Consider the following 230,686-nt stretch of genomic DNA (forward strand, 5'->3'; position numbering starts at 1 on the left):
GGTGCCGCGAATGACTGGCGCAAACCCACGTTCACTGGCAGGTAGCATTTCTTCATCAGAGGCGAGGTTAATACCGCTGTACTGAATACTGTCAAACACTTCACCTCTGGTGCTGCTCTGACCTCCCACAAATTGCGCTTTCAGCACACGAATATCGTGTTGCAGCCATGAAGCGATAGTTTGCCAGGACTTTTCTCCTCCGGAATCAGACCATGTAGAGTAGTTGCGGGCACGCCAGCCGCCCAGATTCACCCCGCTGCGCATATTCAGATACTGACTATTGCTGCTGTCGCCAGGTCCCGTCGTTTCCCGGCCGCTGAAAGTGTAATCACTGAACACGACTGGTACACCGTTATCCCAGCGAGATGGCGCGATATAACCAGTGCTTTGATGCTCAATCGACTCTTGTGGAAAGCTGAGATCCAGCGTCTGACTGGTAAAATCGAATACTGAACTGCTCGCAGGAATATACCAGCCAGGAGGATGTGGAAGAGGGGTATCCGGCGGTAGTGCTGCAAGCTCAGGGTAGTCATCGATCTTGACACCCCATTTTCGAAGCATCGCGGGTGTTAACTGCGCCTCAAGCGAACCGTCTTTACCATTCAGATAGGCCACCTGACTCTCTTCCAGCAACCGTTTATTTAACCTGATATGAGTTGGGTATTTACCAGGTAACTGGGCTTTGGGATTTGAGAATATTGACAAGTCTGAAACCGGAGACGCGACATCGCTGTCCAGGGCATCAGGTGCAAAATAAAATTCACGAGCATAGACGGACTCGGCCATCATCAAGAAAATGGCGGCAAGACAAGTTAGCCTGGGTTGCGCCACTCTGACAGGCAGTGATGAGTCCCGGTGCAGCAGGTTAACCATGAATGTCCCTTACCCTTGTTTCAGTGAAAAACTGAACGCTTCGGTGGCATTGCCGTAATCGCTAATGCAGCGCCAGACCAGATGATTGCCCGCTGTGTCGGCGGGGAGAGCCAGTGTGACCGTGCTGCCAGGTGCGACGGTGTCCGCCCGGGTAAGCGATTTGTTGTCAATGAGTAAAGAGTCAAATACCGTGTGGTAGCCTGATAGGTTATCAATGCGCAGCGTTTGCCCGGTGCGGGTAAATTTCAGTTTTTCGCAGGCTTTGGTGGGCGTGCCTTTCAGACCTTGCGGACGGTAAAACAATTTCAGACGGGTTTTATAAATCAGGCGCAGAATGTTTTTGCTCTCATTTTCCTTATCGCTGGCTGGAATAGTGCGTATGTTGACATAGAAAAGCGACTCTCTGTTTTCTGGCACGGCGGCGCCGGACCAGATGATGCGTAAACTCTGTTCTTTTTGCGCATCGAGACGAAACAACGGCGGTGTGATGATAAAGGGGCCTCGCGTTTTTCCGTCGCCAGTGTCAACCCAGGATTGCACCAGCCACGGGCTATCGTCGCTTTTATTTATTATGGGAAGTGCTACTTCTTTATCATTGGCATTATAAATGACACGGGTTTTACCTATTTGGATTCCTCCGGCATTCACCGGGGTCATACCTGATAAATAGAGCGAGGTGAGTAGAAAAATTCGTAATAACATATATGCGAATGTTCCTGGAAATAACTGAAATCATGAATGAGTTATGCCAGTTCATGATTTCAGGAATAATAGTTAGTGATGTAACGTAAATAGCGCGTTAGCGATAAAGAAGATTGACGACCATATCGGCATCCGCCGGGCCTGCAGTAACGGGGAGCGCGTAAGCAACATAACGCGCAGTAAAGTCCTGGGAGATTTGTGAACCCGCGGCAGAGGGGAGATCGATATAGATCTGCTCTTCCGTACCATCGAGCCTGAGCTTGTTGGTGGTGACTTCACTACCTATATTAATGGCTATCCCGATGTTTGTTGCGGCGGTATCGCCTGCATCGGCTGTTGTTTTTTTGCTAACCGACAGCAGCTCAGGATGGTCGGTCACGGTTGGGCCAGTGAATGTCAGCTGTACTTTGGGTAGACCGCTTGTCGGTGTGGGGCATTTGTTTAAGTTAATCGTAAATACCGTTGAGCGGGGAGCATTCGCCCCTGCACTTGTAAAATCAGAAACGGAAAAGGTGCCTAAAGCGACGTTTGCGTCGGTACCATTAGCAAATTCACAGGTTGGCTCAATAATACTGCCGGTGAAGTGAATGGTACTGGTGGTCGATGGATAATCATCTGCGTAAGCGGCTGTTGCCGATAACGCGAATAACAAGCTTGCAAGTAAATTTATTTTTCTGGACATAATTGCGTCATCCTTATCTGTCTAATGCCAGGTTATTTAACGTTGTATGCAATTTTTTGATAATTCCAGCATTGCTGGTCGATGTGGATAATATTGTTTTTTGAAAGGGATTGGAATATGTATTGAATATAATTTCAAATTATTGTTTCTATTTTTGTATGGCTGAGAGTTATGTGTTTTTTATTTTATTTTATTTTATTAGTGATGATATTATTTTGTTTTAATGCCATATATTGTGGCTTGTCTGGTGCTATTTTATTTTTGAAGTGTTCTATTTGTTAATTAAATTGACAACAATTTCCTGTTTGAGACATTTCATTAACCGTGACTTGTATCAAATCGTGATGGAAAAAAAACTTAATAAATTCTGAAATTGCAGGATGTCTGCTCAAAGCGCACAAAAAGATGAAATTCATCCCTTTGTTCGCCTCATTGCTTCACCCTTGCCAGGGCAAAATGAGCCTATCGTAAATCATCACAGATGCAGGCCGTGGCGGACGAAAGCGAGAGCGACGACAAAACAGAAGCCCCCACCCCCCACCGACTTGAAAAAGCGCGGGAAGAGGGACAGATCCCCCGTTCCAGAGAACTGACGTCACTGCTGATTTTGCTGGTGGGCGTCTGCATTATCTGGATTGGCGGTGAGTCACTGGCCAGGCGGCTATCCGGCATGCTGTCAGCGGGACTGCGCTTTGATCACAGCATGGTCAATGACCCCAATCTGATCCTCGGGCAAATCATACTGTTGATTAAAGAAGCGATGATCGCGCTGTTGCCGCTGATCGCGGGCGTCGTGCTGGTAGCGCTTGTCTCGCCGGTTCTGCTCGGCGGTCTGGTCTTTAGCGGTAAATCGCTGCAACCCAAATTTTCCAAACTCAACCCATTGCCAGGGATCAAACGTATGTTCTCGGCGCAGACGGGGGCGGAACTGCTGAAGGCGATTCTGAAATCCACGCTGGTGGGCAGCGTGACGGCGCTGTATCTGTGGCACAACTGGCCGGAGATGATGCGTTTGATGGCGGAGTCCCCGCGTACAGCGATGGGGAACGCGCTGGATCTCGTTGGCTTGTGTGCGCTGTTGGTGGTGCTGGGCGTGATCCCGATGGTCGGATTCGATGTGATTTTCCAGATCATGAGCCATCTGAAAAAATTGCGCATGTCACGCCAGGATATCCGCGATGAATTTAAACAAAACGAAGGCGACCCTCACGTGAAGGGACGTATCCGACAGATGCAGCGCCAGGCGGCGCGTCGACGCATGATGAACGACGTCCCCAATGCTGATGTCATCGTCACCAACCCCACGCACTATTCGGTGGCGCTTCAGTATGACGAAAACAAAATGAGCGCACCGAAAGTGGTGGCGAAAGGCGCTGGACTCGTGGCGTTGCGCATTCGTGAGATCGGTGCCGAAAACAAAATTCCCACGCTTGAAGCGCCGCCTCTGGCGCGTGCGCTTTATCGCCACGCCGAGATTGGTCAGCAGATCCCAGGGCAACTGTACGCCGCCGTTGCGGAAGTACTGGCCTGGGTCTGGCAGCTTAAACGCTGGCGACTTGCCGGTGGGGAACGTCCACCACAACCTGCAAATCTTCCGGTGCCTGAGGCCCTGGACTTTATGAACGAGAAGACTACCGATGGCTAATCTGGTCGCGATGCTGCGCCTGCCCAACAACATGAAAACCACGCAGTGGCAGATCCTTGCCGGGCCGATCCTCATTCTGCTGATCCTGTCGATGATGGTTCTGCCGCTACCGGCGTTTATCCTCGATCTGCTGTTTACCTTTAATATCGCGCTGTCAATTATGGTGCTGCTGGTGGCGATGTTCACTCAGCGTACGCTGGAATTCGCCGCGTTTCCAACCATTCTGCTGTTCACCACGCTGCTGCGTCTGGCGCTGAACGTGGCCTCAACCCGTATCATTTTGATGGAAGGACACACCGGTGCGGCAGCGGCAGGGAAGGTCGTTGAAGCGTTCGGTCACTTCCTGGTCGGTGGTAATTTCGCTATCGGTATCGTGGTGTTCGTTATCCTCGTCATCATCAACTTTATGGTCATCACCAAAGGTGCCGGACGTATTGCCGAAGTGGGCGCGCGCTTTGTCCTTGACGGAATGCCGGGTAAACAGATGGCGATTGACGCCGACCTTAACGCCGGTCTTATCGGCGAAGATGAAGCGAAAAAGCGTCGTTCAGAGGTGACTCAGGAGGCCGACTTCTACGGTTCGATGGACGGTGCGAGTAAGTTTGTTCGCGGTGACGCCATCGCCGGTATTTTGATTATGGTGATCAACGTCGTGGGCGGTCTGCTGGTGGGCGTGCTGCAACACGGTATGACCATGGGACATGCTGCGGAAAGCTATACCCTGCTGACCATTGGTGATGGTCTGGTGGCGCAGATCCCGGCGCTGGTGATCTCAACCGCGGCGGGCGTTATCGTCACCCGCGTGAGTACCGATCAGGACGTCGGCGAGCAGATGGTCGGCCAGCTGTTCAGTAACCCCAGAGTGATGTTGCTCAGTGCAGCGGTACTGGGTCTGCTGGGGCTGGTTCCGGGTATGCCGAACCTCGTCTTCCTGATGTTTACCGCTGCGCTGCTGGGGCTGGCCTGGTGGATCCGGGGCCGTGAACAGAAGGCGCCAGCCGAACCGCAGCCGACTAAAGTTCCGGAAAATAACTCGGTGGTGGAAGCGACCTGGAATGATGTGCAACTGGAAGACTCTCTCGGCATGGAAGTGGGCTATCGCCTGATCCCAATGGTCGATTTTCAGCAGGATGGCGAGCTGTTGGGGCGTATCCGCAGTATTCGTAAAAAGTTCGCCCAGGACATGGGCTTTCTGCCGCCGGTGGTACACATCCGCGACAATATGGATCTCCAGCCAGCGCATTACCGCATTCTGATGAAAGGTGTTGAAATTGGCAGCGGAGATGCCTATCCGGGACGCTGGCTGGCGATCAACCCTGGCACTGCCGCCGGCACTTTACCGGGCGAGCAGACGGTGGACCCTGCATTTGGTCTGGATGCGATCTGGATCGAAAGCGCATTAAAAGAACAGGCGCAGATTCAGGGCTTCACCGTGGTGGAGGCCAGTACCGTGGTCGCCACACATCTGAACCACCTGATTGGCCAGTACGCGTCTGAACTGTTCGGCCGCCAGGAAGCGCAGCAACTGCTGGATCGCGTGTCGCAGGAGATGCCGAAGCTGACTGAAGATCTCGTGCCTGGCGTGGTGACCCTGACCACGCTGCATAAAGTGTTGCAGAATCTGCTGGACGAAAAAGTGCCGATTCGCGATATGCGTACCATTCTGGAAACGCTGGCAGAACATGCGCCGTTGCAGAGCGATCCGCATGAGCTCACTGCGGTGGTTCGCGTGGCGCTGGGGCGCGCCATTACTCAGCAGTGGTTCCCGGGTAACCATGAAGTCAGTGTGATTGGTCTTGATACCGCGCTGGAACGTCTGCTGTTGCAGGCGCTACAGGGCGGCGGTGGACTGGAGCCGGGTCTTGCCGACCGTCTGTTAGCGCAAACCCAGGAGGCGCTGTCCCGCCAGGAGATGCTGGGTGCGCCGCCAGTACTGCTGGTTAACCATGCGTTGCGTCCATTGCTGTCGCGCTTCCTGCGCCGCAGTCTGCCGCAACTGGTGGTGCTGTCGAACATGGAGTTGTCCGATAACCGTAACATTCGCATGACGGCGACCATTGGAGGTAAATAATGCGCATACTTTTTTGGCTGTTACTCTTCCCGCTGACAGTACAGGCTGCCGGGGAAGGGGCGTGGCAGGCCAGTAGTATCGGAATTACCCTGAATCATCGCGGAGTATCCGCTTCGTCGGCACCGCTTTCATCCAGCCAGCCCGTCTCTGGCCTGATGACGCTGGTCGCCTGGCGTTATGAACTGAATGGCCCGACGCCTGCCGGTTTACGGGTGCGCTTATGCTCGCAATCCCGCTGTGTAGAGATAGAGGGGCAGAGCGGGACAACGCTGGCATTTAGCAACGTCCCCGCCGTTGAGCCGTTACGTTTTATCTGGGAAGTTCCCGGCGGCGGCCGTTTAATTCCCGCACTGAAAGTCCAGAGCAATCAGGTGATAGTGAACTACCATTAACATTTCAACTCCTCATCAGGCAGCGGAATAAACTGCTGCCTGACCCGCATTTTTGACCTCGTCTTTTGATCTAAAAGAAACGCTGTTTTATAAATCGGTGACACGCGTTGCCGGTCTCTTTGCGTTTTTGCCATTTCACTCCTGCAGGTGGCAAAAACGAAAAGGTATCCAGGTTTGTAAGCTTTTACTGTAGCCGTGTAAGAACTCCCCCTGGCGCCGCCAACTGGCCGGGAGTCCGTCCCCCAACCATTTGCAGGGTTAACGGTAATGAAAACACGTAAAATTGGATTGGTGAATTATTTCGCCTATGGCTCAGGCGATTTCCTGGGTGCAGGCACCACGGCGCTCACGGCAGCCTGGCTGCTCTATTTCTATACAACCTTCTGCGGGCTTTCTCCCATCGAAGCGACTTTCATCTTTGCTGCTGCAAGGGTGCTGGACGCGGTTGTCAGTCCGCTGATGGGCTTTTTGACCGATAACTTCGGTTCCACCTGGTTTGGCAAACGCTTTGGCCGGCGTAAATTCTTTATCCTGTTGGGGATCCCGTGCGTATTCAGCTACTCGCTGATGTGGGTAGGGGATATGAGCTTCTGGTATTACCTGCTGACCTATTTGCTGTTTGATATCGTCTATACCATGATCCTGGTGCCTTACGAGACGCTGGTACCGGAAATGACCGATGATTTTAAACAGAAAACGAAGTTTTCCGGCGCGCGTATCGGTATGGCGCAAATGTCCGCGATTCTGGCCTCTTTCTTGCCCGGCATTTTGTTAACCGCTTTCGGCAAGGACAACCCGATCTCCTTCTTTTATGCCAGCCTGGTCTTCTCAGTGCTGTGCGCATTAATGCTGACCTTCGTCTGGTTCTTTACCTGGGAGCGCCCACGTGAAGAGTGGACGGAAGCCGCGCTGCGTGCGGAAGAGGAGAAAAAGAGCCTGACGTTTAGCCAGAGCATGAACCGCCTGTTCGTGGAGTTAAGCTCCACACTGCGGATTAAGATATTCCGTCAGCATCTGGGGATGTACCTCGGCGGCTATATTGCGCAGGATGTGTTCAACGCTGTCTTTACCTATTACGTAGTATTTGTCCTGATGCAGGAAGCGTCAATGGCATCGAATCTGCTTGGCACGATGGCGATCTTCCAGTTTATTGCGGTCATCGCCATGATCCCGTTATGTATCCGTTTTGGACCCGCGCCGTCCTACCGGATGGTCGTGATACTGTTCGGCCTGAGTTCACTCTCCTATGCGGTGCTTTACTACGCCGGATTGAGCGATATTTACTCCCTGCTGCTACTGGTTTCTGCGGTGGCTGGCCTGGGGCGCGGCGGCATCAACTATGTACCATGGAATACCTATACCTACATTGCGGATGTGGATGAAGTCATCACCGGTCAGCGCCGCGAAGGGATCTTCGCCGGGATCATGACCCTGACGCGTAAAGCATCACAGGCAGGGGCGGTGATGCTGGTCGGGATTGTCATGCAAATGTCGGGCTTTGTTTCAGGACAGAGCACGCAGCCCGAAGCGGTCAGTCATACCATTCTGCTGATCCTCAGCTGCGGTACGCTGCTGGTGCTGGCCTGCGGCTTCCTGGTTTCCCTGCGCTTCAAACTGAATTTGCAAACCCACAGTACGCTGCGCGAAGAGACGGCGAAAATGCGCGAATCCGGTCGCGCAATGCCTGAGAGTGTTACTCCGCAGGCGCGCGCCACCGTCGAGATGCTTGCCGGACTGCCGTATGAATCACTTTGGGGTAACAACAATATTGGTTACCTGAATCGTAATAAACCCGCGGCTCCTTCGCTGAAGCAGGCTGCGATATTGAATTCGACTTATCACAGAGGTTAAAGATATGAAGGTTTGGCCTGTCAAACATAGCTCGTTACTGCGTCAGCCGGAACGGTTTATCTCACGGGAAGAGCTGAAAGCGTTAATTCAGACGGTGACGACCAATCTGGTGAACATCAAGGACGAGACGGGTCAATTTCTGCTGCGCCTGGACGACGGACGTGTGATTGACACCAAGGGCTGGGCAGGGTGGGAATGGACGCATGGAATCGGGCTGTATGGGATGTATCAGTACTACCAACAGAGCGGCGACGAGACGATGCGCGATATCATCGACAACTGGTTCGCAGACCGTTTTGCCGAAGGGACTACCACCAAAAACGTCAACACGATGGCGCCGTTCCTGACGCTGGCGTATCGCTATGAGGAGACGCGTAATCCGGCTTATCTGCCGTGGCTCGACGCGTGGGCGGAATGGGCGATGTATGAGATGCCGCGTACCGATCACGGCGGCATGCAGCACATCACGCTGGCGGAAGAGAACCATCAGCAGATGCGGGACGACACCCTGATGATGACGGTGCTGCCGCTGGCGAAAATCGGCAAGTTGCTTAACCGGCCTGAATACGTGGAAGAGGCGACCTATCAGTTTCTGCTGCACGTACAGAATCTGATGGATCGGGAGACCGGCCTGTGGTTCCACGGCTGGAATTATGACGGGCATCATAACTTTGCCAATGCCCGCTGGGCGCGCGGCAATAGCTGGCTGACCATCGTGATCCCGGACTTCCTCGAACTGGTGGATTTGCCGGAAAACAGCGCAGTGCGCCGCTATCTGGTCCAGGTACTGAATGCGCAGATTGCCGCGCTGGCGAACTGTCAGGATGAAAGCGGGCTTTGGCATACGCTGCTTGACGACCCGCATTCCTACCTGGAAGCCTCCGCCACCGCAGGGTTCGCCTACGGGATTTTAAAAGCCGTGCGTAAGCGCTATGTCAGCGCAAACTATGCCGACGTGGCGGAAAAAGCGATTCGTGGAATTGTGCGGAACATTTCACCGCAAGGGGAGTTATTACAAACTTCATTCGGTACAGGAATGGGGCACGATCTTGACTTCTATCGGGCGATACCGCTGACGTCCATGCCCTACGGCCAGGCAATGGCGATGTTGTGTCTGACGGAGTATTTGCGGAAGTACTTCTGATAGCCTGATAGCAAAAACCCGGCGCTTGCCGGGTTTTTTCTGTAACTTACATCCGCTCTACGGTTTCGATCCCCAGAGTATCCAGACCGAGCTTCAATGTTTTCGCCGTCAGCAAAGCCAGTTTCAGGCGGCTGTTACGAACCTCTTCGTTCTCTGCGCTCAGAATTGGGCAGTGCTCGTAGAAGCCAGAGAACAGACCGGCGACATCATACAGATAGGCACACATCACGTGCGGGGTCCCTTCACGTGCGACAACGGTCAGCGTCTCTTCGAACTGCAGCAGACGGGCAGCTAGCTGTGCTTCGCGATCTTCGCTGAGCATAACCTTAGCATTCGCCAGGTCATTTTCATCCAGTCCGGACTTACGGAATACCGACAGCACGCGGGTGTAGGCGTATTGCATGTATGGCGCGGTGTTACCTTCGAACGCCAGCATGTTGTCCCAGTCGAAGATGTAGTCGGTGGTACGGTTTTTGGACAGATCGGCGTATTTCACCGCGCCAATACCGACAGCGTTAGCCAGTTTTTCCAGCTCGTCTGCCGGCATATCCGGATTCTTCTCACTCACCAGACGGCGTGCGCGTTCCAGCGCTTCGTCCAGCAGGTCAGCCAGTTTCACGGTACCGCCTGCGCGGGTTTTGAACGGTTTACCGTCTTTACCCAGCATCATGCCAAACATATGGTGTTCCAGCGGCACGGAGTCCGGTACATAACCGGCTTTACGCACGATGGTCCATGCCTGCATCAGGTGCTGATGCTGACGGGAGTCGATGTAATAGAGCACGCGATCGGCATGCAGCGTCTCATAACGGTATTTGGCGCAGGCAATATCGGTGGTGGTATACAGATAACCGCCATCTTTCTTCTGAATGATGACGCCCATCGGTTCGCCTTCCTTGTTTTTATACTCATCAAGGAATACCACCGTTGCGCCTTCGCTCTCGACGGCCAGACCTTTGGCTTTCAGATCGGCTACGATCCCCGGCAGCATCGGGTTGTACAGGCTTTCACCCATCACATCGTCGCGAGTCAGGGTCACATTCAGACGGTCATAGGTGATCTGGTTCTGGGACATGGTGATGTCGACCAGCTTGCGCCACATTTGCAGGAAGTACTCGTCGCCACCCTGCAGTTTAACCACATAGCTACGTGCGCGCTCGGCGAAGGCTTCGTCTTCGTCGTAGTGTTTTTTGGCTTCACGGTAGAAACCTTCGAGATCGGCCAGCGCCATTTCACCGGCGTTTTCCTGTTGCTGTTTTTCCAGGTAAGCGATCAGCATACCGAACTGGGTGCCCCAGTCGCCGACGTGGTTGGCGCGAATAACGTGGTGGCCGAGGAACTCAAGGGTACGCACGGCGGCATCACCAATAATGGTGGAACGCAGATGCCCGACGTGCATCTCTTTCGCCACGTTCGGCGCGGAGTAATCTATCACCACCGTCTGCTTCGCGGGTTTTGCCACGCCGAGACGATCGGAGGTCAGTGCCTGTTCCACGTGTTCTGCCAGGAACGCCGGGTCGAGGAAAATGTTGATAAAGCCAGGGCCCGCGATTTCAACTTTACTGGCGATACCGTTCAGATCCAGATGAGTCAGCACCTGCTCAGCCAGTTGTCGCGGAGCCATACCCAGTTTTTTAGCAACTGCCATCATGCCATTGGCCTGATAGTCGCCGAACTGTACTTTTGCTGACTGACGAACCTGCGGTTCGCAATCTGCAGGCGCGCCTGCAGCAATCATGGCCTGACTGACTTTTTCTGAGAGAAGAGCCTGAATATTCACCGGAATACCTTACGTTGATGAAGCGGGATGTTATTTACCGCACCAGTTTAAGAATTAAGGGCGGGAGTATACTGCAAATGCCCCCCTGCGTCAGCACCGCACAGCCGTAAGCGCGTACAGAAAATAAGCGTTAAAGGAGTGCATAAGCATGCATACCGCAAAACCTGCAATCTGCAGTTGGTTGCAAGAGGCCAACAGAGTAAATTAGCGGCTTTGAACACCGATAAGAGCTCTCATTATGGCGAACTGGCAGACTATTGACGAACTGCATGATATTTCCGCAGATTTACCGCGATTCACTCAGGCGTTCACAGAACTTTCCACTCGCCTCGGTCTGGATGTTGCACCGCTTGAGGCCGATCACATTTCTTTGCGCTGTCATCAGGATGCCACTGCTGAACGCTGGCGTCGTGGATTTGAACAATGCGGCAAGTTGCTGTCGGAAAATACTATCAACGGCAGACCGATTTGCCTGTTTAAATTGCACGAGCCGGTGTGCGTCGCGCACTGGCTTTTCTACATTGTGGAACTGCCGTGGCCCGGAGAAAAGCGGTATCCTCATGAAGGGTGGGAGCATATTGAAATTGTCCTGCCGGGCTCCCCTGAAACCCTGAATGCCCGCGCGCTGGCGCTGCTTTCGGACGACGGATTAAGCCAGCCGGGTATGTTTGTGAAAACCAGTTCACCGAAAGGGGAACACGAACGTCTGCCAAACCCGACGCTGGCGGTCACTGACGGGAAGGTAACCGTCAAATTCCACCCATGGTCGATTGAGGCGATTGTCGCCAGTGAACAGCAACAGGAGTGAATATGGCATTGTTGGAAATCTGTTGTTACAGCATGGAGTGCGCGCTCACGGCGCAGCAAAACGGTGCGGACCGCATTGAACTGTGTGCCGCGCCAAAGGAGGGGGGCTTAACGCCGTCACTGGGCGTATTGCGCTCGGTCCGTCAGGCGGTGACGATTCCGGTGCATCCCATTATCCGTCCGCGCGGTGGCGATTTCTGTTATACCGACGGTGAGTTCGCTGCGATGCTGGACGATGTACGAACCGTGCGCGAACTGGGTTTTCCCGGACTGGTAACCGGTATTCTTGATCCTGATGGTCACGTTGATATGCCGCGTATGCAGCAGATTATGGATGCAGCGGGCCCACTGGCGGTGACCTTCCATCGCGCCTTTGACATGTGTGCTAATCCGTTAAATGCGCTGGAGAATCTTGCAGAATTGGGGATTGTCAGAGTGCTGACGTCGGGGCAAAAATCTGACGCAGTGCAAGGTTTAGCAAATATTTTGGAACTTATTGCTCAACCCGGTGCTCCAATCATTATGGCCGGAGCGGGGGTTCGCGCAGAAAATTTGTCGCGTTTCCTGGATGCCGGGGTACGGGAAGTACACAGCTCTGCCGGAACCTTGAGGGTGTCACCGATGCGTTATCGCAATCAGGGTTTGTCAATGTCGACAGACAAGCAAGCGGATGAATATTCCCGCTATGCAGTAGACGGCAAGGCGGTTGCTGAGATGAAAGGAATCATCGTTCGCCATCAGGCCAAATGATTTTACCGTTGCATCATGTCGCCCAATATGATGCTTGCTCGTACCAGGCCCCTGCCCATTCAACAGGGGCCTTTTTTTACGCTAAATTCAGCTGATGAATGAAACCGTAGGCCGGATGCGCCTCGCTTATCCGGCCTACGACCCACAACATCAGGGTTTCCGTGCGATCAATACGGCGCGTAATGGGGCAGGGTAGCCTTCGATGGTTTTGCTGCGATCGTTCGGGTCGAGGAAGTCGGCCAGCGACTCCGTGACCATCCATTCGGTACGACGCTGCTCTTCGGTTGAAGTGATGCAGACGTCAGCGATGCGCACATCGACAAAGCCGCATTTCTCCAGCCAGTTTTTCAGCGCCAGAGCTGAAGGGATGAAATAGACGTTGCGCATTTGCGCGTAGCGGTCGCCCGGTACCAGCACGGTGTTTTCATCGCCTTCCACCACCAGGGTTTCAAGCACCAGTTCTCCGTCGTTCACCAGCTGATCTTTCAACTGCCAGAGATGCTCCAGCGGTGAGCGGCGATGGTAAAGCACACCCATCGAAAAGACGGTATCAAACGCATTCAGCGCTGGCAGTTGTTCTATGCCCAGCGGCAGCAGATGCGCACGCTGATCGTTACCCAACAGTTTACGTACCGCTTCAAACTGGCACAGGAACAGTTGCGTTGGGTCAATGCCGACGGCCAGGTGTGCCCCTGCGCCAATCATCCGCCACATGTGGTAGCCACTACCGCAGCCGACATCCAGGATCGTGCGACCGGTCAGATCCGACAGATGCGGCAACACACGATCCCATTTCCAGTCGGAGCGCCACTCGGTATCAATGTTCACGCCATACAGCGAGTACGGACCTTTACGCCACGGCATCAGATTTCGCATCAGCGTATCGATACGCTTGATTTGCCCGGGACTCAGCGGCTCTTGACTCTCCGCCGTCACGCTGTGCAATAAATCCAGACGATACGGGGTCAGTTCTGGTAGAAATTCCACCGCGTTGGACCATTGTTTAAAGAGACCGTGCTGATCGCGCTGCCAGGCGGCAATCTGCGCGGGCAGTGTTTCCAGCCAGTGGGCAAGATGATTCTTGGCAATCAGCTGATAGAAGTTACCAAAGTCGATCATGCGCTCGCCCCGGCTTTCAGCGCCACCAGAGATCCAAAGTTAAAACACTGGAACCACAGTTCGCTGTGCTCAAAACCGGCCTGACGCAGGCGTGTTTTGTGGGTTTCAACGGAATCGGTCAGCATCACGTTTTCCAGCATGCTGCGCTTCTGGCTGATCTCCAGTTCGCTATAACCGTTGGCTCGCTTGAAGTCGTGATGCATGTTGAACAGCAGTTCGCCGACTTTCGCATCCTCAAAGCTGAATTTTTCCGACAGCACCAGCGCACCGCCTGGATTCAGCCCCTGATAAATCTTATCCAACAACGCCTGGCGCTCCGGCGGCTCAAGGAATTGCAGGGTAAAATTCAGTACCACCAGTGAGGCGTTCTCGATGGTAATCGTGCGGATGTCACCTTCCACGACCTCAACCGGTGTCGGTGCCTTGTAAGCGTCGATATGACGGCGGCAACGTTCGATCATCGCCGGGGAGTTATCAATGGCGATAATTTTGCAGTTTTCATGATGAATATTGCGACGCACTGAGAGCGTCGCCGCACCCAACGAACAACCCAGGTCGTAAACCTGCGTATCCGGCTGCACAAAGCGCTCGGCAAGCATGCCAATCATCGAAATGATATTGGAATAGCCGGGGACAGAACGCTGGATCATATCCGGGAAGACTTCGGCTACCCGTTCATCGAAAGTCCAGTCGCCCAGGCTGGCGATAGGCGCAGAAAAAAGCGTGTCGCGGTGAGACATAACGTAAAAATCCGGGAAAAATAAAGTGGCGTATTGTGCGCTAATGCAGGGAGAAAACCAACTCCCACGGCATATACCAAAGGTTCGCCAACACCATCAGCAACAATGCACACCAGGTGGCGCTCATACCAGAGCGACGCCAGCGGAACAGACGGTGGTGGAAACCGTAATAATGCATCAGCCGACCCACGAGCAGAATAATGCCGCAAATATGCACCATCCAGGTTTCTGCGCCATTCATTTCCATAAACAGCAACAGCACTAACGCGACGGGAATGTATTCCACCGCATTACCATGAATGCGAATGGCGGTCTGGAGTTCACTGAAGCCGCCGTCGCCATAGGCAACGCGGTATTGCATCCGCAGGCGGACAACGTCAAAAGAAAACTTCATCAACAACAACGCACCCAAAACGGCATACAGCGCGCTTACCATACAAACTCCCTTTAAAATGGCTGATGGCACTGTCTATGATAGGTGGCAATTTCAGAAAAGAGAAGATTGCTGTGGAATGGACGGAGCAGTTCCAATGTCCGGCAAGACGTTGTGTAGGTCCTGCCACAAGGTATCAACCAGCTCCGGAGCCTGCGCGATATCGGGGGTATGCAAAAAAAGATACGGCGTGGCGGTCTGCGCCCAGAGTGGTAATTTTTGTAGCCATGCGGCAAAGAATTCCCGATTTTGCTGCATGTCATCGCTGCCGATAAAGCGCACCAGCGGATGGTTCGCGGTGACGACCGCATGCACCGGCAGCTTCGGTTTCTTGCGCTGAGCATCGCGGATGGCTTCATTGTGTGCGCGGGCCGCGTGTACCGGACGACTGTCGAGGATCACCCGATTCACCCCGCGCTGATGCAAACCACTGTTGAGCTGCTGTTCAGCGCTACCTTTGGCGAAAAACTCTGGGTGACGCACTTCGACGCCGTAGGTAAACGTCTGCGGCAAGGAATCGAGAAAATGCCAGAGGGCAGGGAGATCGCGTGGACCAAAGCTGGCGGGTAATTGCAGCCAGTACTGACCGATGCGGGTTTCCAGCGGTGACAGTCGGGTCAGAAACTCGTGGAGCAAATCATCGCAGTTGCGTAAAGCCGCCTGATGGGAAATGGTCGCCGGAAATTTAAAACAGAAACGGAACGCATCCGTCGTTTGCGCGTGCCAGCGTGCAACAATCTCTGCTTTTGGCAACGCGTACAGGGTAGTGTTGCCCTCCACGCAGTTAAAGTGGCGGGCATACTCTTCAAGACCGGTGATGCCAAGACGTACCCATTTTGGGTGCGACCATTGTGGCAGGCCAATATAGATCATAAGGCGTTGACGATCTCTTCTGTACTGCGCACGCGCGCGATGCGAGGGAAAATGTGCGACAGGCTGTTCTGATGTTGATCGGCGCTGGCGGCGCTACAGGCGTCTTCGGCAATCACCAGACTAAAGCCCAGTTCCCAGGCGTTTCGCGCGGTGGACTCGACGCCGATGTTGGTCGAAATCCCGCACAGCACGAGGGTGTCGATACCACGACGGCGTAACTGAAGCTCCAGGTCTGTGCCATAGAATGCGCCCCACTGGCGTTTGGTGACTTCCAGATCGCTGTCGGCTTTGCCCAGCGCCTTTGGATACGTCCACCAGTTTTCCGGCAGCGCTTTAGCCGGGGCCTGTGCGTCAACAGGCTGTTTGAGCGCTTCAGCGTAATCGTCAGACCAGCCTACGCGGACCATCACTACCGTTGAGCCTTTAGCACGAAATGTCTGCGCCAGTTGCGCCGCACGTGCCACCACGTCATTGGCTGAATGAGGGCCGCCGGCAAAGGGCAGGATCCCTTCCTGCAGGTCAATAATGACCAGGGCTGTCGTTTTAGCGTTCAGTTGTAACATGGTAACTCCCGTCAAAAATCAAAATTCCGTTACACCTTAATCGCGATTGCGTGTGTAAGGAGCGACAATTTTTGTTATTTTTTGTGAGAATTCGCAAGGCTCGTCCAGGAAACAGGCGTACAGTCAGTACCGGACTTATCGTGCGGCAGAATTTCCAGTATAATAGCCGCCTTTTTCATTCAGTTGTGACATACAGTTAAAGCTGCGACATCGTGGCCTGCAAGACAGGCGACAATCCGCCTGCGGCTAATTAAGGGATATCTCATGCGTACAGAATATTGCGGACAGCTCCGTTTGTCCCACGTGGGGCAGCAGGTGACTCTGTGTGGTTGGGTCAACCGTCGTCGTGATCTTGGTAGTCTGATCTTCATCGACATGCGCGATCGCGAAGGTATCGTGCAGGTGTTTTTCGATCCGGATCGGGCGGACGCGTTAAAGCTGGCCTCTGAACTGCGTAATGAGTTCTGCATCCAGGTGACGGGCACCGTGCGTGCGCGTGACGAGAAAAACGTCAATAGCGAGATGGCAACGGGCGAAATCGAAGTGCTGGCCTCTTCGCTGACGATCATCAACCGGGCAGAATCACTGCCGCTTGACTCCAACCACGTGAACACCGAAGAAGCGCGTCTGAAGTACCGCTATCTGGATCTGCGTCGCCCGGAAATGGCGCAGCGCCTGAAAACCCGCGCGAAGATCACCAGCCTGGTGCGCCGCTTTATGGACGATCACGGTTTCCTTGATATCGAAACCCCGATGCTGACCAAAGCCACGCCGGAAGGTGCGCGTGACTATCTGGTTCCTTCCCGCGTGCATAAAGGTAAATTCTACGCGCTGCCGCAGTCTCCTCAATTGTTCAAACAATTGCTGATGATGTCCGGTTTTGACCGCTACTATCAGATCGTCAAGTGCTTCCGCGACGAAGACCTTCGTGCTGACCGTCAGCCAGAATTTACCCAGATCGATGTGGAAACCTCCTTCATGACCGCCGAACAGGTGCGTGAAGTGATGGAAGCGCTGGTGCGTAGCCTGTGGCAGGACGTGAAAGGTGTGGATCTGGGCGACTTCCCTGTCATGACTTTTGCTGAAGCTGAACGTCGTTACGGTTCCGATAAACCGGATTTGCGTAACCCAATGGAGCTGGTGGACGTTGCCGACCTGCTGAAGGCCGTTGAGTTCGCTGTGTTCTCTGGTCCGGCGAACGATCCGAAAGGACGCGTTGCTGCGCTGCGCGTTCCGGGCGGCGCTGCACTGAGCCGTAAGCAGATCGACGACTACGGTAATTTCATTAAGATCTACGGCGCGAAAGGTTTGGCTTACATTAAAGTCACCGAGCGTGCGAAAGGTCTGGAAGGCATCAACAGTCCGGTGGCGAAATTCCTCAATGCGGAAATCGTGGAAGCGATCCTTGAGCGCACTGGCGCGCAAGATGGCGATATGATTTTCTTCGGCGCGGACAACAAGAAAGTGGTTGCCGATGCGCTGGGCGCGTTACGTCTGAAACTGGGCAAAGACCTGAGCCTGACTGACGAAACGAAATGGGCGCCGCTGTGGGTTATCGATTTCCCGATGTTCGAAGATGACGGTGAAGGTGGTCTGACCGCAATGCACCATCCGTTCACCTCACCGAAAGACATGACGGCTGCGCAACTGAAAGCTGCACCGGAAGACGCGGTGGCGAACGCCTATGATATGGTCATCAACGGCTACGAAGTGGGTGGTGGTTCCGTGCGTATTCACAGCGGTGAAATGCAGCAGACCGTGTTTGGCATTCTGGGTATCAATGAACAGGAACAGCGTGAGAAATTTGGCTTCCTGCTGGACGCGCTGAAATACGGTACGCCGCCGCACGCTGGCCTGGCATTCGGCCTTGACCGTTTGACCATGCTGCTGACCGGTACCGATAATATCCGCGATGTTATTGCCTTCCCGAAAACCACCGCCGCGGCCTGCCTGATGACCGAAGCGCCGAGCGTTGCTAACCCAACAGCGCTGGCTGAACTGGGTATTCAGGTCGTTAAGAAAGACAATAAAGAGTCGTTGGAGAACGAATAATATGACATTTAAGCGTCCTGTTTCTGTCCTGGTCGTGATTTTTGCCCAAGAGACGAAACGGGTGCTGATGTTGCAGCGACGCGATGACCCTGAATTCTGGCAGTCGGTTACCGGCAGTGTGGAAGAAGGGGAGACCGCGTCGCAGGCCGCCATGCGTGAAGTAAAGGAAGAGGTCGCCATCGACGTTGCGTCTGAGCAACTGACCTTAATTGACTGTCAGCGCACGGTGGAATTTGAGATTTTTTCACATTTACGTCATCGCTATGCACCGGGTGTGGTGCGCAACACAGAATCCTGGTTCTGCCTTGCGCTGCCGCGCGAGCGGCAGATCGTTTTTAGCGAACACCTGACCTACCAGTGGCTTGATGCGCCAGCTGCGGCGGCGCTCACCAAGTCATGGAGCAACCGGCAGGCGATTGAAGAATTTGTAATTAACATCGCCTGAGAAGGCATGCTTTTTGAGGAAATATTTATGGCAGGTCATAGTAAATGGGCCAACACCAGACATCGTAAAGCGGCGCAGGATGCTAAGCGCGGCAAAATTTTCACCAAGATCATTCGTGAACTGGTGACGGCGGCTAAACTTGGCGGCGGCGATCCGGATGCGAACCCGCGTCTGCGTGCAGCTGTGGACAAAGCGCTGGCAAACAACATGACCCGTGACACCCTGAACCGTGCAATCGCCCGTGGCGTGGGCGGTGATGATGATGCGAACATGGAAACCATCATCTATGAAGGTTACGGTCCTGGCGGCACGGCGGTTATGATTGAATGCCTGTCTGATAACCGTAACCGTACGGTGGCAGAAGTGCGTCACGCGTTCAGCAAATGCGGCGGTAACCTGGGGACGGATGGTTCTGTCTCCTACCTGTTCAGCAAGAAGGGCGTGATCTCCTTCGAAAAAGGGGATGAAGATGCGATCATGGAAGCGGCGCTGGAAGCCGGTGCGGAAGACGTTGTGACCTTCGATGACGGGGCAATTGACGTCTACACGGCATGGGAAGAGATGGGCAAAGTCCGTGACGCGCTGGAAGCGGCGGGTCTGAAAGCCGACAGCGCTGAAGTCTCGATGATCCCGTCAACCAAAGCGGACATGGATGCGGAAACCGCACCGAAACTGATGCGTCTGATCGACATGCTGGAAGATTGTGACGACGTGCAGGAAGTCTACCACAACGGTGAAATCTCTGATGAGGTTGCCGCTACATTAGAATGATGTGGCTTAATCCCGTTACAACCGGAGGCGCGTGATGTCCATCATTCTCGGTATTGATCCGGGCTCCCGCGTCACCGGTTACGGCGTGATTCGTCAGGTAGGCAGGCAACTGACATATCTCGGCAGCGGCTGCATTCGCACCAAAGTCGACGATCTTCCTTCACGCCTTAAGCTAATTTATGCCGGTGTGACGGAAATCATCACCCAGTTTCAGCCCGACTACTTTGCCATCGAGCAGGTGTTTATGGCGAAAAACGCCGATTCTGCGCTCAAACTGGGGCAGGCGCGTGGGGTGGCGATTGTCGCGGCAGTGAACCAGGAACTGCCGGTATTTGAGTACGCGGCGCGTCAGGTGAAGCAGACGGTAGTCGGCATAGGTAGCGCAGAGAAAAGCCAGGTGCAGCACATGGTGCGAACCTTGCTGAAACTGCAGGCTAATCCGCAGGCGGATGCGGCAGATGCGCTGGCCATCGCCATTACCCACTGCCATGTCAGTCAGAATGCGATGCAAGTGAGTGAGTCGCGCCTCAATCTCGCGCGAGGTCGCTTGCGATAATGTTAAATGAGGCTGGATATCTATCCAGCCTTTTTTTATGATACAGCTTTACTTTCGGCCCAACGCAGGAGCGTAACGTGATAGGCAGACTCAGAGGCATCATTCTGGAAAAACAACCCCCGCTGGTGTTACTCGAAGTGGGCGGCGTCGGCTATGAAGTGCATATGCCAATGACCTGTTTTTATGAGCTCCCGGAATCCGGAAAAGAAGCCGTTGTCTTTACCCACTTCGTGGTGCGCGAAGACGCACAGCTACTGTACGGCTTTAACAATAAACAAGAGCGCACGTTGTTCAAAGAGCTCATCAAAACTAACGGCGTCGGGCCAAAACTGGCGCTGGCGATCCTGTCCGGGATGTCCGCACAGCAGTTCGTTAACGCTGTCGAACGTGAAGATCCTGCCGCGCTGGTGAAACTGCCAGGTATCGGCAAAAAGACGGCGGAACGACTGATTGTTGAAATGAAAGACCGCTTCAAAGGTCTGCATGGCGATCTCTTTACGCCAGCCGCCGATCTGGTGCTGACCTCGCCGGCGAGTCCGGCTACGGACGATGCCGAACAGGAAGCGGTTGCGGCGCTGGTGGCGCTGGGCTATAAACCACAGGAAGCCAGCCGCATGGTGAGCAAAATCGCTCGCCCGGATGCCAGCAGCGAAACACTGATCCGCGAAGCCCTGCGCGCCGCGTTATGAGGTAAAGGATGATAGAAGCAGATCGCCTGATTTCGGCAGGTGCCACCCTCACAGAAGAGGTAGCCGATCGCGCCATTCGCCCGAAATTACTTGAAGAGTACATCGGTCAACCGCAGGTGCGCTCGCAGATGGAGATTTTCATCCAGGCGGCAAAACTGCGTGGCGATGCGCTCGATCACCTGCTGATTTTTGGTCCTCCCGGTCTGGGAAAAACCACGCTTGCCAACATTGTTGCCAATGAAATGGGCGTCAATCTGCGCACCACGTCCGGCCCGGTGCTGGAAAAAGCGGGCGATCTGGCCGCGATGCTGACCAACCTTGAACCCCACGACGTGCTGTTCATCGATGAGATCCATCGATTGTCTCCGGTGGTGGAAGAGGTGCTCTATCCGGCGATGGAAGATTATCAGCTGGATATTATGATCGGCGAAGGGCCGGCCGCGCGTTCGATTAAAATCGATCTGCCACCCTTTACCCTGATCGGCGCGACGACTCGCGCGGGGTCACTGACCTCACCGCTGCGCGATCGTTTTGGCATTGTGCAGCGTCTGGAGTTCTATCAGGTGCCGGATCTCCAGTATATCGTTGGGCGCAGTGCGCGCTTTATGGGGCTGGAGATGAGCGATGAGGGGGCGCTGGAGGTCGCGCGTCGCGCGCGAGGAACGCCGCGTATCGCTAACCGTCTGCTCAGACGCGTACGGGACTTCGCCGAAGTGAAGCATGACGGTACCATTTCCGCTGCTATTGCCGCGCAGGCGCTGGATATGCTGAACGTTGATGCCGAAGGCTTCGATTATATGGACCGCAAGCTACTGCTGGCGGTGATCGACAAATTCTTTGGTGGGCCGGTCGGGCTGGATAACCTGGCAGCGGCCATCGGTGAAGAGCGTGAAACGATTGAGGATGTGCTGGAGCCGTATCTAATCCAGCAAGGCTTTTTGCAGCGCACGCCGCGCGGAAGAATGGCGACAGTACGCGCCTGGAATCACTTTGGTATTACACCGCCGGAAATGCCGTAATTCCTCGAGCCTGATGGCGCTTCGCTTATCAGGCCTACCCGATGTTGTAGGCCCGGCAAGCGAAGCGCCACCGGGCAAATCAGGCCGCTGCCTTCTTCGACATACTCAGAATAAACAGCAGTGCGGCGCACAGTACGACTGACGGACCCGCAGGGGTATCGTAAAAGGCCGAGAAGGTCAGCCCGCCTGTAACCGCTATCATCCCAACCCCTACCGCAACGCCCGCCATCTGTTCTGGCGTACGGGCAAAACGCCGCGCCGTGGCCGCAGGGATAATCAACAACGAGGTAATGATCAGCGCCCCGACGAACTTCATCGCCACGCCAATGGTTAAGGCGGTAACCAGCATCAACAGCAGCTTCACGCGCTGCAACTTCACGCCGTCAACAAACGCCAGATCGGGGCTGATGGTCATCGACAGCAGATTGCGCCATTGCCAGAAGAGGATCGCCAGCACGACAACCACGCCAATGGCGATAGAAATTAAATCGTCCGGTGTAACGGCCAGCAGATCGCCAAACAGGTAGGCCATCAGATCCACACGGATATTTGACATCAGGCTGACCACCACCAGACCCAGCGACAGCGCACTGTGCGCCATAATGCCTAGCAGCGTATCAATGGCGAGGTGAGGGCGTTTCTCCAGCCACACCAGACCTGCCGCGAGCATCAGCGTGACGGCAATCACGGCATAGAAAGGGTTGACATCCAGCAACAGTCCAAAGGCGACGCCAAGCAGCGACGCATGCGCCAGCGTATCGCCAAAATAGGACATCCGACGCCAGACGACGAACGAACCCAGCGGGCCTGCCGCACAGGCCAGCATGATCCCGGCTAACCAGCCGGGCAATAATAATTCAATCATGAGTGACCATTTCCCCGACGCAGCACAATACGACCCTGCAGATCGTGGCGATGATTATGATGATGACGATAAATTCCCAATTGTTCCGCGCCGCGAGGACCGAACATTGAGATAAATTCCGGGTGCATGGAAACGATTTCAGGTGTGCCAGAACAACAAATATGGTGGTTCAGACACAGCACTTCGTCGGTTTTTGCCATTACCAGATGCAGGTCATGGGACACCATCAGCACGGCGCAGTCCAGTTCGCGACGTAGCTGATCGATAAGGTCATACAGCGCGACCTGGCCATTGACATCCACGCCCTGGGTGGGCTCGTCAAGCACCAGAAGCTGTGGCTGGTTGAGGAGTGCGCGTGCTAACAGTACGCGCTGAGTTTCTCCTCCGGAGAGCTTTTGCATCGGCGCGTCAATCAGATGTCCGGCCTGCACGCGCTTCAGGGCCGGCAGGATGTCATCTTTCTTCGTTCCGGGGCGCAGACGCAAGAAACGACTGACGGTGAGCGGCAGTGTGGTATCGAGATACAATTTCTGCGGGACGTAGCCAATTCGCAGCTTGCCGTTACGCTTGATCACCCCTTCATCCGGGGCTACCAGCCCGAGGACGGCCCGAACAAGAGTTGACTTCCCGGCACCATTTGGGCCGAGCAGCGTTAAAATTTTTCCAGGTCTCAGTTCGAGCGAAACGTCAGAAAGGACGCGGCGCTGACCGAAAGAGACCGAGACATTTTCCAGTGAAACCAAAGTCGTCATGTCAATTTTAGTCTTGCAGAAGTTATAGAATGTTATAATATCACATTTCTCACATTCATTACGATGATTGGTCGCATTATGTTACATAAAAATACGCTTCTTTTCGCTGCATTATCCGCCGCTCTTTGGGGCAGTGCAACACAGGCGGCAAATGCCGCTGTGGTCGCCTCCCTGAAACCTTTAGGGTTCATAGCTTCTGCCATTGCTGATGGCGTTACGGATACACAAGTCTTACTTCCGGATGGGGCATCCGAACATGACTATTCATTGCGTCCATCTGACGTAAAACGCTTACAGGGCGCGGACTTAGTTGTCTGGATTGGACCTGAGATGGAGGCGTTCATGGAAAAATCCGTCAGTAACATTCCCGAGGCTAAGCAGGTAACGATTGCGCAGCTCAATGACGTGAAACCGTTGCTCATGAAAGGAGCAGACGATGATGATGATGACCACGGTCACGATCATGGGCACGCCGAAAAAGGTGACGCACATCACCATCATGGTGATTACAACATGCATCTTTGGCTCTCCCCAGAGATAGCGCGGGCCTCAGCGGTTGCAATCCATGAAAAATTAGTGGAACTTATGCCGCAAAGTCGAGCCAAACTTGACGCCAACCTGAAGGATTTTGAGGCACAATTAGCCACAACCGATAAGCAGGTTGGTAACGAGCTCGCACCACTCAAGGGTAAAGGTTATTTCGTTTTTCACGACGCCTATGGCTATTACGAAAAACACTACGGGCTCACTCCGCTGGGTCATTTCACCGTCAACCCTGAGATACAACCTGGTGCGCAGCGTTTACATGAAATAAGAACACAGTTGGTTGAGCAAAAAGCAACCTGCGTTTTTGCTGAGCCACAGTTCAGGCCAGCGGTCGTTGAAGCCGTTGCGAGAGGGACATCCGTTCGAATGGGAACGTTGGATCCCCTCGGGACAAATATCAAACTGGGTAAAACGAGCTATTCAGCGTTCTTGAACCAACTAGCGAACCAGTATGCGAGCTGCCTGAAAGGAGATTAATGAGGAAGTGAATACGTGCAACAGATAGCCCGCTCTGTCGCCCTGGCATTTAATAATCTGCCAAGACCCCATCGCGTTATGTTGGGGTCGCTTACTGTTCTGACACTGGCCGTCGCTGTCTGGCGGCCTTATGTTTATCACCCGGAATCCACCCCCATTGTTAAAACGATCGAACTGGAGAAGAGCGAAATTCGTTCACTGCTCCCGGAGGCCAGCGAGCCTATCGATCAGGCAGCGCAGGAAGATGAAGCGATTCCTCAGGATGAACTGGACGACAAAACCTCAGGGGAAGCTGGCGTTCATGAATATGTGGTTTCGACGGGCGATACGCTCAGCAGTATTCTGAACCAGTACGGCATTGATATGGGAGATATCACACAGCTTGCCGCCTCCGATAAAGAACTGCGTAATCTGAAGATTGGTCAACAACTCTCCTGGACACTGACGGCGGACGGCGATTTACAACGACTGACGTGGGAAATGTCGCGTCGCGAAACCCGTACCTATGACCGTACTGCGGCGAACGGCTTTAAGATGAGCGCTGAAACGCAGCAGGGCGACTGGGTAAACAGCCTGATGAAAGGTACTGTCGGCAACAGCTTCGTGGCCAGCGCGAAAAATGCCGGGCTGACCAGCGCGGAAATCAGTGCGGTGATTAAAGCGATGCAGTGGCAGATGGACTTCCGCAAATTGAAAAAAGGCGATGAGTTCTCTGTACTGATGTCCCGCGAAATGCTGGACGGCAAGCGTGAGCAGAGCCAGCTGCTGGGCGTGCGTCTGCGTTCAGAAGGTAAAGATTACTACGCTATCCGTGCCGAAGACGGTAAGTTCTACGACCGCAACGGTACCGGGCTGGCGAAAGGTTTCCTGCGTTTCCCGACGGCGAAACAGTTCCGCATTTCGTCTAACTTTAATCCGCGCCGTACTAACCCGGTTACCGGGCGTGTCGCACCGCACAGAGGTGTGGACTTCGCGATGCCGCAGGGGACACCGGTGCTGTCTGTTGGTGATGGTGAAGTCGTTGTCGCGAAGCGCAGTGGGGCCGCCGGGTATTATGTGGCGGTGCGTCACGGTCGTACCTATACCACGCGCTATATGCACCTGCGTAAGCTGCTGGTGAAACCAGGACAAAAGGTTAAACGTGGCGACCGTATCGCGCTTTCTGGTAACACCGGGCGTTCTACCGGCCCGCACCTGCACTATGAAGTGTGGATCAACCAGCAGGCGGTTAACCCGTTGACCGCGAAACTGCCGCGTACCGAAGGGCTGACCGGTAAAGATCGTACCGATTACCTGGCGCAGGTCAAAGAGGTTCTGCCGCAGTTACGCTTCGATTAATCATTCATGACATCAAAGCCGGTACGCAGCGCGTGTGCCGGCTTTTTTATTTTGTGCGCGGCAGGGTGCGCCGCTACACTATCATCAGATTTACTTTTGCGTCATCAGGCACTGGATAAGCATGGAAACAAAAAAAAATAATAGTGAGTACATCCCTGAGTTTGAGAAATCCTTTCGCCATCCGCGCTACTGGGGCGCATGGCTGGGCGTCGCGGCGATGGCGGGCATTGCCTTAACGCCTGCGTCTTTTCGCGATCCGCTGCTGGCGAAACTGGGCCGTTTTGCGGGACGTCTTGGCAAAAGCTCGCGTCGTCGGGCGCGGATTAACCTGTCCTTATGCTTTCCTGAGCGCAGTGAAGCTGAGCGTGAAGCAATCGTTGATGCAATGTTTTCTACTGCGCCGCAGGCCATGGTGATGATGGCGGAACTGGCGATCCGCGGCCCGGAAAAAATACAGTCGCGCGTTGACTGGGAAGGGCTTGAAATCATTGAGGAGATGCGCCGTAACAACGAGAAAGTGATCTTCCTGGTGCCGCACGGCTGGGGCGTGGATATTCCGGCGATGCTGATGGCGTCACAGGGCCAGAAGATGGCGGCGATGTTCCATAATCAGGGAAACCCGGTGTTTGATTACGTCTGGAACACGGTTCGTCGCCGTTTCGGCGGCCGGCTGCATGCGCGTAATGACGGCATTAAACCGTTTATTCAGTCCGTTCGTCAGGGCTATTGGGGATATTATTTGCCCGATCAGGATCATGGCCCTGAACACAGCGAATTTGTTGATTTCTTTGCCACCTATAAAGCGACATTACCTGCCATTGGCAGACTGATGAAGGTGTGCCGGGCGCGAGTGATCCCACTGTTTCCGGTGTACAACGGTGACACCCACCGCTTGACGATTCAGGTGCGCCCGCCAATGGACGATCTGTTGACCGCAGATGACAACACCATCGCCCGCCGAATGAACGAAGAGGTGGAAATTTTTGTGGGTCCGCATCCCGAGCAATATACCTGGATACTGAAACTGCTGAAGACCCGCAAACCAGGCGAGATCCAGCCGTATAAGCGCAAAGATCTCTACCCCCTCAAATAAGAAAAAGGCCTCTCGAAAGAGAGGCCTTTTTGCATCAGGAGCCGATCACTCGACGGTCAGAATACGCGTAGTATTGGTCGAACCGATGGTGCTCATCACGTCACCCTGAGTCACGATAACCAGATCGCCGGACACCAGGTAGCCTTTATCACGCAGCAGATTTACCGCTTCGCTTGCCGCGACAACGCCATCCGCGGCGCTGTCGAAATAGACTGGCGTAACGCCACGGTACAGCGATGTCAGGTTCAGCGTACGCTCATGTCGGGACATGGCAAAAATCGGCAGGCCGGAACTGATGCGAGAGGTCATCAGCGCAGTACGACCGGATTCTGTCATGGTAATGATCGCGGTCACTCCTTTCAGGTGGTTCGCCGCGTACATAGCAGACATCGCGATCGCTTCTTCAACATTGTCGAATTGAATATCCAGACGGTGTTTAGAGACATTGATGCTGGGGATCTTTTCTGCGCCCAGGCAGACGCGTGCCATTGCTGCGACGGTTTCCGCCGGATACTGGCCTGCGGCCGTCTCGGCTGAGAGCATGACCGCATCGGTACCATCCAGCACGGCGTTTGCGACGTCCATTACTTCCGCACGGGTTGGCATTGGGTTGGTGATCATCGACTCCATCATCTGGGTCGCGGTAATCACCGCGCGGTTCAACTTACGTGCACGACGAATCAACGTCTTCTGGATGCCGACCAGTTCCGGATCGCCAATCTCAACGCCGAGGTCGCCACGTGCGACCATCACCACGTCAGAAGCCAGAATGATGTCATCCATCGCATTCTGATCGCAGACTGCTTCAGCACGCTCAACTTTTGCCACAATCTTGGCATCGCAACCTGCATCACGCGCCAGTCGGCGAGCGTAGTTCAGGTCTTCCCCGCAGCGCGGGAAGGAGACCGCCAGATAGTCAACGCCAATCAGAGCGGCAGTAACGATGTCAGCTTTGTCTTTCTCGGTCAGGGCTTCTGCGGAGAGACCGCCGCCCAGTTTGTTAATGCCTTTGTTGTTGGAGAGCGGGCCGCCCACGGTCACTTCCGTGAACACTTTCATGCCCTGAACCTCCAGCACTTTTAACTGCACGCGTCCATCGTCGAGCAGCAGAATGTCGCCTGGTACTACATCTGCCGGCAGACCTTTATAGTCAATGCCGACTTTTTCTTTGTCGCCTTCACCTTTACCCAGGTTGGCATCCAGGAGAAATTTGTCACCGATGTTGAGGAATACTTTGCCTTCTTTAAAGGTAGAGACGCGAATTTTTGGCCCCTGGAGGTCACCCAGAATGGCCACGTGGCGTCCCAGTTTGGCAGCGATCTCACGAACTTTATCCGCGCGCATTTTATGATCTTCTGGCGAACCGTGAGAGAAATTCATTCGCACGACGTTAGCGCCTGCGGCGATAATCTTCTCAAGATTGTTATCGCGGTCAGTAGCCGGGCCTAATGTCGTAACGATTTTGGTTCTGCGAAGCCTTCTGGACATGTAATACTCCGTTGACTGAAACAACTAGGTGTTGCGTGAACAATAAACCGGTAGTTCTGAAAACCTTTACAAAGCATAGCGAACAAAACCGGATGATGAATTTAAGTAGAACTTATTATTGCTGTTAGCGGTCATTACTCTTGATGAGCAGTTCTTTATCAAAACGCGATTCCCTGAGCGCTTCCTTGACACGCTTCAAGTTATCTCTGAATTTTGCTCCACGACGCAAAGTAAATCCCGTAGCCAGCACATCTATCACGGTCAACTGCGCAAGTCGAGAGACCATGGGCATATAAATGTCAGTATCTTCCGGCACATCGAGGGTAATTGCCAGCGTTGCTTCACGCGCCAGCGGCGTATTGGCGGAGGTTAACGCAATCACCATGGCATCGTTTTCACGCGCAAGCTGCGCCAGCTCGACCAGACTCTTGGTGCGACCGGTATGCGAAATCAACACCACTACGTCATCGTCACTACAATTCATACAGCTCATCCGTTGCAAAACGACGTCGTCGGAGTAGACAACCGGGACATTGAAACGGAAAAACTTGTTCATGGCGTCATGGGCGACGGCGGCGGACGACCCCAGGCCAAAGAAAGCGATTTTCTTGGCCTGCGTCAGCAGATCCACGGCGCGGTTGATCGCCGATTTGTCCAGCGACTGGCGAACGTGGTCAAGACTGGCCATCGCCGATTCGAAAATCTTGCCCGTATAGGACTCGACGCTGTCATCTTCATCCACATTACGATTAACATAAGGGGTACCATTTGCCAGACTTTGTGCCAGATGCAGTTTAAAATCAGGGAAGCCACGGGTTTCCATGCTGCGACAAAAGCGATTCACCGTCGGTTCGCTGACGTTGGCTTCCTGTGCAAGCGTGGCAATACTGCAATGGATGGCTCGTTCGGGCGAGGCAATGATGACGTCGGCGACTTTGCGTTCAGATTTGCTCAAATGTTCCAGTTGAGACTGGATCTTTTCCAGCATATTCATGATGTAGACTCAAAGATATGACGATTTCAGCGATACAAGAAATCGAGAGGCAATTTTGGTAGATAGTACCCCTGCGAACCTGAGAAGGGGGCAAAATGGTCAGAATAGTTGTTGTTTTTTTTCATAACATGATCAGCATCGTGTTTTGACTCAACGTAGAGCGTCGCAAATCGACGACGTTTTTGACCATTTTGCGCCGTTAAGCGCCAACCGCACGGCGGGTTAAGCGTTTACGGTTTCCGGAATCACGTAAAAGCAGTACAGTGCACTGTAATAAAATTACAAGTAATGCCTGGCAAAGTACCAGGATAGCTAACTAAGGAGAATGACATGGCGGTAACGCAAACAGCCCAGGCATGTGACCTGGTCATTTTCGGCGCGAAAGGCGACCTTGCGCGTCGTAAATTGCTGCCTTCCCTGTATCAACTGGAAAAAGCCGGTCAGCTCAACCCGGATACCCGCATTATCGGGGTTGGCCGTGCGGACTGGGACAAAGATGCCTACACGAAGGTCGTGCGCGAAGCGCTCGAAACCTTCATGAAAGAGAAGATCGATGAAGCACTGTGGGACACCCTGAGCGCGCGCCTGGATTTCTGCAATCTGGATGTGAACGACACTGCGGCATTTACCCGTCTGGGAGAGATGCTTGATCAGAAAAACCGTACCACGATCAACTATTTCGCCATGCCGCCAAGCACCTTCGGCGCAATCTGTAAGGGGCTGGGCGAAGCGAAACTGAATGCCAAACCGGCGCGCGTAGTCATGGAAAAACCGCTGGGTACCTCACTGGCGACCTCCCGCGAGATCAACGATCAGGTTGGCGAGTATTTTGAAGAGTGCCAGGTTTATCGTATCGACCACTATCTGGGTAAAGAGACGGTTCTGAACCTGTTGGCGCTGCGTTTTGCCAACTCCCTGTTCGTGAATAACTGGGATAACCGCACGATCGATCATGTGGAAATCACCGTGGCAGAAGAGGTGGGCATTGAAGGGCGCTGGGGCTATTTCGACCAGGCCGGCCAGATGCGTGACATGATCCAGAATCACCTGCTGCAAATTCTGTGCATGATTGCGATGTCGCCGCCGTCGGATCTAACCGCTGACGCCATCCGTGATGAAAAAGTGAAGGTGTTGAAGTCACTACGTCGTATCGATCGCTCAAATGTACGTGAAAAAACCGTTCGCGGTCAGTACACCACGGGTTTTGCACAGGGTAAAAAAGTGCCGGGTTACCTGGAAGAAGAGGGCGCGAACAAGAGCAGTAACACCGAAACGTTTGTGGCGATTCGCGTTGACATTGATAACTGGCGCTGGGCGGGCGTACCGTTCTACCTGCGCACCGGTAAGCGTCTGCCAACGAAATGCTCTGAGGTTGTGGTGTACTTTAAAACGCCTGAGCTTAACCTGTTTAAAGAGTCCTGGCAGGATCTGCCGCAGAACAAACTGACCATTCGTCTACAGCCGGATGAAGGCGTGGATATCCAGGTTCTGAACAAAGTCCCGGGTCTTGACCACAAGCATAACCTGCAAATTACCAAGCTGGATCTGAGCTACTCCGAAACCTTCAATCAGACACATCTGGCGGATGCTTACGAGCGCCTGCTGCTGGAGACCATGCGCGGTATTCAGGCGCTGTTTGTGCGCCGTGATGAAGTGGAAGAGGCGTGGAAGTGGGTCGACTCCATTACCGAAGCGTGGGCGATGGACAATGATGCGCCAAAACCATATCAGGCAGGGGCATGGGGACCGGTCGCCTCCGTGGCGATGATCACCCGTGATGGCCGTTCCTGGAACGAATTTGAGTAAAAAAACGGCTAACCCTTCCGTGTTATTTTACCGGTAACATGATCTAACACAGATTGTTGAACAATTTTTGCACTTTTAAGCCTCGTGTGGATTCACCCACGAGGTTTTTTTTATTACACTGCCTGAAACGATTTTGCCCCTGAGCTCCGGCGAACAAGCGTTTCCTGTGTTTATAACCATAGTAAATGAACTTGCCAAACCTACAGCTCTGACAGATAAATTTCAGGAGCCTCTATGAATCCGAATTTGTTACGCGTAACACAGCGTATTGTTGAACGTTCCCGTGAAACCCGTTCTGCCTACCTCTCTCGTATCGAACAGGCTAAATCCTCGACCGTTCACCGGTCACAACTGGCATGCGGGAATCTGGCGCACGGATTCGCGGCCTGCCAGCCAGACGATAAAGCCTCTCTGAAAAGCATGTTGCGTAACAATATCGCGATCATCACCTCCTACAACGATATGCTCTCCGCACATCAACCCTACGAACATTACCCGGACATCATTCGCAAAGCGTTGCATAAAGCGAATGCAGTCGGACAGGTTGCCGGCGGCGTTCCGGCAATGTGTGACGGCGTGACTCAGGGGCAGGACGGTATGGAGCTTTCGCTGCTGAGCCGCGAAGTGATCGCCATGTCCGCCGCGATAGGGCTGTCTCATAACATGTTTGACGGCGCATTGTTCCTTGGTGTGTGTGACAAAATTGTCCCGGGGCTGGTGATGGCGGCGCTGTCATTCGGTCATCTGCCTTCTATCTTCGTGCCGTCAGGTCCGATGGCGAGCGGCCTGGCGAACAAAGAGAAAGTCCGCATTCGTCAACTCTATGCCGAAGGTAAAGTTGATCGCATGGCGCTGCTGGAATCTGAAGCGGCCTCCTATCATGCACCGGGTACCTGCACGTTCTACGGCACTGCTAACACCAACCAGATGGTGGTCGAGTTCATGGGGATGCAACTGCCGGGCTCTTCATTTGTTCACCCGGATGCCCCGCTGCGTGAAGCGCTGACGGCGGCAGCGGCGCGCCAGGTGACACGCCTGACCGGTAACGGCAATGAATGGATGCCGATCGGTAAAATGATTGATGAGAAAGTGGTGGTAAACGGAATTGTCGCGCTGTTGGCGACCGGTGGCTCAACGAACCACACCATGCACCTGGTGGCGATGGCACGCGCTGCCGGTATCCAGATTAACTGGGATGACTTCTCTGATCTCTCCGACGTCGTGCCGCTGATGGCGCGTCTCTATCCTAACGGCCCGGCGGATATTAACCATTTCCAGGCTGCGGGCGGCGTTCCGGTCCTGATGCGCGAACTGCTGAATGCGGGCCTGTTGCATGAAGACGTCAACACCGTGGCCGGTTTCGGTCTGAAACGCTATACCCTGGAGCCGTGGCTGAACAAGGGCGAACTCGACTGGCGTGAAGGCGCTGCCAAATCGCTGGACAGCAATGTGATTGCCTCTTTTGATCAGCCGTTCTCCCACCATGGCGGCACCAAAGTGCTGAGCGGTAACCTCGGTCGCGCGGTCATGAAAACGTCCGCTGTGCCGGTCGAGAATCAGGTAATTGAAGCGCCAGCCGTTGTTTTTGAAAGTCAGCATGATGTTTTACCGGCCTTTGAAGCGGGCCTTCTGGACCGTGACTGCGTGGTGGTTGTACGTCATCAGGGACCAAAAGCGAACGGAATGCCAGAATTACATAAACTCATGCCGCCACTTGGTGTATTATTGGACCGTCGTTTCAAAATTGCGTTGGTTACCGATGGCCGACTTTCTGGTGCTTCCGGTAAAGTGCCTTCCGCCATCCATGTCACTCCGGAGGCGTATGATGGCGGCCTGCTGGCGAAAGTGCGCGATGGCGACATTATTCGGGTGAACGGACAGACAGGTGAATTGACGCTGCTGGTTGATGAGGCGGAGCTTGCCGCTCGCCAGGCACACATCCCGGATCTGAGCGCCTCGCGCATTGGAACGGGGCGTGAAATGTTCAGCGCGCTGCGGGAGAAGTTATCCGGCGCAGAACAGGGCGCAACCTGTATTCATTTTTAAGGCATATTTTGTAATCAGTCGAGAGAAAAGCTCTGATGAAAAACTGGAAAACAAGTGCAGAAGCAATCCTGACCACCGGCCCGGTAGTCCCGGTGATCGTAGTGAATAAACTGGAACACGCTGTGCCGATGGCAAAAGCGCTGGTTGCGGGTGGGGTACGCGTACTGGAAGTAACCTTGCGTACCGCCTGCGCGATGGATGCTATCCGTGCTATCGCCAAAGAAGTCCCGGAAGCCATAGTGGGAGCCGGTACGGTGCTGAATCCGCAGCAGTTGGCAGAGGTCACCGCAGCGGGTGCGCAGTTCGCTATCAGCCCGGGTCTGACCGAGCCACTGCTGAAAGCGGCAACTGAAGGCACAATCCCGCTGATCCCGGGAATCAGCACCGTTTCTGAACTGATGCTGGGCATGGACTACGGTTTGAAAGAGTTCAAATTCTTCCCGGCAGAAGCCAACGGCGGTACCAAAGCGCTGCAGGCCATTGCAGGTCCATTCTCTCAGGTGCGTTTCTGTCCGACGGGCGGTATCTCTCCGGCCAACTACCGTGATTACCTGGCACTGAAAAGCGTGCTGTGCATCGGCGGCTCCTGGCTGGTGCCGAATGACGCGCTGGAAGCCGGTGATTACGATCGCATCACCAAACTGGCGCGCGAAGCGGTTGAAGGCGCGAAGCAGTAAGCTATCAATGTGTAAACCGTAGGCCCGATAAAACGTATTAGCGTCATCATCGGGTCTTGCCGGATAGCGGCTTTACTGCCTTATCCGGCCTACGGTTTCTGTTTTTTAACCAGCTACTTTTACCTGCGCAGCGGCGTTCTTCGCGCGTTCAATTGCCTCATCAACATTATTAGCTGTTGCCAGTGTGACACCGAGGCGACGTGCTCCATCAATTTCCGGCTTACCGAAGAAACGGACCTGTAAACCGGCACCGACGGCACGCTGAACATTGTCAAACGTTACGTCCTGACTGGTCAGTCGCGGCAAAATCACCGCCGAGGCGGCCGGACCATACTGACGAATAGCGCCGACGGGCAGGCCAAGAAAGGCGCGCACGTGCAGGGCAAACTCCGACAGATCCTGAGAAATCAGCGTCACCATGCCGGTATCGTGTGGACGAGGGGAGACTTCGCTGAAAATGACCTCATCCCCGCAGACAAACAGTTCCACGCCAAACAGACCGTGGCCACCCAGGGCTAACACCACTTTACGGGCAATCTCCTGGGCGCGTTCCAGCGCCAGCGCGCTCATCTGCTGCGGCTGCCAGGATTCACGATAATCCCCTTCTTCCTGGCGATGCCCCACCGGAGCACAGAAATGGACGCCATCGACGGCGCTGACGGTGAGCAGGGTGATTTCAAAATCAAATTTCACGACCCCTTCGACGATTACCCGTCCGGCACCCGCCCGACCACCCTGCTGGGCGTAATCCCAGGCTTGCGCCAGCTGTGCTTCAGTCCGAATAAAACTCTGCCCTTTGCCGGAAGAACTCATCACCGGTTTGACAATGCAAGGAAAACCGATTTCAGCCACGGCCTCGCGGAAGGTGGCTTCGCTGTCGGCAAACCGGAAGGTCGAAGTGGGCAGCGCCAGCTCTTCCGCCGCCAGACGGCGAATGCCTTCACGGTTCATCGTCAGCTTTGTTGCGCGTGCGCAGGGTACGACGTTCAATCCTTCCTGTTCCAGCGTCACCAGCATGTCTGTGGCGATGGCTTCAATTTCCGGTACGATATAGTGTGGTTTTTCTAACTCAACCACGCGGCGAAGCGCGGCGCCATCCAGCATATTAATGACGTGCGAACGATGTGCGACATGCATTGCTGGCGCGTCGGCATATCGGTCCACCGCGATGACTTCCACCCCGAGGCGCTGGCACTCGATAGCCACTTCTTTACCCAGTTCGCCTGAACCCAATAACATCACCCGAGTTGCTGCCGGACGCAGCGCTGTGCCTAATAACGTCATGAATATCTCCCCCAACAAATTTGGCCGCAGTATATACGAAAACGTTTGCGTCTGTCTTTATTGCCAGGTTGATTTCGGCCGTAAAATAGAATATACTGTACATAAATACAGTAATATTGAGAGGCTGCAATATGGCGGTTGAAGTTAAATACGTAGTCATTCGGGAAGGTGAGGAAAAAATGTCATTTACCAGCAAAAAGGAAGCCGATGCGTATGACAAGATGCTGGATACGGCGGATCTGCTCGATACCTGGCTTGAGCAGTCACCGTTAACGCTGGAAGACGAACAGCGTGAAGCGCTGTCGCTGTGGCTGGCAGAACAAAAAGAGGTGCTGAGCACCATCCTCAAAACCGGTAAATTGCCTTCTCCGCAGGCGGTTGAGAATGACGCTTCTGCCGAAGATGATACTCAGGCAGCCTGAATCTGACTTGCGCTCCTGACGTTTTGTACCATGCTTTTTCCTGAATCAATGTGCTATTGGGTAAAGGAAAAGTATGAAAAGAAAAGGTGCGTTAATCAGCCTGCTGTTGCTGGGGGCCAGTCTGTCGGTGTCTGCTGCGGACACTGACAGTAAAACTGTCAAATTCCCTCAGTGTGATGGGCTTGATGCGGCAGGCATTGCCGCAAGTGTAAAACGTGATTACCAGCAAAATCGTGTGGTGCGCTGGGCTGACGACCAAAAACGGGTGGGGCAGGCTGACCCGGTTGCCTGGGTCAATCCGAAAGAGATTACCGGGCAGGACGGGAAATGGACGGTGCCGCTAACCGTGCGCGGGAAAAGCGCGGATATACATTATCAGGTGAAAGTCGACTGCAAGGCAGGCACAGCGGAATATCGCCCGCAATAGCGCGAACATTTGCGCATCTTTAGCGCGGGCAGACATTTCCTGACATCCCCTCGGGTACGCTTTGAAAATTCATTGTCAGTACTTGAGGGATAAAATGGCTAACTGGCTTAATCAATTACACTCTCTTCTCGGGCAAAACGGATCGTCTTCATCCTCTTCGGGTGAACAGGGATTAAGTAAGCTGCTGGTACCCGGTGCGCTGGGTGGTCTGGCAGGCTTACTGGTCGCCAACAAATCCTCCCGCAAATTACTCAGCAAATACGGCACCAGTGCGCTGTTGGTCGGGGGCGGCGCGGTGGCAGGTACTGTGCTGTGGAACAAGTACAAGGATAAAGTCCGCGCGGCGCATCAGGATGAACCGCAGTTTGGCACGCAAAGCACACCCCTGGATGTGCGCACTGAACGGCTGATCCTGGCGCTGGTCTTCGCCGCGAAAAGCGACGGTCATATCGACGCCAAAGAGCGGGCGGCAATCGAACAACAACTGCGTGAGGCAGGCGTTGAAGAGCAGGGCCGCGTTTTTATCGAGCAGGCGATTGAACAACCGCTGGATCCACAGCGCCTGGCGCAGGGGATCCGCAATGAGGAAGAAGCGCTGGAGATCTACTTTCTCAGCTGTGCCGCCATTGATATCGACCACTTTATGGAACGTAGCTATCTGAACGCGCTGGGCGATGCGCTGAAGATCCCGCAGGATGTCCGTGACGGCATTGAGCAGGATCTGAAACAGCAAAAACAGGCGTTACCCGGTTAACAGAATACTTCCGGCGGCATGTTTCGCTTGCATCATTCGTCAGTTTTGCCACCCTTAGAGGGTGTATAAAGACGAAAGAACAATGACATGCTGCCGAAAGCCAATCGCAATCCCCACGCCATGACGCTCCATGGCGACACACGCATTGATAATTATTACTGGCTGCGGGACGACACCCGTTCGCAGCCGGATGTGCTGGATTACCTGAAACAGGAAAACCGCTACGGGCATCAGGTTATGTCTACGCAGCAGGCGTTGCAGGAGCGTGTGCTGAAAGAAATTATCGATCGCATTCCTCCCCGTGATACTTCTGCACCGTATGTGAAGAACGGTTATCGCTATCGCCATCTCTATGAACCTGGATGCGAATACGCTATTTATCAACGCCAGTCGGCGTTGAGCGAAGAGTGGGATGACTGGGAAACGCTGCTTGATGGTAACAAGCGGGCGGCACACAGCGAGTTTTATACTCTGGGGGGACTGGCGATAACGCCGGATAACACCATCATGGCGCTGGCGGAAGATTACCTTTCGCGCCGTCAGTACGGGATCCGTTTCCGTAATCTGGAAAATGGTAACTGGTATCCGGAGATGCTGGATAACGTCGAACCTGAGCTTGTCTGGGCGAATGACTCGCTGACCTTTTACTATGTGCGTAAGCATGCGACGACGCTGCTGCCCTGGCAGGTCTGGCGTCACACTGTCGGCACATCGTCGACGCAGGACGAACTGATTTACGAAGAAAAAGACGACACCTTCTACGTCAGCCTGCACAAAACGACGTCCCAACATTACATCGTCATTCATCTGGCTAGCGCGACGACCAGCGAGGTTTTACTGCTGGATGCTGAACTGGCCGATGCCGAGCCCTTCATCTTCCTGCCGCGGCGTAAGGATCACGAATACAGCCTCGATCACTATCAGCATACGTTTTACCTGCGCTCGAATCGCGAGGGTAAAAATTTCGGCCTCTATCGCACCCGTGTGCGCGATGAGAAACAGTGGGAAACGCTGATCCCGGCACGTGAAGCCATCATGCTGGAAGGCTTTACCCTCTTTACCGACTGGCTGGTGGTGGAAGAGCGCCAGCGCGGCTTAACCAGCCTGCGGCAGATCAATCGTAAAACCGGCGAGGTCGTGGGGATTGCCTTTGACGATCCGGCTTATGTCACCTGGATTGCTTATAACCCGGAACCGGAAACTTCACGCCTGCGCTATGGCTACTCCTCGATGACCACGCCGGATACCCTGTTTGAACTGGATATGGACACCGGCGAACGACGGGTGATTAAACAGACGGAGGTGTCGGGATTTGACGCCGCGAATTATCGCAGCGAACACCTGTGGATCACCGCGCGTGATGGCGTCGAGGTGCCTGTCTCACTGGTTTATCATCAAAAGCACTTCCGCAAAGGGCAAAATCCTCTCCTGGTCTACGGCTACGGCTCCTACGGAGCCAGTATGGATGCCGATTTCAGCAGCAGTCGCTTAAGTTTGCTGGATCGTGGATTCGTTTATGCCATCGTCCACGTGCGGGGTGGTGGCGAACTGGGGCAGCAGTGGTATGAAGACGGTAAATTCCTGAAAAAGCGCAATACCTTTAACGACTATCTCGATGCCTGCGATGCGCTGATCGCCCAGGGCTACGGCTCTCCCTCCCTGTGCTATGGCATGGGCGGTAGCGCAGGAGGAATGCTTATGGGCGTGGCAATCAATGAACGTCCTGAACGTTTCCATGGCGTGGTTGCCCAGGTACCGTTTGTGGATGTGGTGACGACGATGCTTGATGAATCGATCCCCCTGACAACCGGCGAGTTTGAAGAGTGGGGGAATCCGAAAGATCCGCAGTATTACACTTACATGAAAAGCTACAGTCCGTACGATAACGTCAGAGCGCAGGCTTATCCGCATCTGTTGGTCACCACCGGACTGCATGACTCGCAGGTCCAGTACTGGGAACCGGCAAAATGGGTGGCGAAACTGCGCGAGCTGAAAACAGATGACCATCTGCTGCTGCTGTGTACCGACATGGATTCCGGACACGGCGGAAAATCAGGCCGCTTTAAATCCTGGGAGGGGGTTGCACTGGAATTTGCTTTCCTGATTAGTCTGGCGCAGGGAACACTGCCCGGCAACGGCGCGGCTTAAGCGTTATCCAGATAGTGCTTGAGAGTTAAACGCAGTTCCGGGCTCATGCTGTCAAGGTTGTTAAACAGCCAGCGCAGATAGCCCGGATCGCGTTCAGCGACATCCGAGACGGCTTTGCCGCGATACTTGCCAAAGGTAAAGGTAGTCAGCAACCCCGGTCGCCCGGTGATGTCAGCCATTTGTTCCGCCGTCCAGCCTGAGGTATTCATAATATCGATTAGCAGCGCGGCGGTGATATAGCAGTCATAAAGTGCGCGGTGGTGGTGCAGTCCCACAGGGGTTTGCACGTTCAGTTTACGAGATTTGTAGAGCGCCATATTGCTGTACTTAATACCCGGCCAGAGGCGGCGGGAAAGCTTCATGGTGCAAATCCATTCTCCCGGCATGTCTGGCAGCACGCGACGGTCAAAGCTGGCGTTATGCGCCACATACCATTCACTACCGTAATAGTGGGGGATGACGTCTTCAATCCAGGGCTTATCCGCCACCATTGCTTCAGTAATGCGATGAATCGCCATGGCCTGGGGCGAGATCGGTCGGTCGGGGCGCACCAGGTGGCTCATAGGGTTCACAATCTTACCGTCAACCACGTCGACAGAGGCGATTTCTACAATCCCGCCCTGCAGGCCGCAGGTTTCAGTATCGATGATGCGCAGCATGTAAAACTCCTGACCGAAAACGATTAGCGTAATGGAATGATATCACCTTGCCAACCCTGCGCGGTACGCTGCCCCGTTAATAACAGCGAACCGCGGTCGGCGCGGACAATTAATTGCCCGTTTTCATCCCATAATGCGCTGCTTCCCCGCGCATTGGCCATCAGTACGGCAATTGAGAATTTATGCGAGAAATATTGTAATCGCGACGTTGAGGTCAATAATTCGGATTCGCTGACGCTTTGACTGGTGGTGAACAGAGAACACGCCGGATCCATATCGACCCCCTCTGGTTGTTCATCCACCACGCTGATCGTTTTCAGGTCTTCACACAGACACGCGCCGTGGCTTTGATGAAACATGCGCGGTGAGGTCATCCACGGGGCGAAGACGGCAATCCCTTTGACAAAACGGTTGTTATGTTTGACCGGAAGACCGGCAATGATCGTCATACGGTGCGCGTGGGCGGCCTGTGAGAGTGGCTGTAGCAGACTGATATCCGGCGGCGCAGGCAGCGACTGCGATCCGTCCACACAGCCGAGTAATGAAAGAGAGGGAAAAACCAACAGCTCGCACTGTTGTCGGGCTGCTGCGTCGATGAATTTCAGATGATGAATGATATGTTCGCGAACAGAGGTTTTTAGCGGTTCATACTGTGCAGCAGCTATTTTCCAGCGTGACATAATGACTTCCTTTTCATAGTGTCTACAATCATCCTTAAATCATAGAATAAGAATGTACTTATACTGTAGCAGGCAATATGTAAGGATATGTAACTTCGAAACGAAAATTATTTAGGCTTGGGCTCGTAGGGCAATCGGGACAACGAAACGGACGCCAGACGATGGGCGATCAGGCGCTCGCGAAACCAGTCACGCAGATGCGCAGGCTGCTCACGTTCGACCACTTCGGCGACGACGGGCATATTGTAACGCTCTTTAAACGCGACGCCGGCAGCGGCCAGATCGACGTTTACCTTGTCCATTTCTGCCTGTTCAAGCTGAGCCAGATTTTTGTGCATGGGCTTCTCCTTCGGTGTTGCGCGCAAAAGTTACTAAGAGTCTGCCTGAATGGCAAGCCGCAATTGAAGATTGTCGACGCGAACATTATTGAAGGTTATCCTCTCAGGATAAGGTATTACAAAAGGGAATAGTTGATATGGTCTCTCCTGCACGTACTTTCCGCTATACGCTCCTTGTTCTGGCTTCTGCCCTGACAGCCCCGACCGTATGGGCCCATGCGCATCTGACCCACCAGTATCCGGCTGCGGATGCCGAGGTTGTTGCCGCGCCGCAGGCGCTGACCCTCAATTTTTCCGAAGGTATCGAGCCCGGATTCAGCGGGGCGACGATTACCGGTCCAAAGCATGAGGGAATCAAAACCCGTCCGGCAAAGCGTAATGAACAGGATAAGAAACAGCTGATCGTCCCTCTCGATGAAACGCTTAAGCCTGGTCAATACACGGTGAACTGGCACGTCGTGTCCGTCGATGGACATAAAACCAAAGGACAGTACACTTTTCGCGTGAAATAAACATGCTGACGCTGACCTGGGTTGCACTCCGCTTTATCCATTTTACCGCCCTGATGCTGGTGTTTGGCTCTGCGCTCTACGGCGCGTGGCTGGCACCGCTTTCTATCCGCCGTCTGATGAGCCGACGCTTCTTACGTCTGCAACAGCACGCTGCGTTGTGGTGTTTTCTGAGCGCGTTATTGATGCTGGCGATCCAGGGGGGATTAATGGGCTCCGGCTGGCAGGATGTTATCTCCGTTTCGATCTGGGTTGCCGTATTGCACACTCAGTTTGGCGGGGTGTGGCTCTGGCAGATCGTTCTGGCGCTGGTCACGCTGGTTGCCTCGCTGATCGTGCCGCGTAATTTACCGCGACTATTACTGCTCTTAACCCTCGCGCAGTTTGCACTGCTGACAGGAGTGGGGCACGCCACACTGCACGCGGGGGTCGTTGGCGCGCTCCAGCAGACAAACCATGCTCTGCATCTGATTTGCGCCGCGGCCTGGTTTGGCGGCCTGTTGCCGGTGATCTACTGTATGCACATGGCAAGAGGACGCTGGCAGCAGCAGGCGGTTTACACCATGATGCGTTTTTCCCGCTATGGGCATCTTGCCGTGGCAGGCGTGTTACTCACCGGCATCGCCAATGTGCTGTTTATTCAGGGCTTTTCACTCCCATGGCGGACAGCGTGGGGGCAACTGCTTTTGCTAAAATGTGCACTTGTCCTGCTAATGGTGGCAATCGCACTGGCGAATCGGTATCTTCTCGTACCACGAATGCGCCAGGATAATCGACGCATCAATCTGTACTTTATTTGGATGACGAAGATCGAATGGGGAATCGGCGCTGTAGTGCTGGCAATCGTCAGTTTCTTTGCGACGCTGGAACCGTTCTGAGGGACAGGCAATATTCATGAAAAAAGTGATTCTCTCTTTGCTGCTTCTGACCAGTTCAGGGGTTGCGCTGGCGGCACCGCAGGTCATTACCGTGAGCCGCTTTGAAATTGGTAAAGATAAGTGGGCGTTCGACCGCGAAGAGGTAATGCTGACCTGCCGGCCTGGAAACGCATTGTATGTGATTAACCCCAGCACGCTCGTGCAGTATCCGCTGAACAATATCGCGCAAGAGCAGGTGGCAAGCGGCAAAACGAATGCGCAACCTCTGTCGGTGATTCAGATAGACGATCCGGCGAAACCGGGTGAAAAAATGAGCCTGGCACCGTTTATCGAACGAGCGGAAAAGCTCTGTTAGTTACCAAAAGCATCTTTCTGATTTCCAATAAAAAACCGCAAGCCTTCTTAAGAGAAGCTTGCGGTTTTTACATTTCAGGCAGTGACCATCACCGTTTTTTTCAGGCCGCGTAAGCCGCGGACTGGAAAACCTGGCGTCGTCATCTATTCTTAAAGGGCAAGGCGACTTAGCCTGCATTAATGCCAACTTTTAGCGCACGGCTCTCTCCCAAGAGCCATTTCCCTGGACCGAATACAGGAATCGTATTCGGTCTCTTTTTATCTGTAGAACGAGTGCTTTCCTGAACCAAACGGCATTTCGCACTTATCATTCTGAGTAAACCATACCTACACCCAGGCATAAACGTCCAGCGTTTTTTGCTGCTATTGTTAAATTTGTGTTAGGGCGCGACTGAGGACAAAAACGCTCATGAAACAGCCTGAAAATAGTTACCAAATGATCGAAGGGACACATTGGCGGCACATCTGGGTGGTCGGGGATCTCCATGGCTGTTTTGCGTTATTGATGGCGAAATTGCGAGCCTGTCACTTTGATCCCTGGCAGGATTTGTTGGTCTCGGTAGGCGACCTCATCGATCGCGGCCCTGACAGTCTACGCTGCCTGCAACTGCTGCATAAGCGCTGGATGGTGGCGGTCAGAGGGAATCATGAGCAGATGGCGATTGATGCCATGCGCACGTCTCAGTGGTCGTTGTGGACAATGAATGGCGGTGGCTGGTTTACGATGTTGCCTGCGCAGAAGCGTCATCAGGCCACGCTGGCGCTGGCGTATTGTCAGCAATTGCCGTGGATCCTGGAGCTGCATTGCCGCGAAGGGAAGCATGTGATTGCCCACGCCGATTACCCGGGCGAGATTTATCAGTGGCAAAAGCCGGTTAACCTCGAAGAAGTGCTGTGGCGACGTGCACGACTGAGTGCGCATCTTGCGGGAGAAGGCGCTGCTATCGCCGGTGCCGACAATTTCTGGTTTGGTCATACCCCGCTGCGTCAACGTTTTGATAGCTACAATCTGCACTACATTGATACGGGGGCGGTATTCGGCGGGGAGTTAACGCTGGTACAGCTACAGTGATTAAAAGTCACTGTATTGCTGCGCGGGCGCCCAAAAGCCATCGATAAAATCCTCTACCGGGAAGCAACCACCCTGGCGAATTCGTTGATCGTCCATATAATACAGGCACTGCTGCTCTGTATCGTAAACATCCACTACGATATCTTCGCAACCGCCATCCAGATAACAGACAAACAGAACCAGTGCGAACATCCTATCCTCATTTTGTACAACCCTAACAAAAGTGTAGGAGGAATTAACGCAAGCGGGAAGGGGGGAAATAAATAACCCGCCGGCAGACGGGTTCTTTTGAATCAGGCAAGACGCATGATCCAGGCATCAGACTTACGATCGTAATGGTTGCGGAAGAGGACCGAATGTTCTCCGTTAAGAAGGGCAGGAATGCTGGTTTCATCGTCCCAGGCATCCAACTGCATGCATAAATCCGGATCGGATTTACACGGAATGGTTAACGTTCGGTCTCCCGGCGATTCGCCGTGTAACTCGGCATCGTCAATTTCAAAGGCGCCAATGCGCACACTGGTTTTCATCATCGTGCTCTCCGTTGATTCGCTGATTGTGGTACGACCAGTTAGGCCGTCCAGTTTTCAGCGTAGTCAACGCAGGAAAAAGCGCCAGTCAAAAAATGCGCAAATTTTCCGATTTCAGACGTTACCGGTAAACAATTTGCCATCGCGAACGAGTTCGCGCGGGTAGCTGTTTTTCAGTCGCGAACCGATTCGTTTAGCAAGCCCGATCGGTTGATGCTGGAAGGTTACCAGCGCTTCGTCAGTGGTGGGGGTGGTCTGCGGATAGACATCGCGACCTCGATACCACTCTTCCGCTTCCTGGCGAGACAGCTCAAACGCGCAACGGTGATGCACATCAGCGAGCGCGATGACCGCTTCATGCTGCCAGCGATAACCTTTATTATGAATTTCTGCCAGCTTAATGCCGAGGCGGGAGAAGCGGACTTTACCGATCAGCGGTTCAATCTCCGCCGGGAAAAGCCAGACTTCTTTATCACGCTGCCAGAGGTGCAGGTTTTCATTCCATTGCAGACCCAGGGCGTTAGCCGCCTGGACTATGCTTGTGGCGTCGCGACCTTTGACGGGGCTAAAAGGGAAATTCCCCACTTTGTATTTCGGCGCAGGCAGCGCGGGAATGGATGCCGTTTTACGCAGACGGGCGACGAAGAATCCTTCGCAGTCATAAATCTGGGGGAAAACATGCAGGAAACCTTCTGCTGTCAGCGCCTGAGTCGCCTCAGGGAAAAGATCGTTTAACGGTAAAAATTCCACAGCCTCAGGCCAGGTCTCCTTCAGCCAGGCAACCACCGATTCGTTTTCTTCACGGTTCAACGTACAGGTTGAATAGACCAGCGTACCCCCAGGGCGCAGGGCGTGAAACGCGCTTTCGATCAGTTCGCGTTGGGTCGCGGCAATCTCAAGATTGCTCTCAATGGACCAGTTTTTCAGCGCATCCGGATCTTTTCGTACGACCCCTTCACCTGAGCAGGGAGCATCAAGCAAAATCGCGTCGAACGTTTCCGGCAGTGCCGCTCCGAATACGCGACCGTCAAAATGGGTGAGCGCCACGTTACTGATCCCACAGCGACTGATATTGGCGTGCAGCACTTTCACCCGACTGGCGGAGTACTCATTGGCGAGAATTGCCCCGCGGTTGCCCATGCGCGCTGCGATTTGTGTGGTTTTTGAACCCGGTGCCGCGGCGACGTCCATTACGCAGCTCGGTAAATTATCGTCGGCAAACAGCGCGGCAACCGGCAGCATGGAACTGGCTTCCTGAATATAAAACAGACCGCTCAGATGTTCGGCGGTACTGCCGAGCGGCAGGGCTTCTTCATCGTCACGCTCAATCCAGAAACCTTCTTCACACCAGGGAACCGGCGTCAGCGACCAGCCATACGGGGCGGTTAAGGAGAGAAAATCGGCAACCGAAATCTTAAGCGTATTAACGCGGATGCTGCGGCGTAACGGGCGCTGGCAGGCGGCGAGAAAATCATCAAAAGAGAGGTGCGCAGGCATTGCCTCGCGCATTTGCGTCAAAAAGGCGTCAGGGAAATAAACAGCGTGTTGAGTCACGGGGGAGCACCACCGGCAGTAAAACAAGCGCGCAGTGTAGCATAAAGGCTCCGGCGCGAGCACGCCGGAGCCTGATATTAACGTGGCAGAGCCGTACCCCATTCACGCCATTCTTTCGGCTCACTTTCCAGCAGCAGGAAGTGTTTTCCCGCCTGCGCTTTCGGTGCCAGCGGGGTGCCTGGCGGCGTGGCGAACGCAATGCCGCCGCGAATGAACTGATTAAAGGTACCGGTCTTCACTACGCCGCCCGTCAGGCCAAAATCCAGACTGTATCCGGAGGCCAGCCAGAAGACGGAGTTGTTGCGAACCAGGTGCTGATAGCGTTGACTGATACGCAAGGCGATCATCACGCGGTCAGACAATGTACCAAGCGTCATGCCGGTGACGGTACCGACTTCAATCCCACGGAACAGCACCGGCGTACCAATCGCCAGCGAGCCCGCTTCGGGGACTTCGAGCACAATACTCAGCCCGTCAAGATAGCGCGAGTCAGTAATGGTTGCTTCCTGTAGCTCGAAATCTCGACGAGGATTACCCCGGCCCGGCTCGACGTTGATGTAGGGTTGCAGGATCGTGTCGAGGTGCTCCACGCCAGCGGCCGAGATTTGCGGTGTAATTACGGAGAAGCGCGTCCCGCCACGCGCGAAGGTCTGCACATATTCTGGATACAACACCGCCTTTGCCTGTACTTCGTTGCGCGAGGTGAGCAGTTCCAGCGTCTGAATCTGTCCGATATCGATGCCGAGGTAGCGAATGGGCATCCCGGCAGCCAGTTTCCCGGCATCAAAGGCGTGGAGCGTAATCTGTCCACCAACCGCACGCGCGGCGGTTTCAGAGGCATACAAAATACGTTTATCGCCTTTGCGCTGACTGGCGCTGGCACCGCTCAGGTTATCAAAGCTGATAGCCCCCTTAAGTGCACGTGACAGAGGAGAGGCCTGTACGGTCAGACCGCTGCCGTTGAGTTGCACTTTGGCGCCGCCTTCCGCCCAGAATACGCTGTTGCTGGTCAGCAGGTTGCGGTACTCCGGCTTAATGTGAAGGTCGATATCAAAGGCGTCGGCGCGTGGGCGAACGGTGATCACTTCGCCCACCTCAAATTTACGATACAGCACCACAGAACCGGCCTGCACGTCCGGCAGCGTTTCCGCTCGCAGACTCAGGGTAGTGGTCGGCAGATCGCTCAGGCTATTCTCTACCGCTTTTTCCAGGTTAGCATACAGCGGATAACTGGACTTCATTTCCCCTTTGCTGCCAGGCAATATGCGGATACCGCCGCTGATCCATTCGCTGGCGCTGGCCCCAAGGAACTCAACACCATCCAGACCCACTTTGACATCCACACGACTGTTGACCACGAATTTACTGTCACCCTGAACCAGGTCGCGATGCTGTGGATCAACAGCCACGGTGAACTCGACTCCTTTGCTGGTCAGCCTGCGTTCGATCACCTGGCCTACCTGGACACCGTGGAGGATCAGCGGTTGACCTGCATCGATGCCGTAGCTTTCGGGGGCGGTCAGGGTAAACGTCAGAACGTCCGGTTCGTGAAGTAGCGCTTTTTCACCAGGGACAACCACGAACTCACTGCGCGGTTCACCGGTACCAGGCACCAGTTCAAAGGTTTTTCCTGTCAACAACGAGCTGATATTGGCGTCACTTAACGAGAGTTTGGGACTGCGCAGTTCAATGCGCGTGCCGTCACGCAACAGCGTCACGACGCTGGGGTCAACGGTCATTTCGCCAGTGACTTTACCGCCCGGCTGTAAATCCAGTTTGGTGAGCTGGCCGACTTCCAGACCCTGATACATCAAGGAGGTGGAATCTGCTCTCAGCCCTTCGCCGCTGGGCAGCTCAAGTTTAATAATGACCCCGCGCTGGCTGTGAGCCAGATCTTTATACAGGCCAAAGGTATCATCTTGTTCTGCGGATTTTGAGTCATCGGGCGAGTCAAAAGCGATTGCACCATTCACCAGGGCTGCCAGGCTTTCCAGTTTAACTTTCGCGCCGCTCAGGCTGACGTCAGCGTCCACGCCGGAAACGTTCCAGAAGCGACTGCCTTTCTTCACCAGGTTAGTGAAGCGGCGTTCCACCAGGACATCGATAGTGACGCCCTGTTTGTTTGGGTTAATGCTGTAATCGTAAACCTTGCCGACCGGGATCTTACGGAAATAAACCAGCGAACCGCTGTTCAGTGACCCCAGATCGGGCGCATTGAGATGAATCATCAGATCGCCATTATCCAGGCGATATTTCGGCTGGGTATCGAGGGCGACGAAATGATCTTGCTCTTTGCCTTTGCCGGGCATCATGCCGATATAGTTACCGCCAACCAGCGCATCAAGGCCAGAGACCCCCGCAAGCGACGCTTTGGGCGTCACCAGCCAGAACTGCGTGTCTTCGCGCAGGGCATCTTTCATGTCGGACTTTATGCTGACGCGCACCTCAATTTTACGCAGATCCTTGCTCAGGCTGATGTCCTGAACCGTACCCACCTCAACGCCCTGATAGCGAACGGGTGTACGGCCCGGTACGATGCCATCCGCAGACATAAAGTCGATGGTTACGGTGTTACCGCGATCTTCATAGCTGTTCCATATCAGCCATCCCGCAATCATTAATGCAATCAGCGGGAGTAACCAGAATGGTGAGATACGGCGTTTCGTTTTAATCTGCGCTTCAGTCTGCGAAGCGGGCGTTTCCTGACTCATGTGCATCCCAAAGTAAGCGGCTGTCCAGCCATTCCACTGCAAGAATAGTCAAAATGACCGCTGAGCCGAAATAAAACGCAGCCGGTCCCATAGTAAAAGCAAGAATCTGGTCGCGGTTAATTAGCGACATGGTTAAAGCGATAACAAAAAGGTCCAGCATCGACCAGCGACCAATCCACGTGACCAGGCGCAAGAGTTGCATACGCGTGCGTAGACCCTGTTCACATTTGAACTGAATACTGAGCAACAGCGTAAACATGACGATCACTTTGGTAAATGGCACCAGAATACTGGCGATAAAGACCACGGCGGCCACGGCGACATTGCTGTTTGCCAGTGACAGGATACCGGACATGATCGTGTCTTCCTGCCGCCCACCGTTCACGTAGATAACCGAGATAGGCATCAGGTTAGCAGGCAGCAGTAAAACAATCGATGCCAACAACGCCGCCCAGCATTTTTGGATACTCTGATTTCGGCGCACGCGCAGGGGAATATGGCAGCGCGGGCAGCGTCCACGTGGATCCGGATAGCCGGTAAAATGACAGCCGAGACAAATACGCAACTGTTCATCCGGGCGTTTGGCGGGTCGCTGTGGATAAAAGCGTTCCCACAACTGTTCAATGTTCAGGTGCGATAGCGTCAGGATACTGAGGATCACCAGCGCGATAAAAGCGTAAAGCCCAACGCCAGGCTGCAAGAAGGCATAATCCTGAACTTTGATCGATGCCACGCCAATGCCCACCAGATAGATGTCCAGCATTACCCACTCTTTGAGCTTCTCCAGCATCAGCAGCACCGGGCGCAAATTCATGCCGAGAATATTGCCGAACCACAGGTATGCAATCGAGGTCACGAGGATCAGCGGCGCGCCCGCGACGCAAAACAGCACCATCGCGGCGGTAATCGGATCGCCTTGTCGCGTCATCTGCCAGATCCCCTGCATCACGTTGGCGTCAATGCGGATACCCAGCAGATAGATATGTAGCAGCGGTTCGCCCCAGGCGAAGGGCATCAACAACAGCATGGTGACGGCCATCGCCCCCAGGCGCGTCAGCGACCAGTCACGGCCATCACGAATTTTCGCCTGGCAGCGGGGGCAGTAGGCGCTCTGGTGAGAGCGCATCTTCGGCAGACTAAACAGCAGATCACACTGAGGGCAACGCTGATAGTGCGCACGAGGTAGTGCTTCGCTGATGGATCGGATCGCTATCTTTTTTGTCGGCGTGATCTGGGGTGTCTTGAGAGCCATGTATCGCGAATCAAAGTGTTAGAATTATGTAATCTTAACTCATGACGGGAATGATCTTGAGCATTAACGCATTTAATGCTTATTTTAATAGGCTGGCAGTATCAGAGTAAGACAACTAAGTGATTATATAATGAACAAGACAGAGCTATACGCGGATCTGAACCGCGATTTTCAGGCATTAATGGCAGGAGAGACCAGTTTTCTGGCCACGCTGGCGAACACCAGCGCACTGTTGTACGAACGTCTTTCGCAAGTGAACTGGGCGGGATTTTACCTGCTTGAAGGCGATACGCTGGTATTAGGTCCGTTTCAGGGCAAAATTGCCTGCGTGCGGATCCCGGTGGGGCGTGGCGTGTGCGGCACAGCTGTTGCCCACAACCAGGTGCAGCGGATTGACGACGTTCACGCCTTTGATGGTCACATCGCCTGCGATGCGGCCAGTAATGCGGAAATTGTCCTGCCATTAACCGTCAAGGGCCATATTATTGGCGTGCTGGACATCGACAGTACGGCGTTTGGACGCTTCACCGCTGAGGATGAAGAGGGGCTTCGCCAGCTCGTCGCGCAACTTGAAACCGTGCTTGCAATGACGGATTACACAAAATTCTTTGCGAGCGTCGCAGGATAATCAACGGATAACGTAGCAATTACTGATGGCGTCATTATAATGTCGCCTGTTCATGCCTGCTGCTTGTTGGCTACGTCCGTTGTAATCAGGAAATTTCATGGAAAATCAACCTAAGTTGAATAGCAGTAAAGAAGTCATCGCGTTTTTGGCCGAGCGTTTTCCGCAGTGTTTTAGTGCGGAAGGCGAAGCGCGCCCACTGAAAATTGGCATTTTTCAGGATCTGGTAGAGCGTATTGAGGGCGAAATGAACCTCAGCAAAACGCAACTTCGTTCCGCTTTACGTCTTTATACTTCAAGCTGGCGTTACCTGTACGGCGTTAAGCCGGGCGCAACGCGTGTCGATCTCGACGGCAACCCATGTGGTGAGCTGGATGAGCAGCACGTTGAACATGCGCGTAAGCAGCTTGAAGAAGCGAAAGCTCGCGTTCAGGCGCAGCGGGCAGAGCAGCAAGCGAAAAAACGCGAAGCTGCCGCCGCCGCAGGGGAAACCGAAGACGCCCCTCGCCGTGAACGTAAGCCGCGTCCTGCAGCACCGCGCCGCAAAGAAGCGACTGAGCGTAAACCGCGTGCTGAAAAACCGGCCGTGAAAGCGCCACGCGCACCTCGTGAAGAGAAATTGACTCCGGTTTCGGATATTTCAGCGCTGAGCGTTGGACAGTCTCTGAAGGTGAAAGCTGGCAACGATGCGATGGATGCCACCGTATTAGAAATCACCAAAGATGGCGTCCGTGTACAGCTGAATTCGGGTATGTCTTTGATTGTACGCGCAGAACACCTGGTGTTCTGAAACGGAGGCCAGGCCTGGCATGAACACATTTTTTAGGCTTACCGCGTTAGCTGGCCTGCTTGCAATAGCAGGCCAGACCTTCGCTGTGGACGACATTACGCGTGCCGATCAGATTCCTGTTCTTAAGGAAGAGACCCAGCACGCCACGGTGAGTGAACGCGTTACGTCGCGTTTTACACGTTCTCATTATCGTCAGTTCGATCTCGATTCAGCCTTTTCCGCCAAAATTTTCGACCGCTATCTGAATTTACTCGACTACAGCCACAACGTGCTGTTGGCGGGAGATGTCGAGCAGTTTGCGAAGAAGAAAGGGCAGTTGGGGGATGAATTGCGTTCGGGTAAGCTCGACGTTTTTTACGATCTCTATAATCTGGCGCAAAAGCGTCGCTTCGAACGTTTTCAGTACGCGCTGAAAGTGCTGGAACGTCCGATGGATTTCACCGGCACTGATACCTTTAATCTTGATCGCAGCAAAGCGCCCTGGCCGAAAGACGAGGCCGAGTTGAATGCGCTGTGGGACGGCAAGGTGAAGTTCGATGAGTTAAGTCTGAAGCTGACCGGCAAAGACGATAAAGAAATTCGCGAGACGTTGACGCGTCGCTATAAATCCGCGATCCGTCGTCTGACGCAAACCAACAGTGAAGACGTTTTCTCACTGGCGATGACGGCGTTTGCCCGCGAAATTGATCCGCACACCAACTACCTTTCGCCACGCAATACCGAACAGTTTAATACCGAGATGAGCCTGTCCCTGGAAGGGATTGGTGCCGTATTGCAGATGGACGATGACTATACGGTTATCAACTCCATGGTCGCAGGCGGCCCGGCGGCGAAGAGCAAAGCGATTAGCGTTGGCGATCGCATCGTCGGCGTGGGGCAGACGGGAAAAAGCATGGTCGATGTGATCGGCTGGCGCCTGGATGACGTTGTTGCACTCATCAAAGGGCCAAAAGGCAGTAAAGTTCGTCTTGAAGTTCTGCCCGCCGGCAAAGGAACAAAAACCCGAACGGTTACACTGACGCGGGAACGCATCCGTCTGGAAGACCGCGCGGTTAAGATGTCAGTGAAAACAGTGGGTAAAGAGAAAGTCGGCGTGCTGGATATCCCTGGCTTCTATGTTGGCCTGACTGACGATGTCAAAGTTCAGTTGCAGAAACTGGAAAAACAGAATGTCAGCAGCATCGTCATCGATCTGCGGACCAATGGTGGCGGCGCGCTGACTGAGGCGGTTTCTCTGTCTGGTCTGTTTATTCCTTCTGGACCGGTGGTTCAGGTTCGCGACAATAATGGCAAAGTCCGTGAGGACAGCGATACCGATGGCGTTGTTTACTACAAAGGTCCGCTGGTGGTGCTGGTCGATCGCTTCAGTGCGTCGGCATCGGAAATTTTTGCGGCAGCCATGCAGGATTACGGTCGTGCACTGATCGTCGGCGAACCGACCTTCGGTAAAGGTACCGTACAGCAGTATCGTTCGCTGAACCGTATTTACGATCAGATGCTGCGTCCGGAATGGCCTGCACTGGGCTCTGTACAGTATACGATCCAGAAGTTTTATCGTGTGAATGGCGGTAGTACCCAGCGTAAAGGCGTCACGCCGGATATCATCATGCCGACGGGGAATGAAGAGACAGAAACCGGCGAGAAGTTTGAAGATAATGCGTTGCCGTGGGATAGCATCGACGCCGCAACGTATGTGAAATCAGACGATCTGACACCGTTCGGTCCTGAATTACTCAAAGAGCACAATGCGCGTATCGCGCAGGATCCTGAGTTCCAGTACATCATGAAGGATATCGCTCGTTTCAATGCGATGAAGGACAAACGTAACATCGCGTCTCTGAATTACGCGCAGCGTGAAAAAGAGAATAACGAGGATGATGCGATGCGTCTGGCGAGAATCAACGACCGGTTTAAACGTGAAGGGAAACCGGTTCTGAAGAAACTGGATGATCTGCCAAAAGATTACCAGGAGCCGGATCCGTATCTTGATGAAACGGTGAAGATCGCGCTGGATTTGGCGACGCTTGAGAAAGCGAAGCCAGCGGAACAACCCACCGCGGCGAAGTAACTTCATACAGGCACAAGAAATTGTGCCTGTTTTTTTTAACAAGCGCATGAAGTCGTCAGCCTGGTGCAACAAAATGTAAAGTTGTGTCTTTCTGGTGACTTACCGGGCATTGATGCTTGAAAATAGCGGTACGACCCATACGATGTGGGTAATCGCATAGTGCGTTTTGTTAAGTTGAGGTTAAAAGAAGATTATGATGCGAATCGCGCTTTTCCTGTTGACGAACCTTGCCGTTATGGTCGTTTTCGGGCTGGTGCTGAGCCTGACAGGGATTCAGTCGAGCAGCGTCCAGGGCCTGATGATTATGGCGTTGCTGTTCGGTTTTGGTGGTTCCTTCGTTTCACTGCTGATGTCCAAATGGATGGCGTTACGTTCCGTCGGTGGGGAAGTGATCGAGCAACCGCGTAACGAAAGAGAACGCTGGCTAATGAATACGGTTGCCACGCAGGCGCGTCAGGCCGGTATCGCCATGCCGCAGGTCGCTATTTACCATGCGCCGGACATTAACGCGTTTGCCACCGGGGCGCGCCGTGATGCGTCTCTGGTCGCAGTCAGTACCGGCTTGCTGCAAAACATGAGCCCGGATGAAGCTGAAGCGGTTATTGCCCATGAAATTAGCCATATCGCGAACGGTGACATGGTCACCATGACGCTGATTCAGGGCGTTGTGAACACCTTTGTTATCTTTATCTCGCGTATTCTGGCGCAGATCGCCGCCGGTTTTCTCGGTGGCAACCGTGATGAAGGTGAAGGCAGCAACGGTAACCCGATGATCTATTTTGCGGTTGCGATGGTACTGGAACTGGTCTTCGGTATCCTGGCGAGCATCATTACCATGTGGTTCTCTCGCCACCGTGAATTCCACGCCGATGCAGGTTCCGCCAAACTGGTAGGGCGTGAAAAGATGATAGCTGCGCTACAGCGTCTGAAAACCAGCTACGAACCGCAGGAAGCGTCCAGCATGATGGCTTTCTGCATTAATGGTAAAGGTAAATCGCTGAGCGAGCTGTTCATGACTCACCCGCCGCTGGATAAACGTATCGAAGCGCTGCGCAGTGGGGAATACCTGAAGTAAGCCTGTCAGCATGAAGAGAAAGCGCGTCCGGGGACGCGCTTTTTTTACGCTTGCGCCCGGGGTTGTGTAATGCGTAAACCACTCACCACCGCCGCCACGGTCGCCAGAATCCCCGCAGCCAGCAGAGAAACATGCGTGCCGTTATCCCCGAACTGGTTCAACAACAGCGCGACCAGCGCCGCGCCCGAGCTTTGTCCCAGCAGACGAGCGGTTCCCAGCATGCCGCTTGCGCCACCGCTGCGTTCACGCGGTGCTGACGTGATGATCGTATGATTATTGGGTGACTGAAATAAACCAAACCCGGCACCGCAGAGGATCATCGGCCAGATGATATTCAGATCGGACGGCACGTCAGGAAGCAACACCAGGGCAAACAGCCCGCTTGCCATCACCAGCAGACCCAGCGCCCCCAGCAAACCAGCATGGACGCGTTCGATCAGATAGCCGGCCAGTGGTGCCATGACCATCGTTGCCAGCGGCCAGGGGGTGAGCAGCAACCCCGTCTCAACTTCACTGCGTCCCAGTACCGTTTGCAGGTAGAAGGGGAGGGAGACCATCGCCAGCATTTGAGCGCAGAAGGAGCAGATCGAGGTGCCAATCGACAGTGAAAAAAGCGGAATACGCAGCAGGTCAACCGGTAATAACGGCACCGGCAATGCGAGCTGACGGCGGATAAAGAAGTAGCCCACCAAGACCATTGCCATGAGTTCAGCACTGACCAGCGTCAGGGACTGACCTTGCGCAAAGCCGCTCAGGGCGGTGATCAACAGGCCAAACGTCAGGGCATTCATCACGGCGCTGGGGATATCAAAACGCGGTTTATTGCTGCGTGAACCATTGGGCGGGAGAAAGCGTATCGCCAGAATTAGCGCAATAATTCCTAACGGCACGTTGATCAGAAACAGCCATTTCCAGGAAGCGATCGAAAGGATTGCTGCGGCAATGGTTGGGCCTGCGGCCGCAGAGACGGCGACAATAAAGGAGTTGATGCCCATCCCGCGCCCCAAATGGCGCTGAGGATAAATCAGACGGATCAGCGCGGTGTTGACGCTCATCAGCGCCGCGCCACCAAACCCCTGCACGATACGCGCCATCGTTAACATCTGTAGCGAGTCTGCGAGTGCGCAGAACAGTGAAGCCAGCAGAAAGACGACCAGCCCGCATTTGTAGATGCGGCGATAGCCAAACATATCGCCAAGAAATGACAGCGACAGTAACGAAACGACAATGGCGATCTGATAAGCGTTAACGACCCAGATTGAGCTGGCGGCTGAGGCGCGTAAATCAGCGGCAATGGTGGGGAGAGCCACGTTGGCAATGGCACCGTCCAGTACGGCCATCGAAATACCAATAACAATGGTTAAAATGGCGCCATATCGCTGCGGAAGCGGCAGGCCATCGGCCTGGGATTTATTCATGTGATTGATAGTTTCTGCGAAGAATATGATCAGGGTAGTGATTCTAGCATTGATATTCAGGCTTTATGTCGCAGATTTGTAACGGAGTTAGCAAAGATGGATTGCGGGCGCCTGACCATGAAATTATAATAAAAAATCGTTCTGATTTTTATAAAACACTCGTAATGAGGTGATAGATGGCTAACGCAGATCTGGATAAACAACCCGATTCTGTATCTTCCGTGCTGAAAGTTTTTGGCATTTTGCAGGCGCTGGGTGAAGAGCGCGAAATAGGGATTACCGAGTTATCACAACGCGTCATGATGTCAAAAAGCACCGTTTATCGCTTTTTACAGACCATGAAAACACTGGGTTATGTGTCACAGGAAGGTGAGTCCGAGAAGTATTCTCTGACGCTGAAACTGTTTGAACTGGGCGCGCGTGCGCTACAGAATGTTGACCTTATCCGCAGCGCGGACATCCAGATGCGCGAACTCTCTCGTCTGACTAAAGAGACCGTGCACCTCGGAGCGCTGGATGAAGATAGCATCGTATACATCCATAAGATTGATTCGATGTACAATCTGCGCATGTATTCGCGCGTAGGACGTCGTAACCCGCTTTACAGCACCGCAATTGGTAAAGTGCTGCTGGCCTGGCGCGATCGTGATGAGGTGAAGCAGATTCTGGACGGTGTTGAGTACAAACGCAGCACCGGACGCACCATCACCACCACAGAAGCATTGCTGCCAGTGCTGGATAAAGTCCGCGAGCAGGGCTACGGTGAAGACAACGAAGAGCAAGAAGAAGGTTTACGCTGCATCGGTGTACCGGTATTCGATCGTTTTGGTGTCGTGATCGCTGGCCTGAGCATCTCCTTCCCGACGCTGCGTTTTTCTGAAGAAAACCTGCATGAGTACGTTTCGATGCTGCATACCGCGGCGCGTAAAATCTCTGAGCAGATGGGTTACAACAATTATCCCTTCTGATGACGTCATGATGTTGATAATAAACTGCCGGCTTTTGCGCCGGCAGTTTTTACCCAGATGACAGCCTGCTTAAGAGATATGCATTATGGACATCAGAGTGGCGGAAGATTAACCGTTATCGACGACCACGGTGCTTTTACGCAATAGCGGGCAATCCGTTAACCCTATGATACCGCTATCGGTATGAACATATTGCGCGGTGGCGGTTCCTCGCGCGGTAAGATATTTGCACTGCAATCCCAGTCCGGCCGCATTCTCCTGACTACCTATCAGAACACCATACCCACTGAGTAATAATCCAATCCAGACAAGCGCAAACAGCACGATAGCGCGAATAATCAAACGCATTATGACCTCTTTTCTTCTATACGTTAGACTGAGCTTAGCGCTTACGCACATTGATACAAGTAAAGGATTCTTAAAAAAACGCTAATGTCTCCTGTAGTTAGTCCTGGTTTAAGATAGACATGATAATTTGGAGGCATAAGATGTTGATGCGGAGAGTGGAGTGAAAAAGTTTCGATGGATAATTCTGGTGGTGGTGGTGCTTGTGTGCCTGTTGCTGTGGGCCCAGGTGTTCAACATCATGTGTGACCAGGATGTACAATTTTTCAGCGGAATTTGCGCCATCAATAAATTTATCCCCTGGTGAGATCATTTTTTCATCTGTTGATTTCCTTCCTGTGGCGCGGTGGTAAAATGGCGCGTCTACATTGAGGTGGTGAAATGAATGAAGTAGTGAATTCCGGCGTGCTTAATTTTGCGTCGTTGATTGTATCGGTGGGGGTTCTGATTGTTGGGCTGGTGCTGTGGTTCTTTATCAACCGAGCCAGCTCGCGGACCAATGAGCAGATTGAGCTGCTGGAAGCGTTGTTAGATCAGCAGAAGCGACAAAATGCCTTACTGCGTCGTCTCTGTGAAGCGAACGAGCCGGAAAAAGTGGCTGAGGCGTCGCCGAAGGCCAATGAGCCGCAAGAGGACGACGACATCATCCGTCTGGTTGCAGAGCGTTAATCTCCTTGTAAACAGGAAGCGAATGGACTGGCGTCCCGTCGGTCTTTCCTTCCTGGTCATTATCCTGCACGCAATTAGTGCAGTTGCACACCCCATCGCTATATCCGTTTCTTCCTGACGCATTTCGTCGGTTATTGTCTGCACACACTTAATTATATTTTTCCATACGTTAATAATGCGATCTTCCCCGTTTTGTGAGAATGATCGGCTTTATAAAAAGCGAAACGTTTCTTTCCCTATTTTTGTGCATTGTCATCATTCTTTCATTAAATGAGTGCATAAGAACAGTGGATATCAAGATAGGGCGAAATGTGTCGTTATTATGATAAGGGGTCATTTTGTGTTGAGACAAATTATGCATAACAAAGCAGAATTTGTGATAACGACCTGACTCCGCATTTCACCATCGCGATGATCTGGAAGTCGTGAAGTTATTGGGCTATGGTTGAAAAGTCCCCGCTGCGATGCTGGTCTGACAAGGGCTCAGCAAGAAAGCGGGAATATATCGGCTTGAGAATTGACGCATAACTGTGCAGATACTCTGTGTCGACTGGTGAGATTTGTGCGACCGATCGAGACACGTTTAAAAATGGCTTGCCATAATTAACGTTGTATGTGATAACACGTTTTGGGTTAAACGAGGTACAGTTCTGTTTATGTGTGGCATTTTCAGTAAAGAAGTCCTGAGTAAACACGTTGTCGTTGAATACCGCTTCTCTGCCGAACCTTATATTAGTGCCTCAAGCAGTAATGTCTCAGTTTTATCTATGTTAGGCCTGCGGGCTAAGAAAACACTCTAAGGAATTTTGCAAATGGCAAAGATTAAAGGTCAAGTTAAGTGGTTCAACGAGTCTAAAGGTTTTGGCTTTATTACTCCGGCTGATGGCAGCAAAGATGTGTTCGTACACTTCTCCGCTATCCAGGGTAATGGCTTCAAAACTCTGGCTGAAGGCCAGAACGTTGAGTTCGAAATTCAGGACGGCCAGAAAGGTCCGGCTGCTGTTAACGTAACAGCTATCTGATCGACACCACTGATTTGAAGCGCGTCTGCGCATCAACCTCAGATTTAAAGCCTCGCTGATGCGGGGCTTTTTCATGCATCTTCCTTCAAAGTATGTCTGAACGCCTCCTTCGTTAGCGCTTTGTTGCAAAGCCGTGATGTTATTAGCACAGTTCTCACCGCTTTCCCGCCGTTATTCCCGTTAAATCAGTCACCTGAATATTATGTTTGCCGGAGAACAGGTGAAAAAGAAAAGTGATGGTACAGGGCGAAGTTTTACACCGCTACGCTTTGCTCTGCTTTGTATAGCCATATTGCTGAGTCTGGGGGGGTTACTGGGGCGCGTCGCATGGTTGCAGATTGTCGAACCCGATCCCCTGGTCAGGCAAGAAGACATGCGTTCGTTACGCGAAGTCACCACGGCATCGCCGCGCGGAATGATTACTGACCGGCAGGGACGACCGCTGGCGGTGAGCGTGCCGGTGAATGCGGTCTGGGCGGACCCGCAAACCGTGCTGAGCAAAGGCGGTGTCGGCATCAGTGAGCGCTGGCAAGCGCTGGCGAATACGCTGCATCTCTCGCTCACAACCCTGGCGGCACGCGTTAATCACGATCCTTCTGCACGGTTTATCTATCTTGCGCGTCAGGTTTCTCCTCAACAGGCGAAGTGGATCGACAAGTTGCATCTTCCCGGGATCAGCTTGCGAGAGGAGTCCCGGCGATTTTACCCGGCAGGACATGTGGCGGCGAACCTGATTGGTTTTACCAACATCGATGGACAGGGCATTGAAGGCGTTGAGAAAAGCTTTAACGCGCAGTTAATGGGTAAGCCGGGTTCCCGTCTGGTCCGCAAGGATAAGTTCGGGCATGTGATTGAAAACATCACGGAAGTCAATCCTGTACCGGCGCATGAACTTCAGCTCAGCATTGATGAGCGACTACAGACGGTCACCGAGGATGCACTGGACAATGCGGTTAGCTGGAACAAAGCGGAATCCGGCGCTGCCGTGCTGGTCAACATCGCCACCGGTGAGATTCTGGCGATGGCCAGCTTCCCCGATTTTAACCCGAATAACCGTGACGGGGCGGTACTCGACGATTTTCGCAACCGTGCGATTAGCGACACCTTTGAACCGGGGTCAACGGTGAAACCACTGGTCATCATGACGGCGCTTGAGCAGGGGATTGTGCAGCCTGACAGCGTCATTGATACCCATCCGTTTTTCCTCGACGGACATCGCATTCGTGACGTAGGTTTTTATCCGGAACTGACGCTGACTGGTATTTTGCAGAAATCGAGTGACACCGGCGTATCGCATCTTTCGTTAGCGATGCCCATTCAGCGATTAGAAGATACCTATCAACGATTTGGCTTCGGTCAGCCTACGGGGCTGGGACTCACCGGGGAGAGTCAGGGACTGATGCCACAGCGCCGCTACTGGAGCGATCTGGACCGCGCAACCTTTGCCTTTGGTTACGGCCTGATGGTGACGCCGCTACAACTGGCGCACGTCTATGCCACGATTGGTAGTTTTGGCCTGTACCGTCCGCTCTCCATCACGCGTATCGATCCGCCCGTCATCGGCAAACGGGTCATGTCGGAAACATTGGTCAGACAGGTAGAACATATGATGGAGAGTGTCGCTTTGCCGGGTGGCGGTGGGACGAAGGCGGCAGTCAGGGATTATCGTGTGGCGGTTAAAACCGGGACGGCGAAGAAAATCGGTGATGACGGCAAATACGTGGATAAGTATGTGGCCTACACCGCAGGTGTGGCACCGGCAAGCAACCCGCGGTTTGCGCTGGTGGTGGTGATCAACGATCCGCAGAACGGTGCCTATTATGGCGGCGCGGTATCAGCACCGGTTTTTAGCCAGATTATGGGGGATGTGTTGCGACTGGAAAACGTCAAACCGGATGGCATGCCCGCCGACTCCCGTCATCTGCTGGTGATGCACAGCGATCCGCAGCCACTCCCTGCGCGCTAAGTGATTCTCCCAGGGCGTAAATCGCGTTACACTTGCGCCCTGAATTCACCTGCCGGAGTTGTTATGTCGTTTTCCTGCCCACTTTGTCACCAGCCTCTTGCGCACATCAATAACAGTTTTATCTGTCCGCAGCGGCATCAGTTTGATGTGGCAAAAGAGGGATACGTCAATTTGTTGCCGGTGCAGCATAAGCGCTCGCGCGATCCGGGTGACAGTGCGGAGATGATGCAGGCACGGCGTGCATTTCTCGATGCCGGACACTATCAGCCGCTGCGTGATGCCATCGTTGAACAACTTTCCATGCGCCTCGACGCGTCGGCGACCTCGATTCTTGATATCGGTTGTGGGGAAGGGTATTACACTCACGCCTTTGCAGATGCGCTGCCGACGGCGACCACGTATGGACTGGACGTGGCGAAGGTCGCCATCAAAGCGGCGGCCAGGCGCTATTCCCAGGTGACATTCTGCGTCGCATCGAGCCATCGTCTGCCGTTTGCTGATGCCAGCCAGGATGCGATTGTGCGAATTTACGCGCCGTGTAAAGCGCAAGAGTTGGCGCGCGTGGTCAAGCCGCACGGCTGGGTTTTCACCGCAACACCGGGACCGCGCCATTTAATGGAGCTGAAAGGGCTGATTTACGATGAAGTTCGACTCCATGCACCGCATACTGAGCAACTGGCAGGGTTCAACCTGCTGGAAGATATCGCGCTGGCGTACCCGATGCGCCTGAGCGGAAAGGAAGCGGTGGCGCTATTGCAGATGACACCTTTTGCCTGGCGGGCGAAGCCGGAGGTCTGGGAACAGCTGGCGAATCGAGAAACGTTTGACTGCCAGACGGATTTTCGTCTTCACCTCTGGCAACGCGCGGATTAACCGTGAAAGTGCGTCCAGAGGATCTGGACGCCGATGCCGATCAGCACCACTCCCCCCAGAATTTCAGCCCGTTTACCAAGCAGCGGGCCAATGAAACGACCGACCATCATCCCCAGCGTGGACATCATCAGCGTGGCGCAGCCGATAGCCAGTGCGGTAGCGATAATGTTGACCTGCAGGAACGCCAGCCCTACACCGACCGCCATGGCGTCGAGGCTGGTGGCGATGGCGGTAGTGACCAGTAACCAGAAACCGTGACGGCGCAGCGGTTCATCGTCTTCATCATCCGCGCCACGAAATCCTTCTATAATCATTCGTCCGCCCAGAAAGGCCAGCAGAATGAAGGCAATCCAGTGATTCCATTCCAGCACAAATTTGCTGGCTAACATGCCCAGCGCCCAGCCGATCAGCGGCGTCAATGTTTCAACTGCGCCGAAGATCAAACCGGTGCGCAGCGCTTCAGAGAATTTGGGTTTATGCAGGGTGGCACCTTTGCCAATTGACGCCGCGAAAGCATCCATCGACATGCCGAAAGCGAGAATAATAGTGGCGGTGATATTCATGACAGCGTCCTGACCGGGGTTTCCATAAAACACACCACTGCCCCCAGTAAACATGCGCACCTGAACACGGGAGTTCATACAGTACGCATAGCAGTTGATGTGCCTATGGTCTCGCCTGACTGAAAGAGGTTTCAGTCCGTACGTGCCACGTTTTGCAACGAGTATGTTGACACGTACATTTCCGGAGTCTGGAAATCGGCTACTCCCCAAATGACGGCGCAACCTTAACATATTTTTTGAATATAAAACAACTGTAGGGAAATATTATTTAACTTCTGATTGAAAACGATTTTCATTTAGATTTATTGGTAGATAGAACGTTAAGATAAATAACATTTTTACGACTTGGGTATAGCCTTAGCTATGTTTTTAACTGTTATAAATTTTGAAAAACAAAGCACAGGCTATGTTTGTAACTTACTGAGAAGAAACGAGAAGCTTATATATCTTTTCCAGATCGTCGATATTTCGTACGCGAATAAGCAGACGCCGTTGTTCTAATTGCATCACCAGAACGCCATCTTCTGATAAATTCATCTCTTTAATACGGTTATATTCTATCCACACATTGGCGAAGAAAAATCCACCCTGTTTGAAGAGGATCTTCGGTACCCGGATCCAGAAAATATAAAACCCCATCAATGCGAGTGCGCATAATAACCATGTGGTCACGACAGCCCCATTGCTGGTGACATTGTTGTAGATAAGAATCGCAATGAGGCCAATGAAGATGACGCTGTCCACGCGGCTTCGGCGTAAGAGGGGGATGGCAAGCAAAGTCGGGCCATTGCGGCGTGGCATGATGAACTGATCGTAAATAGCGTAAGCCAGCAGCGCAGCAATAAAGATAACCAGCACCAGGTCCGTAATAGTCATTAATCCTTGTTCCTCCAGATAAAAAACGGGGCCTTAGCGGCCCCGTAGTGTACTACAGTCTTACAGACCTAACAGGCCGACCGCGTAACCCGCGATACCGATGACGAAGAAGCCAACGATAATCCACAGCGGGTTTACTTTCTTACGCAGCAGCCACATACAGGCGAAGGTAAGCAGCAACGGAACCAGACCCGGCATCAACTGGTCGAGAATGGTTTGTACGGTGGTAACGCGCGTCTGACCATCCTGACCGGTGATGGTTGAGACCACCAGCGGAATGTTCACGTGCGTCCACTTGTTAACCAACGCCCCCATGACAAACAGGCCGAGGATTGACGCCCCCTCGGTCAGTTTTTGCAGGAAGCCGCCGCCCATATCTTTAACAATATCGACGCCTTTGCGGTAGCCGTAGGCGACGCCGTAATAACGGGTCAGCAGACGAACTGCGTTAAACAGAATGAAGAACAGCAGCGGACCGAGCAGGCTACCGCTCATCGCAATACCCGCACCTAACGCAGCGAATACCGGACGCACAGTACCCCAGAAAATCGGGTCGCCTACGCCTGCCAGCGGCCCCATCAGACCGACTTTGATACCGTTGATGGCACCATCGTCAATCTCTGCGCCGTTAGCACGCTGTTCTTCCATCGCCAGCGTTACGCCGAGAACCGGCGCCGCAACGTACGGATGGGTGTTAAAGAATTCCAGGTGACGCTTGATGGCTTGCTTACGCGCATCGTTGTTCTCCGGATACAGGCGACGAATAGCCGGTACCATAGAGAAGCAGAAACCCAGCGCCTGCATACGTTCGAAGTTCCATGAACCCTGAAACAGGTTAGAACGAATGAACACGCCACGAATGTCACTCTGTGTGAGTTTTTTCTCAGTGGTAGTTTTAGTCATATCAACCATTTCGCTCACCTGTTAGTCCAGTTCGTTATCGAGGGAGTTGTCACCAGCAGCCTGCGCGGGTGCACCCGCCACGCGGTTATATTTCGGGCTCAGTTGGATGTAGAGGATGGCCATTACCGCACCAATCACACCCAGAGCAACCAGGTTGAAGTTAGTAAATGCTGCAGTCACGAAGCCGAGATAGAAGAACGGCATCAGATAGCCTGCACGCATCATGTTGATAACCATCGCGTAACCGACCACAACGATCATGCCACCGGCGATGTTCAGACCGCCCGTTACCACTTCCGGAATCGCATTGAGCATGCCCTGAACTTCGCTGGTACCTACGGAAATCGCCACGATTACCGCCGGGATAGCGATACGCATCGCCTGCAGGAACAGGGAAGAGACATGCAGCCAGGAGAGCGCCGTCAGGTTACCGTTTTCCGCCGCTTTATCCGCCGCGTGCTGGAATGCCACGGTGATAGTACGAACGATAATGGTCAGAACCTGACCTGCTGCGGCCAGCGGAATAGCCAGCGCGATACCGGCACCGATACTTTGGTGGCCCGCAATAACCAGAACGGTAGAGATAATGGACGCCAGTGCGGCATCTGGTGCAACGGCAGCACCGATGTTCATCCAGCCCAGGGCGATCATTTCCAGGGTACCACCGATGATAATACCGGTTTTCATATCCCCGAGAACGGCGCCAATCAGCGTACAGGCCACCAGTGGGCGGTGGAACTGAAATTCATCGAGTACCGACTCCATACCCGCGATACATGCGACGATGAACACCAGCACAATCTGAAGAGTGGTAATCTCCATTGTACTTCTCCTATTGCTATAACAGCCTTAAGTGTGAAAGCTCATTCAATGCCAGGGGTTACTTACCCACTTTGGCAATCAAATCCATCATTTTCAGTTTCTGATCGGTCGACACTTTACGCGCCTCAAGCTCAATACCGCGGGCATTGAGTTTGTTAAAGGCTTCGATGTCTTTCTCATCGACAGAAATGGCGTTGTTGACCTGCGTTTTGCCCTGACGGAAAGCCATACCGCCAATGTTAACGGAGGTGATTTTCACGCCGCCTTCGACAATGCGCTCAACATCAGTCGGGTTGGTGAACAGCAGCATCACACGTTCGCCAGCGTATTTCGGGTTGTTGTAAACGCGAATCATCTTGGCTACATCCACCACGTGAGCGGTCACGCCAGGAGGCGCTACCTGCGTCAACAGCGTTTTACGCACGGTGTCTGCAGCCACTTCATCGCTGACAACGATAATGCGGGTAACGTTGGTTTCTTTGGTCCAGCGGGTAGCCACCTGACCGTGGATTAAACGGTCATCAATACGGGCCAGACCGATTTGCATATAATCGTTCGGTCCCATCGGTTTTGCCGGGGCCGCCGCTTTGGGGGCTGCGGCGACGGGGGCAGGGGCGGCTTTTTCCACCGGTTTCGCTTTCAGCGCTTTCACGCCTTCGCGGCCGGTTTCAACAGCCAATGCCACCAGTTCGTCGAAGCTCGGGTTGTCGTCACGCGCCATCAGCGTTTCGACCAGCATGGGGATGTTCACCCCGGCAATGACTTCATACTGTTCTTTGTCGACGACAATGCGGCTGGCAGCGTTGAACGGACTGCCTCCCCATGTATCGACGAGAAACAGCGCGCCGTTACTGGTGTCGAGTTTTGCCAACTGAGCGTTGTACTTTTCAATCAGCGTTTCAGCATTCTCGCCGGGCACGAAATCGATCCAGCCGACGTTTTCCTGCTCGCCTAACAGCATTTCTGCTGTCTTGAGTAACTGCTCTGCAGCCCAACCATGTGTGCCTATAACAATAGCAATGGTCACTTGCTACCTCCTTTATTATCGTTAACACATCAACGTGAGAGATGTATTTGAATCGCCGTCCGCAACAGAATCGATTCAGATAAGGGTTACAATGAAAAACATATGATGTCCGCGAATTATTTTAGATATCGAAAAAAATATTTTATGTGATGAAGATCCGTAATTTAGCTTTCGCCAATGAGAAATTTCGTAGAGTAAAATATCCCTGTGACACTCTTTGCAAAGGAAGGTAAATCTTTGCCAAAAACACGTTGCCTCTGTTATGTTTACGTTCTGTTTAACTTACCAGGAGTATAGGGCACTAGCCCGCTGTATGGATCGTCACCGACGTCATTTCACCTTCAGGCCGCATCGCGCCTGCCAGTCTGGCATTTCTTGCCACACGTTTTGTCTGCATCGTGTTTTATCGCCTGTTAACCATTCCTTAAGCAGGAGCTTGTCATGGAATTCTTAATGGACCCCTCGATTTGGGCGGGTTTGCTCACGCTTGTCGTCCTGGAAATTGTCCTGGGTATCGATAACCTGGTCTTCATTGCGATTCTTGCGGATAAGCTGCCGCCGAAGCAGCGTGACAAAGCGCGCCTGATTGGTTTATCCCTGGCGCTCGTGATGCGTCTGGCCTTGCTGTCCATTATTTCGTGGATGGTCACCCTGACAAAGCCGCTGTTTTCCGTCATGGATTTCACCTTCTCCGGTCGCGATCTGATCATGTTGCTGGGGGGGATTTTCCTGTTGTTCAAAGCCACGACGGAACTTCATGAACGGCTGGAAAACCGTGAGCATGACTCCGGGCATGGCAAAGGGTATGCCAGCTTCTGGGTGGTTGTGACGCAGATCGTTATCCTGGATGCCGTGTTCTCGCTGGATGCGGTCATTACGGCCGTCGGCATGGTGAACCACCTGCCCGTGATGATGGCGGCGGTGGTCATTGCGATGGCGGTGATGCTGTTGGCGTCCAAGCCGCTGACGCGTTTCGTCAACCAACATCCGACGGTGGTGGTGCTCTGCCTGAGCTTCCTGCTGATGATTGGTCTGAGCCTGGTCGCCGAAGGTTTTGGTTTCCATATTCCGAAGGGCTATCTGTACGCCGCGATTGGCTTCTCGATCATTATCGAAGTGTTTAACCAGATTGCGCGTCGTAACTTTATTCGCCATCAGTCAACGTTGCCGCTGCGTGCGCGTACGGCTGACGCGATCCTGCGCCTGATGGGCGGAAAACGTCAGGCGGCGGTGTCGCATGAATCCGACAGCCAGGCTGCCGTCCCGATCCCTGAAGGGGCTTTTGCGGAAGAAGAGCGTTACATGATTAACGGCGTTCTGACGCTTGCACAGCGCTCGTTGCGCGGCATTATGACCCCGCGCGGCGAAATTAGCTGGGTGGATGCCAATCTGAGTGTCGATGAGATCCGCGAGCAGTTGCTCTCCTCCCCGCATAGCCTGTTCCCGGTATGTCGTGGCGAACTGGATGAGATCATCGGTATTGTACGGGCGAAAGAGTTGCTGGTGGCGCTGGAAGAAGGTGTCGACGTGGCGGCTATCGCGTCTGCGTCACCGGCAATTGTGGTGCCGGAAACCCTGGATCCTATCAACCTGCTGGGCGTTCTGCGTCGTGCACGCGGTAGTTTTGTTATCGTCACCAACGAGTTTGGCGTGGTACAGGGGCTGGTTACGCCGCTGGATGTCCTCGAAGCCATTGCCGGTGAGTTCCCGGATGCGGATGAAACCCCAGAAATTACCGCTGACGGCGATGGCTGGTTAGTCAAAGGCGGTACCGATCTGCATGCCCTGCAACAGGCGCTGGCGGTGGATAATTTGGTCGATGAAGACGAAGACATCGCGACGGTCGCGGGGCTGGTGATTGCGGCTAATGGTCACATTCCCCGTACGGGCGATGTGATCGAGGTTCCTCCGCTGAGTATTACTATTATCGACGCCAATGATTACCGCGTGGATCTGGTACGAATTGTTAAAGAGCAACCTGCGCAAGAAGAAGAGGAGTAATCTTTTCTAACGCAGAGGCATAACGGGCGTCATGCGTCCGTTATGCCTGGGCGGCGGCGGAAGACTTCCCGCCAGCCATTGCGGAAAGTCGCGCAGCGGCATCGGCTTTGCAAATAAAAACCCTTGTAATAAATCCACACCATGACGGCGCAGATACTGCGCCTGTTCCTGTGTTTCAACCCCTTCCGCAACCAGTTCGATATGCAGACGCTGCCCAAGGGCGATGATGATGTCGGTCACCGTTGAATTGACCGCATCAGTACCAATCGCATTGGTAAAGGACTTATCAATTTTCAAAATGTCAGGACGCAACTTTTCCAGCCATGACAACGAACTGTTGCCGGTACCAAAATCATCGATCGCCAGTTTAATGTTTTGCCGTTGCAACTCGCGAACGATGCGATAATCGACATCCCGCAGCGCATCCCGCTCGGTGAGTTCAATCACCAGTTGCTGAATGGGTTGCTGACTGAACCAGTACTGTTCGAGATCTTTTAATAATTCCCCTTGTTGAAAATGGCTGGCAGCAACGTTAATGCCAATATGGAACTGGTTGCTCATGGGGAAAAAATGACGTTGCCGAATGGTTTCTGCTATCACATAGCGCGTCAGCGGTGCGATCTGGTGATGCTCTTCGGCAATCGGGATAAACACATCCGGTGAAATCCACCCCTGACGAGGATTATTCCAGCGCAACAGGATCTCCACCCCCATGCACTGTTTCGTCCGCGCGTTCAGCAGCGGCTGGCAAAAAAGCTCAAATTCGCGTTGTGCCAGCGCGAGATTGATCTCCCAGGAAAAGCTCATCCGATTGGCAGTGGCCAGCCACGCCAGATACCCCACCAGCAGACTGAGCATCAGTGCCAGCGGCAGTTGCGTGGGTAAGGTTTTGAGCGCCAGTTCTTCTGCGGCAGGTCCGGTCACGCTAATGGTAAAAGGATAGTGTTGCGACGTGAGTTGATAACGCTGCTCATTTTTGAGCGTGGGGAGTGTTTCCACTACGCCGTTCCCGTAAATCAAATGTCGGTTGCCGACTGTCAGGCTGGCTCCGGTAATCAATGGCTTACGTGGTTCCAGTAGCAGGGTGGTCAGTAGATCAATATTAACAATTTCCAGCACACCGTCCTTACCATCGGGAGAGGACGGATACCACTGGATGAGAATCGGGCTGCCTTTGATGAGCAGCGGATCGGTGGACAACAGCAGTTGCGCATTTGTAGTGGGGAGCTCGGGCTGAAGCTGGTGAATCGGGATATTACGATAACCAAAGACGCTCGAGCAGTAGAGTATGCCGCGCTGGACCAGGGCGATTGCGCGTACCGTTTGCAGTCTGGCGGCCTGTTTGCGTAGCGGGAGATGCGTAACGGAACAAGGAAGGCCAATCAGCGGTAACAGAATATCCCGGCCGTTTTGCAACGGACGCAATACTTCATCAAGCGTGGCGACCGCCCGGGAGGCAAAGGTAACCGTGTGGTGGTGATTTAAATTCCGCTGTGAAATAAATCGGATGCTCAGTGTCAGGATGAGCGTAGCAAGCGCGCAAAATGCACAGAGAATAAAGCGATTGCGACGATACTTTTTTATGATCCGTTGTGCTGTCTGCATGCGGGCCACCTGAAAACCGTCAGCCACAAAAGCCGACCGTAACAGAGCAAGTGTAGTGGGGAAACGGCAAACAGACGAGTAAGGGGACAAATTTCGCCCATCCGTTGCAGATGGGCGAGGAAAAAGTATTAGTCTTGCTGGTTGATTGGTTTAGTCACACTGAACTTTAATGGCCAGACCGCCGCGCGAGGTTTCGCGGTATTTGGCATTCATATCCTTACCGGTTTCGTACATCGTTTCGATGACCTTATCCAGTGAGACGCGCGGCGCGCTGGTACGACGCATCGCCATCCGGGCGGCGTTGATCGCTTTAACAGAGGCAATCGCATTACGTTCAATGCACGGCACCTGCACCTGACCAGCAACCGGATCGCAGGTCAGTCCCAGGTTATGTTCCATGCCGATTTCAGCGGCAACGCACACCTGCTCCGGGCTCGCGCCCAGCAGTTCTGCAAGACCGGCCGCTGCCATTGAACAGGCCACACCGACTTCGCCCTGACAGCCGACTTCCGCACCCGAAATCGAGGCATTCATCTTATACAACGCGCCGATAGCGCCTGCCGCCAGGAAGTAGCGGGTATAAATATCCGGGCTGACGGATTCAATGAAGTGATCGTAGTAGGCCAGCACGGCAGGCACGATACCGCATGCACCGTTGGTTGGCGCAGTGACTACACGACCACCCGCCGCGTTCTCTTCGTTGACGGCGAGGGCGAACATGTTCACCCAGTCGATCACGTTCATCGGGTCGTTAGAGAGCTTATCGCTGGAAACCAGCATTCGACGCAGCGCAGAGGCGCGACGCGGGACGCGCAGCGGACCTGGCAACACGCCTTCGGTATTCATGCCGCGATCGATACAGGCCTGCATGGTCTGCCAGACGTGACCGAAATACTCTTCAATCTCTTTCTTGTCGTGTAAGGCCAGCTCGTTCTGCATCGCCAGCCCGGAAAGGGACAGGCCAGTGCTGTTACAGTACTCCAGCAGCTCGGTTGCGGATTTGAACGGATAAGGGACACTCACCTCATTCGCTGCATCCTGGCCGAAATGCTCTTCATCGACGATAAAACCGCCGCCGATGGAGTAGTAGGTTTTGCTGTAAACGACGGCATCGCCGTTATACGCATGGATCTGCATACCGTTTTCGTGCAGCGGCAGATTGCCGTTATGAAAACGCATGCCGTCATTCTGTGGAAAATCCACTTCGTGCTGACCGCATGCCAGCAGGAGGCGACCGCGCGTCTCTACGTCGCGGATGAAGCCTGGGATACTATCAATATCCACGGTAGCAGGTTCATTACCTGCCAGACCCATAATAATGGCGATATCGGTGTGGTGACCTTTACCCGTAAGCGACAGTGAACCATACACGTCGACGGCAACACGGGTAACGCTATCCAGTAATCCTTTTTCGACCAGGTCATCGACGAACTGTTTACCCGCCTTCATAGGCCCTACAGTATGGGAGGATGAGGGACCAATCCCCACCTTAAACATGTCGAATAGACTAATCACGATAATACTCCTGACAGGGTGACTGGAAACTTCCAGAAACGATGTAATAACTGCGCATAGTGTAAGAGGGAACGCGGGGATCGGCTTAACTATTCACATGAATTAAACTAATGAGTAACCGCGTTTTTACTAATGTTGTGATGGGAGTTTCAGATTGTGTCTTCCGCGCGTAAAGATAAGTATAGTCAGGGTTTCACGCCAATCTGTAGCGCCAGCTCACGAATAATTCCCGCAGTCATGCCCCAGACGAAATAATGTTCATACCACGAAAGCCACACGCGATGCGAATCACCACGACGCCAGACATCCAGAGGGTGATAGCGACCTAAATGCAGCGCCTGCGCCAGCGGCATTTCAAAGACCGCAGACACCTCGTCTTCGCTGGCACGCCAGGGCAAATTGGGCGGGATGATGCCAACCACTGGCGTCACCTGGAACCCGGTCACGCTGTCAACCGGCGGCAGGACGCCGATCACCTCAACGGCTTCTGGTGGGATCGCGACTTCTTCTTCTGCTTCGCGCAGCGCGGCGGCGATGAGCGAGGCATCGGTGCTGTCAACCGCGCCGCCCGGGAAGGCCACCTGTCCGGCATGTTTGCGTAAATGTACTGAACGCTGGGTCAGCAGCAGTCCCGGTTGGGGGCGGCGAACCACGGGAACGAGCACGGCGGCCTGGCGCAGGTTCAGCGACTCGCGATTAATCTGCGGGCGCAAAAGTTGGAAGCGCGATAAAAAATCATCCAGCGTCAGGCTCTTGTTATCCACGTTTTAGTTCTCCAGTTGTTGCAGGATACGATTAACTTTATCAAAGGTTTCCTGATATTCCGCCTGTTCCTCGCTATCAGCCACGATGCCGCCGCCGGCGGAGCAGTACAGTTGACCGTTCACGGCGGTCAGGGTGCGGATGGTAATGCTGGTATCCATATTGCCGCAGACGCTCAGATAACCAATGCTGCCGCACCAGGCATTGCGCCGATGCGGTTCCAGTTCATCAATGATTTCCATCGCGCGTACCTTTGGTGCGCCGGTAATCGAGCCGCCCGGAAACGCGGCGCGGAGCAGGTCGCTGGCATGTCGTGTGGTCGGTAAGCGCGCGGTGACGGTGCTGACCAGATGATGCACCGCCGGGAAGGGCTCGACCACGAACAACTCTGGTACTTTCACCGAGCCCGGCGCTGCCACGCGACCAATGTCGTTGCGCATCAGATCGACAATCATTAAATTTTCCGCCCGATCTTTCGCTGAGTTCGCCAGTTTCTGCGCCTGCTTTCGGTCTGCCTCTTCCTGTGGAAGACGTGGCAGAGTGCCTTTAATCGGGCGGGTCTGAATCTCGCCGTCGGCCAGAAGAATAAACCGTTCGGGCGACAGGCTCAGAATAGCGCCTTCATCCAGGCGTAAAAATGCGCTGAACGGGGCGCGGTTCTCCCTGTTCAGCCGCTCGAAGGCCAGCCACTCATCGCCCTGATAAGACGCCTGAAAACGCTGGGCCAGATTGACCTGATAGCAGTCGCCGCTGTGCAGATACGCCTGCACCTGGCGGAATTTCTTTCCATACTGCTCGCGCGTCATATTCGAGCGCCAGTTTGCGGTTAACCTGAACGGCGCACGCTCAGGGGATTGCTGGCTTTCCAGCCAGGCGAGTCTGGCCTGGACGTCCGAATGGCTGAGCAGGGTTACGGTCTGGCGCGAGTGGTCGACAACGAGTGCCCAGTCGTAGAGGCCGATCGCCATGTCTGCCAGCGCGATATCCTGCCGGGCGTGACTGGGCAGAATTTCGAATCGACGCCCCAGATCGTAGCCGAATAACCCCAGCGCACCGCCCTGGAACGGTAAGTCGGCGTTCACCGGCGGCTGGAGGTTCAGCGCCGTCAGCGTTTTTTGCAGCACCGTCAGAGGGTCGTCGTGAGTAAGACGAGCGCCCTGTGCATCGCGGATCTGCGTCGTCTCGCCGTGCGTTTTCACGGTGCAAACCGGATCGGCCACTACGATGTCAAAGCGGCTATGCGGGTGATCCGCATGACCAGAGTGCAACAGCATCGCCCACGGCAGATGGCTTATTGGCGCGAAATACTGTTCGGCGGCGTCCTGGCGCCAGGGGAGCGTGATAATAGCGGGAGATAACGTCTTCATTGATCCTGACTGTACTGGCTATGTTCCGGGTTGCATGAAATAATTAGCGCTGACAATTTAGCAGGAGTTAACGATGTTTGCAGGTTTACCTTCACTCAGTCACGAGCAGCAACAGAAAGCGGTTGAGCGTATTCAGGAACTCATGTCACAGGGAATGAGCAGCGGTCAGGCGATTATGCTAGTGGCAGAAGAACTGCGCGCCACTCATACCGGCGAGCGGATTGTGGCGCGTTTTGAAGATGACGAAGATGAGTAATCCCGGCTTACACCGCGGCGATTATCTTAATCTCAACCTTGTATTTTGGATTCATTAACCCAGCCTGAACCGTGCAGCGTACCGGCGCATGACCGGCCACGACCCAGGCATCCCAGGCCTTATTCATCGCCGCGAAGTCGTTCTTATCGGCGAGAAAAATAGTGGCGTCAAGAATACGTGACTTGCTGCTGCCTTGCTGTTCCAGCGCGGCGTCAATCTGCGCCAGCGTATTAGCGGTCTGCTCAAAGGCGTCGGCATCGAGGTTTGCCGGTACGCCAGTGTAGTAGAGCGTATTGTTGTGGATCACCACGTCAGACCAACGATCTTCGGCATCGATACGGATGATAGTCATAAACCCTTCCTCTTTAACTTAACGTTCTGCATCAAATGGCAAGACTGCCATATTGTCAGGGCGTCGTCATCTCTTCAACTGGCGTAACCCCCTCCAGCCTGACATAATCCCTGTTCAAATCAACAGGGGGTAGTGTGACGGACGATTTTGCACCAGACGGTCAACTGGCTAAAGCGATACCAGGATTTAAACCGCGCGAACCACAGCGGCAGATGGCGGTGGCCGTCGCTCAGTCCATTCAAAAATCACAGCCTCTGGTGGTCGAAGCCGGAACGGGGACGGGGAAAACCTACGCCTATCTGGCACCGGCGCTGCGCGCAAAAAAGAAAGTGATTATCTCGACCGGTTCGAAGGCGCTGCAGGATCAGCTCTACAGCCGCGATCTTCCGACGGTCGCCAACGCGCTGAAGTACACCGGAAGACTGGCCCTGTTGAAAGGACGTTCAAACTATTTATGCCTGGAACGCCTCGAACAACAGGCGCTGGCGGGCGGCGATCTGCCCGTTCAGACCTTAAGCGATGTGATCCTGCTGCGGTCGTGGTCGAATCAGACCGAAGATGGCGACATCAGCACCTGCGTCAGCGTGGCTGAGGATTCTCAGGCCTGGCCGCTAGTCACCAGCACCAACGACAACTGCCTCGGCAGCGACTGCCCGCTGTATAAAGACTGCTTTGTCGTGAAAGCGCGTAAAAAAGCGATGGACGCAGACGTGGTGGTGGTGAACCATCACCTGTTTCTGGCCGATATGGTGGTCAAAGAGAGCGGTTTCGGCGAACTGATCCCGGAAGCGGAAGTGATGATTTTCGATGAAGCCCATCAGCTACCGGATATCGCCAGCCAGTATTTTGGTCAGTCGCTCTCCAGCCGTCAGCTTATGGATCTGGCGAAGGATATCACCATTGCCTATCGTACCGAGCTGAAAGATACCCAACAATTACAGAAATGTGCCGACCGTCTGGCGCAAAGCGCGCAGGACTTTCGTCTGCAACTGGGCGAACCGGGGTATCGCGGCAACCTGCGTGAACTGCTGGCCGACCAGCGTGTGCAACGCGCTTTTTTACTGCTCGATGACACGCTGGAGCTGTGCTACGACGTGGCGAAATTGTCCCTCGGACGTTCAGCGTTGCTTGATGCCGCGTTTGAGCGCGCTACGCTGTATCGTGCACGTCTCAAGCGGCTGAAAGAGATCAACCAGCCCGGCTATAGCTACTGGTACGAATGCACCTCGCGCAATTTTACCCTCGCGCTGACGCCGCTGACGGTGGCGGATAAGTTCAAAGAGGTGATGGCGCAGAAGCCGGGAAGCTGGATTTTCACCTCCGCAACGCTGTCGGTGAATGACGATCTCCATCATTTTACAGCGCGTCTGGGGATCGAAGAGGCAGAATCGATGCTGCTGCCGAGTCCGTTTGATTACACCCGCCAGGCGCTGCTCTGTGTGCCGCGCAATCTGCCGCAAACTAATCAGCCGGGCGCGGCGCGACAGTTGGCGGCAATGTTAAGACCGATTATCGAAGCGAATAACGGACGCTGCTTTATACTCTGTACCTCGCACGCGATGATGCGCGATCTGGCGGAGCAGTTTCGCGCCACCATGACGCTTCCGGTATTGCTGCAAGGGGAAACCAGCAAAGGCCAACTGCTGCAACAGTTCGTTAGCGCGGGTAACGCCTTGCTGGTGGCGACCAGTAGCTTCTGGGAAGGGGTGGACGTACGCGGTGATACGCTGTCGCTGGTGATCATCGACAAACTGCCGTTTACGTCGCCGGACGATCCGCTGTTGAAGGCGCGGATGGAAGACTGTCGCTTACGCGGTGGCGACCCGTTTGATGAGGTGCAACTGCCCGACGCGGTGATTACGCTGAAGCAGGGAGTTGGGCGTTTGATCCGTGATGCTGACGATCGCGGCGTGCTGGTGATTTGTGATAACCGACTGGTGATGCGACCTTACGGCGCCACGTTTCTTGCCAGTCTGCCACCGGCGCCGCGCACCCGGGATATCGCCCGGGCCGTGCGATTTCTCGCGATACCATCCTCCGGGTAATCTGCTACGGAGTATGGTAAGATGCGGGCCATTTTATTGATCTAAGCACGAAGACTCATGCGAATTCTGGCTATCGATACCGCCACAGAAGCTTGTTCTGTGGCTCTGTGGAACGACGGTACTCACTCTGCTCATTTTGAGCTTTGCCCACGAGAACATACTCAACGCATCCTGCCGATGGTGCAGGATATCCTTGCCGCTAACGGCACCTCTCTGACGGAACTTAATGCGCTGGCCTACGGGCGTGGCCCCGGCAGTTTCACCGGCGTGCGTATTGGGATTGGCATTGCCCAGGGGCTGGCGTTAGGCGCAGATCTGCCGATGATCGGCGTCTCCACGCTGATGACGATGGCGCAGGGCGCGTGGCGTAAAACCGGCGCGACTCGCGTCCTGGCCGCCATTGACGCGCGCATGGGCGAAGTCTACTGGGCCGAATATCAGCGCGATGAAAATGGCGTCTGGCACGGTGAAGAGACGGAGGCTGTGCTGAAACCTGAGCAGGTGACCGAGCGTTTACAACAGCTTTCTGGTGACTGGGTGACCGTCGGGACGGGCTGGCCTGCCTGGCCTGAACTCGGTAAAGAGAGCGGGCTGACGCTGCGCGATGGCGATGTCCTGCTGCCAGCGGCGGAGGATATGCTGCCGATCGCCTGTCAGATGTTAACCGATGGCAAAACCGTGACGGTCGAACATGCTGAACCGGTTTATTTACGTAACAACGTGGCCTGGAAGAAACTTCCCGGAAAAGAATGAATCTCAGTAGTATGACCAGTAAATGCCGGGTCAATGCGCTGAGAAAAGGAGTCGCAACATGGCGGTTCAAAAACAAGTGGTTAAAGGTTTGCTCGCAGGGGCTATTGCGATCATGCTGAGCGGCTGCGTCACGGTTCCGGATGCAATTAAGGGCTCAAGCCCCACGCCACAAGACGATCTGGTGCGCGTGATGAATGCCCCGCAACTGTACGTGGGGCAGGAAGCGCGCTTTGGCGGCAAAGTGGTGGATATTCAAAATCAGCAGGGGAAAACGCGTCTGGAAATTGCTACCGTTTCGCTCGATAGCGGTGCGCGCCCCATTCTGGGCGAACCATCACGCGGACGTATTTACGCTAACGTGAATGGGTTCCTTGATCCGGTCGATTTCCGGGGGCAACTGGTGACCGTCGTTGGGCCGATTACCGGTACTGCCGAAGGCAAAGTGGGCAATACGCCGTATAAGTTCATGACCATGGACGTATCGGGTTATAAGCGCTGGCGACTCGCCCAGCAGGTGGTGATGCCTCCGCAACCGATCGACCCGTGGTTCTACGGCGGAAGAAGAGGCTGGCCGTACGGCTATGGCGGCTGGGGGTGGTATAACCCGGGGCCCGCACAGGTACAAACGATAGTCACAGAGTAACGCGTTGTATTATCAGTAAAAGAAACAGCGGCTGGTCCGCTGTTTCTGTTTTATTAATGTCATAACAAAAATAAATAGTGACGCGCTTCGCAACCTTTCAGTTGAGTGATTAATAAACTGGTACGCTGAGTTAATATTATGTTAACAGCTTGTTTATTATCTGAGGTTGCGATGACGACGAACACTCATTTTAGAGGTGATGCAGTGAAGAAGGTTTGGTTAAACCGTTATCCCGCGGATGTGCCTGCGGAGATCAATCCTGACCGTTATCAATCCCTGGTGGAACTGTTTGAACATGCTGTTGCGCGCTATGCCGATCAGCCCGCGTTTATGAACATGGGGGAGGTGATGACCTTCCGCAAGCTGGAGGAGCGCAGCCGCGCCTTCTCTGCTTACCTACAGCAGGGGCTGGGGCTGAAAAAAGGCGACCGTGTCGCGCTGATGATGCCAAACCTGCTGCAATATCCGGTGGCGCTGTTTGGCATTCTGCGTGCCGGGATGATCGTGGTGAACGTCAATCCACTTTATACCCCGCGCGAACTGGAGCATCAGCTAAACGACAGCGGCGCGGCGGCGATTGTGATTGTCTCCAACTTCGCCCATACCCTGGAAAAGGTGGTTGATAAAACCAGCGTTAAGCACGTCATTCTGACCCGTATGGGCGACCAGCTCTCCACGGCCAAAGGCACGCTGGTGAACTTCGTTGTGAAATATATCAAACGACTGGTACCGAAATATCATCTGCCGGATGCGATCTCTTTTCGCCGTGCGCTGCATGCCGGTTACCGTATGCAATATGTGAAGCCGGAAGTGGTTTCTGCGGATCTGGCGTTTTTACAGTACACCGGCGGGACCACCGGGGTGGCGAAAGGGGCGATGCTGACACACCGCAACATGCTGGCCAATCTGGAGCAGGTGAAAGCCACTTACGGGCCGCTTTTGCACCCGGGTAAAGAACTGGTGGTGACCGCGCTGCCGTTGTACCACATTTTTGCCCTGACTATGAACTGCCTGCTGTTTATCGAGTTGGGGGGGCAGAACCTGCTTATCACCAACCCGCGCGATATTCCGGGTCTGGTGAAAGAGCTGGCGAAGTATCCATTTACCGCCATGACCGGCGTGAATACCTTGTTTAACGCCTTATTGAACAATAAAGAGTTCCAGCAGTTGGATTTCTCCTCTTTGCATCTTTCTGCGGGCGGCGGCATGCCGGTGCAACAGGCGGTGGCTGAACGATGGGTAAAGCTGACCGGACAGTATCTGCTTGAAGGGTACGGGCTGACCGAATGTGCGCCGTTGGTCAGCGTTAACCCGCACGATATTGATTATCACAGCGGCAGCATCGGTTTGCCGGTGCCGTCGACCGAAGCCAAACTGGTGGATGACGACGACAACGAAGTGTCCCCCGATCAGCCAGGCGAACTGTGCGTGAAAGGACCGCAGGTGATGCTGGGCTACTGGCAGCGTCCAGACGCGACGGATGAGATCATTAAAGATGGCTGGCTGCATACGGGCGATATCGCGGTCATGGATGATGAAGGCTTCCTGCGCATTGTCGACCGCAAGAAAGATATGATTCTGGTCTCTGGTTTTAACGTTTATCCGAATGAGATCGAAGATGTGGTGATGCAGCATCCGGGGGTCCTGGAAGTGGCTGCCGTCGGCGTCCCGTCCGGCAGCAGCGGCGAAGCGGTGAAGATTTTTGTGGTGAAAAAAGAGGCTTCGCTCACTGAAGAAGCGCTGGTCACCTTCTGCCGCCGTCAGCTCACGGGCTATAAAGTCCCGAAACTGGTTGAATTCCGCGATGAACTGCCGAAATCAAACGTCGGCAAAATTTTACGTCGAGAATTGCGTGACGAAGCCCGCGCCAAAGTGGACAATAAGGGCTGAGCGTTAAGCAACACGTCAAACGCCGGGTGAATCCGGCGTTTTTTTTGGCGTAAACCGAAGAGAATGTAATTTGAATTACCAAATGATCACCACTGACGACGCGCTGGCGACCCTGTGCGAAGCGGTCCGTGCGTTTCCTGCAATTGCTCTGGATACTGAGTTTGTTCGTACCCGTACCTATTATCCGCAGTTGGGCCTGATCCAACTGTTTGACGGCGAACATGTCGCACTGATCGATCCGCACGGTATTAGCGACTGGTCGCCGCTGAAGGCAATTCTGCGCGATACCGCCATCACCAAGTTTCTGCATGCGGGCAGTGAAGATCTGGAAGTCTTTCTGAATGCGTTCGGCGAGCTGCCGCAACCGCTGATTGATACGCAAATCCTGGCGGCATTTTGCGGCCGTCCGCTGTCGTGGGGGTTTGCATCGATGGTGGAAGAATACACTGGCGTGGCGCTGGACAAGAGCGAGTCGCGTACTGACTGGCTGGCGCGGCCGCTAACTGAGCGCCAGTGCGAATACGCCGCGGCGGACGTCTGGTATCTGTTACCAATAGCCGGAAAACTGATGGCGGAAACCGAGGCGGCGGGCTGGTTGTCTGCAGCACTGGATGAGTGTCGCCTGATGCAAACCCGTCGTCAGGAGATCCTGGCACCCGAGGATGCCTGGCGCGACATCACCAACGCCTGGCAGCTACGTACGCGCCAACTGGCTTGTCTGCAACTGCTCGCCGACTGGCGTTTGCGTAAAGCGCGTGAGCGCGATCTGGCGGTTAACTTTGTGGTTCGCGAAGAGCATCTGTGGTCCGTGGCGCGCTATATGCCCGGCAGCATGGGCGAACTCGACAGCCTGGGGCTTTCTGGCAGTGAAATTCGCTTCCACGGCAAGACGCTGCTTTCACTGGTAGCCAAAGCGCAGGCGTTACCGGAAGAAGCCCTGCCGGAACCACTGCTGAATCTGATGGATATGCCAGGTTATCGCAAAGCGTTTAAGGCGATTAAGGCGCTGGTAACGGAAGTGAGCGCAGAACATAACGTCAGCGCAGAGCTGCTGGCGTCGCGTCGTCAGATCAACCAACTGCTCAACTGGCACTGGAAGTTAAAGCCGCAGAGTATGGAGCCTGAATTGATTTCTGGCTGGCGGGCGGCGTTGATGGCGACGAAACTCAACGCGCTACTGGCAGAGTATCCGCTTTAATGTTTTTGCCGGATGGCGGCTACGCCTGATCCGGCCTACAGAGTCTCAACCGTAGGCCTGATAAGCGCAGCGCCATCAGGCATTGAACCATTATATCCTCGCGCAGATCGCTTCACCGACCTGTTGTGTTGAGGCACTCCCCTGCAAATCCGGTGTTTTAGGTCCGCTAGCTATCACCTGCTCAATCGCCGCCAGAATTCCGTCGTGTGCGGCGGTGTACTTCGCCTCTCCAGCGCCGAGGAAATCGAGCATCATCGCTCCAGCCCAGATGGTCGCAATCGGATTGGCGAGGTTTTTGCCATAAATATCCGGAGCGGAACCATGTACCGGTTCGAACAACGACGGGAAGGTACGCTCAGGGTTCAGGTTAGCCGAGGGGGCAATGCCGATGGTGCCGGTACACGCCGGGCCGAGATCGGAAAGGATGTCGCCAAACAGGTTTGAGGCGACCACCACATCGAAGCGCTCCGGTTGCATTACAAAGCGGGCGCAAAGGATATCAATGTGCTGCTTGTCCCAGCGGATATCGGGATAGTGTTGCGCCATGACCTCGACGCGTTCATCCCAGAACGGCATACTGATCGCCAGACCGTTGGATTTGGTCGCCGACGTCAACGTTTTGCGCGGACGGCTTTGGGCTAATTCAAACGCATAACGCAGAATACGATCCACGCCCCGGCGGGTGAAAACGGACTCCTGGATGACCACCTCATGCTCGGTACCAGGATTAATATGTCCGCCCAGCGATGAGTATTCCCCTTCGGTGTTTTCACGCACAACATAGAAATCAATGTCGCCCGGCTTCTTGCCGGCCAGCGGGCAGGGCACACCGGGGAAGAGACGGACCGGGCGCAGATTTACATACTGATCAAATTCCCGACGGAATTTCAGTAGCGAACCCCACAGGGAAATGTGGTCCGGAACCGTGTCCGGCCAGCCGACGGCACCAAAGTAAATGGCATCAAAAGAGGATAGCTGTTCGCGCCAGTCATCCGGCATCATTTTCCCGTGCTCAAGGTAATAATCACAGCTGGCCCATTCGAACGTCTCAATGCTGAGGGACAGGTCCCAACGTCTGGCGGCAGCCTGCAACACGCGAATGCCTTCTGGCAGCACTTCCTTACCGATACCATCCCCGGCGATGGCGGCAATACGACAGGTTTTCTTCATACCAGTTCTCACTTGTAGGGTAGCGAAATTGACTTCCTCCTTATCCTATAATTGACTGTTCGGGAGTTAATCTCCCCAACTGGTGAAACATAAAACACAGATCATGAACAATCCTCCTTTGCTGACTGATTTACGCGTCTTTATTCTGGTCGCCCGACGGGCGGGATTCGCCGTCGTCGCCCAGGAACTGGGTGTTTCGCCGGCCTATATCAGTAAACGCATTGCGCTGCTTGAGCAGAACCTGAATGTGGTTTTGCTGCACCGCACCACGCGTCGCGTCACCATTACCGAAGAGGGCGAGCGCATCTATGAATGGGCGCAGCGCATTCTGCATGATGTCGATCAGATGATGGATGAACTCTCTGATGTCCGTCAGGTTCCGCAAGGGATGCTGCGCATCATCAGTAGCTTTGGCTTTGGCCGGCAGGTTGTGGCACCCGCGCTGTCTGCCCTGGCAAGACAGTATCCGCAACTGGAGTTGCGCTTTGACGTGGAGGACCGGCTGGTGGATTTAGCCAATGAAGGTGTCGATCTTGATATCCGCATTGGCGATGATATTGCGCCTAATTTGATCGCCAGAAAGCTGGGGACGAACTACCGAATCCTCTGCGCGTCTCCGTCGTTCCTGGCCCAGCACGGTACGCCAAAACAGCTTGCCGATCTTGCCACCTGTTCCTGCCTGGTGATCAAAGAGCGCGATCACCCCTTTGGGATCTGGCAGTTGCAAAATAAAGAGGGGGAGCATGTCATTAAGGTGACCGGACCGTTGTCATCAAATCATGGCGAAATTGTGCATCAATGGTGTCTGGACGGACAGGGAATTGCGCTGCGCTCCTGGTGGGATGTCTGCGATAACATCGCCAGCGGTCATCTGGTGCATGTTCTGCCGGAGTATTACCAACCGGCCAATATCTGGGCGGTGTACGTTTCACGACTGGCGACCTCGGCTAAAGTGCGTATTACGGTGGAATTCTTACGCCGCTATTTTGCCGAGCGCTACCCGACGTTCTCACTGAAATAAAGGTGTCGGTATAAGCGCTTCCCTTGAGCAGGTGCATCCGTTAGCATATTGTTTCGCAGTTAAGCGTAAACGTGGTGTCAGGAAGAGGTTAACGTGTTTGCAGAGTATGGTGTACTGAATTATTGGACTTATCTGGTCGGGGCTATTTTTATCGTCCTGGTTCCGGGACCGAACACGATATTTGTGCTGAAAAATAGCGTCGGACGTGGAATGAAAGGCGGTTACCTTGCAGCAGGCGGCGTATTTATTGGTGATGCGGTGCTCATGTTTCTGGCGTATGCTGGGGTGGCAACGCTGATTAAAACGACGCCAGTATTGTTTAATATCGTCCGCTATCTCGGTGCCTTTTACCTGCTTTATCTGGGCGCGAAAATCCTTTATGCCACGCTTAAAGCAAAAGGCGGCGACGCGGCTGAAGAGGCGGTCCCTTTTGGTGCCATTTTTAAACGTGCGTTGGTGCTGAGCCTGACGAACCCGAAAGCCATTCTGTTCTACGTCTCCTTCTTTGTGCAGTTCATTGATGTGAATGCCCCGCATGCGGGACTGTCGTTTTTCATCTTAGCGACCACGCTTGAAGTGGTGAGCTTCTGCTACCTGAGTTTCCTGATTATCTCGGGGGCGTTTGTCACGCAGTACATTCGTACCAAAAAGAAACTGGCGAAGGTCGGAAACTCGCTGATCGGCCTGATTTTTGTCGGTTTCGCCGCGCGGCTGGCGACATTGCAGTCGTAAGCCAGAAGGCCCGCTCCTGATGGGGGATTCGTATCTGGAGCAATTTGGTAATCCGCTCAAAACACCAGGTCGGTGAGATAACAGAAGGAAAGCCTGGGCTCAGGCTTTCCTCTGCCAGATAAAACCGGTGGTGAATATTACTTGCCCCTTTTGGTGTATTTAAAATGCCAGTTATGAAGCGTAATCTTTCCGGAACAGCGGTTTACTCACAATCGCATCCTACCGACTGGAAGAGGGAAGGACATGCTTCAGATTCCACAACATTATATCCACACACGTGCCACGCCGTTCTGGAACAAAGAAACGGCACCTGCCGGAATTTTCGAACGCCATCTTGATAAAGGAACCCGACCGGGAGTGTATCCCCGTCTGTCGGTGATGCAGGGGGCGGTCAAATATCTCGGATATGCGGATGAACACAGTCCAGAAGCCGAAACAGTGATGATCATCGAAGCGGGTCAGTTTGGTGTTTTCCCTCCGGAAAAGTGGCACAACATCGAAGTGATGAGCGATGACACTTATTTCAATATCGACTTTTTCGTCGCGCCAGAGGTTCTGATGGAAAGTGCGAATCAACGAAAAGTCATTCATACCGGGAAGAAATAATCATGGGCAAAGCAACCTATACCGTCACCGTGACAAATAACAGCAATGGCGTCTCTGTTGATTACGAAACCGAAGCGCCAATGACCTTACTGGTGCCCGACGTCGCCGCCGAAGTGGTGAAAGATCTCGTCAATACTGTGCGTTCCTATGATACGGAAAATGAGCACGATGTCTGCGGCTGGTAAGTGACGACACGCAGAGGAAACCGGCTGCCATCAGCCGGTTTTTTTATGCTTCCCGGAACCGCTCTTGTACAATGCCCGCCCTAAAACGACCAGAGGTCGTCATTCTGTGCAAAAATTTACAAATCGCATATTTGCAGGATCTATAAATGCTTACACGCAATACGGCGAAGCTTTGCGCCGTAACGTTTTACCAATGACTTGATCCCTGACGCGGTTGAAATTACTGTATATAAAAACAGTGCTCAAGGTGTGCATTATGATGTTGTACAGACCTGCGGAAGGGCGTGACGTTATCGCAGTCCCTCTTTTCAGCGATCGGGTTCCATGTGGTTTCCCCAGTCCGGCGACCGACTATGTTGAGCAACGTATTGATCTCAATGAGTTACTTGTTCAGCACCCCAGTTCGACCTATTTTGTGAAAACGGCTGGCGACTCGATGATCGACGCGGGGATTAGCGACGGCGATCTGCTGGTGGTGGACAGTTCACACACTGCCCGCCACGGCGATATTGTGATTGCGGTGGTGGAGGGGGAGTTTACGGTTAAGCGGTTGCAGTTACGGCCTACGGTTCAGCTTAATCCTATGAATAGCGCTTATTCGCCCATTATCATTGGCAGTGAGGGTGCTCTGGATATCTTTGGCGTCGTGACATTTATTGTGAAGGCGGTGAATTAACCCGGATTGTGTGCATCCAAATAGCGCCCCTGATGTCCGGGGATAATATCTGGATGCACGGTAATATCAGATAATTTATGGTCTGTTAACGATCTCTGCCGGAACAGGTTCGCCATGATATTTTTCGTAAATGGCATTCAGCTTCCCGTTTTTGAGATTAGTGACAATCCACTGATCGAGTTTCTCTTTTAGCTCTGGCTCATTCTTTTTCAGGCCAATGGCTAAATCAAATACGGTAAGCGTCATTTTTGGTTCAAATGCCAGCTTAGGGTTTTGTTTCTTAATCTGATTAACCAGTGTGGCTGAGGTGGCGACAGCGTAAGCCTGACCACTCACCGCCGCCGTAACCAGCGTGGCATCATCATCGTAACGTTGAATAGTCACCCCATTTTTCATCGCATCTTTGGTCAGCATTGAATCCTGAGTCGTGCCCCGGGTGACGGTAATAGCATGTCCTTTTAAATCGCCCCAGTCGCTTATTTTCGTGGCCGCCGGTGCGCCAATGACCGATCGTAATCCCGCATAGGCTCGGCTAAAGTCAATGACCTGTGCACGCTGTGGCGTGACGGAAAGGGTTGATATGATGATATCGGCCTTTCCGGTCTGTAAATTAGGTATCCGCGTCGGACCTGTTGTTTCAATGAATTTCAGTTTTACTCCCCAGTCTTTAGCCAATAATTCCGCGGTTTCAACATCGGAGCCAACCGGTTTCATTGAGGCATCTAACATTCCTGAAGGTGGAATGGATAAATCGGTGGCAACGCGTATCTCACCTCGTTTTTGTATTTCTTCCAGGACATTTGCCGACGCGGGAAGGGTGATAACGGGGGACAGTAACGACGCGAGCAGTAAGATTTTTTTTGCAGGGCTCATATTATTTTCCTTCGTAGGGATATTTCGCTGGGGGAGTGGTTCACAAATCGTTAGAAATAAATTCCTGTAATGCCGCCGTGCCCGGCGTTTTCAGGATGTCTACCGTGCCGCTTTCATGGACGGTACCCTGATGCATAAAGATAATTTTGTCGGCGACCCGGCGGGCGAAATTCATTTCGTGAGTGACCATAATCATGGTCATGCCGCTTCCCGCCAGGCGCTCAATGACGCGCAGGACTTCGCCGGTGAGTTTTGGGTCTAATGCCGATGTCACTTCATCAAACAACATCACTTTGGGTTTCATTGCCAGGGAGCGAGCGATGGCGGCGCGCTGTTGCTGCCCGCCCGAGAGTTGTTCCGGATAACTGTCTGCCTTATCGGCCAGACCCACCTGGTCGAGTACGGACAGCGCCAGCCTTTTGGCTTCAGCTTTAGCCATTTTTTGGACGGAGACGGGACCTAACGTAATGTTCTGCTCTATCGTCAAATGGGGAAACAGATTGTAACTCTGGAACACAATCCCAACGTCCTGCCGTAACTTGCGCAGATTGAGGTGTGGATCTTCAACGCGGTGTCCACAGACTTCAATGCTGCCGCCATTGATGGTTTCCAGTCGATCAATACAGCGCAGGGCAGTACTTTTACCTGAACCGCTGGCGCCAATCAGTGCCACAACCTGCCCCTGATTTACGGAAAAAGAGACGTTTTTCAGCACGGGGTTGTCGCCAAAGCTTTTTTGTACGTTTCTGAGTGTAATAATGGACATAGTATCAACCTTCAGCACTTAATTGATTCGTGGACTTACCGTGGGTACAGGCTTAACTTTTTTCTCTGGCGCGCCCTGTTCAAGTCGGCGACTTAATACCGACACGGGAAAACACAGGCAAAAATACAATGCAGCAACAATGAGATAGATAATAAAGGGTTCAAAAATCGAGTTATTAATTAACTGTCCGGCACGGGCCAGTTCGACAAATCCCACGACAGAAGCCAGTGACGTGTTTTTGATGATTTGAACCGAAAATCCCACGGTTGGCGGTGTCGCAAGCTTGATGGCTTGCGGCAGGATGACGTTAAACATGCGCTGCGTGCTGGAGAGTGCCAGGCATTCCGCCGCCTCCCATTGCGCGCGGGGAACGGCCTGAATGCAACCTCGCCAGATTTCGCCCAGATAGGCGCTCGCATAAATGGTGAGGGACAGTCCGGCAGCCAATAACGGAGAAATCGTCATGCCCAGTTGTGGCAATCCGAAATAGACCATAAACATGATAATCAGCAGAGGCGTTCCCTGAATGAACTGCACCCAGGCTGAAATGACCAGGCGTATTGCACGAACCGGCGCGATGCGGCCAAGTGCGATCAGAAAGCCCATTATGCCACCGCCGCCGAACGCCATGAGTGACAGGACTATTGTCCACAGCGTGCCTTCCAGTAGAAATTGAATATGGGCGAAATTGAGGGGAAAATTCATCGTCATTACTCCCTAAATCATGGTGCCAAGCCGGCGACGGCGAGGGAAAATAGCCTGCCCAAACAACCAGAATATCAGCCGCATTAACAGCGAGAGTGCGATATAAATCCCCGCCACAATCACGAAAGTTTCAAAGGGGCGGTAGGTTTCTGATTGAATAAAGTTAGCGGTCGCGGTGAGTTCTTCCGTGGATATTTGCGAGGTCACCGATGAGGCCAGCATTAATAAAATAAACTGGCTGGTCAGCGAAGGATAAACGCGCTCGATCGCAGGTCGTAATGCAACATGCCAGTATTGCTGCCATTTGGTTAATCCCAGGGTTTCAGCGGCCTCCCATTGCCCTTTATGCACAGATTCAAATCCGGCACGCATAATTTCTGCGGTATAAGCGCCCACATTAATCGTCAGTGCAATCACCGAGACGGTGAAGGCGGTAAAGGAAAACCCCATGCTCGACAGGCCGAAATAAACCAGAAAGATCTGGACCAGAAACGGCGTATTGCGAATAGATTCAACATAGATTGCCGCGACTCTCGCAAACACTCTGGACTGAGAGCGCCGGGCAATGGCACAGAGCGTACCGATGAGAAAACCCGTCACTGTCGTCACTAAGGCCAGTTTGGCGGTCAGTTCCGCACCGTCCAGCAAGAGCTGCCATTGTGAAAGTATTGCTGTGAAATCGAGCATCATGACTTTCGCCCCGGTTAATTTGTGTTTACGGTCCGTTGGCCGGTTAACCGGTCATAGACTTTGAACAGCGCCTGATTGCCGTTTGCACCTTCACCATAGGCCTGCGCATTCTGGTACTGGCTAGCCACAAGGGCGGTTGCCGGCAGGGGAACGGGATGTTTTTGCGCGGCTTCTAAAACCAGGCGAAGATCTTTCATCATCAGATCGATGCGGAAACCGGCTGAGGTATCGCCTTCGATCATGGCTGGCCCCAGTTTGTCGAGCATCCACGAGGCTGCAGAACCGCCCAGCAACACTTCCCGCATTTGTGGCAAGTTGATGTCCCAGGCGCGCGCCAGTGCCAGTGCTTCGCAAATCGCCTGAATATTGATCCCGCAAATCAGTTGATTACACAGCTTCACGGTCTGTCCGGCCCCGGATGCGCCGACATGATTTAACGTCGTCCCCATCGCGCGCAGATAAGGCGTGGCCCGCTCAAAACCATCCGCGTCACCGCCAACCATGATGGTCAACGTGCCATTTTTAGCGCCAATCGGCCCGCCGGAGACGGGGGCATCAAGCATGGTTACGCCGATGGCCTGGAGCGCCTGGCTCAGCCTGCGGGTGGCTTCAGGCGCAATGGTGCTCATGTCGACATACAGTTTTCCGCGTGGCGGCACAGACAGCAGTCCCTGCAGGCCACTCACGATCTCTTCTACCTGAGGCGTGTCCGGCAGCATTGAAATAACAATATCGGCATCGCGGACGGCAGAGGGGATATCGCTAACAATTTCAATACCAAACGGACGTAACGCATCGCCTGCGCTGCTGACGATATCAAACGCGCGTACGGTATATCCTGCCTGCGCAAGATTGCGTGCCATCTCGCGCCCCATCACACCTAAGCCAAGAAAACCAACAACACCGGATCGAGTCGTTTTCATTATGATTTCCTTCAGATTTATCAGTTATGTTGCTCAAGCAATGCCAGTTTCTCGACGCGGCGGACGAAGTCAGCGTCCTGAACAAATGTCGCCTGCAAAAAGGCGTCAATGAGATCGCGCGCCAGCCAGGGGCCAACGATCTGTGCGCCGATACACATCACATTCACGTCATCGTGCTCAACAGCCTGGTGCGCGGAATGCACGTCATGACAAACGGCAGCGCGGATGCCTTTTACTTTATTCGCGGCAATCACCGCGCCCACGCCAGTGCCGCAAACCAGGATCCCACGCAGACCGTTTTCCTCGCGCACCTTGCTGCATACGGCATAAGCAATGTCAGGAAAATCCACCGGATCGGGGGTGTAACTCCCGATATCGTTGAGCTGGTGGCCTGCCTGTTGCAGCCACTGAATGAGTTCTTGTTTGAGGTGGAATCCGGCGTGGTCACTGCCAATGACGATTTGCATCTGTTTATCCTTTTACGGGGTGTGGGGAATGGACTGGGAACCGACCATGCGAATGGTGGCGCGACGACGAAAATCCGCACCAATTTCAAAATGGCGACTTAATAATTCATCGGCCTTGTCCTCGTCACGTTCGACGATGGCGGCAAAAATGGCGCGATGATGGTCAATGAGAAACGCTTCAATGCCTTCCACCTGCATAATCTGTTCACGCCTGTCGAGGTGAGAGCGCTGCATCAGTACGCTAATGGACTGATAAATGCTGATAAGCGTTGGTGAGCCTGACGCGCTGACAATGGTTTCATGGAAGCGAAAGTCGGCGCGTCCACCTGTCTCCGGGACATGGATCGTTTCGCTAATTTCACGCAGGCAGTCTGCTAACCGATCGTAGTCACTCTGCGTTCCCCGGCGGCAGGCCAGGCGGATCGCCTGACGTTCAATGGCGATCCGGGCTTGCATAACGTCATCAACCACATTGGGTTGATGAGCCAAAACGAAGGTGAAAAATTCGCCAAAAAGCGAAACGTCCGGTTTTGTGACAACCGTACCGACCCCGTGACGGATCTCTACTGCACCTATCATGGCCAGCGCTCTCAGCGCTTCTCGCAATACCGGACGGCTGACTCCTAATTTTGCAGACAGTTCGCGCTCAGGTAGCAGGCTGTCGCCAGCTTTTAATACCCCGCTTAGTAGCTGTTCGCGTAAAAATTTAACAACGCGGTCATGCCCGCTACAGTTCTCCGTTACTTCACGCTTGATTTCCATGCGATTCACCAGTGGTCTTAAGTGGTAATACCAATGGTAGATATGTTAATTAAATATTAATGTGATGTTGATCGATAATTAACCTGCTTGTTTTGTGAGCAAACTTGCAAGTTTTGATTTGATCCATTGGGAAGGGGGTGGAGCTGTCCGGCTAACGTGCGGGAACGGCATGCGGACGAACGTGATTAACAACGTCATGCCACTCACCCACAGAGTTATGCACCGTTTCTGTGGATAACCGACGACTTTTTCAGGCAGAACAATCCACTAAGAAAAAGCGCCAGAATTTTGCTTGCAAGTTAAAAAATATCTTAAATAATACTGTATATAGATACAGTTCTTGTGAGGTGTGCCATGTTTGCCCTATGCGATGTGAATTCATTTTATGCGTCCTGTGAGACGGTGTTCCGCCCCGATCTGAAAGGCAAACCGGTCGTTGTGCTGTCGAATAACGATGGCTGTGTGATTTCCCGCAGCCCCGAAGCGAAACCGTGGGTGGTCATGGGGGCACCTTATTTCAGGCAAAAAGAGGCGTTCCGGCGTCATGGGGTGGTGTGTTTCAGTTCAAATTATGAACTCTACGGCGACATGAGTAATCGGGTCATGACGACGCTCGAAACGCTATCGCCGCGCGTTGAAATTTACAGTATCGACGAGGCTTTTTGCGATCTAACAGGCGTTCGGAACTGCCGGGATCTCACGGATTTTGGCAAAGAGATCCGCAACACGGTCCTGCAGCAGACACATCTGACGGTCGGCGTGGGAATTGCGCAGACAAAAACCCTGGCCAAACTGGCTAATCACGCGGCGAAAAAGTGGCCGCAACAGACGGGTGGGGTCGTGGATCTGTCGAATCTTGAACAGCAGCGAAAATTGATGGCGGCTTTGCCGGTTGATGAGGTGTGGGGCGTTGGCCGTCGTATCAGTAAAAAGCTGACGGCGATGGGCATAAAAACGGTACTCGATCTGGCAGATACGCACATTGCGGTGATACGAAAGCACTTCAATGTTGTACTGGAAAGGACGGTGCGGGAGTTACGCGGCGAGCCCTGTCTGGCGCTTGAGGAGTTTGCGCCCGTGAAGCAGGAGATCGTTTTCAGTCGGTCATTTGGTGAGCGCATTACGGAATACGAGCAGATGCGCCAGGCGATTTGCGCTTACGCAAGCCGGGCGGCAGAGAGACTCCGGAGTGAGCATCAGTATTGCCGGTTTGTCTCAACATTCGTGAAGACGTCGCCGTTTGTGCCGAATGAACCCTTTTACAGCAATAGCGCGTCCGTGAAACTGCTGACACCGACGCAGGACAGTCGGGACATCATCAGCGCGGCCACGCGATGCCTGGATGCGGTCTGGAAAGAGGGACATCGTTATCAAAAGGCAGGGGTTATGCTCGGCGATTTTTTCAGTCAGGGCGTGGCACAACTCAATCTGTTTGATGATAACGCACCGCGTCCCGGCAGCGAGAAGTTGATGGAAGTCCTTGATACGCTCAATGCCAAACAGGGGAGAGGAACGCTGTACTTTGTCGGGCAGGGGATTCAGCAACCGTGGCAACTGAAACGGCAGATGCTTTCTCCGCGTTATACTACGCGTTTTTCCGATCTGCTGGTGGTCAGGTGATCGTCACATTCGGCATCTGTCTCTCTCCTGGGGCCGGTGAAATAAAAGGCGCCATATATGAACAATCGGGAGACAGAAAACACGGTCTCCCTTCACACGACCCGGTGTTCTATTACATGGGGAAGTTCAGCGTGAGTCCCACACCCGTTTCTTTGAGATCCACATAACGGGACAGATAAATTTTTGCAGCGAGATCGGTGCAATGACTGGGGTAAAGCGTATCAGCAGACAATGTGCTGAGATATTTTCCCGTTTCAGAAAGTAACGATTCATCGGCGTTAAGGAGATGAAAACCGCCTATTACGGAGGCGATTCGCGATTCTCCAGTAACAGATTTTGCGTACTCGATAATATTACAAATCCCGGCATGTGAGCACCCGGTGACAATGACCAGCCCGTCCTTTGTTTTGATTGCTATTGCGCTGTCGTCAATCACGTAATCAGCCGTTAACTCACCCTCGTTACTGTGCGTGTGGCCTACCGGATGTTGCGCTTCATAATGATTAAGACGGGGGATTTGCCCTAAAAAAGTGATGTCTTCTGATAATTTCAGCGGGTGTGTGGAATTAACGACATTGAAGAAGTAGTCAAAGCAGGAGGCATTATGGTTCATCCCAATGGGTTTTGAATGATAAAACTTAGGCATAAATGCGGCGGGATGGGCAATGATATCGACTTTATTTGCGGGTGGTGACGGAATTCGGTCGTAATGCTGGAACAAATGGTTTAACCCCCAGGTGTGATCGTTATGACCATGTGATAATACAATTTTATCAATACGCGTAAGGTCAATACCCAGGATCTGTGCATTTTTTAAAAAAACATCAGAGTAGCCAACATCAAAAAGAAGTTTTAGCCCTGAGCATTCAATGAAATAGCAAACGCCAGGTTCTCCAGTCAAATATCTGTCAATGTAAGTATTGTTATCTACCAGTATTGTTAATTTCATCACGCCGCATCCCATTCGGATTCAATATGTCGATTAGCGCCATTATCGAACCTTTTAATTTCCTGAAGCAAATCATAACCGGGATCTCTGTCACATAAGAGAGGGACAGACACGGTGGGTGTCCACACAGGGGGTGGTTGCACAGTGCAATGTGGTGTATAAACCATACAGAAAGTATAATTTAATACATATTGTATTAGACATGGCACACAGGAGAGTTGCACATGCACCCGGCTATCACATTAAACTCAGCGTCCCATGGGCTTCCCCCCGCCGGCCACTACTCGGCGAGTGTGACTGCAGGGGGATTTGTTTTCATCTCAGGACAACTGCCAGTCACCCGGCACGGTGAGAAAAAGGCGGGGACGTCTTTTGAGGAACAGACCAGACAAGTTCTGGAAAATGTCGATGCCTGCCTGAAGGGGGCCGGCGTATCCCGTCAGCATTTGGTTTCGGTTCGTGTCTATGTGACAGATATCAATCAATGGCCGACGTTTAATGAAATCTACGCCGAATGGATTGGTGATTTCCGTCCATCTCGTGTCGTGGCAGGGGTTGCAGAACTGCATTATGGTTCTGCCTTAGAAGTGGAAGCGATCGCGCTGGCACAATAAGCCCGATGCTTAACAATAGACAGGTGAAAAAATGACTGAAACTACACGTCCTGAATATGCTGATGTTGCCGCCGCCGCAGAGCGCATTGAAGGATACGCAAACAAGACGCCCGTAATGACCTCCCGGACCGTCAATGAAGAATTTGGCGCTGACGTTTTCTTTAAATGCGAAAACCTCCAGCGTATGGGGGCCTTTAAGTTTCGTGGGGCGATGAATGCATTACGCCAGTTTACGCCGGAACAGCGTGCAGCTGGCGTGGTGACATTTTCTTCCGGAAATCATGCCCAGGCGATCGCGCTGTCAGCAAAGCTACTGGGTATTCCGGCGAGAATCATCATGCCGCATGATGCGCCGGCCGCAAAAGTGGCGGCGACCAAAGGGTATGGCGGCAATGTCGTCATGTACGATCGCTATACGGAAGATCGTGAACAGATTGGTCGTGAATTGGCTGAAAAACAAGGATTAACGCTCATTCCTCCCTACGATCATCCCCATGTCATCGCCGGTCAGGGCACCGCAACCAAAGAGTTGATTGAGGAGGTTGGCCCACTGGATGTGCTTTTTGTCTGTCTGGGGGGCGGGGGATTGCTTTCAGGTTCAGCACTGGCAGCCCGGCAGCTCTCGCCAGATTGCACAATTTATGGCGTGGAGCCGGAAGCCGGTAACGACGGACAGCAGTCGTTTCGAAGTGGTAAAATCGTTCACATCGATACGCCAAAAACGATCGCTGATGGCGCACAGACGCAACATCTGGGGCACTATACGTTCCCTCTGATTCAAAAATACGTTAATGATATTCTGACCGTTTCAGACGATGAATTAATTGCCTCAATGAAGTTTATGGCGGAGCGAATGAAAATTGTCGCAGAGCCTACCGGTTGTCTTGGCTTTGCGGCGGCCAGGGCGAGAAAAGCGGAACTCAGCGGGAAAAAAGTCGGCATTATTATCAGCGGCGGCAATGTGGATATCGCGCGCTACGGTGAGTTTCTGGCCGGGAAATCCGTCTCGTGAGGCTGTAAACGGATAGCAATAATTATAACGGGCATCACTGTGGGAGACCGGCATGCCAAAAAACGACGAAAATTCGCTTCTCAGCCAACTTGACACTATCGCGAAGGGATTAAGCGAAACGTTTTCCCCCTTTTGCGAAGTGGTTGTTCATGACCTGAAGGATCCTGAGCATGCGATTATGTCCATACATAACAATTTATCCGGACGAGAGGCTGGACAACCGGCTACCGAGCTCGGACTGGCAAGGATTGCGTCTGCGGATTTTCCCGAAATTATTGCGAACTACGGCAATCAGTTTGCCGACGGCCGCCCGGTAAAAAGTACGTCTATTGGCATTAAGGATGAAGAGGGCAAATACGTTGCGGCATTATGCCTTAATGTCGATATGACGCTTTTCCGGGGGATGCAGAGCGCACTGGCGCGTTTTACTGAAACAGAGAGTTCTCCGGTGCGTGAACATCTTGATCCCGGTAGTACGGAAGTTATTCGCCAGCGAATCGATGATTTTGCTGCGAAACGCGCCACCACGGCTCGCGCGCTTAAAACGGAAGACAGAAAGATGTTGATCCAACAGTTACGAAAGGAGGGATTGTTAAACGTACGCAAATCCATGGATACGGTGGCACAGCATTTAGGGGTATCAAGAGCAACAGCCTACCTCTATGCGCGCCAGTCCGGGTGAATCCGACCCGGTGTGCTATAGTTTTTGGTTTCTCTTTTGGTGAGTAGACGTTTTATCAATCACTAGCCACAACAGGAACTGAAATGTGTCTCAACGCCCACCACTGACTACACGCAGGACAGCATTTTTCGCCGACACCACTGCGCTGCTCCTGTTCTTCACGACAACAGGCATTATTAATGAACGCGTGATAGCGGGTATGACGTGGGAACAGGTGCTACATGCTCGCCTCCTGGGCGCGATTCTGATGGTGCCGGTGGCCAGACCTTACGGCATATGGCGGGACTGGTTGATGAAGCGAGCCGGAGAGAATCGGATTTCCCAACTGCTATGGGACAGTATGGCGCTGGTCAGTTTCCAGGTGCCGCTTTATGCTGCGATCATTGCGTTTAGCGGAGCTTCGGGGAGCGGCTTGATCCAGGGGACGCTGGGCGCAGCCTTAATGATGCTCTTGCTGGGGCGGCCTTATGGGGCGTTTCTTAACGGGGTACGTAAACTGTTCGGTTTACCGCCGGGGGGTGACAAACCCATGTCCCTGAATAGCTGAACCCGCTCCAGACCAGGGTTGTCTCAGTCAACTGGAAAAGGAAATTACGGTATTGCGCAATATATCATCTTTGAAACATTGCGTTGTCTGAATAATAAGCAAATGAGCGGTAATCATAATAGAAAAACGCCCACAGCTATTGCAGGGGGAATTTGAGTTATGTATTATCCCCGCCCGGTTCTGATGATGAGTAGATTCTCAATCAGAAATAATAACCAGCAGACCGCCATTAGCTCATCTGGAAGAGCGAACGACTTTTGTTGTAGGGAACGGGGTTCGAGGCCTCGATGGCGGCCCAAATTTGAAGGCCCAGACGTTTGTCTGGGCCTTTTTACTTTCTCCACGTGCTTGCCGGGATCAAAGCCCTTCCGTCACAATTTTTGCGGCGGCGGCCAGAATATCTTTGCGTCCTTTGGCATCCTGCTGCGGCTGGGTAAAGTAAGTCACGAGGATCAGCGGCGCACGGTCTTCGGGCCAGATCACTGCGATATCATTCGTGGTGCCATAATCGCCGCCCCCGGTTTTATCGCCAACCACCCAGCTTTCAGGCAGTCCGGCACGAATGCTCTGGCCGCCGGTTGTATTCCCTTTCAACCATGCGACCAGCTGTGCGCGCTGCATATCTGCCAGCGCATTACCCAGCGTCAGCTTGTGCAGACTTTTTGCCATCGCCAGTGGCGATGTGGTATCGCGTTCGTCACCCGGAATGGCAGTATTCAGTTCGGGTTCTGTCCGATCCAGACGAAACGTGGCGTCGCCAATTGAACGGGCAAAGGCCGTGACGTTGCCGGTACCGCCCAGATGCTCAAGCAATTTATTCATTGCCGTATTATCGCTGTATTGCAGAGTGGCAGCACTTAGCTCCGCTAATGTCATCTCTTTATTGACCTGTTTTTCCGTCACCGGATTCCAATTCGTCAGATCGGTTTTTTTGATGGTCATTTTTTGCTGCAAAATATCGTGTTGAGTTTCGCTTTGTTTCAATACTGCGGCGACGACAATTGTCTTACTGGTACTGCACATCGCAAAACGCTCGTCAGCGCGATAAAGAATTTGTGAACGATCGGCGGTATTAATCAGCGCAACACCGAGTCGACCACCTGATTGTTTTTCTAATGCAGCCAGTTTTTGTTGAACCTGGGGGGGAGTCGCCTGCGCACGGGCCGAAAGCAGCGAACTGCTGGCAAAGAAAACGAATGCGGCGGTGATAAGTAACGTCTGATGGAATCGTTTTTTTAGCATAAATAACGTCCTTGATAATCAGTGAATTGGATCGATAAGTGCGCTTTTATTTTTTCCACTCAGGCAGACGAATTAAAGGCGCAGGATATCATTGCGGTGCCAGGACTATCCGCTATCAGCGCTTGCTTAACAAGCGAGAAGAATTTACCCTGGAATAAAGAAAATCTTATGAGTCTGTATTATGCGTTCTAATCTTCCACTCAATGCGCTACGCGCCTTTGAAGCTTCGGCTCGCCACTTGAGCTTTACACGTGCGGCAATGGAACTCTGTGTCACGCAGGCAGCCGTCAGCCAGCAGGTGCGTATCCTGGAAGATCGCCTGAACAGAGAACTTTTTAAACGTCTGCCCAGAGGGCTGGAGATGACGGATGAGGCGCAGGCGCTGTTTGCCGTCCTGACCGACGCCTTTGGCCAAATCGACACCATTTTCCGTCAGTTTGAGGGCGGAGAGTATCGTGAAGTGCTCTCGGTCGCCGCGGTCGGTACCTTTGCCGTTGGCTGGTTATTGCCGCGCCTTGAGCAATTCCGACAGGCGCATCCGTTCGTTGAATTGCGCTTGCGCACAAATAACAACGTCGTCAATCTGGCGGCTGAGGGGCTGGATTTTGCTATCCGCTTTGGTAGCGGTCAGTGGCCCGCCACTCATAACGAAAGGCTGTGTGAAGCTCCGCTGACCGTCCTGTGCAGGCCCGAAACCGCGCAACGACTTAGCCAACCCGCCGATCTGTTGCACGAGAATATTCTGCGTTCATACCGGGCAGATGAATGGGAAAGCTGGTTTGCTGCGGCAGGCGTGACGGCGGAACGGATCAATGGCGCCGTTTTTGATTCCTCGCGCCTGATGATTGAAACGGTCATCCATACCGGCGGCGTGGCCCTGGTTCCGGCAATGATGTTCACCAGAGAACTGGCTGCCGGACAACTCGTTCGCCCCTTTGCGATAGAGATCAATATGGGCGGCTACTGGCTTACCCACCTGAAGTCGAAACCGATGACGCCCGCGATGGAGATATTCCGCGACTGGATCGTGAAAATGGTATAAACGGGAGCCAACAGACGGACTCCCGTTTGCGGCTCAGCGGACTACCAGCACAGGGCAGTGCGCATGGCGCACGACGGCTGCGGCGGTAGAACCCAACAGATACGTTGAGATACCGGGGCGATGTGAAGCGATGATCACCAGGTCAGCACTGACGGCATCCGCCAGTTTCAGGATTTGATCCTTCGGGGGACCGTATACCACATGTTTTTCTATCCGGCCTTCGGGGATATCGAATTGCTTCACAATCTCGTCGAGTTTCTGTGATGCTTTCGTCTGCAGTCCATTTTTATCCGGGAGTTCGCCAGAGTAGGCGAGCCCCAGGGAAGCATAAAAGGGGACCGAGGGAATGACCGACAGAAAATGGACTTTCGCCGTTTTGGCGTGAATTTGGACCTGAGGAATAAGTTGCCGGGTGAGATCGGCTTCTGAAATATCAATGGGCACCAGAACAGAACGATACATAGTCATTACCTCCTGTTTTTTGTCTCCAGTTGCAGTATATCGAATCTACGTTTTGCATAAAAAGTGACCAGATCAAGTTTCCATCATTTACGCGCAACGGTGTTGAATAAACTGAATTGTTATATTATAACATTTCATCTTATTCACATGATTGAGGGTACGACGTTGGCGATTCATTGGAAAAAATTATCAGTCTCTCTGGGAATGCTGTGGGTCAGCAGCTATGCCTTTGCCCACGGCGATCACGCGCATGGCCTGCCGTTGACAGAAATGGAACAGAAGGCGGCGGAAGGCGAATTTGCCGACAGCAATGTCAAGGACAGGGCGCTCACCGACTGGGACGGTATGTGGCAATCCGTTTATCCTTATCTGGTCAGCGGCGAACTGGATCCGGTTTTTAAACAGAAAGCGGAAAAGGAGAAGGGTAAAACAGCGGAAGAGGTGAAATCCTACTACCGGAAAGGCTATGCGACGAAGGTCGATACGATTGGTATCGAAAATGGCGTGATGGAGTTCCATACCGGTAAGCAGGTTGCTTCCTGTCGGTATGACTACGCCGGATATAAGATCCTGACCTATACATCAGGTAAAAAAGGGGTTCGCTATCTGTTTGAATGTAAGGACGAAAACAGCAAGGCGCCGAAGTTCGTGCAGTTCAGCGATCATATCATCGCGCCGCGCGCGTCGAACCATTTCCACCTTTTCATGGGCAATATCTCACAGCAGGCGCTACTGGAAGAGATGGATAACTGGCCAACCTACTATCCTTATCAACTCAAGGCGCAGGCCGTGGTGGATGAAATGCTGCACCACTAAATTCAGGTTCAGCCCGCTGCTTGTCGGCGGGTTTTCCATCACGTTAAAGTGGGGCTGTGCAAAAAATGACACGATAACGGATGGGACGATGACACTGATGATGCCGGATACGCTCCGGGAACAACTGGAAAAGACGAAGGCCATTATTGCGCGGATTCTGGAAAGCGACCTGCTCGCCATTCATCTGTACGGATCTGCCGTTGAGGGTGGGCTAAAACCCTACAGCGATATTGATTTGCTGGTTACCACGCGCGCGCCGCTCACGACGGTACAACGAGAAGCGCTTATGCAGGAACTACTGTTGGTATCCGCCCCGCCAGGCACGTCAATGCTCTGGCGGGCGCTTGAGGTAACGGTTGTGGTATATGCCGATGTGGTTCCCTGGCGTTTTCCTCCCCGGCGGGAGATGCAGTTTGGCGAGTGGCTGCGCGAGGATATTCACGCGGGGAAGTATGAACCTGCGCAGCAGGATGGCGATCTGGCGATTTTATTAACCCAGGCGCGCAATGCCAGCATTGCCTTAACCGGCGAGCGTGCGGATCGGCTTTTTGAGCCTGTACCGGAAAATGACATTCGGGAGACGTTCCGCCAGACGTTGACGCTCTGGCAGGACAGTAGCGATTTGCAAGGCGATGAACGCAATATCATTTTGACCCTGGTGCGGATCTGGTACAGCGTGGCGACGGGGGGCTTTACCGCGAAAGACGGCGCGGCAAACTGGTTACTGCCTCATCTGCCGGGTGAACACGCATCTCTCCTTGCGACAGCGCGGCTCGACTATCTGGGCCAGGTAAGCGTTGACTGGGCAGAGGCTATGCCTGCTGTCTTGCGTTTTGTTTGTTATGCAAAAGCGAAAATAACCGAACAGTTATCACTCGTGGATAAATGATTGCCGTATTTCACGCACCATTATTGTCGAGGTAGAAGAATCGCTGATAATAAAAAAGGCAGATCGCTCTGCCTTTTTTCCAGGAGTCTTCTTAGTGAAGCGTTTACTTCGACTCTTCAGCTTCCGGTAATGTGACGTTAAGTTCGAGAATGGAAATATCGCCGTCTTTTTGTTCAAGCTGAACGGTGACCATTTCCGGATCAATTTGTACATACTTACAAATGACCTCAAGAATATCTTTACGTAACTGCGGTAAATAATGCGGCTCGGCGTCACTACGACGACGCTCGGCGACAATAATCTGTAATCGCTCTTTCGCGATGTTCGCTGTACTCTTTTTCCGCGAGAGAAAAAAATCCAGTAATGCCATAACTTATCCTCCGAACAGGCGTTTGAGGAAACCTTTCTTCTCTTCGTCAATGAAGCGGAAAGGACGTTCTTCTCCCAACAGACGGTCTACCGTATCGGCATACGCTTTACCTGCGTCCGCATTGATGTCCAGAATGACCGGTTCACCCTGGTTAGAGGCGCGCAGAACAGACTGATCTTCCGGGATAACTCCGACGAGTTTGATGCGCAGGATTTCCAGTACATCTTCCATACTGAGCATGTCGCCCCGGTTGACACGGCCTGGGTTGTAGCGCGTCAACAGCAGATGTTCTTTAATCGGATCTTCACCGTTCTCGGCGCGGCGAGATTTAGACGCCAGAATGCCCAGAATACGATCGGAGTCGCGCACCGAGGAGACTTCCGGGTTAGTGGTGATGATCGCTTCGTCAGCGAAATAAAGCGCCATCAGCGCGCCGGTTTCGATCCCCGCAGGGGAGTCGCAGACGATAAAATCGAAATCCATCGCTTTCAGATCGTCGAGGACTTTTGCAACGCCTTCACGCGTTAACGCGTCTTTATCGCGAGTCTGGGAGGCTGGAAGAATGAAGAGATTTTCAGTGCGCTTGTCCTTGATGAGCGCCTGATTGAGCGAAGCATCGCCCTGAATGACGTTGACGAAATCATAAACAACCCGACGCTCACACCCCATAATGAGATCGAGGTTACGCAGGCCGATATCAAAATCAATAACGACAGTTTTCTTTCCCTTCTGGGCCAAACCAGTAGCGATGGCCGCGCTGGAGGTGGTTTTGCCAACGCCCCCTTTACCCGAAGTAACTACAATAATGCGTGCCATAGAAATTCCTTGTTAAAAAGGGATCAATTCAACGGTTGAACTGTCAAAGCGTTATCTGCCAACTGTAGACGTGCCGCTTTGCCATAAAATTCTGCTGGGATTTTATCACTCAGCCAGTAAACACCTGCGATAGACACCAGTTCTGCCGTCAGGTGGGTACAGAAAATTTGCGCTTCCCGGTCACCACTTGCCCCTGCCAGCGCGCGACCTCTCATCATGCCATAGACATGGATATTGCCATCGGCGATCAGCTCAGCGCCAGCGCTGACGTGACTTGTAACAATCAGATCACATTGTGGTGCATAAATGCGTTGACCGGAACGAACCGGTATATCAATAAATCGCGTTTTTGTGACGGGAGTAGCGTTTTGCACTACAGCGGCGGGAGCAACGGGTTCTGCCGGCGCGGAACGCGCCACTTTCTCTTTACCTTCAGTGAGTAAAGGAAGGCCCATTTGGTCGATTTCGGCTTTCAGCCGGGCATCTTTGCAACCGCTGACGCCAACAATACGTAACCCCGTCGACGCCACGACCTTCTGCAACTGCGGCCAGTTCACCGGCGTATCAAGGCTACTGACATTCACCACCACAGGAGCGTGTTTTAAAAAAGCAGGAGCCTGAGCGATTTTGTCTTCTAACGCCTGACGAATAACCTCGGGTTCTGCTTCATGTAAATGAACCACTGACAAGGTGAAGCTACTGCCTTTAAGTTCGATGGGCGTGTTTGACATCCTGGCCTTACTCAATTTGCTATTTATCATCCCCGATGTGGAGTGATATTCCGAAGTCCAGAAGGCATGTTATAGTCACTATTATATTGAGGCAAGTCGCCATCCGTTTAATTCAGAGTAAAATGTATGTTTTGTGTGATCTACAGAAGTGCTAAGCGTGACCAGACCTATTTGTATGTCGAAAAAAAAGACGATTTCTCACGCGTGCCTGAAGAACTGATGAAAGGATTTGGTCAGCCACAGCTGGCAATGATATTGCCGCTGGACGGAAGCAAAAAGTTAGTCAATGCCTCGCTGGATAAAGTAAAACAAGCCTTAACGGAGCAGGGATATTATTTACAACTGCCGCCACCGCCCGAAGATTTATTGAAACAACATCGTTTCAATGCCACACAAAAAAATCCAGAAGTCGATAAATAAACGGTACCCGGCGTCATGCCTGTCGGTGCCATTCCTGAAGTCAACGATGACAAATTAGGGGAAAATGAATGTATCAACATCATAACTGGCAGGGTGCGCTGCTTGACTACCCGGTAAGCAAAGTGGTGTGTGTGGGCAGTAACTACGCCAACCACATTAAAGAAATGGGTAGCGTCACACCGGATGAGCCGGTGCTGTTTATCAAGCCGGAAACCGCTCTGTGCGATTTGCGCCAGCCGCTGGTCATTCCGACGGACATGGGCTCAGTACACCATGAGGTCGAGCTGGCGGTATTAATTGGCGCGACGCTACGTCAGGCGACCGAAGAACATGTTCGTAAGGCGATCGCCGGATATGGCGTGGCGCTCGATCTGACGTTACGTGATATTCAGGGCAAAATGAAGAAGGCTGGACAACCCTGGGAGAAGGCAAAAGGATTCGATAACTCGTGCCCGCTGTCCGGGTTCATTCCTGCTGCGGAATTTAATGGCGATCCGCAGGCGACACCGCTGGGCCTGACCGTCAATGGCGACGTTCGCCAGCAGGGCACGACGGCAGATATGATCCACAAAATCGTCCCCTTAATCGCCTATATGAGCAAATTCTTTACCCTCAAAGCCGGCGATGTCGTGCTGACCGGCACTCCGGAAGGCGTCGGGCCACTCACCAGCGGCGATGAGCTGGTGGTCAATTTTAACGGTCATTCCCTGACGACCCGCGTCCTGTAACACCGGCTTGCCGCCTTTTTGGGCGGCAAAACTTGCATCAGCGTGCCAGACTGGTTATAAGGTGCAGCTTTATAGCAATGGCGGATACCCTGATGAGCGATTTACCTTTCTGGCAACGTAAAACCCTGGATGAAATGACCGATGCCGAATGGGAGTCGTTATGTGATGGCTGCGGTCAGTGCTGCCTGCATAAGCTGATGGACGAGGATACCGACGAGATCTATTTCACCAACGTTGCCTGTCGTCAGCTCAATATTAAAACCTGCCAGTGCCGCAACTACGAACGTCGCTTCGAGTACGAGCCTGACTGCATCAAGTTAACGCGTGATAATCTGCCAACCTTTGAATGGTTGCCGATGACTTGCGCCTATCGACTGCTGGCGGAAGGGAAAGGGCTACCGGAGTGGCATCCGTTGCTGACGGGATCGAAAGCGGCAATGCACGGCGAACGAATTTCGGTACGCCACATTGCCGTAAGAGAGTCAGAAGTGCATGACTGGCAGGATCACATCCTGAACAAACCTTCATGGGCGGATTAAAGTTTACGCGACAGATAAAAAAACGCTCCCGGCCGGGAGCGTTTGAGATTAACGACCGAACAGATCGCGTCTTTTCGGTTTAAGCGGCTGGACAAGCAGGACCAGAACCGCGATGACCAGATAGGCCGCAAAAATGCCCAGTAACCATTGCGGCATTTCCAGCGATAAAAATTCCCACTGACGCTCAGCGCAATCCCCGGAGGCAACAAACACCTGCGGCAACCATTTATCCAATGGCAACCAACTGGGGAAGCGCGCCATGAAATCACAGGTCATGAAGGGAGAAGGGTGCAACTGGATCATGGTGTGTTCCCAGGCCAACTGCACACCACGCCAGGCACTGTAGATCCAGATGATCAGCGCCACGTAGCGCAACGGCGTTTTAGGCGCAATAGCCCCGACCAGTCCGGCCCCCATGATGCCGAACAGTGCGCAGCGCTCATAGATACACAGCACACAGGGCTTAAGCAGCATAACATGCTGGAACCACAGCGCGACCAGTTCAAGCGCCAGGGCAGTAAAAGCCATTAATAACCAGGCACCCCGACCCCGTGAGCACTGGTTTAAATATCGCAACATAATAATTTCCCTGCAACATGCGTAGACACGGCAGTGTAAACCAATTCGATCACCGCGCCACCAGGAGAAACTTAAATATTGTGTAATCGGATAAATATCATGCAAAAAGGCAAACCGGGCAGTGAAATGCCCGGTAAGTTGTTACGAAAGTGTAGCTAACCAGCCGCTTTGCGTCATCCACTCGGTCAGCGGCGTCAGGGTAAACTCAACACACAGCAGACCGACCAACGTCAGCACGATCGTATACGGCAGCGCCATCCAGACCATCCGACCATAGGAGAGGCGAATCAGCGGGGCCAGTGCGGAGGTGAGCAGGAAGAGGAACGCCGCCTGACCATTTGGCGTCGCCACGGACGGCAGGTTAGTCCCGGTGTTGATCGCCACCGCCAGCAGTTCGTACTGTTGCAGAGTGATAGCGCCGCTTTCCATCGCCGCTTTGGCCTCGTTAATGTAGATCGTACCGACGAAAACATTATCGGAGATCGACGAGAGCAGACCGTTGAAGAGATAGAACAGGGTCAGTTGCGCGTGCTCCGAGGCCTGCAACACAAACTGAATAATCGGTGAGAAAAGGTGCTGGTCGATGATCACTGCCACAATCGAGAAAAAGACGGTCAGCAGCGCGGTGAAAGGCAGAGATTCGGTGAACGCCTTGCCAATCGCATGTTCATCGGTCACGCCGGTCAGCGAGGTGGCGAGGATAATGACGCTCAGACCGATCAGCCCCACTTCCGCCAGATGCAGCGCCAGGGCGATAACCAGCCAGACGCCGATAATGGCCTGAACGATCAGCTTTAAACGCTCCTGACGGCTGCGCTGCTGGCGGCTTTGGTCGTCAAACTGCTGCAATACGTCACGCACTTTTTCCGGCAGCGTTTCGCCATAGCCAAACCAGCGCAACTTCTCAACCAGTACGCAGGTGAGCAGGCCGCAAATCAGTACCGGAACGGTGACCGGCGACATTCGCAGGAAGAAGTCGCCAAAATGCCAGCCGGCGGCTTTGGCGATAATCAGGTTCTGCGGTTCGCCCACCATCGTCATCACGCCGCCCAACGCGGTTCCCACTCCGGCATGCATCATCAGACTGCGCAGGAAGCCACGGAACTGTTCGAGTACCGTTTTATAGTGCTGATCGATATGGCTGTCATCAAGAATGTCATGATCGTCAGCGCGGGAAGAGGCTACGCGGTGATAAATGCCATAGAACCCGACGGCGACGCTTATCACCACCGCCACAACGGTCAGCGCATCAAGGAAGGCGGAGAGGAAGGCCGCCGCCACACAAAACGCAAGTGACAGCAGCGTTTTGGAGCGAATAGTCAGCAGCAGGCGGGTAAAAATGAACAGCAGCAACTGCTTCATAAAATAGATGCCAGCAACCATGAACATCAGCAGCAGCAGGACTTCCAGGTTATTTGCCACCTCTTCACGAACATGCGCGGCGCTGGTCATTCCAATCATAACGGCTTCAATTGCCAGCAAACCGCCTGGCAGCAACGGGTAACACTTCAGGGCCATCGCCAGTGTGAAGATGAATTCCGCCACCAGCAACCAGCCCGCAACAAATGGATTGATGATGAAAATCAGTGGATTAACTATCAAGAAGGTCAGTAGTGCGAGCTTGTACCAGTCTGGCGACTGGCCTAAAAAGTTGCGCCAGAACGCGCGGCCCCATGAGAGTTCCATTATGGTTTCCCTTACCTTATTTATTGAAATGATGTTTTTATGGTTAGCCACAAAGAGTAACGGTCAGCCGGAAAGCAGGCAAGCCTTTAACCCCCGACCGCCCGTGTTATCAAGAAAATGAAGCCTTGATCCACTTTTTCTTCACTGTGTCTGCTATCAGGCGTGTACCCCGTCTGGTATGATGAGTGTAACTATGTTTTGCTGTGTAATGGAAATCTCACTATGGTCATAAAGGCGCAGAGCCCGGCGGGTTTCGCGGAAGAGTACATCATTGAAAGTATCTGGAATAACCGCTTCCCCCCTGGCACTATCTTGCCTGCAGAACGAGAACTCTCGGAACTTATCGGGGTGACTCGTACCACGTTACGTGAAGTGCTGCAGCGTCTGGCGCGAGACGGTTGGTTGACCATTCAGCATGGCAAACCGACGAAGGTGAATAATTTCTGGGAAACCTCCGGGCTGAATATTCTTGAAACGCTGGCGCGTCTCGATCACGAAAGCGTCCCGCAGTTGATCGACAATTTGCTGTCGGTCCGGACCAACATCTCCACCATCTTCATTCGCACCGCGTTTCGTCAGCATCCTGACAAAGCGCAGGAAGTGCTGGCGACCGCACAGGAAGTGGCCGATCACGCCGATGCGTTTGCCGATCTCGATTACAACATTTTTCGCGGTCTGGCGTTTGCCTCAGGCAACCCGATTTATGGCCTGATCCTGAACGGGATGAAAGGGCTGTATACCCGCATTGGCCGTCACTACTTTGCCAATCCGGAAGCGCGTAGCCTGGCGCTCGGTTTCTATCATAAGCTGTCGCAACTGTGCTTACAGGGCGCGCACGACCAGGTGTACGAAACGGTGCGTCGTTATGGCCATGACAGCGGCGAGATCTGGCACCGGATGCAGAAAAACCTGCCTGGCGATTTAGCCATTCAGGGCCGTTAAACGCGAACCCCCTCATGATGAGGGGGTTTTTGTTTACAGGCTGTTCATTCTGGGTGGACAGCGCTCCAGCAGTTCCACGCTCCCGTCCTCGTTTTGCTGTTCCAGCATCACATCAAATCCCCACAGCCGATGCACATGCTTGAGCACTTCTTTGCGTCCTTTATCCAGCGGCGCGCGATTATGCGGGATATAGCGCAGGGTGAGGGAGCGATCGCCCCGCAGATCCACGTTCCAGACCTGAATATTCGGCTCAACGTTGCTCAGATTATATTGCGACGAGAGGCGGTTGCGGATTTCACGATAGCCTTCTTCGTTGTGAATGGCGGAGATCTCCAGATAGTTATGCCGATCGTCATCCAGCACCGTAAAGAGGCGGAAATCGCGCATCACTTTCGGTGACAGGAACTGGCTGATGAAGCTCTCATCTTTGAAATCACGCATGGCAAAATGCAGCGTTTCCAGCCAATCGGAGCCGGCGATATCCGGGAACCAGTACTTATCTTCTTCCGTCGGCGACTGACAGATACGCTTGATGTCCTGGAACATGGCGAACCCCAGGGCGTAAGGGTTTATTCCGCTGTACCACGGGCTGTTATAAGGCGGCTGGAATACGACGTTGGTGTGGCTGTGTAAAAATTCCAGCATAAAACGTTCGGTGACTTTTCCCTCGTCATACAGGTGGTTCAGAATGGTGTAATGCCAGAAGGTAGCCCAACCTTCGTTCATCACCTGGGTCTGTTTTTGCGGATAAAAATACTGGCTGACCTTGCGCACAATACGCAGGATTTCGCGTTGCCATGACTCCAGCAGCGGGGCATTTTTTTCCATAAAGTAGAGCAGGTTCTCCTGCGGCTCTGAAGGATAGCGCCGCGCTTCGGCGACCGTCTTCTCTTCCTCTTTCTTCGGCAGGGTACGCCACAACATATTCACCTGGCTTTGCAGATACTCTTCGCGACTCTGCTGGCGGGCCTTCTCCTCCTGGAGGGAGATTTTCTGTGGGCGCTTATAGCGGTCAACGCCGTAATTCATCAGTGCGTGGCAGGAGTCGAGTAATCGCTCAACTTCGTCCACGCCGTATCGTTCTTCGCACTGGGTAATGTAATTACGCGCGAAGATCAGGTAATCAACAATAGAGCTGGCGTCAGTCCAACTGCGAAACAGATAGTTATTTTTGAAGAAGGAGTTATGTCCATAGCAGGCGTGCGCCATCACCAGCGCCTGCATGGTAATGGTATTCTCCTCCATCAGATAGGCGATACACGGGTTGGAGTTAATCACAATCTCGTAGGCCAACCCTTGCTGACCGTGCTTGTACAGTCGTTCGGTCTCGATAAATTTTTTGCCAAACGACCAGTGAGGATAGTTAATCGGCATCCCGACGCTGGAGTAAGCATCCATCATCTGCTCGGAGGTGATGACCTCAATCTGGTGCGGGTAGGTATCCAGTCTGTAGAGTTTCGCCACCCGGTCTATCTCTGCCAGATAGACATCCAGCAGATCAAACGTCCAGTCTGGTCCATCGCTCAACCGTGTGGTGTCCTTGTTCATGGAATCAATCGTAGCCATTCGCGCACCCTCATTGTTGGCGGCGCTCTCTGTGTGGAGCACCTCATTTCAAGCATAGAACACCCTGTTAAAAACCGTGTCAGTGGAGAAATATTTTCTTTGCGATTTCCGCTGGCCGACCCGCCATATTTTGCATACATGACAACATTTTATGCTGGATAAAAATAACCCACAGCAGGAGATCCCAAAGCAGTGAGTTCAATGTTTCCCGTGCCATATGTGAGATGTGTCACCATAAAAAAGCCATATGTTGAATAATATTTTCATCTGAGTTATCAAGATGTAATTAGATGATTGTTCTTTTACTGTTACTGTTAACGGAGTGGCTATGCGAGTTGTCATACTGGGAAGTGGTGTCGTTGGCGTGACCAGCGCCTGGTATCTGAGTCAGGCTGGACATGATGTCACCGTCATCGATCGTGAACCTGGCCCGGCGCTGGAAACCAGCGCGGCGAATGCGGGGCAGATCTCTCCGGGCTACGCTGCGCCCTGGGCGGCACCGGGTGTACCGCTGAAAGCGATTAAATGGATGTTTCAGCGCCATGCGCCGCTGGCGGTTCGCCTGGACGGGACGCAGTTCCAGTTAAAATGGATGTGGCAGATGCTGCGTAATTGCGATACCAGCCATTACATGGAAAACAAAGGGCGGATGGTGCGTCTCGCGGAATACAGTCGTGACTGCCTGAAAGCTCTGCGTGCATCGACCGGTATCCAGTATGAAGGGCGGCAGGGCGGCACGCTGCAACTGTTCCGTACCGCACAGCAGTATGAGAACGCCACCCGGGATATCGCCGTGCTGGAAGACGCGGGCGTGCCGTATCAGTTGCTGGAAGCCAGTCGACTGGCAGAAGTCGAGCCGGCACTGGCTGAAGTGGCGCACAAACTGACCGGTGGCTTACGTTTGCCGAATGACGAAACCGGCGACTGCCAACTCTTTACCCAACGTCTGGCGCAGATGGCCGAACAGGCAGGGGTTACGTTTCGCTTCAATACGCCCGTGGATAAATTGCTTTGCGAAGGCGAGCAGATATACGGCGTGAAATGTGGTGATGAGATTGTTAAAGCCGATGCGTACGTTATGGCGATGGGATCTTACTCCACGGCGATGCTGAAAGGGATTGTCGATATCCCGGTCTATCCGCTGAAAGGCTATTCGCTGACGATTCCGGTGGCGGAAGAGGACGGCGCACCGGTTTCGACTATTCTTGATGAAACCTACAAAATCGCCATTACCCGTTTTGACCAGCGTATCCGCGTGGGCGGCATGGCAGAAATTGTCGGCTTCAATACCGAATTACTTCAGCCGCGTCGGGAAACGCTTGAGATGGTGGTTCGCGATCTCTACCCGCGCGGAGGGCATATTGAACAGGCGACATTCTGGACCGGACTGCGCCCGATGACGCCAGACGGTACGCCGGTAGTGGGGCGTACCCGTTTCAAAAATCTGTTGCTGAATACCGGGCACGGTACGCTGGGATGGACGATGGCCTGTGGTTCAGGGCAGTTGCTGAGCGACATCCTGTCGGGGCGTACGCCTGCCATTCCGTATGACGATCTGAGCGTGGCGCGCTACCACGCTGGCTTTACGCCTTCCCGTCCCCAACATCTGCACGGCGCACATAACTAAGAAGGACGCGAGATGACCCGCCCTATATTGGCCAGCCTTGACCTACAGGCGATGAAACAGAACCTGAACATTGTGCGTCAGGCCGCACCGGACGCGCGCGTCTGGTCGGTGGTGAAAGCCAATGCGTATGGACATGGCATTGAACGTATCTGGAATGCGCTGGGCAACACCGACGGTTTTGCCCTTCTGAATCTTGAGGAGGCGGTAACCCTGCGCGAACGCGGCTGGAAAGGGCCGATCCTCATGCTGGAAGGGTTTTTCCATGCGGAAGATTTGGCGCTGTACGACACCTGGCGTTTGACCACCTGCGTTCACAGCAACTGGCAGCTTAAAGCGATTCAGAATGCAAAGCTGAAGGCACCGCTGGATGTCTACGTGAAGGTTAACAGCGGCATGAACCGTCTGGGCTTCCTGCCGGAACGGTTGCAAACCGTCTGGCAGCAATTGCGCGCGATGCCGAACGTCGGAGAGATGACGCTAATGTCGCACTTTGCTGACGCTGAGCACCCTGACGGGATCCGCAATGCGATGGAACGTATCGCGCTGGCAACGAAAGGGCTGGAATGCCGCCGGTCACTGTCAAACTCTGCGGCCACGCTGTGGCATCCCGATGCACATTTTGACTGGGTGCGACCGGGCATCATTCTTTACGGCGCTTCGCCGTCAGGCCAGTGGCGCGATATCGCCAATACCGGCCTGAAGCCGGTGATGACGCTCAGCAGCGAAATCATTGGTGTGCAAACGCTGAAGGCGGGGGATCGCGTCGGCTATGGCGGGCGCTATACCGCCAGAGGCGAACAGCGCATTGGTATCGTGGCGACAGGTTATGCTGACGGCTATCCGCGCCATGCGCCGAGCGGAACGCCGGTACTGGTAGACGGTGTCAGGACCACGACCGTGGGAACCGTGTCGATGGATATGCTGGCGGTGGATTTGACGCCATGCCCACAGGCGGGGATCGGAACGCCGGTGGAACTGTGGGGCAAGGAGATCAAAATTGATGACGTGGCAAAATCAGCGGGAACGGTGGGGTATGAACTGATGTGTTCCCTGGCGCTGCGTGTTCCTGTTGTGACGGTGTAACTTATTATGTTGCCGGATGGCGGCGCGATGCGCCTTATCCGGCCTACAGCAAACGTTATGCGGAGTCGTCAGTAGGCCGGATAAGCGTAGCGCCATCCGGCATGGTCACTACTCTTCGTCGTCATCCCCGGCGACGCGTACCCCGACTTTTCGAACCTGATTGTCCTCTTTTTCTGCAACCGTCCAGATCATCCCGGCGAATTCGACCTGGTCCCCGACAACCGGGGCTGCACCCAGCAGTTGTTGAACAATGTCGCCCAGCGTTTGCTGCTTATCGCGATACTCCGTTCCGTCATCCAGACCATAAATCAGTGCCACATCGGCATACTTGGCGCTGGCTTCGAGAATAAAGTCGCCGAAGAAGCGCTGATCCAGCGCCACCGGTGGCGACTGGCTGAACAGTTTGCCCAGCGCCGGGAGATCGCGTTCGCGGCCGATGACGCATAGCACGTCGCCTTCGCGCAGACGGGTACTGCCGGTGGGGTGAAACAACACGTTGTCGCGAAACAGCGCCGCGATGCGCGTTTCCTGGGGCATATGCAGATCGCGCAGCGCTGCGCCGACACACCATTTATCGGCGCTGAGTTGATAAACAAACTGCTCCCACGGATTGTCCGGATGAATATCCAGCCCCACGCGTGAGACCGGCCAGCCGACGGGCGGTACCACCACTTTCGCTTTTTTCGCCGCCCAGGAGAGGGAGGTTCCCTGAAAAACCAGTGACACCAGCACCACGAAGAAGGCGACATTGAAGAACAGGCGGGCATTTTCCAGACCTGCCATCATCGGAAAGACGGCAAGGATGATAGGCACCGCGCCGCGCAGACCCACCCAGCTAATAAACACGCGTTCACGCAGATTAAACCCGCGGAATGGCAGCAGTCCGACAAAGACGGAGAGCGGACGGGCGATGAAAATCATCCCGGCGGAAAGGATCAGCGCTGGAATAGCAATTGGCAGCAGGTCGGAAGGATTTACCAGCAATCCGAGCACAAGGAACATACCGATTTGTGCCAGCCAGGCCAGACCGTCGAAGTTTTGCAGAATGCCAAAACGGTTGCGAATCGGGCGATTACCCAGCAAAAAGCCGCACAGATAGACCGCCAGAATCCCGCTGCCTTCCAGCGCGGTGGTCAGCGCAAACACCAGTATCCCGCCACTCAGGGCCAACAGCGGGTAAAGCCCGGCGGGCAGGGAAATACGATTAATCATCTGCTGTAACAGATAACCGCCGCCCAGCCCAAGCAAGATACCCAGACCAAACTGCTGAATAATATGGACCGCGAACATCCAGCTTAAACCGGTTTCGTGCTGCTGAATCATCTCGATCAGCGTAATGGTCAGAAACACCGCCATCGGGTCATTACTGCCGGATTCAATTTCCAGCGTCGCGCCGACGCGCTCGTTCAGCCCTTTGCCGCCAAGCAGGGAAAAGACCGCCGCTGCATCCGTTGAACCAACAATGGCGCCAATCAACAGCCCCTGGATCAGATCGAGATTAAACAGCCAGGCGGCGATCATACCGGTTAAACCGGAGGTGATCAGGACTCCAACGGTTGCCAGAGAAAGCGCCGGGCCCAGCGCGACGCGAAACGAACTGGCCTGCGTGCGCATCCCGCCATCAAGCAGAATAATCGCCAGCGCAAGGTTACTGACCATATAAGCAAAGGGGTAGTTATCGAACGGGATACCGCCGACGCCATCGACGCCAGCCAGCATGCCAATAGCCAGGAAGATAACCAGAATCGGAATGCCAAGACGTGATGAAAATGAACTGAGTAAGATACTGCTGGTAACGAGGACGGACCCCAAAATGAAAAGACTGATTATTGCCGCGGCGTCCAACGTTCGGTTACTCCTCAATTAGCCATTTTTTTCAGCACTGACATTATCATATTAACGGCTGCAACCGGGCGTTACTTAGCCCTGCAACCGTTTTTTTTTATGATTTCAGAAAGGGATGACCCGAGATCGTAAGCTGTGTGCCTTTTTGGCTATTTCTCAACACGGCATGCGCGCCTAACGCCAGCGTAACGGTTCGCGGTTCATGACCAAAATCGAGCCCGGCAATCAGCGGAATAGAGAGGCGTTCACGTAAAAACGCGGACACCGTGTTGAGGTCGTAACCGGCATCGTACTCATTCGGGGCGCTGCCGCTAAAACTGCCCAGTACAATGGCGCTCTGACGATTTAAAATACCGGCGTCAAACAGTTGCAACAACATGCGCTCGATGCGAAAAGGGTGCTCATTAATGTCTTCCAGTACCAGAATACCGCCTTCAATTTTTGGCATCCACGGGGTGCCAATGAGCGAAATCAGCATCGCCAGATTGCCGCCCCATAGCGTCCCTTCGGTGTGACAGTCTGGACCTTCACCTTGCCACTCCACCGTGTACTGCGCGTGACGCACTGCTTGCCAGAAATGGGTTTGCGTAAAGGTATTCAGCTCCGGCGCGCCAAAGTTTGCCGCCAGCATAGGACCGCTGAAAGTGATGACATTGCCCAGCGCCAGCAGACCGCACTGAATCGCCGTAAAATCGCTGTGCCCGCAAATGAGCAGCGGATCCTGTTGCTGTCGGGCGGCAAGGGCCTGCCAGTCGATGTGTTCCAGCAGTCGGCTCGCGCCATAACCGCCGCGCACTGGCATAACGATAGTGTCCGGCTCGGTGAGATGCACAAGGCTGTTCACATCCGCCAGACGCTCCGATTCCGTACCCGCAAAGCGTTGATGGCGACGGCTGACCACCGCCGTATTGTCGACCTGATGCCCCGCCTCCTTAAGACGCTGGATGCCAAGCAAAGCCGCGTGTTGATTAATGCAGTAGCCCGAAGGGGCAATTAAGTGAAACCGGGACATGGCAATTCCTTGCTACAACAGAAACCAAATGTATATCATGCCGCCTATAGTAGAACGTTTTGCCGGATGGTGCTTTGCTTATCCGGCTTACAATGGTGATTTTAGTAACGAAGCGTTCCGGCGATAAGGACAGAAGACGTGAAATTGAGATGGTTTGCTTTTTTGATTGTGTTGCTTGCGGGTTGTAGTTCAAAACAGGATTATAAAAATCCCCCCTGGAACGCGGAAGTGCCCGTGAAACGCGCCATGCAATGGATGCCAATCAGCGAAAAAGCAGGGGCGGCCTGGGGCGTTAGTCCACAATTGATTACGGCGATCATTGCGATTGAGTCAGGCGGGAATCCCAATGCGGTCAGCAAGTCGAATGCGATAGGGCTGATGCAACTGAAAGCGTCGACCTCCGGGCGTGATGTCTATCGTCGGATGGGCTGGAGCGGGGAGCCTACGACCAGTGAACTGAAAAACCCGGAGCGGAATATCTCAATGGGTGCCGCCTACCTGAGTATTCTGGAGACAGGCCCGCTCGCAGGCATTGAAGATCCGCAGGTGATGCAGTACGCGCTGGTGGTCTCTTACGCCAACGGTGCGGGGGCGCTGCTACGCACATTCTCCTCTGACCGGAAAAAGGCTATTAACAAAATCAACGATCTCAGTGCCGATGAGTTCGTTGAGCATGTCGCGGATAACCATCCTGCACCCCAGGCTCCACGCTACATCTATAAATTGCAGCGCGCGCTGGATGCGATGTAATTAGTCGCGCACTTTATTTGATTTCTGCCGTGCCTCGCGCTCGAGGGAAAAGATAATCCGCTGAAGTTCCCGCTCCACCGCCGGGCCGACGTTGAGAAAACGAAAGCTCAGGCGGGGAGTGGAAATCGTCTCATTTTTCCCATCAATCACTTTGCGTTCGGTTACGGAGATCAATTGCGCATCAAAGTGAAACATCCCCCATTCCCCCATATCCAACGCAATCTGCGAAAAACGCATCCCTTCCGCGAGTCCTGAGGGTTTTGGACCTTCCAGCAGTGCGCCCATTCCGCCGAGAGAAAGATCGTACAGACGAAAACGCAGGGTGCTGTTATCTGGCATCTGCGCGGTACAACCGTAGGGGGGATGGAGCGGCGCGCCAATACGAAAATATTCTCGTCGCTGGACAAACCACAGTGCCGGAGGAAGTGGGGTGATAAAGGCCGGAAGTTGCTGATACTCACCACTATGTAACTGCTCAAGGGTAAACTCGACCTTCGCGCCCTGGGTTTCCGCGGTAAAGGTAATATTGCGCGCCTTCTGCACGGCGAGGTTTTCGTTTTGCTGACTGCCAAAGTCCATCACCAGCCTTTCAGCCGAGACGTCAAGGATCTTGCTGATAAATTGTCCGCCGCGCCAGGAGACGCGCAAAGGCACCTGATTGCTGTTTAAATCACGAAGAACGCCCAATACCGCCAATGGATTTTGCTTCAGAAACTGCTCATTATAATGACTCACGCGGAATAACCCCTGGATGCCTGACAGTCTATCGAACGGTTATCGGCAAGACGCAGGAGAACTTAATACAAACGCGTGATTTTTTTTACCAAAGACAAATAATTCAGTCCCGCGGAGACAGCGAAGATCAAGGGGTTGCCTATACTTAACGAACAAGCGCAAGAAGTTGTTGCGTGTGGTTTCCCTGAAAAGAGGGTCTGAACATGGGAATTATTGCCTGGATTGTATTTGGTTTGATTGCTGGTGTTATCGCCAAATTTATCATGCCGGGACGTGACGGCGGCGGATTCATCCTGACCTGTATTCTCGGCATAATTGGTGCCGTAGTGGGCGGATGGCTGGCGACCATGTTTGGTATTGGCGGCACGATCAGTGGCTTTAACCTTCACAGTTTCCTGGTCGCCGTGGTGGGCGCCATTGTGGTGCTGGGGGTATTCCGACTCGTGCGTCGCGATTAACAACACGGCTCCTGCGGGAGCCGCGTTTTTATCATATTCCCCTTCAATTCCTCTCTTGATTTACCTATTGAAATGAGAATAATTGGCATTCCAATTTAAACTGATAATTATTCTCACTATGACAACTTCCTGCTTCCGACTTTGTGCGCTCTCTGGCTGTATCTCACTGGCTCTGGCCACGCCGTCTTATGCGGCAGATTCTGGCGAATCCACCATCGTGGTATCCGCAACGGGACAGGAGAGCCTGCTGCCTGCCTGGACCAACAGCGCCACCAAATCGGCTGTACCTGAAAGTAAAACGCCGCAGGTGATTAACACTATCGATAATCACGAGATAGCCTTACGTCATGCGAATTCCGTCAATGAGATCCTGCGCTATGCGCCGGGTGTGTCGACGGAAGTGCGCGGCAACACCTCTTATATGAGCGAGTATAAGATTCGCGGTTTCTCCGTCGATCAGGAGTACTACAACGGTTTGCAGTTGCCGTACAACGTCACCGGCAATACCAAAGCACGTATCGACCCACTGCTGGTGGAAAGCGTGGATATCCTGAAAGGGCCGGCGTCTGTGTTGTATGGCAACGGTTCGCCGGGTGGTCTGGTGAATATTCAGGGCAAAAAACCGCAGGCTGAGCAAAAAACGGAGATCGGCTTTAATACCGGTACGCGTAATCTGAAAGAGGGCTATCTGGATTCCACGGGTAAAATCAGCGACAGCGACTGGAATTACCGTCTGTTGGGTAAGGCGACCGAGGGCGACGATCAACCGCATACCACCCGTTATGAAGACTATCTCCTGGCACCTTCCGTTACCTGGCAACCGGACGGCAAAACGCGTCTGACGCTGGATGCGCTGGTGCAAAATACACCATCGTTGTCACCGTCGAACCCGTTACCGATTGCTTATCTGCGCTCGGGTTACGCCGATCGTCGTGATTATGCCGGGGATGAGTGGAGTGGCTTTAAGCAGCGTCAGTGGATGGTGGGTTATCATTTCGAGCACGAGTTTGACAGTGGTTGGGGATTTAGTCAGCAGGCGCGCTATTTTGATGTCGATACACACCAACGCAGCGTCTATTCAACCGGGAATGGTTCGAACCCGGTCTGGATGCTTGACCGCTTTGCCTATACCACTGATGAAGACCTGAAAAGTTTCAACATCGATAATCAGGTCACGAAAACGGTCGCGCTGGGCGACTGGCAGCACCATTTGCTGGCCGGTTTTGACTATCAGAAACTCGACAGCCATTACTTCTACCGCTATGCCAGCGCCACGCCGGGAATCGACATGCGCGACCCGGATTACCATCAGGTGCATACCGCCGATCTGGGGCTGTACACTGCGCAGAAAAACCGCCTTTCTTATCAGCAAAATGGCTACTATCTGCAGGATCAGGTTGCGTTTGGTGGCTTAAATCTGCTGGCCAGTCTTCGTTATGACGATTACCGCTCGACGACCACCGACGCGATGCAAAACGACGAGAAAACCTGGATCTCGCAGGACCGGGTGACCAAACGGTTTGGCGCGCTCTATGCCTTTGAAAACGGTATTTCACCGTTTATCAGCTATTCCGAAGGTTTCAAACCGATTTCACCGCAGGGCACGCTGACGGTAAAAGACGTGAAGCCGACGACCAGCAAACAACTGGAAGGCGGGGTGAAATACCTGCTGGCCGATTACGCGACCACGCTGACGGCCTCGGTATTTAATATTCGTCAAAAGAACGTCCTGTCCGCCACGCCGACCTGGGACTATCGGCAGACCGGAGAGATCGAATCAAAAGGGGCAGAGTTTTCGGTGATAAGTCGACCAGGTGACAACGTCACGTTAATTGCTAACTACGCTTACACCCATGCGATCAATACCAAAGATGAAACCTGGGAAGGCAAACGCCCGACGCAGGTGCCGGAGAACGCGTTTAATCTGTGGGGCGATTACACCTTCGATGCAACCGCACTGCGTGGGCTGACGATGGGGGCTGGGGCGCGCTATACCGGGCCAATGGAAATCTCGCCGGATAACCAGGGCGGTAAACTGGGAGGCACGACACAATACGATCTTGCCGTGTCGTATCGCGTAGGTGAGGTGCTGCCTTCACTGAGCGGCGTGACGTTAAAAGCCAGTGCCCAGAACATCACCAACAAAGAGACCTTCAGTTGCTACGACAGCACCAACTGCTGGATTGGCCGTGACCGGACGGTCCAGGTTGGCGCAAGCTACCGTTTCTGATTGCGTGAAGCGAAAACCGGCCTGGCATCCCCAGGCCGGTAATGCATTGAGTATTATGGCGTTGCCTGTTTTTGTGGCGGTTCAGTGGACGTCTGGCCGGCGACAGGGCGTTTTTCCGGCACACTATCGCACGGTTTTTCCTTCGGACAGATCAGATCAAGCATCTTCAGCGTGACGCCATTGCTCCAGCCAAAGCCATCCTGCAACGGATATTCACCGCCGCCACCGCCGGTTCCGGTACTGCTGACATCATATTTTTCCACCAGCTTTTGCTCGCGATCGTAGGTGTGCTGCACATTGGTCAGAAAACGCCAGCTTACTTCCATCGCCACGTCATTCTGCCCATAGTTCTGTAAGCCTTCGGTGGCGACCCACTGCAGCGGTGCCCAGCCGTTTGGCGCATCCCATTGTTGTCCGCTTTTCACCGAGGTGGTGGCAAGCCCGCCCGGTTGCAGCAGATGCGCGCGGGTAGCTGCGGCCATTTTGCTGGCGCGATCTTTCGAGGCGGCATTGACATACAGCGGGAACAGGGCGGCGGCGGTCAACTGATTACGCACCCGCTTGCTCTTCAGATCGTAATCCGCATACCAGCCTTCTTTGTCATTCCACAGGTAGTGTTCAATGGCTTTCTGTCGGGCGCTTGCCAGCGTGTCGTACTGACTGGCCTTTGCCTCATCCCCCGCGGCTTTACTGGCACGCGCGAGGATTTTTTCCATCTTGTACAGCAGGGCGTTGAGATCGACCGGAACAATGCTGGTGGTCCGCAGTGTGCCAAGTTGCTGCGGATTATCCATCCAGCGTGAACTGAAATCCCAGCCGGAAGCCGCAGCCGACCGTAAATCGCGATAAATTTCAGTCGCCGGACGGTTCGGATTGCTTTTCGCCGTGGCGATATCCTCAACCCAGGATTCCGGGCGCGGTGTGTCCCGTTCATCCCAGTAGCGGTTCAGAATGGTGCCATCGTCCAGTTTCACCACCCGCTTGTTCTGTTGACCTGCCTGCAGCGTTTCAACGCCTTCCATCCAGTATGTGTACTCTTTTTGCAACTGAGGCAGGTATTTTTTCAGCGCATCGTCGCCGTCATGCTGCGCCAGCAGTTCTACCATTAGCGAGAAAAACGGCGGTTGCGAACGGCTCAGATAATAGGTGCGGTTACCGTTCGGGATATGGCCGAAGGTATCAATCTCCCAGGCGAAATTCGCCACCATATCGGCAATTTTGTCCCAGCGATCGCTTTCGGCAAGTCCCAGCATAGTGAAGTAACTGTCCCAGTAATAGACTTCCCGAAAGCGCCCACCAGGAACCACGTAAGGTTCAGGCAATGGCAGCAGTGAATCCCACTTTCCTGCGCTTTCGGCAGAGCGGGTTAACACTGGCCACAGCCCGTCGATATGTTCACGCAGGGATTGCCCTTTCGGAGGAACATACTTTTCCCCTTCCTTCGGCAGCGTAAAGTTGACGCTCACGAAGTGGCGTAAATCGAAACTGAACTGATTCTTTTGCATCCGATAATCCGCGAGGATCATCAGTGGATCGCTGTTAGGCACGGCATCGGCAAAGGTTTTCTGATCGGGAAACAGTCTGGCATTTTGCACATCGTTAAACAGGGGACCGAGCAGAATATCCGGTGGTTGCGGAGGAGAGTCCGGCATCTCTTCGGCGTTAACCGACAGAGAAGAGAAGGTCAGAAGCGTACCGGAAACCGCTAATGTTATGGCCAATGACAGCGAAGCAGACGCGCGAAAAACAGGGGTAGGCATTGATTAATCTCCTTAGTGCGTACCGAATAACGGTATCTACCATGAGAAAATCGTAGTCCAGGATCGCTCCGGGCGCGTGATTAGCCCCTGTTTTTTGCGACGTTACAGCGGTTTCCTTTCCCTGACGACGCGATTCTGCGCCACATCAAGGGTGAGCCGCTCGCCCGTTTGTACCTCGTTAAGCGCGTCGCCCTGTTGGCATACCCAGGCGATGCCCATCTCCCGTGCGATCAAGGCGCCATGCGCGAGTGGACTGCCTTCCCGCAGACAGATGCCCTTCACCACATTCGGGTCGAGCTCCGGTACCATTGACGGGAACAGATCGTCGGCGACCAGTATGGCCGGCGCGATAAACTCAGGCAGTACCCGTGGGCTTTGTAGCAAATGACGCAGCGTACGCTGCAGGAGATCGTCAATATCGATGTAGCGCGCCTGCAAATAGGCGTCATCCAGTTGACGATACTGCGTGCTGAGGCCGCTCAACACCTGCTGCCAGGCATATTCCGCTGTACAGTGTTCACTACGCAGCAGGCCGCAGGCGGTATCAAACAGTTCCGGATCGTCCAGCAACATATGGTGACCGGAGAAAATGGCCGCCAGGTCCCCTGGCCAGTTATCTTCCACGCGGGTAATGAGCGTCATCAGATCGAGCAGCGTGAGATCCAGCGCGTTACGCAGTCGTGCCTGCTCTGCGCCAGGACTGAGATCTGACGCTTGCCGAACCGGCGGCAGCGCTGGCGCGTAACAGAATGCGTTGCCCGCAATGTCCTCCGTCGACGTTGCGGCAACCGCCGTATCCTCCAGCGATTCGCCGAAATTCTCCGCGGCGAGGCGACTAAACGCGGCCAGCGCGTCATCTGCCTGCTCTCCACTTGCCAGCAGACGTACCGTGTCATGACAGCGAACCTGCAACAGCGAAATCTGATTAAGGCTGTCCGGCGTGACGCACTTGCCGTTTTTTTCCAGCAGCAGATCGGCGTTAAAGGCTGACAGTGTGGCCACAAGCCGGGACGCCGGACGCACGTGCAGACCGTTGGGGTTTTTGATCACCACGGAGACCGATTTTGCTGATGCATCCTGTGCGCTAAAGGACGGGGTAATGCGGGGCTCAGAGGCAGAAGAGGGTAAACCCAGTTGCTCACGCTTGGCTTCGAGGGCGTTCATTGCGTCGGCGATGACCTTGTCGATATCTGCGCCAGCAGCGGCGCTCACCGTTGCCGCCAGCGTCCCTTCCACCAACGGCGCGGCGCACAGTCGTACTTTCGCCGCGATCGTCGGGTCGAGGAGATCCAGCGCCGTCTCTGCGCTGAGCAGGGCGCTGCCGATGTCCATCATCACCAGCACATGGTCGGTGTCGGCAACAGACTCGATCGCCTCCATCACCTTAATGGGGTCGGTACCGATGGGATTTTGCGGATCGTCGATTCCGGCAGCAATGGCTATCTTACAGCCGCCGCCCATTAACATCTGTTGCGCCAGTTCACCCACCCCTTCACCGAGGCGGGCGCTGTGAGAGACTATGACCAGGTTTACCATCTTACTGTCCTTACTCTTTTGCCGCGGCTGCCAGCATCTGGATCATAAACATCACCGAGGTCGCACCCGGATCCTGATGTCCGATACTGCGCTCGCCCAGGTAGCTGGCGCGACCTTTGCGGGCCTGCATCGTAATCGTGCTTTGTGCGGCGGCTTCAGCCTGAGAGGCGGCCGCGTCCAGCGCGGCGGTGACGGAGAGATTCTGCTCACAGGACTGGCGCAATGACTCCGCCACCGGCACCCAGACATCGCACATCGTTTTGTCACCCGGCTCAGCTTTACCCCGGCCGATCACGCCCTCAGCACCTTCACGCATCATTTGATAGAGCTCATTAAGCGACAAACTTTGATGCGCCTGCGTGACCTGCGCGGCACGGATGAAAAAGGTGCCAAACAGCGGGCCGCTGGCCCCTCCGACGTTTGACAGCAGCGTCATCCCGGTGTTTTTTAGAATAAAACCGATATCTTTATCCGCAATCGCCGGTAATTTTTCGACCACTTTGCTGAAGCCGCGATGCATATTCAAACCGTGATCGGCATCGCCAATCTCGCGATCCAGACCGGTGAGATAATCACTCTCTTTGCTGAAAATCTCCCCGCAGCGATAAAGCCAACTGACAATCTGCACTCTGGTAAGTGACATGACTCTCTCCTTAGTTGCCCCAGTTCAGGCCTGGGGTGTGAACCGGTGCGTCCCAGAGCGCCAGCGTCTCGTCATCCACTTTAAGAAGCGTGATGGAAAAGCCGGTCATATCCAGTGACGTACAATATGAACCAATCAGATTGCGTTCGATGACGATACCCGCCTGCTGGCAGCGCGCATCAAGACGGTTATAGACGCCATACAGTTCAGAAAGCGGCGTGGCGCCGAGGTTATTGACCAGCGCGATGACGCGATCGCCACGTTGCAACGGCTGTTTGCCCTGCTTATCTTCCTGCCAGACACCCTGGGCGGGATCCCAGTGGCGCAGCGTGCGGCTATAGGTGCCATTTTCCAGCAGGGTATCGAACATCTCGTCAACGGTCTGATCAAGTGAGACGAAGGCGCGACGGTCGATGCCGGGCTCACCGTGGATCCCTACGCCGAACTCCATTTCATTATCTGCGAGGGTGAAAGAGGGCTGACCGGCTGCCGGAACCGTACAGGCTGCGAGAGCAATACCGATTGAATGACCATGATTATTAAGTTTGCGACCGAGTTCGGCGCAGGCTTCCAGGGAATCGCCGCGTTCTGCCGCCGCTCCGACCAGTTTTTCAATCAGCACCGTATTGGCAACGCCGCGTCGCCCGGCAGTATAGAGGCTATCTTTGACCGCCACGTCGTCATCCACCACGACGGTGGTGATCTTCACGCCGCTTTCGTGTAGCAGTTCAGTTGCGGTTTCGAAGTTGAGAATATCGCCGGTGTAGTTTTTCACGATCAGCAGCACACCTTCGCCGCCGTCAATCTGCATGGCGCATTCGAACATTTTATCGGGGGTCGGGGAGGTGAATATTTCTCCGGGGCAAGCACCGGACAGCATGCCCTGGCCGATGTAGCCGCAGTGCATCGGCTCATGACCGCTACCGCCGCCGGAAAGCAGCGCAACTTTGCCCTGTACAGGGGCATCTGAACGGGTTACATACACCGGATCCTGATGCAGGGTCAGTGACGGATGCGCTTTTGCGAGGCCAGCCAGTTGTTCACTCAGTACGTCTTCCACACGGTTAATCAGCTTTTTCATTCTCTTGCTCCGGGTCTTAGGCTCCAGGGGATCGGTTGTGTTCAACGCCACGGCGACCGCTCGCTGCCGATAACGTAATTGTGCCCCAGCGCGCGAAAAAGAAAATTCATCAGTGTTATGTTTCATAAAGAAACGTTAATTCTGATAAATGTTCCAAAGCGGAACGTCGACGTGCGAAATAGGGCAAAATTGCGAGCAACCGCACCCGGAATCGCGGAGAAACCCACAGTGAAGAGCAGCGAGATGGCAATTGCCGCAGCGGACGTCCCGGAATATATTCGCGCCTCATGGCTGCGTTGCGGAAAAATTATGCAGCGCGAGTTCTGGGCGCTGCCGCACCGGGCGCAGGGGCTGACGTTTGATTCTATTTGTCGGCGCAAGACGGCGATGCTCACGCTCGGGCAGGCGGCGCTGGAGGATGCGTGGGAATACATGACGCCACGAAAGTGTGCGCTGTTTATTCTTGATGAAAGCGCTTGTGTGCTCAGCCGCTGTGGCGATCAGGAGACGCTCCAGCGGCTGGCGCGTCTCGGTTTTACTGAGGGCACCTATTGCGCGGAAAGCATCATTGGCAGCTGTGCGCTGTCGCTGGCTTCCATGCTGGGACAGCCGGTAAAAACGCTACCCGATCACCATTTTAAACAGGCGCTCGGGGCGTGGAGCTTTAGCTCGACGCCCATTTTCGACAACCACGGACGCCTGTCTGGATCTATCGCGCTGGGCTGTCCGGCAGACGATGCCTCACCGGCCGATCTGTCATTGACGCTGGCGATCGCGCGAGAGGTAGGGAACTCGCTGCTCACTGACAGCCTGCTTGCCGAATCGAACCGCCATCTCAATCAACTGTATGGTTTGCTGGAAAGTATGGATGACGGCGTGATGACCTGGAACGCGCAGGGAAGTCTGCAATTTATCAATGCGCAGGCGGCGCGGTTACTGCATCTTGACGTGACGGCTGCCCACGGCAAAAACCTCAGTGAACTCCTGACGCTGCCCAGCGTTCTGCTGCGTGCGATCCGCCATCAGCGCCCGCTTCATCATGTTGAAACGACGTTTGAAAGCCAGCACCAGTTCGTCGATACGGTGATTACCCTCAAGCCGATTGTCGAAGCGCAGGGCACCAGTTTTATCCTGCTGCTGCATCCAATGGAGAAGATGCGTCAGTTGATGACCAGCCAGTTGGGTAAAGTGAGTCATACCTTCGCGCAGATGGCGCAGGACGATCCGCAAACTCAGCGTATCGTCCATTTTGGCCGTCAGGCGGCGCGGGGCAGTTTCCCGGTATTGTTATGTGGTGAAGAAGGGGTCGGCAAGGAGTTGCTCAGTCAGGCAATCCATAACGCCAGCGAACGGGCAGAGGGCCCCTATATTGCGGTGAACTGTCAACTGTATGCCGATCAGGTGCGGGATTTTATCGCCAGCACGGCGGATGACGACAGAGAAGGGCGATTAAGCCGCCTGGAACTGGCGCACGGCGGCACGCTGTATCTGGAGAAAATTGAGTATCTGGCACCCGAGCTACAGTCGGCGTTATTACAAGTGATCAAACAAGGGGTCATCACCCGTCTTGACGCGCGCCGCGTGGTGCCAGTCGACGTGAAGGTGATTGCCGCCACGACGGTGGATTTGGCGCGGCTGGTGGAACAAAACCGCTTTAGCCGCCAGCTCTATTATGCATTGCACGCCTTTGAAATTATGATTCCACCGCTGCGACAGCGACGTAACAGTATCCCTTCCCTGGTGAATCACCGTTTGCGTCGCCTGGAAAAACGCTTTTCGACTCGTCTGGCTATGGATGATGATGTACTGACCCCGCTGATTGCCTGCGACTGGCCCGGTAATGATTTCGAGCTCAACAGTGTTATCGACAATACGGCACTGAGAAGTGAAAACGGACGTATTCACCTGAACCATCTGCCGGAATATCTCTTTAACGAGCACCGGGCCTCAGAATCCGCGACCGATCGCTTCTCTGCCAGCGTCGCGTTCAGCGACATTGAGAAAGATGCCATTATTCATGCGGCAAGGGTGACCGGAGGGCGTATTCAGGAGATGGCCAGCCTGCTGAAAATTGGCCGTACCACGTTATGGCGAAAAATGAAGCAATACAATATTAACGCGGCGCATTTTAAGTTGAGCTCCTGATAAACGGGATTTTTGCCGATTATGTTAAGCGATTTCCGTCAGGTGTCGGTTAAATCCAGACAATGACAAAACTGCCATTTTCCCGGCGTCGGATTGATGCGGTTTTGCCTTTACGTGTCAGTTCAGCGATACGCTGCCTGGCGACGTCAATATCCTCTTCATGCAGTTGGCTGAGTGAAACTTCAGGTGTCTCCATAAGTTTGCGCATCTGTGTGGGATTCAGTCGTTTCTGCATTTGAAGACGTCCGCGCTGAAAACGATCGATGTGCTTTTGTATTTCCAGACTGACTTCATCGTAGCTGTTTTTAATCATGGAGGCGGTCGGTAGCTTGAGGTTGTGCCGGTTTTTTTTATCACGGTTTTTGTGTAAAACGGCGGTTTCTATTTCCTCAGCGACTTTCTCCGCCAGCATATCCAGCCTCTGGCCAGAGCGCTTTTTCCAGCTGCACCATGAGAGTTCGCACGATTTCTCATGGTGCCATTCAAGATAGGCTTCCTGCAAAAGAGCCAGCCCGGAAACATATTTAATTCCCTGAGCCAGGTTATCAATTTTTATCAGGCGCGCACTCTCGAGCAGTCGACGATCCGCAAAGTCGGGTTCTTTAAGTGTTGAGGCCGATGAGGCGCATATAAAAGCATTCTGGTCACAAGCTAATTGTTTTTCTGCGTCGAGATTGGCGTTAAGCCCTCGGCTTAACTGATACCGGACGTGTTCCACAATTTCATCGACATGCGCTTGTGTCATGTCCGGATATAGACGTATGGAGAAATCGAGTTCAGTTTTTATTTCAACATGGCTTTGGGGGGAGAAATGGTCCTGCATTTTCAGTGTAATGAGTTCATCCATTACTTCCCCTGGAACATCAGGAGAAAAGGGAGCGTCATTACGGTACCAGGCGTTTTCAGGTATCGCAACCTGCTCGGTGACGTAATGAAAGGAGATGGGTAAATAGCTGTCATAAGACCGGATATGATCGGTAACAGAAACCGGAGGCGTAATTTGGGTGACATGTCCCTCGTCAAAAATATCGTCCCACACTCTGCAAATGCCACTGTTTTCCTCCCACCGTCGTAGCTCACGATAGAGGGAAATATAGCCATACCAGTGGATCAGCAGTGCGGGGGGATAGCGATAAGGGATTCTGGACTGAAAGGCTTTCCGGCTATTAAAGATGCCGTTAACGCCTTTCTTTAGTTGAGAACTCAATTTATCGTCTGGCTCTTCTATTGAACGCTTAAGGCAGTCTACACAGTTTTGCAGCCGGGTTCTGAGTTCAGGCATCGGTGGGCGGATTATGACGTAGTCAAAAATGTTTTCTTTGAATCGATTGATGGTCTCGCTATCCGTGTAATCACCGAGAAACTGGAATGTCCGCGAGATGTCTGCGTAAATTTCGATGATACGAGTGAACTCCTCCGGGTACTGTTTAATCACCGCCAGCTTATAGACCTCTTTTGCCAGAAGATCCCGGATGGCAGTGAGCGCATTCTTTTTGTTGTCTTCCAGTATTTTTGTCATTCGACACTCACCTTGTTCTCTGCGCCCTAAACCGTAAAACGTAGCCTAAGTGAATATGCAATAACAGGTGTCATTCTGTCGATAAAATCAGGATTTATTGCAGTATTGGCATTGCTATATTTGCCTGCGAAAAGCGCGGAACATCCTGGTCGAAAGGCTGGCATACCCGCTGCGCTTCAGATGACAACCACTATAAAGAGGTAATAATCAATGAGTAACAATACCAATATCCATGTCTTCACCGATGAGACGCTGGCCGAACATGACTTTGAAATTGCGGTAAAAGTGAATCAGGCGACCACTAAACATGTTGCGAGAAAAATGGTGCGGATGACCGCACCGCAACAGATGCGCGCCCAGTCACGCTCGGGCATCAAGGAGTTGATGTTTGATGAACAAACCCTGGACGCGATTCTGGCACATATTCCCCGCTGAACGCTTAAGCGCGGTTTGCGATGGATATCTGTGTCGGTCAGACTGACTCTGAGAACCATTACGAAGGGTGTCCAGGACGGGTACCCTTTTTTCTTTGCGTTTCCCAATGCGCTTTCAACGTAAACCCGGACCGCTTTCCGTTGTTTCATCATAACGGGGCGTTTTCTGCCCGTTATGATGAACAGGCGATTTGGCATCCGGTTTTCATCTTAAGCATCCAGGCCCAGAACGACGGGAGTGGAGCGATAACCAATTCCCATACGGTCAATTCCCATGTCAATCAATTGCAGGAAGTGTTCACGCGTACGAATGCATCCAGAACCTTTTACTTTGCAGCGTCCTTTTGCCGCATCGAGCATCACCTGAATCACTTCTGGTGTTGCGCCTTTACTTTCGCCGCCGGTATAGAACCCGGTGGATGTTTTGACGAAATCCGCCCCGGCGCGGCATGCATGTTCCGTCGCTGTTGCAACCTGTTCCAGCGTTAGCGCATCGGTTTCAAAAATCACCTTCAACAGGGTGCCGTAATGATGAGCGACGGTTGCTACCGCCTGAATATCTTCTTCAAATTCCTGCCATTGTCCACTGCGGATAAAGCCATAGTTAGCGACGATATCGAGATCTTCAACGTCACCGTTTTGACAGATAATTTCGGCCTGCTTAACTTTGGATGCCGTTGATGACGCGCCAAAGGGGAAATCGCAGACAACGCAAATGCCGGTGTTTGTCCCCTTGCACATCTTTCTGGCGATGTCGAGATATGCCGGGTTGATGCACACAGTTTTACAATTAAAATCAATACCTTCCTGAATATATTTCTTAACTTCCGCCAGGGTAAATTCTGGTTTGAGAACCGACTGATCAATGTACCGACCCAGTTCCTGAGATGACATCTCTGCGGCTTTCTTTTGCGGCTTCATACGCGATCTCCATATATTGTTTCATTTGTATGATACATATTAAATAATGGAAACAGGTTGTCAATATCTGAACGAATACTGATTTTTCGACAAGCTTGAGGTGTTATCGCTAATGCGCTGATAGTTAAGTAAGATAATCAATCGCTAACGTAGTTCAGAAGAGCCGGGCACATCAACCGGTGTCGTTAAACAATGTGCCCGGGACTGGGGAGTATTACTGTTGTCTGCGTTGCGGAAGTAGGGAAAAGAATATCAGCGTTTTAACTGGCGGGAAAAATCGACCCTGGCTTTAGCTGAATTCTGCCCGGCATTAAACAGGTCAATTTTAAAATTGCACTTATCCGCTCTGGTCACCGACGTCGTATATTCAAAGACAAAACCATTCTCCAGGAATGAAACACGTTCAATATGATAACCGGCCATAACTTTTTCCGCGCACTGCAGGTAATGTGCAGCCGATTTACTGATGATCACCGCTTCAATATGTTCGGTGGCATGCGTGATAGTTAGTCCAAATTCATTTTTCAGGACATCATAAAGCGAGAGGGTCGCAAAGTCGTAAAGCTCAATTCCCTGGCATAAATTCCAGGGAATACAGGTCGTTTCCAGAAGCAGGGGAGTATCATCACCTAGCCGAACCCGTTTCAGGATGAAAACTTTACGCTGCGTTTGAGTCAGGTTCAGTTTGTCAGCAACGATCTCATCGGCATCGATCACTTCTGATTGCAGCACCAACGAACGGGGTTTTATTCCCTGCTCCCGCATACTCTCGGTGAAGTTATAGAGCGAATTGAGCCGGCGATTAATTTTCTTATCGGCAATAAAGGTGCCTTTACGGCGCTGGCGAACAATAAGACCTTCCTCAAGAAGTTCATTGAACGCCAGTCGAACGGTGGTTCGGCTGATATTAAGGATGTCACACAACGCATTTTCGGTGACGATTTTGTCATGGGGCCTGAATACGCCGAGTTTAATTTGATGGCGAATAAACGCGGCAAGTTGCGAATACATAGAAGCACTGGTGCCTTCGGTGAAACGGAAGTTATCTTTAATAAAGCGCGCTGTGTCCATCGTATTCTCTTCTGACCGATTGTATCACTCAAAAGTATCATACCATTAAATGTCCAGCCATGACTGTCGTGCAGTATGGTGCGTAATGAAGTTCAAGGCTTGTTATAGCGTGATGAAGCGGTTATCGGTATTTCAATGCAAACAGGCGAGAGTTGGCTCAGGTATCACAATTTGCAGCAAGGAGACGGCCAATCAATTCATCGGGCAACCGGCATTGCGGCGCCATGCGCCGGGGGCCAGGCCATACTGACGCTTGAAACTGCGGTTAAAGGACTGCTGTGAGTCAAAGCCCAACGCGATCGCCACGTTTAAAATCGGTTCGTCGCTGTGGGTTAAGCGCTCAACCGATTTTCGCAGCTTCTGTGCGCGAATGTACCCAGCGAGGGGATGACCCGTATGTTCCTTGAAGATGCGCTGGAGGTGCCATTTCGAATAACCGGCTCGCCGGGAAACGGTGTCGATGTCCAGGCGGTTATCGAGGTTGCTGTCGATCCAGTCGAGTAAATCGTGAATAAATGCGTCAGTGTTCATCTTGTTTACCCCACGCCGCTTATTTAAAAGCATCTTTATCTGTTGCATTTAAAGGTGGCTCGTTTTCGCATTAATTGCAAGTTTTATTGTTGCATTTAAAACCTTGCTGAAAACGCGCCTTTTTGCACTGACGGCAACAGCACATAAAGTGTATCAATTATTCTTGCACTAAATTTTATGCCTCCCTACAATCGCCGAAATAGTGTATTCGCAACTGTTACAGTTTTGTGGCGATGAACGACACAAATGTCCCTGAGCCAGCCCGGACAAAGGAAGTGGCGCGGTGTCTCCTGCTGCGTCTTGCCCGGCGGCTACCATTACCGGAATAAAAATAATGAGCCTGCAAAAAACCTGGGTTAACTTTCATCTGCATGCGTTGGGCGCAGTGCTGCTCTCCGTACTGCTGGTTGGCTGCGATGAGGGTGTCGCCCAAAACGTCGCGCCACAAGCTCCCGCAGTCAGCGTCGCTGACGTGGTTATGAAATCCATTAATCAGTGGGATAGCTTTAATGGCAGGATCGACGCTGTGGAAAGTGTTCAGCTACGCCCCCGCGTGTCTGGCTACATTGATAAGGTGAATTACACCGATGGTCAGGAGGTGAAAAAGGGGGAGGTGTTGTTCACCATCGATGACAGAACCTATCGCGCCGCGCTGGAACAGGCGCAGGCGACGTTAGCGAGAGCCAAAACGCAGGCAAGCCTTGCGCGAAGTGAGGCGAACCGTACCGATAAATTAGTCAATACCAACGTCGTTTCCCGCGAAGAATGGGAGCAGCGCCGTTCGGCTGCCACCCAGGCGCAGGCTGACATCCGTGCAGCTCAGGCGGCCGTTGATGCTGCGCAACTTAACCTGGATTTTACTAAAGTGACCGCGCCTATCGATGGGCGTGCCAGCCGCGCGTTGATCACCCAGGGGAATCTGGTCACCGCGGGGGACAGCGCCAGCGTGCTCACCACACTGGTATCGCAGAAGACGGTTTACGTTTACTTTGATGTGGACGAGTCGACCTACCTTCACTATCAAAATCTCTCCCGCAGCGGGCAGGGCGCGTCCGGTAATCATCTGGCGCTACCGGTTGAAATTGGCCTTGTTGGCGAGGATGGCTATCCCCATCAGGGAAAAGTCGATTTTCTTGATAATCAGTTAACGCCGAGTACCGGCACAATCCGTATGCGTGCGCTATTAGATAACACGCAGCGTCAGTTCACCCCGGGACTCTTTGCCCGCGTGCGTCTGCCGGGCAGTGCGAAGTTCAACGCCATGTTGATCGACGATAAAGCGGTGCTGACCGATCAGGATCGCAAATATGTTTATATCGTTGATAAAGAGGGTAAAGCGCAGCGTCGCGATATTACGCCGGGGCGTCTGGCTGCCGGATTACGCATTGTGCAGCAGGGACTGAACCCTGGCGACAAAGTCATCGTCGAGGGTTTACAAAAAGTGTTTATGCCGGGTATGCCGGTTAACGCGAAAACCGTTGCCATGACCGCCAGCGCCACCCTCAACTGATCCCCTACCTGAGAATCCGACACATGGACTTTTCCCGCTTTTTTATCGACAGGCCGATCTTCGCCGCAGTGCTGTCGATTCTGATTTTTATCACAGGATTAATCGCCATCCCGCTGTTGCCGGTCAGCGAATATCCTGATGTCGTACCGCCAAGCGTACAGGTGCGTGCGGAGTATCCTGGCGCCAACCCGAAAGTGATTGCAGAGACCGTGGCAACGCCGCTGGAAGAAGCGATCAACGGGGTTGAAAACATGATGTACATGAAATCCGTCGCAGGCTCAGACGGTGTGCTGGTGACCACTGTCACGTTCCGTCCAGGCACCGATCCCGATCAGGCGCAGGTTCAGGTGCAAAACCGGGTATCCCAGGCCGAAGCGCGTCTGCCGGAAGATGTGCGCCGTCTGGGGATCACTACCCAGAAACAGTCGCCGACGCTCACGCTGGTGGTGCATCTGTTTTCGCCTGGCGGTAAGTACGATTCACTGTATATGCGTAACTATGCCACGCTAAAAGTGAAGGATGAACTGGCACGTCTGCCTGGCGTTGGTCAGATACAGATTTTTGGCTCGGGCGAATACGCAATGCGTATCTGGCTGGATCCAAACAAAGTGGCGGCTCGCGGATTAACGGCTTCGGATGTCGTAACGGCGATGCAGGAGCAAAACGTACAGGTTTCCGCCGGACAGCTCGGTGCCGAGCCGCTGCCAAAAGAGAGCGATTTCCTGATCTCCATTAACGCTCAAGGGCGTCTGCACACGGAAGAAGAGTTTGGCAATATCATTCTGAAAACGGCGCAGGATGGTTCGCTGGTACGCCTGCGCGACGTAGCGCGCATAGAAATGGGGTCCGGAAGTTATGCGCTGCGTTCACAGCTTAACAATAAAGACGCGGTTGGGATTGGGATCTTCCAGTCTCCCGGGGCGAACGCCATTGATTTGTCTGACGCGGTGCGCGCCAAAATGAACGAACTGTCCACGCGTTTCCCGGAAGATATGAAATGGGCGGCACCTTACGATCCTACGGTTTTCGTTCGCGATTCCATTCGCGCGGTGGTGCAAACGCTGCTGGAAGCGGTGGTACTGGTTGTACTGGTGGTCATTCTGTTCCTGCAAACCTGGCGCGCATCGATTATTCCGCTGATCGCGGTGCCGGTATCGGTCGTGGGCACGTTCAGCATTCTCTACCTGCTTGGTTTTTCGCTTAATACTCTAAGTTTGTTCGGGCTGGTATTGGCTATCGGTATCGTCGTGGATGACGCCATCGTCGTGGTGGAAAACGTCGAGCGAAACATAGAGGAGGGGCTTGCTCCACTTGAGGCGGCGCATCAGGCGATGCGCGAGGTTTCCGGGCCGATTATCGCGATTGCGCTGGTGTTGTGCGCGGTGTTCGTACCGATGGCGTTTCTCTCCGGGGTAACCGGTCAGTTCTACAAACAGTTTGCGGTGACTATCGCAATTTCAACGGTGATCTCTGCTATCAACTCGCTGACGCTCTCTCCGGCTCTGGCTGCCCTGTTATTAAAGCCGCATGGCGCACCGAAAGACTTCCCGACCAGGCTTATTGATCGTCTGTTCGGTTGGCTTTTCCGTCCATTTAACCGCTTTTTCCATCGCAGCTCGAACCGCTATCAAGGGCTGGTTGGCAAAACGCTCGGACGAAGGGGGGCGGTATTTGCCGTTTATGTGCTGCTGCTCTGTGCTGCTGGCGTTATGTTTAAAGCCGTACCCGGCGGATTTATTCCAACGCAGGATAAGCTGTATTTAATTGGCGGCGTGAAAATGCCGGAAGGGGCTTCGCTGGCGCGCACCGATTCGGTGATCCGCCAAATGAGCGAAATCGGTATGAATACCGAAGGGGTGGATTATGCGGTTGCCTTCCCGGGTCTTAATGCGCTGCAGTTCACCAACACGCCGAATACCGGGACAGTCTTTTTTGGTCTGAAACCGTTCGATCAGCGTAAACATTCTGCGGCGGAAATTAACGCGGAGATCAATGCTAAAATCGCGCAAATCCAGCAGGGCTTTGGATTCTCCATTTTGCCACCGCCGATATTAGGGTTGGGTCAGGGCTCTGGGTATTCGCTGTACATCCAGGATCGCGCAGGTCTTGGTTATGGCGCGCTGCAAAACGCGGTGAACACCATGTCCGGTGCGATTATGCAGACACCGGGGATGCATTTCCCAATCTCAACCTACCAGGCTAACGTTCCGCAACTGGAGGTACAGGTTGATCGTGATAAGGCAAAAGCGCAGGGCGTGTTGCTGACCGACCTTTTTGGTACGCTGCAAACCTATCTGGGATCGTCTTATGTGAATGATTTTAACCAGTTTGGGCGTACCTGGCGCGTGATGGCGCAAGCCGACGGGCCGTTCCGCGACAGCGTTGAAGATATTGCTAATTTACGCACCCGTAATAATCAGGGCGAAATGGTGCCGATCGGCAGTATGGTGAATATCAGCACCACCTACGGACCGGATCCTGTCATTCGCTACAATGGTTATCCGGCGGCGGATCTCATTGGTGATGCCGATCCTCGCATACTCTCTTCCGCACAGGCGATGACGCAGCTTGACGAGATGTCTAAGCAGATACTACCAAATGGGATGAATATTGAATGGACGGATCTAAGCTTCCAGCAGGCCACTCAGGGCAATACGGCGCTGATTGTCTTCCCGGTTGCGGTTCTGTTGGCTTTCCTGGTGCTGGCGGCACTGTATGAAAGCTGGACGCTGCCGCTGGCGGTGATCCTTATTGTCCCGATGACAATGCTGTCCGCTCTGTTTGGCGTCTGGCTGACCGGTGGCGATAACAACGTGTTCGTTCAGGTTGGTCTGGTTGTACTGATGGGGCTGGCCTGTAAAAACGCTATTCTGATCGTTGAGTTCGCCCGCGAACTGGAAATCCAGGGGAAAGGCATCATGGACGCGGCGCTGGAAGCCTGTCGCTTGCGTTTACGCCCGATTGTGATGACGTCCATCGCCTTTATTGCCGGGACGATTCCTCTGATCCTCGGTCATGGTGCGGGTGCAGAAGTGCGTGGCGTCACCGGCATCACGGTGTTTTCCGGTATGCTGGGAGTGACGCTGTTTGGTCTGTTCCTGACACCGGTGTTTTACGTTACGTTGCGAAAATTCGTTACGCGTCATGAACCGGTAAGGGATGTTTTGTCTGCGTCTTAAGGTATTGCACATAAAAAAACCGCCTTCACAGTAAAGGCGGTTTTTTGCAATAAGGAAAACTAATGTGCTTTTTTAGACCGGGCATCAATCTCAGGGACCGGATCGCAGCCGCTGGTATCGGCTTTTTTGACCTCTTCCAGCGCGCTTGCCACGGTATGGCGCGCTAATACCTCTAACGAAGCCTGTTCAGCTTCATCGGCGATAGATTTGAAGTACCAGCAGGCATTGGCGCTGACCACACAGCGTGCAGGTATGTCCGGACGCGACGCCCACAGTTTTTTATCTTCTATTACGGAAATGTAGATATCGCGCAGGGTGATCTTGTCCGCCGGGCGACCAAGGTGAATAGAACCGTTGCGGCCAAGCGTTGAGACAATGATACCGTCACGTGTGAGCGGAACCATTAATTTGCGAATAAAGCTCGGATTCGCTTCCAGACCATAGGCCAGAATTGCACTGGTCGAACGTTCACCCGATTGCTCCGCCATCGCTACGCTGAGAACCATCTGCAAAGCAGTCGGGAAGCGGTAATCTAACATTTTATTGTCCTGGGTTGCGGTGAATCTTGTTCTTTTTGGCACCGCGGAGGTGAATAATCAGTAAGTATCAATATAACAAAAACGGTAATTTTTTTGAAGCGGCCAACGATTGATCTGACAGGCAAAAAAAGCGTTTCCGGTACGCGCCGGAAGAGAGCTGAGCATCAATCCGCGCACGCTTTATTGATCCCAAATGCAACGATAGCCGATCGCGGTGCCAGCCGGGCTACAATCAATGTTTCACTTAAAATTTTATCTCTAAACAACACGAAACTAATCGACAAATCTTTATTACATGCGGCAATTGAAGGCTATTGTGGTGTTGTTCGCGAATCGGGTATTTACTGAGGCCACTCAGTTTTACCTCGACCCGTATTTTTTGCTTTATACCAGGCTTCATCGACGCGCTTTATAAGCGCACTATTTTTCGTCTTTCTATTCAATGCCCAGACCGATATTTATTGATAAAACATTCACTTTATCAATTGCTTATTTTTAATTGTTGGCTTCTGTCGATGTGTAAAAATCCTGTTATCTTGTATCTATATCCCATTTCCGTTTCTATTGCTGAAATATAATATCAATGTAACAGAAATTGCAGGGTTTAAATTTTGGCGTTGTAGTGAGGGGGGAATATGGCTATTGATGTGTGCCAGTCCTGAAGCAGGATCAAGCTGTTATCGTTAGATTAATATGGAATCGGTTGTTGTTTTTTCATTCTTTTGTTTCCGATTTGTAAATTATGAGATAAACATGAAGTTGTCTTTTCTAATTAAAAACAACAGGATGCAGTTTGTTTTGTAAGTGGGGGCTGTCTTGTTTTAAAATGTCAATACTTATTAAGTGAATTAACACGTTAAAGTCCTCCCTCTTTCTGCCGATAGATACGCTGGCGCATGCTTAAAACATGATCAATTTCAATATGTTAGCTTGACTCTGTCCTTAAGTGGAACGCTCCTGGCATTGTTCTGATTTTTTCAACGGGTGGCAGGGAAAAGGCGACTTTTTTTGTATGAGACAGCAGATGAAAATAAATAATTTTGGTGTGGGCACCCGAATGGGGGCAGGCTTTAGTATTGTTCTCACCCTTGTCGTTATTATGGCTGTAACGGGTATCGTTAAATTAAATGGCATATTAAAAGAGACCCATGTTATTACGGATAAGTTGCTGGTTCTGGAACGTCTCACGGGGGCATGGGGAGCGGCAATTGACTATAATGGCGCGATGGGGTTATCCGTGTTGACGTCCTCTGATGATGGAATTAAAAAATTTGCCCAGTCAAAAATGAGCGTTACATCAGAGCGCGTGAATGCCATTCAGAAGGAACTGACAGGATTAATTGTTTCTGATACCGGTAAATCACTCCTCGCGACTGTGGGTGATAAAAGAAAACAGTACATCGATATCCGCAATGAAGCGATTCGCATTAGCGAACAAGGGGATGGTAATGTCACCAATGCATTTATTCGCCAGAAACTCATTCCTGCCATGGAGAGCTATTCCGGCAGCGTAAAAGCACTGGAAGATTACGATAAAACGCAAATTGATGAGGCCGCTGATTCCATTCAGGGGAATGGCTCAACAGCAATTCAGGCTCTGATTGTTCTTGGTTTCATCGCAATTCTCGTCGGCAGTCTGTTGGCGTGGTTTATCACTCGCGGGATAACTCGGCCACTGTTGTCAGCTGTGAATGTGGCCCGGGAAGTGGCGTCCGGTAATCTGGGCATTGAAGTCAAAGTGGAATCGCGGGACCAGCTCGGACAACTGATGCTCTCTCTGAGGGAAATGACGGAGAGTCTGCGTAATACGGTACGTAAGGTCCGTGAAGGGGCTGACAGTATAGCGTTGGCCGCGGCTGAAATTAACAGTGGTAACACCGATCTGGCATCTCGCACGGAAGAGCAAGCAGCAGGGGTGGAAGAGACCGCTTCGACTCTGGAAGAGCTGACGGCAACGATTAACAATACTGCAGCAAACACGGCGCAGGCACACCGCTACGTGAGTGAGACAGCCTCTGTTGTGAAACAAAATGGCGCCGTTATGAGTGAAGTATCTTCTCAAATGCAGGAAATTTACGACTCCTCATCCAAAATGGCTGACATCATCCAGGTTATTGATGGTATTGCCTTCCAGACCAACATTCTGGCGCTCAATGCCGCAGTGGAAGCTGCGCGAGCGGGGGAGTCCGGGCGTGGTTTTGCTGTGGTGGCTGGAGAAGTCCGTACACTGGCGCAACGCAGCGCGTCCGCTGCTCGTGAAATTAAGGAGTTAATCGATGACTCTGTCTCCCGTATTGCCTCTGGTCGTAACCTCGTTGAAAAAGCAGATGGCGGCATGACGGGAATTGTTACCAACGTCCAGAACATGACTCAACTGATTGAGGAAATCGCGCAGGCTAGCCGAGAACAGAGCGATGGGATTGCCCAAATCAACAGTGCTATGGGGCAGATTGATACCACCACACAGCAAAATGCTGCGCTTGTTGAAGAGTCAGCTGCCGCGGCAGCGTCAATGCAGGAACAGTCTCGGGTACTCCAGGATATGGTTAGCGTGTTCAGCCTGAACGAGGAAGGAAAGCAAGCTGTAAACATGGCCTCAGAAAAACGTGTTAGTCACCTGGGGGAGAGGAATAATGCTGAAAAATATGTGGTGTCCAAAAAGATAGCTTCAGAAACAGACAACTGGGAAACTTTCTGAGCACCATCAAACGAAAAATCCACGCAACTGCGTGGATTTTATAGGTTTTTTGCGATTCTTATGAGATTCGATGAAACCTCACGAGACGGCAAATTATATTTAGACGTTAAACAGGAAGTTCATCACATCGCCATCTTTAACGATGTAATCTTTCCCTTCAGCGCGCATTTTACCTGCTTCTTTCGCGCCCTGTTCACCTTTGTAAGTGATGAAGTCGTCAAACGCGATGGTCTGTGCGCGGATAAAGCCTTTTTCGAAGTCAGTATGGATTTTACCTGCCGCCTGCGGAGCCGTTGCGCCGACAGGAATGGTCCAGGCACGCACTTCTTTCACGCCAGCGGTGAAATAGGTTTGCAGGTTCAGCAGCTTATAACCCGCACGGATCACGCGGTTGAGGCCCGGTTCTTCCAGCCCCAGTTCCTGCATAAACTCGTCGCGCTCGTCATCGTCCAACTCGGCAATGTCTGCTTCAACAGCCGCACATACCGGAACCACAACGGAACCTTCTTTCGCCGCAATTTCACGAACCTGATCGAGGTACGGGTTGTTCTCGAAGCCGTCTTCGTTGACGTTAGCGATATACATCGTCGGCTTCAGGGTCAGGAAGCTCAGGTAGCGGATCGCTGCCTTGTCTTCGTCCGTCAGGTCCAGAGAACGCAGCATGCCAGCTTCAGAAAGCTGTGGCAGACATTTTTCCAGTGCCGCCAGTTCGGCTTTCGCGTCTTTATCGCCGCCTTTGGCTTTCTTCTGCACGCGGTGAATTGCACGTTCGCAGGTATCGAGATCCGCCAGAGCCAGCTCGGTGTTGATCACGTCAATATCTTCCGCCGGGTTCACTTTGCCCGAAACGTGAATAATGTTGTCGTTTTCGAAGCAGCGAACCACGTGCCCAATCGCTTCGGTTTCACGGATGTTGGTCAGGAACTGGTTACCCAGACCTTCACCTTTGGATGCACCTTTAACCAGACCGGCGATATCAACAAATTCCATTGTGGTCGGCAGGATACGCTGCGGTTTGACGATCTCAGCCAACTGGTCCAGACGCGGGTCGGGCATCGGCACGACGCCGGTATTCGGCTCAATCGTACAGAATGGGAAGTTTGCCGCTTCAATACCGGCTTTGGTCAGCGCGTTGAACAGGGTGGATTTCCCGACGTTGGGCAAACCGACGATACCGCATTTGAATCCCATGATTTAAATCACCTTAATATCTTGATAATCAACCTGTTGTAGAAAACAGATTGTAGAAATGGAAATAACTCCGCCTATTATACACGGCGTACGGCAAAAATGCCGCACATCACTGCTTATTGCGCTTTAAAGGCGTGCAATCGGTTCGTTGCCCTGGTCAAACCTTCTTTGAACCACAACTCAGTGCAACGCGCCGCTTCGTCAATTGCATCGTCAATTAACTTCTGTTCAGAAACAGGGGGTTTGCCTAACACAAAGCCGACAACTTTATTTTTATCGCCCGGATGGCCAATTCCGACACGTAAGCGATGAAAGTTAGGGTTATTGCCGAGCTTGCTGATAATGTCTTTCAGCCCGTTGTGTCCACCATGACCCCCGCCAAGTTTAAATTTCGCCACGCCGGGCGGAAGATCCAGTTCATCGTGGGCCACTAAAATTTCATCAGGATTGATGCGATAGAAACTCGCCATCGCGCCAACCGCTTTGCCGCTCAGATTCATAAACGTGGTGGGAACTAACAAGCGGACATCTTCACCTTCCAGACTCACTCTGGAGGTGTAGCCAAAGAATTTCGGCTCTTCGCGCAGGGGGGCGCGCAACCGCTCTGCCAGTAAATCGACGTACCATGCGCCGGCATTATGTCGGGTGGCTGCATATTCAGCGCCGGGGTTCGCCAGGCCGACAATCAGTTTAATCGTCACGTTTTCTATCCTGAGTGTTTCAATAACTGGCGCGTAGTTTACTGTCTGTCGTCGCGCTTGACAAAGAACCGTGTCACTTCACCCGGAAACTGAATAATTGCTCATATTGATTATTGGAAAGTCAAGGTGTTCAGAGGCTTATTTGTAAAGTTTTGTTGAATAATGGGTTGTAATTGTGATCGCAGGCGCACTACCAAAGCGGTGTGTTGTCTATACTTTACACATAAGGATTAGGGGTATTCCCTGAAGCAACCCAAAAGTTCCGGAGGTGACATATGAAACGCAAAAACGCTTCGTTACTCGGTAATGTGCTCATGGGTTTGGGGTTAGTGGTCATGGTGGGTGGCGTGGGTTACTCCATTTTAAACCAGTTGCCGCAATTTAACCTGCCACAATTTTTCGCACATGGTGCAGTGCTCAGTATCTTCGTCGGTGCCATTCTGTGGCTGGCGGGTGCCCGAGTAGGGGGCCATGAGCAGGTCAGCGATCGTTACTGGTGGGTGCGCCACTACGACAAACGTTGCCGTCGTAACGATAATCGTCGTCACAGTTAACGTTTCGTCGCCATAGAATGACCAGCCAGCATGAGGCTGACTGGTCAGAGTGCGGTTTCTTTCTCGCGCTTAGCTATGTGCGCGTCTTTTCATTCGTCGCAACATCCACAATAGCGCCAGTACCATGGCGAGATAACCCATCACGTAAATTCCCAGTTGTGTTCTCGTCTGTCGTTCAGGATCCGCGGCCCAGACCAGAAAGGCGGTAACATCCCGAGCGTATTGTTTTTCAGTTTGCGCGACATGCGCTTCTGCCTGCCATTCGATTTCGCCATCCGCCAGCGGCTTTGGCATGTTAATCACGCCACCGGGATAGTAGCGATTGGCTTTCATTTCCGGATCGTCGGGCAGGTAACCGGTTAAGAGGGCGAAGAGGTAATCCGCGCCTTGCTCAGAGTAGGGTATAAACGCGTCCAGCAGAAATTGCGGAAAGCCGCGATCGTACGTACGGGCGCGAACGATATAACTCAAATCCACGGGTAGCGCGCCGTTATTCAGGTATCTCGCTTCCTGCTCATTCAGGTAAGGCGAAATAAAGCTGTCATTCAGGGTGCCGTCCCGTTCGCCGGGTTGACCGTCATCCTGGATAGTCGGGAATACATAGCCGCTGGCGAGGCTTTTCGCCTCTTCTGTCGTCAGTTCCGGGCCGCCGGGTTTCGTCAGTGTGCGGAACGTAAGGTATTTCATGCTGTGACAGGCTCTGCATTTTTCTTCATAAACCTGCAAACCGCGCCGCAGTTGCTCTTTATCATAGTCACCGGCGAGACCGCTGAAGCTCCAGTCCTGTCGTGTCGGAACGGCGTCTTGCGCGAATGCTGACCCTATTGCGAAGAAGACTATCCATAGCATGCGGTAGCTGAGTACTTGTCTCATCATCTTTAATCCTGCTTTTCCAGAAAGCGCCGACAGGGCAGCACCAGTAAAAACCAGGCGAAATAACCGAGCGTCGACAATTGCGATGCCGCGCGGATCCAGCCCTCTTCATTGCGAATGCCTTCCGTCAGGTCGGGGCCAACCAGCGCTTTCGAACCCAGCCACCCCAGAAAACAGACGTTCAGCACCCATAGCCAGAAACCCACTTTCACCCATTTGTTGTAGTGGCGAAAACGAGCGCGAGAGGTATCCAGCCAGGGGAGAAAGTAGAAGACCAGTACCGCACCACACATTGCCGTCAGCCCGACGAGTTCATTTGGAAAGCAGCGCAGAATGGAAAAGAAAGGGAGAAAGTACCACTCCGGGGCGACAATCGCCGGAGTGACCGTGGGATCCGCCGGGATGAAGTTATCCGCACTACTCAGATAATGAGGTGCGAAAAATAAAAACCAGGCGAACAGCATCATAAAGAGCGTGATTTTGATGGCATCAGAATCCGTGATTCGGTAATCAAAGAGCAAACTACGGGATGCCTTTTCGCTGAAGGTCCGTTTCATCGCGTGGGCAAATGCCGACTGTACCGTGCGGACGTGGAAAATCGTCATTACCACGACAGCAAAGGGAAGGATAAAGTGCAGTACGTAAAAGCGCCCCAGCGTGGGGGTACCTGGGGCATATCCGCCCACCAGGAAAGTGTACAGCCCATCGCCCACCACCGGGATGGCGCGGGCGAAACTGGTGATGACCGTCGCCGCCCAGTAGCTTTTTTGTCCCCAAATCAGGCTGTAGCCGAGAAACGCAGTGATCATCAGCAGCACGTACAGCGTGACGCTAATCATCCACATCGTGATGTACGGTCTGCGGTAGACGCTGTAATACATGCCCCGGAAAATATGCAGATAGCAGGCGAAGAAAAATAGCGATGCGCCGATGGCGTGCATATTACGCAGCAGTTCTCCGTGGCTCACCGCCCGGACGATGTGGATGATAGAATCAAATGCCTGTTCTGCCGTTGGAACGTAAAACATCGCCAGCACGATGCCGGTCAGTATCTGTATCCCGAGCATCACCAGCAGGATCGCGCCAATGGCGAATAGCCATACACCGGCGAGGGAGCGGGGGAAAGGAATGCGCCAACGGATCATTTCACGTGTCCTTAGCGCCAATACGCACGGTCTGACCATCAGGGTAAAAGGCGTAATCTGGAACTGCCAGATTGGCGGTCGCGGGTCCACGCGTCACCCGTCCGGAAGCATCAAACTCCGAACCGTGACACGGGCAAATCCAGCCCTGTCCGCCGGGTCTGGCATTGGGGACACAACCGGCATGCGGACAATACCCCTGAACAATCAGCCACTGTGGATGGCCTGACGCGACCCGTTCACTGTCCGATTGGGGATCGATAAGCGTGCTGTGGTCGACGGTGCGGGCAGAGGCTACCTCTTCCGGCGTGCGGTGATGGATGAGGATTAACTTTCCTTGCCAGATACGTCTGACGGTTTGTCCCGCGGCGACACCCACCAGCGAGACGTCTATCGGCTCGTTTTCCCCGCGGGCCGTTTCGTCAGGCCCCAATGCGGAAATCAACGGCCAGACGGCGGCGGTCACTCCCGCAGCGCCAACGAATTTTGTCAATTTACACAGGCAGTTGCGTCGTTGCTCCTGAATATCATCACCCGACGGTTTGTTTTCCACCACCGCAGCTCTCCCTTACTGTTTTTCAATGCGCGAATAGATCTCCTGGAAGCGCTTATCAGCGATCCCTGGCGCCTTAAATGCCCGGTAGGTGTCCGGCAGGGTGGCGTCGCCGACTTTGATGAGCATCACCATCCCTTGTGCATAGTGCGGGGTACATTTAATGCCGTAGAATCCCGCGTCGTCATATTTCACCGCGATCTCTTCATCAATTTTGCCGATAAATCCCGGGTAGCCCGCAGGCGACAGCTCAGCAATTGAGGCGGCATTATGGCTTTTATGCTTGCGGATAAATTTCACCGTGTCGCCAGGTTGAATCTCCAGATAGTCCGGCTCATAGACCATGGGTCCCGCTGAGCCTCGATTCTTCATCAGCACTTCGTGGGTTTGCGCGAAAGCGGAGGTGGTGAGGGCCAGCAGACACAACGCTTTCAGACTTTGTTTGACATATTTCATGGGATCTTCCTTATGCTCCTTCAGGTCTTTGGTAACGAATAAAACAGGTCGCACCCTGCGGATCGTGCTCGACGATAGCGTCAATACCAAACCAGGCGCGGAGATTGTCGCGGGTGAAAATGGCGCAGGGACGGCCCTGCATTTCCAGACGACCGGCGTTCATCACGATGATGCGATCGCAGAACATGGCGGCATGATTGAGATCGTGGAGGGCGGCGACAACCGTCAGCTTTTCGCGTTTCACCAGGCTGAGAAGACCAATCTGATGCTGAATATCGAGATGGTTAGTAGGCTCGTCCATCAGTAACAGTTGCGGCTGTTGCGCGAGGGCGCGGGCAATATGCAGGCGTTGCTTTTCGCCGCCGGAAAAGGTGTGCCAGCAGCGGTGGCGAAGATGCTGAAGATCGACTTTCTCCAGCATGGTCTGGACGATGTCGTCATCGTTGCCCGACCACGGGTTCAGCAGGCTCAGCCACGGCGTTCGCCCCAGCGAGACGGCCTGAAGCGCGGTCAGGCGTTCACTGGTTTCCGCCTGCTGCTCGACCAGCGCGACCTGCTGTGCCAGTTGGCGGCGAGAATAACGGTGCAGCGATTTTTGTTGCAACAGGATGTGACCGGCGGTGGGCTTCAGCAGACCGGCCAGCAGAGAAATCAGCGATGTTTTACCGGATCCATTGGGGCCAATAATGCCAACAAACTCACCCGCCGCCACGCTGAGTGAGACATCATTGACAATCATTTTGCCTTTCACCTGCCAGTGCAGGCGCTGTGCCTGAATGATGGCGTCCCTGGCGGCAACGGGAGTCGGTACAGGATTGACGGTCATTTAGCCTGGTTTCCTCTGATCAGGATGATGGAAAACGCGGGCGCACCGACCAGCGCCGTGATAACGCCTATTGGCAGAACTTGTCCTGGGAGCAGCGTACGGGAAATAACATCGGCGACGATCAGAAATATCGCGCCGATCAGCGCGCTGACGGGCAGCAGTCGATGATGCTGATTGCCTACCAACAGGCGGGCGGCATGGGGGATCACCAGCCCGACAAAGCCAATGGCGCCGACGATGGAAACCATGACGGCCGTCATACCGGTCACGGCGGCAATCAGCACGCCACGGGTTCGTTTCACCGGAATACCCAGCGATGCCGCGGATTCCGCGCCAAAGGAGAAGGCATCCAGATGACGGGCATAACAGAAACAAATCGCGACGCCAGCCAGCGCGGTGGGGATCGCCAGTACTACGTCCGGCCAGCGGACGCCGCTCAGATTCCCGAGTAACCAGAACATAATGCCGCGCGCCTGTTCCGCGTTGGCGGAGCGGGTGATGATCAGTGAGGTCAGGGCATTGAATAACTGAGAACTGGCAATACCGGCAAGAATGATTTGCGTGGTAATGCCGCCGCCCTGCCTGCCGCCTGCGGCAACGGCCAGCAAGGCCACAAACAGAAAGGCGGTCAGGGCACCAATAAAGGCGCCGAACGACATGGTTATCATGCCAGCGCCCAGTCCGGTCAGCGCAACCAGCACGGCTCCGGTAGACGCCCCGGCTGAAATGCCCAGCAGATAGGGCTCGGCAAGCGCATTACGCAGTAAGGACTGTAAGACCGCGCCCGACACGGCCAGGCAGGCACCACAACTGGCGGAGACTAACGCACGGGTCAGGCGATAGTTCCAGACGATCCCGGCGTCCAGCGCATCAACCGGATAATGGGTATCAAACAGACGGTTCGCCAGCGTATTGAGCACGTGCTGCCAGGGAATAAATGTCTCGCCAATGGCGATCCCTGCCAGCAGAACAGCGCACATCAGCACGCTAACCCAGAGGGCATGACCGCAAACATTAACCGCTAACCGACTGACGGCGTGACGCGTCCTGCGTAAATCGCTCATAGTAACCTGTGTTTCGGAGTGCATAAAACGCGCCGGACCCGGCAGGATCTGGCGCGAAACGAGGATTACTTCGCGGCCTGAGGATGCGCTAAGCCATACTCAACCAGGGCATCCGCCAGCTTTTCAACACCGTCAATGGTTCTGATACCAGCATTCATGGTCTGTACGTCAATCACGGGCAGATGATTGGCTTTTACGGCGGGGATCAGTTGGGTGACCGGATCGGATTTCAGGTAATCCATTTTCACCTGCCAGTCATCAGCAGGGAAACGACGGCGACTCATTTCCCCCAGCACAATCACCGAGGGTTGGGCTTTGGCGATGGTTTCCCAACCCACTGTCGGCCACTCTTCGGCAGAGTCTATGACGTTTTTGACGCCCAGCGTTTGCGCAATCCAGGCCGCTGGACCTAATTTCCCGGCAACGTAAGGATCAAGTTGCAGGTCGGCGCTTGAGAACCAGAAGACAGCGGAGACATTGCTCTCCATCCCGGCGATTTTATTTTTCGCGGCGGCTTCGCGCGCCTTAAGGCTGGCAATCAGTTCTTCACCTTTATCCTGAACGTCGAAAATTGTCGCTAAGTCGGCGACTTCCTGATAGACCATCGCGATATCAAACATGCCTTTGCGGACGCCGTCACCGCCATCTTCGTTATCTTTCGCGCAGTCTGCCGGTGCGGTATACACCGGCACTTTCAATTCACTGAATTGTTCGTAAGACGCCACGGTACCGGCAGGACCGATTTGCCATTCGAACTGGCTGGCGACCAGATCCGGTTTTTTGGCAATGATGCCTTCGAAGCTGGGGATGTTCTGCGCAATAACGGCAATCTTGTCATTTGCCGCCTTATACGCGTCGGGTACTGGCCCGAACCATAGCGACGTGCCCACCACACGGTCAGCCAGACCCAGTGCATACAGGATCTCTGTACTGTTTTGTCCCACGGTGGCAACACGTTTTGGTGCCGCGTTAAAGGTGATATCCCGACCACAGTTTTTTATCGTCAAGGGATATTCCGTTTTTGCTGCATGAGAAAGACCTGAGGTGAGAAACAGTGCGGTACCTGCAACAACCAGAAGCGTTTTTTTATAAGATAAAGAGGTAAAATTAGCGTGCATTATTATCATCCCGTTCATGCCAGAATCTGAACGTCTGGTCATGGATTATGTCGTTCCATATATCGGGAGAGTTCATGACGATAGATGACATGACATCGTGAAATTTGCGCATGACCTTATGCAAATAATAGAAGTATGCAGTTCAGTCAGAAAACCGGTTCACCCTTTCACGGTGGCTGATGTCAAATAAATCATCCCATGGACCATCCCGTCCACTCAATGGGTATAAATTTGACAGCAGGTCTCCTGACTCACGGTAATCAGAATATCGGCCTTCCCATAAAGATTCGCTTTACAGTGGCCTGCAACAAAATATGCTGCACGAGGATATTCTGCATCCGCCTACAGTTGCGGGGGCAGTCATGGCATGGGATTAGAATAATCCGCACCATGTTCCTATTCACTACAATGTTGGTGTAATGAAATGCTGTCGGAAAAGACTGTATCGGCAATTGTTAACAAGATCAATCACAAGGATAAATGAGACTAAAATGGCCGGGTTGAGTATTTAATTGTTAAATATCATGTAGTTATTTGGTGTTCAATAATAAAATTTGGGATAGCTAAAGGTCATTATGAAAAGCTAAATGAGAATTAATTGACATTGATCAACTAATATTCTTAGTCATGATAATTTATGTGATCTTTCCATATGCACTAATTGCCAGTCGTCGTGCATATCCATCACTACCTGGAAATCATTACCTTGCCAGAAGGAATAACCACCCGGTAAAAAATGGTGGGTATGTAAGTATAATAGGGTGTATTGCTGTTGCTCGCAGAATGTTTCAGCAAAAGCGAGTAACTGGCGACCAATCCCCTGCCTGCGATAACGTTTATCCACATAGCAGCGACAAATTTCTGCCGTCTCTGTCAAAATATAACGTCCACGAAGTTCCGCTATTCTGTCGTCATATTGGCAGACGGCCAGGGTAGCAATAAGTTCATGCTTGTCACTCCAGGCGCAAAGCAATAAATTCCGCTCCTGTTGAATATACTGCTGTCGCAGGTGAAAAACATCTTCTCCGGCAGAGGGGACAGGTCTGTCAGCAGCAAAGAATTCATTTAAATGTTGTGTCAGAAATAACTGAACCGCCGGAATATCCTCTCCGGTCATTTCACGTATGGTAAAGGGAATCACAGATTGCCACTCTTATTCTCAGGAACAGAAGGCGGATAATAACAACTCAGGAAAGGAAAAACAGCGTGCAAAGCGGAAAATGTTACCGGCCCGTACAGGAACAGACCGGTAACAGCAAAAGATTATAAATCAGCCAGCGCCGCGTCGCGGTTCGGGAAGAAGGTCAGACGTCCTGGGATTGGCTTAATACCGGCGCGCGCCATTGTGCGCAGCGGCTGAAACTCCACGTTTGTTACGCGGAGTTCGCACCCTTCCGGCAATCTTTTCACAAAGCGCTGGAAGGCGTCCAGACCCCCGGCATCCAGCACGGGTACCGCATCCCACTTCAGCACGACGATACGCTTGCCTTCAATGCGCGACTCCAGATCGGTGAACAAACCTTCAGCCGCGGCAAAAAACAGAGGGCCGATCACGCGCAGCACCAGCACATCCTCTGGCACCTCGACGTTTACCGCTGCCAGGCGCGTCATGCGCGCGATACGGCGCATAAACAGTAATGAGGCCAGCACAATCCCGACGCTGATGGCGATGACCATGTCAAACAGCACCGTCAGCGACATACACATCATCATCACAATGATGTCGTCTTTGGGCGCATGCCGCAGCAAATCCACCACCTTGTGGGCTTCGCTCATGTTCCATGCCACCATCAGTAGCAGGGCCGCCATTGCCGACAACGGTAGCCAGGAGAGCAGCGGTGCCAGCGCCAGCAGCGCCATGATCACCAGAAGCGCGTGGATCACGGCGGAGACAGGAGATGTTGCGCCAGCGCGGACGTTCGCCGCGGAACGGGCAATCGCCGCCGTTGCGGTAATCCCGCCGAAGAAGGGGGCGACGATGTTGCCCAGCCCCTGACCAATCAGTTCACTGTTGGCCTTGTGTTTGGTTCCGGTCATCCCGTCGAGGACCACGGCGCAGAGCAAGGATTCAATCGCCCCCAACATCGCCATAGAGAAGGCCGCCGGAAGCAGGGCGCGCAGGGAATCCCAGCTCAGCGTGAAATCAGAATCCGGCAGGTTCCACGGCAACACCAGTTGCGGCAGCAGTTGCGGGATCCCGCTGCCCTGAGTGCCGTCAGCCAAAATATAGTGGAACTGAGAACCAATGGTGGCAACGTGGCCGCCCAGCAGGTTAACGACTCCCATGACGGCGCAGCCGGCGAGCAAGGCGGGCAGGTGGCCCGGCAGGCGAATGCCCAGACGTGGCCAGAAAATCAGGGTGCCCAGCGTGACCACGCCGATGGCGGCATCACCCAGGTTGACGGTCGGCAGGGCCATAAACAGCGCGCCGACTTTTTGCAGATAGTGTTCCGGTACGTGGGCCAGCTGCAGACCGAGGAAATCTTTGATTTGCATGGTACCAATGGTGATACCAATCCCTGAGGTAAAACCTAAGGTCACCGAAACCGGGATGTACTCAATCAGGCGGCCAAAGCGGGCCAGGCCAAAGAGGATCAGGAAGACCCCGGACATCAGCGTCGCGACAAGCAGACCTGCAAGTCCAAACTGTTGCGAAACGGGGTAGAGGATCACCACAAACGCGGCGGTCGGGCCAGAGACACTAAAACGCGACCCCCCGGTTAAGGCAATAACAATCCCCGCCACAGCGGAGGTATAAAGTCCGTACTGCGGCGCTACACCACTCCCGATAGCCAGTGCCATCGCCAGCGGGATGGCAATAATCCCGACGGTGATCCCGGCAATCACATCACGGGTAAACCGTGAGGCGGTATATTTTTCTTTCCAACAAGCGTCGATGAGGGCGCGGAAAGGCATCACATGTGAGGAAAAAATTCTGTTCACAATAATGTTTCATCCATGAGCGCATCATCTGTCAACTCATAGCTGGTTGGCAGGTGAAGGAGGCATAAGTCATACAAATAAAGGTTATAGACGAAAAAACCCGCCGCAGCGGGTTTTTGAACCGGGTTCGATTAATGCTCGAACATAGCAGAAATTGATTCTTCGTTGCTGATACGACGAATCGCTTCGGCCAGCATACCCGACAGGGTCAATGTACGCACGTTAGGCAGTGCTTTGATTTCGTCGGTCAGCGGAATGGTATCGCAGACAACAACTTCATCAATCACTGAGTTACGCAGGTTATTTGCTGCATTGCCTGAGAAGATCGGGTGAGTTGCGTAAGCAAATACGCGTTTTGCACCACGTTCTTTCAGCGCTTCAGCTGCCTTACACAACGTACCACCGGTATCGATCATGTCATCAACCAGTACGCAATCACGACCTGCTACGTCACCGATGATGTGCATCACCTGAGAAACGTTAGCACGCGGACGGCGTTTGTCGATGATTGCCATATCGGTGTCATTAAGCAGCTTAGCGATAGCGCGGGCACGCACGACGCCACCGATATCCGGGGAAACCACAATCGGATTATCCAGGTTCAGCTGCAGCATATCTTCTAACAGAATTGGGCTACCAAATACGTTATCAACCGGTACGTCGAAGAAGCCCTGGATCTGTTCAGCATGCAGGTCAACGGTCAGAACGCGGTCAACGCCGACGCTGGACAGGAAGTCAGCGACAACTTTTGCCGTAATCGGTACACGGGCGGAACGTACACGACGATCCTGACGCGCATAGCCAAAGTAAGGAATAACGGCGGTGATACGGCCTGCGGAAGCACGGCGCAGGGCATCAACCATAACGACCAATTCCATCAGGTTGTCGTTCGTTGGAGCACAAGTGGACTGGATGATGAAAATATCACCACCGCGTACATTTTCGTTAATTTGTACGCTGACTTCGCCATCGCTAAAGCGACCTACAGCGGCGTCGCCGAGAGAAGTGTACAGGCGGTTGGCAATACGTTGTGCTAGTTCCGGGGTGGCGTTACCAGCAAAAAGCTTCATATCAGGCACGAGAAGAACCTCAGGCATGCGTCCATTGGTGGAAAGAGTTTGCCAAAAACTGTGCGGGCCAGGCAGGACTCTCTCCATGCGGTGTATTAAAGAGCGCGATGCAACGTCTGGAACAAGGTGACGTTGTCACCGAAACTCAGCTTGCCCGGCTAAAGCATGGATTGATGGAGTGGAGAAAGGTTGACCCCCTTCGCCACAAAGCCATGAAACCATTCCGGGGCTTGCTCAAGCACCTGCCGGGCACGAGACTCTGTATCGAATTCAGCAAAGACACAGGCTCCTGTACCAGTCAGGCGCGACGGCGCGTATTCTAACAGCCAGGAAAGCGCCGCATCAACCTCGCGAAAACGTTTTCTTGCGATAACCTCGCAATCATTGCTGAATTCACATTTTAATAACGTTTCTATTGACCTTTTTGGCGTATTACGGGGTAGGTCGGGATCGTTAAAAATTACCGGCGTAGGAATACTGACGCCTGGATGCACCACCAGGTACCATTTTTCGGCGGGTTCTACCGGCGTCAGGCGCTCTCCGATACCCTCAGCAAAGGCGGCGTGCCCGCGGACAAACACCGGAACGTCAGCACCGAGCGTTAATCCCAGCGCGGCCAGTTCGTCCAGCGACAAACCACACTGCCAGATGTTATTCAGCGCGACCAGCACGGTCGCTGCATTAGATGACCCTCCGCCCAGTCCCCCGCCCATCGGCAGACGCTTTTCGATACGGATATCTGCGCCGCTGCCCGCCGGCAGCCGACCGCTTTCTGCGGCCGTTTTCATCAGTAATCGCGCGGCGCGGACGATCAGGTTGTCTTCATGCGCTACGCCTTCAACCGGCGTCAGGAGATGTATTTCGCCGTCGCGGCGCGGCTCCAGGCTGATGGTGTCGCCATAATCGAGGAACTGAAACAGGGTTTGCAGCGTGTGATAACCGTCCGCACGCCGTCCGGTGATGTATAAAAACAGATTCAGTTTTGCCGGAGAGGGCCAGTGGGTCATCATTTCACGATCCAGTTATCCATTTTCAACTTGATACGCTGAGCGCCGTCGGAGAGTTCCATATTAGCGGGCATCGCCGGGGTGGTTTTACTGTCGTACGCGCTGTAGACCACTTTCCAGTTCTTACCGTCCTGGCGGTAGTTCACTTCGCTCAGACGATACTGGTCGTCAAGCTTATAGTCGGTGGCGTCGCCCGGAAGACCGAGGATCCATTGACGCAGGCTGTTCAGTGGGATCGGCATACCGGTCAACTTGCCAATCATCTCTTCGGCATCGTCTGCGGTATAACGCTGGCCTTTGTTATCCATTAACTGCACATTGCCCGGCTGGGCATTCAGTTCAAGCTCGGTGCTGCCAAGTGGGTTGGTTAGCAGCAGACGATAGCGATCCTGGCCGGTCTGCTGCCAGAAAAAGCGTGCATAAACCTTCTGTTCGTCAGAGATATAGGCAAACGCGCCGCGCGTCTGATATTGATTTAATTGACGGACATCCTGCTGATGCTGCCGCCATTGAGGCGAGTCCGGACTCTTTCCCGGGCCTTTCGGCGCGTTGAGCGTACAGGCGGTCAGAACCAGGCTTGCCAGCGGAAGCAGGCGGATCAGGCGAAAAACAGGCAGGGTCATAATGATGACGAATCCTTGTGATACGTTGCAATAATAACCCTTAATGCTAGCGCTGTGCGGGTATATCGTCTACGTTCACGTTATCTTAATTTAAGCGGTAAGCTATTACTCCAAAAGGGGGCACTCTCTTTTATTGATTCCGCGCATCCTGTATGATGCGAGCAGACTAACCATATCAACGCTGGTACTACTCCCGCAGACATGACCCTTTTAGCGCTCGGCATTAACCATAAGACGGCACCTGTATCGCTGCGAGAACGCGTAACGTTTTCGCCGGACACGCTCGATCAGGCGCTGGAAAGCCTGCTTGCGCAGCCAATGGTGCAGGGCGGCGTAGTCTTGTCGACGTGCAATCGCACGGAGCTGTATCTCAGCGTGGAAGAGCAGGACAATCTGCAAGAGGCGCTGATTCGTTGGTTATGCGACTACCATAATCTCAACGAAGAGGAGCTGCGCAACAGCCTCTACTGGCATCAGGATAACGACGCCGTCAGTCACCTGATGCGTGTCGCCAGCGGTCTGGATTCGCTGGTGCTGGGTGAACCGCAGATTCTCGGTCAGGTGAAAAAGGCCTTTGCGGATTCGCAGAAAGGCCACCTGAACGCCAGCGCGCTGGAACGCATGTTCCAGAAATCTTTCTCCGTCGCCAAACGAGTCCGTACGGAAACCGATATCGGCGCCAGCGCGGTGTCCGTTGCGTTTGCCGCCTGTACGCTGGCGCGCCAGATCTTTGAATCGCTTTCCGCGGTTACCGTGCTGCTGGTTGGCGCGGGCGAAACCATCGAACTGGTGGCGCGTCATCTGCGCGAACACAAAGTGCAGAAGATGATTATCGCCAACCGCACCCGCGAACGGGCACAGGTTCTTGCCGATGAAGTCGGTGCCGAAGTCATTGCGCTCAGCGATATCGACGAACGTCTGCAAGAAGCCGACATTATCATCAGTTCAACCGCCAGTCCGTTGCCCATCATCGGCAAAGGGATGGTGGAGCGCGCGCTGAAAAGCCGTCGCAATCAGCCGATGCTGCTGGTGGATATCGCCGTTCCGCGCGATGTCGAACCGGAAGTCGGCAAACTGGCTAACGCCTATCTCTATAGCGTTGACGATCTGCAAAGCATCATTTCGCACAACCTGGCGCAGCGCAAAGCCGCGGCGGTGGAAGCCGAAACGATCGTCGCGCAGGAAACCAGCGAGTTTATGGCCTGGCTGCGCGCTCAGGGTGCCAGTGAAACCATTCGTGAATACCGTAGTCAGTCTGAGCAGGTACGTGATGAATTGACCGCGAAGGCGCTTGCTGCTCTGGAACAGGGCGGCGACGCGCAGGCCATTATGCAGGATCTGGCGTGGAAACTGACCAACCGCCTGATTCATGCGCCAACCAAATCTCTTCAGCAGGCCGCCCGTGACGGGGATGACGAACGCCTGAATATTTTGCGCGACAGCCTCGGGCTGGAGTAGCAACACACCCTTCTTTCTACAAGGTGCATTTACGCCTATGAAGCCTTCTATCGTTGCCAAACTGGAAGCCCTGCATGAACGCCATGAAGAAGTTCAGGCGCTGCTGGGTGATGCGGGAACCATCGCAGACCAGGAACGTTTTCGCGCACTGTCGCGCGAGTATGCACAACTAAGCGATGTTTCTCGCTGTTTTACGGACTGGCAACAGATTCAGGACGATATCGAAACAGCACAAATGATGCTCGACGATCCTGAAATGCGTGAAATGGCGCAGGAAGAACTGCGCGAAGCGAAAGACAAAAGCGAACAACTGGAACAGCAGTTACAGGTACTGCTGCTGCCGAAAGATCCGGACGATGAGTACAATGCGTTTCTGGAAGTTCGCGCCGGGACCGGCGGCGATGAAGCCGCTTTGTTTGCCGGCGATCTGTTCCGTATGTACAGCCGCTATGCTGAAACGCGGCGCTGGCGCGTGGAGATCATGAGCGCCAGCGAAGGCGAGCACGGCGGTTATAAAGAGATTATCGCCAAGATCAGCGGCGACGGCGTATACGGACGTCTGAAGTTTGAATCCGGTGGACATCGCGTGCAGCGCGTCCCGGCAACGGAATCGCAGGGTCGCATCCACACTTCTGCCTGTACCGTGGCGGTGATGCCGGAGTTGCCGGAAGCCGAACTGCCGGATATCAACCCGGCCGACCTGCGGATTGATACCTTCCGTTCTTCCGGGGCGGGGGGCCAGCACGTTAACACCACCGATTCCGCCATCCGTATCACCCACCTGCCGACCGGCATTGTGGTGGAGTGTCAGGACGAACGTTCTCAGCACAAAAACAAAGCCAAAGCGATGTCGGTGCTGGGGGCGCGTATTCGCGCAGCCGAAGTGGCAAGACGTCAGCAGGCCGAAGCCTCAACGCGTCGCAATCTGCTGGGCAGCGGCGATCGTAGCGACCGTAACCGAACCTACAACTTCCCGCAGGGGCGGGTGACCGATCACCGCATCAACCTGACGCTCTACCGTCTGGATGAAGTAATGGAAGGCAAACTGGATATGCTGATTGAGCCGATCGTGCAGGAATACCAGGCCGATCAACTGGCAGCGCTGTCCGAGCAGGAATAATGGATTTTCAGCACTGGTTACATGAGGCGATAAGCCAGCTACAGGAGAGTGAAAGCCCGCGCCGCGATGCTGAGATCTTACTCGAATTCGTGACCGGAAAAGGGCGCACGTATCTGTTGGCGTTTGGCGAAACGCCGTTGACCGATGTCCAGCAGGCGCAACTGGCAACGCTGCTGGCTCGCCGTCAGCGAGGTGAGCCGATTGCGCACTTAACCGGCGTGCGTGAGTTCTGGTCATTGCCGCTGTTTGTCTCACCCGCAACGCTGATCCCTCGTCCGGACACCGAATGTCTGGTGGAACAGGCGTTAGCGCGGCTGCCATCAGGCCCATGTCGTATTCTCGATCTCGGAACCGGCACCGGTGCGATTGCGCTGGCGCTGGCGTCCGAGCGCCCTGACTGCGAGGTTACAGCGGTTGACAGGATGCCGGATGCCGTTGAACTGGCGCAGCGTAATGCCGCACATCTGGCCATTAATAATATTCACATCCAGCAAAGCGACTGGTTTAGCGCCTTGCCGGATCGGCCGTTCACGATGATTGTCAGCAATCCGCCGTACATTGATGAACAGGATCCGCATCTGACGCAGGGTGATGTTCGCTTCGAACCGTTGACCGCCCTGGTCGCCGGTGACAGCGGAATGGCCGACATTGTGCACATTATTGAACAATCTCGCGCGCGGCTGGAAGCTGGCGGTTTTCTGCTGCTCGAGCATGGTTGGCAGCAGGGCGCAGCCGTGCGTGACGCCTTCATTCGTGCGGGCTACCAGGCGGTAGAAACCTGTCGTGATTATGGCGACAACGAGCGCATCACGCTCGGACGTAAGCCCGTATGAACAGCATTACGCTCCTGCTCGGCGTTCACCTCTTCAGTATTGCGCTTTCCATTAGTTTGTTTGTATTGCGATATGGATGGCGTGAATGCCACTCTGTGCGGGCGCACGCGCGCTGGACGCGTGTCGTCCCGCCGGTTGTTGACACCTTTTTGCTGCTCAGTGGCGTGGGTTTGATCGCTAAAACGCACATCCTGCCATTCACGGAGCAGGGTACATGGCTGACTGAGAAGCTGTTTGGGGTTATCATTTACATCGTTTTGGGTTTTATTGCGCTCGATTACCGTCGGGCGCGCAGTCGGCAGGCGCGGTTAATCGCGTTTCTGCTGGCGCTGGTGGTGCTGTACATCATCATTAAACTCGCCACCACAAAAATACCGTTACTGGGGTAAGTCATGAGGTCGTTAGCTGATTTCGAATTTAATAAAGCGCCATTGTGCGACGGGATGATCCTTGCATCGGAGTCGATCCGCCTGGATTTTCCTTCGCAAACTGTCTATGACGAGCTGGAACGTCTGGTCAGCCTGGCGCAAGAAGAAATTAGCCAGCTGTTGTCACAGGATGAGCAACTGGAAAAATTGCTGGCACTTTTCTACGGCGAGTGGGGTTTTACTGACACCCGCGGCGTTTACCGTTTGTCCGACGCATTATGGCTTGACCAGGTACTGAAGAACCGCCAGGGAAGTGCAGTGTCATTGGGGGCCATCTTATTATGGATCGCCAACCGGTTGTCATTGCCGCTGGTGCCGGTGATTTTCCCGACGCAGCTTATTTTGCGTATTGAGTCGATGGAAGGCGAAATGTGGCTCATTAACCCATTCAACGGTGAAACGTTGAATGAGCATACGCTGGAAGTGTGGCTGAAGGGCAATATCAGTCCGGTCGCCGAGTTATTTAACGAAGACCTCGATGAAGCGGATAACGCAGAGGTGATTCGCAAGCTGCTGGACACGTTGAAATCTTCCTTAATGGAAGAACAACAGATGGAACTGGCGCTGCGTGCGAGTGAAGCGTTACTGCAATTTAACCCGGAAGATCCGTACGAAATACGTGACCGGGGCTTAATTTATGCGCAACTGGAATGTGAACATGTCGCGCTGACCGATTTAAGCTATTTCGTTGAGCAGTGTCCGGAAGACCCGATCAGCGAAATGATTCGTGCGCAGATTAATAACATCTCGCATAAGCAAATTGTCCTGCATTAATTTATCGACATTCTTACTCATCATTAAGGCGATCCTATGAAACAAAAAGTGGTTAGCATTGGCGACATCAAGGTAGCAAACGATCTGCCGTTCGTGCTGTTTGGCGGGATGAACGTGCTGGAATCGCGCGATCTGGCGATGCGCATTTGTGAGCACTACGTGACCGTTACCCAGAAACTGGGTATCCCTTACGTGTTCAAGGCCTCTTTTGATAAAGCCAACCGCTCCTCTATCCACTCCTACCGTGGACCGGGCCTGGAAGAAGGGATGAAAATCTTCCAGGAACTGAAGCAGACCTTTGGCGTGAAAGTGATCACCGATGTTCATGAAGCCAGCCAGGCGCAGCCTGTTGCTGATGTTGTGGATGTGATTCAGTTACCGGCGTTTCTCGCGCGTCAGACCGATCTGGTGGAAGCGATGGCGAAAACCGGCGCGGTCATCAACGTGAAGAAACCGCAGTTCGTTAGCCCGGGTCAGATGGGCAACATCGTGGATAAATTCCATGAAGGTGGAAACGATAAGGTGATCCTGTGTGACCGTGGAGCAAACTTCGGTTATGACAACCTGGTTGTTGATATGCTGGGCTTTAGCGTGATGAAGAAAGTCTCCGGTAACAGCCCGGTCATTTTCGACGTGACCCATGCGCTACAGTGCCGTGACCCGTTCGGCGCGGCCTCTGGCGGTCGTCGCGGGCAGGTAACTGAGCTGGCGCGTGCGGGTATGGCGGTTGGTCTGGCCGGCCTGTTTATTGAAGCGCACCCGGATCCGGCCAACGCGAAATGCGATGGTCCGTCCGCGCTGCCGCTGGCGAAGCTGGAACAGTTCCTTGTGCAGATGAAAGCGATTGACGATCTGGTGAAAAGCTTCGACGAGCTGGATACCGAGAACTAAGTCTCGCAGAAACAAAAAACCCCGCCGCAGCGGGGTTTTTTCTGCCTGAAAGGTCAGGCAAATATCGTCATCAGATAGGCGATAAACAGTGCCAGATGCGCCGCGCCGTTCAGCACGTTGGTGCGCCCCGTTGAGAATGAGATATGGCACAGTACCAGCGATGCTACCATCACCACCATTTCCGGCGCGCCTAAGCCGAACACCAGATCATTCCCCGTCGCCCACGCAATCAGCGTTACCACCGGTACCGTCAGGGAGATGGTGGCCAGCACTGAACCAAAAAACAGGTTCATTGCTCTTTGTACCTGATTATTCAACACCGCTTTCAGCGCTCCAAGCCCTTCCGGAGAGAGGATCAGCAGCGCGACCAGGAAGCCGGTAAAGGCGACCGGGGCGTTCATCTCAGTCAGTAATGTCTCCAGCGGATTCGCGTTCATCTTGGTGACGGCAATTACTGCAATCAGATGAATCACCAGCCAGGCGGCATGCCACAAATTGCTGTGCGCAGAGGGCTTACCGTGATGCGGGTCGTCGTCATCGCTGTCATCTTCGTGCTCATAGACAAACAGGCTCTGGTGCGTCTTGGTCTGAATGAGCAGGAATACGCCGTACATCGCGGCAGAAATCAGGGCCACCAACAGCGCCTGGCCGGTGGTAAAATTCGCGCCGGGCAGGGCCATTGGAAATACCAGCACGATAATCGCCAGCGGAAACAGGGCAATCAGATACTGTTTAATACCGAACAGATTCATATACTGCGTTGCGAATTTACGCCCGCCCAGTAACAGAGAAAAGCCCACCAGGCCGCCGGTTACAATCATGATGATGGAATAGAGCGTGTCGCGCATCAGCGTGGGCGCCGCATCACCGGTCGCCATCAGGGCTGAGATCAGGCTAACTTCGAGAATAACCACGGACAGACTGAGAATGAGTGAACCGTAGGGTTCGCCGAGGCGGTGGGCCAGCACGTCGGCGTGACGAACAACGCTAAAGGCGCTGCTTAAAATACCAATCAGGGCAAGAAGATTAATTCCGATTACCGCTGGTAGTGAATGGCTGCCTCCCCAAAGGAACAGCACTACCAGCGCCACAACCGGGAAAATAAGCGATGTCTCCTTATGGCGGGTTTTCACCGCCTCTTGTGCATGTGTCATGAATGCTCTCCATCTCTGCAGGTCGATTTTAGTTATAAATGTAATAAAGCCTGTCAAAAATAACAGAAAATGCAGGCTTTCTGGTGATATTTTACGAAATTTTACGGCATTTCGGCATTTCACCTTCAAAACGACAGAAAGAGAAACTCTTGCTTTTTGAGTGTTTAAATAACAATGCCTTATGGTGGGGCAGGGTGAATAAACCTCTTTGCACTGGCAGAGGCGCCCAGGGTTGACCACACTTAAGGTTTAGCCAAAAAGCGGAGTCAATGATGCCTTATCATGCGAAAAAAGATCTACCAGATAGTGTTCAGCACGTCTTACCCGCCCATGCCCAGGCGATCTACAAGGAAGCGTTCAATAGTGCGTGGGAGCAGTATAAAGACAAAGCCGATCGCCGCGATGATGCCAGTCGGGAAGAAACCGCGCATAAAGTCGCGTGGGCGGCAGTGAAAAAAGAGTATGCCAAAGGTGAAGATGATAAGTGGCATAAGAAAACCTAACCACTTAACTTATAAGGTTTAACGCTACTGCCCCCGTGAACGCGTAAGCGAATCGTGCTACCCACAATCGTTGCAGCCTTGCAAGCGGCCCGTGAATTGCATATTGTCGTGATATTGGTTTCAAAATGAGCAGTTAAAATGCCCGGAAGGCGTCAAAAAGTTGTCGCAGGGAAGTATGCAGTGGCGGAGGTGTAAGGTGTTAACGCGTGATTTCTTGATGAATGCCGATTGTAAGACGGCATTTGGTGCTATTGAAGAATCACTCTTATGGTCAGCAGAGCAACGTGCCGCGTCCCTTGCGGCGACCCTGGCCTGCCGACCAGATGATGGACCGGTGTGGATCTTCGGTTATGGATCGTTGATGTGGAACCCGGCGCTAGAATTTGAGGAGTCATGTACCGGTACGCTGGTGGGATGGCATCGGGCATTTTGTCTGCGTCTCACGGCAGGGCGCGGAACCGCGTGCCAGCCGGGGCGAATGCTTGCACTGAAAGAGGGCGGCCGCACTACTGGCGTGGCCTATCGTCTCCCGGATGCTTCGCTTGAGCAGGAGTTAACCCTGCTGTGGAAGCGCGAAATGATCACCGGTTGCTATCTGCCAACCTGGTGCCATCTGGCGCTGGACGACGGGCGAACGGTGAATGCGCTGGTGTTTATTATGGACCCGCGCCATCCGCTGTATGAGTCGGACACGCGTGCGCAAATTATCGCCCCGCTGATTGCTGCCGCCAGTGGGCCGCTTGGCACCAACGCGCAGTATCTGTTCTCGCTGGAACAGGAGTTGCAGAAACTGGGGATGCAGGATGAGTGCCTTAACGACCTGGTGACTAACGTTCGGGGGTTGTTAGGTGAATCTCTGCCTGAAGGTGTGTTGCGTCCCGGTTTTGCCTGAGGCTGATATAAACCCGGTAGGCGCAGGCGCTACCGGGCATTTCACGTATCAGGCGGCGATATAACTGATAGAATGTTCAAGCGACTGGCTATGGCTGTCGATCAGCACATTCCAGACGCCGGTATAGGGTACGGTCAACCAGGCGTTATCACGATTTTGCACGCTTAATATGTCGGTCTGCGTGTCTTTAACGTGATTTTTCTCGCTCATCAGATGAATGTGGCAACGCTCTGAACAGCGTACTACCACGGTATCCCCACCAAATAACTTCAAACTTGCCTTTACTAATGCCATTTCTCACCCCGTATTGAAAACAACGTACTTCCCTTCGGAAGTGCTGCGTGATGTTGTTCACATTTTACCCATGAGGCATAACACCAAAGAGTTAGGCTTTGGATGCTGATTTTGATCAAAAAATGGCATAACGATTAAACAATAGTGACAAAATGCCTGAGAAAAGCGTGATCGGGCGCACTTACTTTTGGTAAAGATACGCCCCAATAAGATTAAATTCGGAAATAACCGGCTGTTTCAGCAAGCTCGCCTGAAAAGTGTAATTAGAACGTCAGAACCTTGTCGGCGGTCAGCGTCCATTGCGCCAGCTCCACCAGCGTGCCGACTTCCACACCGTCAATCAGCGGCAGAGTCGTGATCCCGCGCCCATCCGTGCAGGTCTTGCACAGTTTGACCGGGACGTTCTGGGCAGTAAGGATCTCCAGCATCTGCTGGATGTTGTAGCCTTCTGCGGGTTTCTGACCGCGCAAACCCGCCGTGACGGCATCCGACATCAGAAACAGTCGCAGGTCGAGATCGCTTGCCTGTTCACGTAATGCGATCGCCAGTCGCAGGCTGTTGAATAACGATTCGCTACCGTATGCCGCACCGTTGGCAATGATCACTATCTTTTGCATGTTGACTCCTGTTAGCGGGGAGGTTTGATTTGTCAGTCAGTTATGTTACCCCGCCAGCGGAGTGTTACCAATCAAAGTCTGACGAAAAGCAATATCTGGCTGGCTTAAGGATATTCCTGAAAATGTGAGAAAGCCTGCAAAACAATGCAGGGTCAGGTAAGCTTTTAGGGTGTTAAGTTAACTGAACTCCGTAAGAAGCTATCGTCGATTTGAGTCGTTTTGTATCGCATCCCGCCCCTCTCTGGTTACTCTTGCTGTTGGCAGGCGGTACGGCCAGTGCACAATCCTCCTTCATGCAACAGGCAGAAAATCCCTTTGATAATAATCAGGACGGCTTGCCCGATCTGGGGATGGCTCCCGAATCGCATGAAAGCGAAAAACATTTTGCAGAGATGGTGAAAGCCTTTGGCGAGGCGAGCATGGTCGACAACGGTCTGGACACTGGCGAGCAGGCAAAACAGTTTGCCTTTGGTCAGGTGCGTGACGCCGTGAGCGAGCAGGTGAATCAGCAGCTGGAATCCTGGCTGTCGCCGTGGGGTAAGGCCAGCGTCAACGTACAGGTCAATAACGAAGGCAATTTTAACGGCAGTCGCGGAAGCTGGTTTGTCCCCTGGCAGGATAACTCACGCTACCTCACCTGGAGTCAACTGGGGCTCACCCAGCAGGATGACGGACTGGTGAGCAATGTGGGTATCGGCCAGCGCTGGGCGCGTGACGGCTGGCTGCTCGGCTATAACACCTTCTACGATAATCTGCTGGATGAAAACCTTCAGCGTGGCGGACTGGGCGCCGAAGCGTGGGGGGAACACCTGCGGCTGTCGGCCAATTATTACCAGCCGTTTGCCTCATGGCGCGCCCATACGCCGACGCTGGAACAACGAATGGCGCGCGGTTACGACGTCACGGCGGAAATGCGCATGCCGTTCTACGAATTTCTCAACACCCGCGTCAGCGTGGAGCAATATTTTGGCGACAGCGTTGATCTGTTTGATTCCGGGACGGGCTATCACAATCCGGTGGCGGTGAAGCTGGGACTGGACTACACCCCGGTCCCGCTGTTGACCGTAACCGCGCAGCACAAGCAAGGGGAGAGCGGCCTCAGCCAGAACAACCTCGGACTGAACGTGAACTACCGCTTCGGCGTGCCGTTGAAAAAACAGTTGGCTGCAAGCGAAGTGGCAGAGCGTCAGTCGCTGCGCGGAAGCCGCTATGATAACCCACAGCGTAACAACCTGCCGACGATGGAATATCGTCAGCGTAAAACGCTGAGTGTGTTTCTGGCGACCCCGCCGTGGGATTTGCATTCGGGCGAAACGGTAGCGTTAAAATTACAGGTACGCAGTCTGCATGGCATTCGCCATATCACCTGGCAGGGAGATATGCAGGCGCTGAGTCTGACGGCGGGCGCAAATGCGGAAAGTGCGGAGGGCTGGACGGTCATCATGCCGGCCTGGGACGGTCGTGAAGGGGCGAGTAATCGCTGGCGACTGTCGGTGGTGGTGGAAGATGAGAAGGGGCAGCGCGTCTCTTCCAATGAGATCACGCTCTCGCTGACTGAACCGTTCATGGCTATGCCAGAAGACGATCCGCGCTGGAAGCTGCTCCCGGAGGAGTAATCAGAAGATGCGTTCCTGATGCACCCACACTGCCGCTTCGACGCGGGATTTGAGCTTCATTTTCTTTAGCATATGCTTCACGTGGACTTTCACCGTGCTCTCGGTGATATCCAGACGGCGGGCAATCATTTTGTTCGGCAGGCCCTGGGCGATAAGCTTCAGAATATCGCGCTCACGCGGGGTCAGTTGCGTAACGTCGCGATCGGAGGTGGCACGGTTGGCGCGCAGGCTGGCAGCCAGCACCGGCGTTAACGCTTCGCTTAATACCATCTCCCCGGCAGCGGCCTGTTGTAACGACTTAAGCAGATCTTCCGGTTCCATGTCTTTCAGCAGATAGCCGTCAGCGCCGCGCTTGAGCGCCGTCACGACGTCTTCTTCATGATTTGACACGCTGAACACCACGATCCGTCCGGACAGCGCCTTCTCGCGCAGTTTGTCGAGGGTTTCCAGCCCGTTCATTCCCGGCATGTTCAGGTCGAGCAGGATCAGGTCCGGATCAAGCGATTCGGCCAGTTCGATACCCTGTTCGCCGTTACTGGCCTCACCGACTACGGTAATATCGGGTGCCATGCTGACAAGCTGTTTGACGCCGGTACGCAGCATCGGATGATCGTCGATGAGCAGGATAGTTGCCGGTTCCTGATTATTCATGGGTTTCTCCTTGAACTTCTGTGAAGTATTTTTCGGGAATAAAGGTGACAGCGACTTCAGTACCGCCCGTCTCGCGACGGCGTACCTGGCAATCTCCGCGCAGGCTTTGTGCCCGGTCGCGCATAATGATCATGCCATAGTGGTTACTGCGTTCGGCGTTCTCAGGAACGCCACAGCCGTTGTCCTGTACGGTCAATTTCACCTGCTTGCCCTTCAGTGCCACGGTGACCACCACTTCATCAGCGTGAGAGTGTTTAAGCGCATTGCTTAAGGCTTCGCGGGCAATTTGCAGCAGGTGAATCGCCTGATGCGAAGGCACCAGACGCGGGGGTAACTGGTAATCCAGCCTCAGCGGAAAACCAAAACGGGCGCTGTATTCCTGGCAGCTGGCTTCCAGCGCCGGACGCAAACCAGGCTCGGTCAGCCGTAGACGGAACGTCGTCAACAGTTCACGCAGTTGCGCCCATGACGCGTTCAGTTCGTTGCGGATCTGGCTCAGCAGGTCGCGACTGCTGTCCGGCAACATCTCTCCCTGCATTTGCAGACAACTGACCTGCATCTTCATACAGGACAGCGATTGTGCAATAGAATCATGCAGTTCGCGCGCAATGGTTGCACGCTCTTCCATGACAATCAACTGCTGCTGGCGTTCCTGATTGCGATCCAGCGCCAGTGTCGCGGTGAGTTGCTCCACCACGGTATCCACCAGTTGCTGCTGATCGTGGCTCAGGTGACGCCCCTGGGGCAGGGTTGCCAGTAAAATGCCGTACTGGGTATGGGTGTCTGTTAAGCGCCATTTCAGCGTCATTCCCCCTTCAACCTGCGGCAGCGCTTCGCGCGGACAGAGATGGCACCCTTTGTCATCGCAGCTGAGATCGGACTGGCAGGTAAATTCCTGATGGTTCTCTTCATCTTCCTGGTCATACACCCGCAATTCGATGTCATGCATTTGGGTCAGGTTTTGCAGACCATTTAGCACCGGGGAGAGACGTTCGCAAAGCGGCACCGGTGAATGCAGACGGCGGTTCGCCTGCCAGAGGAAAGAGAGGATCTGGTTTTTCTGCTCCAGCCCGGCGGTTTTTTCCCGGACACGCTGTTCAAGCACTGAATAGCTTTCTGCCAGTTCGTCTGACATGTTATTAAGCGCGTCGCCGAGCATCGCCATTTCATTGCGCCCGCCGATATGTGCGCGCTGAGTAAAGTCGCGCTGGCTGACGGCACGGGCCATCGACAGCAGTTGTTTCCACGGCTGAAGAAGCCGCGCCCGCAGCCAGATAATGGTAAAGACCAGCAGCAGCGCCATGAAAATCGCCATCACCCGGTGCACCATTACCACGCGTTCAATGCGCATTTCGGTGGTGTGATCAAACGCGGAGACGAGCTGATCAAGGCTGGTGACGAACCGGTTAACGTCGGCGGCGACGGCTTCTCTGCTCCCGGCGTGCAGTAGTCCGGGGGAGAGTTCACGGTGCCAGTAATCCTGGAGTGCGCGCAGTTGCTCCTGCTGGCCGTCGCGCTCTGCCGCGCGGGTTAGCTCCGGGCTGAACGCCGTTTGCTCCATCTCATTAAGCAGTTTCTGGTCGTCAACGCTCAACGGCACCGCGGCGAGCAGGCGATAGCTTTGCATGCGCAAAGAACCCGCTTTATTGATGGCGTGCGCGCTGCCCTGTACGCCCTGAACCAGCCAGCCAGAGACTGCCATACCCGCTACGCCTACGGCGGTAGAGAGCATCACAATGAGCGCCACCTGGTTAACCAGCGTGAGCGGAGAGAGACAACGTTTTAGCATAAAACCTTCTTCCTTCAGGTCTCCGGACAGCGAATAGGGAAACCTTAATGAATGACGAGACTGCCGGGCAGAATTGGGCAGTGGCGTTATTCTCGACCATCCCCTGGAGTATACCCATACCTAAAACGAGTTACCTCTTAATTGCCATGCCTGGAGAGGGTTTGGGGAAGGGGAGACCTGGGGTCGGCAGCACTGTGAAAAACCACGTATTTTTTGTCGAATTATTCTACTCACTTAGGGTGATCATGATTTTTTTGCTGTGATATTGGCAACTTTTCCTTTGATTTATATCAACTTACCTCGCGCTGTAAACCCTAATGTTGCAGGCATCGAATCGAGTATCAGAGGTGTCTATGAGTCACTCATCCGCCCCGGAAAGGGCATCTGGAGCTGTAATCACAGAATGGCGACCGGAAGATCCGGCGTTCTGGGCACAGCGGGGTCAACGTATCGCCAGTCGCAACCTGTGGATTTCCGTCCCTTGTTTGCTACTGGCGTTTTGCGTCTGGATGTTGTTCAGTGCTGTTGCAGTAAATTTGCCGAAAGTCGGCTTCAGCTTTACCACCGACCAGCTGTTTATGCTGACGGCATTACCATCGGTCTCCGGCGCGTTGTTACGTGTGCCTTACTCTTTCATGGTACCGGTCTTTGGTGGTCGACGCTGGACCGCGTTCAGTACCGGGATCCTGATTATTCCGTGCGTCTGGTTAGGCTTTGCGGTACAGGATACCTCCACACCGTTCAGCACCTTTATTCTGATCTCTCTGCTCTGCGGTTTTGCCGGCGCTAACTTTGCTTCCAGTATGGCGAATATCAGCTTCTTCTTTCCGAAGCAGAAGCAGGGCGGTGCGCTGGGGCTGAATGGCGGTCTGGGGAATATGGGCGTCAGCGTCATGCAACTGGTTGCGCCGCTGGTGGTTTCTCTGTCGATCTTCGCCATCTTCGGCAGCCACGGCGTTGAACAACCGGATGGTTCGCAACTGTATCTGGCGAATGCTGCCTGGGTCTGGGTACCGTTCCTCGCCCTCTTTACGCTGGCGGCCTGGTTCGGCATGAACGAACTGGCCACGTCGAAAGCGTCACTGAAAGAGCAACTGCCGGTTCTCAAGCGTGGTCATCTGTGGATCATGAGTCTGCTCTATCTTGCGACTTTCGGCTCGTTTATCGGCTTTTCCGCGGGCTTTGCAATGCTGTCAAAAACGCAGTTCCCGGAGATTCAGATCCTGCACTATGCCTTTTTTGGCCCTTTTGTCGGCGCGCTGGCGCGTTCGGCGGGCGGGGCGATCTCTGACCGTTTAGGCGGGACGCGTGTCACGCTGGTCAACTTCGTGCTGATGGCCATTTTCAGCGGCCTGCTGTTCCTGACGTTACCGACCAACGGTACCGGCGGCAGCTTCATCGCCTTCTTCGTGGTCTTCCTTGCGCTGTTCATGACGGCAGGGTTGGGCAGTGGCTCTACCTTCCAGATGATCTCAGTTATCTTCCGTAAGCTGACGATGGATCGCGTGAAGGCTGAAGGCGGTTCTGAAGAGAAAGCAATGCGTGAAGCGGCGACTGATACGGCGGCAGCGTTAGGCTTTATCTCAGCGATTGGCGCCATTGGCGGCTTCTTTATCCCGAAAGCCTTTGGCACTTCGCTGGCCTTAACCGGCTCGCCGGTCGGTGCGATGAAAGTCTTTCTGATCTTCTATATCGCCTGCGTGGTCATTACCTGGTTGGTATACGGACGGCATTCGAAAAAATAAAAAGAGCAGTGATGTATTCCCCATTGCGCGGCGTTAGACCGCGCTTTTTTTATTTCTGAGTTAGTTACAACATACTTTTGATTTTATTGCCTGCACCGGTCTGTATCAGCCTTATCCGGAAGACGTCTCCAGGGGGCATACCCCTTAATACCCACTTGTAAAGAATTTAACCCTTACTGAAAGCGAGTAATAAAAAATAATCAATAAAATCAAATATATGAATAGATAAATAAAATCCTCCGAAAGGGGTATGTCAAAATTCACCCCTCGTTTTCATCCCTGTCTGCCTTGATCGTTATCAATTCTCACGCCCTTTCAGAGCGTTACCTTCGCCCTCAATCAAGCAATGTCGATTTATCAGAGAGCCGTCAGGCTCCACAGGAGAGAACCGATGAGTAAATTCCTGGACCGATTTCGCTACTTCAAGCAGAAGGGTGAAACCTTTGCCGATGGGCACGGCCAGCTTCTCGAAACCAACCGGGACTGGGAGGATGGTTATCGCCAGCGTTGGCAACACGACAAAGTTGTGCGCTCAACCCACGGTGTTAACTGCACCGGCTCATGTAGCTGGAAAATCTACGTTAAAAATGGCCTGGTGACCTGGGAAACCCAACAAACGGACTACCCGCGTACCCGTCCGGACATGCCAAACCACGAACCTCGTGGCTGTCCGCGCGGTGCCAGTTACTCCTGGTATCTCTACAGCGCTAACCGTCTGAAATATCCGCTGATGCGCAAACGTCTGATGAAGCTGTGGCGTGAAGCGAAGAAGTTGCACAGCGATCCGGTCGAGGCCTGGGCCTCTGTCATCGAAGACACCGATAAAGCAAAAAGCTTCAAACAAGCGCGTGGTCGCGGTGGCTTCGTCCGTTCCTCCTGGCAGGAGGTCAATGAACTGATTGCTGCCTCTAACGTCTATACCGTGAAAACTTACGGTCCGGACCGTGTGGCTGGTTTCTCGCCGATCCCGGCGATGTCGATGGTTTCCTATGCGTCCGGCGCGCGTTATCTCTCCTTGATTGGCGGTACCTGCCTGAGCTTCTACGACTGGTACTGCGACCTGCCACCGGCCTCTCCGCAGACCTGGGGTGAGCAGACTGATGTGCCGGAATCCGCTGACTGGTACAACTCCAGCTACATCATCGCCTGGGGCTCTAACGTTCCGCAGACCCGTACGCCGGATGCCCACTTCTTTACTGAAGTCCGCTATAAAGGTACCAAAACCGTTGCGGTAACGCCGGACTACGCTGAAATCGCCAAGTTGTGCGACCTCTGGCTGGCTCCGAAACAGGGGACTGATGCGGCGATGGCGTTGGCAATGGGCCACGTTATGCTGCGTGAATTCCATCTCGACAACCCGAGCCAGTACTTTACCGACTATGTACGCCGCTACACCGACATGCCAATGCTGGTGATGCTGGAAGAGCGTGACGGCTACTATGCTGCGGGGCGTATGCTGCGTGCCGCTGACCTGGTGGATTCGCTGGGTCAGGAAAACAACCCGGAATGGAAAACTGTTGCCATTAACAGCAATGGCGATATGGTTGCGCCGAACGGCTCTATTGGTTTCCGCTGGGGCGAGAAGGGCAAATGGAACCTTGAGCAGCGCGACGGGACGACCGGTGCCGAGACGGAACTGCAACTGAGTCTGCTGGGAAGCCAGGACGAAATCGCCGAGGTGGGCTTCCCATACTTCGGCGGTGAAGGCACCGAACACGTTAATAAAGTGGCGCTGGAAAATGTACTGCTGCACAAACTGCCGGTTAAACGCCTGCAACTGGCAGACGGCACCACGGCGTTGGTTACTACCGTTTATGATCTGACGATGGCTAACTACGGTCTGGAACGCGGTCTGAACGATGCCAACTGTGCTACCAGCTATGACGACATCAAAGCGTATACTCCGGCGTGGGCAGAACAAATTACCGGTGTTCCGCGTGCGCAGATCACCCGCATCGCGCGTGAATTTGGCGACAATGCGGATAAGACGCACGGTCGTTCGATGATTATCGTTGGTGCCGGTCTGAACCACTGGTACCACCTCGACATGAACTATCGGGGGCTTATCAACATGCTGGTGTTCTGTGGCTGTATCGGCCAGAGTGGCGGCGGTTGGGCGCACTATGTCGGCCAGGAAAAATTGCGTCCGCAGACCGGCTGGCAGCCGTTGGCGTTTGCCCTTGACTGGCAGCGTCCGGCACGTCACATGAACAGTACGTCGTACTTCTACAACCATTCCAGCCAGTGGCGCTATGAGACGGTTACCGCGCAGGAGTTGTTGTCGCCGCTGGCAGACAAATCTCGCTACAGCGGTCATCTGATTGACTTCAACGTGCGCGCTGAGCGCATGGGCTGGCTGCCGTCTGCGCCGCAGCTTGGCACCAACCCGCTGACCATTGCGCAAGAGGCGAAGAAAGTCGGGATGACGCCGGTGGATTACACCGTCAAATCACTCAAAGAAGGTTCGATTCGTTTCGCGGCCGAACAGCCGGAGAATGGGAAAAACCATCCACGCAACCTGTTCATCTGGCGCTCCAACCTGCTGGGATCCTCCGGGAAAGGTCACGAGTTCATGCTGAAGTACCTGCTGGGAACCGAGCACGGTATTCAGGGTAAAGACCTGGGCAAGCAGGGCGGCGTGAAGCCGGAAGAAGTGGAATGGCAGGACAATGGCCTCGACGGCAAGCTGGATCTGGTAGTGACGCTGGACTTCCGTCTGTCGAGCACCTGTCTGTACTCCGATATCGTGCTGCCAACGGCGACCTGGTATGAGAAAGACGATATGAATACCTCGGATATGCATCCGTTTATTCATCCGCTTTCCGCCGCCGTCGATCCGGCATGGGAATCAAAAAGCGACTGGGAAATCTACAAAGCTATCGCGAAGAAATTCTCAGAAGTGTGCGTGGGGCACCTCGGGAAAGAGACGGATGTTGTCACGTTGCCGATTCAGCACGACTCTGCTGCCGAGCTGGCGCAGCCGCTGGACGTGAAGGACTGGAAAAAAGGCGAATGCGACCTGATTCCGGGCGTGACGGCTCCGCATATCATGACGGTAGAGCGTGATTATCCGGCCACTTACGAACGCTTCACCTCGGTTGGCCCGCTGATGGAGAAAATCGGTAACGGCGGGAAAGGGATCGCCTGGAACACGCAGAGCGAAATGGATCTGCTGCGTAAGCTTAACTACACCAAGGCAGACGGCCCGGCGAAAGGCCAGCCAATGCTCAATACCGCCATTGACGCGGCCGAGATGATCCTGACTCTGGCTCCGGAAACCAACGGTCACGTGGCGGTGAAAGCCTGGGCGGCGCTCAGCGAGTTTACCGGTCGCGACCATACCCATCTGGCAACGAACAAAGAAGAGGAAAAAATCCGCTTCCGCGATATTCAGGCGCAGCCGCGTAAAATCATCTCCAGCCCGACCTGGTCTGGTCTGGAAGACGAACACGTCTCCTATAACGCGGGGTATACCAACGTGCATGAGCTGATCCCGTGGCGCACGCTGACTGGTCGTCAGTCGCTGTATCAGGATCATCAGTGGATGCGTGATTTCGGTGAAAGTCTGCTGGTTTATCGTCCGCCCATTGACACCCGTTCGGTGAAATCGGTGATGGGCGAGAAATCCAACGGTTACCCGGAAAAAGCGCTCAACTTCCTGACGCCGCATCAGAAGTGGGGTATCCACTCAACCTACAGTGACAACCTGCTGATGCTGACGTTGGGTCGCGGTGGTCCGATTGTGTGGATGAGCGAAGCGGATGCTAAAGAACTGGGGATCAAAGATAACGACTGGATCGAAGTGTTCAACAGCAACGGTTCGTTGACCGCGCGTGCGGTAGTAAGCCAGCGTGTCCCGGCGGGTATGACCATGATGTATCACGCGCAGGAACGTATCGTGAATATTCCTGGCTCAGAAATCACCGGGCAGCGCGGCGGTATTCATAACTCGGTAACCCGTATTACGCCGAAACCAACCCACATGATCGGCGGCTATGCGCAGCTGGCCTACGGCTTTAACTACTACGGTACCGTCGGTTCTAACCGCGATGAGTTCGTGGTGGTACGTAAGATGAAGAATATTAACTGGTTAGATGGCGAAGGTAATGACCAGGTACAGGAGAGCGTAAAATGAAAATTCGTTCACAAGTCGGCATGGTGCTGAATCTGGATAAATGCATCGGCTGTCATACCTGCTCAGTCACCTGTAAAAACGTCTGGACCAGCCGCGAAGGTGCTGAATATGCGTGGTTCAACAACGTTGAAACCAAACCTGGCACCGGCTTCCCGACCAACTGGGAAGATCAGGAGAAATACAAGGGCGGTTGGATCCGCAAAATTAACGGTAAAATCCAGCCGCGCATGGGCAACCGCGCGATGCTGCTGGGTAAAATCTTTGCGAACCCGCATCTGCCGGGCATTGATGACTACTACGAGCCGTTTGATTTTGATTATCAGAATCTGCATAACGCAGCGGAAAGTAAGCATCAGCCGATTGCTCGTCCGCGCTCGCTGATTACCGGCCAGCGGATGGCGAAAATCGAAAAAGGGCCGAACTGGGAAGACGATCTGGGCGGCGAGTTTGAGACGCTGTCGCAAGATCAGAATTTCGAAAACATGCAGAAGGCGATGTACGGCCAGTTTGAAAACACCTTCATGATGTATCTGCCGCGACTGTGTGAGCACTGCCTCAACCCGGCGTGCGTGGCGACCTGCCCGAGCGGTGCCATCTACAAGCGTGCAGAAGACGGCATCGTGCTGATCGACCAGGACAAATGTCGTGGCTGGCGGATGTGCATCACCGGTTGTCCGTACAAAAAGATCTACTTCAACTGGAAGAGCGGTAAGTCTGAGAAATGTATCTTCTGCTACCCGCGTATTGAAGCCGGTCAACCGACCGTGTGTTCCGAAACCTGCGTGGGGCGCATCCGCTACCTCGGCGTACTGCTGTATGACGCGGATGCGATTGAAAGTGCGGCAAGCACCGAGCACGAGAAAGATCTCTACCAGCGCCAACTGGATGTGTTCCTCGATCCGAACGACCCGGCGGTTATCGAACAGGCGCTGAAAGACGGTATTCCGTTGAGCGTCATTGACGCGGCGCAGCAGTCGCCGGTTTATAAAATGGCGATGGACTGGAAGTTAGCGCTGCCGCTGCATCCGGAATATCGCACGCTGCCGATGGTGTGGTATGTGCCGCCTCTGTCACCGATTCAGTCGGCGGCGGATGCGGGCGAACTGGGCAGCAACGGCATTCTGCCGGACGTGGACAGCCTGCGTATCCCGGTTCAGTACCTCGCTAACCTGCTCACCGCAGGTGATACCCAGCCGGTATTGCTGGCGCTGAAACGTATGCTGGCGATGCGCCACTACAAACGTGCGGAAACCGTGGACGGCAAAGTGGACACCCGCGCGCTGGAAGAGGTGGGCTTAAGCGAGGCGCAGGCTCAGGAAATGTATCGTTATCTGGCGATTGCCAACTACGAAGATCGCTTCGTGGTGCCGAGCAGCCACCGTGAACTGGCGCGCGATGCGTTCCCGGAGAAAAGCGGTTGTGGCTTTACCTTCGGCGACGGGTGCCACGGTTCTGATACTGCGTTCAACCTGTTTAACAGCCGCCGCATTGATGCCATCGATGTAACCAGCAAAACGGAGCCGCGCTAATGATTGAACTCGTCATTGTTTCGCGTCTGCTTGAGTACCCGGATGCTGCCCTGTGGCAGCATCAGCAAGAACTGTACGATGCGCTCGCGTCATCTGAAAATCTCGATAAAGAGGATGCGCACACGCTCAGCGTTTTCCTGCGCGATTTAACCGCGCAGGAGATGCTGGATGCGCAGGCTAATTACAGCGAACTGTTCGATCGCGGTCGGGCAACCTCGCTGTTGCTGTTCGAACATGTGCACGGTGAATCCCGCGATCGCGGTCAGGCGATGGTTGACCTGATGGCACAGTATGAGCAGCACGGTTTACAGCTCGACAGCCGTGAACTGCCTGACCATTTGCCGCTGTATCTGGAATACCTGGCACAATTGCCGAAGCGCGAGGCGCTGGGTGGGTTACAGGACATCGCTCCGATTCTGGCGCTGCTGAGTGCGCGTCTGCAACAGCGAGAAAGCCGCTATGCGGTGCTATTCGATCTGTTGCTGAAACTGGCGAATGCGGCGATCGACAGTGACAAAGTGGCGGAGAAAATTGCGGATGAAGTTCGCGATGATACGCCGCAAGCACTCGATGCAGTCTGGGAAGAAGAGCAGGTGAAATTCTTTGCCGATCAGGGCTGCGGCGAGTCTGAAATCTCCGCTCACCAGCGTCGTTTTGCCGGAGCCGTTGCGCCGCAATATCTGAATATCACCACCGGAGGACAGCAATAATGCACTTCCTGAATATGTTCTTCTTTGACATCTATCCGTACATTGCCGGGTCCGTGTTTCTGATGGGTAGCTGGCTGCGTTACGACTACGGTCAATACACCTGGCGCGCCGCGTCCAGTCAGATGCTGGATCGTAAGGGAATGAATATGGCATCGAACCTGTTCCATTTCGGGATTCTGGGGATCTTTGCCGGCCACTTCCTCGGCATGCTGACACCGCACTGGATGTATGAAGCCTGGTTGCCCATTGAGGTGAAACAGAAGATGGCGATGATTGGCGGCGGTGCGGCGGGTCTGATGTGTCTCGTTGGCGGTGTGCTGCTGCTCAAGCGCCGTCTGTTCAGTCCACGCGTGCGGGCGACCACCACCGGTGCCGATATCCTGATCCTTTCGCTGCTGGTGATCCAGTGCGCGCTGGGGCTGCTGACCATTCCGTTCTCCGCCCAGCATATGGACGGTAGCGAAATGATGAAACTGGTGGGGTGGGCGCAGTCGGTGGTGACCTTCCACGGCGGCGCATCTGCGCATCTGGAAGGTGTGGCGTTCATCTTCCGTCTGCACCTGGTGCTGGGGATGACGCTGTTCCTGCTGTTCCCATTCTCCCGCCTGGTACACATCTGGAGCGCGCCAGTCGAGTACCTGACGCGCAAATACCAGGTAGTGCGAGCGCGCCGCTGATTGGTGAATGATGTAAGGGTAAACCCTGCTTCGGCGGGGTTTTTTTATGGGCACGGTGCTACCTGAATTGTCGGATGGCGCTGCGCTTATCCGACCTACATGATGGCGAACTGGTAGGCCCGGTAAACGAAGTGCCATCGGGCAAAAGCGATGTTTTCTGCGTGGGCAGAATATAGGGCTCTGAGTTTGGATTTAAATGGGTACGACAGGGAAGTGATGGTGGTGGGGGAAGGATTCGAACCTTCGAAGTCGATGACGGCAGATTTACAGTCTGCTCCCTTTGGCCGCTCGGGAACCCCACCACGGGGCATGATGCTTTGATATTTCTAAAGAGATGGTGGTGGGGGAAGGATTCGAACCTTCGAAGTCGATGACGGCAGATTTACAGTCTGCTCCCTTTGGCCGCTCGGGAACCCCACCACGGGGCAATACGTTTTACTGGCCTGCTTCCATTCGGGAAGCGGGGCGCATCATATCAAATGATGCGCCCCTGTAAAGCATTCCGGTGAGAAAAATAGACTGGTTGCCTGATTTTTACCCGCAAAGGCGTAAAGGTAACCAATTCATTTCTCAGTCGATTAAAGAATAATCGTCCGATTGCCGTAGACAAATACGCGCTGGGCAAGCACCTGATACAACGCGCGGCTCAGAACGTTCTTTTCGACGTCGCGCCCGGCTCGCATCATATCTTCCGCCGTGTAGGTATGATCCACATGAATAACGTCCTGCATGATGATCGGACCTTCGTCCAGATTGTCATTCACATAGTGCGCCGTTGCGCCAATGATCTTCACCCCGCGCTCATAAGCCTGGTGATAGGGTCGTGCGCCAATGAACGCGGGCAGGAACGAGTGGTGAATATTGATAATTTTGTTCGGGAAGCGCGCAACAAATTCCGGGGTCAGCACGCGCATATATTTCGCCAGCACCACGTAATCCGGCTGGTGTGCATCAATCGCGTCCGCCATCTTCAGGTCATGTTCTTCTCGGGTTAAACCTTCATGACTGACCAGTTCGAAAGGAATTTCAAAGCGCTCGACCAGCGAACGCAGCGTTTCGTGATTACCAATCACGGCGGCGATTTCTACATCCAGCCCGCCATAGTTGGCTTTCATTAACAGATCGCCCAGACAATGCGCTTCTTTGGTGACCAGGATCACTACGCGACGGCGCCCGGCTGGATTCAACTCGCGAATGGAGCCTTCCGGCAAGGCACTGTCCAGATCGGCCAGTAACGTGGAGTCGTTAAAAATACCTTCCAGTTCGGTGCGCATGAAAAAACGCCCGGTACGGTGGTCTACAAATTCATTGTTCTGCACGATATTCAGTTCATGCTTGTAGCAAATATTCGTAATACGCGCGATAAGCCCCTTTTGGTCAGGGCAGATGGTACGAAGCACTTTTCGTTGTAAAGAATGCATTGCAGCGGTAATCCTGTTGATGATGTTTGCTGAGTGAATACTGTCGGGCAGTTGACTAGCCGCAGCATTTTTTAAATTTTTTACCTGAGCCACAAGGGCAGGGGTCGTTGCGTCCAAATTGCGGGCGTGTACCGTCGATATAGTACCACTGACCGTTTTCTTTTAAAAAACGCGAACGTTCTATGATCGCTCCCGATTTTTCGTGTTCGCGAAAACGGGCGACAAAACTGACGTAGCCCGTATCGTCCGCTTCAGACACAGTGTGCTCGAAAACAGTCAGCCCCAGCCATTCGGTCGAGGCAAATCCGGCGCCGATCTCATCCCGGAAACTAGCCGCGTGACAGGCCGGATGCCAGGTCCTGATTAAATAATCTGCGTCTTTCATCACAAAAGCGCAGTAGCGCGAACGCATGAGGTGCGATGGATCGGGTGCGACTTGCTCACCAGACAGATATCGGTGGCAACATAGGCTATACTCGACTGCGCTACCACAGGGACAAAGCTGAGACACAAAAAACTCCCTGATAAAAAAACGGCGTATAAAAAAGCCTGGGTAGTACTATGTTAACTGAGCGTTGGAGATGTTGCTACGCCCGTAAGCCAGGGGAAGTTTGTCAGTCAAATGAGAAAGATGAAAATAGGTCTGGCGCTAGGCTCAGGTGCTGCGCGAGGCTGGTCGCATATTGGTGTCATCAAAGCCCTCAAACACATGGGCATTGATATTGATATCGTCGCAGGGTGTTCCATCGGTTCGCTGGTTGGTGCAGCCTACGCCTGTAATAAATTGCCCGCGCTTGAAGAGTGGGTCTGCTCGTTCAGCTATTGGGATGTCCTGCGCCTGATGGACCTGTCCTGGCGAAGGGGTGGACTGCTGCGCGGCGAGCGCGTTTTCAATCAATACCGCAATGTCATGCCGGTGGCCGACATTGAGCAGTGTCATCGTCGTTTCGCAACGGTGGCGACCAATCTCAGTACGGGGCGCGAATTATGGTTTACTGAAGGCGATCTCCATCTTGCCGTTCGCGCCTCCTGCAGCATTCCCGGCCTGATGTCTCCTGTCTCTCACAATGGCTACTGGCTGGTGGACGGTGGCGTTGTTAACCCGGTTCCCATCTCTTTGACCCGCGCGTTGGGCGCGGATATTGTGATTGCCGTCGATCTACAACATGACGCGCATCTGATGCAGCAGGATTTGTTATCGTTGAACGTCAGTGATGACCCTCCGCAGGGAGATGACGAAGGGCTCTCCTGGCACGCGCGCCTGAAAGAGCGGCTGGGTAATTTCACAGCGCGCCGCGTGGTCACCGCGCCAACCGCGATGGAAATCATGACCACATCGATTCAGGTGCTGGAAAATCGCCTGAAGCGTAACCGTATGGCGGGTGACCCGCCGGACATATTGATTCAACCATACTGTCCACAAATTTCTACCCTGGATTTTCATCGTGCCAGCGCTGCCATAGAAGCAGGGCGGTTAGCGGTAGAGAAAAAGATGGACGAACTTTTGCCTCTGGTGCGTGCCGGCGTTTGACGCACCATTTTTAACTACACTTAAGCATATTCTGACAGGCGGGTGTGGCAATAGCATGCCACTATTGAGTAAAGCCAGTCAGGGGAGAGAACATGACGCAGCCATTGGTCGGAAAACAGATTCTAATCGTTGAGGATGAGCCGGTTTTCCGCTCGCTTCTGGATTCGTGGTTTTCCTCTTTGGGAGCGACAACGGCACTGGCGGGCGATGGTTTAGAGGCACTGGAGCGTTTAGCCGATTTTACGCCCGATCTTATGATTTGCGATCTCGCTATGCCAAGAATGAACGGCCTCAGCCTGGTAGAGCATCTGCGTAACCGTGGTGATCAGACGCCAATTCTGGTGATTTCGGCGACAGAAAATATGGCCGATATTGCCAAAGCATTACGTCTCGGTGTGGATGACGTTTTGCTGAAACCGGTAAAGGACCTGACCCGGTTGCGGGAAACGGTGTTCGCCTGCCTTTATCCAAACATGTTTAATTCCCGTGTTGAAGAAGAAGAGCGTCTGTTTCGCGACTGGGATGCGATGGTGGACAATCCCGCCGCTGCCGCGAAATTGCTACAGGAACTTCAGCCTCCGGTACAGCAGGTTATTTCGCATTGCCGGGTCAATTACCGACAGCTGGTTTCGGCGGATAAGCCAGGACTGGTTCTGGATATCGCACCGCTTTCTGATAACGATCTGGCATTTTATTGTCTGGATGTTACCCGGGCGGGCGACAACGGCGTGCTGGCGGCGTTACTTCTGCGGGCGTTATTTAATGGCTTGTTGCAGGATCAACTTGCGCATCAGAATCAGCGCCTGCCGGAACTAGGGGCATTATTGAAACAGGTCAACCATCTGCTTCGTCAGGCCAATTTACCCGGACAGTTCCCGCTATTAGTCGGCTATTATCATAGTGAGCTTAAAAATCTGATTCTGGTTTCTGCCGGACTCAATGCGACATTAAATACCGGATCGCATAATGTGCAGATCAGTAATGGCGTTCCGCTGGGAACGTTGGGCAATACCTATCTCAACCAAATTAGCCAACGCTGCGAAGCCTGGCAGTGTCAAATTTGGGGGGCAGGGGGGCGACTACGCCTTATGTTGTCTGCGGAATGAACAATCGAGAGAGCGGATGCAAATTGCCGTACCTGCCTTTCTCTGCCGGTGTTACTATCAGCGCCAGTCTTATACGTATTTATCTTAATTATACGAACACGCATCCTTTTCGGACCTGAGGCTTGTGTCAGTCCTGATATACTCGATGCGATACAGATTGATGAACACGTTCAATACATGAACAGTCCAGGAGAATTTAAATGGCTGCCATTAACTCGAAAGTCAAAAAAGCCGTTATCCCGGTAGCGGGATTAGGAACCAGGATGTTACCGGCGACGAAAGCGATCCCGAAAGAGATGTTGCCGCTGGTTGATAAGCCATTAATTCAGTATGTCGTTAACGAGTGTATTGCTGCGGGCATCACTGAAATTGTGTTGGTGACTCACTCATCGAAAAATTCGATCGAAAACCACTTCGATACCAGCTTTGAACTGGAAGCGATGCTGGAAAAACGCGTTAAGCGCCAGTTACTCGAAGAAGTGCAATCTATTTGCCCGCCGCACGTCACAATAATGCAGGTTCGTCAGGGGCTGGCAAAAGGCCTGGGTCACGCGGTATTGTGCGCGCATCCGGTGGTCGGTAATGAGCCTGTCGCCGTTATTTTGCCAGACGTTATTCTTGATGAATTTGAGTCAGATTTATCCCAGGATAACCTGGCCGAAATGATTCGTCGTTTTGATGAAACCGGAAATAGCCAGATCATGGTTGAGCCGGTTGCTGATGTGACCGCATACGGTGTTGTTGACTGTAAAGGTGTGCCGCTGGCTCCGGGTGAAAGCGTTCCGATGGTAGGGGTTGTTGAGAAACCGAAAGCCGATGTCGCCCCATCAAACCTGGCAATTGTTGGCCGCTACGTGCTGAGCGCGGATATCTGGCCTCTGCTGGCGAAAACCCCTCCGGGAGCGGGTGACGAAATTCAGTTGACTGACGCGATCGATATGCTGATCGAAAAAGAGACCGTCGAAGCCTATCATATGAAAGGCAAGAGCCACGACTGCGGCAATAAATTAGGTTATATGCAGGCGTTTGTGGAATATGGCATTCGACATAATTCACTTGGCAGCGAATTTAAGTCCTGGCTCGAAGAAGAGATGGGGATTAAGAAGTAACCAGACGTTATAATTAACGAACAGAGACGGCGCTGGTATCCAGCGCCGTTTTTTTATACGAACGCTTTATGAGAAATCGACAGATAGCGGGCATAAAAAATCCCGCATAGCGCGGGATTTTAAGCAGGAAGATTACAGATTATTCCTTAATCAGGAAATCGTCCAGTTGTTTACCTTGCTCTTCCATTGCTTTCTTGATCACTGCCGGAGTACGACCCTGACCAGTCCAGGTTTTCGTTTCGCCGTTTTCGTCAACGTAGCTATATTTAGCCGGACGCGCTGCACGTTTAGCTTTGGTGCCGGATTTAACCGCCGCCATGCTATTCAGCAGTTCATTCGGATCAATACCGTCAGCAATCAACATTTCACGATATTGTTGCAGTTTACGAGTGCGCTCTTCAACTTCAGCCGCTGCCGCGCTTTCTTCTTCACGACGTTCGTTAACAACAACTTCTAATTTTTCCAGCATTTCTTCCAGCGTCTCAAGGGTACATTCTCTTGCCTGCGCACGAAGAGTACGGATGTTGTTCAGAATTTTAAGTGCTTCGCTCATTGTAGTAATCTCAAACTTATATTGGGGGTGGTTTGTTGAGCTAATAATAGAGCGTTAAATTCAGATGTGCAATAGCCAGGAATGTAAGGAATTCAAAATTGCCATTTATTTTTTGCCGACTATAAATATCCGAACTTAAATTTTTCTTGAAGGAACGCACAAAAAAGGGCTTATTGGCTGAGCGGTTACTCCTTTTTTCAGGTGAAAACATACGGATTCAGGTCACATTTTCACATGATGAAATAGACTCTCATCGCAGCGATTTCAACCCTTTGTATTAGTTTTGTTGATGGGCGCTGTCTATTACTCCGCAACAGTTATGTAGAACAGTAACAATAAGTTCAGGGTTTCCATTAGGGCAGCGTTGATAAGCAACGTTGATGAATATCGAACGCACAATACGACAAGAATGGGAACCATCGCGCGTTGTTTGTTCAATTGTTAATTCGTATTTTCCGTACATTCCCGCTCTACAGATTTTTCGCGCGCCTGGCGCTGACGACGAAAAGATATAGCCGACGGGGACAGAACCAGTCACCGATAACGATTGAAATTATGCTACACTGCGCCCCGTCTTTATTTCACTTTGGTGAGGGTCTGTGGCCGATGGCACAGCTATATTTCTACTATTCAGCAATGAATGCAGGTAAGTCGACTGCCTTACTGCAATCTTCATACAATTACCAGGAACGCGGCATGCGTACTGTCGTATATACCGCCGAAATAGACGATCGTTATGGTGCGGGGAAAGTGAGTTCGCGTATCGGGTTGTCTTCCCCCGCCAAATTATTTAACCAGAATTCATCGTTGTATGAAGAGATTGCTGCCGATAATGCACTACAGCCTATTCATTGTGTGCTGGTGGACGAATGTCAGTTTTTAACCCGACAGCAGGTTTATGAATTATCGGAAGTTGTTGATCAACTGGATATTCCGGTGCTGTGCTACGGATTGCGTACTGATTTTCGCGGCGAACTGTTTGTTGGTAGCCAATACCTGCTGGCGTGGTCAGATAAGCTGGTAGAATTAAAAACGATCTGCTTCTGCGGACGTAAAGCGAGTATGGTGCTACGACTTGATCAGGCAGGCAGACCCTATAATGAGGGCGAGCAGGTGGTCATTGGCGGCAACGAGCGGTATGTGTCTGTCTGTCGTAAGCATTATAAGGAAGCGCTCGAGGAGGGCTCCCTGACGGCGATACAGGAACGTCATAGCCACGATTAGACGTTTGCCCATGCGAGTGGCTGGCGATGCGCTGAGCCGGTCCTTGACCCGATAGCAATGCTTGATTTCGGATACAAAAAAGCGGCCTCAATTGAGGCCGCTTTTACGTTACGGATGCTTAGCGAGGATTAAGCAGATTTCTTCGCCTTCTTCTCTGCTTTCGGCGCAGCAGCAACTTCTTTCGCTGCCGGCGTTCCTTCAGAGAACTCACGACCATAGAAGGTATCCAGCAGGATCTGTTTCAGTTCGGAGATCAGCGGGTAGCGCGGGTTAGCGCCGGTGCACTGGTCATCGAATGCATCTTCAGACAGCTTGTCAACATGAGCCAGGAAGTCTGCTTCCTGAACACCCGCTTCGCGGATTGACTTCGGAATACCCAGTTCAGCTTTCAGGCTTTCCAGCCAGGCCAGCAGTTTCTCGATCTTGGCTGCAGTACGGTCGCCCGGTGCACTCAGACCCAGATGGTCTGCGATTTCAGCATAACGACGGCGTGCCTGCGGACGGTCATACTGACTGAAGGCAGTCTGCTTGGTCGGGTTGTCGTTCGCGTTGTAGCGAATAACGTTGCTGATCAGCAGGGCGTTTGCCAGGCCGTGCGGAATGTGGAACTGAGAGCCCAGTTTGTGCGCCATTGAGTGACAAACACCGAGGAAGGCGTTCGCAAACGCGATACCGGCGATGGTTGCTGCACTGTGAACACGTTCACGGGCTACCGGGTTTTTAGACCCTTCGTTATAGGACGCTGGCAGGTTTTCTTTCAGCAGTTTCAGCGCCTGCAGTGCCTGACCATCCGAGAACTCAGAAGCCAGTACGGAAACGTAAGCTTCCAGGGCGTGAGTCACCGCATCAAGGCCACCAAAGGCACACAGGGATTTCGGCATGTCCATCACCAGGTTGGCATCGACAATCGCCATATCCGGGGTCAGGGCATAGTCAGCCAGTGGGTATTTCTGACCGGTTGCATCGTCGGTCACAACGGCGAACGGCGTGACTTCAGAACCCGTACCGGACGTGGTAGTGACCGCGATCATTTTCGCTTTCACGCCCATTTTCGGGAACTTGTAGATACGTTTACGGATATCCATAAAGCGCAGTGCCAGTTCTTCGAAGTGTGTTTCCGGATGTTCGTACATGACCCACATGATTTTCGCGGCGTCCATCGGGGAACCGCCACCCAGCGCGATGATCACGTCAGGTTTGAAGGAGTTAGCCAGTTCCGCGCCTTTACGGACCACAGAGAGCGTTGGGTCAGCTTCTACTTCAAAGAACACTTCGGTTTCAACGCCAGCGGCTTTCAGCACAGAGGTGATCTGGTCTGCATAACCGTTGTTAAACAGGAAGCGGTCAGTCACGATGAGCGCACGTTTGTGGCCATCAGTAATCACTTCATCCAGCGCGATAGGCAGTGAGCCACGGCGGAAGTAGATAGATTTCGGAAGTTTGTGCCACAACATGTTTTCAGCTCGCTTAGCAACGGTTTTCTTGTTGATCAGGTGTTTCGGACCAACGTTTTCAGAGATGGAGTTACCACCCCAGGAACCACAACCCAGAGTCAGGGAAGGTGCGAGTTTGAAGTTATACAGGTCACCGATACCACCCTGAGATGCCGGGGTGTTGATCAGGATACGTGCGGTTTTCATCATCTGGCCGAAGTAAGCCACGCGTTCCGGCTGGTTGTCCTGGTCGGTATACAGGCAAGAGGTATGACCGATACCGCCCATTGCAACCAGTTTCTCTGCTTTAATAACCGCGTCTTCGAAATCTTTCGCACGGTACATTGCCAGCGTCGGGGACAGTTTTTCGTGTGCGAACGGTTCGCTCTCATCAACGACTTTCACTTCACCGATCAGAATCTTGGTGGTTTCTGGTACAGAGAAGCCGGCCAGTTCAGCAATTTTATACGCTGGCTGACCCACAATAGCGGCGTTCAGCGCGCCATTTTTCAGGATCACGTCCTGAACGGCTTTCAGTTCTTTACCCTGCAGCATGTAGCCGCCGTGGCTGGCAAAACGTTCGCGAACGGCATCGTAAACGGAATCAACCACAACAACAGACTGTTCAGAAGCACAGATAACGCCGTTATCGAAGGTTTTGGACATCAGCACAGATGCAACAGCACGCTTGATATCTGCGGTTTCGTCGATAACCACCGGCGTGTTACCTGCACCCACGCCAATAGCAGGTTTACCGGAGCTGTATGCTGCCTTCACCATGCCAGGACCACCGGTCGCCAGAATCAGGTTGATATCCGGGTGATGCATCAGCGCGTTAGACAGTTCTACGGAAGGTTGATCGATCCAGCCAATCAGGTCTTTCGGTGCGCCAGCAGCGATAGCCGCCTGCAGCACGATATCTGCCGCTTTGTTGGTTGCATCTTTCGCACGCGGGTGCGGAGAGAAGATGATGGCGTTACGGGTTTTCAGGCTAATCAGGGACTTAAAGATTGCCGTAGAGGTTGGGTTTGTGGTCGGTACGATACCGCAGATGATGCCGATAGGCTCAGCAATGGTGATGGTCCCGAAGGTGTCGTCTTCAGACAGCACGCCGCAGGTTTTTTCATCTTTATATGCGTTATAGATGTATTCAGAAGCAAAGTGGTTTTTAATCACTTTATCTTCGACGATGCCCATGCCGGATTCAGCAACGGCCATCTTCGCAAGAGGGATTCGAGCATCTGCAGCGGCCAGAGCGGCGGCGCGGAAGATTTTATCAACTTGTTCTTGAGTGAAACTGGCATATTCACGCTGGGCTTTTTTGACGCGCTCTACGAGTGCGTTAAGTTCAGCGACATTAGTAACAGCCATAATGCTCTCCTGATAATGTTAAACTTTTTTAGTAAATCATCTGCTCGATACGTGAGTATAGACAGCGGGCGTTAGTTTGCATAACGGCCAGAAAATCAATTGGTTACTTAACGTTCAGTTTGCTCTGATTTACTAAAAGAGCTTATGCGTCAGCGTCATCTAACTCTAACGCGTTACTTCCAGGTGGCGTAAGCAAGATTACTCACTTCTGAGTAGCGATTACGTGATCTGGATCAAGATTTATCAAAGCTGACACCTTTCAGCAGGCCCTTTTAGCCCTAAACGCAAACTGTTGTTTAATTGTAGTGGTGAATGACTGTCAAATTATCATAATTAAAACATATTGGTAACACTCAGGAATGGTAGCAATTTTACGTTTGCCCTGGTGAAATGTGCTGTGAAAAGGCGTATCTTCAGCACGGTTTTCACCCGGTTATTTTAACTCACTTTATACGGCTAACGCTTCGGAGCTAACCGTGATCCAAACGCTGTTTGATTTTCCTGTTTATTTCAAATTTTTCATCGGGTTATTTGCACTAGTTAACCCGGTTGGGATTATTCCTGTCTTCATTAGTATGACCAGCTACCAGACAGCGGCGGCGCGTAACAAAACGAACCTGACTGCCAACCTGTCTGTTGCAATCATTTTGTGGACCTCGTTATTCCTCGGCGACGGCATTCTGCAACTGTTCGGTATCTCGATTGATTCGTTCCGTATCGCCGGCGGGATCCTCGTGGTCACTATCGCGATGTCGATGATCAGCGGCAAGCTGGGTGAGGATAAGCAGAACAAGCAGGAAAAATCGGAAACGGCGATTCGGGAGAGTGTAGGCGTTGTTCCACTGGCGCTGCCGCTGATGGCAGGCCCCGGGGCGATCAGTTCGACGATCGTATGGGGAACGCGTTACCACAGCGTCATGTACTTGCTTGGCTTTTTTGTCGCCATTGCGATTTTTGCCCTGTGTTGTTGGGGGCTTTTCCGTATGGCACCGTGGTTAGTGCGTGTCCTGGGGCAGACAGGCATCAACGTGATTACCCGAATTATGGGTCTGCTATTAATGGCGCTGGGCATCGAATTTATCGTCACCGGTATTAAGGCCATATTCCCTGGGCTGTTAAGTTAATTCGCTTTCAAATGAAATGACCGACGGAGCTGATCGCAGCTCCGTTTTTCGTTATGGGCGATATTTCGTCACCTTTCTTACTTTCCGATCCGTGCATCGGGAAAAACTAATACCTTCATGGGGTTAAATCCCATTGATTTTATTCTGTTTTTACTCTCACAGCACCGCAAAGCTTTGTTATTTTGCTCACATCACAATCCTGGGCTTGCTGAAGGATAATTGAGATGATATTAGTTAATTCAATTAACTTGCAGATGAATGTGCTAAAAAATAACCAATTGTTAAATTATCGTACATTTTTACACCTTTCGCGGATATCAGCATTCTCTGTCTGACAGGGTGTCATTAATTTCATGATTAATAAGAAGTTATTTTTATTTTTTATGTTTTGTAACATTCTGCCAGCACGGTGTTTTTTCTCTAAAAGAGAATTGCTTAACAAATCTGTAAATTGTATTGGCGGTTAATTAATGCTTTTGTTACTTTCCGACAGTTCATATTGCAGCAGATTGCTGGTTGATGAGAATAAATATCAACAAGGCAGTTTAGCCCACTGTTCATGCGACCCTGGCAGGGGAGGCGCATAACAAATCGACGTAAGGCGATCATACGAATCGTCAGAATAAATAAAGTCGGTGATAGCAGGCAGTAAATGACCTGACAGCTGAAAGTCTCCGGAGCTGTTCAGAGATCCCTGACGGGATTAACAGGCTGGTGATAAAACCAGTAATTATAATGAGGGAGTACAAACACAATGACCAACACGAAGAAAAGTTTAGTGGCGGCAGGAATTTTAACTGCGCTCATCGCCGGAAATGTGGCAACAGCGGCGGTCGTTCCCGCCGGTGTGCAACTGGCAGAAAAACAGACGCTGGTGCGAAATAATGGCTCGGAAGTACAGTCCCTCGATCCGCATAAAATCGAAGGCGTGCCGGAATCCAATATCAGCCGCGATCTATTCGAAGGGCTAATCATCAGTGACGTCGATGGTAAACCTTCTCCGGGCGTGGCTGAGAAATGGGAAAATAAAGACTTTAAAGTCTGGACATTCCATCTGCGCAAAGACGCAAAATGGTCTGATGGCTCACCGGTGACCGCCCACGATTTTGTTTACAGCTGGCAGCGCCTGGCTAATCCGAATACCGCATCCCCTTACGCCAGTTATCTGCAGTATGGCCACATCGTCAATATTGACGACATTGTTGCTGGCAAAAAACCGCCAACCGATCTTGGTGTTAAAGCCATTGATGATAATACCTTTGAAGTTACCCTCAGCGAGCCTGTTCCTTATTTCTACAAACTGCTGGTGCACTCATCTGTTTCCCCGGTTCCTAAAGCGGCGGTCGAAAAATACGGTGAGAAGTGGACTCAGCCAGCCAATATTATTACCAACGGCGCGTATAAGCTGAAAGACTGGGTCGTTAACGAACATATCGTGCTCGAGCGCAATCCTGATTACTGGGACAACGCCAAAACGGTCATTAATCAGGTGACCTACCTGCCAATCGCTTCAGAAGTGACAGACGTCAACCGCTACCGTAGCGGTGAAATCGACATGACCTATAACAACATGCCGATTGAACTGTTCCAGAAGCTGAAAAAAGAGATCCCGAACGAAGTTCACGTTGACCCGTATCTGTGCACCTACTATTACGAAATCAATAACCAGAAAGCACCGTTTACGGATGTTCGCGTGCGTACCGCGCTCAAGCTGGCGCTGGACCGCGATATTATCGTTAATAAAGTGAAAAATCAGGGTGACCTGCCGGCATACAGCTTCACGCCTCCGTATACCGATGGCGCAAAACTGACTGAACCAGAGTGGTTTGGCTGGACGCAGGAAAAACGTAACGAAGAAGCGAAAAAATTACTGGCTGAAGCCGGATATACGGCCGATAAACCATTGACCTTTAATCTGCTGTATAACACTTCTGATCTGCATAAAAAACTGGCTATCGCCGCCGCGTCCATCTGGAAGAAAAATTTAGGCGTGAATGTGAAGCTGGAAAACCAGGAGTGGAAAACCTTCCTCGATACGCGTCATCAGGGTAACTATGATGTCTCTCGTGCGGCCTGGTGTGCGGATTACAACGAGCCAACATCCTTCCTGAACATGGTGTTGTCTGACAGCTCAAACAACACGACGCACTATAAGAGCCCGACATTTGACAAGATCCTCGCCGATGCGCTGAAAGCAACGAATGAAGAACAGCGTACTGAGCTTTACGGTAAAGCCGAACAGCAGCTTGATAAGGATTCTGCGATTGTACCGGTGTTCTACTACGTCAACGCCCGTCTGGTAAAACCGTGGGTGGGTGGTTATACCGGTAAAGACCCGATGGATAATATCCACGTCAAAGACTTGTATATTATTAAGCATTAATGGCAAAGGGTGGGGCAGCTTGTGTTGCCCCACAGTGTCTTTTTTCGTCGACTCTCAACACCCCTTATCAGCAGTTCTGCGTGAAGGGGTGTAAAGGCACTCGCCAGAAGGTACGGGCAATGTTGAAATTTATTCTACGTCGCTGTCTGGAAGCAATTCCGACACTGTTTATTCTTATTACCATTTCGTTCTTTATGATGCGCCTTGCGCCGGGAAGTCCCTTTACCGGTGAGCGCGCGCTGCCAGCCGAAGTGCTGGCAAACATTGAAGCGAAATACCATCTTAACGATCCCATCATGACCCAGTATTTCAGCTACCTGAAGCAACTGGCGCATGGTGATTTCGGTCCTTCGTTTAAATACAAAGATTATACGGTTAACGATCTGGTCGCCTCGAGCTTCCCGGTTTCTGCGAAGCTGGGTCTTGCGGCCTTTCTTCTGGCCGTCGTCCTCGGGGTAAGCGCCGGAGTGATTGCCGCGTTGAAGCAAAACACGCGATGGGACTATGCGGTCATGGGGGTAGCCATGACCGGGGTGGTGATACCGAGCTTTGTGGTCGCGCCGCTGCTGGTTATGATATTTGCAATCACGCTCAAATGGCTGCCAGGCGGCGGCTGGAACGGCGGGGCGTTGAAATTTATGATCCTGCCGATGGTGGCGTTATCGCTGGCCTATATTGCCAGTATTGCGCGTATCACCCGAGGCTCGATGATTGAAGTGTTGCATTCAAACTTCATCCGCACCGCGCGAGCCAAAGGGCTGCCGATGCGTCGCATTATTTTCCGCCATGCGTTAAAACCCGCGCTACTCCCTGTGCTCTCTTATATGGGACCGGCATTTGTCGGGATTATTACCGGTTCGATGGTCATTGAGACGATTTATGGTTTGCCGGGTATCGGTCAGCTGTTTGTTAACGGTGCGCTGAACCGCGATTACTCGCTGGTTCTCAGTCTGACAATCCTGGTGGGGACATTAACCATTGTCTTTAATGCGATAGTTGACGTGCTGTATGCCGTCATCGACCCGAAAATTCGTTACTGATACTGGAGCTCGCGATGATGTTAAGTAAGAAAAACAGCGAAGCGCTGGAGAATTTCAGTGAGAAACTGGAGGTCGAAGGGCGCAGCCTGTGGCAGGATGCACGCCGTCGTTTTATGCATAACCGCGCGGCGGTTGCCAGTCTGATTGTACTGGTGATGATCGCGCTGTTTGTGACGCTGGCACCCATGCTGTCGCAGTTCACCTACTTCGATACCGACTGGGGAATGATGTCCAGCGCGCCGGATACTGAATCAGGCCACTATTTCGGTACCGACTCCTCAGGACGCGATTTGCTGGTACGCGTAGCCATTGGTGGGCGGATCTCGCTGATGGTCGGCATTGCTGCCGCGCTGGTGGCCGTGGTGGTGGGCACGCTGTACGGCTCGCTTTCAGGCTATCTGGGCGGCAAAATCGACTCCGTGATGATGCGTCTGCTGGAAATCCTCAACTCCTTCCCGTTTATGTTCTTCGTTATTCTGTTGGTTACCTTCTTCGGACAAAACATTTTGCTGATTTTTGTGGCGATCGGGATGGTCTCCTGGCTGGATATGGCGCGTATTGTGCGTGGGCAGACTCTGAGCCTGAAGCGAAAAGAGTTTATCGAAGCCGCGCAGGTAGGTGGCGTGTCGACCGGCAATATCGTACTGCGCCATATTGTGCCGAATGTGCTGGGTGTGGTGGTGGTGTACGCCTCCTTGCTGGTGCCAAGTATGATCCTGTTTGAATCCTTCCTCAGCTTCCTGGGACTGGGAACGCAGGAGCCGCTGAGTAGTTGGGGCGCATTACTGAGCGATGGCGCTAACTCGATGGAAGTGTCTCCTTGGCTACTGCTGTTCCCGGCAGGCTTCCTGGTGGTGACGTTGTTCTGTTTTAACTTTATTGGCGATGGCCTGCGTGATGCCCTCGACCCGAAAGACCGTTAAGGAGTGCAGCCATGAGCGTAATTGAAACTGCAAGCGTGCCGTTCGCGCAGCAAAGGGCTAACGCACTGCTGGACGTAAAAGATCTTCGTGTGACGTTCAGTACCCCGGACGGTGATGTCACCGCGGTGAATGATTTGAACTTTACGCTGCGCGCCGGAGAAACCCTCGGTATCGTCGGTGAGTCCGGTTCAGGCAAATCGCAGACCGCGTTTGCACTGATGGGACTGCTGGCCGCAAATGGCCGGATTGGCGGTTCGGCGACCTTCAGCGGCCGCGAGATCCTCAATCTGCCGGAGCGTGAACTGAATAAGCTGCGTGCTGAACAGATCTCGATGATTTTCCAGGACCCGATGACTTCGCTGAACCCCTACATGCGCGTGGGCGAGCAGTTGATGGAAGTGCTGATGCTGCATAAAAGCATGAGCAAAGCGGAGGCGTTTGACGAGTCGGTCAGAATGCTGGACGCGGTCAAAATGCCGGAAGCGCGTAAGCGGATGAAGATGTTCCCGCATGAGTTTTCTGGCGGCATGCGCCAGCGCGTGATGATCGCAATGGCGCTGCTGTGCAGGCCGAAGCTGCTGATTGCCGATGAACCGACAACCGCGCTGGACGTCACCGTGCAGGCTCAAATCATGACTCTGCTGAATGAACTGAAGCGTGAATTCAACACCGCAATCATTATGATTACTCACGATCTTGGGGTCGTGGCCGGAATTTGCGACAAAGTACTGGTGATGTATGCAGGCCGGACTATGGAGTACGGTAATGCCCGCGATGTCTTTTATCAGCCCGTTCATCCGTATTCGATTGGCCTGCTGAATGCAGTGCCGCGTCTGGATGGTGAAGGCGAAGAGATGCTGACCATTCCGGGGAACCCGCCTAATTTACTGCGTCTGCCGAAAGGCTGTCCGTTCCAGCCGCGCTGTCCGCATGCGATGGAGATTTGCAGTACCGCTCCGCCGCTGGAAGAGTTCAGTCCGGGACGTCTGCGTGCCTGCTTTAAACCGGTGGAGGATCTGGCATGAACGCTGTTGATGAAAAACGTAAAGTCCTCCTGGAAATCGCCGATCTGAAGGTGCATTTCGACATTAAAGATGGCAAGCAGTGGTTCTGGCAGCCTTCGAAAACCCTGAAGGCAGTCGATGGCGTAACGCTGAGGCTGTATGAAGGGGAGACGCTGGGTGTCGTTGGTGAATCTGGCTGTGGAAAGTCGACCTTTGCCCGAGCCATTATCGGGCTGGTGAAAGCGACCGATGGGCGGGTGGCATGGTTAGGTAAAAATCTGCTGGGAATGAAGCCCGACGAATGGCGCGACGTGCGCAGCGATATCCAGATGATTTTCCAGGATCCACTGGCGTCGCTGAATCCGCGCATGACTATTGGTGAAATCATTGCTGAACCGCTACGGACCTATCATCCGAAGTTGTCTCGTCAGGACGTGCGCGATCGGGTGAAAGCGATGATGATGAAGGTGGGTCTGCTGCCTAACCTGATCAACCGCTACCCGCATGAGTTTTCGGGCGGACAGTGCCAGCGTATCGGGATTGCCCGTGCGTTGATTCTGGAGCCGAAGCTGATCATCTGTGATGAGCCGGTTTCTGCACTGGACGTGTCGATTCAGGCGCAGGTCGTCAATCTGTTACAGCAACTTCAGCGCGAGATGGGGCTGTCGTTGATCTTCATTGCCCATGACCTGGCGGTCGTGAAACACATCTCCGACCGCGTGCTGGTGATGTACCTGGGCCACGCCGTGGAGCTGGGGACCTATGACGAGGTGTACCACAACCCACTGCATCCCTACACCAAAGCGCTGATGTCGGCGGTGCCGATCCCCGATCCCGATCTGGAAAAGAACAAGACGATTCAGTTACTGGAAGGGGAGTTGCCGTCACCGATTAACCCGCCATCAGGCTGCGTATTCCGTACCCGCTGCCCGATCGCCGGGCCTGAGTGTGCGAAAACGCGTCCGGTACTGGAAGGCAGTTTCCGGCATGCCGTATCCTGCCTAAAGGTAGACCCGCTATAATCGCAAGGGCTGACAAACTGTCAGCCCTTCTTTTTGCAGAGGTTATCGTGTCGTTTTCATTGTCATCGCTTCGCAGGCAGATTTATCACCGTTTGTTCGACCTGAATACCCGTTCTGGGCGACAGGGTGAGATATTTTGTGCATTGTTTGCGCTGCTTAGCGTGCTGGTTATTTTTATTGAATCAGGCATTGGTACGCAATATCACCTGACGTATGACGAATGGCATATTTTTGTCTGGCTCGAATTGATCATCACGCTGGTCTTTACGCTGGAATATTTTCTGCGTTTGGTGAGCTGGCCGAATCCGGCGAAATATGTCTTCAGCTTCTGGGGATTAATTGATTTAGCCACTATTCTGCCCCTGTATGTAATGTGGCTGTGGCCGGAAATTAGCCTCGATTACGTTTTTGCCTGGCGGGCCATGCGGGCCATTCGTATCCTGCGCATCCTGAAGCTGCTGCGTTTTATGCCCTCGTTACGGGTGTTCTGGCAGGCGATTCTGAGTGCCAGGCATCAGTTGATGTTGTTTTATTCGTTTATCGGCATTTTGATGATTATTTTCGGCACGCTGATGTATCTTATCGAAGGGCCGGAATATGGATTCACCACGCTAAATGCGTCGGTCTACTGGGCGATTGTTACCGTTACGACCGTCGGGTATGGCGATATTACGCCCCATACCCCGTTGGGACGGGTCGTGGCGTCAGTACTGATTCTAATTGGCTATTCGGTGATTGCGATCCCGACCGGATTGATTACCACCCATATGAGCATGGCGTTTCAAAAGCGGAATCAGCAGCGCCAATGCCCGCAGTGCCAGCAAAGCCAGCACGAGCATAGCGCGAAGTTTTGTAACCACTGCGGCGGTAAATTGCCGGACTAAGTAAAAAGAGCCGCGAATGCGGCTCTTTTCTTCTTCAATTACTCGCGCCAGAGAATATGGCAGAGCTTGTGATCTTTTTCGCGACACAACAGCACGCGAGCAAAAATATCATTGATCTCGCCGTCCTCACTGTCCGCCAGACCAATCACCACTTCGGCAAAAAAGTCAGGATTCAGGTCGTAATCAACGTGCTCCTGCCAGTCTTCGGACGGATCAAACAACTCCGCGCCGCCGCGTTCCTCAAACTGCAGATTGAACAGAATAATATCCGCCGGGTCGAGGTTATCGGCCGCCAGTTCGAGAAAAATATCGTATGCCTGCTCAAGCGTTTCATCTTCAGTCAGGCGATTGTTCAGATCCATATCCATAATGACTACCTGTTTACCGTCTCTTGGGCACGTTTTACAGCAACGGACTGAAGAAGTAAAACAGTCGCTCGGTGATCCGCTGCCAGAGTGGTCGTTTTACCCACAAACTCGCGTCCAGCAGGCGAGAGCGGGAGATGTAATCGTCCTGTACGGCAGCCAGATCGCCGCCGAATCCGACGTCGTCAATGACCAGCGTAATCTCAAAGTTAAGCCACAGACTGCGCATATCGAGGTTCACGGTCCCGACCAGACTGAGTTCACCATCGACCAGTACGCTCTTGGTATGCAGCAGACCGCCTTCAAACTGGTAGATCTTCACGCCTGCCGCCAGTAGCTCAGTAAAGAAAGCGCGGCTGGCCCAGCCGACTAACAGCGAATCGTTCTTGCGCGGCAAAATAATGCTGACGTCCACCCCGCGCTGCGCCGCCGTACAGATTGCGTGCAGTAAATCGTCGCTCGGCACGAAATAGGGCGTGGTCATGATCAAATATTCACGCGCCGAATAGGCCGCGGTCAGCAGCGCCTGGTGTATCAGATCTTCCGGAAAGCCCGGGCCAGAGGCGATAGTATGAATGGTGTGCCCGCTGGCCTCTTCAAACGGCATAATGTTGACGTCCGGAGGAGGTGGCAGGATCCGTTTGCCGGTTTCAATCTCCCAGTCGCAGGAATAGACGATGCCCATCGCGGTCGCCACCGGACCTTCCATTCGCGCCATCAGATCCACCCACTGACCGACCCCGGCATCTTGTTTGAAAAAGCGTGGGTCGACCATGTTCATGCTGCCGGTGTAGGCAATATAGTTATCGATCATCACCATTTTACGGTGTTGACGCAGGTCCATGCGACGCAGGAACACACGGAACAGGTTGACCTTCAGCGCCTCAACCACTTCAATACCGGCATTGCGCATCATCGCTGCCCAGGGACTGCGGAAGAAGGCGACGCTGCCCGCCGAGTCGAGCATTAAGCGACAATGGATCCCGCGTCGAGCGGCAGCCATCAGGGATTCCGCAACCTGATCCGCCATGCCGCCGGGTTGCCAGATATAAAACACCATCTCGATGTTATGGCGCGCCAACTGGATATCGCGGATCAGCGCTTGCATCACATCTTCAGAATCGGTGAGCAACTGCAGTTGGTTGCCCTTGACGCCTGCGATACCCTGACGGCGCTCACAGAGTTTAAATAACGAAGCGGCGACGCTGCTGTTCTCCTCGGCGAAGATGTGTTTGCAGGCTTTGAGATCGTTCAGCCACTTCGCGGTGGACGGCCACATGGCGCGCGCGCGCTCGGCCCGGCGTTTGCCTAAATGGAGTTCCCCGAAGGATAAATAAGCGATAATTCCGACCAACGGCAGAATATAAATGATCAACAGCCAGGCCATCGCGGAAGGAACCGCGCGGCGTTTCATTAAAATACGTAATGTTACACCGGCAATGAGCACCCAGTAGCCCAGAATGACCAGCCAACTCACCACCGTGTAGAAGGTTGTCATAGATTAAAAATCCTTTTGAAAGCGTATTGTTAAGAGTTTACGCGTCATGTTTAATCTGGCAAATAAAAACACGGCAAAAGCGCTAGCCTGCCTGTCTGCGGAGGGTATAATGCCAATTCTGGCACGGTAAGAGTAGGTATCATGAAGCGGAGTAGAACGGAAGTGGGGCGCTGGCGGATGCTGCGTCAGGCCAGTCGCCGTAAAGCGCGTTGGCTTGAGGGGCAGTCTCGTCGGAATATGCGTATCCACTCAATCAGAAAGTGTGTCCTGAATCAGCAGCGTAACTCGCTGTTGTTTGCGATCCACAGCCTCTGAGTGAACAGGGCACCGCATGCGGTGCCCAATGAACACGCCTTTCAGAACGTCTTCTTAAAGGGCTTCACCGAAACCTCCGCATAAACCCCCGCGGCGACATAGGGGTCAGCCTCCGCCCAGGATTTCGCCTCTTCCAGTGAGTCAAATTCAGCAATCACCGTGGAGCCGGTAAAACCTGCCGCACCTGGATCGTTGCTATCTACAGCAGGCATTGGGCCCGCAGTCAGCAGACGCCCTTCGTCGTGAAGCAACTGCAGTCGCGCCAGATGGGCTGGGCGGACGGAAAGACGCTTTTCAAGTGAGTTTTGATTATCTTGCGCGTAGATGACATAAAGCACGGATAGGGCTCCTTGTTCGGTAAAAGTGCTAAATACGTTATTTGAAAGGCCTCTTTACTGCAATGCAAAGATGACAACCTTGTTAAGGCCGTGCAGTTACCATGGGTTTTTCAGGATAAAAATGGCGCTTATGTTGATGGCTTATTGAATATGATTGCTATTTGCATTTAAAATCGAGGCCTGGTTTTTCAACTGAAACGATTATGACTTCAATGACCCTTGATTTACCTCGTCGCTTTCCCTGGCCGACGTTACTTTCCGTTGGCATTCATGGTGCTTTAGTGGCGGGACTCTTGTATACCTCGGTACATCAGGTTATTGAACTGCCAGCCCCTGCGCAGCCTATCTCCGTAACGATGGTTTCGCCAGCCGACCTGGAACCGCCACAGGCTGTTCAGCCGCCGCCGGAGCCGGTTGTCGAGCCTGAACCAGAGCCGATCCCGGAACCGCCTAAAGAGGCACCGGTTGTTATCGAGAAACCGAAACCTAAGCCTAAGCCAAAACCGAAGCCGGTGAAAAAGGTGCAGGAGCAGCCGAAGCGTGATGTCAAACCCGCCGAACCGCGCCAGGCGTCGCCGTTTGAGAATACCGCGCCGGCGCGTCCGACAACCAGTACCGCACCGGCGACAAGCAAGCCGACGGTGAGCGTTCCGGCAGGTCCGCGTGCGTTGACGCGTAATCAGCCGCAGTATCCGGCGCGTGCTCAGGCATTGCGCATTGAAGGGCGGGTAAAAGTAAAATTTGATGTCACGTCTGATGGACGGGTGGATAATGTACAAATCGTGTCAGCGCAGCCGGCCAACATGTTTGAACGTGAAGTGAAGAATGCAATGCGCAGATGGCGCTATGAAGCCGGAAAGCCTGGCTCAGGGCTGGTCGTGAATATTGTCTTCCGCCTGAACGGCACCACGCAAATCGAGTGATTGAGAAATATGAAAGGAAAAGCCTCCTGAGCGGAGGCTTTTTTGTGCTTATTGCGCCGGAAGCGGGCGGGGTTTACCGTCCGGATCTACCGCGACATAGATAAACAGTGCTTCTGTCGCTTTGTAGCGCTGGCCAATCGGCTCAGAGGCCACTTTCTTCACCCAGACTTCAATATTGATGCTAATGGACGTGGTTCCTCGCTTTACGCAGCGGGCGTAACAGCACACTACGTCGCCGACGGCGACCGGGCGCAGAAAGCTCATTCCCTCCACACGGACGGTCACCACGCGACCATGGGCAATTTCCTTGGCCTGAATGGCACCACCAATATCCATCTGCGACATCAGCCAGCCGCCAAAAATATCTCCGTTTGCATTGGTATCGGCAGGCATAGCCAGTGTGCGTAAAACCAGTTCGCCCTGGGGGGCATGCGTTGTTGTTGTCATTGTAAAACCGACTGTAGAAAGAAATTTCAGGCGCGATGCTACTATGATTTTAGCACGGAGAACAGAGGGGAAACGCCCGCGAGACGGGCGTTCGAGAGATTAGAATGACATCGTCACACCAGCATAGTAAGCGCGTCCGGGTTCGTTATAGGTCGAGGCACCGTCGTTTTCACGATAGATCTGCTTATCGAACAGGTTGCTAATCCCGGCGTTAAGACGCAGGTTTTTCGTCATCTGGTAGTTAGCGCCGAGGCCGACAATCGCATAAGCGCCAATCTCTTTATCCGACATGGCACCCGTTTCGTTACGAGTTTCGGCATATTCACGTGGTTTTTGTCGACCGTACTGCGTCCACTGTACCTGCGTGGAGAGCTTGTCGTTCACCTGCCAGTCGAGCAGGGTATTGATGGTGTATTTGGGGATCACGGAGAGTGGGTTGCCTGTGTCTTTGTTCTCGGATTTGATCATGTAAGTCGCGTTGGTACGCCAGTTTAAGGTCTCCGGTACCAGCGGGATGACTACGTTACCTTCCAGACCTTCGACAATCGCTTTGCCGCCATTTTCCCATTGCAGGATGTTATTCCCGTTGGAAGCGTAACCGATAATATCGGTCCCGGAAACGATCTTGTTTTTATAATCGTTACGGAACCAGGTGATTCCCGCATCCCAACCTGAGGAATTAAATTCCAGACCGATTTCTTTGTTGATACTGATCTCCGGGTCCAGATCCGGATTACCCAACAGGTAACAACTGCCGGTAGCGATGTTATTCGGACAGCCGTTGCCGCGCGTGGAGAGCAAATATCCCTCGCTGGATTGATAGAGGTTTGGTGCTTTAAAGACGCGCGCGATCCCGGCTTTCAGTTTGAACAGATCGCCCAGCTCCTGCGACATATTCAGACTCGGGCTCCAGTTGCTGCCAAATTCGTCGTGATAGTCAAAACGAATCCCCGGAATAATATCGGTGCCCGGACGGGCTTCGATATTATCTTCCAGATAGATACCGGTGAGCGTGGCGCTATTTTTGGTACTGCGACTGGATGCGTCACCGGAGACATTGCCAATCTGCACGCCTGATGCGCTGGTGGCCTGCATAGACGCCGGGTCATTAAGTTCGTCGCGGTTCCATTCAGCCCCCAGCGTCAGGGTCTGATCAACCAGCCAGAAAAGCGGAATGTTGAGCTCTCCGGAGGAACGATAAGATTCAAGACGGCTGGTGGCGTATTCGGTGTTATTGATCATACCTTCCACTTTACCGGTCGAACCTTCCTGCATCCGGGTGTTATTCGTTTTTTCGTAATACACGCCGAATTTGGACTGTCCCCAGTCCCAGATGCCGTTATGCGTCAGCCCCCACGACTGGCGATACATCCGGTTGGTTTCATCACCGTAGAGTGAACTAACCAACCCGTCAGGACTGACGTTGCCGTTGCTGTACTGCGTATCTCCGGCATAGATGTTGCCCTGACGGCTGTAGCTGTAATCAAAATCAACAATTTGCTGTGGCGTCAGTTTCCAGGAGAGCAGGGCGTTGATATCTTTATTACGCACCCCTTCACGCCCCGCCGCATAGGATCCATTTTGCTGGGTATTGATATCCGCTGCATCGGCATCGGTTTTATTGATATTGCCGTACAGGCGCATGGTGAGAATGTCATCGACTAGCGGACCGCTCAGATTGAAGTTCGCACGTTTGGTGGCACCTTCTTTGCTGTTCTCGGGCTGATTGGTATAAAGGGACAGAGAGCCATGCCAGTCGTTCGTCGGCTGTTTGGTAATGATGTTTACTACGCCGCCTGCAGCACCGGAACCGTAACGTGCCGCCGCCGGGCCGCGCAGTACTTCGATACGTTCGACCATCTCCGCCGGTACCCAGTTCGTGTCGCCGCGGGTATCGCGTTCACCGCGCCAGCTATAGCGTACGGAATTGCGTGAAGTAACCGGAACGCCGTCAATCAGGATCAGCGTGTTTTCCGGCCCCATACCGCGAATGTCAATCTGGCGATTATTGCCCCGGCTCCCGCTGGCGCTGTTGCCCGTCAGGTTCACACCAGGCATGGTACGAATGATATCGGAGAGGTCGTTGACCGGCGGGGATTTTTCAATGTCTTTGGCGGTAATGATAGAAACACCGGGCTGCTGTTTGAGAGCTTCTTCGGCGGTTGCCTGGACGACCATCGTTTCACCGTCGTTCATGACCTCTTCTACGGCGAATGCATTTCCGCTTAATGCTGTGGCAATCAAAAGCGCCAGAGGGCGCGGTGAGATTTTTGTTATCGTATTCATCAACTGACATCCATATTGTTAAAAATGCGATATGGAATATCAATGATAAGCATTCTCATTACAATATTATGGAGGCAATCTCCACAATATCTCCATGATTCATGCAATTTATGGCGCGTTCGGCAGGGAATGTGCAGAAAGTAACACCAGGCCCGTGGGCCTGGTTTGATGGATGTTTACGATTTGTCTTCTTGCGGGAGATGGCGATAGATATAGACGCCACTGAGCAGGGTAAAGATCAGTGTCAGCGCGGTGAGGCCGAACACTTTAAAGTTCACCCAGATATTTTGCGGCAGCCAGAACGCGATGTAGATATTGGCAAGGCCACACAAAATGAAGAAGATGGCCCACGCCAGGTTGAGCTTTGACCAGACCGGTTGCGGCAGCGACAGTTCTTTCCCCAACATGCGCTGGATTAGCGGTTTTTTCATGATCCACTGGCTTACCAGTAACGCACCGGCAAACAGGCCGTAAATCACCGTCACCTTCCATTTAATAAATTCATCGTTATGGAAGAAGATAGTCAGACCGCCGAACACGGCAACCAGCACAAAGGTGATCAGCGCCATTTTCTCAACTTTGCGATAACGAACCCAACTGTAGATGAGCACGATAGCCGTTGCGACAATGAGCGCCGAGGTGGCCGCATAGATGTCATACACTTTGTAAAAGACAAAGAAGACAACCAGCGGTAAAAAATCAAGAAACTGCTTCATTCTTCGATTCCGTAATCAAACGCGTCGGGCATTACTGCCGGCGACGCAGACAGGGTTATTGGCGAATCAACATATACAGACGAAACAGGTAGATGAGCAATACGGCGGAGATCAGATTGCTCAACGTATTCGCGATAACGGCGCCAACGTTAGGGTCAAATGCAGCAAAGCTGGAAGCAAAAAGGAGCAGCAGCGTTTTTGCCAGCAGCCAGCCCATCACCGCCGGGGCGACCAGTCGCATATTAGACCACGCCAGACGCATACTGTTGCGCATCGCGGCGAATATGCCCATTTTATCCTGTACCAGCATGACTGGCGCAAGCGCCAGCAGGATAGCCAACAGGATACCAGGTACCACCACCAGCATAATCCCGAGTTGCACCAGCAGAGTTGTCAGCAAAATCAGGATGAACAGACGCGGCAGAATCGGCGCACTGGCTCCGATAGCGCGAAGGGCGCTGACGCGATGACCCGCTGAAATTAATTGAATCATCAGCAACACACCGCCGGCCATCACGGCATTGCCGATCAGCCCTGAAAACGTGGAGGCCGCAGAGGCGCGCAACAGGATCTGCTGCTGCTCCGGCGTCATGTTTTGCACCAGTTCGAACAAACCTACGCTTCCCGCCAGATTATCCCCTTCACTCAGCTGTGCAATCTGCGCATCGCTGGGTGAGAAGGCATGCCCCAATACCACCGTGATGAACGCGCACAGGAGCGAGATCAGCAGGATGGTTAAAAATTGATTACGGAAAAAATTCCCGGTGTCACGGTATACGGACTGCGCCGTGATAGACATGCACTCTCCTTGAGTTCTGCAGGTGTTGTTAAGCGTGCAATTGTACCCTGGATAACCGCGCAGTGGCAGCATCATGGGGTGTATGGAAAAGCATATCTTTGTAAAGCCAGAGTAATTTGAACAACAAATCCACAGCGTGAGGACGCTGTTCCCGCAAAAATGAAGAAAATATTTTCAGAGTGTAAATATTGCAAAATTGATCTGAACAAGAATAACCAGGATTTTGAATGCCACTTCTAACTTAATCTGGATCAATAAATGTTAAATTACACGGCCTAATGTGATCCAGGTTGGATCACTTATTACTCCAATGTAGGTATATTCGTGACGCATTTATAACCATAACGATGGAGCGGGTATGAAAAAGTTAACAGTGGCGGCATTGGCAGTTAGTACACTTCTCTCTGGCAGCGTTTATGCACATGAAGCCGGTGAGTTTTTTATTCGTGCGGGGTCGGCGACGGTAAGACCTTCAGAAGGCGCGGATGGGACTTTAGGTCATTTGGGCGGCTTTAACGTCAGTAACAACACGCAGTTGGGGCTGACATTCACTTACATGGCGACCGACAACATTGGTGTTGAACTGCTGGCGGCAACGCCGTTTCGTCATAAGGTAGGCACGCAGATGACCGGTGATATCGCCACCGTTCACCATCTGCCGCCAACCCTGATGGCGCAGTGGTATTTCGGTGACTCCAGCAGCAAACTGCGCCCGTATGTGGGGGTTGGGGTAAACTACACGACCTTCTTTAATACTGATGTTAATAAGAATGGTGAAGAGACGGGCGTCTCTGATTTGAGTCTTAAAGACTCCTGGGGTGCAGCAGGTCAGGTCGGACTGGACTATCTTATCAACCGCGACTGGCTGATTAACATGTCAGTCTGGTATATGGATATTGATACTACCGCAGACTACAAACTCGGTGGTGTTAAGCAGCATGACGATATCCGTCTCGACCCCTGGGTATTTATGTTCTCTGCAGGCTATCGTTTCTGATAACGAAAACGGCAGAACAAAGCGGGCGCATTCAGCCCGCTTTTTTTATGCGCCACGTGCAGAACTGCTATCTTTTCTGATAGGCACGTTCTGTGAGTAATGCACCATGAAACACCCCTCGTTTTTGCTGGAACAAAAAATTGCGGCGCTTGAGCAACTGCCATGTGGCTTATCTGACAGAAGGGGATGATTAACCGTTCTGACCTGTACTGTGTCGGTAAAATCGAATACCGTAGTGATAACAACGTGTTGATGTTCAGGGTGCCTTGGTGAAAATTGTGCAGGACAGTTTAAGAAACAGACAGGCACTTATTATTTCAGCGTTGATCACGCTGCTGTTTACGTCGCTTTTCCTGTTCATTATCTATGAGCAGCGACTGGCGGCCGTCAATGAAGGGATGAACCGTCTGCAAACGCGGATGCTCGATATCTTTAATGATAATGAAATGATCGCCGATGCTACCGGTGTGCGCTACCGGCAGATCAAAACTGCCGGCCAGTGTGGGGAGATGTCACAGTTTACTCCCCGTGGAGAAGCCTGGGGAATTAACGCCGACAGTAAACGCATTCACTCCGCATCGGGAGCAATGGTGGCGCGTAAGCCGACTGTCAACGCGCTGTGTATGTTTGCCGCCGCTGAGTTTATTCGCAGCAGGGTCAATGCACTTAATCCGGGAAATTTCGATGCCCATCGCTATATTATTGCCGATGATGCGAGCTATTTTTACTGGTTCACTCCCGCCGATGCTAAAGCATTTGATTATCACACGTCGAAGATGGCGCGAAATATTTCCAGCTTCTTTCTCCCTCCCGTCGATTTTTATACCCGTCTGCTGGAAAAGAGCGTCAAAACGAAGGCATTGAGCTCGACAGATTTTTATGACGATAGGATCACGGATGAGAAAGCCTTTAGCGTCGTGAGCTATATCTACGACCTCTCCGGCAATGAGATTTCCGACCATATCGTGGGCTATCTGGTTTACGACCATGCGAAGCCGGAACTTCAGGAAGCATTACGCGATGCTTTTGATCGGCAGGTGCCGCATGGGCTGAATGTTTCGCTGGTGAACACCCTGAATCAGCAGTCGCTGTGTCTGTCGGGAGACTGTCATAAACGCCCGGAAATCCGCTTTAAGGTGCTCTCTGAAAAGTACGTCATTCACTACGCCATATCGCTCAGCGGATTTGCGATGCATGACACCCAGGCCGGACTGCTGATCCTGATGGCACCGTTCTTCTTTGTGCTGATCATGATGGGATTAAAATCCTGGCTGAACGAGAGCGATCTGAAAATCTACATCGACTCGTTGACGGGCTGCTTCAACCGTAAAATTCTCGACATCATCAAGCGGCGGGATCTCTCGAACAGTTCAGTAGTGCTGGTTGATTGCAATAAATTTAAAGCGATTAACGATACCTGGGGGCACGTTGCTGGCGACAGAGCGCTACAGGTTATCGCCAACCGGATGTTGTCCAACACCCGCACCAGTGACGATCTGGTGATTCGTACCGGTGGGGATGAATTTGTGATCGTGCTGTATCAGGCGAAAACTGCCGATGCGGTCGCCATCGCTGAGCGTATCGCCCACCAGATCAATGCGTATCAATTTATCGTACAGGATACACAGGTACCGCTCTCCATTTCCTGGGGCGTTGCCGAAGTGATCGCGGGGATCGATGATGCTATTCAGAATGCGGATGGTGAGATGTACAAAATGAAGCAGACTAAAGGATAAGACCGCCAGCGGGAGTCTGGCGGTCAAGGGGAATTACCGGCGGGTAGCGGCTTTTAACCCGCTGACGAATGTCTTCAGTTCTGTGAGCATCTGCTCGGGTTGCGCGACGTTCTTTTCGATGATTTTGACGATCGCTGAGCCGGAGATCGCCCCTGCGGCACCCGCATCAATGGCGGCAGAAACCTGGTCCGGTGCCGAAATGCCAAAACCCTGCAAAGAAGGTGCAGCATTGTACTCTTTCAGCTTTTCTACCAGATGATGAAGCGGCAGCGCGGCACGGTTTTCTGCGCCTGTTACGCCTGCCCGCGACAGCAGATAGGTATAACCCCGGCCATGGGAGGCAATCTGGCGCAGCAGGTCGTCATCGGCATTCGGCGGACAGATGAAGATCGGCGCAATGTTGTGGCGCAGCGCGGCCTGGCGGAATGGCGCGGACTCTTCAATCGGCACGTCAGCGACCAGCACAGAGTCGACGCCGACTTTTTCGCACTGTGCGTAAAACGCGTCAATGCCTTTGCTGAATACCAGATTCGCATACATCAGCAGACCAATGGGAATGGTGGGGTGCTTTTCGCGGATGGCGGCCAGCATCTCAAAACAGCGGGTCGGCGTAACGCCGGCGGCAAACGCGCGCAGCGTGGCGCTCTGAATGGTCGGGCCATCGGCGAGCGGGTCGGAGAACGGGATCCCTAACTCCAGCGCATCCGCACCCGCCTCAATCAGGGCATCGATAATTTTCAGTGACTGCTCAACGCCCGGGTCGCCGAGGGTCACGAAGGGAACAAAGGCACCTTCCTTGCGATCGTTCAGTCGTGCAAACAGGCTTTCATAGCGTTCCATCAGATTTCCCCTCGCGCTTTCAGAATATCGTGTACTGTGAAAATATCTTTGTCACCGCGTCCGGAAAGGTTAACCACCAGCAGTTGCTCTTTTTCCGGATCTTCACGCATCATTTTCAGCGCGTGGGCCAGGGCGTGTGACGACTCGAGCGCCGGAATAATGCCTTCGTGCAGACAGAGCGTTTTAAACGCGTCCAGCGCTTCGTCATCGGTGATCGACACGTAGTCGGCGCGACCGATGCTGTTCAGATACGCATGCTGTGGTCCGACGGACGGGAAGTCGAGACCCGCAGAGATGGAGTAGGATTCCTCGATCTGTCCCTCTTCGGTCTGCATCATTGGCGCTTTCATGCCGAAATAGATCCCAACGCGGCCGTGCTTCAACGGCGCACCGTGTTCACCGGTTTCAATTCCGTGACCGCCTGGCTCCACGCCAATCAGTCCCACGTCTGGTTCATTGATGAAATCGGCAAACATCCCGATGGCGTTGGAGCCGCCGCCCACGCAGGCGATCACCGCATCCGGCAGGCGACCCTCTTTTTCGAGGATCTGTACTTTGGTCTCTTCGCCAATCATACGCTGGAACTCACGTACAATGGTCGGAAACGGGTGTGGACCTGCCGCGGTACCCAGCATATAGTGCGCGGTTTCATAACTGCCGGACCAGTCGCGTAGCGCTTCGTTACAGGCATCTTTTAGCGTGGCCGAGCCGCTATGTACCGGAATCACTTCGGCACCCATCAGGCGCATACGGAAGACGTTTGGCGACTGTCGCTCGACGTCTTTCGCTCCCATGTAGATACGGCATTTCAGGCCGAGCAGGGCGCTGGCGAGCGCCGAAGCCACTCCGTGCTGTCCTGCACCCGTTTCGGCAATAATCTCAGTTTTACCCATGCGTTTTGCCAGCAACGCCTGACCTAACACCTGGTTGGTTTTATGTGCGCCGCCGTGCAGCAGATCTTCACGCTTCAGGTAAAGCGTGGTGCGGGTTCCGGCCGTAATGTTCTGACATTTGGTCAACGCGGTGGGACGCCCCGCGTAGTTCTTCAGCAGGTCGGTGAACTGGGCCTGAAACTCGGGATCTTTTTGCGCACTGACGAACGCGTCTTCCAGTTGACGCAGAGCAGGCATCAGAATCTGCGGCACATACATGCCACCGAATTCACCAAAATAGGGATTGAGTAATGTTGTCATGTCCTTTTCCTTAATATGCGCGCAGTGTCTGAAATACCGAAGCCAGAAGGCGTGCATCTTTGATGCCCGGCTGTGACTCTACACCAGAATTAAAATCGAGACCGGCACAGCCGGCTTTCGCCGCGTCGACGCAGTTATCCGCGCCAAGACCACCCGCCAGCAATACGTTATCCAGCGACTGTCCTTGCAGTAACGACCAGTCAAAACGCTGACCGCTACCGCCCTGGCCGTTATCCAGCACGTACTTGTCCACATGCTGATAATCGCGGGCCGGGAGGGTGTCGCCGACGCTCAGCGCTTTCCAGATCTGTACGTCTTCAGGCAGCGCGGCGCGCAGGGCATCAACGTACGCCTGGTCTTCGCGACCATGCAGTTGTACGGCTTTCAGCGAAAGCTGCGTCGCTTTTTCGCAGACGTCGGCGATATCATGGTTGCGAAATACGCCGACATAATGCAGCGGGGCGGCGGACCGCACCGCGCGTGCCTGCTCATCGCTGACAAAGCGTGGAGAAGACGGGACAAAGATCAGTCCGCCATAAATCGCGCCGGATTCACAGGCGGCTTTGGCATCTTCCGGACGCGTCAGGCCGCAGACTTTATTTTCTCCGAGCAGCACACGGCGCACGGCGGCGTTGAGATCGTCATGCGCCATCAGCGCGGAACCAATCAGGAAACCATTGGCAAAGTGGCTCAGTTCGCGGACCTGGGCGTAAGTATTGATCCCTGATTCACTAATCACCGTCACACCCTGACCCAGTTTCGGTGCCAGTTGCCGGGTACGATTCAAATCAATCGACAGATCGCGCAGGTCGCGATTGTTAATCCCGACCACTTTCGCGCCGAGCGCAATGGCGCGTTCCAGTTCGGCCTCATTACTGACTTCCGTCAGCACGCCCATGTTCAGGCTGTGTGCCACGGCAGAAAGCTGGCGATACTGCTCGTCGTCGAGAACGGAAAGCATCAACAGGCAGGCGTCCGCCTGATAATAGCGCGCAAGGTAGATCTGGTAAGGGTCGATAATAAAGTCCTTACACAGAATCGGCTGCGGCGCGATGCGGCTCACGATGGGCAGGAAATCAAAGCTGCCCTGGAAATACTTCTCGTCGGTCAGAACGGAAATGGCGGAGGCGTAATGCTTGTATACCCCGGCAATGCGCGCCGGGTCAAAGTCATTGCGGATCACGCCTTTGGACGGAGAGGCTTTCTTGCACTCCAGAATAAAGGCCGTACGTGTGCCCTGTAAGGCATCATAGAAATGACGCGAGCTGGGCTGAGCGTCGTTCTGAAAACTGGCCAACGGTTGTTGCTGTTTGCGGGCTTCCACCCAGATCGCCTTGTCTGCGACGATTTTCGCTAAAACGGTTTGCATCATTTACCCTCTTGCCGCCAGAGCGGTGACTCGGTCATAAGCGGAACCACTGTGCAATACCTCGAGAACGGTTTGCGCATTAGCCTTGAGATCTTCTTCACCATGCAGTCGCATCAACATTGCGACGTTTGCGGCAACGGCAGCCTCGTGGGCGGCGTCACCTTTACCTTGTAGTAAGCGTGTCAGAATGTCACGGTTTTCTTCCGGCGTGCCGCCTGCCAGTTGTTCCTGATGGTAAGGGGTCAGGCCGAAGTCGTCCGCCGTCAGCTGATAGCTTTTGATCTCGCCATCATGCAGTTCCGCCACAATCGTCGGCGCATGCAGGGAGACTTCATCCATTCCGCCGCTGTGAACGACCGCTGCACGCTGGTAACCCAGCACCCGCAGGGTTTCGGCAATCGGCAGAACCAGTTCAGGGCTGTAGACGCCAATCAACGCCAGCGGCGGGTGCGCCGGGTTAATCAGCGGCCCCAGCACGTTGAACAACGTACGGGTCTTCAGCTGCTGACGTACCGGCATCGCGTGGCGGAAACCGGTGTGATATTTCGGCGCGAACAAGAAACAGACACCCAGGTCGTCCAGCGCCTGACGCGATCTGTCGGCATTCATATCAAGATTGATACCGAAGGCAGCCAGCAGATCCGACGAACCGGATTTACTGGAGACGCTGCGATTGCCGTGTTTAGCCACCTTCAGGCCGCACGCCGCTGCAACAAATGCGCTGGCGGTAGAGATATTAATGCTGTTGCTGCCGTCACCGCCGGTACCGACAATATCGGCGAACAGATAGTCCGGGCGTGGGAAGGGCGCGGCATTTTCCAGCAAAGCGGTTGCCGCACCGGCAATCTCATTCGGATGCTCACCACGAATCTTCATGCTGACCAGAGCGGCAGCCAGTTGTTCCGGCTTCAGTTCACCGCGCACGACGGCGGAGAACAGCTGGTGGCTTTCCTGCTGACTCAGGGTCTGCGCCTGATACAGTTTTTCGAGGATCGGCTGCAGCGTATTGGTCGGCTCCAGCTTCTGCTGCGCCCAGGCCAGCGTCTGTTCGAGCAGGCGTGCGCCCTGGGTGGTCAGAATGGACTCCGGATGGAACTGTAAACCGCAAACGCGATCGGCGTCGTGACGTACTGCCATCACCATGCCGTTAAAGTGGGCGTTAATGGTCAGGCCAGCAGGAACGTTGCTGCCGATCAGAGAGTGATAGCGCGCAACCGGCAGTGGATTTGTCAGACCGGCAAACATAGCCTGTCCATCGTGTTCAATGCTGGACGCCTTACCGTGCAGGATCTCGCCGGCCTGGCCGACGTAGCCGCCATAGGCTTCGACAATCGCCTGATGTCCCAGGCAGATGCCGATAATCGGTAGCTTGCCACGCAGACGCGTCAGCAGTTCCGGCATACAGCCCGCTTCACTGGGCACGCCTGGACCGGGAGAAAGTACCAGAACCGGGTTCTTCATGGTGGCGAGACGCTCAATCAGGGTCTGGGCCGGAATATGGTTACGGTAAATCACCACGTTGTGACCGTTGGTACGCAGCTGATCTGCCAGGTTATAGGTAAATGAGTCGATGTTATCGAGCAGCAGAATGTCAGCCATCAGAAAGTCTCCTGTGCGTGGTGCGCGGTGGCAATGGCACGCAGGACCGCGCGCGCTTTATTACGGGTTTCGTCGGCTTCTGACTGAGGGACAGAATCGAGCACAATACCGGCACCGGCCTGGACGGTGGCGATACCGTCTTCCACCAGTGCGGAACGGATCACAATGCAGGTATCCAGATCGCCGTGCGCGGTAAAGTAACCGACTGCGCCGCCATAGCTGCCGCGTCGACGGCCTTCCGCTGCGGCAATCAACTGCATTGCCCGTACTTTCGGTGCGCCGCTGAGGGTGCCCATGTTCATGCAGGCACGGTAGGCGTGCAGTACATCGAGATCGCTGCGCAATTCGCCGACGACGCGGGAGACCAGGTGCATGACATAGGAATAGCGGTCAACCTTGGTCAGGTCGGCTACATAGCGACTACCCGGCGTACAGATGCGGGCGAGATCGTTACGTGCCAGGTCAACCAGCATCAGGTGTTCGGAAAGTTCTTTATGATCGGTGCGCATCTCCAGCTCAATGCGGCTGTCGAGATCGCGATCAAGCGAACCGTCGGCACGACGACCGCGAGGACGCGTGCCGGCAATCGGGTAAATTTCAATCTGGCGGCTGGCGGCATCGTATTTCAGCGAGCTTTCCGGCGACGCGCCGAACAGGGTGAAATCGTTGTCCTGCATAAAGAACATGTACGGGCTGGGATTGCTTTTCTTCAGCACATAATAAGCCGCCAGCGGCGACGGGCAGGGCAGAGAGAAGCGACGGGACGGAACCACCTGGAAAATTTCCCCGGCGCGAATCGCTTTTTGCATTGAGCGCACCACAGCACCAAACTCTTCATCGCTCTGATTGCACTCGCAGCGCATCTGCGGCACGGGAACGACCGGCAACGGCGGCGCCGGCTCCGTCAACTGCTGACTCAGACGGGCCAGTCGCGCAGTAAGGCGCTGTTTCTCAGCGTCATTATCGCTGAACAGACTGGCCTGAATGCGGGTGCTTTGTTTCTGATGGTCGATCACCATCAGGGTTTCCGCCAGATAGAAACAGTAGTCCGGGCAGCGGTTACCGGCTTCAAGCTGCGGTAAATCTTCGAAACCCGCAACCAGATCGTAAGCAAACAGGCCTCCGAAGAACATCGCTTCGCGCTCCTGCGCCGGGACGTTGACCAGTTCCTGCAACAGGCGGAAAGCGTCAAATACCGAGAGTGCGCACAGACGCGCATCCTCGTCTAATAGCGGGCTGACCGGTGGGAAACGCAGCACGCGTCCCCGGTCCTGATGCTCATTCTCAACGCCTGCGGGAAGTGCCGCATCCAGCAGCGCCAGCAGCGTTGCACCGTTATCGGTTAAGGCCTGAATGGTGACAGTGTCACCAAAGGCGGTAATGCGCAGCGCGCTATCCACCAGCAACAGGCTTTTGAGATCGTCTTTACTGTCGATATCCGCCGATTCCAGCAGCAGCGTTGCCGGTCGATCGCCGCAAACCTGATGGAACAACTCCGTCGGGTTTTTACGATAGGCAGCGTCGCAGGTAATGAGTTCGAGTGTCGGTTTTGATGTCTGCATTGTTGTTCTCATTAATTTTGTTCAAAAAAAAGCCCGCTCTGTTGGCGGGCCGGGTATCTGGTGGCGATCTACACGCGAAATACACTGCCCGAAATCAGGAAGTGCGCCACCCACCGTGCAGAACAAATGTTGCTTTCATTTCGATACCCTTTTGCTTGTGAACTTTCGTACTAGTTAACTAGTTCGATAGGTTATTGTCAACACCTGATTTCAGTAAATTTGCCGGAACCGTTATGATGCGCAGGAAAGACTATTTTTGAGAGACAGGAGTTCGCCTTGAGCGACACGAATTACGCTGTGATTTATGACCTGCACAGTCACACAACGGCATCCGATGGACGACTGACGCCAGAGGCGTTAGTCCACCGCGCCGTCGAGATGCGCGTAGGCACGCTGGCGATTACTGACCATGACACCACAGCCGCGATCCCCGCGGCAAGCGAAGAAATTTCACGTTCTGGCCTCGCGCTGAATCTGATCCCTGGCGTTGAGATCTCGACAGTCTGGGAGAATCACGAAATTCATATCGTGGGTCTGAATATCGACATTGAAAAACCGGCGATGTGCGCGTTTCTGGCGCAACAGACGGAACGCCGCCAGCAGCGCGCACGACTCATTGCCGACCGACTGGATAAAGCCCATATTCCTGGCGCGTGGGAAGGGGCGTTGCGCCTTGCCGACGGGGGCGCGGTGACCCGCGGTCATTTTGCCCGTTATCTGGTGGAGTGCGGCAAAGCGACCACCATGGCGGATGTCTTTAAAAAATATCTCGCACGCGGGAAAACAGGATACGTTCCGCCACAGTGGTGTACAATAGAACAAGCTATTGATGTCATTCATCATTCTGGCGGCAAGGCGGTACTGGCTCATCCTGGTCGGTACGATCTTAGCGCTAAGTGGCTGAAAAGACTGGTGGCGTATTTTGCGCAACATCGCGGTGATGCGATGGAAGTCGCACAGTGCCAACAGTCCCCCAATGAGCGTACGCAACTGGCCGCGCTCGCCCGCCAGCATCAGCTATGGGCATCGCAAGGGTCTGATTTTCATCAGCCTTGTCCGTGGATCGAGTTGGGGCGCAAGCTCTGGCTGCCGGCAGGCGTTGAAGGCGTCTGGCAGACGTGGGAGCAGCCGCAGAACACCACAGTGAGGGAAGTATGAGCCAGTTTTTTTATATTCATCCTGATAACCCACAGCAGCGTCTGATCAACCAGGCGGTTGAGATTGTGCGTAAGGGCGGGGTGATTGTGTATCCAACCGATTCCGGCTATGCGCTCGGTTGTAAAATTGAAGACAAAGGCGCGATGGAACGGATTTGCCGTATTCGTCAGTTGCCGGACGGGCACAACTTCACCCTGATGTGCCGCGATTTGTCCGAGTTGTCGACCTATTCGTTTGTCGACAACGTGGCCTTTCGCCTGATTAAAAACAATACGCCGGGTAACTACACCTTCATCCTGAAAGGGACGAAAGAGGTACCGCGTCGGCTGTTGCAGGAAAAACGCAAGACCATCGGTCTGCGAGTGCCGTCAAACCCGATCGCGCTCGAACTGTTGCAGGCGTTGGGCGAGCCAATGCTCTCCACCTCGCTGATGCTACCGGGCAGTGAATTTACCGAGTCCGATCCGGAAGAAATTAAAGATCGCCTGGAAAAACAGGTCGATCTGATTATCCATGGCGGTTATCTGGGCCAGCAGCCAACAACAGTGATTGATTTAACCGATGACTCCCCGGTTGTCTTGCGCGAAGGCGTTGGAGATGTGAAGCCATTCATGTAAAGGCGTGACGTTAACAAAACAGGGCTGTGGAAAAGCGTGAATTCCAGCCGTTCGTGGAAGTGAACTGGCTCCACAACACCGAAACCTTCGGCGTGAAGATGGGCGGCACGAAAGTCAGCCGTGACGGGGCACGTAATCTGGGCGAAATCCGTACAGGGGTGGAAGGAAAAGTGAATAACCGTCTGAGCGTCTGGGGGAATGTGGGTGTGCAGATGGGGGATAAAGGCTACAGCGATACCCAGGGAATGCTGGGGATAAAATACAGCTGGTAACAGAAACGCTGTGCAGAACTGAAAAAGAGTCGGGAAACCGGCTCTTTTTTTATGGGTTCCCATGGCATCATTCTGTCGTAAAAGATAAAGAAGTCTATATTTTGACACCAGTCGAAAGATATTCATCCCCCCCACGCGGGAAATTAATATTACTGGCGAATGCGTTATCAGACGATTTAATAATTTATAATATTCTTAATTGAGGTGCGGGTTTTCTTAAAGAGAAAACAGAGAGAAAAGATAAGTCTCGATAAAATCGACATAAAAAGCAGACGGCCTTGAGAATTTACCTGAAAAGGCAGTTAAGGAAACCTACCCGCGCCTGAAGCGTGCTTCCCCCTCTATTGACTCGCTATCGGCGAAATGTAAAATTGCATCCAGAATACAATACAGTTAAAGAGTGCTGAACAAACATTACTGAATTCACGCATTACCTGATTAACACAGAAATACTGTGCAGATATTTTCTGTCCATATTTGTGGGTAAATAGAATATTTCATTTAGCTGTAATTTACATCTGTATGTAGCTTTTCGGATATTTCTTCTGAAAGGCTTGGTTTTATTTCCCCTAAAACTGCCTGCAGCGCTTTTATACATTTTTATAAAAATAATGACCAGAATGGGCAGGTCCAGATATATAACGAGTGTGTAACATGAACAAAGTATTCCGTGTTGTCCGAAATGAAGCCACTGGCGCGTGGGTTGCAGCACCTGAGTTCGCAAAGACCCAGGGAAAACGCAAGGGGCGTCGCGCAATGACTGGACTGGTCATGACTCTCGCCACACTGGTATCGACTCTCTCTGGCGTGGCGCCGTCGGTCGCTGCAACGATCACGATTCAGCCGGGCGACACCGCTTATCTGTCGCAAATCTATGGTACTGGCGCAACGCAGACGACCCGATTGGCCGATCTCATTTTTAATGGTACCAGCACCGCACCCGCAACGCTTATTGTCGACAGGAATACGACACTGGATTCTGACAGTTGGTTGTTCAATGCAACTGGTAATGCCGTTAACCAGATTACCCTGAGTGGAAGCCGCAGAGCGGTGATTAAACTGCTGGATGGTATTGATATGACCATCAGTAAATCCGTGGGCGGGGCTGTTTACAATTCCGGTACTGCGTCGGGGATAGTGTATGAGCTCGGCAACGGCAGCCAACTGCGCTTTGTCGATAACCATGCCAATAATGGTTATCGTAGCCTTATCATCTCAAATTCTGATGTGGTTTTTCGGGGGGCGAACGGGACGGTCGTCTTTGACAACAACAGTGCATACACCTATGACCCCGCGATAGATACCACCGACGCTGACATTGTATTTGAGGGCAACGCCACGCTGACCAATAACGTCAATTATGGTATTGCCGGCGGCGTTATGCGGACGCATTACACCGGCGACATGATTTTCAGTGGCCCGGATGCCACCGTTATTATTGGCAATAACAGCGCAATCAGTTCCGGTGGCGCGCTGTTTTCCGATGGCAATGTACAGTTCTATGGTAACGCGGATATCTATGGCAACCGGGCGGTAAAAGATACTGCGGGCGCTATCGTTGCACAAACCGGTCTGGTGATGGAAACGAACGGCACCGATGGCATTCACGTGCATGGAAACTATTCCAATAGGGAGTCGGCGGGCGCGATTCTGATCGGCAATGGGACAAATTACACGGGCAAGAGCCTGCTGCATGCGAAAAACAGCGATATCCAGTTCTACAACAATTACACCCAGGTCGGTAACGGTGCGACCCCCAGTCTGACCAACGCGGTTGCCAACGCCATCAATATTCGCCAGCCGAACGGAACCATGAATATCGCGGCTGAAGCCGGACGTCAGGTACTGTTTCGCGATCCAATCACCAGTTTCAATGCCAACGGAACGGCAGTGAATGTGATTGTCGGGATCAACACGACGAATGGTAGCGACATAACCGACGGGAAAGTCACCTTTACTGGCGAAGATTTCACGGCCGGTTCCCTGAGTACACAATCGCGGATTTATGCCAATACCACCGTGTATGGTGGTGAACTGGAGCTGAAGGACAATGCTCAGTACGGCATGAACACCAGCAACACCCGTTTTACATTGCGGAACGGAGCAACGTTAGTCTCCACCGGTACGGCGGCAAATACGGTGAATGGGCTTTCATCCGGCACCATGACTTTCGCCGATGGTTCGCTGATTAAAAGCCGTGGCGACAGCAAACTGAATCTGAACGCCGGTAGCCGTCTGATCGGTACCGCAACAGGTGATACGGTGACAATTGAAACCGACGGGGATGACCAACTGACACTCAGCGGCATTCTGTCTGGACCGGGAAAACTGGAAAAGGCAGGCACAGGCACGTTATCTACCGCTAATGCCAATCAGTTTCTCAACACAGGAGGATTCAATGTCAGAGAAGGGACGCTGAACGCGCAAAACATGGCGCAGAGCTTTAGTTCGCTGGATATCCAGAAGGACGCGCTGATGACGATGGGCAACAGCGGGGCAAACCTGACGATCACCGATCGCGCTATGATTGCCGGTGCACTGGAAAACGTTCAGACGCTGAATAAAACGGGCGGCGGCGATCTGCAGATTGCGAATTCAGTGACGGCTAACCGACTCGATATGTCCGGTGGCACGCTGAAAATTGATGCAGGTAAAACGCTGAACATTGTGGCTGACGGCAAACTGGGCAATGACGTTGCCACCCAGGTTGATATCGCCAGCGACCCGGCCCTGAGCGCCAATACACTGGCGCTGTTGGGCAACAATACCCTGGATATCACTGGCTACGCACCACGGACCGATGAGAACCGGTATACCCTAGTCCATACTCAGAACGGGATCAGCGGTGATTTTAGCTATACCGTTGCCGGGCAGGCGTTGCAGGACTATGTCGATATCGACCACTTCCTGATCGGATGGGCGAGGAAAGATGAGGACAGCAAAAATGTTATCGCGAAATTTGGTCTGGTCTGGTCAAACACCGAAAATGCCAGTGCTCACGGTACGTTCAATATTACAGACGGCAACAGTTTCACGCTGGGCGATACCCTAAAAGATAACCTGAACACCGGCGCATTCGCTTTCGGCTGGGACGGCAAAAGCCTCAGTAAAATTGGCAACGGCACGTTAATTTTTTCCGCCATTAATGGCTATACCGGCAGCACCACCGTCAATGCGGGCACACTGCGGACCGATATCGCCAACACGTTGAACAGCAGCAGTGACATCATTATTAACAATGGTGTGCTCGATCTTAACGGTAACGACCAGCAGGTTAATCGCCTGAGTGGCAGCGGCGGTACGCTTATGTTGAATGGCGCCACGCTGACAGCCGTCAACGACAGCGACAACACCCGTTTCGAAGGTGATATCACCAATGGCTCTGTTGCTGGCGGCCACTTTATCAAAACCGGTGAAGGTAGCCTGACGCTGGCGGGACAAACAAACTGGACCACAGACACTGAACTGAATGCAGGTGAGCTTATCCTCGATGGCGTCAACGGCGGTGCGCGCCTGACCAGCAACATCATTGGTGCCAGCGGCAGCAGTTTGACCCTACAAAATGGCGCACAACTGACTGGCTGGATCGACCCGACCGATGTAGACATTGATGCGGCCAGCCGCTGGAACATGACCGCCGACTCGCTGATTAACAGCCTGAGCAATGCCGGGACGATCGCGATCTCCGCCCCCACCAGTAATGGCGTCAAAACCCTGACCGTGGAAGGGGACTACACCGGTAACGACGGTCTGATTGCAATGAACACGGCTCTGGGTGGTGATGACTCCCCCACGGACAAACTGACCGTTCGCGGCGATAGCGTGGGTAACACCCGGGTGACGGTGAACAATGTCGGCGGAACCGGCGCGCAGACGGTGAACGGTATTGAACTGGTGCAGGTTGACGGCAACTCTGCCGGTAACTTTGCCCTGACCACCGGCACCGTGGAAGCCGGGGCGTATGTTTATACGCTGGCAAAAGGCACAGGCAGTGCGGCGAAAAACTGGTACCTGACCAGCAAATGGGCCGGCTCTGTCTCGCCACAGGTGCCGAAGGCTCCTGTGGTTGACCCGGGCGCAGCGGATGCACTGCGCCCCGAAGCAGGCAGCTATATCAGCAATATCGCAGCGGCCAACACGCTGTTCAGCACCCGTCTGCACGACCGTCTCGGCGAACCGCAGTACACCGACGCGCTGAAAGGCGAGGGGCTGGTAGCCAGTATGTGGATGCGTCACGTCGGCGGGCACGAACGGTCTTCTGCCGGTGACGGCCAGTTGAAAACCCGGAGCAACCGCTATGTGCTACAGCTGGGCGGTGACATCGCGCAGTGGAGCACCGACGGCACCGATCGCTGGCATCTGGGCGTGATGGGGGGCTACGCGAATGCGCACAGCAACACCCGCAGCGACCGCGCCGGTTACGGTTCAGATGGACGCATCAGCGGTTACAGCGCCGGGCTGTACGGCACCTGGTATCAGAACGAAGCGGACAAAACCGGGGCGTATGTCGACAGCTGGATGTTGTACAACAGGTTCGACAGCCGCGTGGAAGCGGATAACCGCGAAGGTGACAGCTACCACTCGAAAGGGCTGACGGCGTCACTGGAAGCGGGTTACACCCTGAAAGCCGGGGAGTTCAACGGCAGCCAGGGCACGCTGAACAGCTGGTACGTACAGCCGCAGGCGCAGGTCACCTGGATGGGCGTGAAGGATAGCGCACATACCCGGAAAGACGGTACCCGTATCGAAACCCAGGGCGACGGCAACATTCAGACGCGTCTGGGCGTGAGAACGTACCTGAACAGCCACCACAAAATGGACGACGGCCAACAGCGTGAATTCCAGCCATTCGTGGAAGTGAACTGGATCCACAACACCGAAACCTTCGGCGTGAGGATGGGCGGCACGAAAGTCAGCCGTGACGGGGCACGTAATCTGGGCGAAATCCGCACCGGGGTGGAAGGAAAAGTGAATAACCGTCTGAGCGTCTGGGGTAACGTGGGTGTGCAGATGGGGGATAAGGGCTACAGCGACACCCAGGGAATGCTGGGGATAAAATACAGCTGGTAACAGACGCGGCGTGCTGATTCATGTCCCCAGTCTGCGTTAACGCATGGTGAAGTAAACTTGATGGATCATTTAGTCTAAAATTCGTGTAGTATGTGCGGCCACGAATCACGATATGTGACATGTTGTTCGCCATATTGTGTCACATGAGAGAGACGGAATAATGCGTTAACCTGGATATCTATGGTTAACGCATTGTTTTTGCATGTATACCCGGACGCCTGTGAAGGCGACACCTGAAGGAAGCTCTATGAGCGAAAAGTTACAGAAAGTGCTGGCGCGTGCTGGCCACGGCTCCCGCCGTGAAATTGAATCCATCATTGCAGCTGGTCGCGTCAGTGTAGACGGCAAAATTGCCACGCTGGGCGATCGCGTTGAAGTGACGCCTGGTCTGAAAATTCGTATCGACGGTCACCTGATTTCGGTGAAAGAGTCGGCGGAACAAATTTGTCGCGTTCTGGCCTATTACAAGCCAGAAGGTGAACTGTGTACGCGTAACGACCCGGAAGGTCGTCCAACCGTCTTCGATCGCTTACCGAAACTGCGCGGCGCGCGCTGGATTGCGGTAGGGCGTCTGGACGTCAATACCTGCGGTCTGCTGCTGTTCACCACCGATGGTGAACTGGCGAATCGTTTGATGCACCCGAGCCGTGAAGTTGAACGTGAATATGCGGTGCGCGTCTTTGGCCAGGTTGATGATGCCAAACTGCGCGATCTGAGCCGTGGCGTTCAACTGGAAGATGGCCCGGCGGCGTTCAAAACCATCAAGTTCAGCGGTGGTGAAGGGATCAACCAGTGGTACAACGTCACCCTGACCGAAGGGCGCAACCGCGAAGTGCGTCGCCTGTGGGAAGCCGTTGGCGTGCAGGTAAGTCGCCTGATCCGCGTCCGCTACGGTGATATTCCGCTGCCGAAAGGTCTGCCGCGCGGCGGCTGGACGGAACTGGATCTTGCTCAAACCAACTATCTGCGCGAACTGGTGGAACTGGAGCCGGAAACTGCCTCGAAAGTGGCGGTGGAAAAAGATCGTCGTCGCATGAAGGCGAATCAGATTCGTCGTGCGGTGAAACGCCATAGCCAGGTGAGCGGTGGTCGCCGTACGGGCGGTCGCAACAACAACGGTTAACGCTTTTGTAGGCCTGATAAGCGTAGCGCCATCAGGCAATTGCGCGGTGCCGGATGGCACCGCAAGCGCCTTATCCGCCCTGGTTCAGTAATCGATACCCATCTGGGCTTTGACGCCCGCCTCAAAAGCGTGTTTGACCGGACGCAGTTCACTGACGGTATCGGCCAGCTCGAGAATATCCCGATGGCAGCCGCGACCCGTGATGATCACCGTCTGGTGAGACGGGCGCGCGTTCAACGCGCTAATGACCTCTTCAAGCGGCAGATAGTCGTACGCCACCATATAGGTCAGCTCGTCCAGTACCACCATGTCCAGTTGCGGATCGGCAAGCATCCGTTTGCCATGTTCCCACACCGCCAGGCAGGCCGCCGTGTCGGCCTCGCGATTCTGCGTTTCCCAGGTAAACCCGGTCGCCATCACCTGAAATTCGACGCCGTGTGGTTCCAGCAGGTTACGCTCGCCGTTGGGCCAGGTCCCCTTGATAAACTGCACAACACCGACCTTTTTACCGTGTCCTACCGCGCGAGTAGCCGTGCCGAAGGCGGCGGTGGTTTTTCCTTTCCCGTTACCGGTGAAAACAATTACGATGCCGCGCTCGTCCTGAGCCTGGGCTACCCGGGCGTCAACCCGGTCTTTTACGCGCTGCTGGCGCTGTTGATAACGTTCTTCACTCATTGGGCGATTCCTGGTTTGCGGCCCGGTTGGGCATCGAAGGTCATGCCGGTTTTGCGGCGGCTGTCATCGCCCATAAGCCACAGATACAGCGGCATAATATCGGCGGGTGTTTTGAGCTTTTGTGGATCCTCCGTCGGAAAGGCGTTGGCGCGCATTCCGGTACGGGTACCGCCCGGGTTGATGCAGTTCACGCGCAGCGGGCGGTTTTGATACTCGTCCGCCAGTACCTGCATCATACCTTCGGTGGCAAATTTAGAGGCGGCGTAGGCCCCCCAGTTGGCACGGCCCTGTTGACCGACGCTGGAGGAGGTGAAGACTAACGATCCGGAATCTGACTTAAGTAATAAAGGAAGGAATGCCTGGGTCAGCATAAACGTCGCGTTGACGTTGACCTGCATCACCTGTTGCCAGACCTGCGGGTCCTGCTCGATCATCGGGCAGACGTCACCCAGCAATCCGGCATTGTGTAAGACGCCATCCAGACGTGGATACAGTCCAGCCACGCGCTGCGCCAGCTGATGGCAATCATTTGCTGTACAGGTTAACAGATCGAGCGTAAACCACGATGGCTGATGCCCCGTTTGCTGGGTCATCATTTCGGCGACGTGACGCAATTTCTCATCATTTCGGCCGAGCAAAATAACGCTGGCACCGTAGCGCGCGTAGGTCAGGGCCGCTTCGCGACCAATGCCATCGCTGGCACCCGTCACCAGAATAATGCGATCCTGCAGCAGATCTTGTTTTGGTTGATAATGCATGGGGACTCCTCGGCGACATGCCAGGTCGCTCTGCTTCTCGTTAGTGTGTCGGGTTTATGCCTGAAACAAGACCCAATTTCAATCAGCCAACGGCGATAAGGCCCTGAAATGAACACTTTGTCATACTTTTTTCCATTCGCATATCCCGCGAGACGACGCATTACGCCTGATGTACACTGAGCCAATGCTAAGTGGTTTAACCAAGGTGGGACGTGTGGAATTGTTGTCTGAATATGGGTTGTTTTTAGCAAAAATCGTGACCGTTGTGCTGGCTATCGCGGCGATTGCCATCATTATCGCGAATGTTGCCCAACGTAAGCGCCAGCGCGGCGAACTGCGGGTTACCAACCTCAGCGAACAATATAAAGAGATGAAGGATGAACTGGCGATGGCGCTGCTGGATAGCCATCAACAGAAACTCTGGCATAAAGCGCAAAAAAAGAAGCACAAGCTGGAAACGAAAGCCGCCAAAGTGAAAGCGAAGCAGGGCGACAGTGGCTCGTCGGATACGCCGCGCGTCTGGGTACTGGATTTTAAAGGCAGTATGGATGCCCATGAAGTCAGCTCCCTGCGCGAAGAGGTGACGGCCGTTCTGGCGGTGGTGAAACCGCAGGATCAGGTGGTGGTACGTCTGGAAAGCCCCGGTGGTGTTGTCCACGGCTATGGTCTCGCCGCATCGCAATTGCAACGCTTACGCGATAAGAAAATCTCGCTGATCGTGACGGTGGATAAGGTCGCCGCGAGTGGCGGCTACATGATGGCCTGCGTGGCGGACAAAATTGTCTCTGCCCCCTTTGCCATTGTCGGCTCGATTGGCGTGGTCGCTCAGATCCCCAACTTCAACCGCTTCCTGAAAGGAAAGGATATCGATATTGAGTTGCATACCGCCGGACAATACAAACGGACCCTGACGCTGTTGGGAGAGAACACGGAAGAAGGGCGGCAGAAGTTTCGTGAGGATTTGAACGAAACCCATCTTCTGTTTAAAGATTTTGTCCATCGTATGCGTCCGACTCTGGACATTGAGCAGGTCGCCACGGGTGAACACTGGTATGGACAGCAGGCGCTGGATAAAGGACTTATTGACGAGATAAATACCAGCGACGAGGTGATCCTGGGATTGATGGAAGGACGAGAGGTGCTAAGCGTTCGTTATTTGCAGCGTAAGAAACTGGTGGATCGCGTGACGGGCAGCGCCGCTGAAAGTGCCGATCGTCTGCTGCTGCGCTGGTGGCAGCGCGGACAAAAACCGCTGATGTGAAAAACGTATCACTAACGAAAAACGCGAGGACTTAAAGCCTCGCGTTTTTGCTTTAATCGATCAGGTGGTACTTTTCAGAAAGCACATGCGCCAGATGTTTAAACATATTGAACACGGCCGTGCTCTTTGGCGTAGGTAAACCTTGCTCGTCTAAAAAGTAATCCCCACTGAAGACCAACACCCCATTTCGCTGGGTTACACCGGTAGCAACAATGCCGGCCAGCGTATCTTCATGCTCACGAATGATTTTGTTGGCTTCAATCAACAGCGTTTCGCGATCGATAGGTTGTGTCTCTTTGCGCATTTTTTACTCCTTAAACAAGGACATTAGTCTACGCCGCCCGACTCTTTTGGGCAAATATTCCTGAGCGTGTACAGGGGGTTGTCAACCTTTCCTGACTGGCAGGATCTAGTTTTGCATGCTAATAAAGTTGCGTAACGAATTTTATCAGGTACAGTGTGACGCTTTCGTCAACCAGGCAACAGATTTGCTTGACATTCGACCGAAATTCCGTCGTGCTATAGCGCCTCTGTGCGAAAAAACCTGTTAACTCAGTCACCTGACTATTTTGTATACAGAGTCAGTACAAGGGGTTGATATCCGCAGACGCAGGGTCCATATCCGTGGCTCGTCGCCAGTGGAAGGTGTATCAACGTGCGACGCATTCCTGGAAGAATCAAATTAGGTAAAGGTGAATATGGGTAAAGCTCTTGTCATCGTTGAGTCCCCGGCAAAAGCCAAAACGATCAACAAGTATCTGGGTAATGACTACGTGGTTAAGTCCAGCGTTGGTCATATCCGTGATTTGCCGACCAGTGGCTCAGCAGCTAAAAAGAGCGCCGACTCTACCTCCACCAAAACGGCTAAAAAACCCAAAAAGGATGAACGTGGCGCGCTCGTCAACCGTATGGGGGTTGACCCGTGGCACAACTGGGACGCGCACTATGAGGTGCTGCCGGGTAAAGAGAAGGTCGTCTCTGAACTGAAACAACTGGCTGAAAAAGCCGACCACATCTATCTCGCAACCGACCTTGACCGCGAAGGGGAAGCCATTGCATGGCACCTGCGGGAAGTGATCGGTGGTGATGACACGCGGTACAGTCGCGTGGTGTTTAACGAAATTACGAAGAATGCGATTCGTCAGGCATTTGAAAAGCCGGGCGAACTGAACATTGATCGGGTTAATGCTCAGCAGGCGCGTCGCTTTATGGACCGCGTGGTGGGCTATATGGTCTCGCCGCTGTTGTGGAAAAAGATTGCCCGTGGCCTGTCAGCAGGCCGTGTACAGTCCGTGGCGGTGCGTCTGGTCGTTGAGCGTGAACGCGAAATTAAAGCGTTTGTTCCGGAAGAGTTCTGGGAAATTGACGCCAACACCACCACGCCTTCCGGCGATGCGTTGCCCTTACAGGTAACCCACCAGAACGACAAACCGTTCCGTCCGGTGAATCGCGAGCAGACGCTTGCGGCGGTAAGCCTGCTGGAGAAAGCACGCTACAGTGTTCTGGAACGTGAAGACAAGCCGACCAGCAGCAAGCCGGGCGCGCCGTTTATCACCTCCACGCTGCAACAGGCAGCCAGTACGCGTCTCGGTTTTGGCGTGAAAAAAACCATGATGATGGCGCAGCGTCTGTATGAAGCGGGCTACATCACTTATATGCGTACCGACTCAACCAACCTGAGTCAGGATGCCGTAAACATGGTGCGTGGCTATATTGGCGATAATTTCGGTAAGAAATACCTGCCGGAAAGTCCGAATCAGTACGCCAGTAAAGAGAACTCACAGGAAGCGCACGAAGCGATTCGTCCTTCTGATGTCTCCGTGCTGGCGGAAACGCTGAAGGATATGGAAGCCGACGCACAGAAATTGTATCAGTTGATCTGGCGTCAGTTTGTCGCCTGTCAGATGACCCCGGCGCAGTACGATTCCACCACGCTGACCGTTGGCGCGGGTGATTTCCGTCTGAAGGCGCGCGGTCGTATTCTTCGCTTCGACGGCTGGACGAAAGTCATGCCCGCGCTGCGTAAAGGTGACGAAGACCGGACGCTGCCGGCAGTCAATAAAGGTGATGCGCTGTCCCTGGTTGAACTGACCCCGGCTCAGCACTTCACCAAACCGCCAGCGCGCTTCAGCGAAGCCTCGCTGGTAAAAGAGCTGGAAAAACGCGGAATTGGCCGTCCGTCGACCTATGCGTCGATCATTTCGACCATTCAGGATCGTGGCTATGTGCGCGTGGAAAACCGCCGCTTCTATGCGGAAAAAATGGGTGAAATTGTCACCGACCGCCTGGAAGAGAATTTCCGCGAGCTGATGAACTATGATTTCACCGCGCAGATGGAAAATAGCCTCGACCAGGTCGCGAATCACGAAGCTGAATGGAAGGGCGTGCTCGACAACTTCTTCAGTGATTTTACTCAGCAACTGGACAAAGCCGAGAAGGATCCGGAAGAGGGCGGAATGCGTCCGAACCAGATGGTGTTGACCAGCATCGACTGCCCAACCTGCGGGCGTAAAATGGGAATTCGTACCGCCAGTACCGGCGTGTTCCTCGGTTGCTCCGGTTATGCGCTGTCGCCGAAAGAGCGCTGCAAGACCACCATTAACCTGGTGCCGGAAAACGAAGTCCTGAACGTGCTGGAAGGAGATGACGCGGAAACCAACGCCCTGCGCGCCAAACGTCGTTGCCAGAAATGCGGTACGGCAATGGACAGCTACCTGATCGATCCGAAGCGCAAGCTGCACGTCTGTGGTAATAACCCGACCTGCGACGGCTATGAGATCGAAGAGGGTGAATTCCGTATCAAAGGGTATGACGGTCCGATCGTTGAGTGCGAAAAATGTGGTTCTGAGATGCACCTGAAGATGGGGCGTTTCGGTAAGTACATGGCCTGCACCAACGACGAGTGTAAAAACACGCGTAAGATCCTGCGAAACGGTGAAGTTGCACCGCCGAAAGAGGATCCGGTTCCGCTGCCAGAATTGCCATGTGAAAAATCGGATGCTTATTTTGTGTTGCGTGATGGTGCAGCCGGCGTCTTCCTGGCCGCCAATACCTTCCCGAAATCCCGTGAAACACGTGCGCCGTTGGTGGAAGAGTTATTCCGTTTCCGTGACCGTCTGCCGGAGAAACTGCGGTATCTGGCCGATGCGCCTCAGCAGGATCCGGAAGGCAATAAAACGCTGGTGCGTTTTAGCCGTAAGACTAAGCAGCAATATGTCGCCGCTGAAAAGGACGGGAAAGCCACCGGCTGGTCTGCCTTCTTTGTTGACGGTAAATGGGTCGAAGGCAAGAAGTAATCGCTCACGGTTTTGTCGTTGTGAAGAGGGTCGCGTAAGCGGCCCTTTTTTTGTTTTTATAGCGGCTTATTATTTTTTATTCATCCCTATACAGTCTGGCTATTAATGATATAGTGGTTATAGTTAACGGCTTTTTTATTATTAAATCGTATTAGCGGCGCATTCCAGCCTGCTCTGAAACGATGACCTGATGGCGCTAATCTGGATGGTTTAACATGAAATTACAGCAGCTTCGCTACATCGTTGAGGTGGTGAACCACAACCTTAATGTCTCCTCCACCGCAGAAGGACTTTATACCTCGCAACCGGGTATCAGTAAGCAGGTCCGTATGCTGGAAGATGAACTTGGCATCCAGATTTTTGCCCGTAGTGGTAAGCATCTGACTCAGGTGACGCCAGCAGGCCAGGAGATTATCCGCATTGCGCGCGAAGTGCTCTCCAAAGTGGATGCGATAAAATCGGTTGCCGGTGAGCATACCTGGCCGGATAAGGGCTCACTTTATATCGCGACAACACATACACAGGCACGTTATGCGCTGCCAAATGTGATTAAAGGCTTCATTGAGCGCTATCCGCGCGTGTCGCTGCATATGCACCAGGGATCGCCGACGCAGATTGCCGAAGCGGTTTCGAAGGGTAATGCGGATTTTGCCATTGCCACGGAAGCGCTGCATCTGTATGACGATCTGGTGATGCTGCCGTGCTACCACTGGAATCGCTCGATCGTGGTGACGCCCGAACATCCGCTGGCCAATAAAGCCTCAGTGTCGATTGAAGAGCTGGCGCAGTATCCGCTGGTGACATACACCTTTGGTTTTACCGGTCGCTCTGAACTCGATACCGCCTTTAACCGCGCTGGCCTGACGCCACGTATCGTCTTTACGGCGACTGACGCGGATGTGATCAAAACCTACGTGCGTTTGGGTTTAGGGGTAGGGGTGATTGCCAGTATGGCCGTCGATCCGCTGTCCGACCCGGATCTGGTTCGCGTGGATGCGCACGATGTCTTTAGTCACAGCACGACCAAAATCGGTTTTCGTCGCAGCACGTTCCTGCGTAGTTACATGTATGATTTCATTCAACGTTTCGCACCGCATTTAACGCGTGACGTGGTTGATACCGCTGTGGCGTTGCGCTCGAATGAAGAAATTGAAGTGATGTTTAAAGATATAAAATTACCTGAAAAGTAATCGCTACCGAAAAACGGTCGGTATCTTTTGTTCGCAGGGGATACCGAAAGTTTTAATTCAATCACAATTTTATTTATTAAGAGTAGCGCAATAATATTATCCATACTGAGGTTATGGATAATCAGCCGTAAAGTAGTGTCTTATTACCCGCCCCGCAAACTTCCCATTCCAAATATTTATTTTCGATCAAAAGATTGATTTATTCACTGGAAACGATTCGTAAATTCACTGGATTTTTGACTAAAGTTTCATTAGGATTTGTCTCATCTGATGATTAATTGTACCGATTGTTGGTGCTTAAATGATAAGTGATATCGATTGTATGAGGTTAGCAATGCCGTCTGAAAACCAGGAACCACGTCGGGACCCTGAGATGAAACGCAAAGCATGGCTTGCGGTTTTCCTGGGCTCAGCGCTGTTTTGGGTCGTGATTGCACTGTTGATCTGGAATGCCTGGGGGTAGACATGGTTGTTCACGACTCACAGCAGACCTCGTTACCCACATGTCACTCTGGTGACACGGTACGAGAATCGAAAAAAGGCACGTGCGTGAAAACGGTTCCTGAATCCTGGAAGCTGACCCAGCAGCAGCAAGCATTTATCGAGTTATTCGACGAAGACGATCAACAGAAACAATAATTGTCACCATTCTTATTACCGTTTCTTTTACACCGGCTCTTTTTAGGCGGTACGCTTTTACCTATACACCACAGCAATAAAGCGTTGAGAAAGTCTCAACACAATGTATTAAACGAAAACGGGTGTAGCCAATGCTTACTGCAAATATGAAATACTGGTCCTGGATGGGCGCATTTTCCGTCTCGCTGCTCTTTTGGGCTGAACTATTCTGGATCCTGATGAATTAATCTCAAACCTCGCTCCGGCGAGGTTTTCGTTTTCTCTTTTTCATCCGCTCGTTCGTCCTCTCTTCCGTACTTATTGTTCGGTTTCTCCTCTTTTATCAATTCGGGTTGTTATCAAAACGTTACATTGTGTTTGTGTTATCTTTAATATTCACACTGAAGAGAATCAGGGAGCCGTAACCCTGTCATTAAGGAGGAGCTATGTCGTCAACCCTACGAGAAGCCAGTAAGGACACACTGCAGGCCAAAGACAAAACCTACCACTACTACAGTCTGCCGCTGGCTGCGAAGTCGCTGGGCGATATCACCCGTTTGCCCAAATCACTGAAGGTCTTACTGGAAAACCTGTTGCGCTGGCAGGACGGCGATTCCGTCACCCAAGAGGATATCCAGGCGTTGGCAGGGTGGTTAAAAACCGCCCATGCCGATCGCGAAATTGCCTATCGTCCTGCGCGCGTATTGATGCAGGATTTTACCGGTGTCCCGGCGGTAGTGGATCTCGCCGCGATGCGCGAAGCGGTGAAGCGCCTGGGCGGCGATACCGCGAAAGTAAACCCGTTGTCGCCGGTTGATCTGGTTATCGACCACTCCGTCACCGTTGACCATTTTGGCGATGACGATGCCTTTGAAGAGAACGTACGTCTCGAAATGGAACGTAATCACGAGCGCTATGTGTTTCTGAAATGGGGCCAGCAGGCTTTTAGTCGCTTTAGCGTCGTGCCGCCGGGAACCGGCATTTGTCACCAGGTTAACCTTGAATACCTCGGCAAAGCGGTCTGGAGTGAATTACAGGACGGTGAGTGGGTGGCTTATCCGGATACGCTGGTCGGCACCGACTCGCACACCACCATGATTAACGGTCTGGGCGTTCTGGGCTGGGGGGTAGGCGGTATCGAGGCTGAAGCTGCGATGCTGGGACAGCCTGTCTCGATGTTGATCCCGGATGTGGTGGGCTTCAAACTGACCGGAAAGCTGCGTGAGGGGATCACCGCAACGGACCTTGTGTTAACGGTCACCCAGATGCTGCGTAAGCACGGCGTGGTGGGAAAATTTGTCGAATTCTATGGCGACGGTCTGGATTCCTTACCGCTGGCCGATCGTGCCACTATTGCCAACATGTCGCCGGAATATGGCGCGACCTGCGGCTTTTTCCCGATCGACGGTGTGACGCTGGACTATATGCGGCTGAGCGGGCGCAGCGAAGATCAAATCGAACTGGTTGAAAAATACGCGAAAGTGCAGGGCATGTGGCGCAACACCGGCGATGAACCGGTCTTCACCAGCACCCTGGCGCTGGATATGAATGATGTGGAGGCGAGCCTCGCCGGACCGAAACGTCCGCAGGATCGCGTCGCGCTGGGTGATGTGCCGAAAGCCTTTGCCGCCAGCAGCGAGCTGGAGCTGAACACTGCGCAGAAAGATCGTCAGCCCGTGGAGTATGTGCTGAACGGCCGGTCATATCAATTACCGGACGGGGCTGTGGTGATCTCTGCCATTACCTCCTGTACCAACACCTCAAACCCAAGCGTGTTAATGGCTGCCGGTTTGCTGGCGAAAAAAGCCGTCACGCTGGGACTGAAGCGCCAGCCCTGGGTGAAAGCCTCGCTGGCACCGGGGTCGAAAGTGGTGTCGGATTATCTGGCAAAAGCGAAACTGACGCCGTATCTCGATGAGCTGGGTTTTAACCTGGTGGGATATGGATGCACAACCTGTATTGGTAACTCAGGGCCGCTGCCGGAACCCATCGAGACCGCGATTAAGAAGGGCGATCTGACTGTAGGCGCCGTGTTGTCGGGCAACCGTAACTTTGAAGGTCGTATCCACCCGCTGGTGAAAACGAACTGGCTGGCGTCACCGCCGCTGGTGGTCGCCTACGCCCTCGCAGGCAATATGAACATCAATCTGGAGAAAGAGCCGCTCGGCCACGATCGCAAAGGCGATCCGGTCTACCTGAAAGATATCTGGCCGTCGGCGCAGGAAATCGCCCGTGCGGTGGAGCTGGTCTCCTCAGAGATGTTCCATAAAGAATATGCGGAAGTGTTCGAAGGGACGCCAGAGTGGAAAGCGATCAACGTTGACCGCTCAGACACTTACGGCTGGCAAAACGACTCGACTTATATTCGCTTGTCGCCGTTCTTTGATGATATGCAGACGCAGCCTGCACCGGTGACCGATATTCGCGGCGCGCGCATTCTGGCGATGCTGGGGGATTCGGTAACCACTGACCACATTTCCCCTGCCGGAAGCATTAAGGCTGACAGTCCTGCCGGGCGCTATCTGCAAAACCACGGGGTAGAGCGCAAAGACTTTAACTCCTATGGCTCGCGACGTGGGAATCATGAAGTGATGATGCGCGGGACGTTCGCTAATATCCGTATCCGCAACGAAATGGTGCCGGGTGTGGAGGGGGGAATGACGCGACATCTTCCCGGCACAGAGGTGCTGTCTATCTATGATGCGGCAATGCAGTATCAGCAGGAGAATATCCCGCTGGCAGTGATTGCCGGCAAAGAGTACGGTTCGGGTTCCAGTCGTGACTGGGCCGCGAAAGGGCCACGACTGCTGGGGATCCGTGTGGTCATTGCGGAGTCATTCGAACGAATCCACCGCTCCAACCTGATTGGTATGGGGATCCTGCCTCTGGAATTCCCGCAGGACGTGACGCGCAAAACGCTGGGACTTACCGGGGAAGAGGCGATCGACATTGCCGATCTGCAAAATCTGAAGCCTGGCGCGACGGTGCCGGTGACGTTAACCCGGGCCGATGGGCGGAAAGAGGTGGTGCAGTGTCGCTGTCGTATTGATACGGCGACCGAATTAACTTACTACCAGAACGACGGCATTTTGCATTATGTGATTCGTAACATGCTGAAGTAAAAGGGAAAAAGCCTGCATGATACGATGCAGGCTTTTTTAACGTATTGCTTATTTGCTCAACAGGTGGCCCATCTTGGCCGCTTTAGTATCCAGATAATGTTCATTATTTGGATTACGGCCAACAATCAGCGGAACGCGTTCGACGATATTAATTCCTGCTTCACTAAGAATTTCGACTTTCTTCGGGTTATTGGTAAGCAGTCGCACTTCATCCACACCCAGCAGCTTAAACATATCTGCGCAAAGGGTGAAATCACGTTCATCTGCGGCAAACCCTAACTGATGATTGGCTTCTACGGTGTCGTAGCCCTGGTCCTGTAACGCATAGGCGCGAATCTTATTGAGCAAGCCGATGTTACGTCCTTCCTGGCGATGATAAAGCAGAATACCGCGTCCTTCTTCCGCGATATGCGTCAGGGCGGCCTCTAACTGAAAACCACAGTCGCAGCGCAGACTGAACAGGGCATCACCTGTCAGACATTCTGAATGGACACGGGCCAGAACCGGCGTCTGACCTGAAATATCACCATACACTAACGCGACGTGATCGTGCCCGGTTGCCAGTTCTTCAAATCCCACCATCAGGAAATCGCCCCATGGGGTTGGCAGTTTGGCTTCTGCCACTCGTTTAAGCTGCATGTATTTCTCCAGATAATGCCGGCACGCGATGTTGTGCCGTTGCCTGTTGGCTTATCTTCTTATTTTGCCATAAGGCAACGGACTTCACCTAATCGCTGCCACGCAAAGTCATGGGAATGGCACAAATCTGTCAATTTCCCCGGACAGGGGATTTTTCGGTTATGATTGTGACACTTATCCGTCAAAGAGGTGTTCATTCTGTCGATTGCAAAGCGTACTGCGGCTGGTGCGGGATTATTGCTGATTATGCCCGCTGCGGTGTGGGTGTCCGGCTGGCGCTGGCAACCGGGTCAGGATTCCGGGTGGCTAAAAGCGATGTACTGGATAACGGAAACGGTCACCCAACCCTGGGGCATCATCACGCATGTCATTCTCTGCGGCTGGTTCCTCTGGTGCTTACGCTTTCGTCTTAAAGCGGCGGTGATGCTTTTTACTATTCTGGCGGGTGCCATCCTGATTGGCCAGGGGGTCAAATCGTGGGTTAAGGACCGGGTACAGGAACCACGTCCTTTCGTGATATGGCTGGAAAAAACGCATCATATCCCGGTTGATGAGTTCTACACTTTAAAACGTAAAGATCGTGGTGACCTGGTGAAAGAGCAACTCTCAACGCAGCAGGATATTCCGCTGTTTTTACGCCAGCACTGGCAAAAAGAGACCGGGTTTGCGTTTCCGTCCGGCCACACGATGTTTGCTGCAAGCTGGGCGCTGCTCGCCGTGGGGTTGTTGTGGCCGCGTCGGCGAACGGTGACAATTGCAATTTTATTGGTATGGGCGACGGGTGTCATGGGCAGTCGCATGTTGTTGGGTATGCATTGGCCGCGCGATCTGGTGGTCGCGACGCTGATCTCCTGGGCGCTGGTCACGCTGGCCACCTGGCTTGCGCAGCGGTTCTGCGGGCCACTCACGCCGCCGCCGGAAGAAAGGCAGGAGATTGTTGAACGCGAGCAAAACAGCTGACCGGGGTTGATTTTGCCCGGTTTGCCCTTAAATCATCCGATAGCCGACTGCTTTCCCATTTCGCACTCGCCGTGAAAATGGTAATTTAAAAGGCTAAATGCGGTAAGTTGAACACGATTTATTCGCTTAAACCACATAACGGGAAGTAATGTGAAATATTTACTCATTTTCTTACTGGTGTTGGCGATATTTGTTATCTCGGTAACATTGGGTGCACAGAACGATCAGCAGGTGACGTTTAATTACCTGCTGGCTCAGGGCGAGTATCGCATCTCAACCTTGCTGGCCGTTTTGTTCGCTGCGGGTTTCGCCATTGGTTGGTTGATCTGCGGCCTCTTCTGGCTGCGGGTTCGTGTTTCTCTGGTACGTGCTGAGCGTAAAATTAAACGACTGGAAAACCAGCTCTCGCCTGCGACCGACGTTGTGGTGACGTCTGGTACGTCGGTCGCGAAGGAATAATCGTTTATGCTGGAGTTGTTGTTTCTGCTTTTACCTGTTGCCGCCGCCTACGGCTGGTATATGGGTCGCAGAAGTGCGCAACAAACAAAACAGGACGAAGCTAACCGTCTTTCCCGCGATTACGTCGCGGGTGTTAACTTCCTTCTGAGCAACCAACAAGATAAAGCGGTGGATCTGTTCCTCGATATGTTGAAAGAGGATACCGGCACCGTTGAGGCTCATCTCACCCTCGGAAACCTGTTTCGTTCTCGCGGCGAAGTTGACCGTGCCATCCGTATTCATCAAACCCTCATGGAAAGCGCCTCACTGACCTATGAACAGCGACTGCTGGCGGTTCAGCAGTTAGGGCGTGATTACATGGCCGCGGGTTTGTATGACCGGGCGGAGGATATGTTCAATCAGCTTACTGATGAAACAGATTTTCGCGTAGGCGCGTTGCAGCAACTGTTGCAGATTTATCAGGCGACCAGCGACTGGCAGAAGGCCATTGAGGTTGCCGAACGACTGGTCAAACTGGGTAAAGACAAACAGCGCATCGAAATCGCCCATTTTTACTGTGAACTGGCGCTACAGCAGATGGGTAGCGACGACATGGATCGCGCCATGGCGCTGCTGAAAAAAGGGGCTGCGGCGGATAAGAATAGTGCCAGGGTTTCTATCATGATGGGCCGCGTCTGGATGGCGAAGGGCGATTACGCGAAGGCCGTTGAATGTCTCCAGCGGGTGATTTCTCAGGATAAAGAACTGGTCAGCGAAACGCTGGAAATGCTCCAGACCTGCTACCAACAGTTAGGCAAAAATGATGAATGGGCGGAATTCCTGCGCCGTGCGGTAGAAGAGAATACCGGTGCTGCCGCAGAACTGATGCTGGCCGATATTCTCGAAACTCGCGAAGGGACGGAGACCGCACAGGTCTATATTACCCGCCAGCTCCAGCGTCATCCGACGATGCGCGTCTTCCATAAGCTGATGGATTATCACCTTAACGAAGCCGAAGAGGGCCGTGCGAAAGAGAGCCTGATGGTGCTGCGTGATATGGTGGGCGAACAGGTACGCAGCAAACCGCGCTACCGCTGTTCTAAATGCGGTTTCACCGCCTATACCCTGTACTGGCACTGTCCTTCCTGTCGCGCATGGTCAACGATTAAGCCAATTCGCGGACTTGATGGACTGTAATTTTTAAAAAGATCGGTTTTTAGTTACAACATACTTATATATTAATTTACCTCCTCGCATCGGCATCTGTGCCACATCGCCTGGCAGGGGATAATCACGTC

Annotated in this window: 218 protein-coding genes, 3 tRNA genes, 5 pseudogenes, 1 riboswitch and 1 other annotated feature (1 of these 228 only partly in view); of the genes and pseudogenes, 121 read left to right on the plus strand and 105 right to left on the minus strand. The window is 53.3% G+C overall.

The genetic code is table 11. From position 1 onward, the window contains the following. The 3 genes from I6L53_RS08915 to I6L53_RS08925 form a co-directional block, all read right to left on the minus strand. Nucleotides 1-873 carry the start of a fimbria/pilus outer membrane usher protein gene (locus tag I6L53_RS08915; RefSeq protein WP_052425366.1) on the minus strand. 1,677 nt of this gene lie to the left of the window's left edge, so 873 of the gene's 2,550 nt are visible here — the first part of the coding sequence; the start codon lies at nucleotides 871-873; its stop codon lies off the left edge, out of view. 9 nt (nucleotides 874-882) lie between these two features. Next, nucleotides 883-1,575, minus strand: coding sequence for a fimbrial biogenesis chaperone (locus I6L53_RS08920; protein WP_042318384.1), 693 nt, complete (start codon nucleotides 1,573-1,575; stop codon nucleotides 883-885). A 97-nt stretch (nucleotides 1,576-1,672) separates the two neighbouring features. Beyond that, complete coding sequence (locus I6L53_RS08925) at nucleotides 1,673-2,257, minus strand: fimbrial protein (protein WP_042318385.1); 585 nt, start codon at nucleotides 2,255-2,257, stop codon at nucleotides 1,673-1,675. Nucleotides 2,258-2,738: 481 nt separating this feature from the next. Between I6L53_RS08925 and flhB the strand changes: the two genes are divergently transcribed. The 5 genes from flhB (at nucleotide 2,739) to bglB (ending at nucleotide 9,360) form a co-directional block, all read left to right on the plus strand. Beyond that, entirely contained in the window at nucleotides 2,739-3,902 is a 1,164-nt protein-coding gene (gene flhB / locus I6L53_RS08930; RefSeq protein WP_174349313.1) for a flagellar biosynthesis protein FlhB, read from the plus strand. Further along, nucleotides 3,895-5,973 carry a flagellar biosynthesis protein FlhA gene (flhA, locus tag I6L53_RS08935; RefSeq protein WP_042318386.1) on the plus strand — a complete coding sequence of 693 codons (2,079 nt, stop codon included), beginning with the start codon at nucleotides 3,895-3,897 and terminating at the stop codon, nucleotides 5,971-5,973. The genes flhB and flhA overlap by 8 nt, the downstream gene beginning before the upstream one ends. Continuing rightward, complete coding sequence (gene flhE, locus I6L53_RS08940; RefSeq protein ID WP_042318388.1) at nucleotides 5,973-6,365, plus strand: flagellar protein FlhE; 393 nt, start codon at nucleotides 5,973-5,975, stop codon at nucleotides 6,363-6,365. Before flhA ends, flhE begins: the two co-directional genes overlap by 1 nt. A 267-nt stretch (nucleotides 6,366-6,632) precedes the next feature. Then, on the plus strand, nucleotides 6,633-8,216 hold the full coding sequence (locus I6L53_RS08945) for an MFS transporter (RefSeq protein ID WP_042318389.1): 1,584 nt from the start codon (nucleotides 6,633-6,635) through the stop codon (nucleotides 8,214-8,216). A gap of 4 nt (nucleotides 8,217-8,220) precedes the next feature. Next, complete coding sequence (bglB, locus tag I6L53_RS08950; protein ID WP_217124966.1) at nucleotides 8,221-9,360, plus strand: beta-galactosidase BglB; 1,140 nt, start codon at nucleotides 8,221-8,223, stop codon at nucleotides 9,358-9,360. A gap of 46 nt (nucleotides 9,361-9,406) precedes the next feature. Here the strand turns inward: bglB and argS are convergent, their stop codons facing one another. Next, nucleotides 9,407-11,140: an arginine--tRNA ligase gene (gene argS, locus I6L53_RS08955; RefSeq protein WP_042318393.1), complete on the minus strand. Its 1,734-nt coding sequence runs from the start codon at nucleotides 11,138-11,140 to the stop codon at nucleotides 9,407-9,409. A gap of 238 nt (nucleotides 11,141-11,378) precedes the next feature. Here argS and I6L53_RS08960 point away from each other — a divergent pair, with 238 nt between their 5' ends. Then, on the plus strand, nucleotides 11,379-11,948 hold the full coding sequence (locus I6L53_RS08960; RefSeq protein WP_042318394.1) for a VOC family protein: 570 nt from the start codon (nucleotides 11,379-11,381) through the stop codon (nucleotides 11,946-11,948). 2 nt (nucleotides 11,949-11,950) lie between these two features. Further along, a complete protein-coding gene (cutC, locus tag I6L53_RS08965) occupies nucleotides 11,951-12,697 on the plus strand; it encodes a copper homeostasis protein CutC (protein ID WP_042318396.1) in 747 nt (248 codons plus the stop codon). 150 nt (nucleotides 12,698-12,847) lie between these two features. On the opposite strand, the gene cmoB is transcribed toward cutC, so the two are convergent. From cmoB to I6L53_RS08990, 5 genes are read right to left on the minus strand one after another with little or no spacing between them, the layout of a single operon-like run. Further along, complete coding sequence (gene cmoB, locus I6L53_RS08970) at nucleotides 12,848-13,816, minus strand: tRNA 5-methoxyuridine(34)/uridine 5-oxyacetic acid(34) synthase CmoB (RefSeq protein ID WP_042318397.1); 969 nt, start codon at nucleotides 13,814-13,816, stop codon at nucleotides 12,848-12,850. Further along, complete coding sequence (cmoA, locus tag I6L53_RS08975) at nucleotides 13,813-14,556, minus strand: carboxy-S-adenosyl-L-methionine synthase CmoA (protein WP_042318399.1); 744 nt, start codon at nucleotides 14,554-14,556, stop codon at nucleotides 13,813-13,815. The genes cmoB and cmoA overlap by 4 nt, the downstream gene beginning before the upstream one ends. Before the next feature lie 40 nt (nucleotides 14,557-14,596). Then, nucleotides 14,597-14,992, minus strand: a complete 396-nt coding sequence (locus I6L53_RS08980) for an MAPEG family protein (protein WP_042318401.1) — start codon at nucleotides 14,990-14,992, stop codon at nucleotides 14,597-14,599. Nucleotides 14,993-15,043: 51 nt separating this feature from the next. Continuing rightward, nucleotides 15,044-15,862, minus strand: coding sequence for a DUF72 domain-containing protein (locus tag I6L53_RS08985; protein ID WP_042318403.1), 819 nt, complete (start codon nucleotides 15,860-15,862; stop codon nucleotides 15,044-15,046). After that, entirely contained in the window at nucleotides 15,859-16,425 is a 567-nt protein-coding gene (locus I6L53_RS08990) for a hydrolase (protein ID WP_042318406.1), read from the minus strand. The genes I6L53_RS08985 and I6L53_RS08990 overlap by 4 nt, the downstream gene beginning before the upstream one ends. Nucleotides 16,426-16,689: 264 nt before the next feature. On the opposite strand from I6L53_RS08990, the gene aspS reads away from it, so the two are divergent. From aspS to ruvB, 6 genes are all read left to right on the plus strand, one after another. Further along, nucleotides 16,690-18,477 (plus strand): aspartate--tRNA ligase, encoded by a 1,788-nt coding sequence (gene aspS, locus I6L53_RS08995; RefSeq protein WP_042318407.1) that lies wholly within the window; start codon nucleotides 16,690-16,692, stop codon nucleotides 18,475-18,477. A 1-nt stretch (nucleotide 18,478) separates the two neighbouring features. Next, nucleotides 18,479-18,922, plus strand: a complete 444-nt coding sequence (gene nudB / locus I6L53_RS09000) for a dihydroneopterin triphosphate diphosphatase (protein WP_042318408.1) — start codon at nucleotides 18,479-18,481, stop codon at nucleotides 18,920-18,922. Nucleotides 18,923-18,949: 27 nt separating this feature from the next. Beyond that, nucleotides 18,950-19,693: a YebC/PmpR family DNA-binding transcriptional regulator gene (locus tag I6L53_RS09005; protein WP_042318409.1), complete on the plus strand. Its 744-nt coding sequence runs from the start codon at nucleotides 18,950-18,952 to the stop codon at nucleotides 19,691-19,693. Between the two features lie 34 nt (nucleotides 19,694-19,727). Next, complete coding sequence (gene ruvC / locus I6L53_RS09010; RefSeq protein WP_042318411.1) at nucleotides 19,728-20,249, plus strand: crossover junction endodeoxyribonuclease RuvC; 522 nt, start codon at nucleotides 19,728-19,730, stop codon at nucleotides 20,247-20,249. A 77-nt stretch (nucleotides 20,250-20,326) separates the two neighbouring features. Further along, the gene (gene ruvA / locus I6L53_RS09015; RefSeq protein ID WP_042318413.1) at nucleotides 20,327-20,938 is read left to right on the plus strand and encodes a Holliday junction branch migration protein RuvA; all 612 of its coding nucleotides are present in this window, start codon (nucleotides 20,327-20,329) and stop codon (nucleotides 20,936-20,938) included. Nucleotides 20,939-20,946: 8 nt separating this feature from the next. Then, complete coding sequence (ruvB, locus tag I6L53_RS09020; RefSeq protein ID WP_042318414.1) at nucleotides 20,947-21,957, plus strand: Holliday junction branch migration DNA helicase RuvB; 1,011 nt, start codon at nucleotides 20,947-20,949, stop codon at nucleotides 21,955-21,957. A 79-nt stretch (nucleotides 21,958-22,036) separates the two neighbouring features. Here ruvB and znuB read toward each other — a convergent pair whose 3' ends face one another. Continuing rightward, nucleotides 22,037-22,822: a zinc ABC transporter permease subunit ZnuB gene (gene znuB, locus I6L53_RS09025; RefSeq protein WP_042318415.1), complete on the minus strand. Its 786-nt coding sequence runs from the start codon at nucleotides 22,820-22,822 to the stop codon at nucleotides 22,037-22,039. Beyond that, nucleotides 22,819-23,574, minus strand: a complete 756-nt coding sequence (gene znuC / locus I6L53_RS09030; protein WP_042318418.1) for a zinc ABC transporter ATP-binding protein ZnuC — start codon at nucleotides 23,572-23,574, stop codon at nucleotides 22,819-22,821. Before znuC ends, znuB begins: the two co-directional genes overlap by 4 nt. Nucleotides 23,575-23,652: 78 nt before the next feature. Here znuC and znuA point away from each other — a divergent pair, with 78 nt between their 5' ends. The 3 genes from znuA (at nucleotide 23,653) to lpxM (ending at nucleotide 27,028) form a co-directional block, all read left to right on the plus strand. Further along, nucleotides 23,653-24,597, plus strand: coding sequence for a zinc ABC transporter substrate-binding protein ZnuA (gene znuA, locus I6L53_RS09035; protein ID WP_042318422.1), 945 nt, complete (start codon nucleotides 23,653-23,655; stop codon nucleotides 24,595-24,597). A 15-nt stretch (nucleotides 24,598-24,612) separates the two neighbouring features. Next, nucleotides 24,613-25,935 carry a murein DD-endopeptidase MepM gene (gene mepM / locus I6L53_RS09040; protein WP_042318425.1) on the plus strand — a complete coding sequence of 441 codons (1,323 nt, stop codon included), beginning with the start codon at nucleotides 24,613-24,615 and terminating at the stop codon, nucleotides 25,933-25,935. Nucleotides 25,936-26,056: 121 nt separating this feature from the next. Further along, complete coding sequence (gene lpxM, locus I6L53_RS09045) at nucleotides 26,057-27,028, plus strand: lauroyl-Kdo(2)-lipid IV(A) myristoyltransferase (RefSeq protein ID WP_042318426.1); 972 nt, start codon at nucleotides 26,057-26,059, stop codon at nucleotides 27,026-27,028. A gap of 45 nt (nucleotides 27,029-27,073) precedes the next feature. Here lpxM and pyk read toward each other — a convergent pair whose 3' ends face one another. Both pyk and I6L53_RS09055 read right to left on the minus strand, forming a co-directional pair. Then, nucleotides 27,074-28,516 carry a pyruvate kinase gene (pyk, locus tag I6L53_RS09050; protein ID WP_042318429.1) on the minus strand — a complete coding sequence of 481 codons (1,443 nt, stop codon included), beginning with the start codon at nucleotides 28,514-28,516 and terminating at the stop codon, nucleotides 27,074-27,076. Between the two features lie 124 nt (nucleotides 28,517-28,640). After that, nucleotides 28,641-29,510 carry a MurR/RpiR family transcriptional regulator gene (locus I6L53_RS09055; RefSeq protein WP_042318431.1) on the minus strand — a complete coding sequence of 290 codons (870 nt, stop codon included), beginning with the start codon at nucleotides 29,508-29,510 and terminating at the stop codon, nucleotides 28,641-28,643. A gap of 330 nt (nucleotides 29,511-29,840) precedes the next feature. Between I6L53_RS09055 and zwf the strand changes: the two genes are divergently transcribed. From zwf to kdgA, 3 genes are all read left to right on the plus strand, one after another. Further along, nucleotides 29,841-31,316 (plus strand): glucose-6-phosphate dehydrogenase, encoded by a 1,476-nt coding sequence (gene zwf, locus I6L53_RS09060; protein WP_042318433.1) that lies wholly within the window; start codon nucleotides 29,841-29,843, stop codon nucleotides 31,314-31,316. A gap of 234 nt (nucleotides 31,317-31,550) precedes the next feature. Further along, nucleotides 31,551-33,362, plus strand: a complete 1,812-nt coding sequence (edd, locus tag I6L53_RS09065) for a phosphogluconate dehydratase (protein ID WP_042318436.1) — start codon at nucleotides 31,551-31,553, stop codon at nucleotides 33,360-33,362. A 35-nt stretch (nucleotides 33,363-33,397) separates the two neighbouring features. Beyond that, nucleotides 33,398-34,039, plus strand: a complete 642-nt coding sequence (gene kdgA, locus I6L53_RS09070) for a bifunctional 4-hydroxy-2-oxoglutarate aldolase/2-dehydro-3-deoxy-phosphogluconate aldolase (protein WP_042318438.1) — start codon at nucleotides 33,398-33,400, stop codon at nucleotides 34,037-34,039. A 105-nt stretch (nucleotides 34,040-34,144) separates the two neighbouring features. On the opposite strand, the gene purT is transcribed toward kdgA, so the two are convergent. Beyond that, nucleotides 34,145-35,323, minus strand: a complete 1,179-nt coding sequence (gene purT, locus I6L53_RS09075) for a formate-dependent phosphoribosylglycinamide formyltransferase (RefSeq protein ID WP_042318440.1) — start codon at nucleotides 35,321-35,323, stop codon at nucleotides 34,145-34,147. A gap of 131 nt (nucleotides 35,324-35,454) precedes the next feature. Here purT and yebG point away from each other — a divergent pair, with 131 nt between their 5' ends. The 4 genes from yebG (at nucleotide 35,455) to ptrB (ending at nucleotide 39,074) form a co-directional block, all read left to right on the plus strand. Continuing rightward, nucleotides 35,455-35,745, plus strand: a complete 291-nt coding sequence (yebG, locus tag I6L53_RS09080; RefSeq protein ID WP_042318441.1) for a DNA damage-inducible protein YebG — start codon at nucleotides 35,455-35,457, stop codon at nucleotides 35,743-35,745. 73 nt (nucleotides 35,746-35,818) lie between these two features. Continuing rightward, nucleotides 35,819-36,172: a protein YebF gene (gene yebF / locus I6L53_RS09085; RefSeq protein WP_042318443.1), complete on the plus strand. Its 354-nt coding sequence runs from the start codon at nucleotides 35,819-35,821 to the stop codon at nucleotides 36,170-36,172. A 94-nt stretch (nucleotides 36,173-36,266) separates the two neighbouring features. After that, complete coding sequence (locus tag I6L53_RS09090) at nucleotides 36,267-36,926, plus strand: tellurite resistance TerB family protein (protein WP_042318446.1); 660 nt, start codon at nucleotides 36,267-36,269, stop codon at nucleotides 36,924-36,926. A gap of 87 nt (nucleotides 36,927-37,013) precedes the next feature. Further along, nucleotides 37,014-39,074 (plus strand): oligopeptidase B, encoded by a 2,061-nt coding sequence (gene ptrB, locus I6L53_RS09095; protein WP_042318448.1) that lies wholly within the window; start codon nucleotides 37,014-37,016, stop codon nucleotides 39,072-39,074. On the opposite strand, the gene exoX is transcribed toward ptrB, so the two are convergent. From exoX to I6L53_RS09110, 3 genes are all read right to left on the minus strand, one after another. Further along, on the minus strand, nucleotides 39,071-39,733 hold the full coding sequence (gene exoX / locus I6L53_RS09100) for an exodeoxyribonuclease X (protein WP_042318450.1): 663 nt from the start codon (nucleotides 39,731-39,733) through the stop codon (nucleotides 39,071-39,073). The genes ptrB and exoX overlap by 4 nt on opposite strands. A 23-nt stretch (nucleotides 39,734-39,756) precedes the next feature. Next, nucleotides 39,757-40,413 (minus strand): carbon-nitrogen hydrolase family protein, encoded by a 657-nt coding sequence (locus I6L53_RS09105; protein WP_042318452.1) that lies wholly within the window; start codon nucleotides 40,411-40,413, stop codon nucleotides 39,757-39,759. Between the two features lie 107 nt (nucleotides 40,414-40,520). Continuing rightward, entirely contained in the window at nucleotides 40,521-40,751 is a 231-nt protein-coding gene (locus I6L53_RS09110; protein WP_042318454.1) for a DNA polymerase III subunit theta, read from the minus strand. A 137-nt stretch (nucleotides 40,752-40,888) separates the two neighbouring features. On the opposite strand from I6L53_RS09110, the gene yobA reads away from it, so the two are divergent. The 4 genes from yobA to pphA all read left to right on the plus strand — a co-directional run bounded on the left by yobA (nucleotide 40,889) and on the right by pphA (nucleotide 43,564). Continuing rightward, on the plus strand, nucleotides 40,889-41,263 hold the full coding sequence (gene yobA, locus I6L53_RS09115; protein WP_042318457.1) for a CopC domain-containing protein YobA: 375 nt from the start codon (nucleotides 40,889-40,891) through the stop codon (nucleotides 41,261-41,263). A gap of 2 nt (nucleotides 41,264-41,265) precedes the next feature. Continuing rightward, a complete protein-coding gene (gene copD, locus I6L53_RS09120; RefSeq protein WP_042318459.1) occupies nucleotides 41,266-42,138 on the plus strand; it encodes a copper homeostasis membrane protein CopD in 873 nt (290 codons plus the stop codon). Nucleotides 42,139-42,154: 16 nt separating this feature from the next. Beyond that, nucleotides 42,155-42,493 (plus strand): YebY family protein, encoded by a 339-nt coding sequence (locus tag I6L53_RS09125; RefSeq protein ID WP_042318461.1) that lies wholly within the window; start codon nucleotides 42,155-42,157, stop codon nucleotides 42,491-42,493. Between the two features lie 408 nt (nucleotides 42,494-42,901). Continuing rightward, nucleotides 42,902-43,564, plus strand: coding sequence for a protein-serine/threonine phosphatase (pphA, locus tag I6L53_RS09130; RefSeq protein ID WP_042318462.1), 663 nt, complete (start codon nucleotides 42,902-42,904; stop codon nucleotides 43,562-43,564). Here the strand turns inward: pphA and I6L53_RS09135 are convergent, their stop codons facing one another. The 5 genes from I6L53_RS09135 to yebS form a co-directional block, all read right to left on the minus strand. Then, a complete protein-coding gene (locus I6L53_RS09135; protein ID WP_042318465.1) occupies nucleotides 43,565-43,756 on the minus strand; it encodes a YdfD/YebW family protein in 192 nt (63 codons plus the stop codon). Between the two features lie 101 nt (nucleotides 43,757-43,857). After that, nucleotides 43,858-44,094, minus strand: coding sequence for a YebV family protein (locus I6L53_RS09140; RefSeq protein ID WP_167382411.1), 237 nt, complete (start codon nucleotides 44,092-44,094; stop codon nucleotides 43,858-43,860). 114 nt (nucleotides 44,095-44,208) lie between these two features. Further along, nucleotides 44,209-45,648 carry a 16S rRNA (cytosine(1407)-C(5))-methyltransferase RsmF gene (gene rsmF, locus I6L53_RS09145; protein WP_072015681.1) on the minus strand — a complete coding sequence of 480 codons (1,440 nt, stop codon included), beginning with the start codon at nucleotides 45,646-45,648 and terminating at the stop codon, nucleotides 44,209-44,211. A 77-nt stretch (nucleotides 45,649-45,725) separates the two neighbouring features. Then, the gene (locus I6L53_RS09150) at nucleotides 45,726-48,359 is read right to left on the minus strand and encodes a PqiB family protein (RefSeq protein ID WP_042318469.1); all 2,634 of its coding nucleotides are present in this window, start codon (nucleotides 48,357-48,359) and stop codon (nucleotides 45,726-45,728) included. Next, entirely contained in the window at nucleotides 48,328-49,611 is a 1,284-nt protein-coding gene (yebS, locus tag I6L53_RS09155) for a membrane integrity lipid transport subunit YebS (RefSeq protein ID WP_042318470.1), read from the minus strand. The genes I6L53_RS09150 and yebS overlap by 32 nt, the downstream gene beginning before the upstream one ends. Before the next feature lie 130 nt (nucleotides 49,612-49,741). On the opposite strand from yebS, the gene I6L53_RS09160 reads away from it, so the two are divergent. From I6L53_RS09160 to htpX, 4 genes are all read left to right on the plus strand, one after another. Beyond that, the gene (locus I6L53_RS09160; protein WP_042318471.1) at nucleotides 49,742-50,239 is read left to right on the plus strand and encodes a GAF domain-containing protein; all 498 of its coding nucleotides are present in this window, start codon (nucleotides 49,742-49,744) and stop codon (nucleotides 50,237-50,239) included. A gap of 97 nt (nucleotides 50,240-50,336) precedes the next feature. Beyond that, nucleotides 50,337-51,026 carry an RNA chaperone ProQ gene (proQ, locus tag I6L53_RS09165; protein ID WP_042318472.1) on the plus strand — a complete coding sequence of 230 codons (690 nt, stop codon included), beginning with the start codon at nucleotides 50,337-50,339 and terminating at the stop codon, nucleotides 51,024-51,026. Between the two features lie 19 nt (nucleotides 51,027-51,045). Next, nucleotides 51,046-53,094: a carboxy terminal-processing peptidase gene (gene prc / locus I6L53_RS09170; protein WP_042318473.1), complete on the plus strand. Its 2,049-nt coding sequence runs from the start codon at nucleotides 51,046-51,048 to the stop codon at nucleotides 53,092-53,094. Nucleotides 53,095-53,287: 193 nt separating this feature from the next. Next, the gene (htpX, locus tag I6L53_RS09175) at nucleotides 53,288-54,169 is read left to right on the plus strand and encodes a protease HtpX (RefSeq protein WP_042318474.1); all 882 of its coding nucleotides are present in this window, start codon (nucleotides 53,288-53,290) and stop codon (nucleotides 54,167-54,169) included. Nucleotides 54,170-54,213: 44 nt separating this feature from the next. Here the strand turns inward: htpX and I6L53_RS09180 are convergent, their stop codons facing one another. After that, nucleotides 54,214-55,587, minus strand: coding sequence for an MFS transporter (locus I6L53_RS09180; RefSeq protein WP_042318475.1), 1,374 nt, complete (start codon nucleotides 55,585-55,587; stop codon nucleotides 54,214-54,216). 176 nt (nucleotides 55,588-55,763) lie between these two features. On the opposite strand from I6L53_RS09180, the gene kdgR reads away from it, so the two are divergent. Then, nucleotides 55,764-56,555 carry a DNA-binding transcriptional regulator KdgR gene (gene kdgR / locus I6L53_RS09185; RefSeq protein ID WP_042318476.1) on the plus strand — a complete coding sequence of 264 codons (792 nt, stop codon included), beginning with the start codon at nucleotides 55,764-55,766 and terminating at the stop codon, nucleotides 56,553-56,555. A 108-nt stretch (nucleotides 56,556-56,663) separates the two neighbouring features. Here the strand turns inward: kdgR and I6L53_RS09190 are convergent, their stop codons facing one another. Beyond that, a complete protein-coding gene (locus tag I6L53_RS09190) occupies nucleotides 56,664-56,903 on the minus strand; it encodes a YobH family protein (protein ID WP_042318478.1) in 240 nt (79 codons plus the stop codon). Between the two features lie 160 nt (nucleotides 56,904-57,063). Here I6L53_RS09190 and mgrB point away from each other — a divergent pair, with 160 nt between their 5' ends. From mgrB to rlmA, 6 genes are all read left to right on the plus strand, one after another. Then, nucleotides 57,064-57,207: a PhoP/PhoQ regulatory lipoprotein MgrB gene (gene mgrB, locus I6L53_RS09195; protein ID WP_042318479.1), complete on the plus strand. Its 144-nt coding sequence runs from the start codon at nucleotides 57,064-57,066 to the stop codon at nucleotides 57,205-57,207. Nucleotides 57,208-57,281: 74 nt separating this feature from the next. Further along, nucleotides 57,282-57,569 (plus strand): YebO family protein, encoded by a 288-nt coding sequence (locus I6L53_RS09200; protein ID WP_042318480.1) that lies wholly within the window; start codon nucleotides 57,282-57,284, stop codon nucleotides 57,567-57,569. A gap of 656 nt (nucleotides 57,570-58,225) precedes the next feature. After that, nucleotides 58,226-58,369 (plus strand): DUF2627 domain-containing protein, encoded by a 144-nt coding sequence (locus tag I6L53_RS09205; RefSeq protein ID WP_042318481.1) that lies wholly within the window; start codon nucleotides 58,226-58,228, stop codon nucleotides 58,367-58,369. Between the two features lie 12 nt (nucleotides 58,370-58,381). Continuing rightward, on the plus strand, nucleotides 58,382-58,591 hold the full coding sequence (gene cspE / locus I6L53_RS09210) for a transcription antiterminator/RNA stability regulator CspE (protein ID WP_001062678.1): 210 nt from the start codon (nucleotides 58,382-58,384) through the stop codon (nucleotides 58,589-58,591). Between the two features lie 220 nt (nucleotides 58,592-58,811). Next, nucleotides 58,812-60,557 carry a peptidoglycan glycosyltransferase FtsI gene (gene ftsI / locus I6L53_RS09215; protein ID WP_042318686.1) on the plus strand — a complete coding sequence of 582 codons (1,746 nt, stop codon included), beginning with the start codon at nucleotides 58,812-58,814 and terminating at the stop codon, nucleotides 60,555-60,557. Between the two features lie 63 nt (nucleotides 60,558-60,620). Continuing rightward, entirely contained in the window at nucleotides 60,621-61,430 is an 810-nt protein-coding gene (gene rlmA, locus I6L53_RS09220) for a 23S rRNA (guanine(745)-N(1))-methyltransferase (RefSeq protein WP_042318483.1), read from the plus strand. On the opposite strand, the gene mntP is transcribed toward rlmA, so the two are convergent. The 5 genes from mntP to manX all read right to left on the minus strand — a co-directional run bounded on the left by mntP (nucleotide 61,427) and on the right by manX (nucleotide 65,621). Next, the gene (gene mntP, locus I6L53_RS09225; RefSeq protein WP_042318687.1) at nucleotides 61,427-61,993 is read right to left on the minus strand and encodes a manganese efflux pump MntP; all 567 of its coding nucleotides are present in this window, start codon (nucleotides 61,991-61,993) and stop codon (nucleotides 61,427-61,429) included. The two genes, rlmA and mntP, sit on opposite strands and share 4 nt — an antisense overlap. Nucleotides 61,994-62,410: 417 nt before the next feature. Next, nucleotides 62,411-62,869, minus strand: coding sequence for a DUF986 family protein (locus I6L53_RS09230; RefSeq protein ID WP_042318484.1), 459 nt, complete (start codon nucleotides 62,867-62,869; stop codon nucleotides 62,411-62,413). A 60-nt stretch (nucleotides 62,870-62,929) separates the two neighbouring features. Continuing rightward, a complete protein-coding gene (locus I6L53_RS09235; protein ID WP_042318485.1) occupies nucleotides 62,930-63,781 on the minus strand; it encodes a PTS mannose transporter subunit IID in 852 nt (283 codons plus the stop codon). Between the two features lie 12 nt (nucleotides 63,782-63,793). Then, nucleotides 63,794-64,594 carry a PTS mannose/fructose/sorbose transporter subunit IIC gene (locus I6L53_RS09240; protein ID WP_042318487.1) on the minus strand — a complete coding sequence of 267 codons (801 nt, stop codon included), beginning with the start codon at nucleotides 64,592-64,594 and terminating at the stop codon, nucleotides 63,794-63,796. Nucleotides 64,595-64,652: 58 nt separating this feature from the next. Further along, nucleotides 64,653-65,621: a PTS mannose transporter subunit IIAB gene (gene manX, locus I6L53_RS09245; protein WP_042318488.1), complete on the minus strand. Its 969-nt coding sequence runs from the start codon at nucleotides 65,619-65,621 to the stop codon at nucleotides 64,653-64,655. Nucleotides 65,622-65,991: 370 nt separating this feature from the next. Here manX and I6L53_RS23800 point away from each other — a divergent pair, with 370 nt between their 5' ends. Together I6L53_RS23800 and yoaE are read left to right on the plus strand one after the other, a co-directional pair. Beyond that, nucleotides 65,992-66,075: a hypothetical protein gene (locus tag I6L53_RS23800; protein WP_378078463.1), complete on the plus strand. Its 84-nt coding sequence runs from the start codon at nucleotides 65,992-65,994 to the stop codon at nucleotides 66,073-66,075. After that, nucleotides 66,063-67,622, plus strand: a complete 1,560-nt coding sequence (gene yoaE, locus I6L53_RS09250) for a CNNM family cation transport protein YoaE (RefSeq protein ID WP_042318490.1) — start codon at nucleotides 66,063-66,065, stop codon at nucleotides 67,620-67,622. Before I6L53_RS23800 ends, yoaE begins: the two co-directional genes overlap by 13 nt. A 6-nt stretch (nucleotides 67,623-67,628) precedes the next feature. Here yoaE and I6L53_RS09255 read toward each other — a convergent pair whose 3' ends face one another. The 4 genes from I6L53_RS09255 to pabB form a co-directional block, all read right to left on the minus strand. Further along, entirely contained in the window at nucleotides 67,629-69,227 is a 1,599-nt protein-coding gene (locus I6L53_RS09255; protein WP_042318491.1) for an EAL domain-containing protein, read from the minus strand. Between the two features lie 150 nt (nucleotides 69,228-69,377). Continuing rightward, nucleotides 69,378-70,742 carry an L-serine ammonia-lyase gene (sdaA, locus tag I6L53_RS09260; RefSeq protein ID WP_042318492.1) on the minus strand — a complete coding sequence of 455 codons (1,365 nt, stop codon included), beginning with the start codon at nucleotides 70,740-70,742 and terminating at the stop codon, nucleotides 69,378-69,380. 185 nt (nucleotides 70,743-70,927) lie between these two features. Further along, complete coding sequence (locus I6L53_RS09265) at nucleotides 70,928-71,506, minus strand: CoA pyrophosphatase (RefSeq protein WP_042318493.1); 579 nt, start codon at nucleotides 71,504-71,506, stop codon at nucleotides 70,928-70,930. Between the two features lie 3 nt (nucleotides 71,507-71,509). Beyond that, nucleotides 71,510-72,871, minus strand: a complete 1,362-nt coding sequence (gene pabB, locus I6L53_RS09270; RefSeq protein ID WP_042318494.1) for an aminodeoxychorismate synthase component 1 — start codon at nucleotides 72,869-72,871, stop codon at nucleotides 71,510-71,512. Nucleotides 72,872-72,944: 73 nt separating this feature from the next. On the opposite strand from pabB, the gene I6L53_RS09275 reads away from it, so the two are divergent. Next, complete coding sequence (locus I6L53_RS09275) at nucleotides 72,945-73,127, plus strand: YoaH family protein (RefSeq protein ID WP_042318495.1); 183 nt, start codon at nucleotides 72,945-72,947, stop codon at nucleotides 73,125-73,127. Nucleotides 73,128-73,134: 7 nt separating this feature from the next. Here the strand turns inward: I6L53_RS09275 and I6L53_RS09280 are convergent, their stop codons facing one another. Next, nucleotides 73,135-73,479 carry a RidA family protein gene (locus I6L53_RS09280; RefSeq protein WP_042318496.1) on the minus strand — a complete coding sequence of 115 codons (345 nt, stop codon included), beginning with the start codon at nucleotides 73,477-73,479 and terminating at the stop codon, nucleotides 73,135-73,137. A gap of 134 nt (nucleotides 73,480-73,613) precedes the next feature. Here I6L53_RS09280 and I6L53_RS09285 point away from each other — a divergent pair, with 134 nt between their 5' ends. The 5 genes from I6L53_RS09285 (at nucleotide 73,614) to rnd (ending at nucleotide 80,008) form a co-directional block, all read left to right on the plus strand. Further along, nucleotides 73,614-75,524 carry a DNA repair helicase YoaA gene (locus I6L53_RS09285; protein WP_217124967.1) on the plus strand — a complete coding sequence of 637 codons (1,911 nt, stop codon included), beginning with the start codon at nucleotides 73,614-73,616 and terminating at the stop codon, nucleotides 75,522-75,524. A gap of 57 nt (nucleotides 75,525-75,581) precedes the next feature. After that, entirely contained in the window at nucleotides 75,582-76,277 is a 696-nt protein-coding gene (gene tsaB, locus I6L53_RS09290) for a tRNA (adenosine(37)-N6)-threonylcarbamoyltransferase complex dimerization subunit type 1 TsaB (RefSeq protein ID WP_042318498.1), read from the plus strand. A gap of 58 nt (nucleotides 76,278-76,335) precedes the next feature. Beyond that, complete coding sequence (locus tag I6L53_RS09295; protein WP_042318499.1) at nucleotides 76,336-76,920, plus strand: Slp family lipoprotein; 585 nt, start codon at nucleotides 76,336-76,338, stop codon at nucleotides 76,918-76,920. 204 nt (nucleotides 76,921-77,124) lie between these two features. After that, nucleotides 77,125-78,810 carry a long-chain-fatty-acid--CoA ligase FadD gene (fadD, locus tag I6L53_RS09300; RefSeq protein ID WP_084196557.1) on the plus strand — a complete coding sequence of 562 codons (1,686 nt, stop codon included), beginning with the start codon at nucleotides 77,125-77,127 and terminating at the stop codon, nucleotides 78,808-78,810. Nucleotides 78,811-78,880: 70 nt separating this feature from the next. After that, complete coding sequence (gene rnd, locus I6L53_RS09305; protein ID WP_084196558.1) at nucleotides 78,881-80,008, plus strand: ribonuclease D; 1,128 nt, start codon at nucleotides 78,881-78,883, stop codon at nucleotides 80,006-80,008. A gap of 90 nt (nucleotides 80,009-80,098) precedes the next feature. Here rnd and I6L53_RS09310 read toward each other — a convergent pair whose 3' ends face one another. Beyond that, the gene (locus I6L53_RS09310) at nucleotides 80,099-81,178 is read right to left on the minus strand and encodes a tartrate dehydrogenase (protein WP_042318503.1); all 1,080 of its coding nucleotides are present in this window, start codon (nucleotides 81,176-81,178) and stop codon (nucleotides 80,099-80,101) included. A 103-nt stretch (nucleotides 81,179-81,281) separates the two neighbouring features. Here I6L53_RS09310 and I6L53_RS09315 point away from each other — a divergent pair, with 103 nt between their 5' ends. From I6L53_RS09315 to I6L53_RS09335, 5 genes are all read left to right on the plus strand, one after another. Beyond that, nucleotides 81,282-82,199: a LysR substrate-binding domain-containing protein gene (locus I6L53_RS09315; protein ID WP_042318689.1), complete on the plus strand. Its 918-nt coding sequence runs from the start codon at nucleotides 81,282-81,284 to the stop codon at nucleotides 82,197-82,199. Nucleotides 82,200-82,292: 93 nt separating this feature from the next. Next, on the plus strand, nucleotides 82,293-82,931 hold the full coding sequence (leuE, locus tag I6L53_RS09320; protein ID WP_042318505.1) for a leucine efflux protein LeuE: 639 nt from the start codon (nucleotides 82,293-82,295) through the stop codon (nucleotides 82,929-82,931). Between the two features lie 243 nt (nucleotides 82,932-83,174). After that, the gene (gene yeaR, locus I6L53_RS09325; protein ID WP_042318506.1) at nucleotides 83,175-83,537 is read left to right on the plus strand and encodes a DUF1971 domain-containing protein YeaR; all 363 of its coding nucleotides are present in this window, start codon (nucleotides 83,175-83,177) and stop codon (nucleotides 83,535-83,537) included. Between the two features lie 2 nt (nucleotides 83,538-83,539). After that, a complete protein-coding gene (locus I6L53_RS09330; protein WP_012132688.1) occupies nucleotides 83,540-83,722 on the plus strand; it encodes a DUF1869 domain-containing protein in 183 nt (60 codons plus the stop codon). Between the two features lie 256 nt (nucleotides 83,723-83,978). Further along, nucleotides 83,979-84,398, plus strand: coding sequence for a translesion error-prone DNA polymerase V autoproteolytic subunit (locus I6L53_RS09335; protein WP_042318509.1), 420 nt, complete (start codon nucleotides 83,979-83,981; stop codon nucleotides 84,396-84,398). Nucleotides 84,399-84,473: 75 nt separating this feature from the next. Here I6L53_RS09335 and I6L53_RS09340 read toward each other — a convergent pair whose 3' ends face one another. From I6L53_RS09340 to I6L53_RS09370, 7 genes are read right to left on the minus strand one after another with little or no spacing between them, the layout of a single operon-like run. Then, the gene (locus I6L53_RS09340; RefSeq protein WP_052425367.1) at nucleotides 84,474-85,271 is read right to left on the minus strand and encodes a transporter substrate-binding domain-containing protein; all 798 of its coding nucleotides are present in this window, start codon (nucleotides 85,269-85,271) and stop codon (nucleotides 84,474-84,476) included. A gap of 40 nt (nucleotides 85,272-85,311) precedes the next feature. After that, nucleotides 85,312-86,037 carry an amino acid ABC transporter ATP-binding protein gene (locus I6L53_RS09345; protein WP_042318510.1) on the minus strand — a complete coding sequence of 242 codons (726 nt, stop codon included), beginning with the start codon at nucleotides 86,035-86,037 and terminating at the stop codon, nucleotides 85,312-85,314. A gap of 18 nt (nucleotides 86,038-86,055) precedes the next feature. Beyond that, entirely contained in the window at nucleotides 86,056-86,742 is a 687-nt protein-coding gene (locus I6L53_RS09350; protein ID WP_042318511.1) for an amino acid ABC transporter permease, read from the minus strand. A 12-nt stretch (nucleotides 86,743-86,754) separates the two neighbouring features. Continuing rightward, nucleotides 86,755-87,432 (minus strand): amino acid ABC transporter permease, encoded by a 678-nt coding sequence (locus I6L53_RS09355; protein WP_042318513.1) that lies wholly within the window; start codon nucleotides 87,430-87,432, stop codon nucleotides 86,755-86,757. A gap of 14 nt (nucleotides 87,433-87,446) precedes the next feature. Further along, nucleotides 87,447-88,355, minus strand: coding sequence for an NAD(P)-dependent oxidoreductase (locus I6L53_RS09360; protein ID WP_042318515.1), 909 nt, complete (start codon nucleotides 88,353-88,355; stop codon nucleotides 87,447-87,449). A gap of 20 nt (nucleotides 88,356-88,375) precedes the next feature. Beyond that, entirely contained in the window at nucleotides 88,376-88,822 is a 447-nt protein-coding gene (gene rpiB, locus I6L53_RS09365; protein WP_042318517.1) for a ribose 5-phosphate isomerase B, read from the minus strand. 12 nt (nucleotides 88,823-88,834) lie between these two features. Then, entirely contained in the window at nucleotides 88,835-89,584 is a 750-nt protein-coding gene (locus I6L53_RS09370) for a FadR/GntR family transcriptional regulator (RefSeq protein ID WP_042318519.1), read from the minus strand. 354 nt (nucleotides 89,585-89,938) lie between these two features. On the opposite strand from I6L53_RS09370, the gene I6L53_RS09375 reads away from it, so the two are divergent. Further along, on the plus strand, nucleotides 89,939-91,204 hold the full coding sequence (locus tag I6L53_RS09375; RefSeq protein WP_042318525.1) for a Y-family DNA polymerase: 1,266 nt from the start codon (nucleotides 89,939-89,941) through the stop codon (nucleotides 91,202-91,204). Between the two features lie 112 nt (nucleotides 91,205-91,316). Here the strand turns inward: I6L53_RS09375 and I6L53_RS09380 are convergent, their stop codons facing one another. Then, complete coding sequence (locus I6L53_RS09380) at nucleotides 91,317-92,153, minus strand: MBL fold metallo-hydrolase (protein ID WP_042318527.1); 837 nt, start codon at nucleotides 92,151-92,153, stop codon at nucleotides 91,317-91,319. Between the two features lie 224 nt (nucleotides 92,154-92,377). Here I6L53_RS09380 and I6L53_RS09385 point away from each other — a divergent pair, with 224 nt between their 5' ends. From I6L53_RS09385 to I6L53_RS09405, 5 genes are all read left to right on the plus strand, one after another. Then, a complete protein-coding gene (locus tag I6L53_RS09385) occupies nucleotides 92,378-92,767 on the plus strand; it encodes a RidA family protein (protein WP_042318528.1) in 390 nt (129 codons plus the stop codon). A gap of 31 nt (nucleotides 92,768-92,798) precedes the next feature. Continuing rightward, nucleotides 92,799-93,779: a threo-3-hydroxy-L-aspartate ammonia-lyase gene (locus I6L53_RS09390; RefSeq protein WP_042318529.1), complete on the plus strand. Its 981-nt coding sequence runs from the start codon at nucleotides 92,799-92,801 to the stop codon at nucleotides 93,777-93,779. Nucleotides 93,780-93,831: 52 nt separating this feature from the next. Then, a complete protein-coding gene (locus tag I6L53_RS09395; RefSeq protein WP_042318530.1) occupies nucleotides 93,832-94,461 on the plus strand; it encodes a helix-turn-helix transcriptional regulator in 630 nt (209 codons plus the stop codon). Nucleotides 94,462-94,546: 85 nt separating this feature from the next. Next, complete coding sequence (gene alaE, locus I6L53_RS09400; protein WP_042318532.1) at nucleotides 94,547-95,008, plus strand: L-alanine exporter AlaE; 462 nt, start codon at nucleotides 94,547-94,549, stop codon at nucleotides 95,006-95,008. Nucleotides 95,009-95,231: 223 nt separating this feature from the next. Then, nucleotides 95,232-95,306, plus strand: a tRNA-OTHER gene (locus tag I6L53_RS09405). Between the two features lie 59 nt (nucleotides 95,307-95,365). Here I6L53_RS09405 and bla read toward each other — a convergent pair. Then, complete coding sequence (gene bla, locus I6L53_RS09410; protein ID WP_042318533.1) at nucleotides 95,366-96,250, minus strand: CdiA/SED family class A beta-lactamase; 885 nt, start codon at nucleotides 96,248-96,250, stop codon at nucleotides 95,366-95,368. 181 nt (nucleotides 96,251-96,431) lie between these two features. Here bla and sedR point away from each other — a divergent pair, with 181 nt between their 5' ends. Continuing rightward, a complete protein-coding gene (gene sedR, locus I6L53_RS09415) occupies nucleotides 96,432-97,292 on the plus strand; it encodes a beta-lactamase transcriptional regulator SedR (RefSeq protein ID WP_042318535.1) in 861 nt (286 codons plus the stop codon). Between the two features lie 33 nt (nucleotides 97,293-97,325). Here sedR and uspF read toward each other — a convergent pair whose 3' ends face one another. Next, nucleotides 97,326-97,754 (minus strand): universal stress protein UspF, encoded by a 429-nt coding sequence (uspF, locus tag I6L53_RS09420; protein WP_042318536.1) that lies wholly within the window; start codon nucleotides 97,752-97,754, stop codon nucleotides 97,326-97,328. Nucleotides 97,755-97,901: 147 nt separating this feature from the next. On the opposite strand from uspF, the gene zinT reads away from it, so the two are divergent. Continuing rightward, nucleotides 97,902-98,570: a metal-binding protein ZinT gene (gene zinT, locus I6L53_RS09425; RefSeq protein WP_167382392.1), complete on the plus strand. Its 669-nt coding sequence runs from the start codon at nucleotides 97,902-97,904 to the stop codon at nucleotides 98,568-98,570. An 88-nt stretch (nucleotides 98,571-98,658) separates the two neighbouring features. Continuing rightward, nucleotides 98,659-99,459 (plus strand): aminoglycoside nucleotidyltransferase ANT9, encoded by an 801-nt coding sequence (locus I6L53_RS09430; RefSeq protein WP_042318692.1) that lies wholly within the window; start codon nucleotides 98,659-98,661, stop codon nucleotides 99,457-99,459. Nucleotides 99,460-99,562: 103 nt separating this feature from the next. Here the strand turns inward: I6L53_RS09430 and minE are convergent, their stop codons facing one another. From minE to minC, 3 genes are read right to left on the minus strand one after another with little or no spacing between them, the layout of a single operon-like run. Further along, entirely contained in the window at nucleotides 99,563-99,829 is a 267-nt protein-coding gene (minE, locus tag I6L53_RS09435) for a cell division topological specificity factor MinE (RefSeq protein ID WP_001185666.1), read from the minus strand. A gap of 3 nt (nucleotides 99,830-99,832) precedes the next feature. Then, complete coding sequence (gene minD, locus I6L53_RS09440; RefSeq protein WP_042318537.1) at nucleotides 99,833-100,645, minus strand: septum site-determining protein MinD; 813 nt, start codon at nucleotides 100,643-100,645, stop codon at nucleotides 99,833-99,835. Nucleotides 100,646-100,668: 23 nt separating this feature from the next. Continuing rightward, nucleotides 100,669-101,376 (minus strand): septum site-determining protein MinC, encoded by a 708-nt coding sequence (gene minC, locus I6L53_RS09445; RefSeq protein WP_042318538.1) that lies wholly within the window; start codon nucleotides 101,374-101,376, stop codon nucleotides 100,669-100,671. 126 nt (nucleotides 101,377-101,502) lie between these two features. Here minC and I6L53_RS09450 point away from each other — a divergent pair, with 126 nt between their 5' ends. From I6L53_RS09450 to I6L53_RS09460, 3 genes are all read left to right on the plus strand, one after another. Then, the gene (locus I6L53_RS09450; protein ID WP_042318540.1) at nucleotides 101,503-101,796 is read left to right on the plus strand and encodes a YcgL domain-containing protein; all 294 of its coding nucleotides are present in this window, start codon (nucleotides 101,503-101,505) and stop codon (nucleotides 101,794-101,796) included. 68 nt (nucleotides 101,797-101,864) lie between these two features. Further along, nucleotides 101,865-102,524: a fumarylacetoacetate hydrolase family protein gene (locus I6L53_RS09455; RefSeq protein ID WP_042318541.1), complete on the plus strand. Its 660-nt coding sequence runs from the start codon at nucleotides 101,865-101,867 to the stop codon at nucleotides 102,522-102,524. A gap of 92 nt (nucleotides 102,525-102,616) precedes the next feature. Beyond that, nucleotides 102,617-103,063, plus strand: a complete 447-nt coding sequence (locus I6L53_RS09460; protein ID WP_042318693.1) for a YcgN family cysteine cluster protein — start codon at nucleotides 102,617-102,619, stop codon at nucleotides 103,061-103,063. A gap of 48 nt (nucleotides 103,064-103,111) precedes the next feature. On the opposite strand, the gene dsbB is transcribed toward I6L53_RS09460, so the two are convergent. Further along, nucleotides 103,112-103,642, minus strand: a complete 531-nt coding sequence (dsbB, locus tag I6L53_RS09465) for a disulfide bond formation protein DsbB (protein WP_042318542.1) — start codon at nucleotides 103,640-103,642, stop codon at nucleotides 103,112-103,114. A 141-nt stretch (nucleotides 103,643-103,783) separates the two neighbouring features. After that, entirely contained in the window at nucleotides 103,784-105,328 is a 1,545-nt protein-coding gene (nhaB, locus tag I6L53_RS09470; protein WP_042318543.1) for a Na(+)/H(+) antiporter NhaB, read from the minus strand. 222 nt (nucleotides 105,329-105,550) lie between these two features. Here nhaB and fadR point away from each other — a divergent pair, with 222 nt between their 5' ends. Next, nucleotides 105,551-106,270: a fatty acid metabolism transcriptional regulator FadR gene (gene fadR, locus I6L53_RS09475; protein ID WP_042318544.1), complete on the plus strand. Its 720-nt coding sequence runs from the start codon at nucleotides 105,551-105,553 to the stop codon at nucleotides 106,268-106,270. Nucleotides 106,271-106,303: 33 nt separating this feature from the next. Here fadR and I6L53_RS09480 read toward each other — a convergent pair whose 3' ends face one another. Then, nucleotides 106,304-107,836 carry a SpoVR family protein gene (locus tag I6L53_RS09480; protein WP_042318545.1) on the minus strand — a complete coding sequence of 511 codons (1,533 nt, stop codon included), beginning with the start codon at nucleotides 107,834-107,836 and terminating at the stop codon, nucleotides 106,304-106,306. Between the two features lie 328 nt (nucleotides 107,837-108,164). Here I6L53_RS09480 and I6L53_RS09485 point away from each other — a divergent pair, with 328 nt between their 5' ends. After that, the gene (locus tag I6L53_RS09485) at nucleotides 108,165-109,463 is read left to right on the plus strand and encodes a D-amino acid dehydrogenase (RefSeq protein ID WP_042318547.1); all 1,299 of its coding nucleotides are present in this window, start codon (nucleotides 108,165-108,167) and stop codon (nucleotides 109,461-109,463) included. A gap of 12 nt (nucleotides 109,464-109,475) precedes the next feature. Then, nucleotides 109,476-110,546 (plus strand): catabolic alanine racemase DadX, encoded by a 1,071-nt coding sequence (gene dadX / locus I6L53_RS09490; RefSeq protein WP_042318549.1) that lies wholly within the window; start codon nucleotides 109,476-109,478, stop codon nucleotides 110,544-110,546. A 177-nt stretch (nucleotides 110,547-110,723) separates the two neighbouring features. On the opposite strand, the pseudogene I6L53_RS09495 reads toward dadX, so the two are convergent. Both I6L53_RS09495 and ldcA read right to left on the minus strand, forming a co-directional pair. Continuing rightward, nucleotides 110,724-112,409: pseudogene (locus tag I6L53_RS09495) on the minus strand (potassium/proton antiporter); the annotation flags it as partial. Between the two features lie 79 nt (nucleotides 112,410-112,488). Further along, nucleotides 112,489-113,403 (minus strand): muramoyltetrapeptide carboxypeptidase, encoded by a 915-nt coding sequence (gene ldcA / locus I6L53_RS09500; protein WP_042318552.1) that lies wholly within the window; start codon nucleotides 113,401-113,403, stop codon nucleotides 112,489-112,491. A 138-nt stretch (nucleotides 113,404-113,541) separates the two neighbouring features. Here ldcA and emtA point away from each other — a divergent pair, with 138 nt between their 5' ends. After that, the gene (gene emtA, locus I6L53_RS09505) at nucleotides 113,542-114,153 is read left to right on the plus strand and encodes a membrane-bound lytic murein transglycosylase EmtA (protein ID WP_042318553.1); all 612 of its coding nucleotides are present in this window, start codon (nucleotides 113,542-113,544) and stop codon (nucleotides 114,151-114,153) included. Here emtA and ycgR read toward each other — a convergent pair whose 3' ends face one another. Further along, nucleotides 114,154-114,888, minus strand: coding sequence for a flagellar brake protein YcgR (gene ycgR / locus I6L53_RS09510; protein WP_042318554.1), 735 nt, complete (start codon nucleotides 114,886-114,888; stop codon nucleotides 114,154-114,156). A gap of 203 nt (nucleotides 114,889-115,091) precedes the next feature. Here ycgR and I6L53_RS09515 point away from each other — a divergent pair, with 203 nt between their 5' ends. Then, on the plus strand, nucleotides 115,092-115,346 hold the full coding sequence (locus I6L53_RS09515; RefSeq protein WP_042318555.1) for a GlsB/YeaQ/YmgE family stress response membrane protein: 255 nt from the start codon (nucleotides 115,092-115,094) through the stop codon (nucleotides 115,344-115,346). A 118-nt stretch (nucleotides 115,347-115,464) separates the two neighbouring features. After that, nucleotides 115,465-117,576, plus strand: a complete 2,112-nt coding sequence (locus I6L53_RS09520; RefSeq protein ID WP_042318694.1) for a TonB-dependent siderophore receptor — start codon at nucleotides 115,465-115,467, stop codon at nucleotides 117,574-117,576. A gap of 53 nt (nucleotides 117,577-117,629) precedes the next feature. Here the strand turns inward: I6L53_RS09520 and I6L53_RS09525 are convergent, their stop codons facing one another. The 4 genes from I6L53_RS09525 to dhaK all read right to left on the minus strand — a co-directional run bounded on the left by I6L53_RS09525 (nucleotide 117,630) and on the right by dhaK (nucleotide 122,596). Then, nucleotides 117,630-119,336: an alpha,alpha-trehalase gene (locus I6L53_RS09525; protein WP_042318556.1), complete on the minus strand. Its 1,707-nt coding sequence runs from the start codon at nucleotides 119,334-119,336 to the stop codon at nucleotides 117,630-117,632. Between the two features lie 102 nt (nucleotides 119,337-119,438). Further along, nucleotides 119,439-120,872 carry a dihydroxyacetone kinase phosphoryl donor subunit DhaM gene (dhaM, locus tag I6L53_RS09530; protein ID WP_042318557.1) on the minus strand — a complete coding sequence of 478 codons (1,434 nt, stop codon included), beginning with the start codon at nucleotides 120,870-120,872 and terminating at the stop codon, nucleotides 119,439-119,441. Between the two features lie 10 nt (nucleotides 120,873-120,882). After that, nucleotides 120,883-121,515 carry a dihydroxyacetone kinase subunit DhaL gene (gene dhaL, locus I6L53_RS09535; protein WP_042318559.1) on the minus strand — a complete coding sequence of 211 codons (633 nt, stop codon included), beginning with the start codon at nucleotides 121,513-121,515 and terminating at the stop codon, nucleotides 120,883-120,885. A gap of 10 nt (nucleotides 121,516-121,525) precedes the next feature. Further along, nucleotides 121,526-122,596 carry a dihydroxyacetone kinase subunit DhaK gene (gene dhaK / locus I6L53_RS09540; RefSeq protein ID WP_042318561.1) on the minus strand — a complete coding sequence of 357 codons (1,071 nt, stop codon included), beginning with the start codon at nucleotides 122,594-122,596 and terminating at the stop codon, nucleotides 121,526-121,528. Nucleotides 122,597-122,839: 243 nt separating this feature from the next. Here dhaK and dhaR point away from each other — a divergent pair, with 243 nt between their 5' ends. Then, on the plus strand, nucleotides 122,840-124,741 hold the full coding sequence (gene dhaR, locus I6L53_RS09545) for a dihydroxyacetone kinase operon transcriptional regulator DhaR (protein ID WP_042318562.1): 1,902 nt from the start codon (nucleotides 122,840-122,842) through the stop codon (nucleotides 124,739-124,741). Between the two features lie 49 nt (nucleotides 124,742-124,790). Here the strand turns inward: dhaR and I6L53_RS09550 are convergent, their stop codons facing one another. Then, a complete protein-coding gene (locus I6L53_RS09550) occupies nucleotides 124,791-126,260 on the minus strand; it encodes a hypothetical protein (protein ID WP_042318563.1) in 1,470 nt (489 codons plus the stop codon). A gap of 210 nt (nucleotides 126,261-126,470) precedes the next feature. On the opposite strand from I6L53_RS09550, the gene I6L53_RS09555 reads away from it, so the two are divergent. Further along, entirely contained in the window at nucleotides 126,471-126,695 is a 225-nt protein-coding gene (locus tag I6L53_RS09555) for a hypothetical protein (RefSeq protein ID WP_042318566.1), read from the plus strand. Nucleotides 126,696-126,904: 209 nt separating this feature from the next. Here the strand turns inward: I6L53_RS09555 and deoC are convergent, their stop codons facing one another. The 3 genes from deoC to I6L53_RS09570 form a co-directional block, all read right to left on the minus strand. Further along, complete coding sequence (gene deoC / locus I6L53_RS09560) at nucleotides 126,905-127,615, minus strand: deoxyribose-phosphate aldolase (protein WP_042318568.1); 711 nt, start codon at nucleotides 127,613-127,615, stop codon at nucleotides 126,905-126,907. Between the two features lie 252 nt (nucleotides 127,616-127,867). Continuing rightward, nucleotides 127,868-128,686: a GntR family transcriptional regulator gene (locus tag I6L53_RS09565; RefSeq protein ID WP_052425368.1), complete on the minus strand. Its 819-nt coding sequence runs from the start codon at nucleotides 128,684-128,686 to the stop codon at nucleotides 127,868-127,870. 192 nt (nucleotides 128,687-128,878) lie between these two features. Next, nucleotides 128,879-129,217: a helix-turn-helix domain-containing protein gene (locus I6L53_RS09570; RefSeq protein ID WP_042318569.1), complete on the minus strand. Its 339-nt coding sequence runs from the start codon at nucleotides 129,215-129,217 to the stop codon at nucleotides 128,879-128,881. A 334-nt stretch (nucleotides 129,218-129,551) separates the two neighbouring features. On the opposite strand from I6L53_RS09570, the gene oqxA reads away from it, so the two are divergent. Together oqxA and oqxB are read left to right on the plus strand one after the other, a co-directional pair. Next, nucleotides 129,552-130,727 (plus strand): multidrug efflux RND transporter periplasmic adaptor subunit OqxA, encoded by a 1,176-nt coding sequence (gene oqxA / locus I6L53_RS09575; protein WP_042318571.1) that lies wholly within the window; start codon nucleotides 129,552-129,554, stop codon nucleotides 130,725-130,727. A 23-nt stretch (nucleotides 130,728-130,750) separates the two neighbouring features. Next, entirely contained in the window at nucleotides 130,751-133,906 is a 3,156-nt protein-coding gene (gene oqxB, locus I6L53_RS09580; protein WP_042318573.1) for a multidrug efflux RND transporter permease subunit OqxB, read from the plus strand. Nucleotides 133,907-133,965: 59 nt separating this feature from the next. Here the strand turns inward: oqxB and oqxR are convergent, their stop codons facing one another. Then, complete coding sequence (gene oqxR / locus I6L53_RS09585; RefSeq protein WP_042318574.1) at nucleotides 133,966-134,445, minus strand: efflux pump transcriptional repressor OqxR; 480 nt, start codon at nucleotides 134,443-134,445, stop codon at nucleotides 133,966-133,968. Between the two features lie 93 nt (nucleotides 134,446-134,538). On the opposite strand from oqxR, the gene I6L53_RS09590 reads away from it, so the two are divergent. After that, nucleotides 134,539-134,793, plus strand: a complete 255-nt coding sequence (locus I6L53_RS09590; protein ID WP_139155865.1) for a hypothetical protein — start codon at nucleotides 134,539-134,541, stop codon at nucleotides 134,791-134,793. 664 nt (nucleotides 134,794-135,457) lie between these two features. After that, nucleotides 135,458-137,143 (plus strand): methyl-accepting chemotaxis protein, encoded by a 1,686-nt coding sequence (locus I6L53_RS09595; RefSeq protein WP_052425369.1) that lies wholly within the window; start codon nucleotides 135,458-135,460, stop codon nucleotides 137,141-137,143. Nucleotides 137,144-137,242: 99 nt separating this feature from the next. On the opposite strand, the gene ychF is transcribed toward I6L53_RS09595, so the two are convergent. Continuing rightward, nucleotides 137,243-138,334, minus strand: coding sequence for a redox-regulated ATPase YchF (ychF, locus tag I6L53_RS09600; RefSeq protein ID WP_042318577.1), 1,092 nt, complete (start codon nucleotides 138,332-138,334; stop codon nucleotides 137,243-137,245). 116 nt (nucleotides 138,335-138,450) lie between these two features. Further along, nucleotides 138,451-139,035: an aminoacyl-tRNA hydrolase gene (gene pth, locus I6L53_RS09605; RefSeq protein WP_042318579.1), complete on the minus strand. Its 585-nt coding sequence runs from the start codon at nucleotides 139,033-139,035 to the stop codon at nucleotides 138,451-138,453. Nucleotides 139,036-139,310: 275 nt separating this feature from the next. Here pth and ychH point away from each other — a divergent pair, with 275 nt between their 5' ends. Further along, a complete protein-coding gene (ychH, locus tag I6L53_RS09610) occupies nucleotides 139,311-139,589 on the plus strand; it encodes a stress-induced protein YchH (protein WP_042318582.1) in 279 nt (92 codons plus the stop codon). 69 nt (nucleotides 139,590-139,658) lie between these two features. Here the strand turns inward: ychH and I6L53_RS09615 are convergent, their stop codons facing one another. The 12 genes from I6L53_RS09615 to lolB all read right to left on the minus strand — a co-directional run bounded on the left by I6L53_RS09615 (nucleotide 139,659) and on the right by lolB (nucleotide 151,264). Further along, entirely contained in the window at nucleotides 139,659-140,465 is an 807-nt protein-coding gene (locus tag I6L53_RS09615) for a cytochrome c1 (RefSeq protein WP_232231067.1), read from the minus strand. Between the two features lie 2 nt (nucleotides 140,466-140,467). Then, nucleotides 140,468-141,607: a cytochrome b gene (locus I6L53_RS09620; protein ID WP_232231068.1), complete on the minus strand. Its 1,140-nt coding sequence runs from the start codon at nucleotides 141,605-141,607 to the stop codon at nucleotides 140,468-140,470. A 1-nt stretch (nucleotide 141,608) separates the two neighbouring features. Further along, entirely contained in the window at nucleotides 141,609-142,160 is a 552-nt protein-coding gene (petA, locus tag I6L53_RS09625; protein ID WP_042318585.1) for a ubiquinol-cytochrome c reductase iron-sulfur subunit, read from the minus strand. A 12-nt stretch (nucleotides 142,161-142,172) separates the two neighbouring features. Beyond that, nucleotides 142,173-142,613, minus strand: coding sequence for a pseudoazurin (locus tag I6L53_RS09630; protein ID WP_042318587.1), 441 nt, complete (start codon nucleotides 142,611-142,613; stop codon nucleotides 142,173-142,175). A gap of 10 nt (nucleotides 142,614-142,623) precedes the next feature. Beyond that, on the minus strand, nucleotides 142,624-143,439 hold the full coding sequence (locus tag I6L53_RS09635; RefSeq protein WP_042318589.1) for an ABC transporter ATP-binding protein: 816 nt from the start codon (nucleotides 143,437-143,439) through the stop codon (nucleotides 142,624-142,626). Beyond that, nucleotides 143,436-144,503, minus strand: a complete 1,068-nt coding sequence (locus I6L53_RS09640; protein ID WP_042318700.1) for a FecCD family ABC transporter permease — start codon at nucleotides 144,501-144,503, stop codon at nucleotides 143,436-143,438. The genes I6L53_RS09635 and I6L53_RS09640 overlap by 4 nt, the downstream gene beginning before the upstream one ends. A gap of 65 nt (nucleotides 144,504-144,568) precedes the next feature. Continuing rightward, complete coding sequence (locus I6L53_RS09645; protein WP_042318591.1) at nucleotides 144,569-145,621, minus strand: ABC transporter substrate-binding protein; 1,053 nt, start codon at nucleotides 145,619-145,621, stop codon at nucleotides 144,569-144,571. Nucleotides 145,622-145,840: 219 nt separating this feature from the next. Further along, a riboswitch (cobalamin riboswitch) is annotated at nucleotides 145,841-146,068 on the minus strand. 178 nt (nucleotides 146,069-146,246) lie between these two features. After that, nucleotides 146,247-146,738, minus strand: a complete 492-nt coding sequence (locus tag I6L53_RS09650; RefSeq protein WP_042318593.1) for a GNAT family N-acetyltransferase — start codon at nucleotides 146,736-146,738, stop codon at nucleotides 146,247-146,249. Nucleotides 146,739-146,884: 146 nt separating this feature from the next. Beyond that, entirely contained in the window at nucleotides 146,885-148,564 is a 1,680-nt protein-coding gene (gene dauA / locus I6L53_RS09655; protein WP_072015683.1) for a C4-dicarboxylic acid transporter DauA, read from the minus strand. Nucleotides 148,565-148,695: 131 nt separating this feature from the next. Then, nucleotides 148,696-149,643 (minus strand): ribose-phosphate diphosphokinase, encoded by a 948-nt coding sequence (gene prs, locus I6L53_RS09660; protein WP_001518537.1) that lies wholly within the window; start codon nucleotides 149,641-149,643, stop codon nucleotides 148,696-148,698. A 149-nt stretch (nucleotides 149,644-149,792) separates the two neighbouring features. After that, entirely contained in the window at nucleotides 149,793-150,644 is an 852-nt protein-coding gene (ispE, locus tag I6L53_RS09665) for a 4-(cytidine 5'-diphospho)-2-C-methyl-D-erythritol kinase (protein ID WP_042318596.1), read from the minus strand. Beyond that, on the minus strand, nucleotides 150,641-151,264 hold the full coding sequence (gene lolB / locus I6L53_RS09670; RefSeq protein ID WP_042318597.1) for a lipoprotein insertase outer membrane protein LolB: 624 nt from the start codon (nucleotides 151,262-151,264) through the stop codon (nucleotides 150,641-150,643). The genes ispE and lolB overlap by 4 nt, the downstream gene beginning before the upstream one ends. Nucleotides 151,265-151,465: 201 nt before the next feature. Here lolB and hemA point away from each other — a divergent pair, with 201 nt between their 5' ends. From hemA to kdsA, 6 genes are read left to right on the plus strand one after another with little or no spacing between them, the layout of a single operon-like run. Continuing rightward, on the plus strand, nucleotides 151,466-152,722 hold the full coding sequence (hemA, locus tag I6L53_RS09675) for a glutamyl-tRNA reductase (RefSeq protein ID WP_042318599.1): 1,257 nt from the start codon (nucleotides 151,466-151,468) through the stop codon (nucleotides 152,720-152,722). A gap of 37 nt (nucleotides 152,723-152,759) precedes the next feature. After that, nucleotides 152,760-153,842, plus strand: coding sequence for a peptide chain release factor 1 (gene prfA / locus I6L53_RS09680; protein ID WP_042318601.1), 1,083 nt, complete (start codon nucleotides 152,760-152,762; stop codon nucleotides 153,840-153,842). Then, entirely contained in the window at nucleotides 153,842-154,675 is an 834-nt protein-coding gene (prmC, locus tag I6L53_RS09685; RefSeq protein ID WP_042318603.1) for a peptide chain release factor N(5)-glutamine methyltransferase, read from the plus strand. The genes prfA and prmC overlap by 1 nt, the downstream gene beginning before the upstream one ends. Beyond that, the gene (gene sirB2 / locus I6L53_RS09690; protein WP_042318605.1) at nucleotides 154,672-155,064 is read left to right on the plus strand and encodes an invasion regulator SirB2; all 393 of its coding nucleotides are present in this window, start codon (nucleotides 154,672-154,674) and stop codon (nucleotides 155,062-155,064) included. The genes prmC and sirB2 overlap by 4 nt, the downstream gene beginning before the upstream one ends. A 3-nt stretch (nucleotides 155,065-155,067) precedes the next feature. Then, nucleotides 155,068-155,877 (plus strand): invasion regulator SirB1, encoded by an 810-nt coding sequence (gene sirB1, locus I6L53_RS09695; protein WP_042318607.1) that lies wholly within the window; start codon nucleotides 155,068-155,070, stop codon nucleotides 155,875-155,877. A gap of 36 nt (nucleotides 155,878-155,913) precedes the next feature. Beyond that, entirely contained in the window at nucleotides 155,914-156,768 is an 855-nt protein-coding gene (kdsA, locus tag I6L53_RS09700; RefSeq protein WP_042318608.1) for a 3-deoxy-8-phosphooctulonate synthase, read from the plus strand. Nucleotides 156,769-156,821: 53 nt separating this feature from the next. On the opposite strand, the gene chaA is transcribed toward kdsA, so the two are convergent. After that, nucleotides 156,822-157,922, minus strand: a complete 1,101-nt coding sequence (gene chaA, locus I6L53_RS09705; RefSeq protein ID WP_042318609.1) for a sodium-potassium/proton antiporter ChaA — start codon at nucleotides 157,920-157,922, stop codon at nucleotides 156,822-156,824. A 272-nt stretch (nucleotides 157,923-158,194) separates the two neighbouring features. Between chaA and chaB the strand changes: the two genes are divergently transcribed. Both chaB and I6L53_RS09715 read left to right on the plus strand, forming a co-directional pair. Further along, a complete protein-coding gene (chaB, locus tag I6L53_RS09710) occupies nucleotides 158,195-158,425 on the plus strand; it encodes a putative cation transport regulator ChaB (RefSeq protein WP_042318610.1) in 231 nt (76 codons plus the stop codon). Nucleotides 158,426-158,621: 196 nt separating this feature from the next. Then, nucleotides 158,622-159,317: a gamma-glutamylcyclotransferase gene (locus I6L53_RS09715; protein ID WP_042318611.1), complete on the plus strand. Its 696-nt coding sequence runs from the start codon at nucleotides 158,622-158,624 to the stop codon at nucleotides 159,315-159,317. A 48-nt stretch (nucleotides 159,318-159,365) separates the two neighbouring features. Here I6L53_RS09715 and I6L53_RS09720 read toward each other — a convergent pair whose 3' ends face one another. Both I6L53_RS09720 and I6L53_RS09725 read right to left on the minus strand, forming a co-directional pair. Continuing rightward, on the minus strand, nucleotides 159,366-159,611 hold the full coding sequence (locus I6L53_RS09720; protein WP_042318612.1) for a DUF1883 domain-containing protein: 246 nt from the start codon (nucleotides 159,609-159,611) through the stop codon (nucleotides 159,366-159,368). Between the two features lie 263 nt (nucleotides 159,612-159,874). Beyond that, a complete protein-coding gene (locus I6L53_RS09725) occupies nucleotides 159,875-160,228 on the minus strand; it encodes a DsrE/DsrF/TusD sulfur relay family protein (protein WP_042318613.1) in 354 nt (117 codons plus the stop codon). A gap of 209 nt (nucleotides 160,229-160,437) precedes the next feature. Here I6L53_RS09725 and I6L53_RS09730 point away from each other — a divergent pair, with 209 nt between their 5' ends. Next, a complete protein-coding gene (locus I6L53_RS09730; protein ID WP_042318614.1) occupies nucleotides 160,438-161,844 on the plus strand; it encodes a YchO/YchP family invasin in 1,407 nt (468 codons plus the stop codon). Here I6L53_RS09730 and narL read toward each other — a convergent pair whose 3' ends face one another. Beyond that, complete coding sequence (narL, locus tag I6L53_RS09735) at nucleotides 161,845-162,495, minus strand: two-component system response regulator NarL (RefSeq protein ID WP_042318615.1); 651 nt, start codon at nucleotides 162,493-162,495, stop codon at nucleotides 161,845-161,847. It lies immediately after the preceding gene. Continuing rightward, the gene (gene narX / locus I6L53_RS09740; RefSeq protein WP_042318616.1) at nucleotides 162,488-164,284 is read right to left on the minus strand and encodes a nitrate/nitrite two-component system sensor histidine kinase NarX; all 1,797 of its coding nucleotides are present in this window, start codon (nucleotides 164,282-164,284) and stop codon (nucleotides 162,488-162,490) included. Before narX ends, narL begins: the two co-directional genes overlap by 8 nt. 353 nt (nucleotides 164,285-164,637) lie before the next feature. On the opposite strand from narX, the gene I6L53_RS09745 reads away from it, so the two are divergent. From I6L53_RS09745 to narI, 5 genes are all read left to right on the plus strand, one after another. Then, nucleotides 164,638-166,029: a NarK family nitrate/nitrite MFS transporter gene (locus I6L53_RS09745; RefSeq protein WP_042318617.1), complete on the plus strand. Its 1,392-nt coding sequence runs from the start codon at nucleotides 164,638-164,640 to the stop codon at nucleotides 166,027-166,029. Nucleotides 166,030-166,420: 391 nt separating this feature from the next. Further along, the gene (locus tag I6L53_RS09750; RefSeq protein ID WP_042318618.1) at nucleotides 166,421-170,164 is read left to right on the plus strand and encodes a nitrate reductase subunit alpha; all 3,744 of its coding nucleotides are present in this window, start codon (nucleotides 166,421-166,423) and stop codon (nucleotides 170,162-170,164) included. Next, nucleotides 170,161-171,693 carry a nitrate reductase subunit beta gene (gene narH, locus I6L53_RS09755; protein ID WP_042318619.1) on the plus strand — a complete coding sequence of 511 codons (1,533 nt, stop codon included), beginning with the start codon at nucleotides 170,161-170,163 and terminating at the stop codon, nucleotides 171,691-171,693. The genes I6L53_RS09750 and narH overlap by 4 nt, the downstream gene beginning before the upstream one ends. Further along, nucleotides 171,693-172,403, plus strand: coding sequence for a nitrate reductase molybdenum cofactor assembly chaperone (narJ, locus tag I6L53_RS09760; protein ID WP_042318620.1), 711 nt, complete (start codon nucleotides 171,693-171,695; stop codon nucleotides 172,401-172,403). Before narH ends, narJ begins: the two co-directional genes overlap by 1 nt. Further along, nucleotides 172,403-173,080, plus strand: coding sequence for a respiratory nitrate reductase subunit gamma (gene narI, locus I6L53_RS09765; RefSeq protein ID WP_042318621.1), 678 nt, complete (start codon nucleotides 172,403-172,405; stop codon nucleotides 173,078-173,080). The genes narJ and narI overlap by 1 nt, the downstream gene beginning before the upstream one ends. 217 nt (nucleotides 173,081-173,297) lie before the next feature. Here the strand turns inward: narI and I6L53_RS09770 are convergent. The 4 genes from I6L53_RS09770 to I6L53_RS09785 form a co-directional block, all read right to left on the minus strand. Then, nucleotides 173,298-173,382, minus strand: a tRNA-Tyr gene (locus tag I6L53_RS09770). A gap of 33 nt (nucleotides 173,383-173,415) precedes the next feature. Then, nucleotides 173,416-173,500: transfer RNA gene (locus tag I6L53_RS09775), tRNA-Tyr, on the minus strand. 158 nt (nucleotides 173,501-173,658) lie between these two features. Further along, entirely contained in the window at nucleotides 173,659-174,501 is an 843-nt protein-coding gene (gene purU, locus I6L53_RS09780; RefSeq protein WP_042318622.1) for a formyltetrahydrofolate deformylase, read from the minus strand. 55 nt (nucleotides 174,502-174,556) lie between these two features. Continuing rightward, nucleotides 174,557-175,012 carry a YchJ family protein gene (locus tag I6L53_RS09785; protein ID WP_042318623.1) on the minus strand — a complete coding sequence of 152 codons (456 nt, stop codon included), beginning with the start codon at nucleotides 175,010-175,012 and terminating at the stop codon, nucleotides 174,557-174,559. Between the two features lie 111 nt (nucleotides 175,013-175,123). On the opposite strand from I6L53_RS09785, the gene rssA reads away from it, so the two are divergent. The 3 genes from rssA to galU all read left to right on the plus strand — a co-directional run bounded on the left by rssA (nucleotide 175,124) and on the right by galU (nucleotide 178,247). Beyond that, entirely contained in the window at nucleotides 175,124-176,032 is a 909-nt protein-coding gene (gene rssA / locus I6L53_RS09790) for a patatin-like phospholipase RssA (protein ID WP_042318624.1), read from the plus strand. A 92-nt stretch (nucleotides 176,033-176,124) separates the two neighbouring features. Continuing rightward, nucleotides 176,125-177,138, plus strand: a complete 1,014-nt coding sequence (rssB, locus tag I6L53_RS09795) for a two-component system response regulator RssB (protein ID WP_042318625.1) — start codon at nucleotides 176,125-176,127, stop codon at nucleotides 177,136-177,138. A gap of 200 nt (nucleotides 177,139-177,338) precedes the next feature. Then, complete coding sequence (gene galU, locus I6L53_RS09800; protein ID WP_042318626.1) at nucleotides 177,339-178,247, plus strand: UTP--glucose-1-phosphate uridylyltransferase GalU; 909 nt, start codon at nucleotides 177,339-177,341, stop codon at nucleotides 178,245-178,247. A gap of 139 nt (nucleotides 178,248-178,386) precedes the next feature. Here the strand turns inward: galU and hns are convergent, their stop codons facing one another. Continuing rightward, nucleotides 178,387-178,800, minus strand: a complete 414-nt coding sequence (gene hns / locus I6L53_RS09805) for a histone-like nucleoid-structuring protein H-NS (protein ID WP_042318627.1) — start codon at nucleotides 178,798-178,800, stop codon at nucleotides 178,387-178,389. Between the two features lie 606 nt (nucleotides 178,801-179,406). On the opposite strand from hns, the gene tdk reads away from it, so the two are divergent. Continuing rightward, nucleotides 179,407-180,024 (plus strand): thymidine kinase, encoded by a 618-nt coding sequence (tdk, locus tag I6L53_RS09810; protein WP_042318628.1) that lies wholly within the window; start codon nucleotides 179,407-179,409, stop codon nucleotides 180,022-180,024. Nucleotides 180,025-180,152: 128 nt separating this feature from the next. On the opposite strand, the gene adhE is transcribed toward tdk, so the two are convergent. Then, nucleotides 180,153-182,828, minus strand: coding sequence for a bifunctional acetaldehyde-CoA/alcohol dehydrogenase (adhE, locus tag I6L53_RS09815; RefSeq protein WP_042318630.1), 2,676 nt, complete (start codon nucleotides 182,826-182,828; stop codon nucleotides 180,153-180,155). Between the two features lie 476 nt (nucleotides 182,829-183,304). Here adhE and ychE point away from each other — a divergent pair, with 476 nt between their 5' ends. From ychE to I6L53_RS09850, 7 genes are all read left to right on the plus strand, one after another. Then, on the plus strand, nucleotides 183,305-183,952 hold the full coding sequence (ychE, locus tag I6L53_RS09820; protein WP_042318631.1) for an NAAT family transporter YchE: 648 nt from the start codon (nucleotides 183,305-183,307) through the stop codon (nucleotides 183,950-183,952). A 754-nt stretch (nucleotides 183,953-184,706) separates the two neighbouring features. Next, nucleotides 184,707-186,335, plus strand: a complete 1,629-nt coding sequence (gene oppA / locus I6L53_RS09825; RefSeq protein ID WP_042318632.1) for an oligopeptide ABC transporter substrate-binding protein OppA — start codon at nucleotides 184,707-184,709, stop codon at nucleotides 186,333-186,335. A gap of 119 nt (nucleotides 186,336-186,454) precedes the next feature. Continuing rightward, nucleotides 186,455-187,375 carry an oligopeptide ABC transporter permease OppB gene (gene oppB, locus I6L53_RS09830; RefSeq protein WP_042318633.1) on the plus strand — a complete coding sequence of 307 codons (921 nt, stop codon included), beginning with the start codon at nucleotides 186,455-186,457 and terminating at the stop codon, nucleotides 187,373-187,375. A gap of 14 nt (nucleotides 187,376-187,389) precedes the next feature. Beyond that, nucleotides 187,390-188,298 (plus strand): oligopeptide ABC transporter permease OppC, encoded by a 909-nt coding sequence (oppC, locus tag I6L53_RS09835; protein WP_042318635.1) that lies wholly within the window; start codon nucleotides 187,390-187,392, stop codon nucleotides 188,296-188,298. An 11-nt stretch (nucleotides 188,299-188,309) separates the two neighbouring features. Next, entirely contained in the window at nucleotides 188,310-189,323 is a 1,014-nt protein-coding gene (gene oppD / locus I6L53_RS09840) for a murein tripeptide/oligopeptide ABC transporter ATP-binding protein OppD (protein WP_042318636.1), read from the plus strand. After that, nucleotides 189,320-190,324, plus strand: coding sequence for a murein tripeptide/oligopeptide ABC transporter ATP-binding protein OppF (oppF, locus tag I6L53_RS09845; protein WP_042318638.1), 1,005 nt, complete (start codon nucleotides 189,320-189,322; stop codon nucleotides 190,322-190,324). The genes oppD and oppF overlap by 4 nt, the downstream gene beginning before the upstream one ends. A gap of 47 nt (nucleotides 190,325-190,371) precedes the next feature. Then, the gene (locus I6L53_RS09850) at nucleotides 190,372-191,208 is read left to right on the plus strand and encodes an ion transporter (protein ID WP_042318640.1); all 837 of its coding nucleotides are present in this window, start codon (nucleotides 190,372-190,374) and stop codon (nucleotides 191,206-191,208) included. Between the two features lie 38 nt (nucleotides 191,209-191,246). Here I6L53_RS09850 and I6L53_RS09855 read toward each other — a convergent pair whose 3' ends face one another. After that, nucleotides 191,247-191,576, minus strand: coding sequence for an HI1450 family dsDNA-mimic protein (locus I6L53_RS09855; protein WP_042283511.1), 330 nt, complete (start codon nucleotides 191,574-191,576; stop codon nucleotides 191,247-191,249). Between the two features lie 34 nt (nucleotides 191,577-191,610). Then, on the minus strand, nucleotides 191,611-193,071 hold the full coding sequence (gene cls, locus I6L53_RS09860) for a cardiolipin synthase (protein ID WP_042318641.1): 1,461 nt from the start codon (nucleotides 193,069-193,071) through the stop codon (nucleotides 191,611-191,613). Nucleotides 193,072-193,212: 141 nt separating this feature from the next. Between cls and I6L53_RS09865 the strand changes: the two genes are divergently transcribed. Further along, nucleotides 193,213-193,386, plus strand: a complete 174-nt coding sequence (locus tag I6L53_RS09865) for a YciY family protein (protein WP_086512586.1) — start codon at nucleotides 193,213-193,215, stop codon at nucleotides 193,384-193,386. Nucleotides 193,387-193,427: 41 nt separating this feature from the next. Here the strand turns inward: I6L53_RS09865 and I6L53_RS09870 are convergent, their stop codons facing one another. After that, the gene (locus I6L53_RS09870; RefSeq protein ID WP_042318643.1) at nucleotides 193,428-193,724 is read right to left on the minus strand and encodes a YciI family protein; all 297 of its coding nucleotides are present in this window, start codon (nucleotides 193,722-193,724) and stop codon (nucleotides 193,428-193,430) included. A gap of 212 nt (nucleotides 193,725-193,936) precedes the next feature. Between I6L53_RS09870 and tonB the strand changes: the two genes are divergently transcribed. Then, a complete protein-coding gene (gene tonB, locus I6L53_RS09875) occupies nucleotides 193,937-194,647 on the plus strand; it encodes a TonB system transport protein TonB (protein WP_042318703.1) in 711 nt (236 codons plus the stop codon). Between the two features lie 48 nt (nucleotides 194,648-194,695). Here tonB and yciA read toward each other — a convergent pair whose 3' ends face one another. The 5 genes and pseudogenes from yciA to I6L53_RS09900 all read right to left on the minus strand — a co-directional run. Then, a complete protein-coding gene (gene yciA / locus I6L53_RS09880; RefSeq protein ID WP_042318644.1) occupies nucleotides 194,696-195,094 on the minus strand; it encodes an acyl-CoA thioester hydrolase YciA in 399 nt (132 codons plus the stop codon). A 99-nt stretch (nucleotides 195,095-195,193) separates the two neighbouring features. After that, entirely contained in the window at nucleotides 195,194-197,380 is a 2,187-nt protein-coding gene (locus I6L53_RS09885; protein ID WP_042318645.1) for a TonB-dependent siderophore receptor, read from the minus strand. Nucleotides 197,381-197,556: 176 nt separating this feature from the next. Next, nucleotides 197,557-198,096, minus strand: coding sequence for a septation protein A (locus I6L53_RS09890; RefSeq protein WP_042318647.1), 540 nt, complete (start codon nucleotides 198,094-198,096; stop codon nucleotides 197,557-197,559). A gap of 55 nt (nucleotides 198,097-198,151) precedes the next feature. Continuing rightward, nucleotides 198,152-198,895 carry a YciC family protein gene (locus I6L53_RS09895; RefSeq protein WP_042318648.1) on the minus strand — a complete coding sequence of 248 codons (744 nt, stop codon included), beginning with the start codon at nucleotides 198,893-198,895 and terminating at the stop codon, nucleotides 198,152-198,154. 28 nt (nucleotides 198,896-198,923) lie between these two features. Beyond that, nucleotides 198,924-199,001 (minus strand): annotated as a pseudogene (locus I6L53_RS09900) (YkgJ family cysteine cluster protein); the annotation flags it as partial. A 252-nt stretch (nucleotides 199,002-199,253) separates the two neighbouring features. On the opposite strand from I6L53_RS09900, the gene ompW reads away from it, so the two are divergent. Beyond that, complete coding sequence (gene ompW / locus I6L53_RS09905; protein WP_042318650.1) at nucleotides 199,254-199,892, plus strand: outer membrane protein OmpW; 639 nt, start codon at nucleotides 199,254-199,256, stop codon at nucleotides 199,890-199,892. Nucleotides 199,893-200,161: 269 nt separating this feature from the next. Next, a complete protein-coding gene (locus tag I6L53_RS09910) occupies nucleotides 200,162-201,628 on the plus strand; it encodes a GGDEF domain-containing protein (protein WP_042318651.1) in 1,467 nt (488 codons plus the stop codon). Nucleotides 201,629-201,661: 33 nt separating this feature from the next. On the opposite strand, the gene trpA is transcribed toward I6L53_RS09910, so the two are convergent. From trpA to trpE, 5 genes are read right to left on the minus strand one after another with little or no spacing between them, the layout of a single operon-like run. After that, entirely contained in the window at nucleotides 201,662-202,468 is an 807-nt protein-coding gene (gene trpA, locus I6L53_RS09915) for a tryptophan synthase subunit alpha (protein ID WP_042318653.1), read from the minus strand. After that, complete coding sequence (gene trpB, locus I6L53_RS09920; protein WP_042318655.1) at nucleotides 202,468-203,661, minus strand: tryptophan synthase subunit beta; 1,194 nt, start codon at nucleotides 203,659-203,661, stop codon at nucleotides 202,468-202,470. Before trpB ends, trpA begins: the two co-directional genes overlap by 1 nt. A 10-nt stretch (nucleotides 203,662-203,671) precedes the next feature. Continuing rightward, nucleotides 203,672-205,030, minus strand: coding sequence for a bifunctional indole-3-glycerol-phosphate synthase TrpC/phosphoribosylanthranilate isomerase TrpF (gene trpCF / locus I6L53_RS09925; RefSeq protein WP_042318706.1), 1,359 nt, complete (start codon nucleotides 205,028-205,030; stop codon nucleotides 203,672-203,674). A gap of 3 nt (nucleotides 205,031-205,033) precedes the next feature. Then, nucleotides 205,034-206,629: a bifunctional anthranilate synthase glutamate amidotransferase component TrpG/anthranilate phosphoribosyltransferase TrpD gene (trpD, locus tag I6L53_RS09930; protein WP_042318656.1), complete on the minus strand. Its 1,596-nt coding sequence runs from the start codon at nucleotides 206,627-206,629 to the stop codon at nucleotides 205,034-205,036. After that, the gene (trpE, locus tag I6L53_RS09935) at nucleotides 206,629-208,191 is read right to left on the minus strand and encodes an anthranilate synthase component I (protein ID WP_042318657.1); all 1,563 of its coding nucleotides are present in this window, start codon (nucleotides 208,189-208,191) and stop codon (nucleotides 206,629-206,631) included. The genes trpD and trpE overlap by 1 nt, the downstream gene beginning before the upstream one ends. A 23-nt stretch (nucleotides 208,192-208,214) precedes the next feature. Next, nucleotides 208,215-208,309, minus strand: a sequence feature (Trp leader region). Nucleotides 208,310-208,467: 158 nt separating this feature from the next. On the opposite strand from trpE, the gene rnm reads away from it, so the two are divergent. The 6 genes and pseudogenes from rnm (at nucleotide 208,468) to rluB (ending at nucleotide 216,431) form a co-directional block, all read left to right on the plus strand. After that, complete coding sequence (rnm, locus tag I6L53_RS09940; protein WP_042318658.1) at nucleotides 208,468-209,349, plus strand: RNase RNM; 882 nt, start codon at nucleotides 208,468-208,470, stop codon at nucleotides 209,347-209,349. Beyond that, nucleotides 209,346-209,966, plus strand: coding sequence for an L-threonylcarbamoyladenylate synthase (locus I6L53_RS09945; RefSeq protein WP_042318660.1), 621 nt, complete (start codon nucleotides 209,346-209,348; stop codon nucleotides 209,964-209,966). The genes rnm and I6L53_RS09945 overlap by 4 nt, the downstream gene beginning before the upstream one ends. Nucleotides 209,967-209,995: 29 nt before the next feature. Continuing rightward, a pseudogene (locus I6L53_RS09950) lies at nucleotides 209,996-210,238 on the plus strand (autotransporter outer membrane beta-barrel domain-containing protein); the annotation flags it as partial. A gap of 654 nt (nucleotides 210,239-210,892) precedes the next feature. Next, nucleotides 210,893-210,976 (plus strand): annotated as a pseudogene (locus I6L53_RS23805) (ESPR domain-containing protein); the annotation flags it as partial. A 2,403-nt stretch (nucleotides 210,977-213,379) separates the two neighbouring features. Next, nucleotides 213,380-215,308, plus strand: a pseudogene (locus I6L53_RS23810) (autotransporter outer membrane beta-barrel domain-containing protein); the annotation flags it as partial. 247 nt (nucleotides 215,309-215,555) lie between these two features. Next, nucleotides 215,556-216,431, plus strand: a complete 876-nt coding sequence (gene rluB / locus I6L53_RS09960; RefSeq protein ID WP_042318662.1) for a 23S rRNA pseudouridine(2605) synthase RluB — start codon at nucleotides 215,556-215,558, stop codon at nucleotides 216,429-216,431. 84 nt (nucleotides 216,432-216,515) lie between these two features. On the opposite strand, the gene cobO is transcribed toward rluB, so the two are convergent. Together cobO and I6L53_RS09970 are read right to left on the minus strand one after the other, a co-directional pair. Further along, nucleotides 216,516-217,106, minus strand: coding sequence for a cob(I)yrinic acid a,c-diamide adenosyltransferase (cobO, locus tag I6L53_RS09965; RefSeq protein ID WP_042318665.1), 591 nt, complete (start codon nucleotides 217,104-217,106; stop codon nucleotides 216,516-216,518). Beyond that, on the minus strand, nucleotides 217,103-217,864 hold the full coding sequence (locus tag I6L53_RS09970; RefSeq protein WP_042318666.1) for a YciK family oxidoreductase: 762 nt from the start codon (nucleotides 217,862-217,864) through the stop codon (nucleotides 217,103-217,105). The genes cobO and I6L53_RS09970 overlap by 4 nt, the downstream gene beginning before the upstream one ends. A gap of 214 nt (nucleotides 217,865-218,078) precedes the next feature. Here I6L53_RS09970 and sohB point away from each other — a divergent pair, with 214 nt between their 5' ends. After that, nucleotides 218,079-219,125: a protease SohB gene (sohB, locus tag I6L53_RS09975; protein WP_042318667.1), complete on the plus strand. Its 1,047-nt coding sequence runs from the start codon at nucleotides 218,079-218,081 to the stop codon at nucleotides 219,123-219,125. 52 nt (nucleotides 219,126-219,177) lie between these two features. Here the strand turns inward: sohB and I6L53_RS09980 are convergent, their stop codons facing one another. Then, nucleotides 219,178-219,429, minus strand: a complete 252-nt coding sequence (locus I6L53_RS09980; protein WP_042318668.1) for a YciN family protein — start codon at nucleotides 219,427-219,429, stop codon at nucleotides 219,178-219,180. A 394-nt stretch (nucleotides 219,430-219,823) separates the two neighbouring features. Between I6L53_RS09980 and topA the strand changes: the two genes are divergently transcribed. From topA to acnA, 6 genes are all read left to right on the plus strand, one after another. Next, nucleotides 219,824-222,421, plus strand: a complete 2,598-nt coding sequence (gene topA / locus I6L53_RS09985) for a type I DNA topoisomerase (RefSeq protein WP_042318669.1) — start codon at nucleotides 219,824-219,826, stop codon at nucleotides 222,419-222,421. Between the two features lie 215 nt (nucleotides 222,422-222,636). Then, entirely contained in the window at nucleotides 222,637-223,611 is a 975-nt protein-coding gene (gene cysB, locus I6L53_RS09990; RefSeq protein WP_042318670.1) for an HTH-type transcriptional regulator CysB, read from the plus strand. Between the two features lie 322 nt (nucleotides 223,612-223,933). Continuing rightward, entirely contained in the window at nucleotides 223,934-224,074 is a 141-nt protein-coding gene (locus I6L53_RS09995) for a YmiA family putative membrane protein (RefSeq protein ID WP_212807457.1), read from the plus strand. A 2-nt stretch (nucleotides 224,075-224,076) separates the two neighbouring features. Then, nucleotides 224,077-224,250: a hypothetical protein gene (locus I6L53_RS23625; protein ID WP_232231071.1), complete on the plus strand. Its 174-nt coding sequence runs from the start codon at nucleotides 224,077-224,079 to the stop codon at nucleotides 224,248-224,250. Between the two features lie 131 nt (nucleotides 224,251-224,381). After that, nucleotides 224,382-224,477 carry a small membrane protein YmiC gene (ymiC, locus tag I6L53_RS23630; RefSeq protein WP_225934931.1) on the plus strand — a complete coding sequence of 32 codons (96 nt, stop codon included), beginning with the start codon at nucleotides 224,382-224,384 and terminating at the stop codon, nucleotides 224,475-224,477. Between the two features lie 198 nt (nucleotides 224,478-224,675). Then, on the plus strand, nucleotides 224,676-227,351 hold the full coding sequence (gene acnA / locus I6L53_RS10000; RefSeq protein WP_042318724.1) for an aconitate hydratase AcnA: 2,676 nt from the start codon (nucleotides 224,676-224,678) through the stop codon (nucleotides 227,349-227,351). A 48-nt stretch (nucleotides 227,352-227,399) separates the two neighbouring features. Here the strand turns inward: acnA and ribA are convergent, their stop codons facing one another. Beyond that, complete coding sequence (gene ribA, locus I6L53_RS10005) at nucleotides 227,400-227,990, minus strand: GTP cyclohydrolase II (RefSeq protein WP_042318727.1); 591 nt, start codon at nucleotides 227,988-227,990, stop codon at nucleotides 227,400-227,402. Between the two features lie 195 nt (nucleotides 227,991-228,185). Here ribA and pgpB point away from each other — a divergent pair, with 195 nt between their 5' ends. The 3 genes from pgpB (at nucleotide 228,186) to lapB (ending at nucleotide 230,585) form a co-directional block, all read left to right on the plus strand. Further along, a complete protein-coding gene (gene pgpB / locus I6L53_RS10010; RefSeq protein WP_042318729.1) occupies nucleotides 228,186-228,950 on the plus strand; it encodes a phosphatidylglycerophosphatase B in 765 nt (254 codons plus the stop codon). A 150-nt stretch (nucleotides 228,951-229,100) separates the two neighbouring features. Further along, nucleotides 229,101-229,409, plus strand: a complete 309-nt coding sequence (locus tag I6L53_RS10015; protein WP_042318731.1) for a LapA family protein — start codon at nucleotides 229,101-229,103, stop codon at nucleotides 229,407-229,409. Between the two features lie 6 nt (nucleotides 229,410-229,415). Beyond that, nucleotides 229,416-230,585, plus strand: a complete 1,170-nt coding sequence (gene lapB / locus I6L53_RS10020) for a lipopolysaccharide assembly protein LapB (RefSeq protein WP_042318733.1) — start codon at nucleotides 229,416-229,418, stop codon at nucleotides 230,583-230,585. Nucleotides 230,586-230,686 lie beyond the last annotated feature (101 nt).

Origin of the sequence: Citrobacter farmeri, assembly GCF_019048065.1 — a bacterium.
Taxonomy (GTDB): domain Bacteria; phylum Pseudomonadota; class Gammaproteobacteria; order Enterobacterales; family Enterobacteriaceae; genus Citrobacter_A; species Citrobacter_A farmeri.

Bases quoted from the DNA above. Each gene is read 5' to 3' on its own strand.
- I6L53_RS08920 (WP_042318384.1), bottom strand. From the start codon at position 1,575: ATGTTATTACGAATTTTTCTACTCACCTCGCTCTATTTATCAGGTATG.
- I6L53_RS08925 (WP_042318385.1), bottom strand. From the start codon at position 2,257: ATGTCCAGAAAAATAAATTTACTTGCAAGCTTGTTATTCGCGTTATCG.
- flhB (WP_174349313.1), top strand. From the start codon at position 2,739: ATGCAGGCCGTGGCGGACGAAAGCGAGAGCGACGACAAAACAGAAGCC.
- flhA (WP_042318386.1), top strand. From the start codon at position 3,895: ATGGCTAATCTGGTCGCGATGCTGCGCCTGCCCAACAACATGAAAACC.
- flhE (WP_042318388.1), top strand. From the start codon at position 5,973: ATGCGCATACTTTTTTGGCTGTTACTCTTCCCGCTGACAGTACAGGCT.
- I6L53_RS08945 (WP_042318389.1), top strand. From the start codon at position 6,633: ATGAAAACACGTAAAATTGGATTGGTGAATTATTTCGCCTATGGCTCA.
- bglB (WP_217124966.1), top strand. From the start codon at position 8,221: ATGAAGGTTTGGCCTGTCAAACATAGCTCGTTACTGCGTCAGCCGGAA.
- I6L53_RS08960 (WP_042318394.1), top strand. From the start codon at position 11,379: ATGGCGAACTGGCAGACTATTGACGAACTGCATGATATTTCCGCAGAT.
- cutC (WP_042318396.1), top strand. From the start codon at position 11,951: ATGGCATTGTTGGAAATCTGTTGTTACAGCATGGAGTGCGCGCTCACG.
- cmoB (WP_042318397.1), bottom strand. From the start codon at position 13,816: ATGATCGACTTTGGTAACTTCTATCAGCTGATTGCCAAGAATCATCTT.
- cmoA (WP_042318399.1), bottom strand. From the start codon at position 14,556: ATGTCTCACCGCGACACGCTTTTTTCTGCGCCTATCGCCAGCCTGGGC.
- I6L53_RS08980 (WP_042318401.1), bottom strand. From the start codon at position 14,992: ATGGTAAGCGCGCTGTATGCCGTTTTGGGTGCGTTGTTGTTGATGAAG.
- I6L53_RS08985 (WP_042318403.1), bottom strand. From the start codon at position 15,862: ATGATCTATATTGGCCTGCCACAATGGTCGCACCCAAAATGGGTACGT.
- I6L53_RS08990 (WP_042318406.1), bottom strand. From the start codon at position 16,425: ATGTTACAACTGAACGCTAAAACGACAGCCCTGGTCATTATTGACCTG.
- aspS (WP_042318407.1), top strand. From the start codon at position 16,690: ATGCGTACAGAATATTGCGGACAGCTCCGTTTGTCCCACGTGGGGCAG.
- nudB (WP_042318408.1), top strand. From the start codon at position 18,479: ATGACATTTAAGCGTCCTGTTTCTGTCCTGGTCGTGATTTTTGCCCAA.
- I6L53_RS09005 (WP_042318409.1), top strand. From the start codon at position 18,950: ATGGCAGGTCATAGTAAATGGGCCAACACCAGACATCGTAAAGCGGCG.
- ruvC (WP_042318411.1), top strand. From the start codon at position 19,728: ATGTCCATCATTCTCGGTATTGATCCGGGCTCCCGCGTCACCGGTTAC.
- ruvB (WP_042318414.1), top strand. From the start codon at position 20,947: ATGATAGAAGCAGATCGCCTGATTTCGGCAGGTGCCACCCTCACAGAA.
- znuB (WP_042318415.1), bottom strand. From the start codon at position 22,822: ATGATTGAATTATTATTGCCCGGCTGGTTAGCCGGGATCATGCTGGCC.
- znuC (WP_042318418.1), bottom strand. From the start codon at position 23,574: ATGACGACTTTGGTTTCACTGGAAAATGTCTCGGTCTCTTTCGGTCAG.
- znuA (WP_042318422.1), top strand. From the start codon at position 23,653: ATGTTACATAAAAATACGCTTCTTTTCGCTGCATTATCCGCCGCTCTT.
- lpxM (WP_042318426.1), top strand. From the start codon at position 26,057: ATGGAAACAAAAAAAAATAATAGTGAGTACATCCCTGAGTTTGAGAAA.
- pyk (WP_042318429.1), bottom strand. From the start codon at position 28,516: ATGTCCAGAAGGCTTCGCAGAACCAAAATCGTTACGACATTAGGCCCG.
- I6L53_RS09055 (WP_042318431.1), bottom strand. From the start codon at position 29,510: ATGAATATGCTGGAAAAGATCCAGTCTCAACTGGAACATTTGAGCAAA.
- zwf (WP_042318433.1), top strand. From the start codon at position 29,841: ATGGCGGTAACGCAAACAGCCCAGGCATGTGACCTGGTCATTTTCGGC.
- edd (WP_042318436.1), top strand. From the start codon at position 31,551: ATGAATCCGAATTTGTTACGCGTAACACAGCGTATTGTTGAACGTTCC.
- kdgA (WP_042318438.1), top strand. From the start codon at position 33,398: ATGAAAAACTGGAAAACAAGTGCAGAAGCAATCCTGACCACCGGCCCG.
- purT (WP_042318440.1), bottom strand. From the start codon at position 35,323: ATGACGTTATTAGGCACAGCGCTGCGTCCGGCAGCAACTCGGGTGATG.
- yebG (WP_042318441.1), top strand. From the start codon at position 35,455: ATGGCGGTTGAAGTTAAATACGTAGTCATTCGGGAAGGTGAGGAAAAA.
- yebF (WP_042318443.1), top strand. From the start codon at position 35,819: ATGAAAAGAAAAGGTGCGTTAATCAGCCTGCTGTTGCTGGGGGCCAGT.
- I6L53_RS09090 (WP_042318446.1), top strand. From the start codon at position 36,267: ATGGCTAACTGGCTTAATCAATTACACTCTCTTCTCGGGCAAAACGGA.
- ptrB (WP_042318448.1), top strand. From the start codon at position 37,014: ATGCTGCCGAAAGCCAATCGCAATCCCCACGCCATGACGCTCCATGGC.
- exoX (WP_042318450.1), bottom strand. From the start codon at position 39,733: ATGCTGCGCATCATCGATACTGAAACCTGCGGCCTGCAGGGCGGGATT.
- I6L53_RS09105 (WP_042318452.1), bottom strand. From the start codon at position 40,413: ATGTCACGCTGGAAAATAGCTGCTGCACAGTATGAACCGCTAAAAACC.
- I6L53_RS09110 (WP_042318454.1), bottom strand. From the start codon at position 40,751: ATGCACAAAAATCTGGCTCAGCTTGAACAGGCAGAAATGGACAAGGTA.
- yobA (WP_042318457.1), top strand. From the start codon at position 40,889: ATGGTCTCTCCTGCACGTACTTTCCGCTATACGCTCCTTGTTCTGGCT.
- copD (WP_042318459.1), top strand. From the start codon at position 41,266: ATGCTGACGCTGACCTGGGTTGCACTCCGCTTTATCCATTTTACCGCC.
- I6L53_RS09125 (WP_042318461.1), top strand. From the start codon at position 42,155: ATGAAAAAAGTGATTCTCTCTTTGCTGCTTCTGACCAGTTCAGGGGTT.
- pphA (WP_042318462.1), top strand. From the start codon at position 42,902: ATGAAACAGCCTGAAAATAGTTACCAAATGATCGAAGGGACACATTGG.
- I6L53_RS09135 (WP_042318465.1), bottom strand. From the start codon at position 43,756: ATGTTCGCACTGGTTCTGTTTGTCTGTTATCTGGATGGCGGTTGCGAA.
- I6L53_RS09140 (WP_167382411.1), bottom strand. From the start codon at position 44,094: ATGAAAACCAGTGTGCGCATTGGCGCCTTTGAAATTGACGATGCCGAG.
- I6L53_RS09150 (WP_042318469.1), bottom strand. From the start codon at position 48,359: ATGAGTCAGGAAACGCCCGCTTCGCAGACTGAAGCGCAGATTAAAACG.
- yebS (WP_042318470.1), bottom strand. From the start codon at position 49,611: ATGGCTCTCAAGACACCCCAGATCACGCCGACAAAAAAGATAGCGATC.
- I6L53_RS09160 (WP_042318471.1), top strand. From the start codon at position 49,742: ATGAACAAGACAGAGCTATACGCGGATCTGAACCGCGATTTTCAGGCA.
- proQ (WP_042318472.1), top strand. From the start codon at position 50,337: ATGGAAAATCAACCTAAGTTGAATAGCAGTAAAGAAGTCATCGCGTTT.
- prc (WP_042318473.1), top strand. From the start codon at position 51,046: ATGAACACATTTTTTAGGCTTACCGCGTTAGCTGGCCTGCTTGCAATA.
- htpX (WP_042318474.1), top strand. From the start codon at position 53,288: ATGATGCGAATCGCGCTTTTCCTGTTGACGAACCTTGCCGTTATGGTC.
- I6L53_RS09180 (WP_042318475.1), bottom strand. From the start codon at position 55,587: ATGAATAAATCCCAGGCCGATGGCCTGCCGCTTCCGCAGCGATATGGC.
- kdgR (WP_042318476.1), top strand. From the start codon at position 55,764: ATGGCTAACGCAGATCTGGATAAACAACCCGATTCTGTATCTTCCGTG.
- I6L53_RS09190 (WP_042318478.1), bottom strand. From the start codon at position 56,903: ATGCGTTTGATTATTCGCGCTATCGTGCTGTTTGCGCTTGTCTGGATT.
- I6L53_RS09200 (WP_042318480.1), top strand. From the start codon at position 57,282: ATGAATGAAGTAGTGAATTCCGGCGTGCTTAATTTTGCGTCGTTGATT.
- I6L53_RS09205 (WP_042318481.1), top strand. From the start codon at position 58,226: ATGTGTGGCATTTTCAGTAAAGAAGTCCTGAGTAAACACGTTGTCGTT.
- cspE (WP_001062678.1), top strand. From the start codon at position 58,382: ATGGCAAAGATTAAAGGTCAAGTTAAGTGGTTCAACGAGTCTAAAGGT.
- rlmA (WP_042318483.1), top strand. From the start codon at position 60,621: ATGTCGTTTTCCTGCCCACTTTGTCACCAGCCTCTTGCGCACATCAAT.
- mntP (WP_042318687.1), bottom strand. From the start codon at position 61,993: ATGAATATCACCGCCACTATTATTCTCGCTTTCGGCATGTCGATGGAT.
- I6L53_RS09230 (WP_042318484.1), bottom strand. From the start codon at position 62,869: ATGACTATTACGGACCTGGTGCTGGTTATCTTTATTGCTGCGCTGCTG.
- I6L53_RS09235 (WP_042318485.1), bottom strand. From the start codon at position 63,781: ATGGTTGATATGACTAAAACTACCACTGAGAAAAAACTCACACAGAGT.
- I6L53_RS09240 (WP_042318487.1), bottom strand. From the start codon at position 64,594: ATGGAGATTACCACTCTTCAGATTGTGCTGGTGTTCATCGTCGCATGT.
- yoaE (WP_042318490.1), top strand. From the start codon at position 66,063: ATGGAATTCTTAATGGACCCCTCGATTTGGGCGGGTTTGCTCACGCTT.
- I6L53_RS09255 (WP_042318491.1), bottom strand. From the start codon at position 69,227: ATGCAGACAGCACAACGGATCATAAAAAAGTATCGTCGCAATCGCTTT.
- pabB (WP_042318494.1), bottom strand. From the start codon at position 72,871: ATGAAGACGTTATCTCCCGCTATTATCACGCTCCCCTGGCGCCAGGAC.
- I6L53_RS09275 (WP_042318495.1), top strand. From the start codon at position 72,945: ATGTTTGCAGGTTTACCTTCACTCAGTCACGAGCAGCAACAGAAAGCG.
- I6L53_RS09280 (WP_042318496.1), bottom strand. From the start codon at position 73,479: ATGACTATCATCCGTATCGATGCCGAAGATCGTTGGTCTGACGTGGTG.
- tsaB (WP_042318498.1), top strand. From the start codon at position 75,582: ATGCGAATTCTGGCTATCGATACCGCCACAGAAGCTTGTTCTGTGGCT.
- I6L53_RS09295 (WP_042318499.1), top strand. From the start codon at position 76,336: ATGGCGGTTCAAAAACAAGTGGTTAAAGGTTTGCTCGCAGGGGCTATT.
- I6L53_RS09310 (WP_042318503.1), bottom strand. From the start codon at position 81,178: ATGAAGAAAACCTGTCGTATTGCCGCCATCGCCGGGGATGGTATCGGT.
- I6L53_RS09315 (WP_042318689.1), top strand. From the start codon at position 81,282: ATGAACAATCCTCCTTTGCTGACTGATTTACGCGTCTTTATTCTGGTC.
- yeaR (WP_042318506.1), top strand. From the start codon at position 83,175: ATGCTTCAGATTCCACAACATTATATCCACACACGTGCCACGCCGTTC.
- I6L53_RS09330 (WP_012132688.1), top strand. From the start codon at position 83,540: ATGGGCAAAGCAACCTATACCGTCACCGTGACAAATAACAGCAATGGC.
- I6L53_RS09335 (WP_042318509.1), top strand. From the start codon at position 83,979: ATGATGTTGTACAGACCTGCGGAAGGGCGTGACGTTATCGCAGTCCCT.
- I6L53_RS09340 (WP_052425367.1), bottom strand. From the start codon at position 85,271: ATGAGCCCTGCAAAAAAAATCTTACTGCTCGCGTCGTTACTGTCCCCC.
- I6L53_RS09345 (WP_042318510.1), bottom strand. From the start codon at position 86,037: ATGTCCATTATTACACTCAGAAACGTACAAAAAAGCTTTGGCGACAAC.
- I6L53_RS09350 (WP_042318511.1), bottom strand. From the start codon at position 86,742: ATGAATTTTCCCCTCAATTTCGCCCATATTCAATTTCTACTGGAAGGC.
- I6L53_RS09355 (WP_042318513.1), bottom strand. From the start codon at position 87,432: ATGATGCTCGATTTCACAGCAATACTTTCACAATGGCAGCTCTTGCTG.
- I6L53_RS09360 (WP_042318515.1), bottom strand. From the start codon at position 88,355: ATGAAAACGACTCGATCCGGTGTTGTTGGTTTTCTTGGCTTAGGTGTG.
- rpiB (WP_042318517.1), bottom strand. From the start codon at position 88,822: ATGCAAATCGTCATTGGCAGTGACCACGCCGGATTCCACCTCAAACAA.
- I6L53_RS09370 (WP_042318519.1), bottom strand. From the start codon at position 89,584: ATGGAAATCAAGCGTGAAGTAACGGAGAACTGTAGCGGGCATGACCGC.
- I6L53_RS09375 (WP_042318525.1), top strand. From the start codon at position 89,939: ATGTTTGCCCTATGCGATGTGAATTCATTTTATGCGTCCTGTGAGACG.
- I6L53_RS09380 (WP_042318527.1), bottom strand. From the start codon at position 92,153: ATGAAATTAACAATACTGGTAGATAACAATACTTACATTGACAGATAT.
- I6L53_RS09385 (WP_042318528.1), top strand. From the start codon at position 92,378: ATGCACCCGGCTATCACATTAAACTCAGCGTCCCATGGGCTTCCCCCC.
- I6L53_RS09390 (WP_042318529.1), top strand. From the start codon at position 92,799: ATGACTGAAACTACACGTCCTGAATATGCTGATGTTGCCGCCGCCGCA.
- I6L53_RS09395 (WP_042318530.1), top strand. From the start codon at position 93,832: ATGCCAAAAAACGACGAAAATTCGCTTCTCAGCCAACTTGACACTATC.
- bla (WP_042318533.1), bottom strand. From the start codon at position 96,250: ATGCTAAAAAAACGATTCCATCAGACGTTACTTATCACCGCCGCATTC.
- sedR (WP_042318535.1), top strand. From the start codon at position 96,432: ATGCGTTCTAATCTTCCACTCAATGCGCTACGCGCCTTTGAAGCTTCG.
- uspF (WP_042318536.1), bottom strand. From the start codon at position 97,754: ATGTATCGTTCTGTTCTGGTGCCCATTGATATTTCAGAAGCCGATCTC.
- zinT (WP_167382392.1), top strand. From the start codon at position 97,902: ATGATTGAGGGTACGACGTTGGCGATTCATTGGAAAAAATTATCAGTC.
- I6L53_RS09430 (WP_042318692.1), top strand. From the start codon at position 98,659: ATGACACTGATGATGCCGGATACGCTCCGGGAACAACTGGAAAAGACG.
- minE (WP_001185666.1), bottom strand. From the start codon at position 99,829: ATGGCATTACTGGATTTTTTTCTCTCGCGGAAAAAGAGTACAGCGAAC.
- minD (WP_042318537.1), bottom strand. From the start codon at position 100,645: ATGGCACGCATTATTGTAGTTACTTCGGGTAAAGGGGGCGTTGGCAAA.
- minC (WP_042318538.1), bottom strand. From the start codon at position 101,376: ATGTCAAACACGCCCATCGAACTTAAAGGCAGTAGCTTCACCTTGTCA.
- I6L53_RS09450 (WP_042318540.1), top strand. From the start codon at position 101,503: ATGTTTTGTGTGATCTACAGAAGTGCTAAGCGTGACCAGACCTATTTG.
- I6L53_RS09455 (WP_042318541.1), top strand. From the start codon at position 101,865: ATGTATCAACATCATAACTGGCAGGGTGCGCTGCTTGACTACCCGGTA.
- I6L53_RS09460 (WP_042318693.1), top strand. From the start codon at position 102,617: ATGAGCGATTTACCTTTCTGGCAACGTAAAACCCTGGATGAAATGACC.
- dsbB (WP_042318542.1), bottom strand. From the start codon at position 103,642: ATGTTGCGATATTTAAACCAGTGCTCACGGGGTCGGGGTGCCTGGTTA.
- nhaB (WP_042318543.1), bottom strand. From the start codon at position 105,328: ATGGAACTCTCATGGGGCCGCGCGTTCTGGCGCAACTTTTTAGGCCAG.
- fadR (WP_042318544.1), top strand. From the start codon at position 105,551: ATGGTCATAAAGGCGCAGAGCCCGGCGGGTTTCGCGGAAGAGTACATC.
- I6L53_RS09480 (WP_042318545.1), bottom strand. From the start codon at position 107,836: ATGGCTACGATTGATTCCATGAACAAGGACACCACACGGTTGAGCGAT.
- I6L53_RS09485 (WP_042318547.1), top strand. From the start codon at position 108,165: ATGCGAGTTGTCATACTGGGAAGTGGTGTCGTTGGCGTGACCAGCGCC.
- dadX (WP_042318549.1), top strand. From the start codon at position 109,476: ATGACCCGCCCTATATTGGCCAGCCTTGACCTACAGGCGATGAAACAG.
- ldcA (WP_042318552.1), bottom strand. From the start codon at position 113,403: ATGTCCCGGTTTCACTTAATTGCCCCTTCGGGCTACTGCATTAATCAA.
- I6L53_RS09515 (WP_042318555.1), top strand. From the start codon at position 115,092: ATGGGAATTATTGCCTGGATTGTATTTGGTTTGATTGCTGGTGTTATC.
- I6L53_RS09520 (WP_042318694.1), top strand. From the start codon at position 115,465: ATGACAACTTCCTGCTTCCGACTTTGTGCGCTCTCTGGCTGTATCTCA.
- I6L53_RS09525 (WP_042318556.1), bottom strand. From the start codon at position 119,336: ATGCCTACCCCTGTTTTTCGCGCGTCTGCTTCGCTGTCATTGGCCATA.
- dhaM (WP_042318557.1), bottom strand. From the start codon at position 120,872: ATGGTAAACCTGGTCATAGTCTCTCACAGCGCCCGCCTCGGTGAAGGG.
- dhaL (WP_042318559.1), bottom strand. From the start codon at position 121,515: ATGTCACTTACCAGAGTGCAGATTGTCAGTTGGCTTTATCGCTGCGGG.
- dhaK (WP_042318561.1), bottom strand. From the start codon at position 122,596: ATGAAAAAGCTGATTAACCGTGTGGAAGACGTACTGAGTGAACAACTG.
- dhaR (WP_042318562.1), top strand. From the start codon at position 122,840: ATGGCAATTGCCGCAGCGGACGTCCCGGAATATATTCGCGCCTCATGG.
- I6L53_RS09550 (WP_042318563.1), bottom strand. From the start codon at position 126,260: ATGACAAAAATACTGGAAGACAACAAAAAGAATGCGCTCACTGCCATC.
- I6L53_RS09555 (WP_042318566.1), top strand. From the start codon at position 126,471: ATGAGTAACAATACCAATATCCATGTCTTCACCGATGAGACGCTGGCC.
- deoC (WP_042318568.1), bottom strand. From the start codon at position 127,615: ATGAAGCCGCAAAAGAAAGCCGCAGAGATGTCATCTCAGGAACTGGGT.
- I6L53_RS09565 (WP_052425368.1), bottom strand. From the start codon at position 128,686: ATGGACACAGCGCGCTTTATTAAAGATAACTTCCGTTTCACCGAAGGC.
- I6L53_RS09570 (WP_042318569.1), bottom strand. From the start codon at position 129,217: ATGAACACTGACGCATTTATTCACGATTTACTCGACTGGATCGACAGC.
- oqxA (WP_042318571.1), top strand. From the start codon at position 129,552: ATGAGCCTGCAAAAAACCTGGGTTAACTTTCATCTGCATGCGTTGGGC.
- oqxB (WP_042318573.1), top strand. From the start codon at position 130,751: ATGGACTTTTCCCGCTTTTTTATCGACAGGCCGATCTTCGCCGCAGTG.
- oqxR (WP_042318574.1), bottom strand. From the start codon at position 134,445: ATGTTAGATTACCGCTTCCCGACTGCTTTGCAGATGGTTCTCAGCGTA.
- I6L53_RS09595 (WP_052425369.1), top strand. From the start codon at position 135,458: ATGAGACAGCAGATGAAAATAAATAATTTTGGTGTGGGCACCCGAATG.
- ychF (WP_042318577.1), bottom strand. From the start codon at position 138,334: ATGGGATTCAAATGCGGTATCGTCGGTTTGCCCAACGTCGGGAAATCC.
- ychH (WP_042318582.1), top strand. From the start codon at position 139,311: ATGAAACGCAAAAACGCTTCGTTACTCGGTAATGTGCTCATGGGTTTG.
- I6L53_RS09615 (WP_232231067.1), bottom strand. From the start codon at position 140,465: ATGATGAGACAAGTACTCAGCTACCGCATGCTATGGATAGTCTTCTTC.
- I6L53_RS09620 (WP_232231068.1), bottom strand. From the start codon at position 141,607: ATGATCCGTTGGCGCATTCCTTTCCCCCGCTCCCTCGCCGGTGTATGG.
- I6L53_RS09630 (WP_042318587.1), bottom strand. From the start codon at position 142,613: ATGAAATATGTCAAACAAAGTCTGAAAGCGTTGTGTCTGCTGGCCCTC.
- I6L53_RS09635 (WP_042318589.1), bottom strand. From the start codon at position 143,439: ATGACCGTCAATCCTGTACCGACTCCCGTTGCCGCCAGGGACGCCATC.
- I6L53_RS09640 (WP_042318700.1), bottom strand. From the start codon at position 144,503: ATGAGCGATTTACGCAGGACGCGTCACGCCGTCAGTCGGTTAGCGGTT.
- I6L53_RS09645 (WP_042318591.1), bottom strand. From the start codon at position 145,621: ATGCACGCTAATTTTACCTCTTTATCTTATAAAAAAACGCTTCTGGTT.
- I6L53_RS09650 (WP_042318593.1), bottom strand. From the start codon at position 146,738: ATGACCGGAGAGGATATTCCGGCGGTTCAGTTATTTCTGACACAACAT.
- ispE (WP_042318596.1), bottom strand. From the start codon at position 150,644: ATGATGACCCACTGGCCCTCTCCGGCAAAACTGAATCTGTTTTTATAC.
- lolB (WP_042318597.1), bottom strand. From the start codon at position 151,264: ATGACCCTGCCTGTTTTTCGCCTGATCCGCCTGCTTCCGCTGGCAAGC.
- hemA (WP_042318599.1), top strand. From the start codon at position 151,466: ATGACCCTTTTAGCGCTCGGCATTAACCATAAGACGGCACCTGTATCG.
- prfA (WP_042318601.1), top strand. From the start codon at position 152,760: ATGAAGCCTTCTATCGTTGCCAAACTGGAAGCCCTGCATGAACGCCAT.
- prmC (WP_042318603.1), top strand. From the start codon at position 153,842: ATGGATTTTCAGCACTGGTTACATGAGGCGATAAGCCAGCTACAGGAG.
- sirB2 (WP_042318605.1), top strand. From the start codon at position 154,672: ATGAACAGCATTACGCTCCTGCTCGGCGTTCACCTCTTCAGTATTGCG.
- sirB1 (WP_042318607.1), top strand. From the start codon at position 155,068: ATGAGGTCGTTAGCTGATTTCGAATTTAATAAAGCGCCATTGTGCGAC.
- kdsA (WP_042318608.1), top strand. From the start codon at position 155,914: ATGAAACAAAAAGTGGTTAGCATTGGCGACATCAAGGTAGCAAACGAT.
- chaA (WP_042318609.1), bottom strand. From the start codon at position 157,922: ATGACACATGCACAAGAGGCGGTGAAAACCCGCCATAAGGAGACATCG.
- chaB (WP_042318610.1), top strand. From the start codon at position 158,195: ATGCCTTATCATGCGAAAAAAGATCTACCAGATAGTGTTCAGCACGTC.
- I6L53_RS09720 (WP_042318612.1), bottom strand. From the start codon at position 159,611: ATGGCATTAGTAAAGGCAAGTTTGAAGTTATTTGGTGGGGATACCGTG.
- I6L53_RS09725 (WP_042318613.1), bottom strand. From the start codon at position 160,228: ATGCAAAAGATAGTGATCATTGCCAACGGTGCGGCATACGGTAGCGAA.
- narL (WP_042318615.1), bottom strand. From the start codon at position 162,495: ATGAATAATCAGGAACCGGCAACTATCCTGCTCATCGACGATCATCCG.
- narX (WP_042318616.1), bottom strand. From the start codon at position 164,284: ATGCTAAAACGTTGTCTCTCTCCGCTCACGCTGGTTAACCAGGTGGCG.
- I6L53_RS09745 (WP_042318617.1), top strand. From the start codon at position 164,638: ATGAGTCACTCATCCGCCCCGGAAAGGGCATCTGGAGCTGTAATCACA.
- I6L53_RS09750 (WP_042318618.1), top strand. From the start codon at position 166,421: ATGAGTAAATTCCTGGACCGATTTCGCTACTTCAAGCAGAAGGGTGAA.
- narH (WP_042318619.1), top strand. From the start codon at position 170,161: ATGAAAATTCGTTCACAAGTCGGCATGGTGCTGAATCTGGATAAATGC.
- narJ (WP_042318620.1), top strand. From the start codon at position 171,693: ATGATTGAACTCGTCATTGTTTCGCGTCTGCTTGAGTACCCGGATGCT.
- narI (WP_042318621.1), top strand. From the start codon at position 172,403: ATGCACTTCCTGAATATGTTCTTCTTTGACATCTATCCGTACATTGCC.
- purU (WP_042318622.1), bottom strand. From the start codon at position 174,501: ATGCATTCTTTACAACGAAAAGTGCTTCGTACCATCTGCCCTGACCAA.
- rssA (WP_042318624.1), top strand. From the start codon at position 175,124: ATGAGAAAGATGAAAATAGGTCTGGCGCTAGGCTCAGGTGCTGCGCGA.
- rssB (WP_042318625.1), top strand. From the start codon at position 176,125: ATGACGCAGCCATTGGTCGGAAAACAGATTCTAATCGTTGAGGATGAG.
- galU (WP_042318626.1), top strand. From the start codon at position 177,339: ATGGCTGCCATTAACTCGAAAGTCAAAAAAGCCGTTATCCCGGTAGCG.
- hns (WP_042318627.1), bottom strand. From the start codon at position 178,800: ATGAGCGAAGCACTTAAAATTCTGAACAACATCCGTACTCTTCGTGCG.
- tdk (WP_042318628.1), top strand. From the start codon at position 179,407: ATGGCACAGCTATATTTCTACTATTCAGCAATGAATGCAGGTAAGTCG.
- adhE (WP_042318630.1), bottom strand. From the start codon at position 182,828: ATGGCTGTTACTAATGTCGCTGAACTTAACGCACTCGTAGAGCGCGTC.
- oppA (WP_042318632.1), top strand. From the start codon at position 184,707: ATGACCAACACGAAGAAAAGTTTAGTGGCGGCAGGAATTTTAACTGCG.
- oppB (WP_042318633.1), top strand. From the start codon at position 186,455: ATGTTGAAATTTATTCTACGTCGCTGTCTGGAAGCAATTCCGACACTG.
- oppC (WP_042318635.1), top strand. From the start codon at position 187,390: ATGATGTTAAGTAAGAAAAACAGCGAAGCGCTGGAGAATTTCAGTGAG.
- oppD (WP_042318636.1), top strand. From the start codon at position 188,310: ATGAGCGTAATTGAAACTGCAAGCGTGCCGTTCGCGCAGCAAAGGGCT.
- oppF (WP_042318638.1), top strand. From the start codon at position 189,320: ATGAACGCTGTTGATGAAAAACGTAAAGTCCTCCTGGAAATCGCCGAT.
- I6L53_RS09855 (WP_042283511.1), bottom strand. From the start codon at position 191,576: ATGGATATGGATCTGAACAATCGCCTGACTGAAGATGAAACGCTTGAG.
- cls (WP_042318641.1), bottom strand. From the start codon at position 193,071: ATGACAACCTTCTACACGGTGGTGAGTTGGCTGGTCATTCTGGGCTAC.
- I6L53_RS09865 (WP_086512586.1), top strand. From the start codon at position 193,213: ATGAAGCGGAGTAGAACGGAAGTGGGGCGCTGGCGGATGCTGCGTCAG.
- tonB (WP_042318703.1), top strand. From the start codon at position 193,937: ATGACCCTTGATTTACCTCGTCGCTTTCCCTGGCCGACGTTACTTTCC.
- yciA (WP_042318644.1), bottom strand. From the start codon at position 195,094: ATGACAACAACAACGCATGCCCCCCAGGGCGAACTGGTTTTACGCACA.
- I6L53_RS09885 (WP_042318645.1), bottom strand. From the start codon at position 197,380: ATGAATACGATAACAAAAATCTCACCGCGCCCTCTGGCGCTTTTGATT.
- I6L53_RS09890 (WP_042318647.1), bottom strand. From the start codon at position 198,096: ATGAAGCAGTTTCTTGATTTTTTACCGCTGGTTGTCTTCTTTGTCTTT.
- I6L53_RS09895 (WP_042318648.1), bottom strand. From the start codon at position 198,895: ATGTCTATCACGGCGCAGTCCGTATACCGTGACACCGGGAATTTTTTC.
- ompW (WP_042318650.1), top strand. From the start codon at position 199,254: ATGAAAAAGTTAACAGTGGCGGCATTGGCAGTTAGTACACTTCTCTCT.
- trpA (WP_042318653.1), bottom strand. From the start codon at position 202,468: ATGGAACGCTATGAAAGCCTGTTTGCACGACTGAACGATCGCAAGGAA.
- trpB (WP_042318655.1), bottom strand. From the start codon at position 203,661: ATGACAACATTACTCAATCCCTATTTTGGTGAATTCGGTGGCATGTAT.
- trpCF (WP_042318706.1), bottom strand. From the start codon at position 205,030: ATGCAAACCGTTTTAGCGAAAATCGTCGCAGACAAGGCGATCTGGGTG.
- trpD (WP_042318656.1), bottom strand. From the start codon at position 206,629: ATGGCTGACATTCTGCTGCTCGATAACATCGACTCATTTACCTATAAC.
- trpE (WP_042318657.1), bottom strand. From the start codon at position 208,191: ATGCAGACATCAAAACCGACACTCGAACTCATTACCTGCGACGCTGCC.
- I6L53_RS09945 (WP_042318660.1), top strand. From the start codon at position 209,346: ATGAGCCAGTTTTTTTATATTCATCCTGATAACCCACAGCAGCGTCTG.
- rluB (WP_042318662.1), top strand. From the start codon at position 215,556: ATGAGCGAAAAGTTACAGAAAGTGCTGGCGCGTGCTGGCCACGGCTCC.
- cobO (WP_042318665.1), bottom strand. From the start codon at position 217,106: ATGAGTGAAGAACGTTATCAACAGCGCCAGCAGCGCGTAAAAGACCGG.
- I6L53_RS09970 (WP_042318666.1), bottom strand. From the start codon at position 217,864: ATGCATTATCAACCAAAACAAGATCTGCTGCAGGATCGCATTATTCTG.
- I6L53_RS09980 (WP_042318668.1), bottom strand. From the start codon at position 219,429: ATGCGCAAAGAGACACAACCTATCGATCGCGAAACGCTGTTGATTGAA.
- topA (WP_042318669.1), top strand. From the start codon at position 219,824: ATGGGTAAAGCTCTTGTCATCGTTGAGTCCCCGGCAAAAGCCAAAACG.
- cysB (WP_042318670.1), top strand. From the start codon at position 222,637: ATGAAATTACAGCAGCTTCGCTACATCGTTGAGGTGGTGAACCACAAC.
- I6L53_RS09995 (WP_212807457.1), top strand. From the start codon at position 223,934: ATGAGGTTAGCAATGCCGTCTGAAAACCAGGAACCACGTCGGGACCCT.
- I6L53_RS23625 (WP_232231071.1), top strand. From the start codon at position 224,077: ATGGTTGTTCACGACTCACAGCAGACCTCGTTACCCACATGTCACTCT.
- ymiC (WP_225934931.1), top strand. From the start codon at position 224,382: ATGCTTACTGCAAATATGAAATACTGGTCCTGGATGGGCGCATTTTCC.
- acnA (WP_042318724.1), top strand. From the start codon at position 224,676: ATGTCGTCAACCCTACGAGAAGCCAGTAAGGACACACTGCAGGCCAAA.
- ribA (WP_042318727.1), bottom strand. From the start codon at position 227,990: ATGCAGCTTAAACGAGTGGCAGAAGCCAAACTGCCAACCCCATGGGGC.
- lapB (WP_042318733.1), top strand. From the start codon at position 229,416: ATGCTGGAGTTGTTGTTTCTGCTTTTACCTGTTGCCGCCGCCTACGGC.